Raw genomic sequence first — 230,686 nt, 5'->3', positions numbered from 1 at the left:
GCTTCGCTACCGCCGAGCGACACCCGGTCTGGGAGGGACCTCGTTCGATCCTTAGGCAGCTTCCACCAGGCTCCTCGTTAGCTTCTATGCGCACCGTTGTGATGTCTGGAACGGACAAGAATGTCGAAAGCCCTACCAGGCGTAGCCCCATACCGGGTCGCCACGACGATATATGAGCGGGTGCCAACGGTGCCCCTATTCGGCACGCGATTTGCTCAATGTCATCTGAGGCGATGTCGGCAGTGCGTCACGCAGTTCAGCGGCGTAAACGCCTGAACGCAGGAGGACCAAATGGTAGCCAACCCGGTTCCAGATCATGTCCCCCCGGAAATGGTGGGCGACTTCAGTCTTTTTACCTCGCCAGGCATGTCCCCGACGCCCAACGGCGATCCGCACGCAGCAGTCGCTTGCGTGCATGCCGGGCCGCCGATCTTTTATTCGCCTTGGAACACGCGGGCCGGACAGGGTACTTGGGTCATCACTCGGGCGGCAGATCAGCGCCGGGTGCTGCAGGAGACCGAAGTCTTTTCCAGTCATCGCAGCATCTTCGCATCTGCATTGGGCGAAGACTGGCCGATGATCCCGCTCGAACTCGATCCACCGTACCATGGAGTCTTTCGCTCACTGCTCAATCCGCTGCTTTCGCCACAGCGCGTAGCGGAATTTGAACCAACTATCCGCGAGCGAGCGATAACGCTCATCGACAGCATCGCCTCGCGGGGCACGAGCTGCGACGTGATGAAGGATTTCGCCTTTCCCTTCGCCGTCAACATCTTCCTTCGCTTTCTCGGACTGCCGGATCACCGTCTCGATACATTTGTCGGCTGGGCGAAAGATCTGCTCCACGGCGACGATGTGAGACGGCCGGCGGCTGCTCGGACTATTGTGGCGTTCATCGACGAACTAGCGGCGATGCGCCGCAAAGAGCCCGTCGACGATTTCATGAGCTTCATCGTGCATGCACAGGTCGAGGGTCGCGGGTTGACGGACCAGGAGGTCCGTGGCATTGGCGTGCTTACCTTCGTTGCGGGACTCGACACCGTCGCTGCAGCCATTGGCTTCGACTTGGCCTATCTCGCGCGCAACCTCGAAGATCAGGAATTGCTGCGGAACGAACCGGACCGGATTGTGCTCGCAGCCGAAGAGTTGCTGCGCGCCTATCCGAGCGTTCAGATGATCCGCGTGGCACGGAAAGATATCGATTTCAAAGGCGCGCCGATCCGCAAGGGAGACTTTGTTTCCTGCGCCACGATGATTGCAAATCGTGACCCTGCGGAATTCGAGGCCCCCAACACGGTCGATCTGACGCGAGAGGGCAACCGCCACGCCGCCTTTGGCTATGGTCCCCACCGTTGCCTTGGCTCTCATCTCGCCCGGCGGGAAATTGTCATTGGGCTGGAGGAGTGGATGGCGCGCATACCGCCCTTTCGGATCAAGGAGGCAACAGCACCCATCACCCATGGCGGCCATGTGTTCGGGATCGAAAATCTGATTCTGGATTGGGCTTGACCAAGGCCGCCCGGAACTGGGCACAGACGTGGGAAGTAGCCGTGCGCATTATCGTTCACAAAGCCAGGTGCCAGGGTCATGCGCAATGCTCGGCGCGAGCGCCGGCAGTCTTCAAGCTGGATGAGGCGGGCTACATCCTACCTGGTGACATTGATGTTGCGGATGGGGAGCAACTGCTTGCGGCAGATGGGGTGCGATCCTGCCCCGAACTAGCGCTGGAAATAGACGATCCGCCTGCTGCGCGCATAGTAGCCCAGGCCACGCGCAAACGGAACAATGCGCTCCCGGAACACCTCAGAACGACGGAATTTTCGACTATGGACCCCGCAAAAACTACCGAACTACTCGACCGTGAGGCGATCCGCGACTGCCTCTATCGGTACTGCCGCGGGATAGACCGCGCCGATGAGGCAGCGCTGCGTAGCGCCTACTGGCCTGATGCACATGACAATCATGGGGCCTATCGCGGCTCGGCCGAGGGCTTCATCCGGTTTGCGCTCGGTGTCTTCAAGACCGGACCGCGCAACATCCATCAGATCACGAACGTCCTTGTCGAATTCATCAAACCGGCTCAGGCCGCAGTCGAGAGCTATTTCACCGCGCTGCAACGCGGACCGGACAAAGACGGAGAAATGCGCCAGATGCTGCTAAGCGGGCGCTACTGCGATCTGTTTCAAAAGAGGGCAGGCGAGTGGCGGATTGCCGATCGGACCGTCGTCTACGATTGGCTCGAGGAGCAGGTCCCAGCTGCGGTGCTTGAGACAGAACGGTTCGGCCTGCGACAGCCGATTGGAGCACCGTATCCGAACGATCCGGTCTACGCGATCGGAAAGCATCGCGTTGCTTCTCGCGATAATGCGTCCCCAGCTCCGAACGGGAAAACCACATCGGTGGGACGATAATTTATGACAACTCTGCTACGCCACAGCAAGCTTAGCGATACCCTGCACGCTAAAGATGCGGCCGCCAGGGTAGCCTTTCTGCCCCGCGACAGCGTGACCGCGACAGCGCTCTGGTCTGAGGCCACGAGCGCGCCGAGGCCGGTCTACATCGATTTGCTGGACTTGGCAGAGCCGCTCATCGAGGCAAGCCCCTGTGCTTGAGGCGTCGGACACACATTCGACTATCCGACCGAGAGTTGGATCGCAGCCAATGCGGACGACGCCTGTCTGGGAACGCACGCGACCGGCGCCAGCACAGGGTGCTCTACGGGGGCGCACCATTCCGCCGCACCACGTCGAGGGCAGAGATTTCAGAGACTCCTGGAGAAAGTTCCCATGAAGCATGCAGGACGGGTCGTAATCATAACAGGCGCCGTGGGCGGAATCGGCCGTGCCCTGGTCGATGTTCTTGCGGCAGATCAAGACACTATTGTTGCGGTGGACCTTCCTGGGACCGGCGTGTTTGAACTGGCCCGCGATCTCGGCGAGCAGCACCTTGGCCTCGAGTGCGATGTCTCGCGAGAGGGAGATATCCTCGCGCTCTATGGCCGGGTCGAAGCACAGTTCGGGCAGATCGACGTCCTCATCAACAACGCCGCGGTGGGACCCAATGTGGCTGCCACTGTCGACACCGATGTCGACGCCTTCCGACGCCGCCTGGCAGTAAACCTGATTGGGCCGTTCGTCATGGCGCGCGAGGCGGCGAGGCGCATGAGGCCGGGAGGTGCCATCGTCAACGTCGCTTCGATGTCGGGCGTGGCCAGCAATCCCAGACGCCATGCCTACGCAGCCTCGAAAGCAGGCCTGATCTCGTTGACAAAGTCGCTTGCATGCGAATGGGCTTATCGCGGCATCCGCGTGACGGCGGTAGCGCCGGGCTGCGTGCGCACGCCTATGACTGCAGAGCTGGAACGAGCAGGCAAAATGGACCTCTCGGCGATGCGCCGTCGCGTGCCAATGGGGCGCATGGCTCGGCCCGACGAGATCGCCCGGGCTGTGCGTTTTCTGGCAAGCGCACAGGCGCACTACGTCACGGGATCCGTGCTGGCGGTCGACGGCGGCTGGATGTCATTCAACCAACCTGGGGATGCCTGCCCTGAGGTGGAAGGCGTTCCCCTAAGCGAACTCTCCTGTCCGGCCCAACGCGCCGACGCGCGAGTGGTGCTCGTCACGGGTGGTGCGAACGGTATAGGCGCCGCCGTTGCTCGCCGTTTTGCCGCGAATGGTGATACCGTAGTGATCGCCGATAAAGACCGCACCGCGGCAACTCTCCTGGCTGCATTGCTCGGCGGAAAGAACATCGCGAAATCGGTAGATGTGGCCGTCGAGGCCGAGGTGGTGGCGGTGTTTGAGGAACTGAGGGAGCGCTTCGGGGGCGTCGATATCCTCGTCAACGGTGCTTCTGTCGTCGACACTTTTGTGGCTGGGATCGAACAAATGCCTGCAGACATCGAACGTGTCCTGCATGTCAATCTCACTGGCGCCTTCGTTTGCGCGCGTGAAGCGATCAAAGCAATGCGCCCGGGCGGCGTGATCCTCAACCTCGGATCGATCAACAGTTTTCTGCCCTTCGCGCCGCGTCACGCCTACGGTGCCTCGAAGGCGGCGATGGACATGCTGACCCGATGCATGGCGGCCGAACTGGGGCCCGCCGGCATTCGCACAGCCACCGTCGCTCCTGGCTATATCCGCACTCCCGCCATTAGCGAGTTGGCGAAAACCGGCCACATCGACTTGGCAACGATCGGCCGACGGATCCCTTTGGGCAGGATGGGAAGGCCGGAAGACGTTGCAGATGCAGCGTTTTTCCTGGCTTCCTCCGACGCCTCATACATCAACGGCTCGATCCTCTATGTGGACGGCGGCTGGACCGCGTTCGGTGACGCAGGAAACGCCAGCGAACTCTACGACGAATGCTTTGCGGAGGCGGGTGTTTGAACGTCGACCATCGCTACGCTACCGGGCGCCGTCCATGAAAGCGGAGACCTGGCTTGGAACGCGCCCGCGGCGCGGCCCCGATCCAAGATGTCGGCGGGGCAACGTCCCTCGGCATGGGGACAAGCTCTCGCGCGTGCCGGCAACCATGGATCCGGACTGCTTATCGTACCACTATGCCCCTGCCAGGCGCCCGATCCGAGGCAATCGCGTGTCTCGGATGAGCGCAGTTCCAAATCCGCCAACCATCAGCAAACAAGGAAACATAGTGGAATTCGCCACCTTCATCCTGGCCGCCCAACGTGGGTATCATCAATCCCCCGAGATCGTTATCCGAAACTCGATCGAACAGGCCATCGCTTCGGAACAGGCCGGCTTCGGCACAGCCTGGTTCGCAGAACACCACTTCAACAACTACAGCCTGATCCCTTCGCCATTGATGATGGTGGCCCACTGCGCCGGAGTGACGAGCACCATTCGCCTCGGCACTGCCGTCTGCGTGCTGCCGCTCTACAAACCGCAGCGCCTGCTCTCCGAGATCGGCTTCGCCGATATCCTTGCGAACGGTCGCCTGGAACTCGGCGTCGGCTCTGGATACCAACAGTTCGAGTTCGAGCGCTTCGGCGTCAGTATCGATGAGGCGCCGGCGATCTTTTCGGAACATCTCGATATCCTTTTGAAGGGTCTCAACCAGAACATCTTCGAGCACGATGGCCACTATGAGAAAATACCCCCGACGGCGATTTCAGTATGCACCGTCCAAAGGCCGGCACCGCCCATCTGGATGGCCGGCGGGCCGGCCCGCATGAAACGGGCCTACCGAGAGGGTCACAATTTCTTTGTCACCGCATTCCACGACGGCCTGGCGAGCTTGAGCACGTTGCGCGGAGCAATCAAGGAGGCGGCGGCTTCCGAGGACAGGAATGTGACGGACGCCAGGATATCGCTGTTGCGTTGCTGCTACGCCAGCGATGACGAGGAGGAGATCAACAGCTATCTCGACAACGCCCGTTTCCAGCGCCGCCTGTCCGAGGCGCTGCATCAGCGCCGGCAGCAGAGCCACGACGGCTATCTGCTGCAGGAAACGCCCACCCAGCAGGATCTGTCCTTCGGGGCAATGCGCAACAACCTGCCGATCGGCAGTGTGAATCGCGTGATTGATCGCTTGCTGCAAGAGATCGACATTCTGAAGCCGGATCAGATCGCAATCCAGACCCAGTTGGGGGATTTCGACCAAAAGCTAATGCTGCGCCAGATCGAACTCTGGGGAGACAAGATCATTCCCGCAATCAACAAGGCGCTGGGTTATGCGCGCGTTTGAAATCATAAGGGGGCCAACTTCGTGGCCGCAGCTTCTTTTTCGTTCCACTCGGCATAAACGGATTCAAATGGCACGTTCATGAACGGAACTTGGCGTGGGTTTCGATGAGTGGCGCTGCCGTCACCTGGACGGCCCCAGATGGGGTTCCCCACTATCTCGCCTGCCGACGGGCGAGCCTTCACGGCTAACCGTCGCTTCAGGACCTGCTCGCGCCGTCAGCCAAATTCACGGCGTCGTGTCCTGGGTGAAATTCTCGCCTGCCCGACAGGCTGCAGGACGCGTTTCAAGGCGAGGCTCAATTGCATGATCAAGGCGGTCGATTTCCCCGACCGCTCATTGGGCACGAGCCTGCGCACACGTGTGCCCGAAAGACTGACTGACCCGCGTTGCGCTCGGCAGAGTGCTGCGTGAAGGCACAGACCAGGAGAACGGAACCATGTCCGGTCAAAACGATGCGCATATCGGCACCGGCCAATGGCCGACGATCCAGCCGGAGAAGGAGTTCGACGAACATGTGCTTGCCTGCGTCTTCTCCTGTGCGCTCAAGGAGGTCGAGGCTGGCACGACAGTGGCGGAGTCAACAGGCCTTTCGCTTGCCGAGCTGCGCGAGGTCTTGCCCCGCGGTTTCCCTGGTACCGCGATGGCAGCATTCGCCTCGGCAAACGTCAGCGATGCTGAGCCGGGTGTAGAGGAAGAACTTCTGCGCGGCCTGCTACTGGCACATGCCCGGGCGAGTCATCCGGCGAGCGCCCGCTTCGCTAAGATCCTCGCCCGGCGCGCCATGCATGATGGCCATCTGTGGCAGGACCTTGGGCTTCCCGACCGGACCGAGCTCAACCGCCTTCTGGCCACACACTTTCCGACGCTGGCGGCCGGCAACACCCAAAATATGAAATGGAAGAAGTACTTTTACCGCAAACTCTGCGAGGCCGAAGGGTTTTCGCTGTGCACTGCGCCCAATTGTCGGGAATGCAGTGATTTCGAAAATTGCTTCGGCCCCGAGAAAGGCGAATGTGAAGAACGCGTCACACCGGTTTAAACGCCGCTTTTCGTCACGAGGCCCTGAGGCCTTGATTACCGTTGTGCCACAAGCGTTTTTCCCGGCGCCGCTGTACGGAGGAGGGGACATTCATCGCCTCGCGATATTTTGCGACGGTGCGGCGAGCGAGATCGATACCGTCTTCCTTGAGCCGGTCAGCGATTTCATCGTCCGAAAGCACGTTCTCAAACGATTCTTCGGCGACCATTGCTTTGATCCTATGGCGGACAGCTTCGGCGGAGTGCGCGTCACCGCCTTCGCAAGAAGCGATCGCGACAGTGAAAAAGTACTTGAGCTCGAACACTCCACGTGGGGTGTGCATGTACTTGTTCGACGTTACCCGGCTTACAGTCGACTCGTGCATGTTGATCACGTCAGCGACCGCCTTGAGATTGAGGGGTCGTAGGTGGGCGACGCCATAGTCCAGAAAGGCATGCTGCTGGCGCACGATTTCGTTCGAAACTTTGACGATCGTCTTGACGCGCTGATCGAGACTGCTGATTAACCAGAGCGCATTCTGTAGGCATTCGTTGAGAAATGTCATCTCTTTCGATTTTTTGGCGACTCGGCGTGAAACTTCCTTGAGATAAGTGTGTTTGATCATCAACTTGGGCTGCGTGTTCGGATCAGGCTCGATCTGCCATCCACCTCCGGGCGAGGGAGTGGCCCAGACATCCGGCACGATGCATTCCGGCGCGCCCGAGTGGAATGCGTTTCCGGGCTTGGGGTCGAGCGCACGGATTTCCTGCAGCATGTCGAAAAGATCTTCGTCGTCGACGCCGCAACGCACCTTCAAAGTCCGATAATCGCACCGCGCAAGCACGTCAAGGTTGGCAATCAAAGCCGCCATGGCCGGGTCGAACCGGTCTCGCTGGCGCAACTGTATCTCAAGACATTCGCCGAGAGATCGTGCGAAAATCCCCGGCGGATCGAGGTGCTGCAAGATACCCAAAACTCGTTCCACATCGGCCAGCGGGATGTTTAGCTTCCCAGCCAGCTCCGAAGCACTTGCCCCAAGCAAACCAGTGTCATCCAGATGTCCCGCAAGCACATTAGCAATCAGCCGCTCGTGCGGCGTGAAGGCGGTGAAGGAAATCTGAGAAGCGACATGGTCGTGCAGCGTTTCTGGTAAGGCGACAAACTCCTCGAAGGCACGATGATCGCCAGGCGCGGTGCTCGATTTCCCTTGCCTGGGCAGATCCCGGGACATCTTCGCATACTCCAGAAGGGGATTTCTCTCGAGCTCCTGGGCCACGAACTGATTCAGTTCGGGAATGTTCATTTGAAGCAGGCGAATCGACTGGATGAGTTGAGGCGATAATCCCAGAGACTGTTTCTGAAGTAGGCTCAATGACGGTTGCATGGTCACTTATTCCTGTCTAGAAGCTCTTGACTGCGGCTGGTTTCGATCTCTCACAGGGTCGACGCCTCTCATGCGCGTCACCTTTGAATGACCTTCCCGGACGCGCCGCTTTAGAGCTTTGCCCTTGTGCAAGTGGCGTCCAAACGCAGCTGCACATCCTCGGCACCAGGTCATGCAGCGTCCTTCAATGTTTGAAGGACGTTCTGCGGGGATGAGACGCCATAAGGGTCGGTCCCGCAGTTGTCGGAGAAACCTTCCTCCTCAAACCACTGCTCCACCACGCCATTATTGACCAGAGCCGCGTAGCGCCAGGAGCGCATACCGAAGCCGAGATTGTCCTTGGCAACCAGCATGCCCATTTTGCGGGTGAACTCGCCTGAACCGTCGGGGATCAGCTCGACTTTCTGCAACCCCAAGGACTTCCCCCATGCATTCATGACAAAGGCATCGTTGACGGAGAGGCAGTAGATCGCGTCAACTCCTTCCTTCTTGAATTCCGCATAGAGATCTTCGAAATTCGGCAGTTGGTAAGTCGAACAGGTCGGTGTGAAAGCACCGGGCAGCGAAAACAGGATGACCCGTTTGCCGGCAAAGTAGTCGTCGGATGTTCTTTTTTCCCAGCGGTAGGGATTTGGCCCCTGGACTGAATCATCGCGGACACGCGTAAGAAACGTGACGAAGGGAACCTTCTTTTTACCGGTCATCAATTTTCTCCTTGAAGGGAGGTGGCACTGGATTCTTGCAGGGGCTGGCGCAATACCGAGCTGCGGGTCTCGTGCATGGCATGATGCCGACGGCGCTCCCGATGCTTTCTCCATTCGGGTGTATGGGAACGGCCCGGCTCCAGGTGTTCTTCACCCGAACCGCATCGACGTGGGCGATTGGGGGACGCGGCTCCGGATTCGTGGCAACGGCCCGGCTCCAGACCTTTCTCACCCGAAAGCCATCGATATGAGGGATGAGGGCACCTTCTAGCGCCGCGATTGGTCTGGCCGCGACTAGGGCGCCGGAGCCGGCATGGATCACCCACTCCTCATACCCGGGGTCAAAATGCTGGCAACCGGACATGACCAGGAGCGGGATGAGCATATGCGTCGCAAAAGTGATTCTCCGCGCCGCAGAGCGGCGTGGCTGAACTGGTTCAGCGTATTGGCTGGACTTGCCTGTTTCCGGCCGACGTGGGCTCGGCCGAAATTTTGAGAAGCCTCTTGGCCACTGACATGCTGATGCAAACCGATTTCCGGCAAATGCGCGAGCATCATCTGGCGTCTCGGCATCGGACCCCAGTTGCAAAGCCGCTTCGGAGGACGGATCTCCGAACCGGACGACGTCCCGATCTTCAGCGAAGACGGCCACCGTCGCCTTTGTCCATCGTTTGGAGCTTGGGGCGTCAGCCATGGTAGTCACCTTCTTCCTGGTTTGATGGGCTCTAAGCACAAGGCTGCAAGCGGCATGCCATTTCCAATGAAGCTGCTCCTGCACCAGCGCTATCGCTTCGGTACGACGTCTTCGCCAACCGGAGGTGCGCGCCAGAGCCGTCACGTCATCACACCGAACAAAAGTCCTGTGTAGAGAGGGTATTCACCCGTCCGGCGCCGGCTGGCAAAGGACGGGCCAGACAGGGCAAGCCCAGGCAATACCCCGCATCGGCCGGCACAGCGATTGCACAGTGTGTTTGCCCTGGCGTGTTTTTACGTGCGACTAACGTGAACGCAGGCCGGCAGCGCCACGATCCGGATTCGATAAGGATCGCTTTCGACTCGGCTACGATCTTTACACGCATGGTGTTCCTCTCGCCGAGCGTCCCTATCGAAATCCATTGTGTCGGAAACTGGACTAGAATTGTCGCAAAGCCGACCCAAAGGTCGCCAAGAAGCGTCCGCTGTTTGCGGGAACCGGCAGAACGCAACGGAGCGCCAACCGGGCACGCAAATAGCCAACAATCTTGTCAGTGGGACGTCTGCAAATTTCGAGGAGAGCCTCGGCTGCCCCTAGCGAGGCTTGATGCAGGAGCGCATTGATCTTCCGCTCCAACTCAACTGAAAGGATTTCTGTGATCCATTCGATCGCTATGCCTGGCAGGCACTAAATCGGCATTTCAAAACCGATGATTTGACGGGTCTCGCTAGCTCGCGCCGAAAAAGTTTGCTGCCCATTTGTGCCCGACGTTCAAACGGTTGAAGAGCAGATTGCGCCCTTATCTCCCAAGCTCGTCGGCGTCCACCAGCGGGACGAGGTCGTTGCCATGAAGTTGTCGGACATAGTCATTCGAGAGGTGAGACCGTCGTTGCGCTGACACCCTTGCAATATCAGGACATCGATGTCGGCGAAGATGGGCTGCGCAACCTGACCAAGTCCGCCCGGCCGAGCGCTGATCGCTCGCTGTAGTCTCGGTGCAGGCCGGCAAGGCACCGGCGCTGGTCCATGCCCGTTGAAGAGCCGACGTGGAAGAGGCAGTACCGCGATCCAGGCGGCCATCCTAGGCGAGACGAAGGCCTGGATCGAAAAAGTATCGTGCGCAGACCGCGTCGCGCGGCTGGTGCGAGTCCACCTCGACGGCGAGCTTCTCTCCCACCAGGCGGTTAGGTTGCGTGTTTCGGGTCGAATACGAACACTGTGAGTGCCGCGAGCAATGTGGCAATTGCGGTGTAGGCAAAGACACCCGTGACGTGGTCGGGATCCTTCAGCAGCAGTCCGCCGAAAATCGCGCCGGCTGCGATGGCTACCTGGAACGTTGAGGTCATCAGCACGGCGGCGCTTTCGGCCTGCTCGGGAACCGCACGCAGCAGTATCCAAGTCTGCAACCCCACCGGCACCGCGCCGAAGGCAAAGCCCCATACGGAAACCGCAATCGCCGAGGCAAAGGTCGATGCTCCAAACTTCAGCAACGAGACAGCGGCTATCGCCATAAGGAAGGATGGCAGGGCCGCGACTGCCTTGAGACTGTGTTTGGCCAGGAATGCTCCGGCAAAACTGCCGAAGAAGCCGCTTATGCCAGAAAGGAGCAACAATATCCAGATCCCGTTGGTACCGAGCTTGGGAGTCGTCTCGAGGAAGACCCGAATATAGCTGAAGCTGGTGAAGTGCCCAGAAGCGACCAGCAGTACGACCAAAAGTGCGACCTTTATGGTCGGATCTTTGGCCGCATCCAGCAGACTGCGGAATCCAGCCATTTCAACCGGAGGCAGCGTCGGCATCGTTAAAAGCAGCACCAGCAGCGTAACAGCATTAAGCACTGCGGTGAGCGTGAAGGCCACTCGCCATCCCAAGCTGCCGCCGACGACGGCGCCGAATGCAGGCACGCATACGAGAGCGACCGAAACGCCGGCGAGGATGATTGACATGGCGCGCGGCAGAAGATGATTTGGAACGAGCCGTATCGCCAGCGATGCCGAAATCGACCAGAAGCCTCCGAGCGCAATGCCGAGCATAACGCGTGCTGCCAGCAAAACCGGCAGCGACGACCCGACTGCCACCAGAAGGTTGGACAGGATCTGAAGCAGCATCATTGCCCACAGGACGGTCCTGCGGTCCAGGCGCTTTGCAATAATGGCCATCGTCGGCGCTGAGATCGCCGCAGCAATGCCCGTCGCTGTGATCGCATATCCAGCCGCATCCACTGAGATGCCGAGATCGCGCGCTATCAGCGTCAGCACGCTGGCTGGCAGACACTCTGCCGCCACCAGCCCGAAGGTGCCCAAAGCAAGCGAAATGACCGCACCCCATGCGGGAGGAGATAGTCGATCCGGCGTTTCTGGGCCGTGCAGAACAGTCTCGATAAGACCCGTCGCCGATTCGGTCATGAACATCCTCGCCCAACATGGGTTGGCTGCGATGACCCGAACTAAAGGCAGAAGCGCGCCATCGCTGCCCGACATCTTGTGACAGTAGGGCGTGCAATTTCGGTGCCGGTTCTCCGTGCCCGACGGGGGTGTCATCGTCGGCAGACGTCTCATCAGGCTGTTCTATGCCGACCTCGGCGTCCGTCTCGAACCAGCCATGCGCGCCAGCAGTTCCGAGCCCGGATGTCTGATGTTCCGTGACGGGACGACGCGAGCCGGTCGCTATGACCGCCGCCTTTAAGCAGCCAAAAACCGGCTCTGACTGAAAGGACCATTTCCGGTGGCTCGAACCTGACGTTTTGTGTCGGGCATTGTCGGGTCCGCTACACGGCTTGTTCCAACAATAATCTATCTGCCAGCGAGCACTTGTTAGCGCACAAGCTAACTAGCTAGAGCCAAAAGGAAAAATCCCGCTTTGGCTGTCCTTCGAAAAAGTTGGCACGAAACTTGAGACCTCGTTGTGAGGCGGCAAGAGCTGCCCATCGGCATTTGTGTCCCGGGCAGCCGCGACGGATGAAACCAAGGAAGGAAACCTATTAATGTCACGTCTGCGTCAGATCGCCTTTTACGGCAAGGGCGGCATCGGCAAGTCCACCACCTCCCAAAATACGCTCGCCGCTCTCGTCGACCTCGGGCAGCGAATCCTCATCGTCGGCTGCGACCCCAAAGCGGATTCCACCCGCCTGATCCTGAACTCGAAGGCTCAGGATACTGTCCTGCATCTCGCGGCACAGGAAGGTTCGGTGGAAGACCTCGAGCTTCAGGACGTGCTCAAGGTAGGCTACAGAGGCATCAAGTGCGTGGAGTCCGGCGGCCCGGAGCCGGGTGTAGGCTGCGCCGGCCGCGGCGTCATCACCTCAATCAATTTCCTTGAGGAGAACGGCGCCTACGACGATGTCGACTATGTCTCCTACGACGTGCTCGGGGACGTGGTTTGCGGCGGTTTCGCGATGCCGATCCGCGAGGGCAAGGCGCAGGAAATCTATATCGTCATGTCCGGGGAGATGATGGCGCTCTATGCCGCCAATAATATCGCCAAGGGCATCCTGAAATATGCACATTCGGGCGGTGTTCGGCTCGGCGGACTGATCTGTAACGAGCGTCAGACCGACCGTGAGCTTGACCTGGCCGAAGCACTGGCTTCCAGGCTCAACTCCAAGCTCATCCACTTCGTGCCGCGCGACAACATCGTCCAGCACGCCGAGCTCAGAAAGATGTCAGTGATCCAATATGCGCCCGACTCCAAGCAGGCCGGAGAATACCGCGCGCTTGCTGAGAAGATCCATGCGAATTCTGGCCAGGGTACCATCCCGACCCCGATTACCATGGAGGAGCTCGAGGACATGCTGCTCGATTTCGGCATCATGAAAACCGACGAGCAGATGCTTGCCGAGCTTCAGGCCAAGGAAGCGGCAAAGGCGGCAGCCCAGTAACCGATATTGGGCGCCCTCCTTGAGGTGGCACGCCTTGCAAAGAACGGCGCCTCGTCGGTGAGGCGTCACCAGACACCTTGAAAGGGGTCCCATGAGCCTGGAATACGAGAATGATGGTGCTCTCCATGCGAAGCTTATTGAGGAGGTGCTATCGCAATATCCGGACAAAGCGGCGAAGCGCCGCAAAAAGCATCTCAGCGTCGCAAAGAGCGGGGACCAGGCCGGCGGGGAAAACGAGATCCTTTCCGAATGCGACGTCAAATCGAACATCAAGTCCATTCCGGGAGTGATGACCATACGCGGCTGCGCCTATGCCGGCTCAAAGGGCGTGGTCTGGGGTCCGGTCAAGGATATGGTCCATATCTCGCACGGCCCCGTCGGTTGCGGCCAATATTCCTGGTCACAGCGCCGCAACTACTACGTCGGAACAACGGGCATCGACACGTTCGGGACAATGCAGTTCACATCCGATTTCCAGGAGAAAGACATTGTCTTCGGCGGTGACAAGAAACTGGAACAGATCATCGATGAGATCGAGCTACTGTTCCCGCTGAATAACGGCATCACGGTGCAATCCGAATGCCCGATCGGTCTCATTGGCGATGACACCGAGGCAGTTTCTCGCAAGAAGGCCAAGGAGTACGAAAAGACTATCGTGCCGGTGCGCTGCGAGGGCTTCCGCGGCGTCTCGCAATCACTCGGCCACCATATCGCCAATGACTCCATCCGCGACTGGGTCTTCGACAAGAAGGACGTCGATTTCGAGGCCGGTGCTTACGACGTCAACGTGATCGGCGACTACAATATTGGCGGCGACGCGTGGGCCTCGCGCATCCTGCTTGAGGAGATAGGATTGCGCGTGGTCGGCAACTGGTCCGGTGACGCGACACTCGCCGAGATCGAGCGCGCCCCGAAGGCCAAGCTCAATCTCATCCACTGCTACCGGTCTATGAACTACATCTGCCGGCATATGGAGGAAAAGTATGGCGTCGCCTGGATGGAGTACAATTTCTTCGGACCGTCCCAGATCGAGACCTCCCTGCGTAAAATAGCCAAGCATTTCGGCCCCGAAATCGAGGAGAAAGTCGAGAAGGTCATCGCCAAGTACAGACCGCTTGTCGACGCGGTCATCTCAAAGTACCGGCCACGCCTCGAAGGCAATACCGTCATGCTCTACGTCGGCGGCCTGCGCCCCCGCCACGTCATCACAGCTTACGAAGACCTCGGCATGATCATCGTTGGCACCGGCTACGAGTTCGCTCACAACGATGACTATCAACGCACGGGCCATTACGCAAAGAATGGCACGCTGATCTATGACGACGTTACCGGCTACGAGTTGGAGAAGTTCATCGAGGGAGTTCGCCCCAACCTGGTTGGCTCTGGCATCAAGGAAAAATACCCCGTGCAGAAGATGGGTATCCCGTTCCGTCAAATGCACTCCTGGGACTATTCGGGACCTTATCACGGCTATGACGGCTTCGCCATTTTCGCGCGCGACGTGGATCTTGCGATCAACAATCCGGTCTGGGGCCTCTACCAGGCACCTTGGAAACAAAGCCCGTCCCGTGGGCAGGCGATGGCTGCCGAATAGATGCCCTGTCCCAGGCCTAGTCTCCCCAGAGAGACGATGAACCCTCGCGGCTTGTGAGCCTCGGGAAACCGCAAACGTCTCCACGTACCTGAGCTGCCGTATGGCGCGGCCAGATGGAAAGAGGTAATACCAATGCCGCAGTCGGCCGAAAAGATTCTCGACCACGCTCCGCTGTTCCGCGAGCCGGAATACAGGCAGATGCTCGCCGGGAAGAAGCTGAATTTCGAATGTCCGCACCCGGATCAGATCGTTGCCGATCAGGGTGAATTCACCAAGACCTGGGCATACCGCGAAAAGAACCTCGCCCGACAAGCGCTTGTGATCAATCCCGCCAAGGCCTGCCAGCCGCTCGGCGCTGTGTTCGCGGCCGCGGGCTTCGAGCGGACCATGTCCTTCGTCCACGGTAGCCAGGGCTGCGTGGCCTACTACCGCTCTCATCTATCGCGCCATTTCAAGGAGCCTGCTTCGGCGGTTTCCTCCTCGATGACCGAGGATGCGGCAGTATTCGGGGGCCTGAAGAACCTGGTCGATGGGCTCGCCAACACCTACCAGCTTTACGACCCGAAGATGATCGCAGTCTCGACGACTTGTATGGCGGAGGTCATTGGCGACGACCTGCACAGCTTCATCGAGAACGCCAAAGACGAAAAGTCGGTGCCGCGCGACTTTGACGTGCCCTTCGCCCACACGCCGGCCTTCGTCGGTAGCCATGTCGACGGCTATGACGGCATGCTGAAGGGCATTCTAGAGCACTTCTGGAAAGGCCAGGAGCGCACGGAAACCAAGGGAACCATCAACCTCATTCCGGGCTTCGACGGCTTCTGCGTCGGCAACAACCGGGAACTCAAACGCCTGCTCGATATGATGGGTGTGTCCTACACCTTCATCCAGGACGCCTCTGACCAGTTCGACACGCCATCGGACGGGGAATACCGCATGTATGACGGCGGCACCAAGATCGAAGAGGTGAGGGGGGCACTTGACGCCGAGGCAACGCTTTCGCTCCAGCACTACAACACGCGAAAAACGCTGGATTATTGCGGGCAAGTTGGGCAGGCCACGGCTTCCTTCCATTATCCGCTGGGCGTCCAGGCGACCGACGAATTGCTGATGAAGGTGTCGGCGCTTTCCGGCAAGGAAATCCCCGAGGCAATCCGACTGGAGCGCGGCCGACTGGTTGATGCCATGGCCGACAGCCAATCCTGGCTGCACGGCAAGAAATACGCGATCTACGGCGACCCGGACTTCGTGTACGCCATGGCCCGCTTCGTCATGGAGACCGGCGGCGAGCCGACACATTGCCTGGCAACCAACGGCTCCTCGGCCTGGCAAGCCGAGTTGCAGGAACTGCTTGACGCCTCGCCCTTCGGCATGGACGCTCAGGTCTGGGCGGGTAAGGACCTTTGGGCGCTGCGATCGCTTCTCTTCACCGAGCCGGTGGACCTGCTGATCGGCAATTCCTATGGCAAGTATCTGGAGCGCGACACCGGCACGCCGCTGATCCGCCTGACGTTTCCAATCTTCGACCGGCACCATCACCATCGCTTTGCGCTCATGGGCTACCAGGGCGGGTTACGCGTGCTGACCACGATCCTCGACAAGATCTTCGACAAGCTCGATCGCGAGACGAGCCAGACGGGCGTGACGGACTATTCCTATGACCTCACCCGCTAAAGCACACGGCCAGCTTTTCGCCCAGGCTGTTCATTGCCCGAATGGACTTTGGAGACTGACGCAATGACCTCGCTCAGTGCCAAGATCCAGGACGTTTTCGACGAGCCTGCATGCGACAAGAACCGTGGCAAGGACGTCAGGGCGCGCAAGGAAGGCTGCGCACGGCCGCTGACGCCGGGAGCGGCAGCGGGCGGCTGCGCGTTTGACGGGGCCAAGATCGTCCTGCAGCCGATCACTGACGTTGCCCACCTGGTGCATGCGCCGCTCGCCTGCGAGGGAAATTCCTGGGACAACCGCGGTGCAGCTTCGTCCGGGCCAACCTTGTGGCGCACAAGCTTCACGACCGATCTTACCGAACTCGATGTGGTGATGGGGCGGGGCGAGCGGAAGCTCTTCAAGGCGATCCGCGAAATCAAGGAAGCCTATGCGCCCGCAGCAGTCTTTGTCTATTCGACCTGCGTGACGGCGCTCATCGGCGACGATATCGAGGCCGTCTGCAAACGCGCCGCCGAAAAGTTCGGCCTGGCCGTGGTTCCCGTCAACGCGCCGGGCCTGGCTGGCTCCAAGAACCTGGGCAACAAGCTTGCCGCGGAGGCGTTGCTCGACCATGTCATCGGCACGGTGGAACCCGACGACGCCGGCCCGTATGACATCAACGTCCTTGGTGAATTCAACCTTTCCGGCGAATTCTGGCTGGTCAAGCCGCTCCTGGATCGGCTCGGGATCCGGGTTCGCGCCTGCATTCCGGGCGACGCGCGCTATCGCGACGTAGCTTCCGCGCACAGCGCCCGGGCGGCCATGGTGGTGTGCTCGACGGCCCTCATCACTCTAGCCCGCAAGATGGACGAGCGCTGGGACATCCCGTTCTTCGAGGGCTCTTTCTATGGCATCTCGGATACGTCGGAAGCACTCCGCAACATTGCTGAGCTCCTGGTGAGGAAGGGGGCCGATCCGGAGATCCTGGACCGCACGGAGAGGCTGATCGCCCAGCAGGAGGCGATTGCATGGAAGAAGCTCGAAGCCTACCGGCCGCGGCTCCAAGGCAAGCGCGTGCTGCTCAACACCGGTGGTGTGAAGTCCTGGTCGCTCGTCCATGCGCTGGTGGAGATCGGCATGGAGATCGTGGGCACCTCGGTCAAGAAATCCACGCTCGAAGACAAGGTGCGCATCAAACAGATGCTCAAGGACGACAACGATACGTTCGAGCAGATGTCAGCGCGCGACCTTTACGCCATCCTCTCTGGAGGCAAGGCCGATATCATGCTCTCGGGTGGGCGCACGCAATTCGTCGCGCTGAAGGCCAAGATGCCCTGGCTCGACATCAACCAGGAGCGCCAGCACCCTTACGCCGGTTATGACGGCATGGTGGAACTCGTACGCCAGATCGACCTCGCCATTCACAACCCGATCTGGCGCCAGGTGCGCGAGCGACCCCCGTGGGATGGTCCGATCCATGGGTACGACGCACTGCCGGGCCCAAGCGACGACGCCGAGAACCTGCACGCTGTCCAGGAAACCGCCGGCAAGGCGCCGACGATTTGCGTGAGTGCTGAGGAGATCCGATGACGCGTATCCTTCCCCAGACAAAATCAGCCGCGATCAACCCGCTGAAATCGTCACAGCCGCTTGGTGCCGCCTTGGCGTTTCTCGGCATTGACGGCGCAGTGCCGCTGTTCCACGGCGCCCAGGGCTGCACCAGCTTTGCCCTCGTGCTGTTCGTGCGGCATTTCAAGGAAACGATTCCCCTACAGACGACCGCGATGGATGAAATAACAATCATCCTCGGCGGGTCGGACAATCTGGAAGAGGCGATCTTCAACCTCAAGACCCGCACGACGCCAAAGCTGATTGGGGTCTGCACCACGGCCCTGGTGGAAACCCGTGGCGAGGATTGCGCAGGCGACATTTCGGACATCAGGCTGAGACGGGCGGAAGAACTCGCGGGTACCGAGATCGTGCTGGCCAACACGCCGGATTTCGCCGGCGCCCTTGAAGAGGGCTGGGCCAAGGCTGTCACCGCCATGATCGAAGGCATTACAAAGCCTGGGGAGCGGGCGCGGCAGTCAAAGAAGATCGCGATCCTTCCTGGCTGGAACCTCACCGTGGCTGACCTCGAGCATTTGCGCGAGATGGTCGAAAGCTTTGGCCTGCAATCGGTGATCTTGCCAGACCTTTCAGGCTCGCTCGACGGTACCGTGCCAGACCACTGGGTCCCCACCACCTATGGCGGAACGAGCATCGAGGATATCCGCGAGCTCGGCACGGCCGAGCACTGCATCGCGATCGGCGAGCATATGCGCCGCCCGGCCGAGGTTCTCTACAAGGCGACCGGCGTGCCTTACGTGCTGTTTCAGTCGCTGACCGGATTGAAGGGCGCCGATCAGTTCGTTTCGCTGCTGTCGGCTATTTCTGGCCAGCCTGTGCCGGCAAGCGTCCGCCGTCGGCGGGCGCAACTGCAAGATGCGTTGCTCGACGGACATTTCCACTTCGGAGGCAAGAAAATTGCGATCGCTGCTGAACCAGACCAACTCTATCAATTCGGAGCGTTCTTCGTCGACATGGGCTGCGCAATCACGGCGGCCGTCACGACGACCGGTATGTCGAAAATTCTGGAAAAGGTACCGGCGGAGTCGATTCAGGTCGGCGATCTCGGCGATCTGGAATCACTTGCAAGCGGCGCTGATCTTCTGGTCACCCATTCACATGGACGCCAGGCCTCGAAACGCCTTGGCATTCCGCTTATGCGCATCGGCTTCCCCGTCTTCGACCGGCTTGGCAGCCAGCACAGGCTCTCGATCCTCTATCAAGGGACCCGTGACCTGGTCTTCGAGGTTGCCAACCTGTTCCAGGCCGGCCGGCGTGCGCCGACGCCTGATGAGCTCGATCCATTCCGCAAACGCCAAACGCCAGGTGAGCCCGATGCGTCGCTTCTCACTCGTCACTGACGAGGTTCACCGTCCGATGCGTGAACGACAAGCAGGCGCTTTGCGGGTGGCAATCGCTACCCAGGACGTCAAGCAACTCAACGCCCATTTCGGGTCGGCCAAGCGCTTTGTCATCTACGATATGACGCGCGAGGAGTGGGAGCTTGTGGAAGTCATCGAGTTCGACGACGTCTCCGACGAAAGTGGGAAACATCACTCCGAGAGGGATGACCGCATCACACCGAAGATAAAAGCGCTGAAGGGCTGCCACCTCCTGTTTTGCCTGGCGATCGGTGGACCTTCGGCAGCCAAGCTTGTTTCGGCAAAAATCCATCCGATCAAGGTGCGGCATACTCAGAGCATCCAAGAGGTGCTGGTTCGCACGCAGCTGATGCTCAGGACCTGCCCTCCACCTTGGCTGCGCAAGGTCCTGGCTGAGGCAGGCGTCGCGAAACAGAAGCCGTCCTTTGAAGACGAGGACTGAAATGAGGAGGCGAAATGTTCGACCCTGCCCTTAGCCTTGCTGTCGATGAGGACGAGGTGGCGCTTGCCAGCCCGTTTCTCAAATGCCTCGTGCGGCTAATACGTGCTCAGGACTCCTACGGCGCGTGGGAAGGCAAAGCGGACCGCGAACTGCTGGCCGCCTTCATCATCACCAAGCAACAGCGCCGTGCGATCCCGATCATAGGCGATCCCGACCCGGACGTCCTGTGGAGGCTAGATATGTTCTACACCGCCATTGGGCTTGCGATCGAGGAGCGCTGCGGCCTGATGGCATCGCCGATCATGGAGCTGAGCCGTGAAGGCTTTGGGCGCGTGCTTTTCACGACTGGGCGGCTGGTCGCTCTGTCGAAGACGCTGCGCGACGTCCACCGGTTCGGCTTCGAGACGTTGCGGAAGCTCGCCGGGGCCGGCACGAAGCTGGTCAGCGACGCAATCGCAGCCATCGAAACCTATCCCGAGGTGGCGCGTGCGTGATGAAGCAGGTTTCGAGCCCAGGGGCCATGACAATCTTCAGCAGCCGCGATGGCCAACCGTCGCAGCCGACGCCGTCCAGGCGGATCAAGCTCCTGAAGTAACACCGATGAAGCCACTCATCCTGATCTGTTCGCAAGATGCCGAGCTTTATCTGTTGCTCAGCCACATACTGGAGGTGGACGGCTTCGCCACTGAGCCGGTAAGGAGCGCCAAGGAAGTGCTTGCATTGGCCGACGAACGCGAATTCCAGGCCGTCGTGCTGGACTGCGGTCCGGCGAGCATAACCGGGGCCCCAATCTGCGCCCGGCTCAAGGGGGAGCCCCGGACCGCCGACCTTACCGTTATTGCCCTGATCGCGCCGGGTGCCGAGGACCAGCACCTCGATCTCCTCAAGGCTCGCATTGACGAGAGATTTGTGCGGCCGATCGTCCCGGCCAACCTGCTCGACTTTCTACGGGCGAGGCTGGCGCTGCCGAAGCGGGGCGCACATGGCGTTGAAAACGGCGGCTGGCTCACCTTTGGTGACCTCGAGATGAAGGTGGATGCCCGCCGGATTCGCGGCAATGGCCACGACATTCACCTCGGAGTCATCGAGTTCAACGTGCTGCTGCTTATGATGGAGGCTCCCGGCAAGGTCTTCAGCCGGAAGGAGCTTATCGGCACGGCTTGGGAGAAAAACATCCATGTCGAACCACGCACCGTCGATGTCCATGTCAGCCGGATCAGAACAGCCCTCAAGAAGGCTTGGCCCGGCGGCGGCATTCTCACTGTCAGGTCGGCCGGCTACTCGCTCCAGATGCCGGACGGCTGAATCAGTTGAGGTGTAGTGCCACTCCCTTTCCCTCGCGCTGTGAGTCGGTGTTGCGGCCTGCCGCTAGACTAAACGAGATACTCAGGAAGAAGCAGGCAAATGGGTTTTAAAAGCGTACTCTGTGTGACGGACGCAGACCATTCCGATCATGACGTCGAAACTGCTGCCGGCTTGTGTGCTGAAGTCGGTGCGCATCTTTCCGTACGGATAATACCGGCTCTGATGCTCGTTTTGTCATATCGGCCGATGAGAGATGGTGTCCCCGAGTGGCCCACGGGGCGTGGACAGGCAATGGCCACATTGAACAATCAGTTTCGGCAAGACAGATTTACACTGGACGTGCCCAGACTGGAAAGACGCTCCGAGAAGATCCAGGAACTGCTGAGGGCAATGTGCCTTTCCTATGATGTCGATACGGATTATTGCAATTTGACTGGCGTGGGGGAGGTGGTGCGACAGCGGGCACTCTGCGCCGACCTGACCATTGTCGGCCCCGCACTTCTCAACGACAGTGTTGTCGGACCTGTCGTCATCAACGGCAGCTTATTTGATACGGGAAAACCGGTGCTTATTGTGCCCAAGCGCGCTGAGGCGACCCTGTGGCCAAGGCGCGTCCTGGTCGGTTGGGATTCGCGACTCGAGGCATCCCGTGCCGTTCGGGAAGCGCTGGGTCTCCTATGCGCTGCTGAGGAAGTTCGTGTTGTCCTGGTGGGTCCGAAGGCGAACCACAAAGGGTACGGCGCGAAACCTGGAGCCGATATTGCTGCCTATCTCACGCGCCACGGTGCTCGGGTGTCGGTTGACCTGTTGCCAAGTGCTGGCAAATCGGCGGCCAAGGTGCTTGCGCAGCACGCAATCGATACATCTGCCGACATGATAGTCATGGGCGCTTATGGCAGCCGTCGCCTGCGTGAGCGGCTCTTCGGCGGCGCAACGAAATGGATTGTTGACAAGCCGACATTGCCGCTGTTTTTGGCGCGCTGACCGGCTCGGGAGTTGCACCGATGCCGCTCGAAGCTTTAGTTCACTTGGGCGAACTATTCAGATATCGGGAAAAAGATCGCGGCGGCGCGAAGCTCCTCGAGGCAGTGCACGAGGCCTGACCGAACAAAATGCTCCGGTCTTGAGTTGCTTGTCGAACTCTCGCCCGAGACGGCCCCAAAGGCCGTGCAGCGGCGCTGCTCGAGCTCATCGAAGCACGGCCGCGGCAGATTGGCCCAAGACGAGAAAGGTAGCTTGGCTTAATTCAGTTGAGAAAGACAGTCGTTAGCTTGGTAGACGAGTTAGGACCTATTGCTGCGGCCAGCACAGCCGTTCGCTCAAGGCAATGCTCTTTGCAGCGCCAGGCATAGGCTGCCATTGTTCCCGGCTGCCCCATGTCGAGGGCAATTGCAGCTTCATATAACTCAAGACGAGTGCCCTCAGGCAACTTAAGGTAGGGCTTTCGCCGCAGCTCGTGATGACCTTTAGCTGGCGCCGGACGGAAGCAGTGTGCGATCCTCACTGCCCCGGAAAGCCTGCCTTAGCCGAATTCATGGCTGACGAAGAGATGAGCTTGGCGAAAATAGGGGCAAGGATATGCCGGCTCGCCGGCGAAAGGTGGATCGCGTCAAGGTAGAAGACGTCTTCACCTGATCTCAGCGGGCAGTTTTGCTGCCCACACAGAGCTGGGACTATGGGAATGAACTGTACGGTTCGCGGCAGCAGATCCGCGAGCATTCGATTGTTCTGCCAGGACATCTCGGCCGGCATGGTAGAGCACGGCGCGTCGCCCTTCATGAAGTCGGCACGGACGAGGCAAGTCAGCACATCGATGGATGGTTCCGGCGTGGGTCCAACCACGGCGGTCTTGATGCCATGGGCCGCCAGTGAGGCAGCGGTCTGTTCTATCGCGGACGTGAAGTTGGCATTGGAAGTCTCCTGCGAAGGCCAGCTTCCGTCTGTCGAGAGGAAGCTGCCTCCACGCCCCGAGTAGGCGTTCCAGCGGCCTGCCAGGATCACGAGTGTGATGTTGGGATCGGCAAGCACCGATTGGAGCGCGGACGCATTGAAGGCCGGGCAATCCGCTCTCAAGGGACTGGCGGGAAGCATCGTCATGTCGGGAAAAGGAGCGCACCCCGCCTTTGTGATCTGTCTGACGCGCACGCCTGTCGTCCGGGCCGCCTCGTCTAAAGCAGAGGCAAGATGGGCAGCCTGAGAATCGCCCCACAAAACGACCCTCGGAGCGATATTGCCGAAGCCGAGGATGCATTCGCCCGTCTTGGGAATGAGCCCGCCACGCTGGAGGCAGGAAGAGGATTCGAACTTGGCTCTTTCCGCTCTGAGCGCTTGAACAGAAGGACCGTCGTCAGGACCCCGGCTTGGGAAGCCGGAGCTGTAGATGATAGCCAGGGATAGACAGCAGACGCCGGCCATTGTGCCGGCGGTCGGTACCATCCACTTCCAGCCTGTGGCCCTCCGGCGAAACGGGCGCTCGACAAAGCGCCAGGAGAGTGCTGACGCGAGCAGTGCGGCGAGTACGACCGCGACACGTTCAGAGACGAACAATTCGCGATTCCGATAGATGCCTGCAAAGACCAGCAACGGCCAGTGCCAGAGGTAAAGCGAGTAGGATGTGAGCCCGATGAAGGCGGCAGGCTTGATCGACAGCGCTTTCGAAACCATCGTGTCGCGGTGAAAGCCGGCCGCGATGATGAGCGCCGCTCCAATGCAAGGAGCAAGCGCGTATAGGCCGGGAAATGGCGTATCCTGATTGAGCAGGAAGAGTGAAGCGGTGATGAGCGCCAGACCTGAGGCAGCGAGGAGTTCCGCAATCGTTCGGGTTGGCCTCATTGCCTTAGCAGCAGGCAGCGCGATCAGCCCGCCCGTGAGCAGTTCCCAAGCGCGTGTCGGAAGCATGTAGAATACAAAGGGCGGATCGCTCTGAAGCCAGTGCTGAGCGGCGGTGATGGAGATGATGCCCAGCGCCGCGACGATGACTGCCGCCCACGGTCTCAGCCATCGCATCATGAGTATGACCACCAGAGGCCAAAGGAAATAAAACTGCTCCTCGACGGCCAGCGACCATGTGTGCAGGAGAGGGAGCGAGGTCGCGGCTTCAGTGAAATAGTTGGTGTTGACGTAAAAAAAGAAGTTGCTGGCGGAAATCGCAGCGGCAATGGCGCTGTTGCCGAAGCCGATGAACTCACCCGGCGGCAGCACAAACCACCCCATCGCAAAACATGCGGCCAGCATCGCGAACAGGGCAGGAAAAATCCGTCGGACCCGGCGGTGATAGAAGTCCAGCAGCGAGAATTCGCCCCTGTCGGTGCGCTCGATGATGTCAGACGTTATCAGGAAGCCGGAGATCACAAAGAAGACGTCGACCCCAACGAACCCGCCGCTGACCGCTGAAAAACCAGCGTGATACAGGACAACCGGAACAACGGCGACGGCCCGCAGACCGCTGATATCCGCTCGGTACTTCATGCAGCTGATCGTCCTCAGAAGGTTCCGAGCAGCGTTTTTCATGGTCGTTACGCATCGTAAAATCGATAGTTTCGATGAAGTGCATCTACCGTATGAATGCGGGCCATCGCGTGCGACTAAGAACCGAACCAGACCGGACACAAATCGCGCAACGCAGAATCCCGCTCGATCAAAGTGAAAGACGGTTTTTCACTAGAAGGCGAACCCGTCCGGTCACCGGCCACTCCGGCTTGTCAGCGTGCGCAGTGGTGCGCCGATGGTACGGGCGCCGAGGCAAAGACCGCCACTCCAGCGCGCTACATGAGCTTGAGATCGTCAGTCGGATCGATCAGCTGCTGCCTTGCGTCAGCTCGACTTGAATTGGTGTGGCTCTTGTTCATCTCTTCCGCGGTCCTTGTGCCCACCTAGCGCATGTGCGCAGTATCCACCTTCACCGCGCCCGTGATGTCGATCGGCGATTGCCGCGCGGCCGTTGAACAGACGAAACCTATAAGCGCGGCTGGACGGCCAGTCAGAAACAGCACGCTGCCGGATTGGCCACCTACCGCAGCTGCAAAGCAGGCCAGTCATCTCTCAATCGACTGGCTCGCCCGTGCCACGTGGGGCAGTTCCGATTGGGATGATCGGCATCGCCGATCGTACGGTTTCTCATAAGTAGATCGGGCGTCGAGTTTGCAGGCGAGTTGCGCAGGCATTCGTTATGGAGCTCTGGGGTTCGGTTGTTGATCGCATGCGAGGCGCACGCATTCACATCGTAGATGGGCTCCATCGAAACAATCTATTTTACGGAGAGTAACGGACATGAAAAAGCGTTGCTCGGGAGGCGACGCCCACCGGAAATCTCTCCAGGTCATGCGCAAGGCGGAAGGTGGAGCGGCGTCCTCCTTCTGATGCCTAGGGTTCATCACTCAATTTCGTCGCTCGCTTCCTGGATCCATCCCGCAGCGTCACGAGCCTGATCATTTGTGCTCGCGACCGGCGGACCCGTTCGGCGCGACCGGCAGACGATCTGCATTCCTCCAAATCCGATGCCGTGCGCGAGCTTCTCAACACTCCGGACGGATTTTCGGCGAAGGTGAGCTATCTCAAACGGTATGCCGCCACGCTTCGCTGCGGACTTAAGGGCGCAATGGATGTCGCCGAAGCCGGATCGTGGGTTGGACCCGAGGGTGCAAAGCGGTCTTGGCGTATGAGATGCATGAACGAACTGCAGCCGCTATCTCGATGACGATACCTTACTGAACCAATCGCGCGACGAGGATTGTCTGGCCAGGAACAACGTTCCGACCTGGTGGCCGCGCGCTCCTTGCCGCGATTTGGCGTGTGCTGGCGTCTTCAACGCAATCGCTGCTGATCGCCTCGAGCCGCTGTCGGCTTCCACCGTAATCGACGGCGGCTGCGCCGGCGGAGATGTAAGCTCGAGCGCAGCGGTCGGACGAATGGCCCACGTCATCGGCATTGACCTCGACGAAGGGAGCTTGTGCTGGCGCGCGAAGAAGCTGCCGCGCGCACCTTAGTCGAGTGCTAATGGGAGCGTCATGCGACGTAAGAATGCTATGCCTATCAGATCATCATGGGAGAGATCCACGTCGCATGACACATGAGACATTACCGGATTCCCCGGACGGCGCCCATCTGAAAAAAACGCTAGAGTTGGTCAAGCTGGTGCTGTTCCGAAGGGCGACAAAGTGCAAACCTTCAAGGCCTGCCGTTCAACGTCGGATACTCGACACGATCACAAACCCGCTGTCAGTTGGTTCCATCAAAGTTTCCTCCTGGCACGTCGATTGAGGGAACATTCCGAACACATCAGCGCACGTCCTGCCATGATCAGGCTAAGCGAACATTTATTCGGGATCGGAGCTACCCTGTTAGCTTACCGGTAAGAGCACCGGGACAAATCTGCCGCCGGTGCAAGGTTTCCCACCTCAACGTCGGATAGCCGACACGATCACAAACCTGCTGCCAGTTGTTTTGATCAATTTTCCTTCTGGCACGTTCGATGCAGGGAATCTTCTGAACACATCAGAAGGATGTCCTCCTATGGTCAGGGTCACTGAAGAATGCTGTTGCCGCACTGGGACCGCGCTTCGGCTGATCCACAACCGGTCAGAAGTGGGCGCATCACCTTGGAGGCGAGCGACTGCGCCCGCTTCACACGCCGAATAAGGTCGGTAAGCATCCGCTGAGCGAGACGCTATCATCGAAGCGGGTGGAAACGTCGATCCCGCGCACGGCCCCCACGTCCCGACATGAGTGTCGATCTCATCACTTGGCTGGATCCCTGGGCCTCACACAGCCGACCACACGAACGCGGGGACAAACGCTAGCGAATCCAGCCGCACCGGCGTCGAGAATGGCCGCGTAGTGCGGAAGCCGAATGACCATGGCCGATGTTCGCCGCGAGCATCGCGTGTTTGGGAAACATCTATAGGAGCAGGACAAGTGGACATCTCTTGCATTGGGGTGGGTGCTGGACCGCCTAATCTCAGCCTTGCGTGTCAGATACACGAGCAGATCGGTCGAGGGGCACTGTTCTTGGATCGGCAGGTCGACTTCCGGTGGCACCCCGGCAGCGCATTGGATTCGCCGGAACCCCAGGTCAACCACCTCAAGGATCTGGTCACGCTGGTGAACCCGCGATCAGCCTACACTTTCGCAAACTATCTATACGAGAACGGGCGTCTATTCCACTTCCTGAACGCACAGTTCGAGGCCGTGCTCAGAGCTGAGTTTGAGCAATACCTGAACTGGGCCTTCCACCGGAACCCGCTTGTCTGCGGCGGCGAGACTGTGCGCGAAATCCGCTTCGAGGGCGAATTTCGGGTGTGGACGGACGACGCAGTTCGTGGCGCCAGAGACCTCGTGATCGGCATCGGCAAGCAGCCGCGGATTCCGTCTCAGTTTCAGGGCTGGACCGGGCGCAACCTGTTCCACTTATCGGATTTACCGCGCATCCATCCTGAGGATTGGAAAAAGGACGTTTGCGTGGTTGGTGGAGGCCAGTTGGGAGCGGAGGTGCTATTACACCTCGTCGGCCTGCCAAAAGAGCGGCGGCCTCGATCGATCACTTGGGTCTCGGAGGGCGAAAACTATCAGCCCATCGACAACAGCCCGTTTACAAACGAGTTGTTCATAGCGTGCTCTTCGGATCGCTTGGCGGCAATGAGCGAGTCGCAGCGCAAACTGTACCTGAGGCGTTTCGTGCTTGCTTCCGACGGCATTTCGGAAGAGACGTTGAGCGCGATTTATCAAGCGCTATACCGGCACGCGTTTTTGGAGCCAAGCCACTGCGAAATCACACTGCGGCCGGGCTGCACCGTCTCGCACTGCGTCAACGCCGGCGCGGGTCACAGGCTGACCCTGCGCCGCGGCAGGAGTGAGCTCGAAGAAGTCACGGCCGACATCGTCATCCTGGCCACCGGTTACGAGAACGCGTTGCCAGACTTCTTGGAGCCGATGGCCTGCCGGCTGGAAAAGAGCGACAACGAATTGGCTATCCGCGAAGATTTTTCCGTGTGCTGGGACGGACCGCCTGAAAGGCGCATCTTCGTACAGAGCGCGACCCTCGGGCAGCGCGGGCTGGCTGATCCAAATCTAGGCCTGCTGGCCTGGCGAGCGCGTCGCATCCTCGACAGCCTTCTGGGACGCGTGCCGCAGGCGAACCGCGAGCATGCCGGCTTCATCAGACCTGCCCCCGTCGACAACTGGCCGCACCCCGTGGCGGAAGAAATGGGCAGCGGGATATGACCTACGGCTACTGATCACCAGCGGGAGGGGCCGAGGAATGCTGTCCGCCTTCGCTGCAGCGAAGAGCGGGGTGGATGCGGCATCCGTGTCCCCGCGAAGCAGCATTCGCGCTGTCCGTCGGCAGCTCGCACTCGACGCTGGGCCTCATCGACAACGGCTTTAGCAGAAAAGCTCAACCGTAACCGGGCGGCACTCAGTCGTTGCACGCGGGAGCCAGTCGCGGAGCTAGCCCCGCCCTTTCGAACGGCGCCGAAATGCTGCTGCTGGAGGAGCCGAGCCATTTGACCGCAGAAGAGAGCCAAGCTGTTCGGTTTCTTACGCAGGAGTGGTTGCGGTGTCCAAAAACTTACAGCCGGCAGAAACTTGTCGGGTCGAAGACAGCTGGCCAACTGGGCCTATGAGGTTTCAAAGGGGTAACCATGGAGTTAACGGGCACTAAGCGTGCTGGCACGGCCTTTGCGGCAATACTCGTGAGGGCTGACCGCATGAGAACACGCAAGCCGGATTGGTTGCCTGCCAACTCGTGTGTTCCGCTCTTGAGAGAGAGAACGACCAGCTAACCCATAAGCGCCAGGAAAGGTGTGGGAATTTGGAGAACGAAACGGTGTTGCGTATTGAGTCCCCCGCTCCGCCAATCAAAGTGGACACTTGGCTGCGTGGCGAACCCATCACGAACTTTCAGCCCGGCAAGGTCTGTCTGGTCGAATTTTGGGCGACTTGGTGCGGACCTTGTGTGGCGGCTATACCCAATCTGATGCAGCTGCAAGAGGAATATCAAGACAGTGGATTCGAGGTCGTCGGAATCGCAACTAGCGAACAGGCTCCAACCGCAGACGAGGCGCGGACCAAGTTGGATGCGTGGCTGACCGAGAGGTTCCTGAATCTGAATTACCGGATTGCGTTCGATTTTACCGGTGAAATGAACAGACTATGGATGCAGGCGAGTTCTTCTCCCGGAATCCCTGAGTCGTTCCTGGTTGATGGCAACGGCCGCATCGCTTTCATCGGACACCCGGCGGAACTCGATGAGGTTTTACCCAAAGTTCTGAACGGCAGCTGGCGCAGCAGCAATGAAGCGAGGGCCGCCGACATAAGGCGGTTCGCTACTAGCCAACGCACAGCGCGCGAACGGGCCCGGACCAAACCGATATACGCCAAACTTAAGCCCGCCACACAGGCCGAGGATTGGCCGGCCGCACTCTCGGCAGTTGAAGAAGGCCTGGCATTGATGCCGGACTATATCGGGTTTCGGCAAACTCAAGCGAATCTTCTGCTTCACAAGCTGCGGGACATGCAGAGCGGCTTGCCAGTCATGCGCCAGTTAGTCGAGGACGCGATCAACAAAAAAAACGAGGCCGTGTCTTGGATGGTCATGGCCCTGAATCAGCTCTTCGATCCCGCGATAGACAACTCCCATCTTCCCCGTGCTGAGCGCTTTGCGATAGGCAACACGCTCTCGGAACAAATCCTGACACTGAATCCCCCGGATGGCGACGGGCGCCTTAAATTCCGTTGCTACCTCCCGGTAGCTCAGTATTACCACGAGAGCGGCAACAACGCTCGCGCGATCGAGTTGATCGAAGCGGCACTGAAATCGCTGGATATTCCGGAGCCAATGCCTGATCACATCAAACAGACACACCATAGCCCCTTGCTTCAAGCCCTGGCCGACTACACGGGTGAGAACGTCTGTTGCGGGGACTTCTGTGTGGCACCGCAATCAAGGCTCCTGAACACTAAAGCGGAGTGGCCTCATGAGCAGAGATTGCAAAAGGCATGACAAGTGGAATCGAACCCTGGTCAATTCGCCCAATGCATGCAGCCCGCTCGCAGCAAGTATGCCCATGCAGCACCGAGGGGATCGTTGCTGTAGGTCAAGGCTGGGGCGTCAACGACCTCCAGAGACGGTTCGCCGCGGACGCGATGTTCGACGAGAATTTAAGCTATCGCGGAGGACGTCACAGTCCAGGACATGTTCAAGGTCGGCCCAAGCACAGCATTACCTGGAACCCGGCCCGGCCAAGCCGGGGGGCGGCCGCGTAAGCGGGCCCGAAGTTGGCGCAGCCGAACGCAGAGCTCGCCCTCTGAGACGACACTGAATTGAGGAAACGATATGTCTCACACCGCGCTTGATCCTGCCCGTCGACCATCGAACGGCTCCTGGCGCTGATCCGAGCTCAGGACAGGCGATGCCAGGGCAAATGACCGAGCTGCTGGTCGGCTTCATCATCACGAAAAACTGCGTCCTTCAGATCCCGATCATTGGCGATTCTGCTGTGTAGGCTCGACATATTTCACACAGCAGCGGGGATTGTGATCGAGGAGCGCTCTTGCGTGACCACATCGCCAACAATGATGAAATCGATCGGGGTTTCGGGGTTTTCACGGGCGGGCAGTTAATCGTTTGAGACGTCCACCGCGTCGTCTTCGAGACTTTCCGGAAACTTGCCCGCACCGGTACGAAACTGGGCGACGATGCGACTGCGGTCATTGCCTGTCCGACGTTGCGAGGATGAAACCGAATTTTCGAGGAAGGCTCATGTCAAATCTGGATGAGATGTTGAAGAAAGTCCGAAAGCTGCAACTGCGCGCGGCGATTGCCAAGACGAACTTGCGCGACCTTGCCGAGGGCCTCCCGAACAAATGGACTGAGATAGCGGAAGTCGCCGAGACAGCGCACGCTGTTTATGCCGAGTTGAATAGTGCCCGGAGAGAGCTCGCCAAAATGAGGACCTTACGATGACGAGCATCACCCGCGACGGCTCCAAATGGGTGCCGGAATATCTGGCCGCTATAGACGAGAAAATCTGTATCGGCTGCGGTCGCTGTTTCAAGGTCTGCTCGCGCGAGGTCATGCATCTTCACGGCGTGGATGACGCGGGTGAAATCCTCGGCATCTGCGACGGGGAAGACGACGACTTCGACGGTGAGCTCAATCGTATGGTCATGGTAGTGGACCATGCCGGCCGCTGCATTGGCTGCGGAGCCTGTGGCCGTGTCTGCCCAAAGAACTGCCAGACGCATGTCGCGGCCGACCAGATTGCAGCATGAGCAGCATCAATGACGGGATAGGAGAACGACTTTGGACCTCATCATCTTTAGTCGACTCGCGGCGGTGGTTGGAGCGGCAACGCTGTGTCCGTTCTCTTCGCTTAGCACGCGATCCGTCTAGCCGTCGTCGCTACGCTGGCCTGTTCGCTACTGCTCCAGAGGGATTATTTCGGCAGCGTGCTCTTTCTGCTCTGGCGGTCCAGTGTGCTTGTCGAGCAGAGGTAAGGGTAGGCCAACGCAGTTCGAACCAGCCGCCACAAGATGACGAGTTGAGGAATGAATGTTCAGATGTATCTCAGCTCGTTCTGACTGCGCTGTGTGTTGACGCTGTGTTGAGGCGTAGTGACAGAGCGGAACTCACGTTCACGCCCAACAAGAGACATCGAATTGATAGGACAAGAATACAGGTGGGCCGGAACTGGCCAGGGGTGGCAACATGCTCGGTGAAGCTGTTTGCGTTCGCCACGCACATAGGAGGCTCGCAGCACGCCGGCACCGGTCGATCGAACGGAGACGCCGGCGATGATGTGAGTCACTTCTACAACGTTCCAGAACATAGCTGGCTCAGCACGAACGCCCATGACCTAGGCTGGAGATAGTTCAGCTTGAATACCTCTGCTGGAGAAAACATGCTGAAAAAGTTCCCACGCTATCCGCTCACCTTTGGCCCAACGCCGATCGAGAAGCTCGACCGCCTCGGCAAACATCTGGGCGGCAAGGTAGAGATCTACGCCAAACGCGAGGACTGCAACTCAGGTCTCGCGTTCGGTGGAAGCAAGCTGCGCAAGCTCGAATACATCGTTCCCGATGCGATCGCGTCAGATGCTGATACGCTGGTCACCGTCGGGGGCGTGCAGTCCAACCACACCCGGATGGTCGCAGCGGTCGCGGCCAAGATCGGCATGAAATGTCTTCTGGTTCAGGAGAGCTGGGTTCCACATGACGATGTCGTCTACGACCGGGTCGGCAACATTCTTTTGAGCCGCATCTTGGGCGCAGAGGTGCGCCTGGTCGACGAGGGCTTTGACATAGGTATCCGCTACAGTTGGGAAGAAGCGCTCCATGATGTCAAGGCAAGGGGCGGCAGACCTTATGCGATACCGGCCGGGGCCTCTGTCCACAAATACGGTGGCCTTGGCTATGTGGGGTTCGCTTACGAGGTGCGCGACCAGGAGAAACAGCTTGGTTTTGCCTTCGACTACATTGTGGTCAGCACTGTCACAGGTTCAACGCATGCCGGCATGATCGTCGGGTTCGCGAAGGACGGTCGACAGCGCAACGTGATCGGTATCGATGCATCCGCCACTCCAGCAAAGAGCAAGGCGCAGGTGCTTAGCATTGCCAAACGTACAGCGATGCTCGTCGAGCTCGAAACGGAACTTGTCGAGGCTGACGTGGTGTTGCTCCAGGACTACGCGTACCCGCGCTATGGCGTTCCGTCCGAGGAAACGAAGGAGGCGATCCGTCTGTGCGCGCGGCTCGAGGGTATGATCACCGATCCGGTCTATGAGGGCAAATCGATGCAAGGGATGATCGACCTCGTCCAGAAAGGTTTCTTTCCAGAGGGGTCGAGGGTCCTTTACGCCCATCTGGGTGGCGCGCCCGCAATCAATGGTTACGGCTACACCTTCCGTAACGGCTGACGGGCGACAGCTCGCGTATGCCGCCCTGCCGTGCCGGACGTGTCCACGACAGTGCCGAACCGGAAAGGCCGGAGCCAATTCCGCGGACGGTCGATGATCTGGTAAATAATTCAGAGCGTTACGCGCAGAGGCTCGCGACCAAATTCCTCCCTGGGCGGTTGGCCGTCGAGAGACACGAGGCCGTTGAGTTCGTGCTCCGCTGCCATTCTGCGACCCAACGACTGTTCACTCCGCGACAAAGTGCGTTCGGTTCATCTCCTGGGTACCTTACCCAGCCCATTGCAATCTGAAGAAAAGCTTTGCGCCCAAGTTGGCACGACTCTTGAAGCTCTGTCGACAGGGGAGGAGCCAGGACTCAGATTCCACCACGCAATTGGGATGCTGGGCTGGAGCAGCTCGCACCAATGAGAACGCAACTGAAGGAGAGATCATGGAATTCTCGCGGATTGCGGCCGAGTTAAGCCTATTCCTCGACACGACTAATGATGTCGCTGAATCCGAACAGTTGTTCGAATTGTTGTCCGCGTTTGCGCTGAATTTCGATTGCCCGTGGATAGCCTATGGCCCCCTTGCACCAGAACAAAAGGTTTTGAAGCCGACCCGACCGGACTCTGCGATGATGTGGAATTACCCTGATGAATGGCAGGAGCGCTACTTAAAGATGGGTTATGCCAAAATAGACCCGCTCATCAAGAAAGGTCGAAAGGGGGTAGGGCCCTTCCGGTGGAGTGAGGTTTATACCCACGAAAGCACGACTGAAAATGAACGCCGCGTCCTGGACGAGGCGGGGACGTTCGGCTTGAAGTCAGGCGTTACCGTTCCATTACATGGTCCCGCTGGCAGCTTTAAGCTTATGTGTTTTGCTAAATCCTCGGACGGCGAATTGGAAAATAGAGCGATCACCTATCTGCAAATTGCCGCAGTACAGTTTCATCTGAGGGTTGCGAAGCTCGGAACGCAGAGGTCATCGGAGCACGCCTATAAGATCTCTGATAGGGAAAGAGAGTGCATTCATTGGATATCGAAAGGAAAAACGTCAGGGGAAATAGGGACGATATTAGGACGGTCCCAAAACACGGTTGATTTCCATGTGAAAAACGTGATGCGGAAGTTGGACACGACCCGCAGAACGGCACTTGCTGCGAAAGCTGTGGAACTTGGGATTATCGAACCATAGAAAGGAAGATTCGGCGAGCTCGGTGCGCGGCCTGTCGTGGAGCTCGAGCCTCGTCATACGCGGCGCCGATGGCTGCCGCAACCTCCAAATCCATCACTCGCTCGCCGAGAAGGCCTATCATGTCGCGCAAGAGACCGGCCAAGAGCGCACGCAGGTTCCTCATGCCATCGGTCGTCGATGATTCCTTTAAGACCCGCAACCGAGCTTTGCCGGGGAACATCGATGACCGGATGACCGCCGCAATGCCGCTCGCTGCGGCACTGTTGAGGGCGCTCGCGAGCGGCTTCGCGATCGCCGCGCTCCACAGCCTGTGGTGACGTGCTCCAGCGGTCGGACGACTCCTATGATTTGGTCGGCCGAATTCTCGCAGGGGCGATGGGGCTGATCCGTCAACTACCCGATGCCGTAGTATCGGTGCTTGTCCGGAAAATCTATATGTTGTCCACCGCATTCACCCTAGGTATCAGCTCTGGAGCAACGCAATAATGGGGTATTTTTAAGAGAGATAGCCACACCAATTAGAATTCCCGCGAAGTACCGGCCCAAAAAAGTCAATCCGACGATTCTGGTGTCAATGTGACATGAAGAACATTCACCACGAGCAGAAAGTTTTATCACTCTCCCCGTGAATGATCTCCGTGCAGAGGACCTAAAGATGAACATCAACGCGTTCACGGCTCATGAATCCAATGTTCGCCGATATTGCCGGGCCTTTCCCACAGTCTTTACGAAGGCACTGGGGGCGACGATCTGGGACGAGACCGGCAAGCCTCACATCGATTTCCTTGTGGGTTCCGGCGCGCTCAACTACGGACACAACAACCCGAATATTATGGCACCAGCAATCGAATATCTTATCGGTGAGAACATTGTGCTGTCGCTTGATATGCATACGGTGGCTAAGCGTGACTTCATTGAAGCCTTTGTGGATTCGATCCTGAAACCCAGGGGGCTTTCCTACAAGATACAGTTTCCTGGGCCGACGGGCACAAACGCCAACGAAGCGGCGCTGGCCCTTGCGCGAAAGTATACCGGCCGCTCGAGCGTCATGGCATTCACAAATGCGTTCCACGGTATGTCGCTCGGCTCGCTAGCGATCTCGGGGTCGGCGTCCACCAGAGAGCTGGGAGGCGTTGCGCGCCACGATGTGATCCGTATCCCATTTGACGGCTATCCGAGCCAAGCGTTCGATTCCGCCAATTACATTGATTGCGTTTTGAGCGACCCAGGGAGCGGCATAGAAAAGCCAGCCGCAATCATTCTGGAGACCATCCAGGCAGAAGGGGGCATGAACGCCGCATCCGCGGCTTGGCTCATAGAAATTCAGCGCATTTGCCGCAAGCATGGCATTGTTTTTATCGTCGACGATATCCAGGCGGGTGCGGGCCGAACAGGCGATTTCTTCTCCTTCGAGTTCGCCAAAATCGAACCCGACATCGTGTGCCTTTCCAAGTCACTGAGCGGTTCAGGGAGTCCGTTCTCCATTGTCCTTATTCGCCCCGACATGGACATATGGAAACCCGGAGAACATAGCGGGACCTTCAGAGGCAATAATTTCGCCTTCGTGACGGCAGGGGCCATGTCCAAAATGTGGTCGGACAGCCGGTTTACTGCAGGCGTGGAACAGACAGCGGCCAAACTGCAGGGGCACCTTGACCGCCTCGTCGCGAAATTTCCCAGATACATTGAACAAAAACGGGGCCGCGGTCTGATGGCTGGCCTCAAGTTCCGTTCACCGGCCCTGGTCGGCAGCGTGCACGATGTCGCGTTCGAGAATGGCCTGCTTATCGAATCCTCAGGGCCAAATCGCGACGTGATCAAAGTCCTCCCGCCGATAACCATCACCGATGTCGAACTTGATAACGGCGTCGCCATTCTTGACCACGCACTACAGGAGCAAGACAATGCGTAATCAGATTCCTCAACCGCCCGCCATCTCTCCTGTTTCGATCAGACACCGGACCGGCTCGATCAGCACTGCTGACATCATCTCGGTCCTGAAAGGCGAGACGACCGCTCTGCACATCAAGCAGGCTTTCAGCACTGAAGTAGCCGAGGAGATCAGCGCGAACTTCAGTGCCAGTACCGGTCTCAAGCAGCGAAAGGATGGAGTGCCAGGACAGTATGTTGGCGCATCCCACTACAGGAAGGATGCAGCCACCTATTTCGCAGAGGCCGAAAATGCGCGGCCGCACGTCGAGGCCCTGTTTAAGAATTTGGTTGACCCGGTCCGAGCAATATTCAGCGCATTGAAGCGCGAGCTTCACAACCAGGGCATCGAACTGCGACTGGCCCGTTCAGAACACGGTCAGGCCAATGTTTGTCGTGCCATCAACTGGTCTGGCAGCGGCGCATTTTCATTGGACCCCCACGACGACGTCGCTCAAGTCTTATGTGCTGGCAATGGTTATGAGCTTTCTTCCGTGGCGCACAACACTGTCGCAGCATTTAACTTCTATCCGAGCATGCCCGAGGAAGGCGGCAATCTGAGGCTCTGGAGCCATAAGCCGACAGTTGCCGACCGAAAGTCGCAGGGCGTGGAAACCACCGGCTATCCCTACTCGGCAGCCTATCTCGAGGCCGTTCCTTGCCGCGAGATCCAGCTCAAGGCCGGGGATATCGCTTTGATCGATGGCGGCTTCGTTCACGGGGTTACCGGTCAACCAGGCAACGGAAAGCGTCGCTTGTTGCTGAACAGCTTTTTCGGGTTTGCGCGGCCGGATCTTGTTCTCTGGTGGACCTGACTTTGGAGGACCGACCTTTAATGCGGATGGATTGCGCATCTATCAGCGTCGATGCGCAGTCGACTGCTGCTGACCTTCGACTTACGCCCGCCCGCCACCGGATCGCCCGCAACGGATGATTGCGCCGCACCCGCGCCTCAAGGTCAACATAGCTAAACAGTTCGCCAGCTCGATCGTCGCCGCCGCGCACGTCACTTCCGAATCCCTTCGGAACCAGTGAATTACCGCTGCGATCCGGTGGCGAGTGCCTTTTCAACAGCTTGCTAGAGAAATACCCAAACATCGGGGTTGCAGTCATGCTGGAAAACCGGTGCGGTTATGTCAGTCGCCCATGCCAACAACGCCGCCGATAGCGCTGCCGCAAAGGCGGGTACTGACTGTCAAGGTATCGCTATCCCAAGCGTTGCAACAGATTCGTCAAACAAGTTTACAGACTCTTTGCGAATGCAAGTCGCTGACCATGGTAAGTTCGCTTTAAGTCCGAGATTGGCCGTAGCTAATCGTCAACTCAATGGTTTGGAATGCGTGAACATAGAACCTGCAGCTTTGATCGCAAGACGCACCAGAGAGGCCCTTTAATTGATATCGACATTTTCGAAGCTCATGAGTCTAACGTTCGTCGCTATTGCCGGTCGTTTCCAACCGTCTTTACGAAGGCCCTCGGAGCGACAATCTGGGACGAGGCCGGTAAGCCATTTCTCGATTTCCTTGTAGGGTCCGGCGCACTCAACTAGGGACCCAACTATCCTTGCGCCAGCAATTGAATATCTCGTCGGTGAAAACATTCCTCTCTCGCTTGATATGTATACTGCGGCAAACGTATCCGGGCAAAGACAACGAGGACGCGCTACCGTGCAGCAAGAAGGGGTGGGTAACTACCGAACAGGCGCATATCCCTATTTCACATTCATCAAAATCGCGTTGCAAAAGGTATGCATGATTGCTGTAAGCTATAATGTTTACTCAGAATATGTGACGTATAATTGTGTAAGAGACTGTCGAGAGTTCGAGTTCAGGAAAATTCTATGTCATTTGATTTAGACAACTTTTTCTGGTTCGATGCGGGGACTTTGGCCGGAAAGGGTTCGGCCACGCTCGTTCGCCTCCGCTCGTGGAGCAGTGCTGCTATATCACGGAGGCGGTCTGCAAAGTAAATCATTCCACCCTTCATCGCTGAGATCCGGCAGGGAACTGTCGATCTGTTCGCTGGCAAACAATCACCAGGGAGAACTACAATGTTTCGCAATAATTTGAATTCGGACCTCGTCCAGTTGCAAAAGATCGACCCGCTGGCCTTCAAGGCGATCGAGCCCGGAATAGCTAGAGAGTCATCCGCCTGCCTTACAAATCTGGCGAATCTCTCGCGCAATGAGTTCACCTCGGAAGGGCGTGGGGCGGATTACCTCGATAGCATCCAACTGTCGCTGCTGGCACGATCGGAGGGTGTGATGGATCTTCTGGGCAAGATGCACCCCAATGGTTGCGACGGACTTTGTTCATCAATGATCATCTGCGATCTTCTCGCCGGTGACGGCTACGTGAACAAGGTAGCCCATCAGATCTTGGGTGCGGCGCGCTGCCCGACGTTCATCAACTCTGACATCTCTCAGTTCATGGTGGACCGTTGCATCCGCGACGGCCTTTTCGCAATCTGGCAAAGCGCGACCGATCCGTTCTGGATTAAAGACGGGTCGGTGGACGGTGTGCTGATGGCTTACGGCACGCACCACATCCCGCACGCTCAACGCACCACCGCTGTCCAAGCGGCTGCGCGAATTCTTCGGCCCGGTGGCGTCTTCGTTCTTCATGACTTCGAAGAGGGTTCAGCCACCGCCCGCTGGTTCGCTGACGTAGTGTCAACTCATTCGGTGACGCCACACGACTATCCTCATTTCACCGCGGGCGAGGTTCTTGATCTGTTCGCTGCTGCGCAGTTCGATGAGGTGACTGTGCAGCGAATTACAGACCCATTCGTCTTCCAGGCAGAAGACGAGGAGAGCGTTCTCCAATCGCTGGCCAAATACGTCGTGAAGATGTACGGGCTAGAGAAGCTCCGCAACGATACGCAGCGTGTGCTCGCGCTTCTTGATGAGTATTTCGGGCTCGCCGTGACGGGAACCTCTCGCGGTGGCTTCGAAGCGCGCATAGCGCGCAACGCTTTGGTCGGCAGTGGGCGACGGGTGTGAAATTATCACTGGGTCGACCAAGGTCGATTTCTGCTTCACCCTGCCGTGTGTCATCTGCTTTGAATTCTCGAATTGCTACCGCTCAATTAGAGTTGTCTAGCCCAACAGTATGAAACGTATCAACATCGGACACAGCGAGATATCTGAACAGGCGATTGGCTTTCACTCAGTCCGATCGATAGACGAGGTTTCTGGCGAGGCGCCGGAACTTGCATGTCGTGCCATGGTATCTAAGAGAGGGCTCGTCAATCGCCTTGATCATAGCCGCGCATCTTGATCGCCTGCCGATCTTAGAGTCGATTGGTGCCCTCGCAACCGATCTGCCCTCGCAACTGAGAAGCCAATGCCACGGCACCTACTCCAAGCACCTATCGAACTAGAGGATGTACCCGGATACCGTTGGAAGGATGGGCTTCTTGGGCCGGATGAGCCTAACCCGGTTGGGCATGTTTGCCCGACAGGATCATCGCCGTTTCTTCTGCTCTGCGATCATGCTGGTCGGCTGATCCCTAAGTCGCTCGGGTCTCTTGGCGTCTCTCCAGCCGATCTCATACGTCATATTGCTTACGACATCGGTGCTCTCGGCGTCAGTAGACGGGTGTCCGAACGACTCGACGCCGAGTTGATCTACCAGCGCTACTCCCGGCTTATCGTTGACTGCAATCGTCCACCCCACAACCCGACAGCATTTGTCACGATGACCGACGGAACGACTATCGCGGGGAATCTGGATCTAACTGTACCGGCTGCTGCCATGCGCCTGTCTGAGATCTTTCATCCCTACCAAGCGAGGATCGAGCATGTGGTTCGGACCCGTCTTGCCGCGAAACGTCCAACGGTGATCTTGACCGTCCACAGTTTCACCCCTTGGCACACCGACTACCCGACGCCGCGCCCTTGGCACCTAGGCCTTCTTTTCAACGAAGATCGCCGCCTGGCAGACGCGCTGGCCGAAGAATTCAAGATGGCGGGCGATCTCGACATTGGCTTCAATCAGCCTTACGCGCTGGAAAATGAGTCGGATTATGCAGTCCCCGTCTACGCGGAACATCGAGGTCTGCTCGGAATCGAGTTGGAAATTAGGCAGGATATGATCACGGAACCGGCCGATCAGATCAAATGGGGTGATCGGTTAGCGGAAGCACTGAGAGCTGCGCTTAGACGCATCGCTCCTGAATTTGTCTGAAAGGAACGCACGGCCCGAGCCAGCACTCTCGGAATGAAAATCCCCGCGTGGTGATGATTGGCAATCAGGGCTTGTCGGTTGTAATAAAATGCGCGGACGCTCGTTTCCGGTGGAACGCGTAGCGGCCTATTCGGCAGATTTGCAACCTGAGCGGGCCCGTTACCTTAACCACTGTGCGGAATTCGGGCCGACTCCCGCTTCGCTGACGATAAGGCGCATCGAGCTTGAACACAGTAAGGGGTGGTGATCAACGGTGCCGGCGGTCGGCGTCACTGGTCGGTGGATGACAAGGCGCGGATCATCGCGGAGACGCTGGAGCCGAACGCAATCATTTCCTAGGCCGCCCGTCGGTATCGCCTTAGGCCGCAGCAGGTCTTCGCCTGGCGCCGCGAAGCGCGCAAAAAGGCCACTTCGGTGCAGCAAGATTCTCCTGCCTTTGTGCCGACGGTGTTGGCGGCGGCGGAACCTGTAGTCAGCCGTTCACCGAAGCAGCGGAAACGGCAAGCCACCCGAGATGCCGGTATGATCGAGCTTGAGATCGACGGCATCGTCATGCGCGTCGGCCGGGGCGCCGATATCAAGACGGTGGCCGCAGTAATCCGCGCGCTGAAGGCGGACCTCGTGATCGGGCCGACGGGGGCGGTCAAGGTGATGGTCGCGACGAAGCCAGTGGACTTCCGCAAGGGCGCCGAGGGTTTGGCCGCGCTGGTGCGCGAGACGATGGGCGCCGATCCGTTCTTATGCATCGGGTGAGATTTTGTGGCGGAGCCGTCCTGGCGCCAGCCGAGGTCTGCCAAATCTGGAATCCTCCGCCACATAATATTTTAGCTTAGATGCTGTTCAGCAGTTGCAGAACGGCATCGGTGGGCCGGAAGCGCGCCCCGTAATTGCCCTCGATGCCCGCCTTTTCGATTCCGTTGCGCATCATCTCGACATCCGCGGCGGCATAGCGGTGGGTGGTGGCGACCTGTGCGTGCCCGAGCCAGGCTTGAATCGTCAAAAGATCCACGCCGGACTGGAGAAGCTTCATGGCGAGGGAGTGCCGGAAGATGTGTGGCGATATGGGCTTTTCGGCCAAGTCCGGCCTAATGGCCACTGCCTTGGCCGCCGCTCGTCGTACGATGTGGGTCGCCCCGAAGCGCGTCAGGCGCTCATTGTGGGCGCCGACAAAGATCGGTCGTGGTTCGAGGTTGGCGATTCCGCGTTCGCGCAACAAGGCCGCCAGCGCTCTCGCCAAATCCTGAGAAACGGGGATGACGCGATCTCTGCGCCCCTTACCGTGCAACAGCACCTGCGAACGCGGGCGTTCCAACTGAAGGTCGTCAGCATTGACACCAATGGCTTCGGAGACCCGCGCGCCGGTCCGCGCCAGGAACAGCAGAAACGCGCGGTCGCGCCGACCACGGGGCGTCCTCTGATCGGGCGCCGCAATGATTGCGTCCACTTCTGCGTTGGTGAGGTGGCGCGTCACCTCAATGTGCGCCCGTTTTGTGGGAATCGTCAGCACGCGTTGCGCGACACCAAAGGACGCCGGGTCGGCCGCTGCCACATGGTGGAAGAAAGATCGTATCGCAGCTAGTCGGGCATTGCGCGTGGCGACGGTGTTGTTCCGCTTCTCCTCGAGTTCGTCGAGAAAGGCGAGAACGAGGTCTCGATCGAGATCTTCGAGCACCAACGCCGCCGGCCTCTTCCGCAACCTGGCGGCGGCAAAGAGGATCAGCATGCGCAAGGCGTCGCGATAGCTCGCGACAGTCGCGGGAGTGGCGTTGCGCTGCTTGGTCAAGCGCCGGCGAAAGTAGGATTCCAGGAGCGGCGCCAGGAGAAGATGTTCGCTCATGCTGCACCTCCATCGAGGAAAGCGCGGTCCGCCGCAATGGCGAGAAGATCCGTCGAACCAGTGAGGTAGTAAGCGGTATCGCTGTAGCTGGCGTGGCCGAGATATGTGGCGAGCAACGGGAGCAGCGCCTGAACGTCTGCGCGCTGTTGGTGCCAGAAGCTGAGGCGGGTCACGGCGAACCGGTGCCTGAGATCGTGCGGCCTTAAGGGCTTACCGCCATCAAGGCCGGCGAGCTTGCGGACCTCGGCAAAACCGTTTTGCAGGCCGGTCGCTGAGAGGCGGTTGCCACGAGAGCTGAGGAAGAAGCCCTGGTCCTTGGGCGTGGGAAAAGCGGCGTCACGCTCACGGGCGTAATGGCGAAGGGCAGCCTGGGTCGTCGTGTGAACTGGAACGAGACGGTCCTTGCGGAACTTCGTCTTCCGAACCAGAAGAACCCCGCTGGTCAGATCGACGTCGGAACGATCAAGCCTGACCACTTCGCCAGATCGCAGTCCCGAGCTTGCTAACAATCCGATCAGCGTTGCCATCGTCCGCCCCCTGAGAGGGATGCCTGGCGAAATGCGCGCACATGCGTCGATGAGCGACGCCAACTCTGACTCGCTGAGGATCCGCGGCGGCGGAATCGCCCTGGATCTGGGAAAGACTCTACGCTCCAAGGTCTCCGTTTGGGCGTCATAGACGGCGAGATACTCGTAGAATCGGCGGAGCACGCCGTGACGAGTGGTGCGGCTGTTGGCGGCGCCGCCGAACGACAGGACGAAGTCCAGCGCCATCGTCCGGGTGGCGGGCGCATCGAACTGAGCGCGTTCAACGTAGCGGACGAAAGCCCGCAACGTGCCAGCTTGTTTGCTGAAAGAGTAGCCGAGCGAGTGGCGCAGTTCGATGTAACGCTCGGCCTTCTCGCCGAGGAATCGGGTAAACGCGGTCATGCCGCGCCTCCCGGAAAGGGGAGTGCGACCTCGGCGAGTTGCGAGGCCGCAACCTTCACGTACAGCGCCGTTGTGTTGATGCTCCGGTGGCCAAGAAGATCGGCGACCTCGTTGATTGGCCTTCGCTGCCTGACGAGCTGGGTGGCAAGGCTGTGGCGCAGGAGATGCGCACCTGCGACCCGCCCGAGTTCGACCCCGCCATGCCGCAACCGCTTCCGCACGATCCTCGAAACAGGCGACGCGCACTTGAACGGCCCCAGCGGCGGCGCGAAGGACAGGAACAGATACGGACTATCCACCTTCGGTCGAGCGCGCAGGATGTAATCGGCGAGTGCGGCGCCGGTCTCCTCGAGGAGTGGTACCACCCGATCACGCTTGCCCTTGGTGCGCCGGACAAAAACCTCGCCAGTACGCCAGTGGATATCCTTCAGCCGAATGGCGCGTAACTCGCCGTTGCGAATGCCGGTGGTGGCGAGCAGCAGCAAGACGGCTCGATCGCGGATGTCGACCGGCGTCGTTGCGCCGATCGCATCGATCGCCTGCCGAACGTCATCCCATGCAAGGCGCGGCGGCAAATGTGCCAAACGCCAAGAGGGCGTCCTTGGGACAACGCGGGCGAGATCTTGGCGATGGTGGCCAGCCCAATACAAAAACCGAAGAAATGTTCGGATGTGAGAAGTCGCTGCCGTGCGGCTGCTGGAGGTCGCCGATAGTGACAGCCGATGCTCGACAGCAGCGAGGACGTGCTCAGCCGCCAACGCCTCGAGGTCCTGGCCGGGATGGTGATGGCGGAACCAATCCAAAAAGCGGCGACCGCCCAGAAGAACGCCTTCGCGGGTCTTCGGCTCCAGGCCCCGCACCCTGCGCAGATAGTCCGAAAAGGAGGCCAGAAGCGGATTATCCGGGTCAGCATCTACACTGGGAACGGAAGCAATGAATCGCTCCGGAGCCACTCGCAGTGCGTGTCCCAGCGCCGACACTGCTCCAATGCGTGGAGAATCCGTCGTAAACGTGGACAAATAGCTATCGACGACATCCTGATGGATCGGCATCGGACCACAGCGCGTCGCGGCAAACTGGCTAAAGCGCGCAATCCGGCTCAGGTAAATCTTGGCGGACGCTCGCTTATAACCAAGCGTGAAAAAATGCTCCGCGAGGCGATCCATCTCGCCGCCGAGCGCACCGCTACGCAGGCGCTTGAGTACCCCACGATACGAAAAATAGAAGTCGAGCATATTGCCCCTCCAGCATTGCGGCGCAGGGGGATCCCGCGTCCGTCAGAGAGGCATGAAATATTATGTGGCGGAGGATTCCAGATTTGGCAGACCTCGGCTGGCGCCAGGACGGCTCCGCCACAAAATCTCACCCGATGCATAACTAGGGTTAGGTGGCGCGCCACCTAACCGTTCAGCGGCGCCGTCTACGTATTCCGGGCGAAGCGCACCGACCGGATCAGCTGATCTTTTCGGGACGGCACCGGCGTCTGCCTCGTAAGACCGTATGTCCGCTTCTGCCGGTGAGGTGGCTCGCCCTACACTGCGCGTCCGAGGGTTGCTCGGGCGGTCCGAGCCGATCCTCATCACAGGAGGACGAGCCGTGGCAGATTATAGGGAAGCATTTGTCGGAATCGATGTCGCTAAGCTGAGGAACGCCATCGCGATTGCGGAAGCCGGCCGGGAGGGAGAGGTTCGGTTCTTCGGCGAGGTCGACGCATCGGATACGAGTATGCGCCGCGTTATCCAACGGATCGCTGCCAAGTTCGATCGCATCCACCTATGCTACGAGGCGGGCCCAACCGGCTATGGCCTTTACCGGCTGATCCGTTCCCTTGGCCATGAATGCACCGTGGTCGCGCCATCGCTGATTCCAAGGAAGCCTGGCGATCGGGTGAAAACGAACCGCCGGGATGCTCTTTCATTGGCAAGGCTGCTGCGCGCCGGCGAACTGACGGCGGTATGGGTTCCCGATGAAGATCACGAAGCCATGCGAGATCTCGTTCGCGCCCGGGCAGCCGCGGTCGAGACGCTGCGGGTCCATCGCCAGCAGGTGAGCGCTTTCATGCTCAAGCATGGTCGTGCCTATCCGCGCACGAAGAACTGGACCATGCGCTACCGGCGTTGGTTGCAGGAGCAGCGGTTCGATTATCCTGCACATCAGATCGCGCTCCAGGAAATGGTCGAAGCGGTGCGCGTCTCGAAAGAGCGTGTGGAACGGCTTGATCGCGTGATCGAAGAGTTCATCCCGAACTGGTCGCTGGCGCCGATCGTGCGAGCGCTCCAGACATTGCGTGGGGTCGATCTGATCGTCGCCGTGACGTTCGCCACCGAGGTCGGCGACGTAAGCCGTTTTGAGAGCCCTCGCCAGCTCATGGGCTATCTCGGCCTCGTTCCCGGCGAGCGGTCGACTGGAGAGACAATCAGGCGTGGCGGCATCACCAAGGCAGGCAATGGCCGCGTTCGCCACATGCTGGTTGAGAGCGCCTGGACCTATCGACATCCACCCCGGATCGGCAAGGCGAAGCTGTACCGGTTGGAGCAGGCACCGCCGAAAGTCCGTGAGATCGCATGGAAGGCTCAGGCCCGCCTGACGACCCGGTATCGAAAGCTGGTTGCGCGAGGCAAGCGAACGACGGTGGTCTGCACGGCGATCGCCCGCGAACTAGTCGGCTTCATGTGGGCCGTCGCCAGGGAGGCACGCTCCACCTGATCGCTCGCCGCGGCAGTCTACACCTCGCGCATGGGCGGAGGCGGGACCACGGCAGGGGAATGCCCGTCAGACGCTTTGTGGCCGGCAAATTGACCGACGCCCGCAGTAAGATAGGAACAGCCCCGGACGCACAATCGGGAATGCGGTAGCCAACCCGCGCATCAGAGCTTGATCACCGACGTCCTTCAGTTCCGCCTCCACCCATGCGCGCTCATCAGAATGAGCAGCCGTTCCTCGGATCGGGCGACCTTCTGCGTTCCAAACCTTGACAGCGGACATCAGAGCGGTGTTCTCAGGCCACGGCCTTGAGCATGAGCTTGTTGATGTAGGCCCAAGGCAACAGATCATCGATCTGCTATTAGGGTGGCCGTTGACTACCCTGGTGAGGACATCGTCGAGATAGCCCAGCGGCTCGACGCCGTTGAGTTTGCAGGTTTATGCCGACCGCCGAACTATGCCGAGCCTCTTCCGATCATGGCGGTATGACGCGCTTTGCCTGCCATTTCGACCAAGAACCGGTCGTTCACACTCGGCATAGGTCTCATGCTCAAAGGGCGTTCAGGAACGCGAGAAGCCGGTCGTTTGGTCGAAATCGTTCGGCCTTTGCGCGTTCGTATGGCTTCAGCTTGGCAAGTGCGGATTCCTTCAGCTCAAGATGTGCGTGAAGATAGGTCAGCGTTGTTTCCATCGCCTCATGGCCCAGCCATAGGGCGATGACCGAACAATCGACGCCCGCCTGCAGCAGCTCCATGGCAGCGCTGTGCCTCAAAACATGGGGCGACACCCGCTTCGAGCGGAGGGGGACGCAGTGTTCGCGAGCCTTGGCGACATATTTGTTCAGCAGCGCCTGCACGCCTCGGCGCTCAGCCTGCCGCCGTGCATGTTCGGAAAGAGAGCCGTTGTACCCCGCTTCCTGGGCTCGTTGAGCCAGCCCCGAAGGGCTTGCTGTGCAACCTTGGTGAGCGGCGTACTTCGCTCCTTGCGGCCCTTGCCAACGCATCGCACGTGGGCACCGTGCCCCAGCATCACCGAGTCCTGGTGGAGATCGATGATCTCCGAGACCCGCAACCCCGTTTGCGCGGCCAGCAACAGCAGAGTGTGATCACGGCGTCCCAGCCATGTGCTGCGATCCGGACAGGCCAGGATCGCTTCAATCTCGGGCCTAGTGAGAAACTGAAGCTGTCGCTTGTCGCATCGCTTGCTCGGGATCGCGAGCACGCGTTGAATCTGGGCGCTATGGGCCGGCTCCTCGAACGACGCATATCTGAAGAAAGACCGAATGGCCGTGAGACGGAGATTCCGGGTCCTCACTGAGGCGGATCGCAGTGTCTCGAGGTCCTCCAGGAATGCGCCGATGAAAGGCGCGTCCAAATCCCGCAGTGTCAACTGCGACGGAGACCTGCCAAGGCGTGTCTGCGCGAATGCAAACAGGAGCCGGAAGGTGCCGCGATAGGAGGCGATGGTGTTGGAGCTTACGCCTCGATGTCGCATGAGCCGATCGGTGAACCACCGCTCGATCAGCACGGCCAGATCTTTCGAGGCACTCATGAGCGAACCTCCCACCGCTCATCCAGCAGTCGCGCGGCATGGGTCATTAACTCCGGCGCGGCGGATAGATACCAGTAAGTGTCGCGAACATTGGTGTGGCCGAGAAAGGTCGAGAGGACCGGCAGTTCCCGCTCGACATCTTCGCCGACCGAAGCCTTCGTCCGACAATCTGCCCGCATAAACGCGTGCAAACTCGCCAAATGGCCCGTGGATCAGCTTCCGATACAGTGTGCTGCGTTGCAGATAGTCACTTGCGTTGAGAAAGTGTTGGTAAAAACTTGTTCACTCGGCATAGTTCGGCGATCGGCATAAACCTGCAAGCTCAACGGCGTTGAGCCGCTGGGATATCTCGACGATGTCCTCACCAGGGTAGTCAACGGCCACCCTAATAGCAGATCGATGATCTGTTGCCTTGGGCCTACATCAACAAGCTCATGCTCAAGGCCGTGGCCTGAGAACACCGCTCTGATGTCCGCTGTCAAGGTTTGGAACGCAGAAGGTCGCCCGATCCGAGGAACGGCTGCTCATTCTGATGAGCGCGCATGGGTGGAGGCGGAACTGAAGGACGTCGGTGATCAAGCTCTGATGCGCGGGTTGGCTACCGCATTCCCGATTGTGCGTCCGGGGCTGTTCCTATCTTACTGCGGGCGTCGGTCAATTTGCCGGCCACAAAGCGTCTGACGGGCATTCCCCTGCCGTGGTCCCGCCTCCGCCCATGCGCGAGGTGTAGACTGCCGCGGCGAGCGATCAGGTGGAGCGTGCCTCCCTGGCGACGGCCCACATGAAGCCGACTAGTTCGCGGGCGATCGCCGTGCAGACCACCGTCGTTCGCTTGCCTCGCGCAACCAGCTTTCGATACCGGGTCGTCAGGCGGGCCTGAGCCTTCCATGCGATCTCACGGACTTTCGGCGGTGCCTGCTCCAACCGGTACAGCTTCGCCTTGCCGATCCGGGGTGGATGTCGATAGGTCCAGGCGCTCTCAACCAGCATGTGGCGAACGCGGCCATTGCCTGCCTTGGTGATGCCGCCACGCCTGATTGTCTCTCCAGTCGACCGCTCGCCGGGAACGAGGCCGAGATAGCCCATGAGCTGGCGAGGGCTCTCAAAACGGCTTACGTCGCCGACCTCGGTGGCGAACGTCACGGCGACGATCAGATCGACCCCACGCAATGTCTGGAGCGCTCGCACGATCGGCGCCAGCGACCAGTTCGGGATGAACTCTTCGATCACGCGATCAAGCCGTTCCACACGCTCTTTCGAGACGCGCACCGCTTCGACCATTTCCTGGAGCGCGATCTGATGTGCAGGATAATCGAACCGCTGCTCCTGCAACCAACGCAGGTAGCGCATGGTCCAGTTCTTCGTGCGCGGATAGGCACGACCATGCTTGAGCATGAAAGCGCTCACCTGCTGGCGATGGACCCGCAGCGTCTCGACCGCGGCTGCCCGGGCGCGAACGAGATCTCGCATGGCTTCGTGATCTTCATCGGGAACCCATACCGCCGTCAGTTCGCCGGCGCGCAGCAGCCTTGCCAATGAAAGAGCATCCCGGCGGTTCGTTTTCACCCGATCGCCAGGCTTCCTTGGAATCAGCGATGGCGCGACCACGGTGCATTCATGGCCAAGGGAACGGATCAGCCGGTAAAGGCCATAGCCGGTTGGGCCCGCCTCGTAGCATAGGTGGATGCGATCGAACTTGGCAGCGATCCGTTGGATAACGCGGCGCATACTCGTATCCGATGCGTCGACCTCGCCGAAGAACCGAACCTCTCCCTCCCGGCCGGCTTCCGCAATCGCGATGGCGTTCCTCAGCTTAGCGACATCGATTCCGACAAATGCTTCCCTATAATCTGCCACGGCTCGTCCTCCTGTGATGAGGATCGGCTCGGACCGCCCGAGCAACCCTCGGACGCGCAGTGTAGGGTGAGCCACCTCACCGGCAGAAGCGGACATACGGTCTTACTGAACACATGAAACATGAAGCAATCCTCAAATGCAGTGTCAGTGTCATCTAGAGCTAGCGAAGGGGAGGATGGCGTTCTGCAGATTGCTCCGGTTCGCCAGTGGTCAGGAATGGTGTGATCGACCAATCGATTAAGTCGACTGCACGCTGAAGTATGGCTTCCGTCCGAGCAAGGCTGGGTGAAGCGGCGGTAACAAATCCGATGCGGTCCAGGTAATCGCCTTTCCTGATGATCAGCGCCTTGGGTTCGACATGCAACTTGACCTCGGCGACACCTGGTACCGCAGCCGCCCGATTGCCGCCTTTGATCCAATTGAGGATACCATCGCGGTCGGGAATCATGATCCGCGCGGCCGCAATGTGGGAACGCTTTCTGCGTAAATCCCATTCTTCGCCAATGACAAGTTTGATGTGCTCGGAGATAAGATCGACACCGTAAGCCAGCTGAACCAGTTGAGGTGCGGGAGCGCCACCGAGGCGTGGATTAACTTCAATCACGACTGGGCCAAGCTTCGTCCATCGGAGATCAATGTTCGCTGGCCCCCAGCCGAGGTTGAGAGCCCGCAGACAGCTCAGCGAGACTTCGACGATACGCTTATCTTCGTCATCAGTCAGCACGGCCGGATAGGTGTACTTATGACAGACAAAATGAGGCGGGAGGCCGAAGTCAGCGATGGCAATGGCAACGACCTCATTCCCCATTGTGTCGACGCTATAATGGGGGCCTTGTGCGAATTCCTCGACCAGTATCCTCGGGGAGGATCGCCATATGTGCTTGCCGCTCAACAAATAGCTTGTTTGTTCGGCCACTTCATCAGCATTGCGGCACAATCGGACTCCGATGCTGCCGCTGCCTACCGCTGGCTTAACAATCACCGGAAGGCCGATCTCCGCGGCAGAGCTTTCTACCCCCGCCGCATCCGTTGCCAAGCGATAAGCCGGCATTGGAACGCCGGCCTCCGCGAGGAGCTGATGTTGAACGAATTTGTCGCAGCAACGTTCGATTGATGCGGGGTTCGGCCCCGGTAGATCGAACTGTCGACAGAGCTTGCCGACTGTCACAGAGGCAGATTCATCGCCGCCCGCAAAGCCAGTAATGCCAGCAATGTCATATATAGCACTCAGCCGGTGACATTCGCGGACCAGCGCATCGAGATTGCCTGTATCGATCCGAATAGCTTCAATGCTTTCTGCGGCAAGATAGTCGTACTGGGTTGGATCTGCCGCTAGGGCAATTGGATCAAGCCCGAGACGCTGGGCCTCCTGGATGTATTGCAGACCATTGCCCCTATGGCCTTCAACTAGGATGAGCGCTCTTCTTGCCATCTCCGTCGACCTCCGTTGCATACTGTGCGGTAGTCCGAGCGTAAGTTGGGATCAGCTGTTTCAGTTTTGCATGATCACAGACGCTGCGGAGAACGTACTATATTCGGCGATTGACGACTGCAAAGTTTCTGTAAATTCGTTTGAAGAATCGGTTGCGAGGTTTTGCTCGGGACGGGGGGTATGGAGCCGTTAGCTCCTAGCGTATCCGGCTGAAGTTCCACCACACGAGCCGATCGATGCGGGCGATTGTCCAGCCCCTTGGCGATGCGCTGAAGGGTTTGCTGGAGCTAGACGATTGGATGAATACCGTTCACTTTTTTTGCCGTCTGCGACGTGGTTGCTATGGTCCCCACACACGTCCACTGCCTTCGGAGCCAACGAAGAGACCTTTCTGATTTTTTGTTTGCGGCCTGATGGTGGCGCGCGACGATAGTGGAATCGAGTTCGCCCGTCCGTCGTTGAGGAAGTGTTCGAGTGCGGCACGTCGTGACGTTGCATATCGGATCACCTCGGAGTTTTGACTTCCTTGAAATGCGCGGCAAATTCCCATAGCCTGAACAGGTCGGAAGCGATCGCCGAGGACCGATCCTGGCGTGCAGCCATGCGAACCTTTGATTATGGCCCCGGATTGCATTCTCTACCTTCCGGCGATCGCCGCGACTCCTGTGACGCCACCATTTCTACCGAAGCCACATTACGCATCAAATGTGTTTGAGCACATTGATGCGGGAAATCCGCCCGCCAGGACCTGTGAGGGCGAAAGCCGAATGGCTGCCCTACTCGACCACGATCGTTTTTCTTCAAACTATTTTGCAGTATCTTCACACTGAGGAGCTCCTGACAACGCTATAAATATAGAGGTCAGGTGCGCATAAAAGACCTGACGATCGGACCTGCAGCCCAAGCATGCAAGATCGGAACCAACAACCCATGGCAAGGAGAGCATTCATCCTGGTTGAGGGCACAAGAGGTAATGGTCTGCCATACGTACAAGAGGCCACGGGCATCGAAAAGAGAGAAACAATGAGCAATCTGGGGGTACCGCGCAAACTCAGGAGAAGGATCGGAACGCCGTGATGAGCTTCGGCCCACTTCTAAAAATTGAACTTCAGAAAATCACCCACAATGCAGCAATTATTCGGGAAGCTTTGCGACACAACGGCCATTCCTTAATGGTCGTTGTCAAAAGCTGCTGCGGTGACCCCAACATAGTTCGGGCGATTGCGGCCGCCGGCATCTCGCAGTTTGGGGATTCCCGGATGAGCAACCTCGAGCGCCTGAGAGAGGCAAACATAGAAGGGGAATTCTGGCTTCTTCGGTCGCCAGCGCCGGACCAGCGTGAGCGAATGGTGGAATTGTGCAATGGCAGTTTGCAATCCGATCTGGATACGATCCGGAAGGTCGAACAATTACGGCCGCCTGCTCCGCATCGTGTAATCCTCATGCTTGACCTCGGTACCGGCCGGGAAGGCTTTCAGCCCAATGAGCTTCTGCGCGCCTGCGATGAAGTCGAGAGGATGGCGCATGTTGAGCTTTACGGATTGGGTATTTATTTTATGCATGCAAGCGACCCGGCCTTCGTGGAGACCACCCTGGGGCGCTTTGGAGAGATATGCAACGAGGTAGAAAGTGCGCTTGGACGTGTTTTGAAGGCTAAGTCGTTCGCCACCTCGCTTGTGTATGATCACATTCTCAAGTCCGGATTTGTTCCGTCAGGTCTCAATCATCTTCGATTGGGAACAATGCCAATCATCGGGCGTCTAACTAGCGTCGACGACACGCCGGCTCTGCCCGGACTCGCGACGGATACCGCCGTGCTTGAAATCAAGGTGATCCAAACCAAGGTTCTATGTGATCGACCAATCGCGCTGCTTGAGATAGGGAATCTTGATACGGATATTCGCGCACTGCGCCCGATTCAAAGCGACCTGCGGGTGATAGATAGCAGTAGCGATCACACCATTGTTGAACAAACGCCCGGTGCAACTTTACTTAAAGTCGGCGACGCGGTTGAGTTTACTGTGTATTATAGCAGTTTTGTACGCCTTATGAGTTCACCGTATGTAACTAGAAGTTATAGTGTCTGATTAGGATGAGTCCGGCACTTCCTCGCAGCGGGTGGCTGCGACAAAAGGGTTGGCTGCGCAAACACAGTGTGTGGAATTTTGATACATTCGAGCCTTCCAGTCACTTTGGCTGGCCTACCCTCGCCTGCGTCTGGCGGATTTGACAGAAGAAGTCAAATTGCACCGATTAATGGAGTTCTGCATATGGCAACTGTTGGCGAGCATATCGTCGATACATTTATTCCACATAAGATAGATCGCGTGTTCTGCGTGCCTGGCGAGAGCTAACTTGGCCTCCTTGACGCACTGTATGGGCGGAGCGATGTCGAAACTGTCTTTTGAAAGTGGTGCAGATTTCATGGCGCTTACCGACGCAAGGCTTCGGGTCGGCCCGGCGTCGCCTGTGTCAGCCGCGGTCTTGGCGCTCCTAACGCCTCATTGCGGTACATGCGGCCCAACTGGACGGCGTCGCCTTTATCCTCATTGTGGGGCAAGTCGCGGCGCAAGACCTGCGCCGGGAGTCCTTTCCAGAATCGAGTGCGATATGTTCGGCTCGATCGGCAAATGGACAGCCGAAATCACAGTTCCAGAACGCCGCAGAGACAATGCTGCGTTCGCTGCAGGCAGCTACGACGGACGTTCCCGGTCCTGTCGTCATCGCTTTGCCAGAAGACGTGCTGACTGCGGAATGCACCGCTAAGGCCGTCAAACGGCAGGCGGAAATCACCTCGATGTCACCACGCAAGGGTACGCATTTCCACTGCTTGTTCATCCCTCCCAACAGTTAGGCCACATTCACAATGACCTATCAGCCATGGGCACACGTTTTGCGAGCGATCTTCCATTGCCCGTTTGCCGATCTCATTCATCGACACCGTGGGCCATCTGGAGAGCTTGCTCCCTGACCGAGAAAACAGTTCGAAGACTTCCCGTCTCTTGCGAAGGTGAATTCTGGTAAGCCAAAAAACCTACAGAAATGTCAACGGTTTACAATGTACACTTGATCGAAATTAAATTGGAGATTTGAACGTATGACCGGCAGATCAAATAAATTGTGCTCGACGGAGCGCTCGGATGAACATGATGTATATTTCAATGAGGATTACTCGTACTTTGGAGACGTCGTACATTCGCCAGAAGCGAGTGACAGGCAAGCAGACGCAATTTGGAAGCTTCTTTGTCTCGCACAAGGCAGCCCAGTTCTTGAACTCGGATGTGGTTATGGGCGGATTACCAACCGGTTGGCGGAGAAAGGAGCGCGGGTAACCGGATTGGATATCTCGCCGATCCTGCTGAAAAAAGCCAAAGCAGATGCGGCAGAAAGCGGGATGGATGTCGAATATGTTCTTGGCGACATGCGTTCTCTTCCCTGGCGGGATGGATTTGACGCAGCCTTTCTGTGGCATTTGACGTTTGGTTATTTCAGCGACGCGGACAATGAGAGAGTTCTTCGTGAAGCCGCCTCCTCACTTCGAAAAGGCGGGCGTCTGCTCATCGATCACTTAAATATTTTCGCTGTGCCAAGCCACGGGGCGCCTACCTGTTACGTTGCACAGCGTAATGACGATCTAAGAATCGATATGATGAGCACCGAGGTGCTAACCGGTCGTCGGCATTGCGATAGGCTTATCGTTCGCAATGGGTGCGTTAGACGAACCCATCTTTATTTTAGACTCTATGGGTTTGCGGAATGCGCTCGCATGTTGCGGAGCGCGGGATTCGAAAGTGTTGACGCTTATGGGGAGGAAGGCGCAGCGTTTACATCCGATGGTCCTCGCCTCGTCATTGTCGCCCGCAAATAATACCGATAGTTACTGTCTGTTGTGGCGGCAAGGACATCGAGGTAGCTGCAGGGCAACGAGTCCAAATCCTATGAGGTGGATAGCGACCTGCGCTGTGGCAAAGTGAGGTCGCTAAACTCTCACACTGGAGGCAAGCATGCCCGCTGAAGCTACCCAATCCGAAGCGCCGGCCACTCCGCGCCACGGCATTAATAATGCCTCCTCCACCGCTGTCGCTTCTAAGAGTTTGTCGAGCCTGTTGTTCGGCAGGAAAGCGAGGTCGCCCATTGCGGCTTCGGCCGCCGACTCACTCTTAGGCAGCCGAGCCACGGTGGGGCGCGAGAATCTGAGTGTTGCACCTATCGACCACGACGCTGTAAAGGCGGGCATGCTCAAATATGGGCGATTGAACGCACCCTACCGCCTTGTCCTTTGTCAGAAGATTAACCAGCGGCAGGCGACATTCTCGCGCGCGGAAAGCGTCATCGCGGCCAATCTCGTCATGCTATTGTTCAAGTCTTGCGCGCTGGAATATAGCCGGCCGCAGCAGCGGCTGAGCCAAAACTCTCGCCCGCGCGAATACGCTCTTCCACCTGCGCATCAATAGCTACTATTCTCTCTGCTTTCGCCAGAATCTCTTCTACTCGGGCACGCGGTACAGCCATAATTCCCGTATCATCACCGATCACAAGATCTCCTTGTGATACTGAAATACCCCCCATCATGATGTCACAACCAATTGGAAGAAGCTTCACCCGGGTTTTGCCCGTTGTAGGTGCAACCCACCGGCTTGAAAGCCACAGTCCCGTTTCGCGAATTTCATCTAAGTCTCGGCAGGCGCCGTCTATCACGACAGCCGTAGCCTGCCGATTTTTTGCGGCTATGGCGGCAAGACCGCCCATTGTCGAAATGGGCTCACCGTTCATATCCACCATCAACACCTTGCCAGGGCCCGTCGCTTCAATCAGCTGGCCGACCGCGAAGTCGGCCTTCTCAAAATCGCCCAATACACCGGTTAATTCGCGCGCAGTGACCGCGAAGCCGATCATGCAGCCGCTGCCGCTCCGTCGCGCGATGCCCTGAATAGTCCCCTTGATTCCGAGTTCGTCCAATGCATCCGACCATGCGCTGACCCCGAGCGCCGCACCACGCTCCAGGATCTCGTTCTCGTTCATTGTCACTTGGACTGCTCCTGCTCCTATTGAATGTTCCGGTGTCGATGCGAGTCGAGCCCACAGATTGCCCGATGATCAGCATTACTCTCTAGCGTCCGGGGGCCTATTTCAAGGCAAAGCCAGATACCGCGAATTACTCGGGATCAACTTGTTCGACTTTAGTGCTTGGCGAGATCCTTCCCAATAATGCTGACAGGACCTCTACGCCCCTGCGCACGGTAACCTCATCCATCGAGGAGAATGGCAAGCGCGAGAACGTCGCTGACGGCTTGCTGACGAAAAACCCGTCGCCATCGGCGACGTCTAGCCCCGCATTGCTGGCCTCCTTGCGCAGCCGCTGAGCATCCACCGGGTGCGCGAGTGTCACTCCCACAAATACGCCGCCGTCGGGCCGCACATAGCGATGGCCGGCCATGAATTCGTCCAGTGCCGAGACCATCGCCTCCAGACGCGGCGCATAGAGATGCCCAAGGGCGGCAAGCTGATCGCCTAAAAACCCACGGCGGAGCCATTCGCCAGTCACCGAGAGCGCGAAGTTGCCAGGCGTTACGTAGGTGCTCTCAGCCACCTTGGCCGCCGCGCTGATGGTATGCGGCGGCGCAATGAGATAGGCTGCGCGAAGACCAGGCGCGATCACCTTGGAGAAAGAATTGAGCTGGACCGTTACATCGCGGCCAATATCGAGGATTGACGGCTCTTGGGCGCCCTTGTAGCGAAGAAAGCGATAGGGGCTGTCTTCGACAATCCGGAAATCATGGGTCCTCGCCAGATCGACAAGATGCTGACGCTTGGTGGATGACCACGTGGTGCCGGTTGGATTTTGGAAATCCGGAACTGTATACATGAAGACGGGCCCGCGCCGCGCCGCGGCGTTCAACGGCTCGAGCGCCGGTCCATCCGCTTCCATCGGTATGGCGATGACATTTGCGCCGTAGTGGCGCAGCAGGTGGACCACTCGGTCGTAGCAAGGCTCCTCGATGAGCACGGTTTTGCCGGGCTTCAGCCAAATGCGACACAAAATGTCGAACAGACCGACAGAGCCGTCAGCAGCCATCACGTTGGCATGTCCACACCATGATAGTCGGCGAGCCATTCCCGCAGCGGCAGGGGCCCGACCGCGGGCCCATACTGGTAGGCGACAACCTCGCGGGATGACGCCAACCCTTGGACGCAGAGCTCCAACTGCGCGCGTGGAAAGGCTTCTTCGGCAGGAACTCCGCGTGCGAAATTGATGCGTTTGGGCATAGTCTCACTCTCTCTGTCTGGCGGAAGAAATCGTAGCCAAGCACCGTTATAAATGCAGTCGCGCGTTACTATTATCAGCTATGCCGGGTTGAGATAGGCGGGGAGCGATCTGTGTCGCGGGAGTTGCGTAGTCCGCATTCGTTCGACAGCGCCTGGGTCAGGAAGCAAGAAGGCCAACGAGTGCCCTAGAGCGGGATGAGATTTATGGGAGTCGTGGGATTCCCAAATCAGCGTTGATCTGATTCAACCTTGATGCTGGGCGGAGGCCAGCATGGATGGTTGGATATTCGATGGACCTGCGCGAACGGGTTGTTGCGGCGGCTGCTCGATTTGGCGTATCGGGAGCGTGGCGCGACTGGCTTGTCGAGCGCTGCCGGGAGAAGGACTTCACCTTGCGCGGCCTTGTGGCCGAACTCGGCGAGCGCGGCCTGAAGGTCGACTGCCGCTCGGTGTGGGAGTTCGTGCACGCCGAGAAGCTGTCTCACAAAAAAAGACGCTGATCGCCTGCGAGCAAGATCGTCCCGATGTTGCGCGCCGACGGATGCAATGGGTTCTGTATCAGGACCGGATCGATCCCACCCGCCTGGTGTTCATCGACGAGACCTGGACCAAGACCAACATGGCCCCGCTCAGAGGCTGGGCGCCGGTCGGACAGCGGATCAAGGCCAAAGTGCCGCATGGCCACTGGAAGACCATGACCTTCCTGGCTGCGCTGCGCCATGATCGCGTCGAAGCGCCTTGGCTCATCGACGGACCAATCAACGGCGAGAGGTTCCTCCTCTATGTCGAGAAGGTTCTCGTACCCACCCTCCAGTCGGGCGACATCGTTGTGATGGACAATCTCGGCTCTCACAAAAGCAAGGCCGTTCGGCGCGCCATTCGCAAAGCCGGGGCGAAGCTCTTCTTCCTGCCCAAATACTCGCCCGATCTCTCCAATCGAACAGCTCTTCGCCAAGCTCAAGCACTGGCTGCGAAAAGCGGCAAAGCGAACCGTCGAAGCCGTCTGCGACGCAATCGGCCAAACCCTCAATCGTGTCACTCAACACGAATGCTCAAACTATTTCGCAAACTCAGGCTATGACCGGAGCTAATCTCATCTCGCTCTAGCAGTCTGGTGGGGAAGGCTGGTGATGTTAGAACGGGCATTAAGATCCTCCGCCTGCACGCGGATGCGAAGGCGCGAGTTAGCGAGCGGTGTGGCGATCTGCTCGGCCTGGTCGGTGGAGCTCAGAACAGGTTCGACCGCCACGCCTGCAAGCCGCAATGACGGCACAAGCTCTGCCCGCACGCCTCGCAGCTGTGACGTTGCTGAGGCTCATCCCCAGGCTGCCTCCGCGATCATCGCTACTGGACCATCTTGACGCGCGGTCCAAAGTTTCATTTTTCCGTCTTCCTCCGCCGCATGCAGGTTTATGGATTCATCATCAAAGAGCGATGAAGCCGCGCGGAAAACGAACTTCGACGGGGGCTTGCCCTTCAATTCGGCCGCATAGTTCAAAAGCAGTGTCGCCTGCAGCGGTGCATGAATGACAAGGCCGGAATAATGCTCGACCTCGACGGCGTAAGGGCGGTCATAGTGGATGCGATGGGCGTTGAACGTCAGCGCCGAATAGCGAAAGAGCAACGGAACGGAGACGCCGACCTGCCGGTTATGCGATCCCATCGCAGCTGCCTCGGTATCCGGCTGGTTTGAAGCGTCCTGCGCCGTGCTTGCCTCTCGGTACACGATCGTCTGCGTCTCCTCGATCATGACTGTCCCCAAGACACTAAGCTTGTGCTCCACTGTTACGAAGCAAAGCGTTCCAGTCCGGCCTTCCTTGACCGCCACGTCGGCCACCTGCGAGACCCGCTCGACCAGGTCGCCCACTCGCAACGCTCCGGAAAAGGCAAGGCTGCTGCCGGCCCACATGCGTCGCGGCAACGGGACCGGGGGCAGAAAACCGCCCTTCTCTGGATGACCGTCCTCAGCAAGCAAGCTCGTTGGCATAGCGGAGGGGGCAAGGCAGTAGTTGATAAGCAGCGGCGCAGCATCGCCCAGCGACGGAACGGCGCCCTTAATATCGATGGCCGCACTGAACCGTCGAACCAGATCGGGCGAAATGGTATCGGATGCGCTTTCCTCACGGCCGATCCATGAGCGAAGCCGCTCGACGTCCAAATTAGGCATCAGTATGCTCGGTTTGGGGTGCGCAGGCGGTGTGTCGTGAGTCCGTGCCGGGATCGGTCGACAGGGTCGCGGGTTGCCAAGGAAGATAGCCACGTCATTCTCGAGCCCTTCGTTGCTGACTAAGCGAGCCTGTGATGGGCGTTCTCGGGCCCGGGCGACAGACCCTGTTATGGGAAACTAGCTATGCCCCTTGGTTATAGGTCGCCGCAGCCATCATAGGGGATTGAGGCTTTGCTGAGACGTCCCATCATGCGACCGTCTTCGACGGCCTTGCGAAGTTCGACGCGCACCCGGCGGGCAAGCTCGCGCATGGCGAGTGTGGTTGGCCTCTGCAGCGAAAAGGCCAGCATGAAGCGTTGCGTGAGATTGGGCTCGACCAGCTTCCTGAAGCTGAATTCGGGATTGCTGGCCTCGAAATTGATCACGCCGTGCGGCAGCACTGTCAGGCCATGCCCGTCGCGGACCAGTTTCTTGAGCGGCGCCAGAGCATCGACTTCCGCCTTGATGTCAAGCTCAAGGCCAAGCCGTTGCATGGCGCCGTCCAATTCGCGGCGCAGGCCATGATTGCGGCCGACGAGCAGGAGCGGCAAGCCGACCAGCGCAGGGGTCGGGAAGGTTTCCGTGTCGGGGGCGATGGCGTCAATATCTCTTCTTCGACCGAACAAAAGCAGGTCGACCTCGAGCAGGGGGTCCATGCGCATATATGGCGCCTTGCGTGCATTGTTGATGATGGCCATGTCGACGCGGCCGCTGGCCAGCCATTCATTGATGAAGCCGGAAAGGCCGTCCACCAGATGAAGCTTTATCTGCGGATAATGCACGAAGAAATCGCTCACGATCTCCGCGCCGATCGCAGCACTCATGGATGGCGGCATGCCGAAGACGATGTCGCCTGCGGGAACCTTGGCGGCGGCGACCAAGTCCGATTTGACCTGATCAAGCTCCCGTAGCACCGGCACGATGGCGGCATAGAACTGAGCCCCTTCCTCTGTGGCCCGAACGCCGCGACCGTGGCGATACAAAAGCTGCACCCCCAGTTCTTCCTCCAACTGCCTGATCTGGCGACTCAAGGCTGGCTGGGCGACTCCAATGATGCTCGAGGCCTTCGAGAGCGCGCCTGATTCCGTGACAATCAGGAAATGTCTTAGCTGTCGCAGTTCCAAAAGGGCTGACTCCAATCAGGTCGCGAGTGTTGTCCCGAGATCATGCCTGTCTGTTATATCTTAGAAAGATGCCGTGCTTAAAGCGCGATTCGCTGGTCTAAGGTCGTCCCGCATGAGAGGCAGCTTGCGGATCTCTAAGGCATTGAGACAGGAGCGCGGTTGCGGGAGCTTTTTGCACTGGCGTTGGCCTCATGAATAATCGGATGAGAGCAGGCGGCCAATGCGGTTGGCCGCCGCCGTGAGCTTGGGCAGGATCTTGGCGAGCTGCCGCCGCCTGTCGCCAGCCATGCGCAGCATCAGGCTGCTGAGGGCGATATATTCACCGGCCACGGTCGGCACAGGGACCGCCACGGCCCAGATTCGTGACTGGTAGACCTCGTCAAGGTAAGCCTGTTCGGCAAAGGCGTAGCCATGGCAACGGACGTCCTCGAGCCTTTCCGGGAGCGCCGCTAGAAGCGTGGGATTGCTATCCCAGCGCGACGAACTCTGCCCTCGGGCCAGCGCCTGACGGCGTTCCTCGGGAGACATGCGCGAAAGGGTCACGAGGCCGACGCCGGTGGCGACGAGCGGAATGCGCGCACCAACCCTGCCTGGGATCGATAATCCCAGCGCGGCGCGGTTGGAATAGGCGATCACCATGGCGTCGCCGTCGAAGACCGCCAGATTCGACGGCCACCCGATCTCTATATGCAACTGCTCCACCACAGGCATTGCGAGCTCGATCAAGCGATAATGAGGGTCATATCCGCGGCTGAGGGCTAGGGTCCGCCCGGTCACCTTGTAGGTCGTCTTGCCAGCTTGGCGATAGACGTAACCGCCCTCGAGCAGCGTTTCGACGAGGCGGACCACAGTTGGCTGCGGCAATTTGCAGAGGTTTGCAATGTCCGACACATTGATTGGTCCATGCTCGCTGACGGCTCGCAACACCGCCAGCCCCCTCTGCACAGCTCTCACCGGTTCAAAAACGGACATTGGGCAGTTGATCCCGGTTGTATCCTCCCGATCGCCTAGCTTATGGTCCCGATCAGGTCGAGAGCCTATTCCGCGGCCTGAGCGCTAACGGCAGGTGACAGTGCCGAGGCGATAATATCGTTTTGCTCCACCTCATGCCGGTCGATCGATCCACCGGCGGCTGCAGCCATCGCTGGCCGTCCGACATAGGCGAGCGGCCGGTCGGGCGCCATTTCGCCCACGCGATCCCGCATGAAAGACCATGCCCCTTGATTGGAAGGCTCCTCCTGGCACCACACGATCGGAATGCCCTGGAACCGCTGGAGGACCGCGCCGATGGCTTCGCTCGGGAAGGGATAGAGCTGTTCGACGCGGACCAGCGCCACGTCGTTGATGCGCTCTTGCGCCATAGCCGCCCGAAGGGCGTAGGCGATCTTGCCCGAGCAGAGCACCAGCTTGCAGCACGTCGAGGCGCAGGGGGCCTCGACGATCACTGGCTGGAAAGACGTTCCCTCGGCGATATCATCAAGCCTCGATACGCAATCGCGTAAGCGCAGCAGTGACTTCGGGGCGATCAGAAACAGCGGCTTGCGCATCGAGCCCCGTACCTGTCGGCGATAGAGGTGGAACAGGTTTGCCGGCGTCGAGGGGTTTGCGACGACAAGATTGCCGCCGGCACAGGATTGAAGTATACGCTCGATACGAGCCGAGGAATGGTCCGGGCCCTGGCCTTCGAGCCCGTGCGGCAGGGCAATGATGAGCCCGGAGCTCATCCGCCACTTCGCCTCGGCAGTTACAATGAACTGGTCGACGACCACCTGGGCGCCATTCAGGAAGTCGCCGAACTGGGCCTCCCAAACCACCAGTCGCGTCGGGTCGGCTAGGCTCATTCCGTATTCAAAGCTCAGCACCCCATACTCTATCAAGGGCGAGTTCACCGCGTCAAAGCGCGCGCCGGCCTGGCCCAGGCCCGCGAGAGGCATCGCAGTCTGACCGGTGCGCCGGTCATGCAAGACCAGATGGCGCTGCGTGAACGTGCCTCTGGCGCTGTCTTGTCCGCTCAGTCGCACCGAGGTGCCTTCGTCCAGAAGGGAGGCGAAAGCCAGAGCCTCGGCGGTGGCAAAGTTGAAGCCGCTGTTTTTCTCGATCGTCTCCAACCGCGCCGTCAGGAAGTTGCGCACCTTCGGGTCGGCTTCGAAGCCGTCGCCGACGGCACTCATGCGCCGGGCCGAGTCCAGCAGCCGATCGCGCGCGACGCCGGTCACGATGCCGAAGGGGAAGGGGCCAGCGGGCTGCGGCGGGGCAAAAATGTCAGTTTGGCGCTCCGGTTCCCCGTTACTCATCTGGTCATATGTCGTATAGGCTCGGTCGAGCGCCAAATGGAACGCCCTGCGCTTCGCCTCTGCCATATCGAACGCTGTGGCCGAGGCGGCCTTGACACGATCCGAATGCAATTGCTTGAGCGTCGGCCGCTCGTCGACCTTGGACCAGGTAAGCGGCTGTGTGAAACGCGGTTCGTCGAGTTCGTTGTGGCCGTTGCGGCGGTAGCAGACCAGGTCAATGATGACGTCCTTCCCTGTCGCATTGCGCCACGCGACCGCAACGCGGGCGACCGCAGCGGCGGCAATTGGGTCTTCGCCGTTGACATGGAAGATCGGCACGCCGAAAGCCTTGCCGATATCGCTCGGATGCGGCGACGAACGTCCCTCTGACGGGAGGGTCGTGAACCCGATCTGGTTGTTGACGATAAGATGGATAGTGCCCCCGACACTGTAGCCAGCCAGCGCGGAAAGCTGGAGCAATTCCCAGACGAGACCCTGGCCGGCAAAGGCAGCATCAGTATGCATCAGGAACGGTAGGACCTGCGAGGCACCGGTCGTGCCAGCGTTCGCCCTCCCCTTCTGCTCCTGTCTGGCGCGCGCCGCCCCGACAGCTACGGGCGCGACAACGATCAGATGGGATGGGTGAGGCAGCAGACGCACAGCCACTTTACCTGCGCCGGTCTCGACCTCCGCAGCCAGGCCGTTGTGGTAAGGCACGTCGCCGGTGAAGGCCGCAGCGCCATCGGTGATGTCGCGCCCCTTGATCTCGGCAATTAGCGCCGGCAGCGGCTTGCCGAGCACGGTCGCAAGCGTCGCCAGGCGGCCCCGGTGCATGCCGCCGATAACCACCTCCCGGACTCCCACCTCGGCCGCGTAGCGAAAGATCTCGCGAGAGATGACGGCCGACGACTCCGCCCCCTCTATGCCGAAACGCTTTTTGGTCGGCCATTTTGTTTTGATGAAATGTTCGAATTCGTCGGCCAGCATCACCGCTTCAAGCGTGCGCGCATACACCTCGTCGTTAGCTTTGGCGAGGATCTCGCGTTCGAAGCGCTCATAGACCCATGCGCGTTCATCGGTATCGAGTAAATGGCTGGCCTCGATGGCTGCCGTGCCGCAATAGATCGAGCCGAGCGTGGCGATCGCCTGTGCTTTTGGCAGGCTCACTTCCCCGCCGGCTAGCGTCAAGGCAACGGAATCTTCGCCGCCTTCAATAGAGTTCAGTTCCGGGATGAGGCCGGGAGCGCTCATTTCAAGAGGGTCGAGGCGGGCCTGGCGGTGCCCATAAATCCGAAACAGTTCGGCTATGCGGTCGCCATTGTCGCCACTGGCGTGCGCCGGCGCTTCCATCAAGGCGAGCTTCACCCGCCAGTCGGCTGGTACCGACGCCGGATCTTTCACGAAGCGTGCATACAAATCCAGGAAAAAGGCGCTATCGCCACTGAGGGGCAGGGTCATAGATGCTCTCTTGAGGGCACGTTCGGTTGTCGCCGAACCAATAAAGGGTGCTAAGAAGAAGTCTCGACATTTTGGAGCGCGTATTCACGCAATGAATAAAATGAGCCGTATTCCTTGATGGGCGGGGCTATTTCCCCCATGAGGTGAGCTGAACTTGACGGGTTAAGCGATGTATGGACTTCTTCATGGTGTGCGGGTGATCGAGGGGGCATCCTTCATTGCCGCTCCCTTCTGCGCGCTCTCGCTTGCCCAGCTGGGCGCTGAGGTCATTCGCTTCGATGCAATCGGCGGCGGTCCTGATTTTCATCGTTGGCCACGCTCTCCCGGCGGCGGCAGCTTCTATTGGGAAAGTCTCAACAAGTCCAAGAAGTCCATTGCCATCAATCTCGCGGACCCTCGCGGACGTGAGCTTGCTGCGGCTCTGGTGACTGCCCCAGGCGAAGGCGGCGGCATCTTCGTCACCAACTATCCTGTGGCCGGATTCCTGTCGCATGATCGGATGGCAGCGCGCCGGCCGGACGTGATTACGGCGCGTATCATGGGCCATGCCGACGGCGGCAATGCTGTCGACTACACCGTCAATTGCGCTATGGGCGTCCCGATGATGACCGGCCCCGCCGAGAAGCCCAACGATCCTGTCAATCACGTTCTGCCGGCCTGGGACCTTTTGGCCGGGTCGACTGCGGCGACCAGCGTCCTTGCCGCGCTTATCAGCCGTCGTGCCACCGGACTGGGTCAGGAGATCCGCGTCCCGCTAAGCGACATCGCCGCCGCCACGCTCGGCACGCTAGGCCAGGTGGCCGAGGTGGTTGTAAACGGACGGGACCGCCCGAAGATAGGCAATGACCTCTTCGGAGCCTTCGGCCGCGATTTTCTCACAGCAGACGGCCAGCGGCTGATGATCGTGGCGATTACCAGCCGCCAATGGAGTGGGCTGGTGCAGGCCCTCGGCATTGAGGCCGGGGTCGCTACGCTCGAGGCTGAGCTGGGTGTCTCGTTCGCACAGGACGAGGGGCTGCGCTATGAGCACCGTGGTCGCCTAGGCGCGTTGGTCGAATATGCCGTTTCAACGAGCCCGGCCGCTCACCTAACAGCGCGCCTTGATGAAGCCGGCGCATGCTGGGGGCCGTATCGCACATTGTCGGAAGCGGTCGCCAAGGAGAAACCCTTCCAGCCGGAAGGCGAACTCTTCACAGACGTGGACCATGTCAGCGGACACACCTATCCAACGCCAGGCTATCCCGCGACCTTCCGGGGACTTCAGCGCCAGACGCCGGTACGGGCCCCGAAGCTCGGAGAACACACGGAAGAAGTGCTGGCCGGCGTTCTCGCCCTACCCAGCCACGAGATTGCCGCCTTGCATGATAGCGGCGTCGTCCAGAGTCCAGGAGCACATGCGTGACGGCCAATCCTCTCGAGTTCGCTTCAGGCGCCACCCTTGTCGCGTTGGCGAACAGTGCCGTGACCGCAGCTGAACGCTACGTCGCTGCCGTCCGCGAAAAGGTTCAAACCTTGGTTGCTCCCCAAGGAAAGGTGGATTCGCGCTTGCTTGACCGGTCTCAGCGCGTGGCCCACGGCTTCGCCTGGCTGGCAACGTCGGTGGCTACGCTCAATGCGGTTGCGGCCTGGGGCGCGCGCCATCTGCGCGAAGGGACTTTGCGGCGTGGCGACGAACTCGTGATCGCTATCGGGTTCGGCGAGTATCTTGGCCAGCTCGTAGGCGGGCTCCCGATGAGTCAAAATGAGATTCTCCGCCCGGCGGAACTTAGCGCTACCGCCGAGGCCCTCGCGCTCCTGCGCGAGCCCTCGGTCGCGTCCTTCATGGCTCATGGCAATTCTCCCGCGCACCGCGAGGAACTTGTCTCGCTGGCCGCCCAAGGAGACGCGGTGAGTGAAAAGCTGGGCGATGACGACCTCGACTTGATCCGGCTCGAGATTCGGCGCTTCGCCGACGAGCGCATCTTGCCGAATGCCCATGGTTGGCACCTGAGAGACGAGCTGGTTCCGGACGAGATCGTCACAGAGATGGCGCAGCTGGGCGTGTTCGGCATCTGCATCGATCCCGCGTTCGGCGGACTGGGCCTTGGCAAGCTCGCAATGTGTGTCGTGACCGAAGAGCTGAGCCGGGCCTGGATTGCGACCGGCTCGCTCGGCACGCGCTCGGAGATCGCTGGCGAGCTTATAGCAGCCGCCGGCACGCTCGAGCAAAAGCAGCGCTGGCTTTCCCGCATCGCCTCTGGAGAAATCTTGCCGACCGCGGTTTTCACCGAGCCGGACACCGGGTCTGATCTTGCGAGCCTGAAGACCCGGGCGGTCAAGACACCCGAAGGCGGCTGGCTCATCCAAGGCAACAAGACATGGATCACGCACGCTTCGCGTAGCGATTTGATGACGGTGCTGGCCCGCACCAATCCCGCCTCGACCAGTCATGATGGACTTTCCATGCTGGTTGTCGAAAAGCCACGCGGCACCCGGGACGAGCCTTTTCCGTCTTTCGGCATGAGTGGTGGCGAAATCGAAGTCCTCGGTTATCGGGGGATGCGCGAATATGACATCGCTTTTGACGGCTTCGCCGTCCCGCCCGGCGGACTGCTCGGTGGGGCCGAGGGTCAGGGCTTTCGCCAATTGATGCGAACGTTCGAGGGCGCGCGCATCCAGACTGCAGCCCGCGCGGTCGGCGTTGCGCGTCGCGCGTTTGAGCTGGGTTTGGGCTATGCGCTGGAGCGCAGGCAGTTCGGCCGATCGATCGTCGCCTTCCCACGGGTCCACGACAAACTTGCCATGATGCTCACCGAAACCGTGATGGCCCGCGAGATGACCTATTTAGCCGCCCGCCAAAAGGACTTGGGCACGCGCTGCGACATCGAGGCCGGTATGGCAAAGCTGCTCGCCGCACGCGTTGCTTGGTCGAACGCCGACACCGCGCTCCAAATCCACGGCGGTAATGGCTACGCCCTTGAGTATGAGATCTCGCGTGTCCTTTGCGACGCCCGCATCCTGAACATCTTTGAAGGCGCTGCCGAAATCCAAGCCCACGTCATCGCCCGGGGCATGCTGCAACAGCAGCCGGGGCAGCAAAACTAGATCGGGGCGTTGCCAAGTCGCCCCAGCATTTCGAAATTATCTGTCAAAAAACGCATCAAGAACCTGCCCATTCGTCCCTAAGGCGGCTTGTGATCCTAGTCGTCGACAACATGTTGGCTATGCCGAACCCGGTGAGATCGCCGAGGCAGCGATCGCCGCCTATGCGCAGGAAGAAGCGACCGCCGCTCTCCAGCGCCCGAGCATCTATTCGCGATGCGCCAAGGACGGTCAATGGGAGCATAAGCCACTCCGATCGCACGAACCGTCGCAGCGTTGCGCACGGCTGTCGAGGCTTGGCGTCAGAATGGCCTGAAGGCGCTGTGGTGCCGCTATGGTGCGATGCATTCAGAGCGCCCGAGTAGCGCGACAATCCGGGAGAAGGCACTCTCACTTTGATTGCCGAGCTGCAAGCCCGTTGGTCTCGGCAATAGGTTCAGCTTTCGCTGATCGCAAATGATGATCTCAAAATGCGATGGGATACCCCGTTGATTTATATTGGCCATGCCGCTGTGTGCCTTGATATCATCCCTCAGTTCCTAATTGCGTCTAACTGGATCATTTAGGCGTCGCGGGTGGGCTAAAATTGTCTGTCGTAATGAAACTCTTGAAACGGAACACTTTGAGTTATCAAGGGATGAGGGCGTCGTAGCAAGGCCTAGACAGACTACGGCGTATCAGTTGCTCATCGCACAACGGGAGTACCAAATGACTACAGCTGAATTGCGATTTGAGGTCTCAGAATATCAAGAGCGCCTCGCCAAAACCCAAAAGGCAATGGAGCGAGCAGGGGTCGACTTGCTCATCGTCACCGATCCTGCAAACATCGGTTGGCTGACGGGTTATGATGGCTGGTCGTTCTACGTGCACCAATGCGCGATTGTTCGACTTGATGGGCCGCCGATCTGGTTCGGTCGCAAGATGGATGCGAACGGTGCAAGAAAGACGACCTATCTCGGCGAAGAGTGCATCAAGTTCTATGAAGACTACTACGTTCAATCTGACGACTTCCATCCAATGACCGTGCTTGGGCAGTTGATCACCAGTAGCGGATGGGGCTCGTCGACGATCGGCATTGAAATGGACGTGCCGTACTTCACCCATGCGGCTTTTGACGCCCTTGAGACGAGCCTTCCGAACGCAAAGTTCAAAAACACCACGCGGCTGGTGAAATGGCAGCGGATTGTGAAGTCTGCCCGCGAGATGGAATACATGCGCGGTGCCGGCAAAATCATCACTGCGATATACGAGCGCATCGAAGAAGTTCTTCGTCCGGGGCTAAGACAGAACGATCTCGTCGCTGAAATTTGCGATGCCGGTATCCGCGGTGTCGATGGATTTTGGGGTGACTATCCCGCCGCCTTTCCGCTCATTGGCGCTGGGGCGAATGCAGCGGCTCCTCATCTGACCTGGACTGATCGTCCTATAAAGCCACACGAGAGCATCTTTTTCGAATTGGCTGGCGTTTACAAGCGTTATCATGTCCCGCTGTCTCGAACGTTTTATCTGGGAAAGCCGCCCCGGAAGATTCTCGATGCCGAGAAGGCGATCCTTGAAGGAATGGGAGCTGGGTTTGAGCAGCTTCTTCCCGGCAAGACCTGCGAAGATGTGGCGTTAGCATTCTTCAAAGAACTTGCGCGACACGGCCTAAAGAAGGAAGGGCGAACCGGCTACTCAATCGGAATGGCCTACCCCCCTGGCTGGGGCGAGGCGTCGGCAAGCTTCCGTAAGGGCGATCACACGGAACTTAAGCCAGGAATGTGCTTTCATTTCATGTCTGGCCTCTGGTACGGCGACTGGGGTATCGAGATTACTGAAAGCCTCATGATAACCGACGGAAAGCCGGAAGTTCTGTCGAACAGCCCCCGCAAATTAATCATAATCGAATAATTCAGCTATGCATCGGCGACGTCGCCCCCGGTCAAAAGTTGGCTGTTCAACGGAGGGGTAGCATGCAGTCGGCTTGCAAAAGCGGGGCGGCGTCGCATCAGTGGCGTTCGGTAGAACTAAAGTGGGGAGCGCCCGCGCGGCTGGTAGCGGTGTCTGTGCCGGCACGACTCTTGGGAAAAACTGTACCAGCGGCCATACCTGGATTGCCACGTGCTCGCGTAGCGATTTTCGATAGTCATTCCGGCATTTCGGTGAGCCGATCTTGACATAGAGACCACCCCATCGATCCGGTCATTGCCTGTGTTCGTGCTCATACTGCTCGCCACCCTGGCCTCAATCCGCCCAAGCGGCTCAAACAGCTTCCAGCCGAAATGGATGCTTCTATAGGACCTCTCAATGAGCGACGTAGCTGACATTGTAGTCGTTGGAGCAGGAATGGTCGGGGCGGCGACCGCGCTCCAACTCCAGAGGCTTGGCCGTAAGGTCATTTTGGTTGATCGGCGGGAACCTGGATCGGAAACTTCTTATGGCAATGCAGGCGTTATTTCTGGCTTGAATATTCAAATAACAATCCCCAGGGAACCTCTGCAACTAGCGCAGCTTCTTCTGAACCGAGTACCGTATTTCCGTCAGAATCTATTTGCCCTTCCAAGCAATCTACCCTGGCTGTGGGCATTTTGGCGGGCGTCATCGGACTCGAATTTGTGGCGTATTGCCTTACAGTCTCAACCACTCTTCTCGACCGCGATTGCTGAGCACTTGTGCCTCGCGAGTCTATCACGTGCGTCTCACTTGCTGCACGATGTGGGATACCTTTCAATCATTCGGGACAAAACAAAGCTCAGTACAATCTCACGCGATAAGCGTTTAGCGCTTGCTTGTGATTATCCGTTCAGAATTATCTCGACGGAGGAGATAGCCGAACTGGAACCCTTTGTGAAACCAGGTGCGGCAGGAGGCCTGTATTGGCCCGGCACATATCATACGCCGGCTCCCGACCAACTTGCCAAAGCCTATGCGGAAGCGCTTGTGCGTTTCGGCGGTGAGTTCCGGCAGATGTCCGTCACCAATCTCGGGCGGCACAAAAGCGGTGCCTGGGATGTAGAGTCATTGAATGACACAATTCAGTCACGCAATGTCGTCATATCGGCAGGTCCATGGTCAAAGGGACTCCTGGAGCCACTCGGCTATAACTTGCCACTCGGCTCCAAACGAGGATATCATCTTCATTTTCGACCAAAAGACGGCGCGCACTTGACTCGTCCGGTAAAGGACGATGAGTATGGCTTTGTGCTTTCACCTATGAACCAAGGCATCAGACTGTGTGTTGGTGTGGAGCTGGATCACTTTGACGCGCCGGCAAGGGATATGCTTGTGCAAGGAGCCATTGGTCCTGCAAGAGAGCTATTCCCGATCGGTGAATCCTTAGACTCTACGCCCTGGCTTGGACGTCGGCCCACTTTTCCTGATCAATTACCGATGATCGGTGCAGCTCCTAACCACAAGGGCCTATGGTTTAATTTTGGCCACGGTCACTACGGTCTCACCCTTGGGCCAACTTCTGGAAAGCTGCTCGCTGAAATGATGGACAACAGAGTGCTCTCCATGGATCCAGTTCCTTTCGCGCCTCTTCGCTCGTTCCGACCGAGCGCCGCTCTGAAGTCAACGGGATAAGAATGTGGCCCCGTCGCGTCGTCGGCAGAACCGGCGGCACGTCGATGCGTCCGCGGAAAGCCGAAACGCGCGGCGCTTGGCGGATTTGCCTCGCTTGGCCCCTTCCACCCACGGAGGCGCCTCCAGTCGAACTCGCCGCGCCCGGTGCATCAGGCTTGCCTCGGTCAGCACGTCCGGTTGCTCTGTTAAGTGGCTAGCGAATCCGCAAAGCCATGATCTGGGCCAACGGAGAGTGGCAAGCTGGTAGCCGACAGAAATTCTTTGATCAAGCCGAAAGGATCAATATCAGAGGTAGCGATTGGAGAACGACTGAAGAGCCGCGGGGTACCCGCGAAGCGAGAAGAAGAAGTTTAACGGAACGGCCACAATGCCGCTCAAAGTACAACAGAACGTAAGGAACTTCGCCAGCTTGGAAGCGAACCCTTGAGTTCATTCTTTGGTGCTTCAACCATGATGTTTCAAAACCGACGTGCACTTGGAATTCTTGAGCTTGATGAAGGCGTGCAAGCCGAGAGTTCTTCGCTAGATCCGCGGCCCGGCGGCTTACTGAGCCCAACGACCTTTGATCACCCAATCGTGACGGAGCTCGTGGAGGGAGCATGGCCGGATATGGTCATTCGTGGTTACCCGTCGCTCGAAGGCGCGTGCGTGGCAGCCGCCACACGCTTGGTCGAACGAGGGGCAGCCGTGATTTCCTCTGACTGTGGTTTTTTCATCCGACATCAAGAGGCGGTCGCCGCTGCCGTCAATGTTCCCGTTGTGATGTCTAGCCTGCTCTTGGTTCCAACCTTGCTGCGACAGCTGGCGCATCCTCACAAGCTTGCCGTGGTGACCGCTGATTCAAGACATTTCGGGGAAGACCTGCTTAGGCTCGATAATCCGAGAGATCGGGCGAGGGTGGTCATCGGCGGCGTCGAAGGCGGCGAATTTCTCCGCAACGCTTTGATGCGTCCTGCAATCCGAACCGAAGTCGATCAGATTGAGAAGGAAGTTACCGCCTGCGTCACGCATCTTCGTGCTGAGCATCCTGAAATCGCAATGCTGCTGATGGAATGCACGGGGTTCCCTTATGTCACGAACGCACTCCGCCGCCATACGGGGCTACCCACCTATGACATTACGAACCTATGCCGGCTATCGCTTGCGGCCGTTTGCTCAGACTAACCTGTCTTCGCAAAGCGTTGCCTGGACGATTCGGGCGAAAGAGTAAGTCCATCGTGCGGTTAGATCCCTACAATATAAAAACTGTATTTGACGCAGCGAGAGTGAACCCCTAGCGTTCGCTATTTGGGTGCATAAGGTCGGCTGACAATGAGCGAAACACCATACCTGACGTTTGATCTCGACGCGCCTGGCATGTCCACGGGACATCTTGTTGTCCCCAAAGGCAACGACTGCGAAGCTATTTCGCTTCCGGTCTTCTGCCTCAATAAAGGGGAGGGACCGCGCCTCCTTGTCACTGGCGGAAATCACGGCAACGAATTGCAAGGGCCAATCCTGGCACGACGGCTTGTTGACTGGCTGCCCAAAGCGCAAACCTGTGGAAGCGTCATCATCGTACCGATGCTTAATCTGCCGGCGGTGCAGGCATGGAGCCAAAACTCGCCAATCGATGGCTTGAATCTTAATCGAGTGTTTCCCGGCCGCGCCGTCGGATCGATAACTGAACGCATTGCCGATGCGGTTTCGCGCCTGTTGTTGCCAATGGCCGACACGGTATTCGATTTGCACAGTTTCGGGCCGACATGGGATTTTCCACCAGCAGTCGTCACGCATCCCATTGGTGATGTGGATCTCATGGCCAAGACGCTTCAATTGGCAGAGGCATTCAAATTACCCGTGACATTGCTCTGGGAACACCCCGACACAAATGGAATGTTCGACACTTGGGCGCATAGCAAAGGCAAGGTATTCATTTGTACTGAATTCGGCGGCGGCACGGTCAGCTCCGAAGCGCTGGGGATCTATGAAAGCGGGCTACGCAACGCCCTAATCGCGCTCGGACTCGTAGAGGGAAAGGCCGAGTGTCCGACTTTCCGTCAACGGAAAGCCAGCAGGACACTTGAAACGCTCTTGTCTGACGAGCTGAAATCGCCGGCCCGCGGCATCTTCGAACCTCGCTGCTCCGTGCTGGATGAAGTGAAGCAAGGAGATCTCTTAGGGGTCGTTTATCCCGTGGAGTCACTGTCGGCTGATGCGATCGATATTCGCGCTCCCACTACGTCTGTCGTCTGCGCTGTAAAGTCTGGAATCCATGTCGACGTCAATCAAATGATAGCGATCCTTGCGAGGCCGCTCAAACCCTGAGCCTCAGTGCTGCACATCGATGAAAAATCAGCCGAGAATACTTGCGAGGGAGCCTTGGAACCGGGCAACCTATAGGAGGGCTCGTTGGAGATGAGACCTCGTCCGGCAACCTCACGAGAATTTTAACCACTGCCGGCTGTAAGGTCGGAGGGGCCAGCCGACGTGCATCTACAGATCGATCGCTGATAACAGGCTCTGGACTACGCTGGATAGGCCGTTTTGCGAACGCTAAGGGCTCAAAAGATAAAGGGTTGGATCTATTGATGACGAAGAGCGCCATGGCGCCGCCAAGACGCAACTTGCCGGGCTCGGCGTCGATTCACGCTTCCGCAGTGCCTATAATGCCGCCGGAATCATTCCTGCCAAGCATATTGCAAAGGCCACCATGGGTCATCAAACGACGCGATATCGAAGATTCGCCTCTGATCGAGTGCGTCGGGCACTTAAGGCGCCCGTCATTACAAGTTCGAAGCAAAAGACCATTGACTATCAATACCGATGGTGGCGTCACGGGCCGAAACGGTCGCCTTCAGAAAGGCGATCCGGGCGAGGGAATTAGGAATCAGCGGTTGAGGGAGCTTGTTCCTACACCCAAATTGCATACCGGAAAGACCTCCGTGACGAAAGCAAAAATCTACATAAATCAATTAGAAACGAGGAAATCAGCCAGCCAATCGCGGCCGATAAGTCTTGCTCGGCCGGCGCCAGACGATCCGGCGGGCCTGCCGGTTCTGAAGTTCGACACGTCGACCTATCACTACAAGTCCCGCCGCCGCGATCAGACCGGCATCGAGGCTCGGCTCAAGGACATTTGCGCGACACGCGTTCGCTATGGCTACCGACGTGTCCACGTGAGCTCATGCGGGAAGGGTGGGACATCAACATGAAGCCGACCTACCGCATTTACAAGGATCTGGGCTTGCAGCTCAGGAACAAAACACCGAAGCGCGAAGCTCCGGGACGGCCGCCAAGAGGGGCCCGAACGAGGTCTGGCGATGGACTTCGTCCACGATCAGCTCGCTACGGGCAAGAAGATCCGCGTGCTGACGGTCGTCGATACGTTCTCCGCTACGTGCCTGTGCTCGATCCCCGGTTCAGCTGTCGGGCCGAGACGTGGTCAGCGCTTTAGCAGGCTGTTGAAGAAGTGCTGGCGCGGCGGCTTTTGTCGTCGGATCACTTCTCGGTGGACGGGACGCTGATCGAGGCCTGGGCTTCGATCAAGAGCTTCCGCCGCAAGGACGGGGACGACAACGGCCCGGATGGAGCGGGGCGCAACGCTGAGCGCGGCTTTCATAAGGAGAAGCGCTCCAACGACACACACCAGAGCACGAGCGACCCGCAGGCGCGGCTCTACAAGAAGGGCGACGGGCAGCCGGCGAGGCTCTGTTATATGGGGCATGCGCTGATGGAGAACCGTCATGGGCTTGCGGTCGATGGTGGCATTACCCAGGCCAGGGGCACAGGCGAGCGTGATGCCGCTCTCGCCATGTTGTATCGCAGACCGTTGCGGCGGCGCATCACACTGGGCGCCGACAAGGCGCCTATGACGTGCGCCAGTTCATCAAGGGCCTGCGCGAGCGCAAGGTCACGCCGCATATCGCCGTCGGCCATCTGAGCAAAACCGGCAAGCCTCAAGTGACGGCGATCGATGACCGCACGAAGCGCCATCCGGGCTATGATGCCAGCCAGCGCTGCCGCAAGCGGATCGAGGAGGTGTTCGGCTGGATCAAAGCCTCGGCCGGCATGGGATGCGCCCGTGTGGGCGCGGCCTTCACCTTGAACTTGGCGGCCTACAATTTGGTCCGCTTGCCCAAGCTGCTGGCGGCTCCGATATGAGTGTCACCGGCCGCTGGCTGATCGTCGCGATGCCGACTATATCGGGCCGTCGCGGCATCATGCGCGGTGATCTTGCTCTCGATCTCACCGACACGGATGAGTGCCTGGTTCCAACGCGCTTCCAGTTCCGCCGCGACCAGCCGGTTCTCGGGATCGGCCGCGTCATATTGCCGGAAGGCCCGGTCGGCGGCGTAGCGGGCAGCTCAAGATCCCGACTGAGGGCGTCCCGGACCTGGTCACGACGATCGGCAGCTTGCGCCTCAGCTCCGGCAGCGGCAGCAATCGCTCCCGGCTCCACGACACGCAGGAGCGCTTCCTCAATCGCATCATCGACGCGCAGTCCCCCAAAGGCGATGCATTGCGGCTCACCATTGTCGAGCAGACCCCGCCAGCAGGAATAGCGCGGAATGTTGTGCTTGGTGCCCGTGTACCGCAGCGTGGGCTTGCGGCCGCAGCGCCGGCAGCGGACAAGCGCGGCAAGCAGAGCGTCGCCATGCTTGGGCGCCCCGTTGTCGCTCACCATCTTGCGGATCGCCTCTGCCCTTTCCCAACTGACATAGCCTTCATGGCTGTGTGGGATCAGCGCCAGCCATTCCTCGCGCGTCCTGCGTCGGATACCTGCTCGAACGGCGGATCGGCCAAATCCCGGCGCGACACGAGTTTTACCATAGGCGTAGGCGCCGCCGTAGATCGGGTTGTCGATCATGCGGTGGATGGTCGCATAGTTCGGCCTGCGCCAGACCACATCGCCGTTGTTGCGTTTGGCGGGCAAATCCAACCCATGCTCGAGGAACCACATCAAGGCCTGACGGGCGCTGCCGAGCTCAGCAACCTTGTCGAACACCAGGGTAATGGATTCCTGCACACGCCGATCAGGATCCTTCTCAAGACGATCGCCGACCTTCGCGAAGCCGACAGGAGCTGCCACGACGAGTTCACCGCGCCGGGCCTTCTCGTAGCGTGCGGAAAGGGAACGCTGGCGCAGAAGATCGAGCTCATACTCGTTGAGGCTCCCCTTCAGCCCCAATAGCAGCCGATCGTTGCCTTGCCGCGGCGCATAAACCGTCTCCTGGTCGACCAGCACGGTGTCGACGACGCGGCACATCTCGATGAGCTGCTGCCAGTCGCGGCTGTTACGGGCAAACCGAGACACTTCTCGCGCCGCAACCGCACCGACCTTGCCGAGGCAGGCCTCGGCGACCATCCGGTCGAAGCCGGCACGCGCGACGCCGCCGGCGGCAGAACGGCCGAGATCGTCGTCGATCGTCTCTACGCGAGACCAGCCAAGCGCCGTCAGGCGATCGCGCATCGCATACTGAAGCATGCTGCTCTCACGATTGTGCAGGACCTGATGGGCTGACGACTGCCGCACATACAGGATCGCTTTACGCTCCAGATGCTGCGGCCCAATCTTCTCATGCATCATGATCCGCGCACTCCCGTTGTACGGCACCCTCGCCGTCGACGTGCCCGAGGATCAGGCTGACCGTCAGCTTCGTCACTGATCGGCGCGTCGCGGCCGGCAGCGCCTGCCATTGCGGCGTCTGCCCCGTGTTGGCGTCGTTCGGCTTCAAGAACAGATCGAACTGGTATGTCGTGGGCTGGCGCGGCATGGACATCTCCCCGATTCGCGTGAGAGCCCAATGCTGCGCCCATCTCCGGCGATTGCGATGGGGCTCCGGTGTCGAGGAGCAGCTTCGCCAGGGTGCCCAGCGCGGCAAGGTCGACGTGCGGAGCAGTCGTGATGCGCCAACTCTTACTGAGGATCCGATCGAACATCCAAGCCGGGACCTCCAACCACCGATCCGAGGCTTGGCCGAAAACGCTACAGCAGAAGACTGCTGCGTCATTCCGATCGATCACTTCGTGAATATGGACTTGGCTACCCACCCAAGGATGCCATCGTAGAGAAGCTCGCGCTCCGGGCCGGTCCCGTGGGTGTTGCGTCGCTGAGTTGTTCAACGAGGTGCGCCCCCATGGCGCAATCGGGCACAAGGTTCCGATCTCGTTGCTCAATCCCGATGGCGCCGTCAGCCCGCCATCGTGAAACAGCCGGAAAACTCCACCTTCCGGCGGTCCAAAGAATGGTATCGGATCAAATCAGCCCGGAAGTTCCAGCCTGGGCGATCCAAAGACGGGGAGCAGCTCAACAAGGAGAAGAGTCCAGCTATGAACGAGGGCTCATCGGGGGCAACCTGACGTCGCCTGATTTCGTTCAAACGCGACGCGCTTTAGATCTCCGACCAGCGTCCGCGCACAGTCATCTCGCATCCAGATGATCGGCGGCGACAATCAATATTTGACCAATACGTGACGCACGTGAAGAATACGCCAGATTTAATGATCGGCCGCCATGCCTATCCTTCCCTTGTGTGACCACTCGGTAGCACCATCGAGTGTGTTGGCGCCAGACTAAACAATTAAGAGATACCGAAATAGGATTTCTGATGTCCCGGAAAGTCATTGTCACCTGTGCGGTCACCGGAGGGGGGGGCGCGGTTCTTGCGAAGCATCCAAATATCCCCAAAACGCCATCGCAAATCGCGGAAGCTGCACTGGAAGCTGCAAAGGCTGGGGCTGCGATTGTGCACATTCACGTCCGTGAGCCTGACACGGGAGCCCCATCAAACCGAATTGAGCTCTATGAACAGGTTGTTAAGAAGCTTAGGGACGCGGCGACGGACGTCATCATCAACTTAACCTGTGGAATGGATGGTGAACTTGAACTTGATTCTTTGAATCCTTTAAAAATAAGGAAAACTAGCACACTTAAGGACGCAATTGGACGCTGCTCCCATGCCGTCAAACTTCAGCCAGAGCTTAGCACCCTAGATTGCGGAACGATGGCTTTTGGTGAGCGGATTTTTGTTGCGCGTATGTCCGATCTGCGACAGATGGCGGCACTCATGCGCGAGGCTGGTGTCAAGCCCGAGCTCGAATGCTTCGATTTAGGCCACATCGAAGTCGCTAAGAAACTCATCTCCGAAAACATAATTGGCAGCCCGCCCCTTTTCCAATTTTGCCTCGGCACAGGTTATGGCGCTCCCGCTGTGCCGAGCGCTGTGCAGGCGATGCGTGAGATTCTCCCTTTTGGGGCAGTCTGGGGCGGATTTGGCTGCGGGGCAGATGAAATGCCGATGGTTGGACAGTTGGTGCCAATGGGTGGGCACGTTCGGGTGGGTTTGGAAGATAACATCTATCTCCGACGAGGGCTGCTGGCATCCAATGCCGAGCTCGTAGACAATGCGGTTGGGATCATTGAGCGCATGGGCGCCAGCGTCGCCACGCCTGCCGAAGCACGGTCAATTCTCGGCGTCAAAAAGCGCGGATGACCGCACTGGGGTATCCCATGCAGCGAACGATGATGGAGGCCAGAATGACGTCGCAAATCGAGAGCTGCCTTGGAATTCTGGGTTTGGAACCTGCCTTGCCACCCGGCGTGACGCCGCCGGCGCCGCCGTCCGGCTCGCTGTTTAGTTCAGCTACTTTCGACTTTCCCGTCATATCAGAAACCGTCGAAGGAGCTTGGGCGGATGTTGTCATGCTGGGCGAACCTGCGCTCCAGCCGGCTTTTGTGACAGCAGCTCGGAGGCTCGTAGAGCGGGGCGCGGTCGTAATCACCTCGGACTGCGGCTCTGCTGTCCGGCATCAGGCGGCGGTGGCTGCGGCTGTAAGCGTCCCGGTCGTAATGTCCAGTCTGCTCCTAGTGCCGACGCTGCTCCGCCAACTGCCCCCCAAAGCCAAACTCGCTGTCGTCACAGCTGATTCACGAGTGTTTCGAGATGATTTGCTTGGGCTCAGTGATCAGGCCGACCGGGATCGGATCGTCATCGGCGGCATTGAAGGCGGTAAGATTTTGGAAAACGCGTCCATGCGTCCGCCGCAACCGACCGATATCGCCGACATTGAGAATGATGTGGCAGCTTGCGTCGCCCGGCTCCGCGGCGCACATCCGGAGATCGCTGCGTTACTGTTCACGTGCACTGGATTCCCGCCGATAACGCCGGCAATCCGTCGTATGACAGGGCTGCCTATCTACGACATCACAACCATATGCCGGATGACGCTTGAGGCCCTTGGCGCCTAATGTTGTCATCGCTTCAGGTTCTTCGGGTTTTCTCGCAGCCCACCTGAGAAGTCACTCTCCAGATCCATTGATATGAGGTAAACTATGCGCGTCGCATGCATTGGCACAGGAACCATAGGCGCGAGCTGGGTGGCATTGTTCATTACTGGCACGCATGAGGTGACCGCATGGGGCCCGAGGCCGGGTTGGCAGGATCGTCTATTGGCCGCCCTCGACCGCTACGAGCCGCAATTGCGAGAGCTTCAAATGCCAACTGTACGTACGCGCCTTCGACTTTGCGGCAGTTTGGGTGAGGCGGTTGCTGAGGCAGAGCTCGTCCAGGAAAATGCCCCGGAACAGATTGAACTCAAACGAGTGCTGGTCCGGGAAATAGCCAGTCTAGCGCCGCTCGATGCGATTATCGCCTCCTCCACATCAGGACTTTTGCCAGCCGATATCGCTAGAGACATTCCCAATCCGGGTCGCCTCCTCGTAGCACATCCTTTTTCCCCCCCGCACCTGATCCGGGCCATGGAGATCGTCGGCACACCTGAAATGCCGACTGAAAGACTTGAAGCTGCGGTCGAATTCTACCGCAGCATCGGCAAACAACCGGTTGTAATGTCGCATGCCGTTCCGGGTTTTATCGGCAATCGCCTGCAAGCCGCGATGTGGCGGGAGGGGGTCCAAATGATCGCCGCCGGCGAGGCTACGATGGAAGAGATCGACAACATCATTAAGGGCGGACCTGGTCTTCGCTATGGCATTTCAGGCCCATGTGAGGCCCAATTGGGTTGGATAGATCCGAAGGGTTCCGGCGAGATAGATGAAGAAAAATGGTCGATCCTGATGGACACTGACTGGAGCCGCCTGCCCGGTCCGCCCCTGACCGATGCACTGCGCGACATCCTTCGTCCGCAACTCTTGGCAGCGCGCGCAAAGAGGCTCACCGGCGACGCCTGGGAGAAGCGGCTAATTGCAGTGCGACGTGCAGTCGAAAATATCTGAGATACTGCACGTGCTTGGGTGGCCGAGGAACCTCGCTCGCGGCCCTCTCGGGCCTGCTGCAGATGCCCTATTGCAACGACTACGCGGGACGAGGGCCTTTCGATGAACCCGCGGGTCCCGATGCGAAGCTTCGGCCCGCTGGCGCGGCGTGGCGGTATGCGAGGACATCGGTGCGATATGTTCCGGAAACGCCCGGCCTGCGGATGGCACCCCGGGCACGGACCGCGGCAGCTTTTCCTTCTCGGGCTACTGTGAGCACCAGAGCGGCCACGTCGTCGTGCAGCTCGATCCGTATGCCGTCAGGCCTGCGGTCAGTGCACTCTCCCCGGCCGAAAAATTCGGCGCGTCCACTCGTAAGATTCTCCGCTCGTTGAATACAGCGATGCAGAAATCGACGCGCTGCTCGCAGCCGGCAATGCGTAGCTATCGCTGGTGAGTTCGCAGTATTGTGCCCGCGTAACCCCGGAGAAGTTACCATTCTCCATTAGCGCGGTAGAATCTGAATTCGAGATGGCTTCAATCTGCAAACAACATTTGAATTAGCGACGCTCGCAGAAATAGTGTGTTGGACCTCTAAGTAAGTCGTGAATTCGTTGCAAAACTTGCGACCTACTCGGATATTTAGGAGCAGCACAAAGGACCCCCTCCCTGTCTCTCACTGGTCGCCGAGCTATGGTCTCCGCTGCGGCCTCCGGTATTGGTCGTGTTATCGCCGAGGCACTTGCGAAAGCTGGGGCTCCGGTAGAGGTGTGCGATGTTGATCAACAGAAGATTGCAGAGATGAGCCACCGACATCCCGCCATTGGCGCGACACGTTGTGATCTTGCCGAAGCGACCGATACTGAGCGCTTCTTCGAAGCTGCAGCCGAGCGGATGGATGGGATCGACATTGGAAACCAACGTTGGCGGTCAATTTCACCAGCCATTTTTGCTTGCGACCAGGAACAGTTCGCGCTCGCCTCGCAGACCAAGGCCGAGGCGGTGCAGAAGGCTGGCAGTTCAAGGATGAGATCGTCGCCGTCACCATCAAGGGCAAGAAGGGCGACACGATCGTCGACCAGGACGAATATATCCTCATGGCGCCGTCATCGACGCCATGACTAACCTGAAGCCGGCTCTCGACAAGGACGGCACGGTGACGCGGCCAATGCGTCCGGCATCAATGACGGCGCCGGCGCGCTGCTGATGACCGAGGCAGAAGCCACCAGGCCGCGGCATCGCCCGGCTGGTCCGCATCGCTGCCGGGGCGACTGCCGGCGTCGATCCGGCGATAATGGGCCCCGGACCTATTCCCGCCTCGAGGCGGGCGCCGGAGAAGGCCGGCTGGTCGGTCAAGGACCTCGACCTCGTAGAGGCCACGAGGCTTTCGCCGCGCAGGCCCGCGCCGTCTACAAAAGCATGGCCTGGGATCCACAATCGTTAACGTTGATGGCAGCCATCGCCATCAGCCACTCGATTGGCGCCTCCGGTGCCCGCGTGTTCAACACGCTGTCTACGAAATGCGCCGGCGCGGCGCGAAAGAGGGCCTGGCGACGCTCTGCATCGGCGGGGGCATGGGCGTCTCTATGTGCGTGGAACGAATATCGCGGAGCCAAGCAAAAGCGATGCACCGCCAACTTCGCCTCTGTCATGTGTCGCTTGAGCTCTCTTTCGGCAGCAGCGACGTGCGAGTAGAGTGTGAGCACGCAATATCGGCGGCACTGTAATCTTCTAACATTACAAGAGATTGGGCAAATAGATGGATGCGACCTGTAAATTCGCAACAATGGTGACCGACGATCTTATTGACGGATATGGGCACATGAATATGGTGCACTATCTGGCAGCGTTCAGTAAAGCTGCGGATGTACGGCTCGACACTGCCATACGTCTAAATGCGAATGGTTCGATGCTCTCTGGCCTCGTCACCGCCGAGGCGCGGATCGCTTACAAGAAAGAAGCGATGCGCGGCGACAATTTGGTCCTTACTACTTGGATAGCCGACATAGACGAAAAGCGAGTCCATGTCGCGCAAACCATGGTACGTGCCGACGGAGCGTTACTGTCGACAGCTGAACAGCTTTTCCTGAATTTCAACCTGCTATCGCGGCGCGTGGAACCATTCCTGCCCGATGTGCTGGCCGACCTTAGAGGCGGTGTTGAGGCGGACAATGGTAAATTCGATCCGGGCATTGTCAGTCGCCGAATGGGCATATCGAGAATAGTATGAATTTACCTGACCTTCGTCAGTCCGTGTCGGTGGCAACTTCTGCGTGTACGTTAGGCGGCGGATTCTGGGTGTCCACCGTCCCGTTGGCAGGCGTGATGATGCCTCGAAGGCGCGTATCACCAGTGGAGGAGGGATCCACCGGAAAGTCTGAATAGCGGCTTGGTTGGGTAACTGGCCGGGACGAAGCCTCGTGACAAAGACCGCCCCGGGCGGTCGAGCAATCCAGCGTGCCGTAACGTGAGTAAAGCCTGAGCAGGCCTCGAAAGAGTCAATGCAGACTCCGACCCATCTCTCGCTCGGGGAAGGCTGTGCGGACAGGGAAGCAATCGACATAGGCACCTGTCCGGTCTGCCGGGTATTGGGCACGGCACGTTGGAAAGGTGATGCTGGTAATCGAAGGGAGGCCCGTTCGGCATGAGGGTGGCGGCCTCAACCTCCGGGCGGCGGTGCCGGCGGGAGTCGGAAACGGTCGTCCGGCCGTTGAAGCCGGGTAATGCCAGCGGAGCGAAGGACCCTGACTTCTGGTGTGCTTTCGAAGGTGGTGGGGAGGGGTGATTGGCGACAAGCATGGAAACGCCGAAATGACCAGGTATCTGCAGAGGAAGCTGTATCGTAAGGCGAAGGCGGAGCCCCTTTACCGCTTCTACGTGCTCTACGACAAGATCTGCCGTGAAGACATGCTGCGCCATGCCTATGCGCTTACCCGCGCCAATGCGGGTTCGCCGGGCGTGAACGGCGTGACCTTTGCGCAGATCGAGGCGGAGGGTGTAACAAGGGGCCGCGGCTAGAAGTGCGTGTTCGGCTGAACCAGCTTTTGCTCGGTTGGTCGACCTACTTCAGCTACGACACCCGAGCGCCGGCCTATGATGCCGTTGACCGGTAATGTGTATGACCGCGTGAGCAAGTGCCATCGGCATAAGCTGCAAGGGTGCGGCGCGAAACAGCTCTCGCGGACCACATCTCCGAGAAACTGGGCGTGGTGTGTCTTCGTCGGCAGCGCGTATCGCCGCCGTGGGCCTTACGATGAGGCCAGTGGGAAGCTGGATGCGGGAGATCCGATGTCCGGTTTGATGAGCAGCGACTGGAAACGGAGCGACGGTCCGGACTGCGGCACCGGCAAAAGGCGGTTGTGTGAGTTCCGCAAAATGAGGCGGCCATGAAGCTGGTCATGCGGCTTGACGCAGCGCGAGCTTCTTGTGCTCGCGCAGGTCGTCCATGTTGATGAAGCGGTTGGCCTCCATCCAGTTTTCGTTGGTCTCGACGGCCAGTGCCCTGACGAGGCGCAGGCAGCGCTGTGAGTTTGGAAAGATGCGTACGACATAGGTGCGCCGGCGGATTTCCTCATTGAGCCGTTCAAGCATGTTCGTGCTCTTGAGATGCTTGTGATGCTGGCGCGGCAGACAAAAGAAGGTCAGCGTGCGCTCGATGGTCTCCTCCACCCAGGTCGTCAGCCTTGGATAGCGGCCCGACCATTTGGACAGCCATGCGGCGAGATCGGCCTTGGCCTCGGCGAGATCGCGCCGGTCATAGAGCCAGCGCAACTCCTGCAGGCAATCGTCGCCATGCTTTCTCGGTAGGTGATCGAGCGCGTTCCTGAGGAAGTGCACGTAGCAGCGCTGCCAGGCGGCTTCCGGGATCACCTCGCCGATCGCGGCCACCAGGCCGGCATGATCGTCGGACACGACCAGCTCGAGCCCTTGAGGCCGCGCGCCTTCAGGGCGACGAGGAAATCCCTCCAGGCCGAGCGGCTCGCGATTGGCCATCTCGACGGCCAGGATCTGGCGCCGCCCATCCCAGTCGATGCCGACCGCGATCAGCACCGCCTGGCTCATGACGATGCCGGCTTCGCGTACCTTCTTGTAGCGAGCATCGAGGATGAGGTAGGCAAAAGGCTCTTGAAGCAGGCGCTCGGCAAACGCCTTCAAACTCTCGTCCAGGCGTTTGTTGATGGCCGAGATCGACGAGGCCGAGAAAGCATGGCCGCACAGCTCTTCTGTGATCGCCTTGACCTTCCGGGTCGAAACGCCCTGCACATACATCTCCGCAAGCGTGGCCACCAAGGCCCGCTCCGAACGCTGGTAACGCTCGAAAAGCTCGGTGGAGAAGCGGCCGGCCCGGTCCTGCGGAACCCGCAGCTCAAGCTTGCCGATGACAAGGGTACGGCCATAGAACCCGAGCGGCAGCCCAGCCGCTCCGGTGTGCGCTCGCTCTTCAAAGCACCCAGCGCCTCGTCCATCTCGGCCCCGAGCACCTCCTGCATCACGGCGCGGATCACCTCGTGCAATCCATCCGGGTTCGAAAGCAGAATGTCTTTGACGGCAGCGCTGGCGGTCTTACTTTCTGTCTTGGTCATGGTGGCGTTCCTTCCAGGGAATCGGTGACGTTGAACATCACCAGCCTTCCCTCTCTCAGCGAATTTGCAGAACCCTCAGCACACTACCCACAAGGCGAAAGCCGTCGGCCAACGGCAACTCCCCGGAACCCACCGCCACCGCGCCAGTCGTTGACTCCTCATTCGATTGTGGCGAAAGCTTCTATACCCTGCTGCGCTGGTATCGCGATGGGGTCATTGTCGAGCGCAACCTGCCGGTGCTCTCGACTTAGTCGACTGTGAACAATCTTGATCGCTAAGCGGCAAGCTGCTTCGGCCGGTTCAGGAACGCGGCGATCAAGAGCCACAAAAGTTGCTTCAGCCACCTGAGCAGGAGGGAGAAGTTGTAACCGGCTGCGGCCAGGATGGCGTTGATCGCATCGCCTTGGATGTGAGCGAGTTAATTGCGGCCATTCTGTGTTCGTTCTTGATGTGGCCAATCACCGGCTCGATCGCGGAGCGGCGGCGCATTTGGCGCTTGATGGCCGGTGTCACGCGGCGCTTTTGACCAGCGGTGAAGACCCTGAACTTATGACTTTGCGGCGCATTGTGGCCGCGATAGCCGGCGTCGGCGAGAACGCGGCTGATCTCGTTGCCGATGGTCTTTTCCATGTCAGGGATGATCGATGAGCGTGTGGCCGTCATAGGGATTGCCGGGCAGCGCTTTTGCATGTAGGGCGAACTGGCCACCCTTTGAGCGGTTCAGTGTGGTGGCCACCGGCACCTTCACCCGAACTCGTAGGGCGCGTGCGCCTTGCCCTTGCCGATGCATTCCACCTCGTGCGCATGCAGGCTGTAGATCTTGCGGCCGCGCTGGCGCTGCTCGAGAACGGTGGAGGCCTGGTAGAGCGACCATTTGAAAAGCGCGTCCAGCTTCGCGTCGCCGGCGATCTGACGGGAGATGTCGCGGACGGTGCGCCCCACATACGTCCTGAGCCTGCGCAGGGCCTTGTTGGCCCGCTTGAATTGCTTGGCGTGGGCGTAGCGCTGATACATGATCAGCGCCTGTTTGCCGACCCGGACATAGGACTGACGCAGGTCGAGCCGCGTCTTCTTCGCCAGCCGCACCAGCCGCTCGCGGGCCCGGTGGATGAGCTTGGCGTTGGTCGGGAACAGGCTGCACGGTCGTGTCCACGATCACTTGGCGCGTGTCGGTCGGCTTCATCGCCCTGTTCTTGACCGCAATGCTGAGGCTTTCTTGCAAGCGCGACGATCCGCTCCTCGCCCATGCGGCTGCGCCAGCGCGTCATCGACGAGCGGTCGAACGGCAGGTTGTGGCGGAAGAACTCCTCGCCGGACAGACACTGGAAATACAGGTTCTCGATCCAGCGGACGCACAGCGCCTCGTCCGACAGGTTGAAGGTGTGCTTGAGGATGGCGAGCCCCGCTATTAGCCGGGTCGGCATCGGCAGCATGCCGGGACCGTTCGAATAGACCGCACCGAAGCGCGCCTCTCTGCTCAAGGCGAGCGCGGAACAGATCCTGTTCTCCAGTCTCACGCCGCTCGCGTGGTCTGCCCATCGCCTAGCTCCGATTCACTGCGATGAAAGCGGCGAATCGCGCTTCGCCAGGCGGCGAAATCGCAAACTGGAATTGCAAGAAACTACCCACAAACTGGCCGTTACCTGCAATTCGGAAGCTGAAAAGTAGACTATTCCTATGCGATATCAGCGGCTTCGGTATTCTTCACGGCCGACGACTTACCTCGGGCACGCACACGTCACCGACACCTACTGGGATCTCACCGAAACGCCAGAGTTACTGCAGTGCGCCCTACTGCGAGTGGAGCCATCTGAGCGGGGAGACCGGGATGAAGAGCGCCAGCACATTTCCCACACTGCTGGAGAGGTTCTTCATGGACCGGCTCATGCGACAGTGACAGGTGAGTCCTCACACGCTTGTGAGCTATTCTGAGCAAGGCGTTGACGTTGCCTGATCTGGAGCCCCCCTTCCGCGTGCTCGCGATGCCGACCAAGCGCTATTTGCGGCGACCAATTGAGAGCACACCTCCAGGACATCTGAGCAGAACGCGCTTTTCAAATACATCGGGGCTCTAGCATATCCAGAACCGCATTTAGCTGTCCGGGAGTGAGTCTGCAAGCGATTAGTGGTATCGCAGGAGATAATCGCCCCCAAGTTGGTGTCCTCTCCAAACAAGCGCTTCGCTGCCGGGGCTGGCGACAAGCGATTTACTTAAACAAAACACTGCAACCGGTCAATTTCCTTCGCCGTTGTCGAATACTGCTTTCCGCATGACCTCATTCCGCCATGAGCAGTTCGTGGGTTGCCAACTGGTCTCGGTGGGGGGCATCTTTCGGTGTATCGCAAATGAACATCTCGAAACGCGATGGGATACCCACACATTTTATGTTGGTCGTGCCGCCGTGTGGCTCGATATCATCGGTAACATCATACCTAGCGTTAGATCTTGACACGCTTGGCATGACCACGGGTCATCTTGTTGTCCCCAAAGTCCCACTATGGGTCATCGAATGACAAGATATCGTGAGGTGTTCCCAATTTTGGACCGCCCGGCTGGAGGATTTCCGGGCTGCCAAGACGCTTCCAGCCATCTAACTTCCAGATGGGTCTGATATTGATTATATTCTTGCTACCTCATGGGCCGAGGGGCTTTGGTTAGCATATAGGCGACGGCATGGAGGAGTGAGCGCTCGCGGCTGCTTCAGCCATGGTGATTGGCTATAGCGGCCCGTCGCTTCTGTATGAGCGGTACCGCCGAGTCTCATGCATCATATCAACCTCAAAGGGGAATGTACTATGAATAAGATTGTGACAATTATCACAGCGGCATCATTGTCCATCGCGTCGGTCGTTTACAGTACCTCGGTGTATGCCGGAGAGGTGCTGCAGCGTGTTCTCAATACGAAGACGCTCAGGGTTGCGGTTGGCACTGATTGGGGAGCAATGTCTTCCCTGAATGCGAACCACGAATTAGAGGGCTATGACATCGACGTCGCCAAAGGCGTCGCTAAATCCCTTGGTGTTAACGTTGAATTTGTCACGCCGGGGTGGGACATCATAGCCGCAGGCAACTGGCAGGGCCGTTGGGATATTAGCATGGGTCAAATGACCCCTACTAAAACCAGAGCTGAAAAATTCGACTATTCCACCACTTACTTCTATGAAAAAGCGGCTGTCATTGTTCACAATGACAGTAAGGCGTCTACACTTTCCGATCTAAATGGAAAGATCGTCGGCGTTTCCGCTGGAACCCTGGCCGAGGACTATGTAAACCAAAACTTTAAGTGGGATTGGATTGGCGCTCGGCCCGAGGATTACAAATTCAAGGCCGGTGAAGTGAAGGTTTATACCTCAACGGGTGTTGCGTTGGATGATCTCCGGCTAGGCGATGGTACCCGTCTTCATGCAATTCTTACTGACGGAACTCTCGCGGAAAGAGCAATCAAATCTGGCTACCCCTTCAAGGTGCTTGGGAGTCTCTTTGCCACGCCTGCTGCCATCCCTATGATGAAAGGCGACAAGGAGTTCAGCGAGAAGGTCTCAGCCGCCCTAAAGAGCATGAAGGATGACGGCACGCTCTCGACTCTGTCGATCAAATGGTACGGGTCGGACCACTCTGTCGAGAATTAGCAAGTTGGTGAAAGTTACGCGGCTCGGGTCAGCCCGAGCCGCCTTGTTGGAGGATGTCCCATGCTTTACCAGGATACGGTGGAATCCGAGGTCCTTGTCCATAGACCGTGGTTTGTTGCCTCGATCTTTGGCGTCGTCTTCGCGATTTGTCTCATGTTCAACCTTGTGGGCACAACCTTCGGCGAGCTTATGCGGCCTGTCATCGGCGACCCTCTGCAGAGTGGCGTCTATGGGCGTTTCGCAATCGCTTTCGTGATTGGGGTCACGTTCTGCCTAAACATCGTGCTAATCGGTTTTGCCCCCTTGAAGGCCCAGATTGGCATTGTGTGGATCGAGCTGCTGACTCTCTTCCTGGCCTTCTTCAAAGCGTTCAACCTTAGTCTGCCCTTCATCTGGGAAAATCTGCCATACCTGATTACGCAGGGTGTGGTGACGACGATCTATGTTTCAGCAGTTTCACTTGTTTGCGCATCAGTCATCGCCATCATTGCAGCGATTGCTAAACTTTCAAGCAACGGCTTCGCCTACGCTATCGCCAGCTTCTACACATCCTTTTTTCGTGGCCTGCCGCTTCTCATACAGATTTACCTGATTTACCTCGGGCTGCCGCAGCTGGGCATTGTCATCAATGCCGTTCCTTCGGGGATATTGGCGCTGTCGCTTTGCGTCGGCGCATATATGACTGAAATTTTCCGCGCCGGTATCCAAAGCATCGATCGCGGCCAATGGGAAGCTTCACGATCCATTGGTTTCGGCTTCGGTCTAACCATGCGCAGGATCATCCTGCCTCAGGCGCTGCCTGTCATCATTCCTCCAATGGGAAACACGTTCATCTCAATGCTGAAAGACAGCTCGCTTGTCTCGGTCCTCGGAGTGTGGGAGCTAACGTTCCTTGCTCGCACCATCGGCCAGCCAACCTTCCATCACATGGAGATGCTGATAACAGCCGCAATGATTTATTGGATCATGTCTGCCTGCCTCGAAGTGGCTCAATCGCGACTCGAGCGTCACTATGCAAGGAGCAAAGCACGATGACTGCTGGCCTCAAAAGTCACTTGAAGGGCCTCGATAGCGGCGATTCCTCGCAAGCGATTGGCAATGTGCTGCGCGAATCACTTTCATCCCAGGAGTCATTCAGTCAGAAGCACGGGTCAATGAGTGCTGACATAATTATCGAAGCCACGAATGTCTCCAAATGGTACGGCACCTTCAGAGCATTAACTGATGTCAATCTAACCGTCCGCAAAGGCGAACGCATCGTCATCTGCGGTCCCTCCGGATCCGGGAAGTCGACGCTCATCCGCTGCTTCAACCGGCTCGAAGCGCATCAGAAGGGCGAGATCACCGTCAACGGGATCAGATTGCACAACAAAATGCGCAACGTGACCGAAGTTCGCAAGAATGTCGGGATGGTGTTCCAGCACTTCAATCTCTTCCCCCATATGACCGTGCTGATGAACTGCATGGCCGGTCCCATGTGGATCAAGGGCGTGCCCGAAGCCCAGGCCAAAAAGACCGCGCTGAAATTTCTGGAGCGGGTGCGAATTCCAGAACAGGCGAACAAATACCCGGTTCAGCTGTCCGGCGGACAGCAGCAGCGTGTTGCGATTGCCCGTTCGCTGTGCATGGAACCCGCGGTCATGCTGTTCGACGAACCGACGTCGGCGCTCGATCCGGAAATGGTCTCCGAAGTGCTGGACACTATGACCAGTTTGGCAAGCGACGGCATGACCATGGTCTGCGTCACCCACGAGATGGGGTTTGCTCGCGCCGTCGCAGACCGGGTAATATTTATGGATTGGGGCCAAATCGTTGAAGAGGGCAATCCCAACGACTTCTTCACCAACCCCCAGCACGAACGCACCAAGCTATTTCTTAGCCAGATCCTGAGACATTGAAGGGTCTCGGCTGACACTCGTTGGTCTTGGTGCCACAGCTAACTAGGTAGCGGCAAGGGCGATCAGCGTAAGCGCCAAGCTGACCCCATCTGGCGCGGCTTGAGGTGATGAGCGATAGATAGTGACACTGAATGAGCTGAGGAGCTTGCAATGTCAATTTCTATGTCTGCGCCTATGCCGGATGACAGAAGCTTCCATGTCCTTGAGGCGGTTGCGAGCCGGCTGGACGCAAGTCCGCGGCGGCGCTGGTCGGCGGAAGCGTACGCAACCGGTGAAGAACGCAGACGTGCGTATCCGGCGGCCATGAGGACCTTAGCACTGCGGTGCTGGCGTCAAGTTTTTGATGGGGAGATGCGATGATATTCTTCGAGGAGGAGTTTAACCTCCTCGATGCCTTCATCGGTGAAGGCTAAGATCCCGTCGTCATCGTTGGTGCCGTACACCCAGATGACGCCGTCCTCCGGCTCGAGACCGAGGGTCAGTTCGTGGATGAGCGCTTCGCTGACGCCGAGGTCGCTGGCGACAAGTTCGACGGTGTAGACGTGGTGCACCTTATTGCGCTGCATGTTCAGGCCGCCGCTGGTTGGGTCCGCAGTTTTGCGGATCTCCAATTCCACGGCAGCAAATCATCGATCCAATGTGCCGGATAGGCGGGCAGTCGGGCGAGGATGTCGGCGAGCCAGGCCTGAGGGTCGACGTCATTCAACTTAGCGCTTTATGCCGACCGCCGAACTATGCCGAGCCTCTTCCGATCATGGCGGTATGACGCGCTTTGCCTGCCATTTCGACCAAGAACCGGTCGTTCACACTCGGCATAGGTCTCATGCTCAAAGGGCGTTCAGGAACGCGAGAAGCCGGTCGTTTGGTCGAAATCGTTCGGCCTTTGCGCGTTCGTATGGCTTCAGCTTGGCAAGTGCGGATTCCTTCAGCTCAAGATGTGCGTGAAGATAGGTCAGCGTTGTTTCCATCGCCTCATGGCCCAGCCATAGGGCGATGACCGAACAATCGACGCCCGCCTGCAGCAGCTCCATGGCAGCGCTGTGCCTCAAAACATGGGGCGACACCCGCTTCGAGCGGAGGGGGACGCAGTGTTCGCGAGCCTTGGCGACATATTTGTTCAGCAGCGCCTGCACGCCGTCGGCGCTCAGCCTGCCGCCGTGCATGTTCGGAAAGAGAGCCGTTGTACCCCGCTTCCTGGGCTCGTTGAGCCAGCCCCGAAGGGCTTGCTGTGCAACCTTGGTGAGCGGCGTACTTCGCTCCTTGCGGCCCTTGCCAACGCATCGCACGTGGGCACCGTGCCCCAGCATCACCGAGTCCTGGTGGAGATCGATGATCTCCGAGACCCGCAACCCCGTTTGCGCGGCCAGCAACAGCAGTAATGCACGCCATCGTCGATCATCGAGATCAGGACCTGGCGCGCACTGCCGAGTTCGCGGAAGCGCGCGAATATCAGGCGAATGGTCTCCTGCAGGCGCATGTCGGGATCGAAACCGAGACCATAATCGCGGTGCCAGACATAGCCGAAGGGCACGGAGATGCGCAGTTCCCCACGCTGTGCCTTGGCGCGGGCGGCCTCGTACATGCGGGCACGCAGCACGCCGAGCTCGAACTCGCTGATGCTGCCCTTCATACCGAGCAGCAGGCGGTCGTTCGGCAATCCCGGATCGTAGACTCCGTCCAGATCGATCACGCGTGCATCGACTTCGCCGCACAACTCGAGCAGCCGATGCCAGTCCGGCCCGTTGCGCGACAGGCGGGACGCCTCCAGGCAAAGCACGGCGCCCACATGGCCGGTGCACAGATCGTCGACCAGGCGCTCGAAACCGGGACGCTCCACAGCCCCGCTTGCGGTTCGTCCCAGATCCTCGTCGATCACCTCTACTTTGCGGAATCCCCAGCGCCGCGCGACGTCGACAAGCTCATACTGCCGACGCTGGCTCTCAAGGTTGAGCTGGACCTGCGCCTGAGTGGACTGACGCACATAGACCACGGCCTTGCGCTTGAGGACGGCAGTCGGAATCAGATTACCGCTCGTCATCGCAGCTCTCCTCCTCCGTTGCCACGCCGGCGGCGGCCATCAGTACGTTGGCGAGCCGGGCGATCACTATGGTCCATTGCGCTGAACTCAGCCCGTTCAGCTTCTGCGAGTCGAGCGGCAAGCTGAGTTGGCGAACGACCACGAGAGATCGTGTCGGGGGTGGCAAGGTTCTCATGTTGCGCCTCCGCGATGGTGAAATCATCCGGAGAGCCTCGCCGGAAACGGCGTTCGATCAAGAGCTTGTTAAGCTCAAGCAGCGCGGCAAGCGATACGCGCGGGGAGCCAAGGTCCATCGCCGCGCAAGCCACGGGATCGATCATCCAGGCCGGAGCGGTAATGACATGCCCGGGCGCGACGACGAGATGAATGATCCGGCCGTTGGCGCGCTCTTCGCTGTTCTCGCAGCGAAGCCGACGTCCGAAATACGGGTGCCAACGGTAATGGACCTCGACCTCCTGCCCAACATGGGCAGAATGACCCCGAGATGGCGATGCCGCGCAGGGCTCGCTCGGCTGCATTGTTCGATGGGCAAATCCGCCCATCGTCGAGGAACCGGGTGAAGGATGACTAGCGACGCAGCATGTAGTTGAAGGCCTTGGTCAGATCGTGTCCGCGCGAGAGCTTGTCGCGCGTCTCGATCATCCAGCGCTCGAGCTCGGTGACCAGCGGCGCGCTCCGCTCTTGGCGCACGGCGTGGCGTTGGCCTGGGGACAGGCCGTTGATCGCGCGCTCAATATCGAACAGGGCATCGATGCGCTCACGGCTTAACCGCGAGCGGATAGACCAGGTTGGGCTTCTCGCCGCGCGCCTTCTTGCGCGCCGCCGCTTCGATATCGGCCAGCTCGAACACTTTGCGCCGGCTGTGGGCCCAGCAGCTGGCCTCCAGAACAGGCGCGGGCTGACGGCCCGTCGTATAGAGATCGCCATAACCGCCATAGGCATCGCCCTGCAGGATGCCGCTCCAGCCGGCGAGATGCGCCGCAGGATGCTCCCCTCGGCGATCGCGGGAATAGTAGAACACCGCCGCCGGCGGATCGGCGCCACCGAATGGTCGGTCATCGCGCACATAGGTCCATAATCGGCCGGTATCGGTCTTGCCCTTGGCCAGGACCGGAACCGTCGTATCGTCGCCGTGCAGACGTGAAGCGGACAGCAATGGGGTTCGAGCCGCTTGAACAGCGGCATCAGCGCCGCGGCGCCGGCGCCGACCTGGTCGGCGAGCGTCGACAGGCTGAGCGGCACGCCTTCGCGGGCATAGCGTTCAGCCTGGCGATTGAGCGGCTGATGCTGGCCGAACTTCTCGAACAGGATCATCGCCAGCAGGCCGGGACCGGCCCAGCCGCGCGGGGTGGCGTGGAACGGCGCCGGAGCCTGATGGGCGGTCCGCTGCCGCCAAAGGGCCGATCATCGCGGAGATAGGTCCAGAGGTAGGCCGTCTTGGCCTTGCCCGATCCCGCCGCCAACGTTGGCAGCGTGGTCTCATCGGCAAAGACCCGCTCACCCTGGTTGATGCCGGTCAGTGCGTAATCGGCGAGTGGCTCGAGCTCGAAGCCGACCTTGCCCATCCACTGGGCCATCTGTGACCGGTCGATCTCGACCTGATCGCGAGCATAGATCGCTTCGTGGCGGTAGATCGGCAGGCCATCAGCGTATTTCGACACCGCGAACTGCGCCAGCAGCGCTTCGGTCGGATGCTTTCGAATGCGGGCGGGAGCGGCTGCCTTGATAACGCCGTCCGACGGGTGACGATCACCCGGAACTTCGCGGGGTGACATCGAGCCGTTCGGAGACATCCTCGCCAATCGGGATCTTTTCCAGCGCTTCGCAGCCAGCAGGCGTTTCGGGCTCGATGACCACCTCGACCTGTTCGAGATGGGCCGCAAAGCCTTTGCGAGGACGCGGTGCGCGCTTCGCTTTCGAGCCGCCCACAGACTTGTCCATCTGCGCTTCGATGGCCGCCACGCCGGTTTCGGTCTCCTCGAAGACGAGAGCATACTGCTCCTCGCTCAGCTCACCGGTCCGCAAAACTTTCGGAGCGGCTGCCGAAGCGCGCGCTCTCCAAGCATCTTCACCACCGCGGTCAGACGTGCGATCCGCTCATCAGCACTTTTGTTGACCAACTCGAGATGAAGGCGCGCTCCTCCATAAGGGCGGCCTTTTCGGCCATGGCAACAACCATCGTCTTGAGCGCGTCAACGTCGTCCGGGAGTGCGAGATGGGGTGTCGACATGGCCAAAATCAGAGCATATTCGCGGGCAATTTTCCCGCTTTTCAGCCCCCTGATTCATCATGCCGCAGGGTTTTACCCAGCCGATTGCGGCCGCCTGACGGTCTCCGTCCGAACCCGTTTCCAGTCCATTCCGTCAACCAGAGCCATGAGCTGAGCATTGAGCTGGACCCGGTTGTGGCCGATCCGCGGCCAACTTCGCGTCGTTAGCCGCTTGGCATAAAAACACACGCCGCTGCCGTCCCACCAGACGATCTTGATCCTGTCCGCTCTTTTGGCGCGGAAGACGTAAAGCGCGCCGTTGAACGGTTAGGTGGCGCGCCACCTAACCCTAGTTATGCATCGGGTGAGATTTTGTGGCGGAGCCGTCCTGGCGCCAGCCGAGGTCTGCCAAATCTGGAATCCTCCGCCACATAATATTTCATGCCTCTCTGACGGACGCGGGATCCCCCTGCGCCGCAATGCTGGAGGGGCAATATGCTCGACTTCTATTTTTCGTATCGTGGGGTACTCAAGCGCCTGCGTAGCGGTGCGCTCGGCGGCGAGATGGATCGCCTCGCGGAGCATTTTTTCACGCTTGGTTATAAGCGAGCGTCCGCCAAGATTTACCTGAGCCGGATTGCGCGCTTTAGCCAGTTTGCCGCGACGCGCTGTGGTCCGATGCCGATCCATCAGGATGTCGTCGATAGCTATTTGTCCACGTTTACGACGGATTCTCCACGCATTGGAGCAGTGTCGGCGCTGGGACACGCACTGCGAGTGGCTCCGGAGCGATTCATTGCTTCCGTTCCCAGTGTAGATGCTGACCCGGATAATCCGCTTCTGGCCTCCTTTTCGGACTATCTGCGCAGGGTGCGGGGCCTGGAGCCGAAGACCCGCGAAGGCGTTCTTCTGGGCGGTCGCCGCTTTTTGGATTGGTTCCGCCATCACCATCCCGGCCAGGACCTCGACGCGTTGGCGGCTGAGCACGTCCTCGCTGCTGTCGAGCATCGGCTGTCACTATCGGCGACCTCCAGCAGCCGCACGGCAGCGACTTCTCACATCCGAACATTTCTTCGGTTTTTGTATTGGGCTGGCCACCATCGCCAAGATCTCGCCCGCGTTGTCCCAAGGACGCCCTCTTGGCGTTTGGCACATTTGCCGCCGCGCCTTGCATGGGATGACGTTCGGCAGGCGATCGATGCGATCGGCGCAACGACGCCGGTCGACATCCGCGATCGAGCCGTCTTGCTGCTGCTCGCCACCACCGGCATTCGCAACGGCGAGTTACGCGCCATTCGGCTGAAGGATATCCACTGGCGTACTGGCGAGGTTTTTGTCCGGCGCACCAAGGGCAAGCGTGATCGGGTGGTACCACTCCTCGAGGAGACCGGCGCCGCACTCGCCGATTACATCCTGCGCGCTCGACCGAAGGTGGATAGTCCGTATCTGTTCCTGTCCTTCGCGCCGCCGCTGGGGCCGTTCAAGTGCGCGTCGCCTGTTTCGAGGATCGTGCGGAAGCGGTTGCGGCATGGCGGGGTCGAACTCGGGCGGGTCGCAGGTGCGCATCTCCTGCGCCACAGCCTTGCCACCCAGCTCGTCAGGCAGCGAAGGCCAATCAACGAGGTCGCCGATCTTCTTGGCCACCGGAGCATCAACACAACGGCGCTGTACGTGAAGGTTGCGGCCTCGCAACTCGCCGAGGTCGCACTCCCCTTTCCGGGAGGCGCGGCATGACCGCGTTTACCCGATTCCTCGGCGAGAAGGCCGAGCGTTACATCGAACTGCGCCACTCGCTCGGCTACTCTTTCAGCAAACAAGCTGGCACGTTGCGGGCTTTCGTCCGCTACGTTGAACGCGCTCAGTTCGATGCGCCCGCCACCCGGACGATGGCGCTGGACTTCGTCCTGTCGTTCGGCGGCGCCGCCAACAGCCGCACCACTCGTCACGGCGTGCTCCGCCGATTCTACGAGTATCTCGCCGTCTATGACGCCCAAACGGAGACCTTGGAGCGTAGAGTCTTTCCCAGATCCAGGGCGATTCCGCCGCCGCGGATCCTCAGCGAGTCAGAGTTGGCGTCGCTCATCGACGCATGTGCGCGCATTTCGCCAGGCATCCCTCTCAGGGGGCGGACGATGGCAACGCTGATCGGATTGTTAGCAAGCTCGGGACTGCGATCTGGCGAAGTGGTCAGGCTTGATCGTTCCGACGTCGATCTGACCAGCGGGGTTCTTCTGGTTCGGAAGACGAAGTTCCGCAAGGACCGTCTCGTTCCAGTTCACACGACGACCCAGGCTGCCCTTCGCCATTACGCCCGTGAGCGTGACGCCGCTTTTCCCACGCCCAAGGACCAGGGCTTCTTCCTCAGCTCTCGTGGCAACCGCCTCTCAGCGACCGGCCTGCAAAACGGTTTTGCCGAGGTCCGCAAGCTCGCCGGCCTTGATGGCGGTAAGCCCTTAAGGCCGCACGATCTCAGGCACCGGTTCGCCGTGACCCGCCTCAGCTTCTGGCACCAACAGCGCGCAGACGTTCAGGCGCTGCTCCCGTTGCTCGCCACATATCTCGGCCACGCCAGCTACAGCGATACCGCTTACTACCTCACTGGTTCGACGGATCTTCTCGCCATTGCGGCGGACCGCGCTTTCCTCGATGGAGGTGCAGCATGAGCGAACATCTTCTCCTGGCGCCGCTCCTGGAATCCTACTTTCGCCGGCGCTTGACCAAGCAGCGCAACGCCACTCCCGCGACTGTCGCGAGCTATCGCGACGCCTTGCGCATGCTGATCCTCTTTGCCGCCGCCAGGTTGCGGAAGAGGCCGGCGGCGTTGGTGCTCGAAGATCTCGATCGAGACCTCGTTCTCGCCTTTCTCGACGAACTCGAGGAGAAGCGGAACAACACCGTCGCCACGCGCAATGCCCGACTAGCTGCGATACGATCTTTCTTCCACCATGTGGCAGCGGCCGACCCGGCGTCCTTTGGTGTCGCGCAACGCGTGCTGACGATTCCCACAAAACGGGCGCACATTGAGGTGACGCGCCACCTCACCAACGCAGAAGTGGACGCAATCATTGCGGCGCCCGATCAGAGGACGCCCCGTGGTCGGCGCGACCGCGCGTTTCTGCTGTTCCTGGCGCGGACCGGCGCGCGGGTCTCCGAAGCCATTGGTGTCAATGCTGACGACCTTCAGTTGGAACGCCCGCGTTCGCAGGTGCTGTTGCACGGTAAGGGGCGCAGAGATCGCGTCATCCCCGTTTCTCAGGATTTGGCGAGAGCGCTGGCGGCCTTGTTGCGCGAACGCGGAATCGCCAACCTCGAACCACGACCGATCTTTGTCGGCGCCCACAATGAGCGCCTGACGCGCTTCGGGGCGACCCACATCGTACGACGAGCGGCGGCCAAGGCAGTGGCCATTAGGCCGGACTTGGCCGAAAAGCCCATATCGCCACACATCTTCCGGCACTCCCTCGCCATGAAGCTTCTCCAGTCCGGCGTGGATCTTTTGACGATTCAAGCCTGGCTCGGGCACGCACAGGTCGCCACCACCCACCGCTATGCCGCCGCGGATGTCGAGATGATGCGCAACGGAATCGAAAAGGCGGGCATCGAGGGCAATTACGGGGCGCGCTTCCGGCCCACCGATGCCGTTCTGCAACTGCTGAACAGCATCTAAGCTAAAATATTATGTGGCGGAGGATTCCAGATTTGGCAGACCTCGGCTGGCGCCAGGACGGCTCCGCCACAAAATCTCACCCGATGCATAAGAACGGTTAGGTGGCGCGCCACCTAACCCTAGGCCGGCGATATTTATGTCTTCCGCGGCCGCAGCGGCAATCTGATCAAGATTATCTGGCATGATGGGCTTGGCATGTCGCTGTATGCAAACGGCTCGAGAAGGGCCGGTTTCTATGGCCGTCGCCGGCGGACGGCACGGTTTCCATATCACCGGCGCAGCTCGCCTACATGCTCGACGGGATCGATTGGCGCAACCCGCGCCACACGTTCCGCCCGCAGCGCGCGGGCTGAGTTTTTCTTTGAGTTTGCGCCATTTTCCGCGAGTCAGCGGGCGCGTTTTATGATTCACTCCAGGGCATGGTTGCCACCGCCCAGGATGCTGTTCCGGACGATATCGGCGCGCTCAGAGCGGCGCTGACCGCAGCGCTGGCCAGAGCCGAAGACGAGGCCGCGCGCGCTGCGCTGGTCGAGGCCGAACTGGCGGTCGCCAGGGCTAAGGCATCGGATGATGCGGCGCTGATCGCACATCAGCATCTGACGATCCGCAAGCTGCAGCGGGCGCTGCATGGTCAGAGTTCTGAACGCTCAGCCCGCCTGCACGACCAGATGGAGCTCACCTTCGAGGAGCTCGAGAGCACCGCGACGGAAGACGAGATCGCCGCCGAACAGGCCGCGGCCAGGACCACCGAGGTGGTGCCTTATGTGCGCAAACGACCGGCGCGTCAGCCATTTCCCGAGCATCTGCCGCGCGAACGCGTGGTCGAGCCGGCGCCGACCGCTTGCCATTGCTGCGGCGGTCATCGGCTACGCAAGCTGGGTGAGGATATCACCGAGACGCTGGAGGTGGTGCCGCGGCAATGGAAGGTGATCCAGCACGTGCGGGAGAAGTTCACCTGCCGCGACTGCGAGACGATCAGCCCCGTCGCCGACCGCTTTGAGGACAGCCGTGCCGGCGAATGCGTCGCCCGCCATCTGGATGGCTATCGCGGCGTCCTGCAGGTCGACGGCAGCGACCGTATTTCCTATGGTCCGGCGAAGCGGTACGGTTTCAGCTGTGTTCATGATCGAGATAGCTCGCGATGGTGGGACCTACGTGAAGGTCTTCGATCAACGCGGTACATCCCCACTGTGGCAAGAGGTACCGGCCGATACATTGTTGCCAGATCCGAATTGTGCTGCCACAAGTCAGCCTATAGCCTGGCCGCATTCCACTGGTAATGGCGACCGGCACCCAGCCCTCCCAACACCTGGGGCGGTTCGAGCTACGACGAGGGATCGCAGGCCCGACCAATGGTCTCCGATCGTGTCAACATAACGCGGGGGGGGGTGGGCTCCGCCCTTCTCCCTCCAGATGTGCCACGCACACCGCTGGAAATGATGATGCCACCCAAGACGGTCGCTTTGATTTGAATTAGAAGGAGAAAAACGTGCTAAAAGAACTGCATTTTGAGATTGCCGAGTTTCAGTCACGTCTAACAGCGGTAAAGAAAGAAATGACGACGAGAGGGATCGAGATCCTTCTTCTGTCAGAGCCGCCTAACCAAAACTATCTTACCGGCTATAACGCTTACTCGTTCTATACTCCGCAAATGGTGATCGTGTCACTCGATCACGACGAGCCTATTTGGGTGGGCCGGTTGATGGATCGCGTTTCGGCATTAATGACTACCTATCTTGCCGATCAAAACATCAGAGCTTACCCCGAAACGCATGTTCATTCGCCCTTCCTATCGGCCTACACCTTTATGGCCGATATTGTAAGGGAAGTCGGGGGCGAGAAGGCGCGCGTTGGCGTCGAGATGGGAGGATACTATTATTCCGCCCGTGCTCACCAGGATCTTACCCGGGCTTTGCCACTTGCGGAATTCGTTGATGCTGACCTACTCGTTGGATGGCTCCGGCTGATAAAGAGCCCGACTGAAATCGCAATCATGCGTCAAGCTGGTCAGCTTGCAGATGTGGCGATGCAATGTGTGATCGATACGGTGGAAGCTGGAGTTCGTGAATGCGATATCGCGGCAGCTATTTATCACCAGCAAGTGTCGGGTACGGCTGAGTTTGGAGGTGACTACCCTGCTTGCCCTCCCGATCTTTGCATAGGCGAGCGTTCAATCGCTCCACATGCAGCTTGGACCGACGAACCGGTGCCGAATTCCTCTGTTGTTAATCTTGAACTTTCGGGGTGCCGGCACCGCTACCAAGTTCAACTCTCTCGTACAATCGTAGTCGGCAAACCCTCAACTGCATTCCAAAATCTGTCGAAGATTGCTGTAGAAGCCCTAAACGTCGGCCTCGAAAGTGTGCGTCCTGGGCGGACCTGTTCAGAAGTGTTCAGCGCATTCAGTCAAGTGCTTGCTCGCCATGGGATTGAAAAGGAGTCCCGAATTGGATATCCGACTGGCATCGCATTTCCGCCCGCATCGGGAGAACGTACGGCTAGTATCCGCAAGGGAGATGAAACAGTTCTTCAGCCAGGTATGGTTTTCCACATGATGCCTGGCCTGTGGCTAGACAACGTTGGAATCACGATCACCCAAAGTTTTGCTGTTAAGGATCGTGGGTTTGACCCTTTAACGAAGACAGCGCGCGAGCTTTTCGTCAAATAGAATGCGGATTACTGTGGGGGGCAAGCTCTTCCTGCAAACCGGCGTCGATCCCGTCCTCTTCGGCGGGATTCCAGCAGTTGCACGTGGTGCGGCAACGCAATGCGCGCTTGTCGCCGCGATCCGCTCCCATGCGGCCGCACGCGTCGCCGGCGAAGCGCCGATCGATGCGACGCTCGACGAGGCGCGGCTGGGCGATTGACGCGGCAGCTACGTCAGGATCGAGTATCTCAAATTGCGAACCGATTAGGATCGGTTTTGCAACGGTTGAGTTGGGACGCAGGGAGGATTGTTTGCGCTTCTGGTCGGGCGGCGAGAATGGCGAACTGTCCGGCCAGCGACGGATTCGGATTGAAGGCGTCCCTGGCCTGTCACTTGCTCATCATGTGAAACATTTCAATGCCGGACAGGATAATGCCGACGCTTACTGAGGATTGAAGCCGCACATCGTTCGGACACGGTGCTTTATGCGCCGATGGTCCTGATTGATCCAATTGTTCAACTATGGCTCCGGCAGATGCGGATCGGCTTCAGCAGGCACCGGGCGCGATCCTGCAAGCGATTTGTGGTGTCGCAGGCGAGACAAGTCTGTAGGCCGGATACCGCCGTAGCGTACCAAAAGGACAGTATTCTTTGACAATATTCCCCTTCACCGAAGCCACCCCGTACAGTTTCAAGCGACTCCGCCGAAGACTTCGGAAGTCGTGGTCATCGGCGGCGGCATTGTCGGCGTGACTACGGCGCTGTTCTGGCGCGCCGGAATATCTCGGTATCACTGTTGGAGATGGGAATCCCGCTCCCGAAGCCTCTGCACTCCGCCCATCGACCGCGGGATTACGGGCTTTTCCTGCAGTTCAAGACAGTGCCGCTCAAGGCGAGTTGGGCGGGCATGATCGATGCAATGCCGGATGTCGTGCCTATCGTCGATCGCGCCGCTGCGATCCTAGGTCTGGTTATCGCGACCGGGATGAGTAGCCACGGCTTCGGTATCGGACCCGGCATGGGCGGGTTGGTGGGCCGACCTGGTCCAAGGAAATGAGACAGGGCACAACCTCCACAGATTCCGCCAATCACGCTTCAGCGACGGCAGCATGATCCGTTTGGGACCTTCCCTCTAGAGGAGATGACCTTCGCCGTTTAGCAGGCTTCGACCAGATGACCGGTCAGCGCGCCGGCCTTGACGGGCACATCGGTTGGCGGAAACGAGATGAACCCTGTCGCATTCTCTGCCTCCTTTTCCGGGTCGAGCGCAGGCGCACGAGCCTAAATTGATCTGCTGCAACTTTTGATTACAGTGCTGTGGCAAGGAACCTTCGTTTTCGGAGTGTTGCAATGTTCAAAGGCTGTCAGTTCGACAAGTCCGCGGTCCTGCTCTGGTGCGCTGCTATCTCTCGCCTGCAATCTGAGCCTGCGTGATCTTGAGGAGATGGCCGAGCGCGGTATTGCCGCACTCCAGTTTGCCTACTCATCGGGAGACGAGATGGTCGTCGGCCCGACGTCGGGAAAGCTTCAGCGCCTCTAAGTGAATAGCTGAGGTGCTTCTTAGGCTGTGGACACCCTTGGCATCGATCTGATCGCCGGCCTTGACCAGCACTTCGGCGATTGTGCCGTCGCGCTCGGCATGCAATGCCGTCTCCATCTTCATCGCCTCGATGGACAAAAGCACGTCGCCGGCCTTGACCGCCTGGCCGGCGGCAACGGCGAGCGCCGAGACGACGCCCGCATCGGTGCTCCGACATGCGCCTCGTTGCCCGGCTCAGCCTTGCGCCGCGATGCGCACGGGTGGTTTCAGTCCAGGCCATCGTGATCTCCATCGAAGCTCGCAAATCCGACGGAATCACAACCGGCTGAAATCACTCAACTATTTTCGGAACGGCGCTAATGGCGGGCCGCCAATCACATCGCGTTAACATTAGTGGTGCTAGTTCGGTGCAGCAAAAGATATAGTATACGACTGATGAAAAGAAGCTCAAAGAGGTCTTATAAATCTTTAAGTTGTTTCTTAAATGTTTAACCCCAGAGACGCAATGGCAGTGTAGAAGCTTTCCCAAGTCAGTAACGACCCGCCCCATTACCGCACTGTGGACGTGTAAATGGGGGAAGCAATAACGACTTCACCCTCGCGCTGATCAGGCAAGGGCATGTGGTGGAGCGAGCCAAAGGCTGTGACGAATGCATTCGCAGAGGCAGTTTGGTACGATCGATGTTTGGGTTTTCCGGCATTCACAGCTGACAATCCCAACGCCATACATGCGTGAAGTGCTAAGCCCAACTGAGCGGGAGCGGGCCGAAAGAATCCGCCACTCAGATCTGCGGCTTTCATACATTCAAGCAAAATTTGCTTTTCGAACCATCCTTGCTGCGCACTTGCATATTCCGGAGCAAGATCTCCAGATGACCGTTTCGCGGTTCGGCAAGCCTCGATTGCCGGCGCGCGATATCGAAGTGAGCCAGTCTCACAGCCAGGATTGGTCCGCCGTCGCCGTTTCAGCCGTGGGCCTGATTGGGATAGATATTGAGCGTTGGCGCCCCTTGGCAAATTGCCGACAATTGGCCCGCCACATTATGACTGACCAAGAAGTCAGGAGGTTTGAAGACGTTACGCGCAAACAGTCTGCGAGAGAGTTCCTGGAGCTGTGGACCAGGAAAGAGGCTATACTGAAATGCGTAGGTCTTGGTCTCCAGCAGGACCCGCTAACGCTTCACACGGGCTGGGATGAGCAGGTTGTGGAATTTGGTGGCCTGCATTATTATCTCAATGCGCTCCCAATCCGCGGGCAGTTAATAGGGCATATAGCATCGCCTTGTCCCCAGCAGATCATCATGCGCACCCTGCCATCTCAATTGGTTGACCAACTTGGACAGCCGGATACCAAATAAATTACTGAACCTTCATGATCGAAGGTCGCGGACAATGGTACCTTCACAGCAAGGTCTGAGGTCAGGGACAGCCAAAAAGGCTTGTGTCCGAATTGCGCTCGGACGCTGCACGAGTACGCAATGCAGGGGCGCAATAAGGGTCGACAGCGTTACTGCAATGGCGCCGTTCGCGTAAATTTATCAAATTAGAAATTAAATCGTTGTGCAAAATGATATTTAACACTTTTTAACAGATGCCTGAACTGAAGTTTGATACATCTTAACATTCTACATTAGATAACCGTGCTACTTTGGCTGCCGTAAGCTTAGGTCGAAGTGGCAGCTTCTAGTGCTATAAAGACCGAATTGGAAGTCCTCATAAAAAAGAAATGTCCGCTAAGAAAGAGGCGTTTTCAGGCGGAATCTAGGTGGAGTGGCTTGAGAGATGGAACAACTTCCTGGTAAGTCAAAAACACTGCTTAGTGTTGTAAAGAGTTCACTTGCGCCGTCGTATCGGCTAATTTGCTTCCCCCATGGGGGGGGTAGCGTCCAGTCGTTCCGTAATTGGCCAGACTATCTCCCTGACGACATTGAGCTTATTTGCTTGGATCTTCCCGGGCGCGGCAAACGATCAGCGGAGGCCGCCATTCGCAGCATGGACGTACTGGCACCCATGGTCATCGAGGCGCTCCAGGAATACAGCGATAGCCCCTTCGTTTTCTTCGGTCATAGCGCAGGTGCCCTCGTGGCCTACGAGATTGCCCGCTCCCTTGAGGAGGCCGGTCGGCCATCTCCCTTCCATGTGGTCGTGTCTGCTCACCCGTCAGCGGATCTGCCCCCGCAAGAGCCGCCGATGTATACATACACCGATGATAAGCTAACCGATGTGATTCGTACCCTTGGTATGGTCCCCAAGAAGGCGCTGGCAAACGAGAAACTGCTATTGGACTTCATTTTGCCGCCCCTGCGGGCCGACTTCGAACTTGCGGAGACTTACGACCGAAACCTGCCAAAGCCTCTCAAGGCGGCAATCACCGCAATGGGCGGAGTTGAGGACGAAATCAATGCCAATGACCTAGACGGATGGCGTCGGCTTACGACGTCGCGCTTCGCCCGGATTATGTTTGATGGCGATCACTTTTTCACCCATGCCATGACGGAGCAGGTGGTGTCCAGCCTCCTGCGCGAGGTTAGCGAGGTGAAGGGACAACTTCCGGTTTCTATCCAACACGGCGAGGTCTTCCCTTATACTAATCTAACGCTGCATGAGCGATTCCGCAAACAAGCAGCTCTCACCCCCGACAGTCCTGCCATCGTTTCAGAGGCTACGACCATCACATATCGTGAACTCGACGACCTAACCGACATTCTATCCAGGCACCTTCTTGGACATGGTCAGAGCCGAGGTTCCAGCGTGGGTATCCTGATGGATACTTCACCTGAATACGCCGTCGCTTTGTTCGGTATTCTAAAAACAGGGGCGGCCTACGTCGTGCTTGACAAAGCATTGCCCGCCGCTGCGGTAAAGCGAATACTTGCGAAAGCATGTGTTGAAATCGTCGTCACCAGCGACCATTTCGCAGCCAAGCTTCCGCCTGACTGGTCCGGTATTGCGCTGTCGCTCGACGAGGGTTGGGAAGCACAACTTGGCAAGGCCAGCCCGGCCAATCCGCAACCGGTGAATATCGATGCGCCGGCCCAGATCTCATTTTCGTCTGGCACGACTGGTGAACCAAAAGGGATTGTCTGCCCCCACCGAAGCAGTGTATGCGCCAACCAGTGGCGCTATCATGCGCTGCCATACACGCTTGGTGAGCGTGAGGCGGTCAATCTCTTCGGGGACATAATGCGGCCGATCCTCGCCGGGATTCCAGCCTATCTGGTCCCCGATGACGTTATCTACGATCCGCATCAGCTGGTCGAGTACCTGGAGCGAAATCGAATTTCCAGAATATTGCTAACCCCATCACTGCTGGACGTGATTATCAGCAGCGGCTTCCTTGACCTCCCCTCCCGCCTTCCCGATCTCAGATTGATCTACCTATCAGGCGAGGTACTAACAGCAGCGTTGCTTGCGCGGGTCAGGGACGCGCTGCCGCACATCAGAATCATCAATTACTACGGCGCAGCGGAGGCATGTGATGTTTCGCATATTGACTTGAGCGAGGTCGATCCTGCGATAATACAAAAGGTCGCGCCGGTGGGTAGGCCTCAGTACAATGTCAGTGTCTATATCCTGGGGGAGCAACGCGATCCCGTCCCAATGGGCTTCTTGGGCGAGGTCTTCGTCGGCGGCGATGTCTTGGCTCATGGATATCTCGGCAGCCCAGAGATGACACGCGAAAGGTTCTTTCCCGACCCGTTTCGCGCAGATGGCACGATGTTCCGCACTGGCGATCTTGGTCGTATGCTGCCAAGTGGCCACTTGGAAATTATCGGGCGCTGCGCTTTCATGGTGAAGATCCGAGGTTACAGCCTCGTGCCCGGGTCTGTAGAAGCTGCCTTGCTTCGCTACGCCGGGGTCCGCTCCGCCGCCGTATTGCCTGAGCTCGATTCGACGACAGGCCAGCCGGACCGACTGGTCGCCTATGTGGTGCTGCACGATGGTTGCAGAGGCTGGGAGGCTCCTTTGCGAGCGCATTTAAAGTCCGAGTTACCGCACTATGCGATACCTGCGCATTTCGTGGCGGTACGGGAATTGCCCATTGCGGCTAACGGAAAACTTGATCGGTCGCGCCTTCGCGGGCTCGCGCAAGAGTCGTGCGCTCTGGTGACCGGTACCGACGAGGTCGAATCAGCACTTCGCGCAGCCTGGCGAGACCTTCTCCAGGCCGAAGCTGCCGATCTGGGCGACAATTTTTTCGACTGCGGCGGACACTCCCTTCTGGCTGCCCGCCTCTGCACGCAGATTCGTGAGAGTCTGAAGGTGCAACTCCGGGTAGTGGAGGTCTTCCTCAATCCGACCTTTAACGAACTCGCGGCTCTTCTCCGCAAACGCATTGGCGAGCAGGGACGTCCCCAAATCGGCAAGCTCCCCAAAACACCGCCAGTCTTGGCGCGTAGGGCGCATGTGAAGGCGCTGGACCGTCGAAGCAGCCCCAGTATGGACATTGCGGTGATTGGTATGGCCGCGCGTTTTCCTGGCGCGGAGACGGTAGACGCGCTGTGGGAGAACCTCTGCCAGGGGGTATGCTCGATCACCTCGCTCTCCAGGCAGGAGCTCAAGGCCCGAGGCATTGCGGAAGCTGTCCTGAATCGCCCGGATTATGTGCGCGTGGGCGCCCATCTCAACGATGTGGACCTTTTCGATCCGGATTTCTGGAGCCTCTCGAGGCGTGAGGCAACGTTAATGGACCCGCAGCATCGGCTGTTTCTCGAATGCTGCTGGAAGGCACTTGAGTCGGCCGGATATGCGCCAACCCAGCATGAAGGCCGGACCGGAGTGTTCGCAGGGTCTTCTTCCCCACTCTATCTACTGCACCATTTGAAGGGCAGCCTCAGCGATCCCACCAACGCGCCACTCGCTTTCCTGACGGAGCTCGGCAACGAGAAGGACTACCTTGCCGCGCGCGTGTCCTACATGCTGAACCTTAACGGCCCAAGCATTGCGGTGCAAACCTCATGCTCAACTGGGTTAGTGGCGATCGCGGTCGCCGCTCAGTCGCTCGCGGCCGGCTATTGCGACATGGCGTTGGCAGGGGGCTCGAGTATCACCTTCCCTCAAGCGGGGTATCAGTTTGTCAAGGACTTCATTAATTCTTCGGACGGTGTGTGCCGGGCCTTTGATGCCGATGCAAGTGGCACGGTGCTCGGAGATGGGGTAGGGGTTGTCGTTCTCAAGCGCCTTGAAGACGCGCTTGAGGCGAACGACTCGATCCACGCGGTGGTAAAAGGATGTGCCATTAACAACGACGGCCGCGCCAAATCATCCTTCTCGGCGCCTAGCGCACGAGGCCAGGCCGAAGTTGTGCGCCAAGCACTTGCCTCCGCGGCACTTGGCCCTGAAGATGTGGAATATATCGAAACTCATGGGACCGGCACCAAGGTCGGCGACCCAATCGAGGTCCGCGCACTGGCAGATGTCTTCGCGGGGCAGGCGAACGCCTGTGCGCTCGGGTCAATTAAACCGAATATCGGCCATGCCAACATCGCCTCAGGGGTCGCGAGCTTTATCAAGACAGCTCTCACGCTTCAGCACGGAGTAATCCCAGCGACAATCAAAATCAATCGGCTGAATGAAGATCTGGGACTGGAAGACACGCCTTTCTTCATCAATGAGCAGCTTAGACCTTGGCCCCGTCCGCCGGGACGTTCACGAACTGCCGGAGTTACTGGACTCGGTATGGGAGGAACCAACTGCCATATCGTGCTGCAGGAATGGGACAGCGACAATGCAAGGGCTTGGCCCGGATCGATTGCACGGGGATCTCACGCCCTTTGCCTATCTGCAAAGACCCCGTCAGCGCTAAGCCGGGCCTGCCTGAATCTAGCTGCGTTCTTGCGGCGCAACCGCGACATCGATCTTGGTGACGTCGCTCATACACTACGCGTGGCGAGATGCCACTTCGCGCATCGAACCGTTGTGGTGGCGCGCAACTTGGGCACGGCCATCGCGAGGTTGGAAGAAGAAGGGGATCGTACAGCTGATCGGACCTTTTCCTCGCCGTCTATTGGCTTCATGCTGCCGGGCTGCGGAGTGCAGCACCCGCGGATGTTCAAGGATCTGTTCGATCACGTGCCGGACTTCCGCAATGCTTTCCTGACTTGTGCGGCCGCTTGTCGCCGGCTCCTGGATCGTGACCTGGAGACGGTCATGTTTGGGGAAGACGACAAATACCGGACGGCTTCCTTCGAAGAAATCAGTGTCATGATTTTCTCCGTGCAATTCGCCATGGCGCGTTCGCTAGAACTGTTCGGAGTTCAGCCCGCTTATCTCGTCGGACACAGCATGAGCGAATACGTTGTGGCTACCCTAGCGGGCATTCTAAAAGTGGAAGATGCTGTTGAGCTGACGATCGCTCGGAGCCGTGCGGTGGCAAATATTGGTATCGATGGTGCTATGCTTGCGGCCGGATGCGGCCCGAGCGAGGCTGAGCGTATCCTCACGGAGGACGCTTGGCGTGATCGAGCAGAAGCTGGCGAGATCGGCGTCGGTATCGTGAACTCAAATACCGACGTCGTGTTCACCGGCAAGCGGGAACTTCTGGAAAGGCTTCAGGAAAGTCTCGAACATCGACAGATCACCAACAACCTCCTTATTACAGCTGGCGTCCCCAGCCATTCGCCGCTGATGAAAGGAGCGACTGACGCCATCGACGCGCGGGTCCGTACACTCGAAAAGGGCCTGCCGAATGTGGCCATTGCTCTCAACTCAGGAGCTCTGCATGAAGCGAAAATACCCTTGCAGGACACCTACTTGAGCAGGCAAGCGATCGAGCCTCTCCGATTTGATCGTGCTCTCAAGCCCGTTGTCGCGGCTGGTGTAGCTGCACTCGTTGACATCGGGCCCTCACGAAATCTGGCGCGTCTGGCACAGGGAGCAATCAACTCAGAGGACCGGAAGACCCGAATTCCATCGATCGTCCCAGCCGCGCGCGACGAGAACGATGAACAATCCACTGACCGCCATGTCCTTCTGGAATGCCTTGGGGCACTCTGGGCCGCGGGTGTTGCGGTGGATTGGAAACGGGCCAGTGATCAATTGGAACCGTTCGGTACTCGCCGTCGCATTTCCCTTCCAACGTACTCATTCGACGGTCACCGATGCTGGCCGGACGATCAGCTTGCGAGGCGGACGGTTCCGCGGCAGTCCGGGGAGCGAGAACAGCAAAGGGGAGAAGAGTTCACGACGCCAGACGAGTAGTAATAAGAGGAGAAAAGGGTTATGGCAGAAAAAGTAGTCGAACCAGGAAAACTAAACATGTTTAGCAACGATGATCCGAGGAAAATTTTTCTTGATGAAGTTAAAAATATTATCGGAGATAACGAAATATGCTTGGACGATAACTTTTTTGATGTTGGGGGAGACAGCCTTATCGCCGCAGAGCTCCAAGCTAATTTGGATAAAAGCAACAATTGGAGGTCGCCGCAATTGGATGAGATAATTGAGGCGGCGACGTTCGGCGACCTGTACGAGCGAATATGCATCCGTAACCATCCGTCGAAATAAGGACACCTCGAACTTGCTAGACTGAATGTCCCAGGAGAACATTTGGTCTAGAGCGGAGACGCAGCTGAACACACAGCTCTGTTTCTGGCTTCGGCGAGACTGGGAGCGGACCATCTTCCGTCCGCATGCGCCAGACTCGACGCACACTTCCCAAAGGGAATGCCAAAATCGGACTCTTCTGTCAGGCTGTAACCACTGGATCTGCGAAATTGCTACCGCACATGGACATTTGGCACCCAGGTGGTCGGCGGCGACAGTCGATATTTGATGAATGCGCATACACCATGCACATCAAATGTATCTGCACGACCCTGGAGGCCAGAATGACGTCGCAAATCGAGAGCTGCCTTGGAATTCTGGGTTTGGAACCTGCCTTGCCACCCAGCGTGGCGCCGCCGGCGCCGCCGTCCGGCTCGCTGTTTAGTTCAGCTACTTTCGAGTTTCCCGTCATATCAGAAACCGTCGAAGGAGCTTGGGCGGATGTTGTCATGCTGGGCGAACCTGCGCTCCAGCCGGCTTTTGTGACAGCAGCTCGGAGGCTCGTAGAGCGGGGCGCGGTCGTAATCACCTCGGACTGCGGCTCTGCTGTCCGGCATCAGGCGGCGGTGGCTGCGGCTGTAAGCGTCCCGGTCGTAATGTCCAGTCTGCTCCTAGTGCCGACGCTGCTCCGCCAACTGCCCCCCAAAGCCAAACTCGCTGTCGTCACAGCTGATTCACGAGTGTTTCGAGATGATTTGCTTGGGCTCAGTGATCAGGCCGACCGGGATCGGATCGTCATCGGCGGCATTGAAGGCGGTAAGATTTTGGAAAACGCGTCCATGCGTCCACCGCAACCGACCGATATCGCCGACATTGAGAATGATGTGGCAGCTTGCGTCGCCCGGCTCCGCGGCGCACATCCGGAGATCGCTGCGTTACTGTTCACGTGCACTGGATTCCCGCCGATAACGCCGGCAATCCGCCGTATGACAGGGCTGCCTATCTACGACATCACAACCATATGCCGGATGACGCTTGAGGCCCTTGGCGCCTAATGTTGTCATCGCTTCAGGTTCTTCGGGTTTTCTCGCAGCCCACCTGAGAAGTCACTCTCCAGATCCATTGATATGAGGTAAACTATGCGCGTCGCATGCATTGGCACAGGAACCATAGGCGCGAGCTGGGTGGCATTGTTCATTACTGGCACGCATGAGGTGACCGCATGGGGCCCGAGGCCGGGTTGGCAGGATCGTCTATTGGCCGCCCTCGACCGCTACGAGCCGCAATTGCGAGAGCTTCAAATGCCAACTGTACGTACGCGCCTTCGACTTTGCGGCAGTTTGGGTGATGCGGTTGCTGAGGCAGAGCTCGTCCAGGAAAATGCCCCGGAACAGATTGAACTCAAACGAGTGCTGGTCCGGGAAATAGCCAGTCTAGCGCCGCTCGATGCGATTATCGCCTCCTCCACATCAGGACTTTTGCCAGCCGATATCGCTAGAGACATTCCCAATCCGGGTCGCCTCCTCGTAGCACATCCTTTTTCCCCCCCGCACCTGATCCGGGCCATGGAGATCGTCGGCACACCTGAAATGCCGACTGAAAGACTTGAAGCTGCGGTCGAATTCTACCGCAGCATCGGCAAACAACCGGTTGTAATGTCGCATGCCGTTCCGGGTTTTATCGGCAATCGCCTGCAAGCCGCGATGTGGCGGGAGGGGTTCCAAATGATCGCCGCCGGCGAGGCTACGATGGAAGAGATCGACAACATCATTAAGGGCGGACCTGGTCTTCGCTATGGCATTTCAGGCCCATGTGAGGCCCAATTGGGTTGGATAGATCCGAAGGGTTCCGGCGAGATAGATGAAGAAAAATGGTCGATCCTGATGGACACTGACTGGAGCCGCCTGCCCGGTCCGCCCCTGACCGATGCACTGCGCGACATCCTTCGTCCGCAACTCTTGGCAGCGCGCGCAAAGAGGCTCACCGGCGACGCCTGGGAGAAGCGGCTAATTGCAGTGCGACGTGCAGTCGAAAATATCTGAGATTCAGCTGGTATTGCCAAATTGTTGCTGGATGCATGTGAGCAGTCGCCGCACTCTCGGCAATGCCTGGAAAGGCGCCCGACGCTCCGCTTGGCAGACCGAAAGAATGGCTTGAGACCAATCTGGATCTGACTAATACTGTCGCTGACCTGCATTCGACGTTCCTATCTTGCCCGGTTCGGAGCAGAGGTGATACAAATCGACTGGCCGGTCCATTTTATGACCACTCGATAACTGTAATCAGCGGTCTTAATCATGTGCGCGGCAAACGCTCGGCTCAGCTAGACGTTGGCTCATCTGGCGGTCGAAGGGCCTCTAAAACTAGTTAAATGGTTGATGTCGTAGTATGGATGGGGCTCGACCGCTCGGCACTGTCCGGCCTGCCGTGACCTTGGATCTAAAGAACATCACCCCGCCAATTGCCGAGGATGAAGCATTGGAGAAAAACTCGGTTCCGGCCCAGATTGAGTTCGGCAGCGTCACAAGATGTATGGGGCAGTCGCTGCGGTCAGCAATTTGTCGCTGACCGTCGGTCCCAAGGGGTTCGGGCAAGACCACGGCCCTGATGCTGCTCGCCGGGTTCGTAGCGCCCACTGAGGGAGACATCCGGATTGCTGGGAATTAGGTCGCGGCGGTGCAGTCTTATCGGCGCGACCAAGGCATCGTCTTCCAGAGCTATGCGCTGTTTCCGCACCTCACGGTGCGCCGAACCTAGAATTCCCGCTCGAAATGCGCGGCATGAAGGCTGCCGAGAGGCAGCGCAGGTCGACCGCATGCTCGCGCGCGTGCACCTCACCGACTTTGGCGGCCGCATGCCGTCGCAATTGAGCGGCGGCCAGTAACAGCGCGTGGCGCTTGCTCGAGCCCTGATCGCTGATCCGCCGTTCCTCTTGCTCGATGAGCCGCTCGGCGCACTTGACCGTAAGCGCTGTTCTGGTGGCACCTTTCGCGCGTGGTCGTGAGGAACGATGTTCGGAGCCTTTGAGGGCTTCGACACATGACGATTTCAGAGCTTACGCTTAAATCCAGCAATCTTGAGCCCGCGCGCCGTTTCGAGGTGTTCACGGGTTCCGGTCGGCGGCGCGAATGGCTGCCGGAAGAGAAAGCCCGGATCGTGGCTGAAAGTTACGATGCCGGCGAGACCGTGAGTGCCGTGGCCCGGCGGTATGCATTGTCCCCGCAGCAGTTGTTCGCCTGGCGTCGGGCTGCTCGTGTGCCGTTGGCGGAAGCGCTGGCACCGGAACCGTTGTTCGTGCCGGCAGTGGTGCCGGCTCCGAAGCCGGAACCGACGGGGAAACAACAGCCACAACGCAAACGGAAAGCTGCCCGCGACGCCGGCGTTATCGAGTTGGAGATCGACGGCGTCGCCATGCGGGTCGGCCGTGGCGCCGACGCCAAGACGGTGGCGGCGGTGATCCGCGCGCTGAAGGCGACGTCGTGATCGGGCCGACGGGTGCGGTCAAGGTCATGGTGGCGACGAAGCCGGTCGACTTCCGCAAGGGTGCGGAGGGATTGGCGGCGCTGGTGCGAGAGACGATGGGGGCCGATCCGTTCAGCGGGGCCGTTTACGTCTTCCGGGCGAAGCGGACTGACCGGATCAAGCTGATCTTCTGGGACGGCACCGGCGTCTGCCTCTATGCCAAGCGCTTGGAGGACGGGGAGTTCCGCTGGCCAAAGGTTCAGGATGGCGTGATGCAGCTGACGGCGGCGCAGTTCTCGGCGCTGCTCGAAGGACTCGACTGGCGGCGCGTCCACGAGGCGCGCCGGACCCGTGTTCCAGCCCAGGCGGGCTGACCCGCGACCAAGTGAATCAGCCTGGATTCCGCTGTCGCGGGCTGTCGACGAATATGGTCTGATCCACTCATGGCGATGACGGCGGACCAGCTTCCCGACGATCCGGATGCGCTGAAGGCGATGGTGCTGGCGCGCGACGTCGAGAACGCCCGGTTGATCCAGATCATCAAGGAATTGCAGCGCCACCGCTTCGGCCGTCGTGCTGAGACGCTGCCGGAAGACCAGCTGCTGCTGGGACTTGAAGAAGCCGAGCAGATCGAGGCGGCCGGCGAGGAGGAGAACGAACAGGCTGCTCCCATGGAGCGTCAGGCGCGTGTCACCAAGCGTCGGGCGAACCGCGGTGCGTTGCCACCCCATCTGCCACGCACGGATATGGTGGTCGACATCGAGGACCATGCCTGCCCGTGCTGCCGCAATGACTTGCATCGGATCGGCGAGGACGTAAGCGAGCGGCTCGACATCGTTCCGGCGCAGCTGCGTGTGATCGTCGTGCGCCGACCCAAATATGCCTGCCGAGCCTGCGAAGACGTGATCGTTCAGGCTCCCGCGCCCGCCCGGCTGATCGAAGGCGGCCTGCCGACCGAGGCGACGGTTGCCCAGGTTCTGGTCTCCAAATATGCCGACCACCTGCCGCTGTATCGCCAGGCGCAGATCTACGCCCGGCAGGGCATCAATCTCGACCGCTCGACACTCGCCGACTGGGTTGGCCGTGCCGCCTGGCACCTGCGTCCGGTTCACGAACGGCTGCTGGCGAAGCTGAAGTCCTCGCCAAAGCTCTTCGCCGACGAGACCACGGCGCCGGTGCTCGATCCCGGTCGCGGCAAAACGAAGACCGGCCAGCTCTGGGCCTATGCCCGCGATGATCGGCCATGGGACGGAGCCGATCCGCGCGGCGTCGCCTATGTCTACGCGCCCGACCGCAAAGCTGAGCGTCCGATCGCTCATCTCGCGGGCTTCACAGGAATCCTGCAGGTGGACGGCTATGGCGGCTATCGCGTGCTCGCCGACAAGAGCGGCGTGACGCTCGCCTTCTGCTGGGCGCACGTGCGCCGGCGCTTCTACGAACTCGCCGCGGCCGGTCCCGCGCCAATCGCCTGCGAGGCGCTGAGACAGATCGCCGAACTTTATCGCATCGAAGACGACATCCGTGGACGATCGGCGGAGCAGCGTCGTGCCGTGCGCCAGGAAAAGAGCCTGCCGATCACCGTCGCTCTCGAGCCCTGGCTGCGCGAGAAGCTCGGGCTGATCAGCCAGAAGACCAAGCTCGCCGAGGCAATCCGCTACACGCTGTCGCGTTGGGAAGGCCTCTCGCGCTTCCTCGATGATGGCCGCATCGAGATCGATAGCAACACTGTTGAACGCTCGATCCGTCCTATCGCGCTAAACCGCAAGAATGCACTCTTTGCCGGATCGGACGGCGGCGCCGAGCACTGGGCCGTCGTCGCTTCGCTAATCGAAACCTGCAAACTCAACGGCGTCGAGCCCCTCGGCTATCTCGCCGATGTCCTCACCAGGATCGTCAATGGCCACCCGAACAGCCAGATCGACGACCTCTTGCCATGGGCCTACATCCAGGCTCACGAACTCAGCGCAGTGGCCTGAGAACATCGCTCTGATGTCCGCTGTCAAGGTTTGGAACGCAGAAGGTCGCCCGATCCGAGGAACGGCTGCTCATTCTGATGAGCGCGCATGGGTGGAGGCGGAACTGAAGGACGTCGGTGATCAAGCTCTGATGCGCGGGTTGGCTACCGCATTCCCGATTGTGCGTCCGGGGCTGTTCCTATCTTACTGCGGGCGTCGGTCAATTTGCCGGCCACAAAGCGTCTGACGGGCATTCCCCTGCCGTGGTCCCGCCTCCGCCCATGCGCGAGGTGTAGACTGCCGCGGCGAGCGATCAGGTGGAGCGTGCCTCCCTGGCGACGGCCCACATGAAGCCGACTAGTTCGCGGGCGATCGCCGTGCAGACCACCGTCGTTCGCTTGCCTCGCGCAACCAGCTTTCGATACCGGGTCGTCAGGCGGGCCTGAGCCTTCCATGCGATCTCACGGACTTTCGGCGGTGCCTGCTCCAACCGGTACAGCTTCGCCTTGCCGATCCGGGGTGGATGTCGATAGGTCCAGGCGCTCTCAACCAGCATGTGGCGAACGCGGCCATTGCCTGCCTTGGTGATGCCGCCACGCCTGATTGTCTCTCCAGTCGACCGCTCGCCGGGAACGAGGCCGAGATAGCCCATGAGCTGGCGAGGGCTCTCAAAACGGCTTACGTCGCCGACCTCGGTGGCGAACGTCACGGCGACGATCAGATCGACCCCACGCAATGTCTGGAGCGCTCGCACGATCGGCGCCAGCGACCAGTTCGGGATGAACTCTTCGATCACGCGATCAAGCCGTTCCACACGCTCTTTCGAGACGCGCACCGCTTCGACCATTTCCTGGAGCGCGATCTGATGTGCAGGATAATCGAACCGCTGCTCCTGCAACCAACGCAGGTAGCGCATGGTCCAGTTCTTCGTGCGCGGATAGGCACGACCATGCTTGAGCATGAAAGCGCTCACCTGCTGGCGATGGACCCGCAGCGTCTCGACCGCGGCTGCCCGGGCGCGAACGAGATCTCGCATGGCTTCGTGATCTTCATCGGGAACCCATACCGCCGTCAGTTCGCCGGCGCGCAGCAGCCTTGCCAATGAAAGAGCATCCCGGCGGTTCGTTTTCACCCGATCGCCAGGCTTCCTTGGAATCAGCGATGGCGCGACCACGGTGCATTCATGGCCAAGGGAACGGATCAGCCGGTAAAGGCCATAGCCGGTTGGGCCCGCCTCGTAGCATAGGTGGATGCGATCGAACTTGGCAGCGATCCGTTGGATAACGCGGCGCATACTCGTATCCGATGCGTCGACCTCGCCGAAGAACCGAACCTCTCCCTCCCGGCCGGCTTCCGCAATCGCGATGGCGTTCCTCAGCTTAGCGACATCGATTCCGACAAATGCTTCCCTATAATCTGCCACGGCTCGTCCTCCTGTGATGAGGATCGGCTCGGACCGCCCGAGCAACCCTCGGACGCGCAGTGTAGGGTGAGCCACCTCACCGGCAGAAGCGGACATACGGTCTTACACTTGACCGCAACCTTCGTGAGCAGATGCTGATCGAGAGTAAGACCGTATGTCCGCTTCTGCCGGTGAGGTGGCTCGCCCTACACTGCGCGTCCGAGGGTTACTCGGGCGGGCCGAGCCGATCCTCATCACAGTAGGACGAGCCGTGGCAGATTATAGGGGAGCAAGATTATAGGGAAGCATTTGTCGGACTCGATGTCAGGTGGACCTTCGCCGACTTCCACTCGGGTATTAGAACGGCCGCCGGCAGCGGCTTCAAGGCGGCCCGCTCGATCTCCTCGAACAGTTCGCGGCGGCTTTGGCCGACATGGCGCATCGGCCGATTGTTCAGATTCTCTAGCAGTTAGGCGATCGCCGCGTTGAGCTCGGCGTTCGAGAAGAAGGATCAACGACGCCGCGACCGCGGGCGGACACCAGAACTCTCCGGGCCTGACAAAATGCGCCACAGCTGCTTCGCCGGAACGTCGGCACGCAGCTTTGTCAGAGCGCGCCGCGCTGCAACGGCTGCAGCGTTAATCGTTGAATCTTAAACTAAAGCTTAGCGAATCTTTGCAACCGCAGGCCGCCGACAGTGATAACTTCACCGCCAAATCTGAGGTCCGGGAGCGATAAGGAGCTGATGCTTTTTACGCTCGGACCACCGCATAGCATGCAATAAAGGTCAGGGCCAATGACAAGAAGAGCGCTCATCATGGTTGAAGGCCATAGGAGTATGGGTCTGCTATTCGTCCAAGCGGCCCAGCGTCTTGGTCTTCATCCAATTACCCTGTCGGCTGATCCAGCTCCGTACGGCTACCTTGCAGCAGAAAGCGTTGATACAATCCCTGTCGATACAGCCAATCTCGATGCGCTGATCCACGTATGTTCCCGGCTGCGTGCGACCTATAAGATTGCAGGCATTACGGGCGCCGAGGAAGAGATTTATGCGATGGTTGGCAAGCTCTGCCGGCACTTCGACCTACCGGGCCCGGACCCCGAATCGGTTGAACGATGCTGTGATAAATTCCTTCAACGTCAGCTCCTCGCTGAGGCTGGCGTGGCAATGCCTGCTTATCGCTTGGCAATGAACACCGCGGATGCAGAAATCGCTGCCGCCGAAATTGGCCTCCCAGTGATTCTCAAACCGGCCGTAGGCACCGGCAGCAGCGGTGTCCGATTGTGCCGCAATGTGGACGAAGTAGCCGAACATACCACCTATCTGTTGGGCGGTAAGTACACATGGCGGTCTTCCCCGAGAATACTCGTGGAAGAATTCGCACAAGGACCTTATTATGCCACCCATATTATGGGAAATGAGGTTATTGGGATTGAGGCTGCTGACTTCGACCGTCCACCCCATTTTGTCTTTCGTGAGGGCATCTATCCGGCACCGCTTACTGGTCACGAGCAGAAACGCATGGCCGATGTATCGCTGAGCTGTTTGCGCGCTCTCGGCCTTGGCTGGGGGCCAAGCTTCGTTGAACTCCGGTGGACGAAGGTTGGTCCAGTCGTCATTGAAGTCAATCCGCGCCTTGGTGGCGGTCCTCAACACATCCAGCTGGCTGACGGTGTCGATCTCATTACGGAGCACATCAAGCTTGTCATCGGCAATGAATGGAATTTGCGCAAAACGCACTCAAACGTTGCGGGCTGGCGGAACCTACTTCCCGACCGCGATGGCACCCTCGATTGGATCGACAACGGCAGTCAGGCCGCTGCTGTACCAGGTGTCGCTGAGGTCAAATTCTATGTTGAACCCAACAAGCCGATCGTCAGGAAAGGTGATTACCGAGACTCTCTCGGATCTGTCATGGCCGTTTCGCCCAACCTTGCTCAGACCCAGGCAATACTTCAGCGTGCCGTCGACTTAGTTAGCTGGTCGATCACACCATTTCCGAGTGTGAATGAACAGGAACAGCCTGCAGCCCCTTACTCCTAGCGCAGTTAGGTAGCGCGGAGCGGATGGAGTGTGAATCGTCCGGGCTCTTTTTTCCAGGCCTTGCAGATGATCGATATGCACCGGAACAAAGCTGTTGTCGCACTTGCCGCCAAGATGGCGCATGTCTGGGTTGTCCTGACCAAGCGCTCTTCGAACGCAGGGACCCCTGCTTTCGTCTGACGCTCCGGCTCCATTGCAATTCTCGGGAATGATGACGAAACAGTGGCGCTGACGCTATTGTGGCAGGAGTATCGCGCCGTCCATCCCGACGGCTACGGCTACACCTGGTTCTGCGAGCACTTCGCCGCTTTCGAACGCCGGACGAGCGCGACATTCAGCAATCGGCATGCGGCGGGCGCGGTGATGCAGACGGGCTATTCCGGGCACACGGTCCCGGTGATCGATCCGGCGACCGGCGTCATTTACCGGCGCAGATTTTTGTCGCGGTGCTGGGCGCATCCAATCTGACCTTCGCCTTTGGGAGCCTCATTCAAAAGCTGCCGGACGGGATCGAGGGCCAGCTACAAGCGACCCCAGCCCGCGTGTCGGACAGGCTCCTAGGCCATGCCCTGCTGTGCAGCATCACCACCGAGGAATCGACTAATTCCGTCGTGTAACAGATCTTGCATGAAAAACTCACAAGTCTTCGCGATCGCAGGTATCTGACTGTGGTAGATTAAGCCGGGGTACAGCAAAAAGCTGTGATGTTGCTTTTACGCCTCAGACGCCCAACAGCACACAACATCGGAGTTAACAGCCATGGCGAGAAGAGCGCTCATCCTGATTGAAGGCTCAAGGAGCAATGGTCCGTTATATATCCAGGCGGCCCAGCGTCTAGGTCTTCATCCAGTTACCCTTTCAGCCGATCCAGACCGGTATAACTATCTTGCGGTGGAAAACGTTGAGGCAATCCGGGTCAATACAGACGATCTCGATGCGCTGATCCGCGAATGTTCCTGGTTGCATGCAACGTACGGCATTGCTGGCATTACTGGGTTTGCGGGTGACGACGAGTCGGTCTATGCGACAGTTGGCAAGCTCTGCCGGCATTTCAATCTACCAGGACCGAACCCCGCATCGATTGAACGATGCTGCGACAAATTCACTCAACGTCAGCTCCTTGCGGAGGCTGGGGTTCCGATACCTGCATATCGCCTCGCAGCGAATGCGGCGGAGGTTGAAAGCTGCGCTGCGGAGCTCGGCCTGCCGGTAGTTCTGAAGCCTACGGTAGGCAGCGGCAGCATCGGTGTCCGATTGGGCCGTACCGTCGAAGAGGTGGCTCAATATACAGCCTTTCTGTTGGGCGGGAAGCACGTATTGCAGTCTTCGTCGAGGATACTGGTCGAAGAATTCGCACAAGGCCCCCATTATATTGTTCATATAATGGGAAATGAGGTGTTTGGGATTGAGGCCGCTGATTTCGACCGCCCACCGCATTTCGTCTTCCGTGAAGGCATCTTTCCAGCACCGCTTGCTGATGAGGAGCATGAGCGTATCGCCAACGTTTCGCTGAGTTGTTTGCCAGCTCTCGACCTTGGCTGGGGACCAACGTGCGTTGAACTCCGGTGGACCAAGCGGGGCCCGGTCGTCATTGAAGTCAATCCGCGTCTTGGTGGCGGTCCTGATGCGGTTCAGCTGGCCTACGGCGTCGATCTCATCGCCGAGCACATCAAGCTTGTCATTGGTAAGGAATGGGATTTGCGCAGAAGGCAGTCTCACATTGCTGCCTGGCGGTGCCTGCTTCCTGATCGCGATGGCATCCTCGATTGGATTGATGGCGACAGTCTGGCGGCTGCTGTACCAGGTGTCGCCGCGGTCAAATTGTATGTTGAACCCAAGACGCCGATTGTCAGGCAAGGTGATTACCGAGACTCGCTAGGATGGGTCATAGCTGTTTCCCCGCGCCTTGCTGAGACCGAGATCGCCCTTCAGCGTGCTGTCGATTTAATCAATTGGTCGATCACACCGTTTCCACCAGTTGGGGACTAGTAATAATCTTCAGTTCGTTCTTCTGGGCCGGAAGCGAAGGTGCGGCAGATAGGAGATAATGAAAGCTTTATCGCAGTAGGGGAGAAGTATTTTCTGATTTTACCAAGTCCTGACACGGAATCCAGGATCGGGGAGAGCAGCAAGGGACTTCAGCGCCTAGTTGTGCCCGCCACAAGTCTGGCCGCTAAGCAGCGACGAAGAGCTTCGCGTGAGATTTGGACCTGCAATGAGCGGTGCTTCTGAAATATGAGCCCGTACATCAAAGCCGCGGCCCGTACACTTTGGCCAGGGTTAGGAAATTCGTTGCGATTAACGGAAGGCGAAGCGCTGATGCCGCCACGCGCGCACTTTCGGTAGCTGTGAGCAAGTAGTTGTCGAGACTGGACGGCCTTGTTGGCCGGCCTTTCGGCGTTGATGTCATTGAGGAAGCGAATGAACTACTGGTGGCGGTGCCGCTGCATGTTGCGGCCGCGCCGTCGAGCAAGTTGGTCACGGCAAAGAGAGCGGTGGTGCCGTGCTACTTCTAGTCATGCGCCATGGTGCCCCCGCCTCCCAGCTTCATGGACAGGCCAGGCTGGGGCTTCGGTCCGGCGCCTGGATCTGCAAAATTTCATCAGACGGCGGACCGACGTAAAGCCCGAGACATCGCGCCGTTTGTCGACAAATGTCGGATCGTTGGAGAGCTTGAACTGCCGCGAGCGGTGTGGCTGAAGACCATACGCCTTCCCGATGCGCTGGCTGGCGCTGGCGCTGATGTCGGCTACCTTCGCCATCATGGCGGCCGTCCAGCGCGTCGTCTCGGCGGGCGGGTCTTCGAGCGTGAGCGCAACAACGCGTTCGGCGACATCCGGGCCGAGCGGGGGGTGCGCGAGGGCCGCTTCTTGTGCGCAGCAGTTTTTCAAAGCCTTCCTCTGCGAAGCGCTCGCTGTCAACCGCCAGACGTTTTGGACTTGCCGGTCCGCCGCATGATTTCGACGGTGCCAACACCATCGGCGCTCAACAGCACGGTCTCGGCACGCCAGACATTCTTCTGCGGACTGTTGCGGTCGATGACCAGGGCGGTCAGCCGCCGATGATCAGAAGGCGAGACGGCTAGAGATATTCTACCGCGCATGATGCACAGGCAGCAGGTAATTCTACCCCAGAACTCTTATGTCAGGCGGAGACCATTAGGTGCCTTCAGCAATACCAGCGTGCATTAACCGCGCCTATCAGTGAATCTTAAAAAACGACAGCATCCCGAAACAAGGGAGTTCATAGAAATCTAAACCAAGGAGCGCGCATTCAAAGGTTATGGCTCAAACTTTGTTAAGCTTCCGTAAACTATAAAGTGCCAGCCCAGAGAGGAATCTTCCGATGTACACCCTCGAAACGTCCCACCTCATCCTAAGGTGTCCGTCGCATTGCGACGAGATTCTTCTGCATGGACTGCATAGCGATCCGTTCGTGGTAAACGCCATCAGAGACGGAGTCTCTCCGACAATAGAGCAGACGAAAGCTGAGCTTCTTCAGTTCATCAATCATTGGCAGCATCATCGTTTCGGCTATTGGATAATCGATATCAAAGACGAGGGTAAGGCCAAAAAATTCGCTGGTTACTGTGGACTTGTACGGGGAGACTCCGTAGAGGAGAGCAACGTGTAAATTGTAACCCGCCTCCACCTTGCTGCCTCCGGGAAAGGCATCGCGGTCGAAGCTGGGAGAGCGGTAGTGCAATTTGCTTTCGACTATTTAGAAATTAATAAAGTGACTGCGTTCGTTCGCCCAGGTAACACTCGCTCGCTCATCAAAAATCTGAAGATTGGGTTTCACTACGTAGATGACATAGTGTTCGAGAAAGGGACTAGAAGGCGCCTAGAGGTTTCTCCTAAAACTGCTGTAAGATCCGACAGTTTACGTGTGTTTGATTGCAGAGAGACGGGAATCACTCGAAATCCGTAGCGCTACGCCCGGCCCGCATTGAACACAGTCGCACGATTGGTGGCGGCGCCTCCTTCTCGTACTCGGTCGTAGCCATTCCCCGCTGTGATTGAGGCCCGGACAACGCCAAATTAGTAGACTAGATTGTCGCCGTTCGATCTCCGTCCCGATATCATCAATTTCGCGATCCATTCGGCGTCGCTGAGTGGCCAGAAGGCGATCTGCCCCTGCTTTCGGAGCGGACCAGGAAAACTCCCTGTTCCGCAAGGTTAGCATCCAAGCGATGAAGGCCGCTGTTCTTCATCCATGATATCGGAAGATCCGCCGGAAATCGGCGCGAAGACCTAACACGCTGCGTCTTACTCTCGGTCAGGCCGAATTGTATCGCCGGCCGCGTGCCGCTTCGCAGATCGGCGCTGCGTTCGACAGCTATCCATCTCGCTTTTAGATGACGACATATACAAACTGCATTTGACGACCGCTTGCGAGTGATGCTGATTGGTAGGCGGAAAGTCGTCATAAGAGCCTGCAATTGGGAACGTCAGACTTTCCGAGATTTGCCCACAGGCGCGGATCCGCCTCGCCACTAATTTAAGGGGAACTGGAACATGACAGTCTCTCGACGCGACCTAATTAAAGTGGGCTTGGTCACCGGAACGGCTTTATCAATCCCTTCGGTCCTGCGGGCGCAGACATCGCCAGCCTCAGCGCGGACGGTGCATATGGTGAAGGGCGACCTGCGTGTGTTTGACCCGATCTGGACGGCGACGAACATCACCGCCGACCACGGGGCGGCGATTTACGACACGCTGTTCTCGCTCGACTCCAAGTTTATGCCGCGGCCGCAAATGGTAGGGAAATGGGGCGTTTCAGACGACAAGAAGACTTATACATTCGAATTGCGGGAGGGGCTCAGCTGGCACGACGGCACCCCCGTGACCGCGGCGGATTGTGTGGCCTCGATCCGTCGCTGGGGCCAGGTGCATCCCGGCGGCCAGCTGATCATGGCTCGCGCCAGCGATATCTCGACGAAGGACGGGAAGACCTTCACGATCGCGCTCAAGGAATCGCTTGGGATTTTGATCGATATCCTGGCAGACCTTACGCCGCCATGCCTTTTCATAATGCGCGAGAAGGATGCGAATCGCCCCGCGACGGAGCAGGTGACCACGAATATCGGATCGGGCCCGTTCAGGTTCAATGAAGCTCTTGCCAAGCCAGGCGCGAGCATCACCTATGATCGCAATGAAAAATACGTTCCACGCAAGGAGCCGACCGAGGGATTGGCCGGGGGGAAGGTCGTCAATGTCGATCGCGTCATCTGGGATGTTATCGCTGACCAGCAGACGGCAATGGCGGCTTTGCAAGCAGGCGAGGTCGATTACGTAGAGTCGCCACCAGCCGATCTGTTCTCGGTGATCGAGGGCGATCTCAATCTTGCACTTCAGGTTCTGGACAAGCAGGGCTGGGACGTGGTGCTTCGCATGAACTTCCTGCATCCGCCGTTCAATAACATCAAGGCGCGCCAAGGGGTGCTTCACCTCATTGATCAGGAAGCGTTCATGCGGATCATGTACCCAGACCCAAAATACGTCGACACCGTCACTTCGATATTCGGCAAGGATACGCTCGTGTCCAACGAGGAGGACACGGGATGGTACAAGAAGGGTGGTGACCCGGAAAAAGCCAAGCAGCTATTCAAGGAGGCTGGATACGCCGGCGAGAAGGTGGTCATTCTCGATCCGACCGACTGGCGCGAGTCCGACAATGCCTCGCAGTTTCTGGCAGCTGAACTGCGCAAGATCGGCATCAATGCCGAGCTTGCGCCTATGGATTGGGGCGGACTGACCGCGCGCCGAGCGAAAAAGGACCCCGTTGAGAACGGCGGCTGGAGTATGTTTATCACGGCCGAATTCGATTATTCGCTAGGTAATCCGCTCGCCAGCCCCCTTCTCCTCGCGAATGGAGACGACGCTTGGTACGGCTGGCCGAAGAACGATGAGTATGAGGCGCTGCGGGCCAAATGGGCAGATGTCGCAACGCTCGATGAGCGAAAGGCACTGGCCCGCAAGATGCAACCAATCTGGTGGGACTTTGTCGGCGACGTGAGGTTGGGAACATATGTCTCGCCGGTCGCGCACCGCAAGTCACTCACAGATCTCATCGGCATGCCGCAGATAGTCCCCATGTGGAACATGCGGAAAGCCTCCGCCTAATGGCGGCCTACATCCTGCGCAGATTGGTTTCGGCGATCGCTGTCATGGTGATGGTCGGGATCTTCGTCTTTCTGCTGCTCAGGATGGCGCCCGGCGACCCGGCAGCGATCATCGCCGGCAAGTCGGCGACGGCCGACATGATCGCCGGCATCCGCGAAAAGCTCGGCCTGAACGATCCCATGCCGGTTCAGTTCATGCATTGGGTGCGCGACATGCTGGGCGGCGATTTCGGCACCTCGATCTTTGCGGGCCGACCCGTTCTCGATCTGATGTCGCAGCGGCTTGAGCCGACCCTTTCGCTGTCGATGCTGACGATGATCCTTTCGGTGACGGTCGGAGTCTCATTCGGCATTCTTGCCGCGTGGCGAACCGGCGGGCTCATCGACCGCCTGCTCGCGGTCTTCTCGGCATTTGGCTATTCGGTCCCGGTCTTTGTCATCGGCTATTTTCTGATATATTTCTTCGCCATCAGAACACATTGGCTGCCGGTTCAGGGCTACCTGCCGATCGAGAGTGGCCTCGGGCCGTGGTTCGTGCATCTGGTGCTGCCCACCGTGGCGTTAAGTCTTGGCTTCATTGCGTTCATCGCCCGGGTGACGCGGGCGAGCATGCTTGAGGTGCTGTCGGAAGACTACATACGAACGGCGGCCGCCAAGGGCGCTTCGTCCTATGCCATGCTTATCCACCACGCCCTCAAGAATGCCGGCGTCCCGATCCTGACGGTGATCGGCATCAGCTTCGCCTATCTGATCGGCGGCGTGGTCCTCACCGAAACGGTGTTCAACATACCCGGCATCGGCCGGCTGGTCGTCGATGCTATCAGCAACCGCGACTATCCGATCATCCAGAGCGTGCTGATCGTGACCTCGGGTCTATACGTGCTCATCAACCTCACGGTCGATCTGGCCTACACCCTGATCGATCCTCGTATACGGTACTGATATGACGATTTTGTCGGCACCAGTTGAAGATGTCCCGGCGAGGCGACTGCGCCTGTCTGATCTTCCGCGTCTAGCAAGGCGTCATCCGCTCGTCCTGACAGGCGGCGGCCTACTGGGGCTTCTGATCATCCTGACGCTGGCGGCGCGGGTTTACGCCGGCGATCCGGGGAACATGGATCCGTTCAAGCGGCTGCAGCCGGCTTCCGCCGAAATGTGGTTCGGCAGCGACAATCTCGGGCGGGATGTGTTTGCGCGAACGATCTTCGGGGCCCGCATCTCGCTCCTGGTCGGGCTGCTGTCGGCGGCGAGCGCTTCCCTGATCGGGCTCCTGATCGGTGTCATCGCTGGTTACAGCCGCAGCTTCGACAATGTCGTCATGCGGATCATGGACGGGCTGATGTCGATCCCGACGATCCTGCTGGCGATTGCGCTCATTTCTCTAACAGGTCCGGGGCTCGGCATCCTGATCGTCGCGATCGCGATCCCCGAGACCCCAGCCGTCGCACGGCTGGTCCGGTCGGTGGTGCTGGGGGTTCGCGAGCGCCCCTATGTTGAGGCCGCGCTGTGCGGCGGGGCGCGCCTGACAAGGGTGCTGTGGCGTCATATCCTGCCCAGCACTATTCCGGCGCTGATGGTGCAGGGCGCTACTGTCTGCGCCAGCGCGATCCTGACGGAGGCGGGGCTCAGCTTTCTTGGCGTAGGCGTTCCGCCCGAGATTCCGAGCTGGGGCAACATGATCGCCAGCTCGCGGCTTTATCTCGCCATCGCGCCGTTGACGATCTTTGCCCCCGGTATCTGCCTGGCCGTCACCGTCCTTGCCGTCAACCTGCTCGGGGACGGCCTGCGCGACCTGTTCGATCCCCGCGCCAGGCAGAGGCGCTGACACGCAGATGCATCAAAGGCTAGGAAACGACCTGCTGCTCGAGGTGCGAGACCTCGAAACGCATTTCTTTGGCGAAGACAGCGTCACCCGTGCGCTGGGCGGCATCAGTTTCCAGGTCAAGAAAGGCGAGACGCTCGGCGTCGTCGGCGAATCCGGATGCGGGAAGAGCGTGACGGCCCTGTCGATCCTTCGCCTGTTGCCAAAGCGGGGCGCCAGGACCGTTGGCGGCGAGGTCCGCTTCCAGGGTCGCGACCTGCTTGGACTGTCCGATCGGGAGATGCGCAAGATCCGCGGCGACCGGATCGCCATGATCTTCCAGGAGCCGATGACGAGCTTAAACCCGGTCTATACGGTCGGGCACCAGATCGCCGAAGCGGTTCAGATCCACACCAAGGCTTCCCGCCCGGCGGCCATGAAGAAAGCCGAAGAGATGCTACGTCTCGTCCGCATCGCGGACCCTGAGCGTCGCGTCAACAACTACCCCCATGAAATGTCGGGCGGCATGCGCCAGCGCGCCATGATCGCCATGGCTCTGGCCTGCTCGCCGGAACTGTTGATCGCCGATGAGCCGACGACGGCGCTCGACGTCACCATCCAGGCGCAGATCCTGCGGCTGATCGTCGATCTGAAGGAGCGCACGGGAACGGCCGTGATGTTCATCACACATGACCTCGGCGTCGTCGCCGAGACCTGCCAGCGCGTGATTGTGATGTATGCCGGTCGTATCGTGGAACAGGCCAACGTCATCGACCTGTTTGCGCGACCGGCGCATCCTTACACTCAAGGGCTTATGCGATCGGTGCCCGACCGGCGGCGCGGCCGCGAGCACCGCCTGCCGGAGATACCCGGCGTGGTGCCAAACCTGCGCGAGCCCATTGTCGGCTGCAGCTTTGCACCACGCTGCCCCTTCGCGATCGATATTTGCCGCGAGAAGACACCCATCCTGCGTGATGTCGGGTCGAGCCAGGCCGCAGCTTGTTGGCGCGCCGAAGAGGTAATGGGCGCATGAACGGTCCTCTGCTGAAAGTCGAGAATCTGACCAAGCATTATCCGCTTGGCTCGGGCCTATTCAAGAAAAGCATTCCGATGATCCGGGCGGTGGAGGATGTATCCTTCAGCGTCGAGGCGGGGGAGACGCTGTGCATCGTCGGCGAATCCGGCTGCGGCAAGTCCACAGTCGCGCGACTGCTGATGCGGCTCGTCGAGCCGACCGGCGGACGCGTGCTGATCGAGGGAACCGATATTGCTGGCCTCACAAAAGGCGCGCTGCGCGCCTGGCGCCGTCGCATGCAGATGGTCTTTCAGGATCCTTACTCGTCGCTGAACCCGCGCCTTACCGCCGGACAGATCATCACGGAACCCGTCGAGAATTTCGAGCGCCTCAGCCGAAGGCAGCGCAACGCACTCGCTGCGGATCTACTCCGAAAAGTCGGAATGTCGCGCGAGATGATGCACAGGCTTCCGTCCGAATTGTCGGGCGGTCAGCGTCAGCGGCTCGGCATTGCACGCGCCCTGTCGCTCAACCCCTCTCTCATCATCGCCGACGAAGCGGTGTCTGCCCTCGACGTCTCCGTGCAGGCACAGATCCTGAACCTGCTCCTGGATCTCCAGCAGCAGATGGGCATCGCCTTTGTCTTCATCTCACATGACCTTGGCGTCGTGGAGCATATCGGCCACAGCGTCGCGGTCATGTATCTCGGGCGGCTCGTGGAGCTTGCGCCGTGCGAGGCGCTCTTTGCCAAGCCGGTCCATCCCTACACCGAGGCTCTGATCGCGGCAGCACCGGTCCCGGATCCGACACGCGTTCGGCTGGAGGCGCCCGTCGAGGGTGAGGTGCCAAGTCCCATTCATCCGCCTAGCGGGTGCGCGTTTCATCCGCGCTGCCCGCTCGCGGTCGAACGTTGCCGTGTCGAAGTCCCGGCTTTGGTGCCTATGGGAGATGGGCGGGTCGTGGCTTGTCATGTGCGCGCTCCGCTGCAAGACATCCTCCATCTAATGCCTGTGCCGGGGGATCATTCGCTCGATCCGATGGTTATGTCAGAAACTTTCGCCGCTCGAACATCTCGAGAGCGCCGCTGACATGACCACCCAATCCAATGTAGCGAAAAGAAGAGAAGAAGGACTATGGAAGAAAATTCACACGTGAGCAGTTCTCATCTGGTCCAGCAGGACGGCAACTACGATACGGTTGGTTCAATTCAAACGAACGTTGAAGATGGCTTCACGATGGTAGCAGTCGGCGACCTAATCGTGTCTCGAGCGGTGACAAAATCTCAAGATCCCGGCTTCGGCGCTATCGTCAAAATCCTTCAGGATGCTGATGTCACTTTTGGCAATCTGGAAGTCAACATCTTTGACAGCAGATCTTTCAAGGGATATCCCCAGGCTGAATACGGCGGCGCGTATCACCTCAGCTTGCCGGAGGTCGGACCCGACTTGAAGGCGATGGGGTTCGACATCGTGGGCCGCGCGAACAACCATACTCTTGACTGGGGCATTGAAGGCATGCGCGAGACGAGCCGGGTGCTCGATGAGAGCGGTGTTGTCCATGCGGGGACGGGCGAGAACCTTGCACAAGCTGGTGCTGCGCGTTTCTTCGAAACGGCACGCGGTCGCGTGGGGTTGGTGTCGTTGGCCACAACATTTGCGCCAATGTTTCGTGCGTGCGATCCCGCTGGCGAGGCCCCTGGTAGACCCGGCCTCAACCCGCTTCGCTTGGCGCAAAACATCGTGGTCCCGTCGGATATGCTGAAAAATCTAAGGCAAGTGCGCGATGGATTGCCCGTTTATTACCAATCCGAATGTGAGCCAACATGCGTCGTGATCGCTGGAGTGACCTTCAAGGCGGGCGACAAGGCGGGATACAGCTATGAACCCGACTCGCGCGATGTCGCCGACATCCTGCGGAACGTTCGCCGCGGCAAGCAGTTCTCTGACTTCTGCATTGTCACCAACCACTGCCACGAGCCTGGTAATTTGAGCCAAGAACCGCCAGATTACGAGCAATCCTTTGCGCGCAAAATGATCGACGCCGGAGCGGACGCGTACGTTGGACACGGGCCCCATCTGCTGCGAGGCATCGAAATCTATCGGGGCCGGCCGATTTTCTATAGCCTGGGTAATTTCTTCGAGGACGACCTTGGGACCCCGACCGGCGCCGACATGTTTGACGAATATGCTAAGGACCCGCGCGTCCATACTGATGCGGAGGTGAAGGTCGCCGAGATGGCAAAAGGGTTCACAGACCCGATCTTCTATGAAAGCATTGTCACGGTAAGCCGTTTCGAGCGGAACCAACTTGCCGAATTGCGGCTATATCCCATCGAACTCGGCCACTCCAAACGGTTTGCCGACCGGGGAATCCCTCAGTTCGCCTCGGCACCTCAAGCCAAGGCCATCCTAGAGCGCCTACGGATTTTATCCGAGCCGTTCGGGACCGAGATCAACATCGAAAACGATGTTGGAGTGATCAGATTGACCCCGGCGCGCTGAGGGCTCGACCAAGTTGCCGCATCTGATTGGGCATTTACATCTGCTGAAATAGAGGACGTGGCAGGCTCGGTGGTGCTTTAGAATCTGCAGAAGCCCTACAAGAACCCGCCTCGTGGCCAGACACGATGGCAGTCCTTTGTAGGCACAGGTATCAACGGTTCACCGCTCCCGTTTTCTCTTTTTTGGACATCGACTAGCCGTGGTCCCAGCTAAGCGGCCTCCATCTAAAAGCGCGATGGCACCGTGCCGGACATTATATTGGCGAATTGACGATCGTGTGGCGCATACTTCGAGCGCGGGAAAATGCAAATGCATAACGGCAACCGAACCCGGCTGCCAGATCGCCTGAATACTCGCAATAGGTTGAACAATGAGCGAAGCACCACATCTTACGTTTGATCTCGAGACGCCCGGCGTGAGCAGGGGGCATCTTGTTGTCCCGGGAGGCGCCGACTCCGGAGAGCTTTCGCTTCCGATCTTCAGTCTCAATAAAGGTGAGGGACCGCGCCTCCTTGTCACCGGCGGAAACCATGGCAATGAACTGGAGGGGCCACTTGTCGCGCGACGGCTTATTGAGTGGCTGCCAGAAGCGCAAACCTGTGGAAGGGTTATCGTCCTACCGGTGCTCAATCCATTGGCCGTGCAGGCATGGAGCCGCAATACTCCGCTCGACGGGTTGAATCTCAATCGCGTGTTTCCGGGCCGCGGCGACGGGTCAGTGACCGAACGAATCGCTGATGCGGTGTCCCGCGTATTGTTGCCAATGGCCGACACGATATTTGATCTGCACAGCTTCGGACCAGCGTGGGATTTTCCACCGGCCGCCACGACGCATCCGATTGCCGATCGCGATCTCATGGCCAGGACGGTGAGAATGGCGGAAGCGTTCAAATTGCCCGTGACTTTGGTCTGGGAATATAACGACACGGTTGGAATGTTCGATATCCTGGCCCAAAACCAGGGCAAGGTATTTGTTTGCACTGAATTTGGTGGCGGCACGGTAGGTGCGGATAATCTCGCGATCTTCGAGGCTGGAGTGCGTAACGCGCTCATCGCGCTCGGGTTGGTCGAGGGCAAAGCCGAATATCCAACATTCCTTGAAAAGAAATCCGGTCAAATACTTGAAACTCGTCCGTCCGACGAGTTGAAATCGCCTGCAACCGGTATCTTCGAACCTCGCTGCTCGGTGTTGGACGAAGTGAAGCAGGGAGCTCTCATAGGAATCCTGCATCCGATGGATTCGCTGTCCGCTAAGCCCATTGGTATCCGCGCGCCTGGAACATCCATCGTCTTAGCCATCCGATCGGGCAGGCATGTGCACGTCAACGAAGAGGTAGCAATCGTCGCGCGACCGCAGAAGATCTAAGATCAAATGCCGACCGGCCAGCGCCCCGCCGGCCAGCAGCGTAACGAATTTTATCCCCTCAGAATGAATCGGGTGACTGAATTGCAGATCAAAGACGTGGTCCTTGCGCCTGGCAACGGTGCATTCTTCTATGATGATCAAGCTGCCATCAGGTCCGGCGCCGTCCAGGATGGTTTCATCTATGTCGGCGTACCGACAACGCCTGGGTTCAAGTCGATTCGCATTCCAGCATCATCGCTCAGCGTCGGGCTTGTCCTTGCCGACGACACCGTCGTTTGGGGCGACATGATGAACGTCCAGTACTCTGGTGCCGGCGGACGCGATCCGCTCTTCGATCCGAATCAAATCTCCGATTTGTCGTGGCGGGTCGTGGTCCCGCGGCTTCTCGATGTCGATGCATCTCTTTATCTGGATGCCTGTGCGAAGGTTTTCGAACCCTACGAACATAAGCCGTTGCCACTCGCGATTCAGTATGGCGTCAGCCAAGCTCTCCTTCGCGCGGCCGCCCATCTTCATCATACGACGATGGCGGAGATCATATGCAATGAATTTGATCTGCCTCTACCGACACGTAGGGTTCCGATTTACTGCCAGAGCGGAGATGCTCGCGAAATCAATGTTGACAAGATGATTTTGAAGGGCGTGGATGTTCTTCCGCACGGATTGATCAACTCGCGCCAGAAATTCGGCGTCGACGGTCAGACCTTCATGGAATTCGTCAAATGGGTTGCAACTCGGACAGGTGAAATCGGCCACGCAGGTTATCATCCGGTCTTGCATTTCGATGTGTATGGCTGGATCGGCCAGGAAATCGGCCTGGAGCCGCGACGCGTTGCCGACTTTATCTGCAAGGTTGCAGAAACCGTTCCGGATTTCACGCTCAATATCGAGTCGCCGGCGGATTATGGTTCCACGCAAGCTCAAATTGAGAAATATGCCCGGATCGTATCGATCCTGGATGACCGGGGATCGGGCGCCCGCGTTGTCGTCGATGAGAGATGCAATACGCTTGAGGATATTCTGCTCTTTGCTGAAGCGAAGGCCGCGCACCTTGTTCAGATAAAGACGCCCGATGTCGGCTCCATGGCCGACACGGCTCGGGCCGTTCTCCTTTGCAAGGAAAATGGGGTCGGAGCGTATGTCGGCGGGAGCTGTACCGAGACAGATCTCTCCGCCCAGGGTTCGGTCCACGTATCGGTGGCAACCCAGGCCGACATGATGCTTGCAAAGCCGGGAATGGGTGTCGACGAGGCATTCTCAATTGTCGGGAATGAACAGAACCGGTTGCTGGCGGTCCTGAGGCGTCGGAATCAAAACGAAAACGTTGGATGAAAAGCACGGTGTCGCATGCAGAACTCTCTTGAGGGGATCACCGTCGTAGCGGTCGAGCAGGCCGTGGCCGCACCCTACGCATCGTCACGCCTTGCAGACGCGGGCGCCCGGGTCATCAAGATCGAGAGGCCCGAAGGTGATTTTGCCCGAAACTACGACAAGTTGGTCCAGGGACAGAGTGCTTACTTCGTCTGGCTCAATCGGGGCAAGGAGTCGGTCTGTCTGGACCTGAAGTTGGAAGCGGACCGCGCAGTCCTGGACGCGCTTATTACCGGTTCGGACGTCTTTATTCAGAATCTGAAACCGGGCAGTACCGAAAAACTCGGTTTTGGATCTGCCGATCTCCGCCGACGTTTTCCGCGGCTGATCACCTGCGATATCTCTGGTTTCGGGGACACAGGGCCATATTCCCATTTGAAGGCATATGATCTCATCGTCCAGGCTGAAACAGGTCTATGCGCGATCACGGGCAACCAGCAAGGACCAGCGCGTGTAGGGGTCTCTGTTTGCGACATCTCGGCGGGCATGACCGCGCATAGCGCCATTCTTCAGGCGCTGTATCACCGTGAGGTCACTGGCGAAGGGACAAGCATTCAGGTGTCACTGTTCGATTCCGTCGCCGATTGGATGAACGTGCCGGTTCTGCAGAACGACTACAGCGGCTATCACACAGTACGCGCCGGCGTGAAACACCCGTCGCTGGCTCCGTATGGCGCCTATCGTTGTGCCGATGACAAGGAAGTCATTTTTTCGGTTCAGAACGACCGCGAGTGGGTGAATTTCTGCGAGAAATTCCTGAAGCAGCCGTCGCTTACACGCGCACCTACTTTTGCAGACAATATGGAGCGGCTCGGACACCGTGCCCAACTTGACGAGATTATTGAAAGGCGGTTTTCCGAATTGTCCTGCCACGAAGCGATGCAGGAGCTTGAAGCGGCCGGTTTGGCATATGGGCGACTGAATGAAGTCGCGGATATTTCAAAACATCCCCATGTTCGCAGGGTTGGAATTGGCACACCTGAAGGAACTGTGGAGACGATAGCGCCGGCCGCAATCTTCAACTCTGAGCACCCGTCGCTGCGTCCAGTTCCAGCTCTTGGCGCCCACACGGAGAGCGTCCGCAAGGAGGTTTCAGCGCGTTTGCACGAAAGAGCTGTGTCAGCATGACCGCGCCGCTTGTCGGGAGCGACGCACTCGGGAGTCCGTGCTTGCTCCGGGCAAAGCACCGGCAGCCGGCCGGCAACCTCACTGGCATCGCTCTCGCTAATATCCGCGAGGCGAGTCCATGATCAAGGACAACCGTCCAGCCGCCGAAAGCTCGCTTCCCGTACCGCGCTGGAGATCCCTACTCTTTGTTCCCGCTCACGTTGCGCGTTTTGTGGCAACGGCCCATCAGCGGGGTGCTGATGGCCTCATTCTCGATCTCGAGGATTCCGTTCCGCAGGAGCAAAAAGGCGAGGCACGGCGGCAGCTTCCTGAATCTGTGGCAAAGGTGGGCAGTAAGGGCGCATCGGTTTTGGTCCGCGTGAACCGAGGTTTGCGCGTCTTGGCGGCCGATCTCGATGCAGCTGTGGTGGCCGGTGTCGATGCATTGGTTCTCCCCAAGACGGATTCGGCAGAGTGGGTTTTAGAGATCGCCAATGCGGTTTCGGAACTTGAACGGGAAAGAAATCTTCCCGTGGGACGCATACGTTTCCTCGCCCAGATCGAGACGCCTGGCGCTTTGCGAAAGCTCGCGACCATTGCGTCGGCGCATCCAAGGATGGTCGCAATGGCGCTTGGTCCTGAAGACTTCAGTGCCGCTGTTGGCGGCGTCCCGGGATTTGATCTGCTCCTGGCCCCGAGCCTTGCCGTGCTGTTCGCTGCCCGTGCGGCCGGATTGCTCCCTTTGGGCTTTATTGGAAGCATGGGCGAGTTCTCGGACACCTATAAACTTCGTGAAGCCGCGGCGCATGCGCGGCGGCTTGGCTTTGCCGGAGCTTTGGCGATCCATCCGGCACAAGTGGCCATTTTCAATGAGGCCTTTTCGCCGAGCGCACAGGAGCTCGAGTGGGCCCGTCGTGTTCTCGCGGCGCAAAAAGATGCGGCAGGGCAGGGTCGAGGCGCTTTCGCCTTCGAGGGAAAGATGGTCGATCCGCCGGTGATTCGAAGGGCCCAAGAAATTGCCGCCGCGGGTCCGGACACCGACTTGGACGTTTGAGTCTTGTGCGGCTGATTTAGAGCCGACTGGGTGCGCCGTGGCACAATTATTGCTGTCGCGCCATCGCATTTCGAGATAGATTGCCGAAATTGGAGTTCGCCCTCGGAAGAGTACCCGTGGAAATCAGACAATTAAGATACTTCGTCGGCGTGGTCGAAGCAGGCAGTTTCACGAAAGCCGCGGGCTTCCTTAATGTCGCCCAAAGCGCGCTAAGCCTGCATGTGCGTCAACTGGAGGAAGGCTTCGGGACTCAGCTGCTGATACGTGACAGGACTGGCGTGAGCGTCACAGCGTCAGGAGCCAAATTGCTCGAGCGGGCACGGGCGATCCTCAAAGAAATTCGACTTACTGAGGTGGAATTGACCAACACAGCTTCTTCCCCTGCCGGGGAGGTAACTATGGGCATTCCATCTGGAGCGGCTCGCGTTCTGAGCGGGCCGCTGCTTGAGGCAGTGAGGAACGAATTGCCCAAGGTGTCCCTCAAAATGGTGGAGGGTATGACTGGACCGCTAGAGGAGTGGATGGCTGCTGGACGCTTCAATCTGGCGGTTCTCTACCGCACCGCGGACAGTGTAGGGCGGATGACGGTGCTAGCGCGCGAAAACCTTTGTCTGGTGGTTCCGTCCGGTGAGCCACCCTTCGAAGATGCTATATCTCTTGCTGACCTGCATGCATTCCCGCTCGCGGTCCCCATGCGCAGCAATAACGTCAGACGTTCAGTCGCTGACGTCGTCGCACAACACGGTTGCGCGCTGGACGTCAAGTTTGAAGTGGACTCGCTCTCAACGATCATCAACATGGTTATAGACGGAAAGGCTTATTCTATTCTCGCTCCGTCCGCGGTTCAGAAAGAAGCCTCTCAAGGGCTGGTCCGGACCGTCAAGATCGTTGATCCGGCGATTACCCGATCCGTCGTGCTTGCTGTGAATCCGAAAGATGAGCGTTCTGCATCCGTTTGCGCGGTACGTAAGCTCATCACCAATGTGGCCAGAGAACTGATTGAGAGCCGCGGCTGGGCTGCAGTGGCTGCTGAGCCGACCTGATAACCGTTCAACTACGAAGCTGGGACATGACCGCTTCCCGCCATCAACATCAGATCGATCTGGATTCCAGATGGATTTCGGCACTAATCGATATTTGACCCTCCGCGACCATCGCGATGAAACTGGCTCAAGCGAGTTCAGTGTTTTTGACATCGAACGGCGCTTGTATGGCATGAATATTTCACTAAGTGGAGCGCGCGATGTCCGACGCTAGGAGCCACCACCTCTTTATCAACGGCAAATGGCGAGCCGGCGGTAGCAGAGCCACATTGCCGGTGGTTAATCCGGCGACGGAGAAGGTATTTGCTTCGGTGGCCTCGGCGACCGTGTCGGATTTGGATGAGGCTCTCGCTTCGACAGAACGGAGCCGCAAGGCGTGGTCCTCGCGGCCAGCCAAACATCGTGGCGAGATCCTCGTAGCAGCCGCCAGGATTCTAGCAGAGAGGGCTGGAGCCGCGGCCAGGGACCTGTCGGCCGAACAGGGAAAGACGATTGCCGAAGCGACAGGTGAGTATGTGCGCGCTGTCGAAACGCTGGAATGGAACGGCAGACATGCCGAGGAGCTGTCGACCCCGATTCCGATGGGTCCGAACCGGATGGTCGTCCCGGAGCCCCTTGGCGTCGTTGCTGCCTTTACCCCTTGGAACTATCCGGCCGTTCTCATCGCCCGCAAGCTCGCCCCTGCGCTTGCGGCAGGCTGCCCGGTGATCCTCAAAGGGGCTGAAGAGACACCGAGCGTGGCAGTCCATATTGTTGAATCGTTGCGCCAAGCAGGCGTTCCGGACGGCGTGGTCAATCTGGTCTTCGGTGTGCCGGTGCATATATCGCGGCATTTGCTCAGTTCGCCAATCGTGAAGGTTTTAACTTTCACCGGTTCAACCGCTGTTGGAAAACAGCTGGCCATGCTCGCGGCGAATAATTTGCAGCGCTGCATCCTCGAACTCGGTGGGCACTCCCCGGTTATTGTGTGCGAGGATGCCGACCTGGCAAAGGCCGTACCGGCTATTTCGGAATACAAGTTCGAGTGCGCGGGCCAGAGCTGCAATGCGCCCAGCAGGATTCTTGTCGCGCGGTCCCTCTATGAGGAATTTCTGTCCCGGATGACGGAGGCGGTCCGCAAGATCAGGATCGGCCTACCAGACGACGCTGCAACGGACATGGGTCCGATGGCGAACGCCCGGCGAATAGAAGCAATGCAGCGCCTGACCAAGGATGCGGTCGAACGAGGCGCCCGCATCCAAACCGGTGGCGCCCGCCTTGACCGACCGGGCTTTTACTGGCCGCCAACCATCCTGACGGCCGTACCGAAGGAAGCGAGAGTGCTTCATGAAGAGCCGTTCGGACCGATCCTCACTGTGGCGCCGTTCGATGCGCTCGAGGAGGCGATTGAGGAGGCCAACGCCACCGATTATGGCTTGGCCGCTTATTTCTTCACGGACGCTGCCAATACGCAGCGAAAGCTGATTAATGGCCTTTCGGCAGGCGCTGTCAGTGTGAATTACCTGAAAGGGGTCTCGGCAGACGCGCCCTATGGGGGAGTCAAGCAGAGTGGCTACGGATATGAAGGCGGCGAACAGGGGGTGCGAAGCTTCCAAATCCTCAAAATGGTCAACGGTCTCAGCTCATTTGGATGAAATCGGTGGGAAGTAGAACACGGACCATCGCCGGCAAGGATATCACAAGGAGCGTTGCCGACGCCCTTCAGTACATCTCGTATTACCATCCTCCAGATTACATCCGGTCTCTTTCGCAGGCCTACGTGAGTGAACAGAGTCGAGCGGCGAAGAATGCCATCGGACAGATCCTGGCTAATTCCCGCATGGCGGCCTTCGGACGGCGGCCGATGTGCCAGGACACCGGTCTTGTGGTGTGCTTCGCCAAGGTCGGTATGGACGTCCGCATCAACTCAGCAGCCAGTTTCGCAGACCTCGTGAATGACGGTGTCCGTCAGGCATATCTCGACCCGGACAATCCGCTTCGGGCATCAATTGTTGCCGATCCGCTTGCCCGACGGATGAACACCCGTGACAACACGCCGGCAGTCGTCCACGTTGACCTTGTGCAAGGTAACAAGATTGAGATCACCATTGCGGCAAAAGGCGGCGGTTCGGAGAACAAGGCCCGTTTCACCACTCTGAACCCAAGCGCATCCGTTGCCGATTGGGTGGTCGACACGGTGGCGACCCTCGGCAGCGGATGGTGCCCCCCCGGCCTGATCTCTGTTGGCGTCGGTGGTAGCGCTGAAAAGGCGATGCTGCTGGCCAAAGAGGCCATGAACGAGCCCATCGATATGGTGGAACTGATTGCCAGGGGAGCGTCCAGCCCAGAGGAGGGGCTGCGGATTGAGCTTTATGAGCGGATCAACGCGCTTGGTATTGGGGCCCAAGGCCTTGGTGGTCTGACGACAGTCGTTGACGTCAAGGTTGCGACCTATCCTACTCATGCGGCGTCCAAGCCCGTTGCCCTCATCCCGCAATGTGCCGCCAACCGGCACCTGAAGTTTACTTTGGACGGCTATGGACCCATCCGACTCCAGCCGCCCGATCTGAGCGAATGGCCCGAAATTGGAACGGACGAATTGAGGCCAGCCGGCGTACGCAGGATCAATCTTGATACGCTGGCGAAGGAAGAGACAGCATCGTGGCGCTGCGGGGAAACCCTCCTTTTATCCGGAACGATGCTGACGGGCCGTGACGCAGCCCACAAGCGGATCGTCGAGTTGATCGACGCCGGCAAGCCGCTTCCGTTCGATCTGCAGGGACGCGTTATCTACTACGTTGGACCCGTCCGCGCGGTGGGAGATGAAGTCGTCGGACCGGCTGGGCCAACGACCTCCAGCCGAATGGACGATTTTACGGAAAAGGTACTAGCCGAAACCGGGCTTTTCGCGATGGTGGGCAAAGCGGAGAGAGGGCGGGCGGCAATACAGTCGATTGCAAGATACAAAACGCCGTATCTCATCGCGGTGGGAGGGGCTGCCTACCTGATCTCAAAATCAATTAAGTCAGCGCGGCTTGTGGCCTTCGAAGACCTTGGCATGGAAGCTGTCTATGAATTCGAGGTGAAGGACATGCCTGTCATCGCAGCTGTCGATGTCGAGGGAAACTCCATTCATGATTCCGGACCTCTTGAGTGGCGAAAGCGCATGGCTGCGGACAGCATCGCACGCAACATCGGCGTTTGAACCCTTCGTGACCAAGAGCCGGTCGTTCCAACCCAATTCCAGTGTCGGCAACGGCATAAGAGCTGAAGTCATGAAGGCAAAACCCAATCCTCTGCGCCTGGACGCCTGGGATATCCGCATTCTTTCAGCGATTCAGTCAGACGGTAGGATTTCAAAAAGCGAGCTTGCGAAGCGCGTCCATCTTTCGGCGTCGGCTTGCTCGGAACGTCTCCGTGCACTCGAGGCCGAAGGAATTATTGAGGGATTCTACGCACGGCTCAGTCCAGCCCTCATTGGCGGCATGGTCTTTGTAATGGTGGAGGTCGTGCTGGACCGTCATCGCCTTGAGGACCAAAGACACTTCGAGGTCGCGATCCAAGATTTTCCCGAAATCTTGGATTGCTGGGCAATTGGGGGAAGGATCGATTATCTGATGCGCGTCGCAACACTTTCCATGGCTACCTATCAAGATTTTATGGAGGGGCTGCTGCAGGCAGGGCTGGGGATTGATCAATATTACAGCCTTGTGGTGACCAAACCTGTGAAATCGAATGCACCGATCCCCTTGTCCTCACTAAGACAGCGGTAGACGCCCAGGCCTGATTCCGCGGGTTTGGACCTCCATTCCGCGAATTCCGTGGCGAAACACGCGCATTCCCGTGAAACCCGAAGGAGCGCTTCCCGTATAAGAGGCAACTGGTCGAGCCTGCCCGTAATCAACGGGAGAAGAGGGATGTGCGCGCCTGAGATATCTTGAAACCAAGCAACTGCGAGAGACGGATCCATGGCTGCCAAAGAGAAGTTCAAGTTCAAAATCGAAAACGAAAATTACGATTGGGACAACCGGTTCATAACCGGCGCCGAGGTGCGAGGCGTAGGCCCTGGCATACCGGATAGCATGGACCTTTATGTGAAAAGGCCAGGCCAGCCTGGCCAGTTAGTTGGGCACGAGGACCCGATCGACTTGCTGCCACCGGGGATCGAAAAGTTCTACGCGCAGGATGCAAGTTCCGAAGCCGGAATTGAATAATGCCCCTGTTGTTCGATTCTGATTACGAGACACTCCACAAAGCCGGCGTCAATTTTGAAGAAGAGGAGGGCGCCCGTTTCCTAATATTCAAAAGATTTCCGCTGCCGAAAGGGGTTTACCTGGCAGATGCAAAATCTGCAAACGCTGTCGATGTGTTGTATGAGATTCCGCAGAATTACAATAGCTCGGGTGGGGACATGTTCTGGGTTCACCCACGACTTCACCGGGCTGACGGCAAGCCAATACCAAATACTGGCGGACCTGGTTCCAATGAGGATTCGCGTACGCACAAGGCGACAGTGTTTTGCCGGTGGTCCAGACACTGGCATAAAAATGCCTGGAAGCCAAAGGTCGACGACGTCCAGACAATTATGGACCGGATCTCATGGGCGTTTAAGTACCCGGACGCGAGGCGTTCATGAACGGATATCGGATTTCGATTATCGGTTCCCTCGACGATAGGCTCAAGAGCTGGTTGACCGGGCACCCCGACCGTGACGAGCGGGGCGCGCTCGTCCTCTTCCGCAAAATTGAGAGAACCGTACTGGGTCTGCCGCCGTCAACGCGTTTTGTGGCCGTTGACGCGATTGAGATGGATGGCGACTGGGTGCTGGACAGCTCCCCGGTGCACTTGCGCATCAATCTCCGCAAGTTCCAAGATATCTACTTTCGCTGCGAGCAGGAGCGGCTTGAGCTGGGGTTTGTCCACAGTCACCCAAGGGGCGCTCTGGATTTCTCGACGAAGGATGATCAGAACGAACAAAGCATTCTGAGGGGATACGCTGGCTGCAATGGCCCTGAGGTATCACTTGTCGCGATGATTTTGGCCGACGGACATTGGCGTGCCAGAGTTCGGACGGGTGCGGCCCCTCACGGAGTGGCTGACGTCCGGCATGTGTGTGTGCTCGGGACGCAGCTGTCAGTTCACATCGGCAAGAAGGTCGATGCTGCACCATCGGAAGTGCTAAAGCGACAAGAAGCTGCATTTGGCGAACCATTCAACGAGAAGCTCAGATCGTTGCGCGTAGCAATCGTCGGAGGAGGGGGAACAGGGTCTTCAGTCGCCACACTTATCGCTCGCGCGGGTGTAGGCGAACTCATCATTGTAGACGGCGATTTGCTCGAAGCTAGCAATCTCAACCGCGTTCGCGGATATCGCCGCTGCGATGTAGGCGAGAGCAAAGCTGCTACGTTAGCCCGATATGTTCGGGATCTGGGCCTGAGAGTGACTGTCGTTGCCATTGAGGGGTATGTGAACGAGTCTCCAGAAGCGGTCGATGCCATTTCCAGCGCCGACTTGGTGTTCGGTTGTACTGATGATGTCGCTGGGAGAGAAATTCTCAATCAGGCGGTTTACTATTACTGCCAAGGACTCATCGACTGCGGGCTCACAGGCAATATTGGTCTTGACCAGGACCGTCAGCCGTACCTACGTGATCATAGAGGGCGGGTTAGCACAGTTCTTCCCGAATCTGGTGGGTGCTTAAGATGCCAAGGCGTCGTCACCGAGGAAAAGCTCGATTACGAGAGTGCACTGAAGGCGCGTCCGGAGCTGGCGGAGCTGGATCCAGAGACGCTCCGGGAAGAGTATTATCTGATCGGGGGCGGGGAGCGGGCGCCCGGAGTAGGTCCCTTCACCAGTGCGACCGCCGACATGGCCGTAGCGACCTTGTTTGATCTGGTGCGCCCCTATCGGCGGCTTGCGAGCGACATTCGCCGCGACAATATATGGTACGATTTCGTGCACATGGTAATTTACAGCAATATGCCAAAAGACAACGCTGGTTGTTTTTGCTGCGGTCCAGACGGTTTATTGCTCGCACGCGAGAATGGCTACCGGCTCGGTATGCCGTCACTCGGCAAGCTGTGTTGATTCGCATGTGGTCTTGGTTGTTAAGTTTCCTACGGTGGGCAGAGGAAATCATTCTCGGTCCACGTGGTCCAAAAACACCGGCGGACCGAGTTCCTTCTGAGGCATCGCTCGCGGACGTATCTTTCGCTCGCAATGATGTGGTTGAAAAAACGCCGCCGAATGACGCGGTTCGGCCGGGACAGTTCATAAGCGTCGTGCATAAAGGCCGACCATACTGGGCACTCTTTAGGTGTCCCTGTGGGTGTGGCGATGTGGTTTCATTGCCAACCCACGCGCCACATAACCCCAGGTGGCGCATTGAGGTGAGCGTGGAGGGCCGGCCAACGTTGCATCCCTCCGTTTGGAGAACCAAAGGATGCCTAAGCCATTTCTGGCTCAGCGACGGGAAAGTCTATTGGTGTGAAGACACCGGTGTCGAGCCTTGGCGAGCCCGACCAGACATATACGCAAGAAATCTCTAGAGTGGGTCCTGGAGCCGCGGACGCGTTTGCGGTAAGGCCCGCGCGGCTTCACCGGGCGACGCACCCTTGTCATGGAGATGGGCCGCGCCACCGCGGGTCTCGGCAACGGCCTTCATCGGGAACTGTCCCTCGGCTGCAACAAGCGCCGCAAGTCGGTTTATTTTGAGTCCGACCCGGCCAGCGCGTCCTTGAGGATCTCCACTTGCATGGTCTTGCGGCCGGGAAGCCGCTCGAGGTCGCGAACGTGCTCTTCAAGCCCCGCACTTCTGAACTCCAAAGATTCGTCAGATCCCACCGCAGCCGCTGCAATTCAATCCGTCGATATTCGTCAGCCGCCTGTGCTTGAGTATATCTAAGCCTCCCACATTAGCCGACTGTCCGGTCCAAACGGGCCCAGTCCAGGCAAAGGTACACCAGCTCAGTTGATTTCCACGGCATCTGATCCCGATTCCGCGAATTCGTCTGCAAAAAACATCCATTCCCGCGAAATTCCAGCGGTGTTTCCGGTATACTGCTTGCCAATGAGCTGGCCGGCCAAATGCCCCCGCCATTGTATCGCGAGGAGAGGGACATGCGCTTGAGCAATCTGGGAACCGAGCAACTCCGGGAGAAGGATAGAAGCTTCGTCTTTCATCCTTCTACGCATCTGGCCAAGCACAGCCGAGGCGAAACGCCAAATAGGATCATGGCCGGTGCGGAAGGCGTTTATATCTGGGACACCGAAGGCCGAAGGAGCCTCGACGGTTTCGGAGGCCTCTACTGCGTGAATATGGGTTATGGATGCACGGAGATCGCCGAGGCTATTGCCAGGCAAGCGCACGAATTGCCGTTCGCACACGTCTATGCCAGCCAAGGTACGGAGCCGGTCGCCCTTTTGGCAGAGGCCGTGGTCGAGTATTTCGGTCAGAACATGCGAAGGGTCTATTTTGGCCTCTCTGGTTCCGACGCTAACGAAACCAACATCAAGCTGGTCTGGTACTATAATAATATCCTCGCCCGGCCCGAAAAGAAAAAGATCATCTCGCGAAATCGCGGCTATCACGGATCTGGGCTGGTCACCGGTAGCCTGACCGGCCTTCCGTTTTTTCACAATTTCTTCGACCTGCCTCTGGATTTGGTGCGCCATACCACCACGCCACACTACTACCGCCAGGCGCGCATCGAGGAGAGCGAGGAAGCTTTCTCCCGGCGCTGTGCCGATGAGCTTGAAGCCTTGATCCTGGCTGAAGGACCAGAAACGGTTGCAGCCTTTATCGGAGAGCCGGTACTTGGGACAGGAGGTATTGTGCCGCCCCCCACAGGGTACTGGACGGCCATTCAAGCGGTGCTCGATAAGTACGATATCCTTCTGATCGCTGATGAAGTGGTCTGCGGCTTCGGGCGGACCGGCGAGAAGTTCGGTTCTCACCTGTATAACATGCGTCCGGATTTCGTGACCATCGCCAAGGGGCTGAGTTCCGCCTACCTCCCCATCTCCGGGTCGATCATTGGCGACCGAGTCTGGTCGGTTTTGGAACAAGGAACTGAGAAGCACGGCGCACTTGGCCATGGATGGACATATTCCGGTCACACGCTTTGTGCTGCGGCCGCGCTTGCCAATATTCGACTGCTAAAAGAAAGAAACATCCTGGAACATGTGAAGGATGTCGGACCGTACTGGCAGGCCCGCATGAAAGCCGAACTGGCGGGACATCCCATCGTCGGCGAAGTTCGCGGAGTGGGTATCCTATCCGCGGTAGAGATGATGCGGGACCCGAAACAAAGGATACCATTCGATCCTGACCTTCAGGTCGGGGTGCGCACTGCAGCTGCTCTGTTTGAAAATGGTGTGATCGGACGGGCCATGCCGCATGGCGACATCCTCGGCTATGCGCCACCTCTGATCATTACCCGAAAAGAGATCGACATCATCGTCGGTGCGACCGCGAAATCAGTCGATGCCACATATCGCGCGCTGAAGGCTGAGGGTGCCGTATGATCTTCCAAAGGCGACGGGATTGAGCACTGGCGTGACCATGTGCCAGAATGCTGTCATATCATCCCATGAAAACTCTGCACGGACCAGTCGTAAAGATCCGGCTGCGTCAGGGGCCGTCCTTGGGTGATGCTGGCTTGACTGCATTCTGTTGCGCCGAGCAAACCAAATAGTTGAATTCAAGACATCTGATCCTGAGCATGCTCCGGACCACTTTACTCGCAAGTTGTAACCGACCAGTTCTGCCGCCACTGTCCTGTCCCCCAACAACCAGGGCCTTTGTGCGGCGCGCCCTGCCGGTGTACCTCCCCGCCGGCAGGGCGCCCTTTTTGATTCACCCCATCACCATCATTAAGGGCGGCCGGAAATCAGGCGTTCAAAGATGATTTGCGTATTAGGATGCAGATCGAAACTTAGACGCGACTTTACACCATTGCAGCGCGCCATCCCCACCATTCAACGGAGCGGCCACGCCGAAGATATCGTCCTCAATCATCGATTGCAGCAGAACAATCGCGGCGGTGAATTCTCACACCTCAAACCCAGTGTGGCCATATCTGCTGATCAGCTCCGAGACGCCTGCGAAGTCAATGACAGTTGTCCGGCCATGCACGCGGCGGCCGGGAGGCGTGCAGAAAGAGGAAGAAGCGAGCGCGACTATGACGAGGGACATGCCACTTGTTTTCGAGACATTCCTTGAAAGACTGTCACAGAGTGTCGATGAAGCAGATTTCCGGGAAGCCTTGGCTGAGGCGGCGGCAAGATTTGACCTACTCTCTTTTGCGTACCTGTCTTTGCCATCACTGCCTTCCGGCAAGCCAAGGCTAATTTCGAATTACCCACCTCGCTGGGCCATGCAGTATCTGGAAAATCAGTATGAGAAGCTCGATCCTGTCATCTTGCGTGCTCGAAATGGCGGCCGCCCGTTTCAATGGGGATCGGATTTGTGGGGCGGTAAGATGTCGCCGGCTCAACAGCAGCTATTTGATGAGGCGGCCCGATTCAGCATCCGCTGCGGATTGACGATCCCAATCGTCGATCTACGAGGCCGCACTGCCGCGGTTACGTTCGCCGCCGATGAGCCTCGTCCAGTATTTCTTCGGGTCATCGAGCGGTACGAACAAGCTCTTCAGCTGATGGCCACCTGCTTTCATCGCTGCGTTCGCCGCAAACTGCCGGGCGATCGAACCGTGGATGGGATCTTGCTGACATCGCGCGAATATATGTGCCTGCGGTCGGCAGCGCGCGGCAATTCGGCCTGGGTAACCGGCCGCATCTTGGGCATTAAGCCGCGCACCATCGCATTCCATTTGGAGAATGCCAAGAAGAAGCTGGGCGTGCGCACGCAAAATCAAGCCATAGCCCTTTTGGGGTCCCAAGGGAGCTCGATCCTCTGAGTAGCTCTTTGGTCCGCTGTGCTCGGGTCATCGGTCGCAGCATTTTAACAGCGGCGAAGGGATGCTGAGTCCCTTTGCCGCCCGGCGCAGTCAGGCGCGATGCAGTCGTATATTCCCGTCACACTTTGCACTCAAAGGGCTCAGTCGGCGTCTCGTTCCGACGCTAGTCCGCGTTGCATGGCTATGAGAATAGCTCGCCCCATACTGCTGACGTCAAGCGTCAACCGTGGCGGGCGCCCGGTATTTGAACATCCAGCTTCGCCGAAAACCTACACAGTTGTTACTCGTGGGAGGAGCGGCACTCGATGACGTGCTGCTGTGGCTACTGCCCATCCAAACGGAACGCGATTCCTTTTGTCGCATCAGACCCCCAACCGGCCAAAACCGATGCCCATGAACCGAATTGAGGCTGCCGTTGGCCGTTCCTGGATGCCTCATCAGGCGCCGAGGAGGGGGCTGTAGCCGAAGCAGTGGCGGCCACTGGGCGAGCACTGCGCAATTTCTCAGCTGTCGAACAATTCCTTGTACCCGCTTGTCATCACCCAGTTTGCACGGTCGAGATGACTGCGAACAGCCTTCCTCGCACGCTCCGGTTCTCGTCTCGGATCAATGCCGAGGATCAGATGTGCCATTTCCTCTTCGCTAGCATCGTCGCCGGATGCATCGAGGAGCCTCATGTAGGTTGTAAAGTGCTCCTTGTCGTAGGCTGTGATGCCGTCTGACCAGGGCACTTCGTCGGTAATCGCCATGTCCGATTTAGGCTGTAACATTGCTGATCCTAGCTCCAGATGATCGCCTCGGCGACTTCTCTCCCGGCAAAATGTGAATTACATATTATAGTTGATAAACTCAAGTCGCCTGATCCGGTGGCTTGCGTGCATGGATATGCGCAAGTTGATCGGACGGAATGTGCAGCGGATCAGGCAAAGGAAGCGTCTGACCCAGGAGCAGCTTGCCGACATTTCCGGCTTCAGCCAGCAGTACATCAGCGGTTTGGAGAAGGGCCGAAGAAATCCGACGATCATCACGATCTATGAACTGGCGTTGGCGCTCGGCGTCAGCCACATGGATCTGGTACGGCCCGACAAACAGGCCTGAAGTGGCGGTTCATGTAATTACTAGGAGCCAGCGCCTGACGGCGCTCACTGGCTCTCACTGGAGGTCCGATCTCCCCCGGGGCGACCAGCTATCGCCGCCAGCCCTTTGCCGATGAGTGTTCGGCGGGGCTCGCGGGCAAGGTGACTGAGAGAACCAGCGCTACGACGTTACAGTCGAGGTTACGACGTTCTGATCAAAGGTGGGCGCGACGCATGCTGATCGCGTACCTCGACAGGCGTCCTTGTGCTGGGCGTTCTGCAGAAGTCGTCACGGGAAACTGAAACTAACCCGAGGAAGGGGGAACGCTAACGGGCGCCTGAGGGGGCCCGTTGGCTCAAAGCGCTCACGAGGCCGCGGTATCATCGGTACGTGACACCTGCGCCGATCAGCCAGGGATCGAGCTCCGCCTTGCCCGTCTGGCTGTTACCGGCCACGGTGACTTCGAAGTCCGGCTTCAGGAAAAGCTTCTTCACGTCGAAGTTGACGCCCCAGTGCTGGTCGAGCTTGTAGTCGAACCCGACCTGCAGCGCGGTGCCGAAGGTGTTCTTGACCTTGAGATCATCGGCGCTGCCGGCCTTGATAAAGGATCGTATAGTTCACGCCGGCGCCGACATAGGGCTTGAAGGCGCCGAAATCGGTAAAATGATACTGGAATGTGAGCGTGGGCGGCAGCAGCCAAACCTTACCAACCTTGCCTAGCCCCATCGAGCCTTGGCCATTGATGTTGGCAAAGGTGGCGCCGAGTATGGGTTCGGCGGCGACGTTGTCCGAGAATATCGAGTTCAGGCGTCACCGTGTTCGAATAGGAAAGACCGGAGCCAGACACCCCATTGACGTAGCCCGAATCCCCAGTGATGACCCCCAAAGCGCGCAGGCGGATCTGCCAGGGCTTGGCCATTCCGCGACCGAAGGACCCTCGTCGGGGCCGCACGGTTCTGGAAGGTCTGACGCGACCGCCTGCTGTCCGATCAGCATCAGGACGACAGCCGCTGTTGCTGCCCGCGCAGGTTCATTCGCTTTGTTGACTGATATCTCTTGCTCTTCAGAACTAACGAATTATCATGCAACTAGTCTATTTGATTAAGATAGATGGAGCTGTGCGCGCATTCTGACCAACTGTGATCGCGTTATTGCTTTTGTCGCAGTCCTCGACCTGTGCTCCTTCGTTCGTGCTTGCTTTCGTCGTGCTCCCGGTCGTCCATACACGTTACCGGCGTGCCAGCCGATCGCGCCGCCAAGCAAAATGTCGCCTAAGCCAATGAACGCGCCCGGGTCGGATTCCTGCCGTAGCTGTGCCCGCCCGGGCTGGTCCCGCAGAAGCAACCGGATAGGCACCGTATTAACCTAGCCGAATGTGGTCCCCCGAGGAGCGCAGGCGGATATGCCAAGAGCTTGACTCCTAGATTGGTGTCGTAGACGGGCACGGGTAAGCGCAACGGGACGGGGGAGGCGGGGAGGCGCAGGTACTTGTGGATGACTCGTCGCGACAACCTGCTGTGCCAGCAGCATCAGGACAACGGCCGTTACTACTCCCTGCGCCAGTTTCATTTATTTGATCCCATGATATTGCTCCTTGCTCTTCAGAAAATGGTAGACTGCGATAGTCCTGCAGTATTGATTGAGGTCGACAGCGTACGGGGGCGCATTTGCGCAAACCGTGCTCGCATTATTTTGCACCTTTGCCGCACCCCTCGACCTGTACTCAGTCATCCGAAGTTCGCTCTCCCCGAGCTCCCGATCCTTTGTGAAAGCTATCGGCGTGCCAGCCGATCGCGCTGCGAAGGAAATTGATGCCAAGACTAATGAATCCAGCGCGCTCCCGATTGTCTTTACCGTGCCCGTGCCCGCCTGCGACGGGCTCGTAGAAATAAGCCGGATAGCCGAGGGCCTGCAGCTTTGCGGCCATCTTGCGCGCGTGGCCCGGGTGAACGCGGTCGTCACGCTTCGTGGTGGCGAGCAGGATCGGCGGATAGGGCTGTCCCGGCGTGGCGGCGTGATAGGCGGAGATTTCCTTCAGGAAAGCCCAATCCTCAGCCTTGTCCGGATCGCCATATTCGTCGATCCAGCTCGCGCCGGCCAGGAGCTTGGTGTAGCGGCGCATGTCGATAAGCGGAACCGTGCAGAACAGCGCGCCGAAATGCTCGGGATAGCGAGTAAGCATGTTGGCGATCAGCAGGCCGCCATTCGAGCCGCCCTCAGCGGCAATCCGCCTCGGTAGTGTGATGCCCCTTCGTACGAGGTCGGCTGCTACGGCAGCGAAATCGTCATGGGCGAGACGCTTGCCCTCCCTCCGTCCGGCATCGTGCCAGCGGGTGCCGAACTCGCCGCCCCCGCGGATATTTGCCACCACACACGTGCCGCCGCGTTCGAGCCACAGCTTGCCGAGCGAGGAGTTGTAGTGGGGCAGGAGCGATATGCCGAACCCGCCATACGCGGAAAGGTGAACCGGGGCATCTCCGTTCCCGTTCGCCGGACCGACCTGCATATAGGGAATCAATTCATCATCGATCGAGACTGCCTCGTGGCGCGTGACCACCAGTCCGGATGCGTCGAAATTCTCCGGGCTGCGCTTCAGGACCACTGGAGCGCCAAGAGGCGGCGCATCATTGAGATCGAGTAGGAGCAGTTGCGACGGTGTGATCGGGTCCTGAGCCGAAACGAGGACCTCTCCATTGGTCTCGTGATCTGCCGCATCGAGGGACCAGAGGTGGACGGTCCCTTGCGCGGGCACCGTGTCCAGGGCTCGGCGCGTCCATTCCTGGCGACCCGGGGTGAACACCTCGAAACGCGGAGCGAGGTTCTCGAGGTAGGCGACAATGAGCTTCCCGTCATTCCAGAAGAATGACTGCAGACAGCGCCTCTCGCCCGGTTCAAACAGGGTGCTGAAACGGCGTTCGCCACCGATGAAAGAAGAAAGCGAGATGCCGATCAGCGCGTCCGCGGGATGGGTGGTCCCTCTCACTGTCCAGGGCTTGCGCGGCTTTACCGCCAGCCAATCACCGAAGCTGGCCCACCAGGCATCCCGAGGAAGGTTGATCTCAAGCTTCGGCCCGCTCCTGTCGCCGATTTGGACTATCTGCTTGAAGAAGCCAGTATTCTCGATGAACCAAAGGCGCTCGTTCTCGACCGTGCGGTCCAGATGACCAGACACGCTTAGGGATTCGGAACCCGTCTTGAAGATTACCGGCGCGGTGAGGGGATCGGCGCCACGCTTCCACAACCGCACGGCCCGCGCGAAGCCGGAACGGGTGGCCATGTCATGACCAAGCGCACTGAAAAGCAGAAGCGTGTCAGGGTCGAGCCAATTTATCCCGCCCTTGGCCTCTGGGAGATTGAACCCGTCGGCGACAATGCTCAAAGAGCTAAGGTCGAATTCGCGATGCACGACCGCGTCGCTGCCCCCGCGCGACAGGCGCAAGACGGCTCTTTCGCGCGTCTCAGGCTCGATCGACGCGCCGCCCCAGACCCAGTCTTCTCCGTCGCTAGCGGCCAGGGCGTCCAGATCGACCAGTAGCTCCCACTGGGGATCCGCATTCATGTAAGCGGCAAGGGTGGTCCGGCGCCACAACCCGCGCGGGTTTCCGGCATCTTGCCAGAAATTATAGAGGTACTGACCGCGGCGCGTGACGAGCGGAATCCTGTCGAAACGGTCGAACATCACTCTAAGCGCCGCCCGGTCGCGCTCGAACTGCGTTCCCGCGAAGTGCTTCAGGGTCTTTGCCGACTGGCTGGCGGTCCACGCAAGTGCCCGTTCGCCTTCTACATCTTCGAGCCAAAGATGGGGGTCATCGTCGGGCGCATTCAGCGTTGGGCGAAAATCGAATTCGCTCATGACCGAAAGACCTGAGAAATGAAAGCGGAAGGGCTCTCGTCCGCTCGAGACGGCCCAATGTTTGCGGCGGTGTCCGCATGTTCGAAAAGCGTGATCATGGATGAGTTCTTCCCAACCGGTGGCGTCGCAGTGCTCCTGCACATAGGACCGCAGCTCTCGTGCCAACTCGGAAGCCCTTACGGAACAATGCGATCGCTCTGACAGCGCCGTGTCAGATGTCAGACATCGTCGCGAATGCGACAACGAGTGCACCGCGTAATCACCGGATCAACTCAGGCCCGATAGCTGACACCGTGCAGCTCACAAGGAATTTGGTTGGCCGCCGACATCTTCGCTCCGGAAGGCTTCGCGTATGCGAGTCAATGGCGGCCACCATGATGCGATGGACGAGTGAGCGACGAAGACCGGCTGCCACCTGTGGGTTTAGACCCCGCCGGCGGCAAAAACCGGAGCCAGGCAAGGAATTGGACGCCGCTTGGGCGATCTGAGGGTTGCCCAAGCTCTACCGCAATCTCGGCCTGCACCGTCCCCTTGATTGGATTCTTGAAGTCTGTCGATCAAGCCAGCAAGCTGTTCGGGCGAATGCAGTGGACTGGTCGCCAAGGCAGGTTGGGGTGATGTCGGGCCGCCGTCCGATATGCGATACGCGGGTTCAGGAGGGGCGGTAGAGTCCATGAGAGAAAATTCCCCCAGGAGACCTCCCGATCACTGACCTTATAGCGCTAGCGCTATGACAACTTGCCCATAACCAGCGTGCAATCCACCGCGGCGCCCACTGCCCCTCAAGGAAAATCTGGCACGGGTCTCACGAGCCGATCACGGACTTGAAATCAATTGCGTTGGCCTGCACAGGCCGGGGTGGCTGCCGCTATGCGGATGCGACGGCCTGGATGCGTGGTGCGCGCGCCTTCTACTCTCGACAGTGCCGATGGCACACGGTTCGACGAAATGCCTCTATCGAGGTCTGGTGCGCTCAGCGCCGGCATTGGCTGAAAAGGTCCAGAGGCCGGCCCAGGCTGCACGGGAGCACTCAATCCCATTCAACCCGTTCTTCGCAACGGCTTGCCCGCGGACACGTCGGTATGAAGCACGTTCCCAAGTCCTTCGAGGTTAAGCGAACACCGAAATGCCGACTCGGTCGCAGCGCTACTGTTCGGCATAAAGTCTATTTTGCGTCATCGAAAAAAAGTAATTGATCAGCTTTTACGGCTGTTTCTGGGTAAACCTCTAAATATCTCATTGTATTGTTGTCATGTATACGGTCGCGAACATAGAAAAATCCTATCTTAATGTTCTTACGAAGCGAACGTATGTTCGTTGGTCGAACGAATGAAGTCACTTTCTCCAGTTTTAAATATTCAAAAGCAAATTGGACAACCGCCCTGCCGGCCTCGACTGCTATCCCCTTTCCCGAAGCCGCAAGGTTGAGACAAGTTACTATTTCAACATTATTCGGATCTTCTGGAAGGTACAGGCCGCTGCGAGCCAACCCACAGTAGCCAGCGAATTTGTTGCCTTGGTCTGGATCTTTGACGAACAGCATCCATAAGCCGAAACGATTGTTCTGCCAATGATTAATGAACTCAAATAGTGCAGCTTTCGACTGCTCAATCGTCGGAGCGAGTCCACCCCTGGCGTTAACCACGAACGGATCGCTACGAAGGCCATGCAAAAGAAGCTCGTCGCTATGCGACGGCGGCCTCAGGAATAGGTGTGGCGTTTCTAAGATGTGCATAAGCAGATGCCTTGTTTCTAAAAACTTAAAGTTAGGGGCACCTAAAGAAGGTGCAGTATGGTTCCTAGATGGAACGTGCAGCTTGATTCCAAGAATACTCATTACTTGGATAAAATTCTGGTAAATCTCTGCAAAAATATTGTTTCAGAAATGCAGAAGGCTGATAAAACCCGCCGAGAGGCGCATCCATTTTCACGAAGATTTATCTTAAGTCACACAATGAGGTTGCGTACTTGCGCAGAAATGGAGAACGACGCCCTTGGCATAGGCCCACCTCCGACCGCTCGGTGGGCGCGCAGCTGTGTTTCGCGATTGCGTGACAGCAAACGCCTTGCTCGCCCGCTTCGGTGATCACCATCCGCGGTCACAGCTCCCGACGTCGCGAAAAGCGTCACTCCGGCCTTGCGACGGCCTCGAGACCACGAAACCGCAAGCAGATGAGATCAGTCTTCGTTTCGCCCAAGGAGCCGAATCCTTACTTCGCTTGACAGTACACCCGGACCAAGGGCAGTGGGGACAAGTCTGCCTCGGAAATCAGCGGCATCCAGGGGCAAGCGAAGCTCAGCCGCTGCATTCCACAGCGCTCTGAAAACCCCGGCGTGAGCACCACCCAAGAAGCGATTGCGGGCCTCGCCGGTCTGTTTTTCGGTCCTCTGAGCAGTCGCCTTCACCTGTACAACTATACAGGATGCCCTAGCGTGAATCTTGGTCTCCAATGGCGGGGAACTTCCCCCAGGAGACCTCCATGGCCAAGCTTATATCGCTGGCGCTACGACGACCTGCGCACAATCAACTAGAAACCCACCGCTGCGGCACGCGGTCTTCAAGGAACGTCAGGAATGCGGCGCAGGAACCGGCCACTGGCGGCGAGCCAACTCACTTGGCCAGCTCGGGCCGTGCTGGCTGCGCTGGTTCGGTCATGTCGCCGCTATTTGCCGGCGTGTTCGGCCCTGAACGGTGCCGACCGCAACAGCTTCGACGAAACGCATTCGTCGAGGTCTGGTGGCCCCTGCGCCGGTGCTTTGCCAACCGGCATGATGTTTCGACCTGCCTGGGGGCTGGCAGGGGAGCAAAATGATGCCTGCAGTTCTCGTGAATGGCGCCGATGGGGCTGATTGGCGCGATGAAAGATCATACGATTACACCTCAGCTCTGACGCCGCGCGAATGGGCCTGGGAGTTCTTACGCCGGAATCCAGCATTCCAGCCTGATGTGACCACAGCAAGCCGGCAGGCCAATACTTTGTCGTACCGACCTTTTCTCAATGTGGTCACCGTGGCCTGCGAACTGTCACGCTGGGGTGTTCTGTTTCGCCGAGTCTCATGGGCGCAATTCGGTCGTATTCTGGTCTCCGCTATGGTGCGCTCATGTGCTGCCGGTCATTGCAGAACAGCTGTCCGCGTGGTCGGGCACAGCGCCGTTCGAGCTCTCGGCATTGCCGTGCCGTTCGACGGTTCTGCTAGCCCCCGACAAGGGCCAGCATGTTCTTCTTCGGGATACCAAGCACACGCTCCAACTCGCCGTCTCTGGCGCGGATATCTTGCACCCCGTTTGCCTCCGTACCGAGGCCATCTGGCCCGAGACCCTTTCGAAGCACCGTCTTAGGGCGATCGAGTCCCTCAATCGTCTAAATGTGGGTCAACAGCTTCCTGCCCGCTTATTCCCGCCAGAAAAGCGGGGTCCTCGTTTGACCTTCGTTCTTCGTGCGCTCGACGGCTCACTTGCTGGGGCGTCACATCGCGAGCTCGCCGAAGCGCTGATTGGTCAACAGCGCGTCCATGCCGACTGGAGGGATCCTCGCGATCATCTGCGCGACCGCATTCGCCGCGCTGTCTCTCGTGGCCGCGCCCTCATGCATGGAGGGTACAGGGATTTCCTTTTTTGAAAAGTGACGGTCCGCCCCGTACATCAGCCGGCGAACAGTTCGGATCCAGAACGTCAGTTCGCCCGGTCCCACTTGGCGGGGAAAGACCTTACAGGTGCGCTCTGGTTCAACCCGTCAGTCGATGCCGAGAGGCACGTTCGAATGTTCCACAGGTGACAATGTCGAGTACGCAACGGAGAAAAAAGCTGCCGCGTCGGGTATACGCTATACGCAGCGGCCGAGCCAGTTCTTCCCAGCAACGGCAGACCGCCGGCATGGCTACGTGGGTGTAGTTCGACTAACTTGTCATGCTTATCACTTCTTTTGCGGCCAGCTTTCCACCAGATTGCGCTGGGTTGACGGCCCGGAACGTAGAGGGAGCACGTTCAGGCTTGGTGTCGGGGTGCCTTCGGCTTGTTGGTTCAGATGATCTGGCCCAGATCCGCAAGGCAATCGACCACGTAATCCGGTCTGAATGGAAACCGCTCTATGTCAGCCAGTTTGGTCACTCCAGTAAGCACAAGGGCTGTTTTCAGGCCCGATTCCAGCCCTGCGAGCACGTCGGTATCCATGCGGTCCCCGACCATGATGGTATCGACAGCTCGCACTCCCAGCCGGTCGAGCGCATTGCGCATCATGAACGGGTTCGGCTTCCCGACGAAATAGGGCTGACGGCCGGTGGCCTTCTCTATTAGTGCTGCGACTGCCCCGCACGCCGGATGGGAGCCTCGTTCGGTCGGGCCAGTCGCATCTGGATTGGTGGCGAGAAAACGCGCTCCCTTCGCCACAAGCTCGGCGCCAGTTGCGATCTGCTCATAGTGGTACGAAATTGTATCCCCGAGGACCACGAACTCGGGCGAAAACTCCGTTATCCGGCAGCCTGCCTGCCGCAGAGCCTCAACCAGACCGTGGTCGCCGATGACATAGGCAGATGATCCGGGCTTTTGCAGTTCCATGAACCGCGCAGTGGCGAGCGCCGATGTGTAGATGTGCTCTGGCTGCACGGCGAAGCCAACCGCTCTTAGACGCTCGGCATGATCTTCGGGTGTGAAGCGCGAGTTGTTGGTGAAGATCTGAAACGGCTCACCCGTGGCGATTAGCCCGGCCACATAGCCGACCGAGCCAGCAATCGGTTGGCCGCCGCGGACCAGGACTCCGTCCATGTCGAGCAGATGCGCTGTGATCATTGGATATCAACCCTCGATGTCTTTCGTGCATGCACGGCCTGAGCACGGCTTGTGTCACTGATCTTCTCCAGGCGAGAATGCCGGCGACTGTACCGATTGAGAGCGATGCGCGAAGGGCGCCCAGTTGGCCGTGCGGCAATAAGGAGGTTGCGGCGTAAACGTGTCGGGCGCACCGCTCGCCGTGCCGACGCCCTGCGCCGTCGGCTGCCGACTTCGCTGCGTCAACGCAGCTGATGGACAATGCGTCTCTAGTTCCCAGCGAACCACAAGCCTGGCGAGACGTGCCGCGCTTGGATCAGGATGCGCAACCTGCCGTCCGCTTGTGGCACCTTGCCTCGTCGCTGTAGAGGCGGTTCACGTAGCACGGCGTCTAGATCTCACTTAAGGCGCGCAGGCCAGGGGCGCGGTGAACGACCCGAAACCAGCCGGAAGAAGGTTCGCCAAAGCGTTCGATCATCCCTTTGGTTCATTCTGCGCCTGAGGCGGCCCATCCCATAGAGATCAGATGCCGCCCATGCAGAGGTATTTCATTTCGAGGTAGTCTTCGAGCCCGTGGCGGGAACCCTCTCGCCCAATGCCGGACTGCTTGATGCCACCAAAGGGCGCCGCTTCCGAAGACATACGCCCCGTGTTGATGCCAACCATGCCGTATTCCAACGCCTCGGCAACGCGCCAGACACGCTTCAGATTGGAGGCATAGAAATAGGCGGCGAGGCCGTAGATCGTGTCGTTGGCCTCACGCACTACCTGATCCGCATCGGTGAATTGAATGATCGGAGCCAGTGGCCCGAAAGTCTCCTCTTGCGCAACCGCCATGCTGCTGGAAATTTCAGTGAGGACTGTCGGTTTGAAGAAGGTCCCATCCTTGCCAATACGTTCGCCCCCGCATCGAATTGTCCCACCCTTGGCAACGGCATCTGCGATGTGGGACTCGATCTTGGCCAAAGCATGCAAGTCGATGAGCGGTCCGACGTCCACTGCCGGAGCGAAGCCGTCGCCGACCGACAAGGACCGGGCTTTCTCCACGAACTTTTCGACGAATTCATCGTGAACGCTCGATTGGACGTAAAGCCGGTTCGCTGAAACGCAAGTCTGGCCGGCGTTGCGGAACTTCGCCTGGATCGCGCCGTCAACCGCAGCGTCGATGTCGGCGTCGTCGAAGACGATGAAAGGGGCATTGCCGCCGAGCTCGAGACTGACCTTCTTGATCTGGTCCGAGCACTGGCGCATGAGCAGCCGGCCAACCTCGGTCGAGCCTGTGAAGCTGATCTTTCGAACCTTGGGATTAGAGCAAAGTTCGCGTCCGACGTCATCACCTTCAGATGCATAAACTAGGTTGACGACGCCTTCGGGAAAGCCGGCCTGGTGCGCGAGGGCGAACATTGCACCTGCCACAAGCGGCGTCTGTTCAGCAGGCTTAAGCACGATCGCGCAGCCCGCCGCCAGGGCTGGCGAGATCTTGCGCGCCACCATCGACGCCGGGAAATTCCAAGGCGTAATCGTGCCGACCACACCGATCGGCTGCTTGATCACCAGCATGCGACGGTCTGTCGACGGCGCGGGGATCGTCTCGCCATAGATGCGATTGGCCTCTTCGGCGTACCATTGCAGATACGCGGCCGCGTGCGAAACCTCCGACTTGGCTTCGGCAACGGGCTTGCCCATCTCTGCAGTGAGTATCGCGGCAAGATCGTCGGTGTGGTCAATGATCAGCTGATGCCAACGCCACAAAGCGTCACTGCGTTCTCGGGCGGCCAGCCCCGCCCATCCTGGCTGCGCCAGGTAAGCCTTCTCGATCGCAGCGCGCGTTTCTTCCACACCCATGTCGGGAAGCACCGCCAGCACTTCGCCGCTCGATGGATTGATGACTTCGAATGTGCGCTCGCTAGCCGGCGCGCCAAGCGCCGGCAAGCGATCGATGGCGCCAAACAGGTCCGGGGATTTCAGGTGGCGGATCATCGGTAGGCATAGGGGCATACCGGGTTCCTCTTAAACGCGGCGGATGAGTTGTCGGGCGGGTGTCGGTCTATTCCGCACCTGCGGGTTCCTTATAGGGCCTCCGCCAGACAGCTAGTAGACCATCCCCGAATTTGAAAGGTCGAATTGCTCAAGGCTTTAGTCTGGTTGGTGGTCTCATTAGGAGACAAACCGAACAGTGGATATGGGCTTGCCCAAGCGCAGGTATTACGTGGCGCTCTTCCGCTCTGCGTCTACGCCGCAGGGGCCCACAGTGAAGGTCACATCTTGGATGCCGAAGCCATCAGCAGTCTCGGCATCCCTCAGTGGCCTGACGGATAACCTGCGCTACTTGGCGCAACCGGCTCCCTCGGCGGTCTGGCAGAGGTTCGGACGGAGGCGGAGTCCATCACATGCAACTCGCTTATATTGGCGTTGGCGAGCTCACCTTGTCACCTTTCGACGTGCGAGACGGCAAGCGGGCGCCGGACATATCCGATGTCGTGCCGTCCATCCGCCGGCGCAGCATCCTCCAGTCGCTGTTGGTCCCAAAAACGGCAGTCCAGACACTTTCGACATCGTCGCCGGACGGCGGCGTCACCACGCCGCAAAGACAAATCGCCGATGAGCGCAAGCCGGGAAGACCTGCGCGCCATCATGAACCGGCGACGATGTGGCCGCTCTCTCACCCTCGCTAATCGAGAACATCGGGTGAAGTCGCGCAACGGGTTCGCCCAGTTGCCCAAGGCAGGCGGCGCCGTGGCGCAATCGGCAATACCTGCCGCCGCGAGCTCGAGGCCGAGAGAGCGCATAGTTGACGCTAGCGACCAAGGAACGGGTAGAAGGAATGGCTGTCGCTGTTCAACAACCTACGCGCCGCGCCGCGGGCCGAATGGAGGCATGGCTGCACGGGACAGTTGATGCCACCGAAGTTCGCGCTGTTTGCGATCTATCCCCGCCAGATCCTCCTCGATCTCTTTGGCGAGGAGAGCTATTTCACCGCCGACGTCGATACGGCGATTGCGAGGCGCCAGGCAGGCTATCTCGACGCCGGACGGTCCGATGTTGTTGTTATGGAAGCCAATCACTGTTCCATTTCTGGGAGTACAAGACGGACGATGCCAAAGACGAAGGGCGGCACAGCCCGCCTACAATTGGGTTCATACCATCTGCCAAGTCATTTGCGGTTTCTCGGCTTCTTTCAGTGGAAAGGCGCACCAAGAGCGGGGCATACCTCAATACAAGCGTCCGCAGCCTTCAACATACGTTCACTTGGGTTAAATCCTGGCAGCATTTGCCCCAGGATCATAGCGTTGAGGAACAGCGAACCGCCCAGACGCGGATGAGTCGTGTGCCCTATCGCCAAACTGTAGTTTGAAGGCCTACCACCATAGCGGAATGCAATATTCCGCGCATTTGAGAGGCCAGATACACCGCGTCTCTTTTTACCTTCAGCACTCATTGTTTTCTCTTCTGTTTATGCTCTCATCGAGAGATGGGTAACCAAAAGACAAGAAAAATTGTGCAGTAAATTACGCCAACGTAATCAACCGCGTATGCTACCGTGCTCGTTCTCTTCATCCTTGCCGGCAGAGAGAACGCAATTATCCTTTGAGTTCCTTCCCGCTGAAACCTTCCGAAGCTTTGACTTCGCTGTCCGGCAACAAGGCGAAACACCTCGCTCGATGTTGCCACCTCCAATTTGCAAAGGCCGTGCCAACACCTCAGCGCCCAATAAGCGCCGTTTGCTTTGAAAACCTCGACGGTGCTCAGATATAGGTTGTAGTGAACCTGACATTTTGCCTGCCGCAGAGTCGCGCTCGTTGACGCTCATTCCGGAGAGAAGCTGGCCCGGGCTGCGATCGACCGGCTCTGTCATTGGTGACCGCCAGAACCGAAGCGGTGGTCGCGAAGGTCAGCGCCGTCGCAAAATGTGGCCTTGTGCACCCAGCCAGACCGAAGTTCCACGTTACCGGCGATGGGCAAAGTTCGAGGCGAAGTGTGAGTTGCCCCTCATTTCGCCGATGCTGCGTCCTCGACGCACTTGCGGGACAAAATGGATGCGTGGGCAGCGCAGGGCCAGCTGAGCCATCAGTATTTTGCGAGACCTGACGCGAGCGTCATCTTGAGTGAATCAATGTGAGCGCATTCTTTGGTGGGTGATCATCGGATGACTTCTCTTTAGTCTGTGAGGCGTTTGCGGGATCGCACATGCCGTGCCAAACAGGAAACTCGTCTCGGCAACGTGAGTAATCGGACTCTGCTATGTTGCCGATCCAACATTGTCCGACATCGAACGCCAGTTTAAGGGAAGCGCTTGCCGCTTAAGGTGATATCGTCGTACCGGGGCATAGCGGCGCTCGCCGGCAGCATGAGTAAAATTCACGACAGAAGGATCGCCGACCGCGTGGCTAGCGCTGGGCCCGCAACACCGCGCTTCGGACAGGACCTTGGCCAATCGACCGCGTCGCCACCATCGTAAGTTCGCGTACAGCCGCGAGGTTTTTGGCCTCGGTCGGATAATATCGCCGACAGGGTCAAGACCCAGAAGAGTTGCCGCACGCCGTCGCGATGGGAGCAGCCTACATGCCGGCATAGACTAGAGGTGCCGCTGAGCGGTTTGAGGGAGTGGCATACCTTGCGCGTCTGGTGCAGAAATTGCTTGCGTCACGCCGAAGTAAGGTCGGCCACGCTAATCCGCCGGCATGGCAAAGGCGCGCTAATCGGCACGGTCGAGGGCAGTTGACTGCCCGGGAATTGGGCCGGCTCCTCGCCAGCGACAATGCCAGCGAGTTCATCTCGAATGCCATCCTTTCCCGAGCGGGTCAGAACCGGTCGAATGTCATTACATTGCGCACGGCCCGTCGCCATCGCCATGTGGCGCGCCGAGCTGCAACACCGCGCGGCGGTACAGGCGTGAGAGCTGGAAGCATGCAGCGATCCGCCGATATCGACCGCCGGGCGGTCCAACTCGCCGGCGGCATGATTGATCGCCGCCGCCAATCAGATGCTCGAGGAAATGCCCGTTCGCCGAATTTCCCGGGCGGGCTCGTCGGCGCTGCCGATCTTGTACCGCACCATATGGGTGATAGTTGGCGCGCGGTGATCGGGGACTAGGACCACTTCCATGCCTTTGTCGAGCAGAAAATTCGTCGCCTTGATGTCATCGCTGGCCGCCATAACCGAAGCGCCAGACCGAAGGTTCATCGACCGCCTAGCTTGTAGTTGCCGGGCGATGCGCAAAGTTCGAGGCAAAGGAGTTGCCCCTCATTTTGCCGATGCTGCGTCCTCGACGCCCTTGCGGGACAAACTGGATCGGTGGGCAGCGCAGGGCCAACTGAGCCATCAGTATTTTGCGAGGCCAGACGCGAGCGTCATCTTGAGTGAATCAATGTGAGGGCATTCTTTGGTGGGTGATCATCGGATGACTTCTCTTTAGTCTGTGAGGCGTTTGCGGGATCGCGCACATGCCGTGCCAAACAAGAAACTCGTCTCGGCAACGTGAGTAATCGGATTCTGCTATGTTGCCGATCCGACATTGTCCGACATCGAACGCCAGTTTACGGGAAGCGCTTGCCGCTTAAGGTGATATCGTCGGCGTCACCGGGGCATGGCGGCGCTCGCCGGCAGCATGAGTAAAATTCACGACAGAAGGATCGCCGACCGCGTGGCTAGCGCTGGGCCCGCGAAACCGCGCTTTGGACAGGACCTTGGCCCAATCGACCGCGTGGCCACCATCGTAAGTTCGCGTACAGCCGCGGCCAAGATCCTTGCCGTCTTCGACGAGCGTAGTGGCATCAGGGGGGCCGGGCGACAGTTCGAGGGCGGAGTCTTTCTGAACGTGACTCTACGCTCAACGCCGCGTGACGCAAATGTCCTGAGGTTGTCAGGCTGCTGTCAGGTCCGGGTGTCACAAGCCGGCTGTTACTGCCCTGCCATTCACCGTTAATTGGAACTCCCCATGATTAATCTAAAAGCCGGCCGGATCGCCCTTTCAGCCCTACTGCTGCTGGTTTCCCTGCTGGCGAAATATGGTCCAACTGTCACACACTTAGTGCTCCAGCACGAATACAATAGCCAGCTCCGCAAGGATAGGGAGAAGGTCATTTCAGACCGGCACGACGCACTCTTCAACGACCCAGCTGCGCCAACTGCTGGCAACCCAAATGGCGACCACCATATCGCCGTATTTTTGGACTCCAACGACCCGCAGCGCCGCGCGGTAGACCGTACGATCCAGCAAGCCCTCAAGCATGATCCCGAGCTGAAGGTTTACTACATACCTTATTCGAGCACGAGACCGGGTTCCAAATTTGCTGCACGGGCGGTGCTCGCCGCCAGCAAACAGGGAAAATTTGAGGCGTTCCATCACCGCCTAATGGCTACTAGCCTCCGGCTCAGCGGATCCGACATTTTGGATATCGCACGAGACGAGGGCCTCGACGTTGAGCGACTCAAGCGGGACATCAAGGACCCCGGAATCGTAAACACCGTCAAGCACAATTCCGCGCTCGCCAAGAAGCTGTCCATCCACGGCGGGCCGGCGGTCGTTGTCGGCAAACGAGTGGTTTCAGGTGCGGCTAACATGCACTATTTGGACCGCTACCTCGCCAACGAGCGGGAAAAGCATAGGCGTCCTGCCGGATCACCAACTTCGGCATTTTGACAGGGCTGGCCGCCGGTGCAACCTCTCTGGCCACGAGTGCCGCCTCTCGTGCCGGGCCAAATCTCAATATGGCCCGGCAACGCGGTAGTGGGCGGCCCGCGCGGTGCTATGCAACGCACCGGGCAAAGGGCAATGACTAAGCCGTCCTGAACATCGCATCGGAGTTCAACGTCTTTGCACCAATGCCCAGGAATGGTCGCCGCGACAAACAACGTCTGCGAACGGTCGCTGAGAGCCGCCGTCGTTCAACGAGAGATCACCAACGGCTATCCTGAGGAGGCGGCCCCATGAATCGCTGCACATCATCATTTGCTATTCTTGCTTTCGGCACGTTCTGCACAAATGGCGGCGCATTCGACCATCTATTCAGTGCCCGACAGGAGCGTCGTGTTTCTTGGTGGCGTTGGCTACACCTGGCCGAAGGGCAACGAGTTTGTCTATGACGAAGGGGGCAATCGTGTCAGCAAATTGATCTGGGAAACCGGCGCGCCGGTGCTGACTAGGGCTAAAGGCCGAGGTCTGGAACAACTGGATCATTTCAGCAAGCCGTCTTCGGTTCTCCGGCAACAGCCATATGGAAGACTATGATTAGCTCAAGGAAGCGCCGAGCTCTGCCGAACGGGTTGGCTTGGGGCGGGGCCGTGGCATGCTTGTCTCACGCCAGTGGATTGGGATGTGGTGTGCCCCGCCAAAGCTGCCTTCCTCTGGCGAGCCGGCCCACCGCGGGTTTGGTTACCGCCCCTGTTTGACATTCCCGTTGCCCAGCAGCGTACAATGCTTCCTACGCCCAACCTGGTCGCTGCAGCAAACCAGGGTCATCGAGGGATTCGAATAATCGCCTCAAAACCATCCCCGCGACCCGTGGCAGGCGAGGCAAGTTCAAGGCTGCCACCGACCTTCTTGATAACATAATTAGCGACGGGTAGACCCTGGCCTGGGACAGTTGCCCGAGTCGCCAGACGCACAAAACGCTCTGTTATCTCGTCAAGGTCTGGGAGGGGCACCACCGGTCCTGCGTTTACAATGGCGATGGTTCCATCAGCTCTGACGGAAACTGTCGTCGGGATATCGGGCAGTCCATGTGTGAGTGCGTTGTCGATGAGGCATCGAAGCACGACGGGAATTCTAACGGCGTGGTCTGCTTTGCACTCCCAGGCGGGGCAGCCGTCGACGTCAAGGATTAGCCGTCCGGCAAACCACGGCTTTTTCAAGAAGTCATCAACGACTGACCGAACCTTTTGGACAAGATCGACAGGGTCTCCGAGGCCGTTCCGTGATTCTTCCACGAAACTGTACCCCAAGCCACGCAGTGTCGCTATTCGGTCCCTGCCGATCTTCTTGCGGAGCCGGCTAACATAAACCTCCACGGTATTGCTCTCACTTTCCGAACCTAAGGAAAGGAGTTCTTCCTCGATCTTCCTCTTCAAAACTACCGCTCCGGGTCGGGATAGAACGCAGTCGAGAATCGCCCATTCGCGTGCAGTCAGGTTGACCGGCTGCCCGTCGAGGGCGACGCGCCGCTCAGCCGCGTTTATGGACAGCGCCCCGACAGAATATGGCTTCGGGAAGTTCCCGTGACTACGCGCCACGGCATGAATGCGCGCGGAAAGTTCGCGGGGATCGAACGGCTTGACCAAGTAGTCGGCGGCACCAGCATTGAGCCCCTCGATGCGGTCCTCGACCGTATGGCGAGCTGTCACGATGATGACGGGTGTCGAATCACGCCCCTTCCTCATCTCCCGCAAGTAGTCCAGGCCGTTACCGTCTGGCAGGTTAATATCGAGCAGAACAAGCCCGTAGGGAATCCCACTTGCGTGATACCGCGCTTCGGACAGGTCCTTGGCCCATTCAACCGCGTGGCCATCAGCTATCATATGTTCTCGTACAGCGCTGCCAAAGTCCTCGCTGTCTTCAATGAGCAAAATTCGCATGCCGAGCTCCAATAATTGGGCAGGGTTCGTGCCCTATTGACGGAACCTGACAATAGGCTGAACGCCGTAGCGCAAATGTTCCGGCGGCTTTCAGGCTGCCGTCAGGTGCGCGTGCCAGAAGGGCGGTGATTATAACAACCGATTAGAGGCAAGTTATGAACGTCATCTTGATCACGGCACTTTCTCTTTATGCGACCATCGTCGGTGCTGCACCGGCCGCCGGGAACTTAGAGGTTGGGATCGCCGAATGGCAACCGCGCCAAGCCGTACTGACCAAGCCTGAAGCGGAGCAAAGGCACCTCCGTTTGATTAGAGGGAAGACGGCGGGTCAGATGGCGTCGAGTCGATGGGCAACCGTCGAAACGCACTTCGACCGCGTAGCTTCGCGCGTGTGGGTGGTGCCGGCGCAGGGGGCTAAGGATAAAGCGATGCGTCACCTACAATGTCTGGAAGCCCTGTCTTAGGATTGTTCCACTGTAGCCTCGAGATTGGCCTAGTGGTGTTATTCTTCGTGGATGAAATATGATCAGCACGAGCGAACTGCCAATGCCCGCTGCGGCCCTCATCATCGAAATCCCGCCTTATTCATGCGCCCGCGATGCCAAGGATGCACTGTCATATCCTGAGTGCAGGATCTTCAAGTCCTGAGTGCATGACCAAGCGTAAATCGCGCTACCTGGCCACAATCCGTCGGGAGCATGGAAGAGGATCTTGCTAACCTAGACAGCACTCGTGGCCATCACCGGCTGGCAGCATCCGAAGGGGGCGAGGGGGCCCGTGTCTGCTTGCAAATCCGTCGGCTCAGATCGCGCTTTTTTATCGGCGGCGGGCTCGGAAGGGTCAGTACAACGAGAACTTCGTTCGAGCCATCACCATTCAATGTCTGAATGCGCCGCCCACGCGTGCGTCGCTTGACAGGAAACCGTCGTCAGAATGCGGCCAAAGCAAACGTCCAAAATTCGCAATTGCATTGGAAGGAGCGTTGTTCCGGCCTGCCTTCTCTTGGGTCCCATCGCGTTGGCCCTAGGACTGCTGCTGCTGCTAACTGCCTAGGAAAGGGACAATGAATGCTCGCCCGCTGCTTCAGGATTTTCGTCGCCGAGTGTTCGCGTTCCCAATCATGCTTCCGCGTCGCTCGCCACTTCGCAGCGGAAAAAGCTCTTGCCGGAGCCAATCTCCGTTCGGGCAGGTGGCAGTGTGCGCCGCCACCGCTGAATGAACCGACAGGGCAGGGCGGCGAAGATTACCCGGCTCCTTCCTGCGACGCGGCGGCTTCCTGCCGTCTCTTAAGTTGGATGTGCACGTATTCGCGCTTCATTGACCATAAGCCGGATCGGGCTGGCGTAGGTATTTCAGCGGCCTTCTAGGTGCCCCGCCGCCACGTGCGGACGACGCCCGCATCAACCGGCGGGCAGATGCGCCGAGGGCAACAAGCGCGCCTGACGTAATGCCGCCAGATCGGCCGAGCCGGTGCAGAAACAGGCGACGGCCAACTGGCGGATGACGATCTCGAAATGCGCGACAACCGCCTCGGTGGACACCGTCGCCGCGCGCAGCACGCCGGCCGCCTGCCCAGCGATGTCCGCGCCCAGGCGAATGGCCTTGGCCACGTCGACGCCGTCGCGGATTCCGCCCGACGCGATCAGCTTCACCGCCGGCAGCGCCCGACGTACCGCCTGCACGCTGGCCGGGGTCGGAATCCCCCAATCGGCGAAGGCCAGCGCCACTGCACGGTCGGCGGCATCGCGGGCGCGCTCGCCCTCCACCGCGGCCCAACAGGTGCCGCCGGCGCCGGCGACATCGATCACCGCCACGCCCGCCTCGACGAGCACACAGGCCACCGAGGCGGACAGGCCCGACCCCACTTCCTTGGCCACGATCGGCACGCCCACGCAACGCGCGGCGCGAGCGATCTGCGCCAGGACGCCGCGCCAGTCGCTGTCGCCCTCCGGCTGTACCGCTTCCTGCAGCGGATTGAGATGGACGATGAGTCCATCGGCCTCCAGCGCAGCGCCAGTTCGCGATAGAACGTCACGATCAGCATTTCGTCCTGCGGATCGCGGCCGGTGCGGGCGCTGGTCTCACGCAGGCTCGGGTGGATGCGCTGCAGGATGTACTGGCCGCCCCTGACCGCTTCCATCGCATGCTCGTCGGCGAACCCGGTCAGGGAACGCCCCCACTCCAGCACCTGCTGCAACGCCCGTTCGGTCTGGATCATGGCGACGCTCCTGCTCCCCCGGCCAGGACGCGCCGCCCCCAATGAAGCGCCAGCCACAACCCGGCGAGTTCGGCCACGCGCACGACCCGGATGGGGCAATACAGTTCCTTGCCGATCCACAGCGGCGTCTGCGGTAAGGCATGCGCCGCATGGCGGGCGAGCATCCACTCCAGCGCACGCCCCACCGCCTGCGCGATGCGCCGGCGCTCTGTCGGCTCTTCGCTCCCGTCCATCACGTGCAACGCGAACAGCGCATAGGCGGTTTCCTCGAATGTGGACGCGCGACCGGCGCCCCAGCCGCCGTCGTCACGCTGCGCCTGCAGCAGCGCCGCTAGCGCGCGCTCGTCGCGCCACTGGGGCTTGCCTTGCGCCAGCGCAGCGACCGCATGCGCGGTGGGATACAGCCACGAAACGTGCCATTTTTCGTTGTCCCATAGACCGTGTGGGTTGCGATTGGCCTCGACGTAGGCGCCGGTGCCGGCGTCGGGCTTTCCCAATAGTCGCAATGCATGCAGGGCATGTATGTTGGTCGACACTGAGGCATTGCGCTCGCCGGGAAAGGTGACGAACAGCTCGCCGATTTCGAAATGGCGCAACGCATCGACCGCCGGGTCGCGGCCTGCAAGGCGCAGGACGCACAACGCAACGGCGGTGTCGTCCGCATCGGCCGCGAAGTGCAAGGCCGGGCCCAGACCGCGCACGCCCAGGCGGGCGTCGAGCTGCGCGACGATCACGCGCATCGCCTCGGCGAGCGCGGGATGCGCGAACAGCCCGGCCAGATGCAGGGTGTACAGCGACCAGCATGGCTCAAACACATTGATCGGCCAGACGCTGGGAACGACACCTTCGATGCAGCTGCGCGTCGCCCGCGATGCCGCCTGCAGATACGCGTCGGCGCACCCGACCTGCGGCCTGCTCCCTTGTGTCACGGCGTGCGCACGCCACGCGGCGGTGGCCGCCGGACTGATGCCGATGCTGCCGTCTTCATCCGGGCATGCGGTGGTCGGCGACGTCCCCCAGGCTTCCCAGGAGTGCAGCAATGGATGGCCGCTCGGCAACGTCGCCACCGCCCCCAGCTTGACCAGGCAGGCTTGCCGCAACGGCAACAGCGCCGGGTGGCGCGGAAACGCCATGCTGCCCAGCAAGGATGCGGCCTCGCCGCACAACTGCGGCAGGATCAGCTCCGCGCCGATCGGCGCGTCTTCCGGCACCGCATGCGCGTAGGGATCGGGTTGGCGTTCGAGGAACCGGGTTGCAGCCTGGACTGCGTCGGCAGCGCCGGGAAGAGGGTCAGCGCGCTGCAATGCCAGCAACGCCGCCCACGTGGGCGCATGGCGAAACAGCGGGAAGTCCGCGCTTCCCCATCCGCCATCGGCCTGTTGCTGCGCGATCAGCCAGGCGTATGCGTCCTGCCGACCGGTGACGTTGCCGTGGAACTGCAGCGCTCGCGCCGTGTCGTAGACGGACGGACCGACGCTGCCGCCGTCGCTCATCTCGCTCAGCAAGTGGCGCAATTCGGAAAGGATCTGTTCGGACAGCGCGTTCACGCGGGATGTTCCTTCTGCAGAAGGTTGACGAGAACCAAGATCGGGCAGACGCCGCGCACGTCGCCGCAGGCCCGTCGCGGCCAGGCGCGTGGGCAGCGCCGGACGGCCGCCCTGCTCCGGCGCGGCGACGCGCGGCTGGCGTCGGTTCGCCCAATAGGCTAGCGCCGCGCGCCGCGTGACACGGCCGTGCTGGGCAACCGCTGCGATCGGCGCCGCGGACTCGGACAGAGTGCAGCATCCACCGCTGTCGCCGGCCGATCGCGCGGCACAGGGGCGACTCCATGCGGACGGGGCGCCTCATGCGCATGGCGCGTGCTTTAACAGATACGCGGTGGCCCGCTGCAGCATCTGCGCCAACGGTTCCGCACGCGGCCCCAGCGGGGCGATGGCCTCCCCGGCGTCGCGCAACAGATCCAGCGCAAACTGGCGCGCTGCTTGCAGCCCCATGATCGACGCGCAGGTCGGCTTCTGCGCCGCAGCGTCCTTGCCGGGTGTCTTGCCCAGCGTCGCGGCATCCGCTGTCGCGTCGAGAATGTCGTCAACCACCTGCAGCGCCAGGCCGAAACAGGCGCTGTAGCGATCGAGCGCACTGTACAGCGCGGCGTGCGCGGCATCCTCCGTGATGGCGCATAGCGCGCCCATGCGAACGGACGCGCGCACCAGCGCTCCGCTCTTCATCCGGTGCATCGCCACGATCCTGTCCAGCTCGACATGCTTTCCGACCAGCGACAGATCCTTGGCCTGCCCGCCTGCGGCACCCTCGGCGGACACCGCCTGTGCCAGTTCGTGCACGAGCGCGATACGGTTGTCGCCCGGCGCATCCAGGCTCGCCAGGGTGAGGAAGGCGTGCGCCTGCAGCGCATCGCCGACCAGGATCGCAGTGGCTTCGCCGAACTTGACGTGCACAGTCGGAAGGCCGCGGCGAAGCACGTCGTTGTCCATCGCGGGCAGGTCGTCGTGGACCAGGGTACAGGCGTGGATCATCTCGATGGCGGCGCCGACGTCCTCGAGCACGTGCGCCGGCGTATCGGCCAGTGCGCCGGCAGCCAGACAGAGCAAGGCGCGCGTGCGCTTCCCGCCATGCAAGGTGGCGTAGCGCATCGCCGCCATCAGCTCGGTCTCGCCATCGTCTTCGGCGCACAGAAGACGCGCCAGCGCCTGTTCGACCCCCTTTGCGCCGTCCTGCATCCAGATCTCCGGCAGCAGCCTGCCGGATGCGCCGCGCGCCTGCGCGCCCAATCCCCCGATCGCGGAAACGCCAGTTCGGTCGTCATGTGGCTTGGAACCGGCTTGCATGTTGTTCATGTCCTTGTGCCTGACAGGAGACGGCCTCGGAGAGCGGCGACCGCCGCGCTGTTGCCGGCGTCGCACCGAGCGCGCGCGCCGAGTGCAGCAATGCTGCGCGTCGCTCGCCGCTGCCTCGCCACACGGGGCATGCGATGCCAGCTCATGAGAATCCGATGCGGATTTTCATGGACGGATTTGCGGTCGGGTAATAGCGCCGGCCTTTTTCGACGTCGCTCAGCAACCGCGGCCGCACCCCGGCCTTGTGCATGGTCAGGGCCAAGGCGATGCAGAACTGCACTAGTTCCAGCCATACCAGGTGGTAGCCGATGCAGACGTGTGGGCCGGTACCGAACTGCAGCATGTCCACCGGCCGGATCGGGTCCGTGCGTTGCAGCCATCGCGCCAGGCGGAACTGATCAGGCGCCTCGTGCAGCAGCGCCGAGGTCGAGAAATGCAGCAGCGGGATGCACAGATGGGTACCCGCGGGAATGCGCCATTGGCCGAGTTGCAATTCCTGCAGCGCTTGACGCGGCAGGAGCGTGACCGCCGGATGCAGGCGCAGCGTCTCGCGGAACAGCGCCTCGGCGACCGGACACTGCGCTAGGTCCGCGTGCCGGGTCGGCACCGCGCCCACGCGTTGCGCCTCTTCGACCAGGGCGTCCCACAGCACAGGCTGCCGCGCCAGCTCGATCACCATCCAGGCCATCGTCGAGGCGGTGGTCTCGTGACCGCCAAGCAGCAGCAAGCGGATATTGGCGACCAGGACGTCATCGGAGAGCGCATCGTCGCTGCGATCGAAGGCGCTCACCATGTCCTTGATCAACCCGGTGCGCGCGGCATGCGCGCGCGCGTCGCGGATGAACTGGCGCAACTGCGCGTCGATCCAGTCGCGGGCGGCGCGGCCGCGCCGCAAGGGCAGTCCGGGCAGGTCGATCGGGGGCGCGACGATCAACTGCACCAGGTGCCGGTACTTGCGATGCCATCCCGGCAGGTCCTGCGCGGGGACTCCCATGAGGCGGAAGATGAGCTTTAGCATCAGGTCGCCGGTTTCACGCAGGATGGCTACGTCGCCGCGGTCGCGCCACGCCTGCACACGCGCCCGGATGACGGGCTCGAACAGGTCGCCGATGCCGGCCTGGGTCAGCCCCTTGGGCAGGAACGCCGGCTTGATCGCATCGCGCGCCTGCCGGTGCGCGCCGCCGTCCTGGGCGACCATCGTTCCACCAAGCAATTCGGGCGCGATCCCTTCGATCAGCGCCGAGGACACGTCCTTGTGCCGAAGCAGTGCGAACGCGTCCGGATCCATGCAGGTCATCAGGTGTCCGGCAGGGCCGAAATCCAGCCAGAAGTAGCTGCCCAGCGTCCGTTCCGCGCGCCGCAGCAGGCGCGGCAGGTCGCAGATGATGGCGGGAAGATGCCCGACCAGGGGGAAAGCGCCGGGCACGACCGGGATGTCGTGCCGCAGCCGGTGGCGACGGTTCAGCGGGTTGAGCAGCATGTTCATCAGCTCCATCAGCAGCGCGGCGCCGCGGCCGCTTCGACGGTGTCGCCGGCAGGCCGCGCGGCGCGGCTGTTGCCACCGTCGGCGTACGTCCGCACATGCGCCAGCATGGCGTGCGAGGCCGACAGCATGTTCATCGCCGCCTTCGACGCGGGGTAGGACGTCTGGGCGGTGTCACCGCTGAGCCCTGGCACGACGACATGTTGACGATCGCGCCACCGCCGCGGGCGATCAGCCGTCGGATGGCCTGCCGGCAGCAGAGCAGCGTGCCGCGCAGATTGGTCGCCATGGTCTGATCCAGACCGCCAGATCCAGGTCGAGCATCGCGCGCTCGCGCGGGGTCAGATGCATAGCTCGCGTTGTTCACGCAGCCGACCTCACCGAAATGCCGCTCCGCCGTCTGGAACAGCGCTGCCACCGCCTGCGCATCGGCGATGTCCATGGCCAGGGCCAGCGCGTGGCCCGCTTCGGCCGTGATCTGCGCGGTGCAGGCGATGGTCGCCGAGCCATCAATGTCGGCCACCACCACTCTGCCGCCCTCGGCGCGATGGCGAGGGCGCATGCCTTGCCGATGCCGGCGCTGGCGCCGGTCACCACGGCCACCTTGCCTTCAAACCGTCCCATCGTGTCCTTCTGGATTGTTGGTCTTTCGCGGCATGCCGCTCGGGTTCCGCCGAGAAGGCGCAGCGTCGGCGCTGGCGCGCTCGTCATCGCCAGCGTCGCTTTCGATGACCCGAATGGCGGCGACCGGGCACTGGCTGGCCGCGAGCCGCACGGCGACGTGCAACGCCTGCGGGACCGTCGCCACGCACACTTCAGCCACGCCGTCCGGTTCGCGCTGGCGAAAGGTGCCCGGCAGCGTAAGCACGCACTGCCCGGTGGTTCCGCACAGATCCTGGTCGACCACGACGCGCATCTCAGCCCCCTGCCTGCGCATTCAGCCGCACCGGCAGCGCGAGGAACGTCCTAAGGAACGCGGAGGGCTCCCGGGTCGGCTGCTCGGCCAATGCCAGCGTGGGGAAGCGCGCCTGGATCCGCGGCAGGCTCTCGGCCAACTGCATCCGGGCCAGTTGCGCACCGGGGCAGAAGTGGATGCCGTGGCCGAAGCTGAGCATGATCTTCCCGTCGGTCGACATGCCCGGATTGGTGCCGTAGAACCGCACGGCATCGAAGCGGTCGGGATCGGCGAAGGCGTCCGGGTCGCGATTGCCGGCCGCGATCAGCACGCGAACGTCCGCGTTCTTCGGGATCACCACGCCGCCCAGTTCGATGTCGCGCTGGGCGATACGCGGAGTGGCGCTGAACAGGACGGGCGCGTCGCGGCGCAGGACTTCTTCGACGAATGCCTTCACCTCCACGGCGTCTCCCTGCAGCCAATGCCGCTGTTCGGGATAAGCCAGCATCGCCAGGACCGCGTGGTCGATGGCCGCAGCAGTGGTGGTGAAGCCGCCCAGCAGCATGCCCCACAGCATGCTGATCAACTCTGCATCCGATAGCGTGTCGGCATCGTCGTCGTGTGCGCCGACCAGCATCGACACGATGTCATGGCGGGGATCGGTGCGCTTGCGCTGTATGAGGTCGCCGAAGTAGGCCTGCACCCTGGCGCTGCCTGCGTCCGCCGCGGCGAGCTGGGGATCGCTGGCGTGCGGGCTCAGGCCTTCCACAATGGCGCCGATGCCGGCGGCGAGCCCGAACATGTCGTCCTGGGGCAGGCCGAACAGTTCGGCGAAGACCAGCATGGGCAAGGCCAGCGCGAATTCCCGATGCAGATCCACCGCCTCCCCGCGCTCCAGCGCGGGCGCCATGCCGTCCAGGCGCGCTGCGACGATGCGCGCGATGCTCGGCCGCAGGTTGTCGATCTGGCGCATGGTGAAATCGCGAGAGATCAGCCGGCGCAGACGCGTATGCGTCGGTGGGTCCTTCATCGCTATCGTGGACGCCATTAGATTGAGGGACAGGCTGGTCGCCGCACGCGGGAAATAGCGCGCCAGTTCGCCAGGCGCCGGTCCCCGAAATGCATCGCCCGTGGCCGTGAGCGCCCAGTAAATGTCGGCGTGGCGGCTCAACAGAAAGAGGCCCGAGGCCGCGCGATGCACCGGATCGTGCTCGCGCTACCACCGCATAAACGGATACGGGTCGTGGATGCACGCTGGCGACGCCAGTTCGGCGAAGGCGTCCCGGCATGCTGTCTTGGTTTCTTGCACGTCCATCTTAGTTACCTCTTGGCTGGCTGATCTGACCGGCGCGCGCCAGGGTGGTAGGCAGTATAGTCATAGGAGGTGAAGGCGTCGTGCGAGCCACCGATCTCGGCCACCGCGCGGTCAAACTCGCCGGCGACGTGATTGGCCGTCGCCTTGATGTCATCGGTAGCCGCCAGAACCGGAGCGGTGCTCACGAAGGCCAGCGCGGTCGCAAAAAGAGCCAGACTGAAGGTTTGCTGACGGCGTCTCTTGGTGACCGGCCGATGGGCAAGTTTTGAGGCAAAGTGAGTTGTCCCTTATGTTGAGGGTGCTGCGTGCTCGTCCCTTTAGTGGGAGATAGTGGAGCGGTGGGTAGCCCCGAGCCAGATGAGGCATCAACATGTTTCGAGGCCTGACACGAGCGTCATCTTTGAGCTAATCTGGGAAACGTGAGACGGTATTTTTTTGGGGATCATTGGATGACTCTCCTCGGCTCGTGACGTGTTTGCGATGACTGCGCACGAACCGTGCCAAATGAGAAAACCCCGTTTCGGCGATGTGATTGTCGGACTCAGCTATGTGACGTATCCGACATTGTCGGACATCTTACACCGCCCGAAATGGGAAGCCCTCGCCGCTTAAAAAGGTGGCTAGGTGAGCTACCCTTCGGAGATGTCCAATATCGTGGCGTTAGCGCGCGCCTGTAGTTGCTGGTCGTCCGCGTACTCCTGCCCACATCGGCCGATCGCTGGTCCCCTAACACGACTCCAAACAGCGATAGACGCGGTCTGGAATTTACCGGAGCGTTGCAGGACTTGTTTTGCCATTCGGAACGCCAGCGCGGGGAGACGCTTCCGCGAGAGGCGGTCATGATGGAGCTTGCGAGCCGATTTGCGATTTGACCGGGGCTTTTGCTATTTTCGCTTTTGCTGCCCCTAAAATCTCAGATATGAAGCGGACCTGGCCTATGGCCTGCCTACATTGAATGGTTACAAAGGAATACGACTATGGCGACTGGAACGGTGAAGTGGTTCAACAGCACCAAGGGATTCGGTTTTATCCAGCCTGACAACGGAGGTCAGGACGTTTTCGTTCACATTTCCGCTGTCGAACGAGCGGGCCTTTCGACCCTTAATGAGGGCCAGAAGATCAACTACGAGGTCGAACAGGACCGCCGTACCGGCAAGTCCTCCGCAGGCAGTCTCAGCAAAGCTGGCTGATCTTTTTCTGCCTCTGCCCGGCAAGAGCCGGGCAGAAGTGCCACTGACCGCGCCATAGGAGCGGGCAAGAAACGGATCTCCCGCTGACCGGGCGGCGGTTTGCGGGAAGCTGCCAAGTTCTACTGAAATAAGATGTTTGCAAGTGAGGAGGGGCGGGTCCCAGCCCTCTTATTTTTTCTGCTGTAGATTCTCACGTAGCAGATGCCGACGGCGACCGCGCGCATCAGAACGAATCTGGACAACGAGACCAAGCTGCGAGCTTCTTGTGGGTCCGCTCGCTTCCACCGATCAATGCTATATTTTCGGTCATGAACCCGTGCGTGTGATTTTCATGAATGAGGGCTCTGACGCATTATCGATCGAGCGTGCCGAGGAAATGAACCAGCAATTCAGCCAGCCTCCAGCGGTCGACACCTCCGCGATCAAGCGGGTAGGGTACATTGGCCCTGAGGGGACCTGGACACATCAAGCCTCGCTAGACCTCTTTGGCGACCAAGTTGAACTCGTTCCGTTCAACGACGGATTGTTCGAAGCATATGAGAATGGCTGCGTCGACGTTGCATGCGTTCCAGCTACGACCTCTCTGGTCGGAACCACTCTCTACCTCGACCAAGTCCTGCGCTTGAGGTCTCCCAGGGTCATCGCCGAGTACCCGAAGGTCTTGAGCTATAGCCTGATGGCCAGCAAGGATGCGAGTTTCTCGATGAGTCACTAAGGTGCTTGGCCACGCCGTAGCCTTGCAGGAGGTGGCCGGGTCGCTCGACGAGAACATGCCCAATGTCGAGCGAGAGAGCCGTAAGGGAGCGACATCTTTAGTCGCTAAGCCTCGCCCTCGACAGCGGCATTTGGTCCTGCGCTTGGTGCCAAGCTGTACAATCTGCAGATATTGCGAACAGGAATTGAAGAAGGGCTGCATAACGTTAAGCGGTGGTGGGTGCTCGGGGGCAGGACCCCTGCGCCGACAGGATTTGACCGGACGACACTTCACCTCCGCGTTTCAGAGCAATCTCAGTTGTGTCCTGAACATGTTCTCGAAGGATAATTTAGCCGTTCTCAATGTCTATGAGCGTCCGACATGCGAGCGGCTGGACACCCATAAATATGTCATCGATGTCGCTGGCCATGTTTTGACGCACCCGGCGCTGGCTGCGTTGGCGGATATTGATGGCTTTAGAATTCTCGGGTCCTCCCACGTTGCTATTAGCTAAGGCTAGGGTAGTTTCTGCCCATAACTCCAAAACTGTTGATCCTCATCACTGATGAGAAGACACGACCGTGCCGCGCGTCCACGAGATCATCGCGCCGACGATCTTGTCGTTTTCGCTCAGTTTTCTTGCCTGCGAAAGTAGTATTCATAAGCACAAGACGTCGACCGGCCGGGCATCTCGCAAAACAAGTCACCATCGATGACTGTGTCGCGTTATCGGCGACACGCTCGTCCATTCGGGACCGTCAAACACTTCAATCCGCGCAGGGGGCGCCGTGACCGGGGCCTGCGGCGGTTTTAGGAGCTTGCCGTTCGGCACGAGCTTATCGCTTTGGCACCTCACGCTGATTGGCTGTGCTGTGGAACAACCCGGTCGAGAAAAGCATCGAATGCGGCAGCAACAGCGCGAACTACGAAACGATGCTCCTGCCGCACCCGGATGAAACCGTTTTCAATGTCCACTATCCCATCCTCAGCCAGCTTCGCCAAGCGTTCAGCAGCCGAATCGAGAAGGCGAGTTGGATCGAATCCAAAGGCCGCACAAATTGCCGGCACATCGGCCCGCAAATCGCACATCAGCCGCTCTATGATCACGGCTCGCACGCGGTCGTCGTCTGTGAGCCGGTAGCCTTTTGACGTCGCCAAACGGCCAGCTGCTATGTGCCGGCTGTAGGACTCACGTGTTACCTCGTTCTGGACGTAACCCTCGCCGACCCGCCCGATAGCCGACGCGCCGAAACCGATCAGGGTTTTGCAGGTGTCGGCCGAGTAACCCAGCGAGTTACGCCGTAGCCGACCACTGGTCTGCGCCAGCGTAAGTTCGTCGTCCGGCAAGGCGAAATGGTCGAGGCCGATCTCTTGGTAGCCGGCGGCGACCAGCGTCTCGGCCACGGCCGCAGCCTGTTCGGCGCGGGCGACGCTGTCCGGCAGCGCAGTCGTCTCGATCAGGCGCTGATTCTTTATCACCGATGGAATGTGCGCGTAGCCGAACACCGCAAGCCGGTTGGGGCGCATGGCGACAGTTGCCGCCGCAGTCTGGACGCAGGACTCTACTGTCTGATTCGGAAGACCGAAAATGAGATCGACGTTGATGCCGCTTACCCCATGCCGGCGCAGCTCTTCGACGGCAGCGGCCGTCTGCGCCTCGCTCTGGACGCGGTTTATCGCTTTTTGAACAATCGGATCAAAGCTCTGCACTCCGAGACTCGCGCGGCTCACATTGGCTGCTCCCATTGCTTCGGCAATCTCGGCCGTGAAGGTGCGCGGGTCAATTTCGACGGCGATTGTCGCGGACTCCCTGAACGCGAAGCGGCGGCGCAGGAGTTGGATCATGGCCAAGAACTCCGCTGCTCCGATCAGGGTCGGGGTTCCACCGCCGAAATGCACGTCGTTCACGACGAGCCCCTGCTGCACTTGCTGCCAGACCAAACGGATCTCGTCACGCAGAACGGCCAGATAATCGAGGATCGGACCCTGATTGCGGGCAATCGTGGTTGGGAAGCCGCAATACCAGCAAATCGATCGGCAGAACGGAATGTGGAGATAGAGAGACACCGGATCGTCAGCCGGCAGACCTCTTAGCCATTCCTGATAGCTTTCGGGCCTGACGGTGGCGGTGAACTCCGGCACAGTCGGATAGATGGTGTACCAAGGCAGGAGAGCCTCGCGATATTCTTTCAGGATAGAGGTCTGCAACAGTTTCCGTCCCAAGCTGAAAAGTTGGTCCTTTTACCGCCGCGGTCTCCTGTGTCCCTGCGCTATGTCAATTCCATTCCGCTTCGCGCGTGTAATCACGCCCTGCAAGGAAAAGGCGGGATTTGATCCCGCCTTTCTATGTTTCGCTCGCATCATGCCGATCGAGCTGCCAGCCCCTCAACGGGTCTGGATTGAGGAAGTCACGCTGGTACCTTCTTTCTAGACCGCTTCTCGGGCGCCGAGACTTCAGGCTCTTTCGGTTTGCGCCCAAGTCCCATTGTCTTGGCCAGGGCAGAGCGCGCAGCCGCATAGTTCGGCGCGACCATGGGATAGTCCGCCGGCAGACCCCATTTGGCGCGATATTCATCGGGTGTCAGCCCGTAATGGGTCGACAGATGGCGCTTTAGCGATTTGAATTTCTTGCCGTCCTCAAGGGAAATAATGTAGTCCGGCGTCACCGATTTTCTGATCGGGACGGCCGGCGTCAACGCCGTCGGCTCTTGTGCGGAGACGCGACCGGCCGCCGTGCGTTTCAAAGCTTCGTGCACTTGGCCGATCAGGGCAGGCAACTCCCCCACCGGGACGGGATTGTTGGAAACATAGGCTGAGACAACATCCGCGGTAAGGTCGATGAGGTTGTTGGCGTTTTCGAAGTCTTCTTCTGGCATGAAACTCTCCAGTGGATTGGTCTGCGGAGCGTGGCCTTCTAGTGATGATTTCCGACGAACGCAACAAATCTCGCGACAGGATTGTTCGGTGCTCGTCCAACATCGAGGTCTATAGCGCCAGTTACAAGCTGTCGCGACGCTGATCTCCTCGGAAATCGCCGTCCATAAGCGCCCGGTATCCGCCGTTCAGTCGCGATCTTGTCGGTTGAGTTGCGAGAGGACGACGCAGAAAAATTGTAAGCACCAAGAGCCGTGCACCTGGAAGACCTTGCGCGTACGAAACAGGTCGGCGTTGCGCCAGCGTGGGGCGACAGGCAACAGAACCGACCAAGCCCTCAGCGAACAAATAGCGATTGCGCGCCCGCCACTGTTGGTATCGGGGGCCGTCGGGGATAAATCGCAGTCACTATTTTCGCCGCTCGATCATCTTGGTCGACAGGCACCATTCCCTTGATCCACGGATCTAGCGCAGGGCGTTCGCAGGCCGCATGTGGAGAATGGTTTCCGTGCACATAGTCGGACTCTATCTATGAAAATTCTATTGCCTGGCGGTGGCTGTTGCGCTTGTGGCGGCCACAGCTTTGCTGAGCAGTCCCTTCCGCCAGACCTCAGGGAAACGGCACTGGCCATCTTCAAGCCCTTGCCATCCATACTGGCAGTCACCAACAACCCAAGCACACCGGAGAAGGTTGCCCTCGGCAAGGCGCTGTACTTCGATCCACGCCTCTCGTCCCCAGGCGTTTTCTCCTGCACTTCGTGCCACAACCTGGCCACCGGGGCGACGACAATCGTGAAACTTCGATTGGCCATGGTTGGCAGAAGGGGCAGCGCGACGCGCCGACGGTGTTTAACTCTGTCTTCAACAAATCACATTTTTGGGACGGTCGCGCCGAAGACCTGAAAGCTCAGGCCAAAGGGCCGATACAGGCCGGTGTCGAAATGGCCAACACACCGCATCGAGTGGTCGAGACGTTCAAATCGATGCCGCAATATGTGGAGTTGTTCCAATCTGCTTTCCCGGAGCAAGCCGATCCCATCACCCTCGAAAACGTGGCCATTGCACTCGCAGCCTACGAGGCGACACTGGTCGCGCCGGCCCCCTTCGACGCCTACCTCAATGGCGATGACACCCCCATTGATCCCGAAGCGAAACAGGGCTTGGCCCTTTTTATGGAAAAGGACTGCTCCTCCTGCCATTCCGGTGGGGAAGGCTATTATCCATTCGGCCTCGTAGAGTAGCCTGGCGCCGACATCCTGCCGGAGAACGACAAGGGACGATTTGCCGTCACCAATGTACCAGATGATCCTATGTTTTCCGCGTGCCATCGCTGCGCAACGTAGCAATCACCGCGGTATACTTTCATTCGGACAAGGTCTGGGACCTGAGCGAGGCGGTCGCCATCATGGGCACCACCCAGCTTGGCCAAGAGCTAGCGCAAATCGAAATCGATCGGATCGGTGCCTACCTTCATTCGGTGACCGGAAAGCGACCGGAGATCACAAATCCCGTCTTGCCAACTGAAACGCCCACAACACCTCGACCTCGATCCTAGGCATTGCGAAACAGGTGATCGCGTCGGAGCCAGTGAGCGTTCCTTGACCCATCTGGCGAATTGCCACAGGCGCTGCCGTCCGATTGGGCCGTGATAGGTCGCGGCGCGATTGAGCGTCGCACGTTGATGGCAGGAGCCATGGTTTTGCACCAGCCATGCTCCCGCTCTTGGAGATCTTCGGCAGGCCAGGGCGCTGTCCGTCAGCATTAGGCCGGCCAATCGCCTCACCAGTCCATCACCACCTTGCCCGAACTACCGCTGCGCATCGCATCGAAGCCGGCCTGAAAATCGTCGATTCCGATGCGGTGGGTGATCAGGCCGGAAACATCCAGCGGGCCCTGCACAAGCGCGATCATCTTGTACCAGGTCTCGAACATCTCGCGGCCGTAGATGCCCTTGAGATGCAGCATCTTGAAGATGACCTTGTTCCAGTCGATCTCGAAGCCGGTCGGCGCGATGCCCAGAATGGCGATCTTGCCACCATTGTTCATGGTGTCGATCATGTCGCGGAAGGCGGGGGCTGCGCCCGACATTTCGAGGCCGACATCAAAACCCTCGGTCATGCCGAGTGCCGGCATGACATCGCGCAGCTTTTCCTTCGAAGCATCCACGACATGCTGGACGCCGAGTTTTTTGGCAAGCGCCAGCCGCACCGGATTGATGTCGGTGATGACCACTTTTCGCGCGCCGACGCATTGGGCGACGAGCGCGCCCATGATGCCGATCGGCCCGGCGCCGGTGACCAGCACGTCCTCGCCGACCAGATCGAATGACAAAGCGGTGTGAACGGCATTGCCCAGCGGATCGAAGATCGCGGCGATCTCGTAGGGCACATCATCGGGGATCGGCACGACATTGTGCTGCGGGATCGCCAGATACTCGCCGAAGGCACCCGGCCGGTTGACGCCGACGCCGAGCGTATTGCGGCAGAGATGCCCTCGCCCGGCACGGCAGTTGCGACAATGACCGCAGACGGTGTGGCCTTCGCCCGACACGCGCTGGCCGAGCTTGTATTCGGTGACCGCCGCGCCGAAATCGGCGACGGTGCCGACGAATTCATGGCCGGTAACCATCGGCACCGGCACCGTCTTTTGCGCCCACTGGTCCCAATTGTAGATATGCACGTCTGTGCCGCAGATCGCCGTCTTTTTGATCTTGATCAGCACGTCGTTGGGGCCGATCTCCGGCACCGGCACCTCTTCCATCCAGATGCCCGGTTCGGCCTTGGCTTTCACCAGCGCCTTCATCATGTTCGACATCAGATGCTCCTTACACCTTGGTTTGATTCCACTCTCGCCTCTCCTCTGGTAGCCGCACAACGGAAAGGTGGGGTTCGGAGAGCACAGCTGAGATTTCTGGACCGATGGGTATGTCGAGGCTGCCATGGTGTCGAAGCAACACTCCACCGCGAGCGGCGCGTGAAGATCCAGTTCCAGCGAACCTCAGCGGAAACCGAGCAAGCGCCGCGCCAGATGCAGCGAAGTTTCAATTCAAACGATGAGGAATGAGAGTAGCTTGCGGCTCGGGCTATGTTGTCGATGTCCGCCACATGCGGCGCAATCACTCTACACGATGCTCTCGATGGTCGATCTCACCGCGATATCTCAATAGTGCGGACGCACAGGCGGCATCCGCAAACGTGCCCCTCGGTGAAGTGTCTGCTGACCGCTGGCTGTGTCAGAGCCAGAAGCTCATGGACGAAGCCGCCTTCTCCCACCTCGTGCTCTAGATCATCCGTCCTCTGACCAGAAGCGGCTTCCCAGATAGCCCCGCCGCTCAGTCGTCCAGCGGGCCTTCGGCTGGACGACAATGCCGAGCCCCCCTCGTGTCTACCGACCTGCGCGCGGCTTCTCGATGGCGTCCTTTCTGCCTCAAATTATCCGCGAAGCCCGCTGGTCACATATTTGCCGTCACAGGGACCCAGCGGCCTGCGCCTGGGCCTTCTCCCGCAGCGCCCCTGCTGCAGCGACCATGTTGATGAGGGCAGGGCGGATCTCCTCCCATTTCCTTGTTTTGAGACCACAGTCCGGATTGACCCACAGTTGGCTATCCGACAGTCGCTCGCGGGCAAGTTGGGCGAGATGCAAAATCTCGCCGACTTCTGGGACACGTGGTGAGTGAATGTCGTAGACGCCAGGACCGATTTCGTTCGGATATTAGGACTTCGTGAAGGCGTCTAGCAGTTCCATTTTGGAGCGCGACGTCTCGATCGAGATGACGTCCGCGTCCAGTTCAGCGATAGAATCGATGATCATTGAACTCCGAGTAGCACATATGCTGTGAATTTGGGTCGCGTCCTCCACGCCGGTAGAAGCGAGGCCGAAGCATTCGACAGCCCAGCCGAGATAATGTTTCCATAGGTACAGCCGATCTCCCCCCTTGAGGGTCCCTTGAGGGGGAGATGCCCGGCAGCACCTTGCCGATATGCCCCCTACAACAACCCCGCCTGCTCAGCCTCGCGGCACAGATTCTGCCGAGGCCTGGGGCCGATCTGCTGGATCACCAAGCCGGCCGCCAGTGAGCCAAGGTCGCCGCAGGTCTGCAGGTCGCGGCCTTGCGTGTAGCCATGCAGGAAGCCGGCGGCATAGAGATCGCCGGCGCCCGTCGTGTCGACCAGTTCCTTGATGGCGGTCGCCTTGATCACCACCGTCTCGTCGCCGCGCACGATCACGGAGCCTTTTTCCGAGCGGGTCACGGCGGCGATCTGGCAATCCTTGCGGATCTGCGCCAGCGCCTCGTCGAACGAGGATGTCTGGTAGAGCGATTTGATCTCGTGGCTGTTGGCAAAGACGATGTCGACCGTGCCCGAACGCATCAGCTCGAGGAATTCGTCGCGGTAGCGGTCGACGCAGAACGAATCCGACAGCGTCATCGACACTTCGCGGCCTGCCGCGTGCGCCAGCTTCGCCGTCTGGCGGATCGCTTCCTTGGCGCGCGGCGGGTCCCACAGATAGCCTTCGAAATAGGTGACCTTGGCGCCAGAAGCCTTATCGGCCTCGACATCCTCCGGCCCAAGCTCGACGCAGGCGCCGAGATAGGTGTTCATCGAACGCTCGCCGTCAGGGGTGACGAAGATCATCGACCGCGCCGTCGGCGGCTCGCCCTTGAGCGGCGTGGTGTCGAAGGCGACGCCCTGTGCATGGATGTCGTGCGCGTAGATTTCGCCCAGCGCATCGTTGGAGACCTTGCCGAAGAAGGCGGCGCGGCCGCCAAAGCTGGCGACGCCGGCCGCCGTGTTGCCGGCGCTGCCGCCGGAGGCTTCGATCGCCGGGCCCATGCGGCTGTAGAGCAGTTCGGCGCGGTGGGTGTCGATGAGGTTCATCGCGCCCTTGATGATGCCGTTGGTCTCCAGGAATTCCTCGTCGCACTGGGCAATGATGTCGACAATGGCATTGCCGATGCAAAGCACGTCATAATCCGGCATCAAAATCTCCGCCAAAAACCCGAGCCGGCTTCTTGCCACGCCGGCCCGGGGTGTTTCTTTCGAGTGTGGAATGGGTCGTCCTTTGCCGAAAGGATCCAATACCGACGCATCAAGCAGCTGCGGGTCCTGCCTCACGCGACAGGTCGTCAGCTCTGTCCGTCTTTTCCCAGGTGAACTCCGGCTCTTCGCGGCCGAAGTGTCCGTATGTCGCGGTCTTGCGGTAAATCGGCCGTAAGAGATCCAGCGCCTTGATGATGCCTTTCGGCCGGAGATCGAAAAGCTCAAGGACGGCGCGTTCGATCCGTTTTTCATCAATCTTTGCGATTCCGAATGTATTGATGAGGACTGAGACCGGTGCGGCCACACCGATCGCGTAAGCAAGCTGAACCTCGCACACCTCCGCAAGTCCGCTGGCAACGACGTTTTTTGCGACGTACCGCGCGGCATAGGCGGCCGACCGATCAACCTTGGACGGGTCCTTGCCCGAAAAGGCACCGCCGCCGTGACGCCCCATGCCGCCGTAGGAATCGACGATGATCTTGCGGCCGGTAAGCCCGCAATCGCCTCGCGGCCCGCCGACCACGAACCGGCCGGTTGGATTGACCAGGAACCTTATTCCCGTCGTATCCAGGTCATGGGGCAAGACCGGCCTTATGATCTCCTCAATGACGCCTTCGCGGACGGTGGCCTGTGAGACCTCATCATCATGCTGCGTCGACAGGACTATGGTATCGAGCGCTACCGGTCGCAAACCTTCATAGCGGACGGACACCTGAGATTTAACGTCCGGGCGGAGCCAGCCAAGGCGTCCAGTTTGGCGCACCTCTGCCTGTTTTTTCGTCAAATCGTGAGCAAGTTGGATTGGCAAAGGCATTAATGTTTCGGTCTCGTTGCATGCGTACCCGAACATGAGGCCCTGATCTCCCGCTCCCTGCTCGAGATCCTGCCCTCGTCCCTCGTCGACCCCCTGGCTGATGTCAGGCGACTGCTCGGTCAGGGCCAAGATCACCGCGCAACGACGGCCCGTCAAAGCCGATCGCATCGTCGTCATATCCAATGTCCAAAATGATATCGCGGGCAACTTGGCTGTAGTCGATCTGCGCGTGGCTGGTGATCTCGCCAGCCAGAACGACCATCCCTGACTTCACCAACGCTTCACAAGCAACGCGAGCCTGAGGATCCTTGCGAAGAATCGCATCGAGGACGCCATCTGAGATATTGTCGGCCATCTTGTCGGGATGTCCCGCGCCGACGGATTCGGAGGAGAACACGAATTGTCTGGTCATGGAATATCCTCGCTTCAAACGTTGGAATTAAATGTGACAGCTGATCCGGCCATCTTATCTGTCGGAGATGCCAGGTACGTCGAACGCAGCGCAGAAGTCGGCCGTCACTGCTGGCGTGCCTAACCGAATGCCGCTGGTGAGCGCGGGATGCCGCCGGTCGCCCGGCACCATGTTGAAATTCGTGATGATACCTGCTTGCGACAAGCGCTCGGCATAGGCTTTCCCGGACAGCGGCCGGTCCCGTAGATCAAGGATCAGCATGTGATTGTCAGTGCCCCCCGTGACGAGTTCATAACCTCGCTCCAGAAGCGCCTGGGCCAGAGCCTTGGCGTTGTTGACGATCTGCTGACCGTACACTCGGAACGACGGATTCCCTGCTTCGTGCAGAGCGACAGCTAGCGCTGCAATCGTATTCATGTGCGGTCCGCCCTGCAGGAGAGGGAACACGGCACGGTCTATGCGTTTGGCCAGATTGTGTTTGCTCTTGGAATGATAGAGTGCCTGATAGCGGTCTTCATTCCTTGACAGTATGAAGCCACCGCGGGGACCGCGTATCGATTTGTGAGAGGTGCTGGTGACCACATCGCAATGGCCTACAGGATTGGGGTGCACTCCTGCGACAACGAGGCCGCTGATGTGGGCGATGTCGGCCACCAGGTAGGAGTTCACCTCCGAAGCAATTTTGGCCATTGCCTCGTAGTCAAAGATACGCGGATAGGTGCGGTACTTTTCCGAATGTCATGATTTTGAGCGCCTTCTTGAAATCCGCCCCAGGCGTCATTGGCGTCGAGCCGATCGCTCTCAGTCCAACTGGCCCGGAAAATTCACTTTTCGCCCAGCTTCGAGATTGCGCACGATATTTTCGACTGCGATCTGGTAGAACTCACCGACATGGAAGGCCATGGCACCATCAAGGTTTCGTTGGTGATATGAAATGATGCCGATCACGCAATTCACCAGAGCGACTACAGCGGACTCGTCCAAGGGGTAGTCGGCGTAGATGGCATTCGGATCACTGAAATAGCGCTTATCGAGATGCGCGAAGAACTTGTCCCGCCGGCCCATGATCATCGCAATCGTCGTCCTGTGGGCTTCCAGCTCATTGAGCTGTTCCTTGATCAGGCTTGGAGATGGTGTCCCCGATTTCCAGGCGATGTGCATCTGGTTGTCGAGGCAAAACTCGAGGAACCTGAATAAGCTGCGGTCGCTGCGCCTTGGACTTTCAAGCAGCTTGGCAGTGGCAAGATGGAGATCGACTTCGATCGAGCGCATGATCTGGTAAAGTAGTGGTTCTATTCGCCAGAGCCTGTCCCCGTGCTCTTCGCATTGTTTCAATAGGGACGAATACGTTGCCAGCTTGATCACCAGACCCGGTGGGTTGTTCCCATGGACAAGCGCGGCATAGCGCCCGAGGCGCTCTTCATAGTTGGCCTGAATCTGTGCCTTCATCGATCGTCGTTCCTTCCGGAAAGAACCGGCAATCGCACGCACAAACCTGTTTCGGCGCAACCGCAATGAAAATTTGCCCGCCACCACCCATGCCGAGCGGCGGCAATTATTGCTGACGTTGAAGTGTGAGCCCGCTGTAGTGTCGCCATATTCTGCGCCATCAAGTATCTGGCTAACTAACATGTGGTCACATGCCACAAATTTTTGCCATAAGCATGATTGATTCCATTCAGAACTTGAAATTCAATGTCATGGTTTGGGAGAGATAATCCCGTTCAGCATTGCCATGAGGAGGGAAGAATGCGGAAAATGGGGGCATCCGATAACGGCAAGTTGAAAGTGCACGCCATTGCGGGGACACGCGTCGTGTTGCTGGCGCTGGATCTGTCCAAGGCGGATGCGCGGGGGTTGAGAGGCTTCGCGTTTCGACGCCGCGTCAATGGTGGTGAATGGTCGTGGCTGACAGGACTGAAGATATTCGAGAAGCTGTTCCCGCAGGGCGTCAAGGCTGCGGAGGATGGCAAGATACCGCGGTTCTTCACGAACGAGCATCCGATTCAAAGCTTTATGTGGAGCGACTATCAGGCCAATCCGCAGACCAGATATGAATTTGAAGTCTCGGCCATGTTCGGCGAGCCGGGTGCGCTTGAAGCCCGCCATACCGCAAGTATCGACATTACCACCGAGGCAGAAGACGACGGCAGACATGGTATCTGGTTCAATCGTGGTGCCATCGCCAGCCAGGCCTTCGCCGAAAAGTTCGGCAACAAGGCGCTCGGCGACGACGAGTATAACGATCCGGAAAACAAGGAGGTCGCGTGGTTGTCGCGCGGCCTGCTTGAAGCGTGTATCGCCCATATTCGGGAGACACCCGCGGGCGATGGGCTGCGCGTGGCGGCCTATGAGTTCACATATTTGCGCTTCGCGAAGGAGTTGAAGGCTGCTATCGACCGTGGCGTCGACGTACGCATAGTGTTCCACGACACAAAGGTCAACAACGCGAACGCAGAACTGGCTGGGCTAGCGGAGAAGGTTGGCAACCGCACGATACTGTTTCGGCGCACGAAAACCAAAATCCCCCACAACAAGTTCATCGTGCGTCTTGCTGGCGGGACCGACCCTGTCTCGGTCTGGACAGGCTCGACCAACTTCACGCCCTCCGGCTTTCTGGGGCAGACGAACGTCGGACATAAGGTGACCGATGCCGGGGTTGCAAAAACCTATTTTAAATTCTGGACCGGTCTCACCAGCGATCCCGATGACGACCACGCAACGGTTGCAGCTGTCGGTCTGACCCCCAACCCAGCCAATCTTGTCGGTCCTGGCGTCACGCTTGTGTTTTCACCGCGCACCAGCACGCGAATGCTCGATTGGTACGGCGCGCGTATCGCGGACGCAAAAACGTCCTCCATGTTTACGGGTGCCTTTTCCGTCGATCCCAAGATTCTGGCGCCCATGGCCGCGAAAGGGCCGTCGATGCGGTTCATTTTGCTCGAGCGGCCTCCGACCGAGGCAATCGAAAAGGCACAGCAGGAGAATCCAGCCGATCTGCAATTCTCGTACGGCGCCATCCTTGGCAAAGAGAAGATGGAAGTTGAAGAGCGGACTGGGCGTAGCGCCACGGGAAAAAAAGTCACCAAGATCGTGCCGATACCTCATTTCAAGATCGAAAGTTGGTTTCTCGATGAGGAACTGGAACGCCAGAGCGGCGATGGATTCGTCTTTTTCATCCACACCAAATTCCTGCTGATCGATCCTCTATCTCAGGATCCGCTGATCTGCACAGGATCGGCGAATTTTTCCGGAGGCTCCCTTACCGCAAATGACGAGAACATGCTGTTGATCCGCGGCGACACCCGGGTCGCTGATATCTACCTGACAGAGTTTGACCGGATATTTCGCCACTTCTACTCTCGCGACATCATCAACAAGATCGAAAAGTTGGGTGGCGAAGCCAAGGTTGGGATACTTGATCCATCGGGCAAATGGCTCATCGCCTACTATGCCGACGACAATGCCAAGTGTCACAAGCGACAAATGTTCTTCGCCGATCCGGACGCAAGTTGGAGCCAGGCGGCACCGGACGATCACGACATATTCAAGGGCGAAAAGAAGCTGCCTGTGATTTGACCTGAAATGGGCCCAAGCGTTCACCAGGCGAGCGCCACCTGCACGTCTGCGCACCTTCTGAAGCGATTGGTCCCGCGGGCCGCAAAATTTTCGTTGCGGCCTATCAAGACCGTTCGCGTAGCGCTAACGGCGCGGTGATGTTCGCTTGGTCGTTGCCTTTTGCGTCGCCTTGGCCCCCGGCTTCCGCCCAAGCCCGCTGGACTTTGCCAATGCAGAGCGTTGGGCCGCGTAATTCGGCGCGACCATCGGGTACTCTCGCGCCAGCCCCCACTTTTCACGGTATTGCTCAGGCGTCAGCCCGTAATGAACACTGAGGTGGCGCTTCAGCGACTTGAACTTTTTCCCATCCTCCAAGCAAATGATGAAGTCAGGCGTCACCGATCTCTTTGGATTGACCGCAGGCTGCGCGATCGGCTCTTGGGCTGCCGTTGGATGACCGATGCCCGACAGTGTCGAATGAACTAGACTGATGAGATCTGGGAGACCGGTCACTGGCAGGGCATTTTTGGCAACGTATGCCGAGACGATATCCGCGGTCAGTCCGACCAGATCGGCTTGCTCAGCTTCTTTTTCCTCGCTCAAAATATATTCTCCTGATGATACGCAATTGCCCAAGGGTGAATATGTAGTGCAAGTTTGAGCGCGCGCCAATCGCGGCAGCCAGAACCTCCTAAAGGTGCGGTCTATCCCCTAAGGCCGACCTAGTCGGCCTCTGCCGTACTTGTGCGCGCAGGCTGTGTGATGGTTGGTGAAAGCAGCGCGGTCATTTGCAGAAGCCAATGGGAGCGATGCGCACATGTAGAATTGCTCGGTCGAACCAAAGATGGGTCGGCGAGTCGGCATTGGCGGCGTTTCATTTGGCGCCCCTCGCCGGGGGCTGTCGGTCCCGCATCCCGCCTTGCGTCGGCGCTATGCTGATGCTCCTTCGGCCGCCCTGTTAAACCGTCTCAGGGTCACGAACTTTCTCCAGCACCGCACTGCCTTTGGTCGCTATCGCGGTCATTTCGGTGCTTCCGTCTTGTACGCCATTGTCCCTCGACGAAAGCGCGGTTCCGTTGATGACCCCGCGCTGACGTCGGCGCTTTGGCAGGCGCTTGGGATTGCTTGCCCAGAGATGACAACCGCTTTGGCGCCAAGATGGCATCCATGAGTTTGGCATAAGCAGCGTGTCTGGCCTCTTTCTGGACAAACCCTTCGCATCTTGCCCGATATCGCTTTTGCTGCGTTTGGGGTGATAAACGTGAACCAGCTTGTCGCCGCGCCGGCACACTCCAAAATGCGGCTGGCAGTGTCCCCGGCGTGAACCTTGCTGATTAAATGACAGCCTGCCGACGCTTGGGTGGCCAAGCAAATGCGAAACCGCCATCCTTGATCGGCCACGCTAGGCCGAAACCGTTGTCGAACGCCAGCGCTCGATCATCAGCGTTCGTCACTTCAGTCTCTACAACTATCAACTGTTTGCCGTTCCACCGCTGGTGCTGCCGATAGTCAAGAAGTTGCCCAATGGCTGTTCGAATCGCGAACCTAAGGGTCGACGGTTCGGTTGGTTTGATCTCAACCATGACCTCATCTCGCTTGTCAGCTACGTACCTTAAGTCGTCGCAGAAGGTGGCCGGGAAGGTCACGCCAGGAAACCGATCCTTAAGATAGGCTTCGAACCGTCTTTGCAATCTGTTGTGGCGGGGATGGACCACGGCTTCATATTTTTCCACATAACGCGAATACGCATTGGATGCAGCTTCCCCAGCTCGTCGTTTTCTGCGGGTTGCCGACGACGGGCGCCTAGTTTCACGCTCGCCCTCAAGAAGTTTTCTGACAGACCGGACAAAATCGCGCGCATTGCGGTTTTTCGTATCTTCCGCGTACCACCAACTGACCTGGCCGCTCCAACCGGGACCTCGCTCAAGCTTCATGCGTCGTTCCGATGAAGGCAACAGCCTGACGTCCTTGATCCTGGCCTTGACACGGAAGCTGGTGATTTCATCCTCCACGTGCCGCACCGATGGGAATTGGCCGTTGAATTTTTGTCGATGACGGTAGATGCGCGCGTTTCGGTACCAACCGACCACACAGCGCGGATCGCTCCCCTGTGTCGGAGCCGTCCAGACTATATCGACGCCATCGAGGAAGTCGTCCTCGGGACCGGCCCCAAGGCGCTGGATGTTGACCTGCCGATCCTCTTCGCCCTTGATGGTTTCGAAGTGGCCGTAGACATACCCATCTTCACAGGCAACGAAGTTCAACTCCTCACCGCAAAAGCCTTCCAGAACTGGAAACCCGCCGCCGCCTTTCGGAGGATCGTTCGGATCCCTGCCGGCATAGTGGTTCATCCATGCAATGTTGCAGAAGAGCAATGGCATTCGTTGTTCCTTATGACTGATGCATTATCGCTTTGACTGGGAGAAACCGGGGCGAGCCAGATCCCTATGGGATGAAGCTCCTTCGGCTGGCGCGCGGCCAAAATCGTCGCCGTTGCTACTCGCAATATTGGTCTTCTTCAAATTGGTAGTCGCCAAGTTGGCGGCGCGCGGCAAGAACCGCATCGAGACGCCAGAAGACCGATCCATCCGCGATGCGCGCGTCGGTAAGCAGACTGCGCGGTCTTGTAATTGACAGGGCCCGCAAAAGGACCGCTCTTGCTTGTGCGTCCGGTGCGAAGTCCTGGAGCGAGCGCACAAGGTCGAATCCGCTTGGGTCGCCCGTCGGTCGCAGTTTGTGCGCCAGCGCGCGATAAAGGACATCAAGGCCTGCGTAAGAGAAGTGGTTGGAGGCGTACCTTACGAGGAGGTTGATCGTTGCTGGCGAACTCCCATGATCGCTCCTCAAAGCCGCCGACAGCGCCTGCGCGACTGACACATCCGTCACCTCAACGATTTGGACCCCGGTAAGCGGATCGGCGCTGCGTGGCGGTGCTATCTGAATGTCGTACTCAACGCCTTTTTCCAACCCTGAAACCCATCGATCTGGCATGGGCGTCCAACATGCTAGGTCTACCATCTCGGACGCGTATGCCGCGACATCACGGTCTTGCTTGATGCCGTTGTCCAGTCGAAGGACCAATTGAGCTAACGCCTCGGCACTGAGGAAGCGACCTTGAGCCGCTAGCACGCGCGCAGCAAGGCTGGCATCAATCGGCAAGCAGGACGAATTTTTACCAGACGTGCCAAGTACACAACCCCACAACGGTGTGCTCCACTCCTCGCTTAGCGGAAGCACGCGCGCGAAACGTGGCAACCAGGTCGGGTCCACCCAGAACATGTCGTGGTTGATAACGAGCAAGCCGTATCGCCGAATGATCAGATCGAGATCACGTCCGTTAAGTTCGCCGCGGCGGGCGAGCAGCAATATTGGTGGAAGTGACCAGGAGCTGGTGGCGGAGCCCTCTGCGGCTTGTCTTTCGGAGTCCTTTGCCATCAACCACATCATCATTCCGGCTCCGTTGCCCATGCCCGACGCTTGCGGGCCAGCAGCGAAGTATTCGACGATTTTTGTCGAAAGCTCGCACCAACTCGCCGCGCACCTGGCCAAGCGTGGAAAGACCGCGGCGTTCGGCGCCAAGGTGAGTTTGGGACTTCCCGCCACATCCTCGACGAACCGTAGAAAGGCGAGCCAGTCCGATGGTCTGACAACGTCGCGTTCTGCCCGAACGGAGGTCAACAGGATAGCGGCCTCCAACGAGCGTCGCCGCGCGTCCTCGTCCCGGAGCTCACCAAAAGCCAGGGCAAGCCCGGCGAGGTAAGTCCGCACAGCCTGATCGGAAAGCTCCGATAGGCCATAGTCGGCGACCGTTCGCACGTCGTCGACGTTGTAGAGATCATCGATTTCTGGACCGTTCAAAAGGAAATATGTCGCGGGGCAAGACCGCGCTCGATCAAGCAGCGCAGCTTCGAGCGCAAACTGGTAATCCCACAATCGGTCGCGCTTGACGTCCTTGGAATCACAGACGTCAATCACACCGCTGCGCGAAGAGACAAAATGCAGCCGTCGACCGGCGTCCTTAGACAATTCGGACGATAGCCGGAATTCCCAGTTTTCCTGGTCGCCTATCGGGTGACTGACAAGCCCACCTACACCGCCGCGCATCAGGGCTGTCCGCGCCTTGATGCGTTGCTCGTCCCAACGCGGCGAAGCAGGTTCGAGATCGTCGGCGGCAATCGCCAACTGCACTCCCGATCCCATCGCGCTCGGAAGCAATGAGGACATCCATGGCGGGCCGGGGCGTACCTCGATCCAGCCGTTCGGCTGCACGGCGATGTGATATTGCAGGAAGTACAGGAGCATGCAGATGGCGACTACAAGCGCTGCACTCCAACCGAAAACGCGCCGTACCCTTCCAGCCAAGGCTCGTCTGGGTTCGGGGGCTAAGGGCGGCCCAATGGTCTTGTCGGACCATTCGAGCGCAAGATGGCCGGAGCCACAAAGCTCCGGCGACTGCCTGCGACCGCCGGCGAAGAGGTAGGCAAGTTGCTCGGTACGCTCCCTCGCGAAAACAAAGAGCCGCGCCAGGTCGCTCGACGCCGATCCCCCGGGCGACGGCTGCGTAGCGGTCCCGGGCATTGCGGCCAGTGCAAAGAGCCGCTTGTCTACGAGCGCTTCGTGCAGGGCAATCGTGAACAGGCCTCGGCCGAGAGCAGGGTGCTCGTAAGCCAATTGCTGCGAAGTGGCGCCGGAGAGGACCAGGATGTTGTCGTCGCCAAGTCGACCCGATAGCGCTGCCCGAAAGTCCTTCGCAACGCCGCCGGCATGGCAAAAGTCAAAAACCGCCGAGACCTTCGCCGGTCTGGCAAGCATGACAAGATCGGCAAGCCCGGCGCCGGTGAGGTCTATTTGGTCAGGATTAGCCTCATAGGTGCAGAACCAGGTCTGGTCCGTGCTCTGGTCACCATGACCCGAAAGGACCAGGATGAGTTCGCAGCCTCCGACTTCTTCACTCGCGCCAATCTCTCGAAACATCGCTTCAAGCGACTTGCGGGTAAGGTTCTCGTCGTAAAGCCCTGTGGGGGCATCGCTGGAAGCCAGAACGGCGATCGCATTGGCCAGCGCGGAGGCTCCCTCCACAGAATAGCGAAGCCGAGACCGTGAACTCATGTAGATAGGGCTGGAAAAGCGATCGGCAGCTATACTACAAACGCTTCCGGAAGGATGCACATCGCTGGAGGATTGATCATGAGCGGCGGAGTAGCTTTGACCACTGCGCTCGGCGTTTTCCTGGTTGGTATTTTCGGAGGGTTCGTCGCTGAGCTTGTTCATTGGTATGGCCTAAGGACAAATCCGCGATTTCCAGAATACCTGAAAAGTGCACTCTACTGGATTATCACAGCGCTGATGATATTTGTATCCGGCGCTTTCACTTGGTTGAATTTTGGCAGTCAGGCGCAAGCATTGACTGCATTCCAGATCGGGCTCTTGACCCCGCTAATCCTGCAAAAGGTCATTGCGGGGGCCGCTGGCGCGGAAACGGCTCGCTCACCCCGAGCCAATGTGACCGATTTCTTCCGCGGCTAACAATCTTCGACGATCCACGAAGCATTAGCCGTCCGGGGCTCTGCATCGCGAAATTAGCGCGACTCGATTTTACTTGCCAAGTCGCCAGTTCGGGCAGACTATGCGGGTGTGGGTCTTCACGAGGAGGGATCGTAAGTCATGACGAAGATTACTCTCATCGAATCTGCTGACCGCGAGCCTACAATCAAGGTCAAGCCGGGCGTAACCATAGAGCAGGTTGAAGTCAGCGTTTCCGACGAAAAGGGCAATTCAAAGCCGCTTGCGACACTTTGCGGCTATGACGCAACCTACTGCGTGGCCCTGATCGAGCAGAGCTGACGGTTGGCAGCGTGCCATGTACTCCACATCACGCTACAATTTCTCGATCCCTACAAAGACCGGCAGTATCATTCTTTACAATGCGCGAACGGGAGCGTCGCGTCATTTTGCGGGGAGCGATGCTGCCGATCTCGGCTTCGCTCTTTGCAGGCACCCCGCAAAAATCGATCTCACCAATCTAGGGGAAGCGCTGTCGCAATCCTTGCTGAGCGGTGGATTTGTTGTTGAGCCGGGGTTCGACGAAATAAAGCAAATTCGGGAGCTCTTCCTGCAGACCAAGGCAGAGTCCCCAATCATTGTGACCATCACTACGACCAACAATTGCAATCTAGGGTGCTTCTACTGTTTTCAGAAGCGGGACGAATCCACGCTTGAGTTTGGCAATGTCGATAAGATCGTCGAGCGCGTTGAAAACATTCTGACTGCTTCCGGCAAGCCAGCCCTACACATTGATTGGTATGGCGGCGAGCCGATGTTGAATCGGGCCTTTCTGGAAAAGGCATCGTCACGGCTCCAGGCACTCTGCAATCAGTTGGGACGGCGGTACTCAGCGTCGATCTTGACCAACGGCACACTGTGGCCTGGCGATCCCTTGGCTTTCGCCCGCATCCACATGATTGAGCGCGTTCAGGTCACCTTCGACGGATTTGGCAAATCCCATAACAAGGTACGGCGCTACCGTCGCGGATTTTCCGGCGAGGATCAGTTTCAGGGCGCTATCAGACTGATTGAAGCTCTCAAACGGGATGTGACCGTTGATATCCGTTTCAACCTGGGTACGAAGAACAGTGCGGATCTCGTTTTGCTCGCCGAATTCGGGATGACAAACGGCTGGTTCGAGAAGGGGTCAAAGGCAACGCTGCAGATCGCTAAACTGACGCCTTACTCAACCGAGGTCGATTTCATCCGCAAGACTGAGCTGGCTTATGCGGAATTCGAGGCCGCCAGGGATGTCGTGCGCGCCATCGTCCCAGAAATCTATCTCGACAAGACAGCCGCATTGGATCGCTACCCCCACCCAAGAAGATCCGTGTGTGCTGCGATTGCCGAGGATTCGATCGTCATCGGCGCTGATGGATCCCTGTACAATTGCGGCCTCCAGGTTACCGAACCGCACCGCGCTGTCGGACAACTCGATCGAGAATCCACCGCACAACAAGCCACGCAGGAACAATGGTGGGACGGGTTCGATCCGACACGCAACGAAAAGTGCAGCACATGCTCCTTTCTGCCGCTGTGCTGGGGGGCTTGCCCAAAGCTTCACCTGGAGCGCGATACGGCATCGCTCGATCAACAGAGCGAATTCTGGCGGACCATGCTGCCGAGGCGATTGACATCCTCGCTCGGACTGCAGCTACCAACCGATTTTGCCTTAACCGCAACGGACCAATTCAAATCCGCGCCGCCCGATCGTCGCTAGGCTTGTGAGAAGTCAAGGCGGGGGTCGTGTCAACACTGATCGGATCGCGGGTCTTGCGAACTCCGCGCGACGGCGAATTTGCTCTACTGAAGCAGGGCTCTCAGGCTTTCTGGAGCGCCCTCGAGCGCGAAGGGGTTGAGGATCTGCCTTCGCCAAAACAACTGACGATCAATGACGCTAAGATTGGCTTCCTCGCAGACGCGATCCCACTGATCGCGGATCGTTGTGATCTGTGCCGCCGCGATCGCGGTGGCGTCCTCTTTAGACAACTGGAACACCGCATGTGCCTGAAGGCAGACCGCAACCTGGCTTGATCGGTTGTTGCCGAGGATCAACATCGCTTGGCCCGCCTCGTTGCCGGCGCGCGCCTGCGGGCAGATGTCGTAGGCAGGGGTCAGCTCCAGCTCGGAGCCATTCCAAAATGCGGCATGATTGCGGGCATGGTCGTCCGTGTTGCCGCAAAGGATATTGAAGACTACCCGCGAATACAGCTCCTTCAGCGTTTTCTTTGGATCGCTAAAGCGATGGCGGATGATCGGCGCCAGATCTTCATAGCTGGCATAGCGCGCCATCATCTCATCGAGGCCGAGCATCGTCAGTGCAGAAACCATGCTGCGGCGGCGCCATTGATCGCCTGACTTTTGCCGGTCGAAACGGGTGATGAGCAGGACATCCTTCCCTACGGTCTGTGTCAGGCGCACCGGTGCCGCATTGATCCCGACCATGCCGGCAAGCCGCATGGCGATGAACTCAGCCTTTACCACGCTGTAGACGTCGCCTTGAGAGGAGAATTTCGCGATGAATTTTGCATCCGCGTCGGCGATCAGTGCTTTCGGCCGGGCTCCGCCGATGGAGCTTCCATGAAACAAGGCCTGGTCCAGCTCGGACGTCAGCGGCACACCCTCTTCGACGCGGGCGGCAGCGCTCAAAAGCTCCTCCAGCGATGCGCTTCGCGATTGGCGTGGAACGTATCTGCTGGGCGACGCCTGGAAATCGAGCGCGCCTATGCGGTCAGATCCAGACTCCAACAGGTAAGTGAGCTCGTCCAGCGCCGCGGGATCGATCGCGTTGCCCTTTTTGCCCAGGATAAGGTTGATGATGACGCGCCGGCCCCAGGCATCAGGCGCTGCGTCGCGAATGCTGTTGGGCATCGAAAGACCAGGCGACAGCGGCAATCCGCCTGCCTTCAGCGGCAATTCGGGGTCGTAGATCGCGATCGCGTCTTCGCGGGCCAGGTAGGAACGGCCATAATTGAATAGCAGCTTGTCGCCGTCACGCGTCAACAGTCCGGCAACAACCGGCTCCGTCGCTTGTGGCAGCCAAATCCAGACAAAAGCCTCGCGGGGTGCGTTTTCAGAAGTCATCTTTCACCGGACCGGTTGACGTGCGTACGGCCTGGGGAAGAAGCGTCAGCGTTGCGGTGTTCGCCGCTATGTGCTGGGCAAACGTTGCCAGGTCGCTATCGAACAGCCTTACTCCCACGACGGCCGCGGCCTCGAAGACAGCGCCGATAGCGCAGCCGAGGTCGCCCCGTTCAATACGGTGGACGAGACCACGCGATAGACCGGCACGCTCACCGAGCTCCTCGACAGTTATGCGACGCTCGATGCGTGCGCGCCGGATGAGTTGCCCTAGGAGCAGCGCGGCGTCGCGGCTATAACGCGAATAAGACCTCGATGCGGGCTTAGCCATGATCATGTTCCATTAATGGTACTTTTTACCGCTTTGCGCTCCATTTATAGCGCAAAAATCCCTCTGACAAGCCATTGCTCGTCACGGAGTCTCATAAATAGGACGAAAAATAACTTTGCGACCTATTTATGGTACAATTAAGCTGCGGAAACGGCCTTTTTGCGGCCCAACATTAGGGCCTGCTAACGCGAAAGCGTCGACAACGGCAGCCTGCTATGCGTCACTGACGTCAGGGCGACTCATGGTGATTTTGAAGCTGAAATTTCTCCGCAGGAAACTTTAGATGACAAGCGGTTTTCCCCAGCCCTCTGCAAAAGATGCGGCCGCGGCCTATTTCAAGCGCCGGCTGACGATCAGCGATACTTCCAAACTCGACCCCGGGGTTGATGAGCCGGGGCTTCTCGCTCTTGCCGGTAACAAGATCGTTCTTGGCGAGCCTGGCATGGGCAAGAGCGAGCTCATGCGCGAGCTCGGACGGCAGTTAATCGTTGAACCGGTGACCGCGATCCGGTTCATCAACAGCAAGAACCCGGCCAAGCTGGTGGCGATGGGCAAGCCGATTTTGATTGATGGCCTCGACGAGGCCATGTCCAAGCGCGAGGGCGACGCCGTCGATGCAATCCTCGCCCAGCTCGAAGAGGCCGGTTCGCCGCCGTTCATCCTCTCGTGCCGCTCGCGCGAATGGCAGGCGCGCAGCATAACGGACCTGCGCCAACTCTACGGTGCCGATCCCATTGTGCTGACGCTCGAACCCTTCAACCGTTCAGAAGCGCGCGCCTATCTCGTTGCGCGGTATTCAACCGTGGATCCCAACCATGTGCTCGACCATCTCGCCTTACACGGATTGGAAGAGCTTTATCGAAATCCCTTGACGCTTGGCCTGACTGGACGGGTCGCCGAGACCGACGTGCAATTGCCGGGGACGCGGGCTGCCTTGTTCGAGCGCGTCTGTACATTGGTCTGGCCTGAGCACGATCCGGATCGCCAGAATATGGGATTGGCCCAACTCACTCAGGATGAAGCGCTTGATGCTGCAGGGGCAATTGCTGCTGGCCTTTTGTTTTCGGGCGCTGAAGCTGCGAGCGCTGCGGGCGCATCGCAGGTTCAGCAAGGTGATCTGCGACTGTCAGATTTGGAAAAGCTGCCGAGCGCCAAGGCCGCGCGGGCGATTTTTTCCTGCAAGCTATTTCACAGCGTTGGTCCTTCGCGGGCCAAACTTATTCACCGCGTCATCGCAGAGTATCTCGGCGCACGTTGGCTCTCGCGACAGGCCACCACTCCGCGGACGCAGCGCCGCGTTCTGGCACAATTGCAGGGCAGCGGCGGCGTTTCCGCAAGTCTGCGCGGCATTCATGCCTGGCTTGGCTACCATAGCCCGCCAATGGCCGAGCGGATCATCGCCGAAGACCCCTACGGTGTGCTTCGCTATGGGGAGACCGCTGCGCTGACCCCGCATCTGGCCGATTGTCTTTTCGAGGCGCTGCGCAGGCTCGCTCACGACGATCCGTATTTCCGGTCGGCCGATTGGGACATCAAGACGGCGGCGGGCCTGATGATCGCGGCCCTCAAGCCCAAGATCAAAGATATCATCGCGGCGGCAACGAGCAGTGTGCATCTGCGTTCGCTCTTGATAGAAGGATTGAAGGGCACATCCCTGGCCGCCGAGCTGGCCGACACGCTCGAAGTAATCGTCCTGTCGAGAGAGCGCTTTTACGCCGAGCGCGCCGACGCGGCGGACGCCCTCATGCCATATCGCGACCGCGCCTGGTGGCAGGCGACGGTGGCAGCTTTGGCTGATCAGGGCGGCGACACCTCGCGCCTTGCGCGCAAGCTGATCCAAGCCATTGAGGGCGATGTGCCAGACGCGGTGCTGGTCGCAACATTGTTCGGCGAATTAGGCTTAACAAGTTGTCCGCTGCCACGCCGCAGGGATCGGCGCGTCCACACAATCCGCCCATATCGGCGCCTGTTCGACACGATAGCTACGGCACGACTGGCCGGAATACTGGATTTGATCGCCGAATATGCGGAACTCTTGACCAACGACGATTGGCGGCAGGCCGGCGAAGTAGCAGACATCGTGGCTCAGCTGATCGTCCAGGCAATTGATAAAGGCATTACCGGACCGGCCCAAGCTCCTGCGCTGTGGCGCTGGCTCAAGATCATTGAACGGTCCCATCGCTCCCATCGTGAAGAATACCAGAGCCTGGCCGACCGATTGTCGACGCACGATGCGTTGCGACGCGCGGTCCAGGAGCACGTTCTTGCGACTGACCGCCGCAAGGATAGCCTGTGGGCGACCGAGCACCATTTACAACACCGTTTGGTCGGGCTCACAACACGACCAGGCGACATTGTCTGCGCGCTCGCTCGCTTGGCCGAAGGCGACACAAAAGACGCTGGCCTGCGTGAAGATTGGAAGGACTTGTTGCAGATTGCCAGGGGCCCAAGCGGGCTCGATCCCAATGTGCGGCTGGCCGCGGAAGCGTTCCGGCGCGGCGACAAGCAACTGGCTAGGTTCCTGCGCAAGCTCGAAAATCCCAAGAAGCCCGCCTGGAAGGTCCGTCACGACAAGAAGGAAGCCATTTGGGTGCGCGAGCAGAAGGCGGCCTTCGAAGTGGTACGCCACCAGTTGGAAAAGGTGCGCGACGATCTGCGCTCCGGCGGACTCACGGCAATCTTCGAGCCCGCCGAAGCCTATCTTGGCATGTCATCCCGCGATTTGCCGAATGACCTGCCGCCGGCCGAGCGTCTGGTCAGCCTCCTTGGACCGGCGCTGGGTGACGACGCACTGACCGGATTCGAGGCCGTTCTTCATCGCCCCGATCTGCCCACCGCCGCTGAAATCGCTGAGGGTTTCGCACATGGGACGTTCTATAACTACAGCGGCCCGATCATGGCCGGACTTTATGAGCGTCTGCGCACCGGGAAGAGCTTGGCCGACCTTCCGGGTTCTCTCAAACTGGCGGCCCTGCTGCTCAGCTACGACGATCACGGCTGGAGCGTTGAGAATGAACAGGAGCGGCTGCAAGCCGCGCTGGAGGCCGAGGTCATCCCCACTGCCGAATCCCGCATCGCATTCGCGCGGCTCTGGATGGAACCGGCGTTGGCAGCCGGCAGCGATCATGTCAGCGGGCTCTACAAGCTCGCCCACGATCCTGCCTGGCAGGCGACCGGAGCTGCGCTGGCCGCTGAATGGCTGACGGCGTTTCCCAACGTTCCCGAGCAGGTCGAAGTAGGGCTGGTCGACTGCCTGACCCAGGCTGGCGCGGTCGATGCACTGCGCGATATCGCAGAGGCGCGCGCCGCGATGGTGTTTCGCAATTTCGATCATATGCTGTCGTGGCTTGCAATTGATGTGCTGGTGCGTTTTGAGTTGGTGAGGCCGGATCTCAACACGATCGGTGCAGGTCATCCTAGGTTCATCTGGTTCCTGCGCAACCGAATCCAATTCGAGCGGGGCGGCGGTATGATGCCGCTGTCGGTCGCACAGGCGGAATGGATCATTACCGAGTTTCGTGGGCATTGGCCCTACGCAGTGCTCAACGGCGTCGGCTCGGGCGACACAAACGACTATGACGCAACTGACTTTCTGCGCTCCCTGCTTGGTCTGATCGCTGGCGACACCAGCGTCGAAGCAAGCCAAGCCATGGCGCGCCTCGTTGCCGGATCCAATGACGGCTATGCCGAGCTGATCCGGCACATGGCAGCAGAACAGCGGCAGAAGCGGGCGGAAGAGGATTTTTCAGGGCTGGCGCCGAGCGATTTGACAGCGCTCCTCGACGACGGACCGCCCGGCAATATCGAAGACTTGAAGGCGATAGTGCTGGAAGAGATGGACATCGCGCGGCGCAAGCTCGCCGGTGATGATCTCGATACGGTTGTAGAATTCTGGACGGATGCTGGCGTTCCGCGCGACGAGAACCGCTGCCGCGACCGGCTGGCGGCGATGATCGGACCGGAATTGGCCCGCTACGATATCCAGCGGATTACGGAGGCGGACATGCCTCAGACCAAGCGGGCGGATCTCGCCTTCGCGCGCGGCACGATGCAATTGCCCATCGAGGTCAAAGGTCAGTGGCACCCGAATGTCTGGGATGCGGCGACCGACCAGCTCGATGTTCAATATCTCGTCGACTGGCGCTCCGAACAACGCGGCATCTACTGCGTCCTGTGGTTCGGCAATATGCCCTCGGCGAGCGGTAGGCGATTGAAGGCCAGGCCCAACGGGCTTCCCGCGCCCGCGAGCGCCCAAGAGATGAAAGAAATGTTGAAGGCCGCGATTCCCGAGGCGCGCCAGCCACTGATCGAGGTGGTTGTCCTCGATCTAATCAGCGGAAGACGCTGAAACGGCGCTTCGAGCCATGTGAGAATATAGTGGAGTCAGGTTCGGTCGCTTCTATTCGCGGAAAGACACAGCATTAATACACAGCGCCACTGAGACTTAAATTGCTGGTCAGAGTGCCGAAGATATAGTAGAGGATGTTTAGCTGGGAGGGAGCTTATGGGGATCATCGAGACAGCAGCGCTGGGCGCCGTCGGCGGCATTCTGCCGGATATCATCAAGGCCATTCGCAAGCGCTTTGAGTCGACGCCGTCATATATCAAATCAAGCTACTATTGGTTCAGTGTGGTGTTGTTGGCGATCATCGGTGCGGTCGCGTCGATAGCGGCTCATGCCGGAACCGCTCAGGAAGCGCTGGCCTACGGAGCCAGTTCGTTCGCACTCCTCACACAGGTCGTGGGACAGACTGAGGAGAAGCATCTGGGAGGCGCGGACGAGGCGAGCCTGATACGCCAGATTCGCACCTGGTGGGGTTCGTGAAGCTCGCTGAAGCTTCCTCCCCGTCAAACCTTTTTCGGCGCTTCATTCGATTGACGGGTGCAGGTCCGGATCGCGACATTGGGCTTCCCTGGTTGCGGCTGCCATTCCTGGACCGCCCGTTCGACCTTTGGTCGCGAGATTCCAGATTGGCACTCAGGTCTGCTTTTCCAGCAGGCGAGATTGCCGCGGCGCTCGACGAACGCATGTTTGAGGATCGCGAACCGCTCTTCTTAAGGATCGGCGCGGGCGCCAGGGAATCCGCCGTCCCGTGGGAAGCGTTCCAGGCGGAAATCAGTCCGCTCAACCGCCACAAGCTCGCGCCCGTGCGGACTGTCGATGATGATCGCAGCTTCGGGTTCGCGGCGGTGCCGGAACGTATGAGAGTGCTTGCATTGGTCGGGCATCCAGGACCCGAACGCGCTTTTGACCCGCAAGCAGCCCATGATTTCCTTGCTGAAACCCTTGCGGCAGCCGCTACCGCGAGCGGCCGTATCGACGAATACGACCTGCTCCAGCTTCGCGCTGATGACCTCGACGCAGCAGTGGCGCTGGCACGGACGTTGAGGCCGAATGTGGTCATCTTCTTCGGCATCGGGCAAAGGGCACCCGCGCCGCAACTGCGCACGGCAGATGGCGACGACGGCTGGATGGCCGTTTCCGCGCTAGCGCAACGATTGTTTCCAACACCTCATTCGGCGCCGCCGTTCTGGATTTTCTGGGCCTGCTCACTCGGCGAACATGATGAGCAGACCTCCCAAAGTGTCGAGGGAGGTGCGGCGCTAACAGCGCTGCGCCAAAGCGGGGGTATTTCGGTCCTCGCCATGCGCTCGCGTATCCGCGTGCGCGCGGCACGCATCATGATCGAGGCGCTTTTGGGATCTTTCGCATCGGGAGAGCCTTTGGAGGTGGCGGCCGCCGTTAGCCGTGCTGCGGCTCTCAACGCCGATGTGATCTCTGACGGCCGGATGGACTACGCCGCGCCCGCCGTCTGGTCGCTTAGCGAGCCCGTGGACGCCGTCAGCTGGGGTGACGAGCCAGCGTTTCCGGCGTCCTGGGTGGCAGTGCGTCTTTTGTCAGGCGCCAACGAACTTCCCGCGCTTGCAAACGGGGTGGCTCCGATCGATGAGACGTCGTCGGCGCTCGCCCGCACCTGGACCCGGCCCGGTCGATATTTTGCGGTAACCGGTTCCGCGTCAATCGATCCGGGATCGCGCGCGCGGCTGCTTTCAGTTGGCGCAGCCCTGCGTCGTGATACAGGTCGGCCGGTCGTTCCGGTTTTGCCACGCTCAGGCGCGACTTTTGATCAACGCCTGCGGTTGTGGGCTGAGGACGCCTTTCGCCAGCTTGACCCCCGGCACCATGATCGCGAGATCGCCCAGGCAATTGCCGCCATTCGGGACACAGGTCTAAACGGGCTTGCCCGACTCCTTGCAATCCCCGACATTGTCGTTTTGCTGGGGGAAGTTCCCGATTCAGCGGTCGCATGGGACGTGCTTGTGACTGCGGCGGCGCTGAGTTCGGTGGTAGTCGCAGGTTCCGCTGTCCCTGACGCGGCCCGGCAATGGGCGATCGATCAGCTTATGATGGACATGGCCAACGAAGAGATCGAAGCCGCGGTGCGCGCGGAGCCATTGGTGTCGGCTATCCTGAGCGTCTCCGAGCGGGCGCTGGCCATGGGTGATGTCGGGCGCATAACTGGCGTGGAAGCAGCCCGACTTACCCGGCTCGATCCCTTTTGCGTACGCGTTGCAGGACAACGGGTGCTTGCAGAGACGGTTCGGCGCACCATGCTGCGATTGTTGCCGTCCGAAACAGTTGATGCAGCCCATCGCTCCTGCATAACAATGCTGCTTGATCGGCCGGTAGAGCACGATTTCGGCGCGCTGGTCGAAGTTGTTCGTCACTATGCTTCACTAAGAGAGGGAAGTCAGGCCGCAGAAGCGATCAATGCCGCTTGGCTTGCGGCTGGCGCTGGCTGGTCGATCTCGGATCGGGCACGACTGTTTGATCAAGCAACGCAAAGCCGCGTCTTGGTCGACGAGCTCGCCGCCGCCCCGTGGTTCTCAATCTGCGAAGCCGCCATTGTCTTGCAGCAATTCGCACTGGTCCGCACCATGCTTAGCGGCCGTAACTTTTCCACGCCTGTCGAAAAGGCGCGAAAACATGCGATGTTGTCGGAGTGTTTCAAGGCTGACGCCACGCAACCGCCAGCGCAACAAGCGATGCGCCGCGAGGCTGCGGCAGCGGTGGCCGAAGCCCAGGCGGCCGTCGACGCTGGTATCGCCGATGCCGCCGTCCAGTTGTCACAGTATCGCAACAACCTTGCCCGCATCAGCCAGTATTTTGATCATGACTATGATGGCGCGCTTGCGGTCTATGACACGATCCTCAAGGAGGTCGGGCCCTCAGCCTTCGCGAATCCAATCTTCGGGCACCTCTTTGCGGCGGCCAGCCGCAATGCTGCCGAATGCGTTCTCGATCCAGCCATGCGTCCGCTCGATCCGGTTATCCGCGACCGCGCCGAAGCACTTGTTCAGCAGGGCCTCGAGGTGGCCCGAGCGCTTCACCTTGCTGAAGTGGAAATGGAACTTCGCTACACTAGGGCACGCATCGCGGAGGCCGCCAATGACGATCAGACCGCTGCCCTTATTCTAGCCGGACTGTCCGATGGCGAGGCGCAACGCCGCTATCCGCTTCTCGCAGCCATCGCGGCGGACAGGTTGGCTTGGAACGAGATGCGCACCGGTCATCGCCGGTTCAGTTGGGACGATGCGCGCGCCAGGCTTCGGACATTGCGCTTGTTCGAGCATGCCTGGGCGCAACGGGTTGTCATAAGGAACCGCATAGATTGCGCGGATTGTCTGGCAGCAAGGGGCGCGCCGGATCGCGAGACCGCGATCGAGCTGCTCAAGGACAATGTGGCCGACATCAGACGCCTGCCAGGGCTGACAGGAGACGAAGACGCGCAGCGCGCGGCAAAAACCCATGCCGGCCTGGATGTCCTCACCGCGTCCGGGGGGACGGTTTGGGCCGCTTTTCTAGAATCCCCCCTGGCCGCCAAGGTGCCCGAGCCGTGGAAGCGGGGGACCGCCGAAGAAATCTGGCAAGGGAGGATCTGAATGGGAACGGGGGGATTTGGGGGCGGCAGCGGCTCGCTCGGCGGCGGAGGCGCCGGGTCGGCAGGATCGGGCGGTTCCCTGTTGCGGGCCATCACGTATCTGCGCGACATCGCACGAATGCTGACGGCCGACGGCGATCAGGCACGACTAACGCGCGAGATCAATGCATTGCTACGCGAACGAGGACGCGCGGGCTTCATGGCGGGGCTATTTCAAGACCCCTTTGCGACCACACTGCTCGACAGGTTGATAGAACTCAGCAGGGCAATGCAAGGGCAAAGATGGTCTGGCATCTTGGATCAGAGCGGCGTTGCCAAAGGTTCAGGATCGATCACCGCCTATTGCGACGTGGCGATTGACCAAGCTTTGCGCGAGCATGGCGACGCCGTCGATGAAAGGCATATCGACCGCGTCGGTCTGGCGTTTCGCTCGTTTCTTGCAACCGCCCTTGCGGGCGATAACCTGGCGGTGGCCGAACGAGGCGATGCGGCAGCGGTAGAAGTGGCCTTCGATCGGACCCGCTTCGCCGACCCGAATGACATTCGTCGCGGCTTTCTCGGGCAAATCATTGCCAAAAGCATTGTCGGTGAATCCTGCATAGACCTCGGGGCGTCGGAGTTGTCGGTCGAGCGCGCCGCCAATACGATCGCCGCCGCTATCCAGCAACGCTTTGAGGAGAAATTCGTCCGCACCCGCAAGGCTGCCAGCGGCGATCTGCTGGCGACCATAGGTGCCAACTATTCGAAACTGGTAATCGGATGATGAGCACGCCTCGGACCATTCCCGCCCATATCGAGATCGTCAAGGCGCCGCGGCGGGAGACACAGGTCATCGACCTCGACCTTGCAAGCATCCAGTGGCACAACGCGGCCGGCCTCGGTCCGCTTGGGCTCGATCCCCGAGCGCTTGATCTCCTGGAAGTGGCGCGCCTCGTCTGGGAAGTGGAGCGCTATATTCCCAAGCGTATTTCGAGCCAGCGCGTTCGATCGGTAAAGGTGGCTGTTTCGGTGCGCGAACCCTCAGCATGGACGACCGCAACCCATGCAGCCCTAACGGCGATCCTGCGCTTATTGGGCAACGCTGAATGGACGTTCGCGGTCTCCAAGCGAAAGACCTCGAACGCGCTCGATCGGCTTTCGTTGAATGGCTCACACACAGATCGCGTTCAGACCACCGCGTTGTTTTCGGCGGGCCTCGACAGCACCAGCGGGCTGGACTGGCTGCGCCGCAACGACACCGACGCTGCGCTCGCTTCCTTTTATGGCGCCAAGGCAAGGCAAACGGAGTTGGCCGATCAATTCGCTTTCAAACGCCATGTCCAGGTAGGATGCACGTGGTCCAATGGACGACGACGCATCGGCGGGCAGTTTCAATATCGCTCTTTCCTGTTCCTTGCGCTCGGCGCGTTGGTCGCGCGTTCCTATGGCGCCACGACGTTGCTCCAGTTCGAAAACGGCCCTTTGGCGATCGCGATGCCACCGGCGGCGACCTATCGGATGACCCGCCATGCACATCCCATGCTGCACACCTTGGCGAGCGGTCTGTTCTCAAACCTCTTCGGCGAACCGTTGTCGGTTCAGAACCCGTTTTTGACCACAACCAAACGCGAAGCCGCCGAGGCGATGAAGGCGCATCTTGGTGCCAAGCGGTTCGATAAGGCCATCCTCGAAACCGAGACCTGTTGGAACCTGGCGTCGCGCCAGGTGCTCGGCGCCATTACCAAGCGCATCGGTCAACCATGCGGACTTTGCATTCCCTGCGCGGTGCGCAGAACCGCTTTGCGCGGCCGAGATGTCCCGCACGCGGTCGATCTGACATCCAAAAAGGACCCGCACTTCACTGACGGCGATGCGCGTATCCATATCGACGCTTATCTGGCATGGGCACGAAAGCTCACCGCATCGTCCTATGGACCCGAGCGCTTCGCGTTCGAAGCGCCGCAGATCGTGCGAGAGGCGGTTACACATTCCCAGGGCAAGCTGACGATGGCAGAGATTTTTGACATCGAGCAACGCTTCGCCCGCGAGTTGATCGAGACGTTTCCGGTGCCTTGATGACCATTATCGGCCTACCGAATTTTCTTGTAGCACTCAGCATCAAGCAGCCCTGGGCGGAACTGATTTTGCTGGGCCGCAAAACCATCGAAGTGAGAAGCTGGCCGACCGACTTCCGGGGGCCGTTGATCTTGCACACCGGCAAGAAGCCGGAGCTGGAAGCCCTGTTTCGATATCCCGATATCGACGCAAGCTACTTGGGTGGGTTCGTCGGCGTGGCCGAGCTGGTGAACGTCGAACTGTTCACCCATGCCAGCTGGAGCCGTCTCAGGTCGGAGCATATGGTGCCTGGCCCTATGCCAGGCGAAGCCTTTGGCTGGCGTTTTCGGCATGTCCGCCGGTTGAAACGGCCAGTAGATGCCAGCGGCAGTCTCAAGTTGTTCCCAGTTTCGGAGAACGCAAGACAGGCCATGGAATTCTGACACGCGGACCGTCACGCCTGCTTTTGGCGCAGCGCAAACCCCGGTTCCGTCGTTTAATTCGCCTCGGACGCTGGCCACCGCAATGGCCGTTCCTGGTGCCTATCGAGAAGCCCGCGGCGTAGACCTATACAGGCGATGCGATGAAAGGGCTTGAGATCGAAAATCTCGGGCTCTGCAGGGCAGAAGTTGATCGCAAACGCTCATGGTCCCCTTACGCCCCAGCATTTACACGGGGCGCGAGCGCATGGCGTTCGTAGTCGAGGAGCAACCCGCATCTTCACTAGGCGTGCCTGCGATAAAGTCTTCAAGAAGCGCCCAAGAGAACAAACCTGGGAAGGAGTTGCGCGACCTCACCGGAGTGGTCGAGTCCGAATTTGTCCTCCCGCTCTACGCCGGTGACAACACGAACCGGGGCGCAGCAGATCGTCGTGGTCCTTGTGGCAAGAGCGGCTAGTCCCAGCAGCCCAAATCGGATTGCATCCAGGTTGAGCCATTGGTGGGATCGCGCCGAATCGTATTTTTCGATGGGACACCCCGGCCGGATGTCTCATGCCGTCTAAATCAATAGCATCCCGCATGATGGGCGTTTTGGCGGGTAAATTCCGGAAGTTTACTCTAAGTTTTTGATTTTATTGATAATATGGCGGAGAGAGCGGGGCCTGGCGATACAACTCCTCGGATAACTGATGTCAGCCTCCGAGGCTTCGTATCTAGCCTGAACCCGGGCGGCCGCCATTTTGGCCTCAAGGCGCGGCCTTCCCCAGCGTATCGGTATACGACACTACCGGACGGGGCCGAATACGTTTCGGCAGACGATCTGAATTTTCGTCCCCTGTCGGTGGTGATAGTGGGCATCAGCGCGGCGTGGCCGCGTTCAGTCTCCTGCGTTCCATCTTTCTGCCTAATCGTGCCGTGTCTGGTGTCGCCGGCCGTTTCCCCACGATGCTCATGTTCGGTGGTCACCGGATCAGTTGCCTCCTCTGATGCGTCGCTCCTCACCGATCGGGATGATCCAGCCGCCAGCGCGGTCAGGCCGAGAAAAATCATCGGGACCCCCTATCTGCGTCAGGCGGATGCGAACGGTTTGCAGCTCCGCGTCGATAGCGGCACGGATGAGATCGCGCTCGATGCCGACGAAGACCGGCCGGAGATTGAGGCGAGCGAGCGCCTCCTGATCGGCGGGCGCAACGTCGGTGTCAGCGACGGGTCCGGCACGGGTGACGATCCCTCCGATCAGTCCGCCCATGGTCGTGGCCTTTTCCAGCTCTCTCACCAACGTGGCATCCAGCAGCGCTCGGGCGCGTTGGAGATCCCCTTGGAGTCTTCGCGCGAACGGCTGGTGTGTGAGGCCGCGAAGCGCACTGGCTAGCTCAGCGTGCCCAAGCGACTTGATGAGATTGGCGATATGGAGGCGGAGAAGCCCGATGAAGAGCGCGTCTTTCTCCTCCGGCTTGATCGGCTCGCCTTCATCGATCGGATCGCGGACTGAGAGGTGGGCGTCCGTCGGATTTGGCGCCGCCATCCCCCAGCGGGTCGCGATGGCAATGCGCTTCACTGTGATCTTGCGGCCTCCAGCGGTGATATCTATCCGTCCGGCCTGAGCCCAGGCGCGGTTCAACGCTTTGGCCGGGCCGCCATTATCGTGGCAACCTTTCGCTTCGGCCACGGTCAAGGAGGACAGGTCGGATGCGCAGGCGATCCAGTCGGGCAGATCGCCGCGGGACAAGCGCGTGACTTTGACCTGCCGGCGGCGATCGAGGTCGATGATGCGGCTGCCGAGATGCGCGAAGATCGAAAGGTTGAAGTAGCGTTCCAGATAGGCGCGGGCAACGAAGCGGCCGAACAAGCCGGATAGCGCGACCTTCACCTCGCGGGCTTGCCCAAGCGGTTCCCGGAAGATGAAGGGCGTACCCGCGCCGGTTGGCGTCAACAGCGCGTCCAGGATAGACCACGCGCCATATGCAGCCCCTGGCGTCTGCAACACTTCGCGAATCCCGGCGTCCTCGATCTCCGAGACGTCGAGGTCGACGGTCGCGCCCGCGACAGGGCTGAATGTTGGCGGATCGAAATTGTGGAGGAAGGTCCTCGTCATAGCGCCAGCGCCAGCTTGGGATCGTCATGCTCGAAAGCGCTGGCCATTCGGCTGATTTCCGCCGATCGAGCGCCGACCGCCTTGGCTGTATCGCGCCAGGTCGCTGTCACGGTCGCGACCTCTTTGATAATCGCGCGGGCCTGCGGCAGGGTGAGCGCGAAAAATATCGACGCGTTCAAGCAGATCGAGCGAACAGGTGCCCTCATCGAGATCGATGTTCGTCGTCAGCACCCGGGCCTTGAGATCTGTCGGGACGGGATTGAGGTCGTATGCCGGCGAGAGAGACCACCCCGCCTTTCCCAGCCATAGGAAACCGTGATTGCGGAGGTGGTCGTCGACATTGGAAACCAGCACATTGAAGACGACCCGCCGATAGAGGGCATGCGCGTCCGTCTTCCCCTGGGCGCCGTGTTGAGCAAGGGCATCGACGATCTCCGGATAGCTGCCGCGCTCACCGTCCTTGGCGCCCATCATCGCCATCGCCGACAGGAACGGGATGCGGCTCGCACCGTCACGATCGAAGCGTCGCGACAACATGACTGGCTTGCCGGCGACCTCGATCAGCTCGTGTTGAGGCGTGGCAATACCTGCCTGGCCGGCCAGCCGCAGCGCGATCTGTTCCCAGGTCTCCATACTGTAGTCGTCGGTCTCCTTCGGGAATTTCGCTATGGAGAGGTGACCATGTTGGTCGATAACCGAGGCCTTCGGTCGGGCACCGCCCAGGGAGGAGCCTGGGGCAAAGATGAGCTGCAAGTCTTCATCCGTTTCCTCGTCTCGGAGGATCGTTCGGTGATCTGGAGCAAACGGCCAAGCTCGATTAAAGCAGGAACGCCCGTGCGGATCGGCGCTTGGAAAATCTCTTCGCCGACCCAGCGGAAGCGGAGGGCGCCAAGTCGCGTCTCGTCGGCGACGCTGAGCAGGTAGTCGCTTTCTACAAGCGTGCGAACCGCGCGGCCTTCTTGGTCGGCGAGGCGGCGTTCGGCGCGCTGCATGAGGCGCCGGCCCCAGGTATCCGGCGCTGAGTCGCCGATGGAGCCGAAAGTCACAAGACCTGCAGGGGGGGCGAAGGCTCCGCGGGTCAAAGCAAGAGCTGGCTCTAGCGAGAAGCGGTCCGGATCCTCAAGCCATGCTCCGTCATACTCGAAGAGGATGGTCTCGGTTCCCCGGACGCGATTGCTCCTCGCCAGTCCGATCGGGCGTGTGCGGCCGTCCAAATCGATATGGACCTCGAAGTCAGCCATCGCGCGACGATCCGGTTGGCCGCTGGAGGTGGACATGCTTGGGCAGGTCGGCACTGGCGAGCGCCTGACCGACGCTGTCGTTGCTGATGTCGGCGACCTGGCCCAGGCCCTCAAGGAGGCCGAGGGCCTGCAGGACGCCGGCATAGATGCCGACGCTGACGTTGGTGTCCCCGGCTTCGACCCTTTGCAGAGTCGAGCGAGAAGTGAAGGCGCGCTCGGCTACCACCGCCATCGGCAGCCGTCGGCGTCGACGGGCATCATGAATGTCAGCCCCAAGCTTGCGCAGCACGCGCCGCACCGCAGCCGGAGGGTTGTGTGGAGTGGGCATTATGTCACCTTCGCGCTACAGATTGGTCCGTTATGTAGCACGAAGACTACAATTCATCTAGCCCTTGAAGCCTCATCTCAATGGAGAACGAAGTTCTATTACCGCCGTCGTGACGGCATCGACGGGACCCCCCAGTCGTCGGCGATCGCGGCGAGCGTGGTCATCACGTCATCGAAGCTCGTTCGGACGACCTGAGTGAAAGGAGCGTCTGTCTCCGTCACTATGCGGTCGATCTGGGCAAGTGCAGGCGAGAGAGCGGCCGCGATGCGAACGGGTCATCTCGGCATGACGGAGAAATAGCATAGCATCGGCGCACATCGAGCCTCGCTTTTGCTTCGGGTGAACCAGTGAAGCACGACCGTGCCGCGATGCTGTGGGAGATACGACCGTGCCGCGATGCTGTGGGAGATATTGTTCGTGCAGGTGCGGCCGCTGCCCGCCTTAAAAACTGTCAAGAAAGGTGGCGAGCGCCCAGACCCGTATCAGGATCCACTAAGGCTCGGGTATTCAGGCTCCGCGCCTCCGACGCGACCATGCTCTGAAGCCGCACCTCCAAGATAATAGGTTTTCCTTCGCCGGATGGAGGCGGTCAGAAATCCAACGCTTTGGCCAGCATCGGTTCAAGAACCAGATCCGGCCGACCTCCCTTTTCGCGAAGCTCCATTGCCCTTATGATCTTCGTGCCTTCATGGCTGTGCTTCCAGTCCCGAGACGCTTCGGCCGCGACGACGAGGTAGTCGGTCTGGCCGCAGACGGTTTCCTTCCAATCACCGCCGCGTTCGCAAATCATCTCAGCGATTACCTTTCGCGGGCCAATGGCGAATTTTCCCGTGAGGACGAACATCCGACTCGGAATTACGAGCCGGCTTGCATCCTCCAAGGCGCCGTCAATGACACCCACATTGCCGAAGGTAGGCAGCCCCGTATCTGTCGCGCTGTCGCCGACAAGATGGGCAATCCACCCGCATATGTCTTCTGCCTCCTCGGCGGTTATGCGACGGTCAGAAATAGACCTTCTGGCAGTTTCTCCGAGAGACGCCACGCGGCTGTCTCTCTGCAGGACCACACTCGAGTCCAACCTGGACAGCAGTCTTTCGACCTCTGCGGGCGTGATGGAGTTGTCGCAGGCGATACCGGCACAGAACCCGTAGAACTCGTTGACTTCGTCCTTCTCGTCAGCGGCGATAAACTCCCGCGAGCGTATGCCGACTATTGTTTCAAGGATGGCGTAGATCTCTTCGGGCGCGTTACCCCACACATCCAGATCGCGAATGAGCTCGGCAGCATCGTCGTCGTGAAGAAGGGACAGGAACTGCTCAGCTTCGACCCTGAGTGGCGGCATCTCCGCGCTCTCGACCCGCTCGCTGGCCATCACGCCCTTCAAGAACCCGAGCCAGTACCCCAACGCCTTCCGGTGATTTGCCTGCGCATGGATTCTACCGAGCGCGGCCCCTTCGTGTTCGAGTTTACCGCCCCTTCCGCGGAACACTTCAACCATTGTCGCCCCCTCGACTCTTGGTTTCGATCTTAGCAGACATCAGAACACTCATCTATCCGCCGACCAGACAACGCGTGCCTAAACCGGAAGGCCTATCCCGTTAGCTCCCTGCTTTCGAGATGGTAGGGCCAGGTTGCCACCCCAGGAACGGCGTTTCGGCCGAGCGGTCGACCAAAGAAGACGCTCTGGACTCACCAAGGATCAGGCGCCTGAACCCGCTGCCTCCGACGCGCTCTGTCTCTCGCCCAGCCGTGCTCGTCCGCAAGGGACGCTCCGCTCAAGCCCTTGCGGACTGCGCGCGCCTGCGCATGGCGGGACGCGCGACGGCGGCTCCGGAGATCAGGCTTGGTTCCAGACCGCTTCGTGCGGGGAGCTAAAGCTCGAGATCGCCCTTTCGCCTACTGTGCCGACACCGTTCTGTCCCTGGCGCTGCCGTGCTCTTTGATTAAATCTGCCGAATTCTCGCGTATCCTGCGGCCGCGCATGTGAGCACAAGGTGGCGCCGGCGCTTCGACGAGCCACCCCACAAAAACCAGCGTCGGGATGGCGACCGAAATGCTGAGGCAAGAGACCGCCACTCCAGAATGAAAAGTTCGTCATGCATTCCCATGCCGTTATTGCGTCCCTGCCAGTCGCCGGGGCCGACCGTACTGTCCTTATCGAGGCCGCCAACACCGCGCTCGAAAGAGCCATAAGCGCATTGAGCCCGCCAACGAGAAGCTGACTCGCACCCTTTGGGATGCCGAGTCCTATATCCATAATGAAATCACCGCAGACATGTTGCCGATTTCACGGGACGACGCTGCGTACTTCGTGGACGTGTTCCTGATGCATCATGTCATTGGATTGGCTGTCGCAGCAGACGAAGAGGCCGCTGATATCCCGGCCGTGACCTCGCCGGAGGTGGCTGGACCTGCCTGCTGCAATCTCGCGGGCAGCGCAATCAATACAGCGGTCTATTGTAGCAGACGCTTTATGAAGGCGAACCTCGACGATCTCGTGCGGCGCTGCGCCGGCCCGACCCGCCGATTCAAGCGGAGTGGTGCTGAGGTTGCAGGAAAATGCCCCCCGCAGGACTCCTGGAGGGCAGGCACGGGCTGGGTGCCGTGCTCGTGGGCTGGAGGCGCGTCACAGCGGCGCAGGCCCCGCACCCGGAGGGCGTCATGACGATGACGGAGGCCGCCCCCCTTCCTTGGAGTCCATCACTACACCCTGAGATTCCTGGTGGATTCGGGATACGTCGAAACGACCTCGTGAGAGGGAAACTGGGCGCAAGAACACTCGGGCCGAATTCACTACGGCCGTGGCAGCACGGCCGCTCCAGAACGATTTCGTCCAAGCCAGGAACGGGCCAGGAGACTGGGACGCGGTTCGAGTCCTTGCCCCCGGCTCTCGGAAGCAGGATTTAACCCTGCGATCCGCACCTCGATGGGGAACAGTCGCAAAGTGCAACCGAAGCTTTTGAGCAAGTGCTCACGGCTGAAATCGGAATCCGCCGGGGACTATGGATGTATCTTCGGCACGGCGACTTCAAAGGAACCGCCTCGTTATGGGCCAAAACGTTTGTGATGACGTAAAGGTCAGGCCAGAGTTGCCACTCCCCGCACGCGGTGTCCCTCAGAGGCGCCTTTCGCGACCAGAATCGTCTGATCTTTTGTCGGAACCCTGACAAAGCCGTGTCGTTGCAAACAGACAGAAGCGGAGACTAAGAGCCAATATAGTGAACTAAACCGACTCTTTGAATTGGCTTGGCTCTTGCATTTTGAATCGGCGTTCATTCCGCAACGGAGCCGTTCGATGTCCGGAGCCCGACCAGAGCGACACCCTTCGACCATTTCCTGTTGCGGAACGAGCGGCGTTATTTCCGAGCCGATTGCATACGAAGTAATTGCTAAAATCTTTAAATCAATCTCACAGGAGGAGAAATGGCTGACGAATTCATCTACGACGAAAATTGGTCGGCAATGTATGAGCTACTTACATTGCTGCGAGGTAAGAATGATGAGGTCGGCGAGACTGTCGCCTTTCTTCAGCGATTTTCCAGCGGAGGGAGTGCTCTTGAACTCGGCATTGGCGACGGACGCGTGGCGGTGCCGTTGAGCGAGCGAGGCGTCAAGGTCGAAGGTATCGACAATTCGGACAGCATGTTGAACCTTCTCGCCAAGCGTACTGGCCTGATTAAGTTTTGGAAGGCAGATATTTCAAGATTTAGATCGGAGCACCGCTACAACTTGGTGTATTGCGTTTGGAATACATTCACGCAGGCCGTCACGCGCGAAGCGCAAATAGCTTGCCTCCGATCTGCCGTGGAGGCGTTAGATGATGGAGGGAATTTGGTGATAGATGTAGGCGTGCCGCCCTTGGATGGTTTCGTCAACGGCCAGAAAATTTCCACGCTCGTTGTGGATCATGAGAATACGATCATCGCTGCTGATGTGCACGATCCGCTAACCCAAAAATTGGTCTCAACCCTCCTCTGGTTTTCTGGTACGTCGGTCAAACGATTGCCCAATCGCGTTCGTTACGTCTATCATCAGGAACTCGATACCATGGCCGAATGCGTAGGGCTCAAGCTGGCGGAGCGTTGGGGAGATTGGGCAGGAGGTGCGTTCACCGAACAGTCCAAACGTCATATCTCTGTTTACCGCCGAGCGACGACCGGTCTATAAAATGAGTTATCTCCAACTAATGTAAGGCAACCCCCCCCCGGGCGGGTGATAAAGCCTGGCAGAGCCTCATTGAAACGACCGTGAGGTTGATGTGAGCGGAACAAGCGAGCTTGGCGGCATAAGAGTCTATGATCGGTTCTACCTATTCGCAATATGGTCTGTAGGAGTCAGCAGCGCGAAGCGCGAACGTGCATCAGCGAACAAGCGCGGCTCACGAACTCCGATGCCTTAACAACTCGATCGCGCGCCGAACGACCTCGCTGGCTTCCTGCAAGCACTTGACCACCTGACGCCGAAGGCCACTTCGATCGGAAAGTGCTGTCAGCATAATTCGGCCGTCGGCAATCGCCAATGCGCACGCATGGCTCGCACAGGTCTTCAAAGCGCATCGGCGATGGAAGGCCCAACAGCGATGTCCATGCCTTCAGTGAAATGACCAAATCTGAACGGCGTCAGCTTCGCGCTCACAGATCAACGGGAGGGTCCAATTACATCCTGTTCTGGCTGCTGAGCGCCAGCGAGCCAAATGGGGCGATCCTCCAATGCTGTTTCCTTTGCAAGCCGTTTGCACAACGTTTGCCAGAGGGGATCGCCGGCGAATGCTGGCAAGCTGCCCCATGCCTCCCTCAAAGGTATCTCGCCATAGCAGTCGATTAACCGCCCAAAATCGCAGCCAAGCTGGGTCATAAGACTGAACGGATCGATTCGACCCGGCGAGATCGTGCGATGCCCCCACAGACTCGGCTCTTGGTCAGACCCCAGCGAGACGGACAAGCTACTATTTGCAGGTGACGGAAACTCAGAGAGAGTAGACAGCAAGGCATAGCGCATAATCGGATAGTAAACGATCTGGCGACTGCCGCCGAGCACCCGCACTCCAGGGAGTATCGATGTTACAAAGAATGACAGGAGCATACTGGGTATGATTTCATGCTCGTTCAACGATTGGAGAAGCGCGTCAGGTGCGCACTGTACAGAGAAGGTCCCGCTTTCGTTCAAAAACAGGCCATCGCGCAGCCGCAGGGGAAATATGCGCCCCCCTAAAAAATGCCAAAAGAAGTCGGTTGTCGTCTTTGCCCAGCCGGCCCATTGGCCGCAATCAAACGACACGAAATGATTGAGCAGCCTCTTCGCAAAAGAGCTTGGTCCAAACAGCGTTGACGAAAGCCACGATGACGGGTCGCGAAGATGCTGGGCGACTAGGTCGCCCACGTCCAAATCATCGAACTGCAACAACTGTAGATCCGATGCGAAGAAACGGCGCCAGAGGCTCTGATTGGCTGTCTTGATAGCATCGGCGGCCGAGAGAAACTCATCATCGGGCAGGGCTCTTTTCAATTGCGCGGCCAGTTGGCTCGCGATCCTCGTCTGTTTGGCGCTCGTCAGAGCAAAGCGCTGCGGCGCATGACGTCCGCAAACACTGAGTCGACCCATTTTTCTGTTTGACAGCCCGAAGAGATTGAAGTGCTGACCTCCAAGCCGCAGCCAACCGGGGCCTTTCTTGTCGCTTTCTTGGAATTTTACAGTTGAACTCGAATGAGTCACATACCAGCTGTCTTTATGGGAGCGCAGCCCCATGGCACTAAAGATATGCGTGTAGAACGCATCGGGTTCAAAAGCCAGGTAACAGTGTGGGCCGGTCTGAATGACCGGTCGGCTTCGAAGCTGTGCACCGAGTTTTTCAATCTGCTGATGCCCATAGCCCAGACGAGAGGCACAATCTGCAAGTCGTAACTCCATCTGCTCTAGAGCATGCATACGGACAGGATCGGCGGCGGCGGGCTTAGCGTCATAAGCGGCATGCGCATACGCACGTGTCGGAAGCGTCGAGTAACGCGAGATGTGTGGCATAAGCCAAACCAATGCTTCAGCGACGGGTTTTGGAGATGGCGATTTCATAACACGTCATCCGGTGGGCTGTTGGGCTACCGTTTTGCTTGGTGGACAGATGAGAATACCGACTGTCCAAACCACGACGATGACAACTCCGAAATACGGGAGCCCGGCCGAGGGCAACAGCGTATCGCCGGCAAGTGCAGTCAAACCATACACAACCAATCCAAACCCCGTTGCAAGGGTTTGGATGCGCGCTGGCCGATCGACGGGAACCGCAATAAAGCCGACTGCGCCGCTGGTAACAATTGGATCATCCTTCCCGACAAAGTAATGAGGTGACTGTCTGTACGCTGTTGGTTTCAAGAAGCGCGAGCCATGTCGCGGACATGAAATACGAGTACCTGCCGATATTGGAGGCAAGCCACTGGCCAAGAATGTACTGGTCGTAACAATGGCATTTTAGGACGCGTTGGTCGTTGGCCGGCTTCGCTCAGCTTCCGGACGCTGCCAGGCGGCGGAACGGCGGGGGTTCGAAGGCCAATCCCGGCAGCGAAGCCGGGGTTTCTGTATAGACGTATTCATTTGGAATGCAGGGTGGGGCCATCGCCGAAATTACACGCCGAAGATTGTCCGCGTTGTTGCTAGCGGCAAGTGTGTAGAAATTGCCAGAATTCCATGTCACGCATCCGTATTTGAAGTGCGCGGCCACCGACTCTGACATTTCAGATAGCGTCGTCTCATTGAGGTTCATTTGCTTAAGAATGGATTCAGTTTTCTTTTTGATATCATCCTGAGTGAAGAAGCGCGCTTTATATCCGTAGTCTTTCTGGAGCTCCCGGCTCAAGTATGAGATGTCGTCGTCTTGCCGAAATTTTTCGAAGAAGAAGAATATCCCACCGTCTTTCAAGTGACGTTTCACAAAGCCAATCTGCGCCTTTCGATTGGGCGAATACATTTGAAATGTGGTGTCCTCCAAGATGATGTCGAATCCGTCGGCAAAGTGCCTGAGCGCCAACGTCCCAACCATTCGGCTCCGGGTCAAGTGATGAAATGGGCCGAGGAAGAATGTTGCATGCGCGGGCCGTCCGTGCAGAAAGAAGCTTTCCTCGTTTTCCTTATTGGGACTGCATGAAAGGGTCTGAATCTTGCCGTTACCCAGCTGGGCAAGCGTTCGAGCGAGTGTGCCTTCGGCGGCCCCCAGCAGATAGAACCGAGCCGGGAGGGTCTCATCCGCGATAGCGTCTGCATATCGCAAGAAGGCATCGCCAACTCGAACCTCCTCCTCAAGACGATAAGGAATGCTGGCATGATAGTGAGGGTCGAAGCGGCCCCAGATCTGGCGATGCGCGCCGGTGAAGCTTTGCAGCGACGCATCCCCTTGGAAAAGGCGCGCATCAACGCTCGGAACTTTGATCGGGGCTCCTGATCGCCCTGCTGCGGTCGCCGAAAAGAAATCGGCCATTTCATTCAATCGTGGTGCCTTATCGCAGTCCTTGAAAAAGTCTCCCACCCGCTGTTCCATTCCGCTCTTCCCAAGTGAATTGTTCGACGCACAGCTCCGGTACTTCGCGCATGGCTCCGTCACTAGACGCATCCGAGGCAGGCCGGCTTCGCCATAGTTATATCACATCACAATAAGTACTAATGTAAAAGTTAAGCTAAAATCAAATATAGGTCGCGACTTGGAAACAACACACTCTGGACATTAATTAACAATCTGCGCAAGGAGTGTTAGACTTAGTCCGCAGACCTCAAAATTGGATGTGCACATGAGTTACTCACGCGTTGACCGGTATCGCCTGGTCGAGCTTGCCGGTCCCGGGCAATGATCACGTTGTCGCCAACATGGGGTGATCGCTTTGATCTCCCGCGTCAGCATCCTCCGCGTTGAAGCACTGATTGAGCTCGACACCGGAGAAGCGACCGGCGCCTGCATCGCCGACAATCCCAGCATGTTGACCCGTTATCAGCATGCGACCCAAACAGGCGGAGCGGTAGCCGAGTCTGCCCGGTAAAAGGTCCGGTCAGAGGTCGTATATTCAATACTGGATCGTGATGGCCTGTGCTCACGGGGGATCAGGTAACGTTAGCATCACCAGCCCCCCTGCAGCCGCCCTGTCAGCAGAACCTTCACACATGAACCAAGAGCCGCTTGTCGCTTGCCCTGAACTTCATGTCGAAACCAAATCGATCGACCCAGATTTATCGCCTCTCAAATAATATCTCCGCCCAGATTCGACCGGCATAGGTACTCGTAGAGGGTGAAAAGCCGTTCGCCAATGACTCTTCCGCTCCCTAGAAGAGATGAGAAATTTCCCAAATTGGGCGACAAAATATGAGGTCATTCCATGGCAGAGGCCAGAACTGTGAACGGTAACTTGGTGTTCTACCGGGTCCAGAGCGCTTGGGTCTAGATAATCATAGCTCCTGAAAAGCACGGTTGGCGAGAGACATACCGGATCGTGTAGCGTCTGGATCACCGAGAAATATGAACGTTCAGCAAACAGGTTAAATCCCGAAAGATCAAATCCGCATTGGTTAAAGACGGAATTTTCCTCAAAGGCTTGCACGTCGGTGCAGAGGAACCCGAATTGCTGAATCCGATATGGCATCACTACTGTAGCAGGACTGGCGATTTGGCGGATGTCTTCCGCTATCGATTCATATCCCTCACCAACTACCCCAGAATCCAATGTTTCCGTAAAAATTATGTCAGGCGCCGAAGGAAGGTCGCCGTCCAGAATTGCTTGCCTTGAGGACTTTGCAATCACCGCGATGCGATCCTGCAAATCGTTGTTCCGGATAATCTCCCGCGCCGCCTCAGCAATTCGCTCATCCATCTCGCATGTGAATACCTTTCGGGCGCCATGCCTGGCGAAGAGCATCGCCGGAAGGCCAGCCCCGGTCCCGATTTCCACGACGGTCTTTCCTCTGAGATTACAGGATGCAATGGCCGCCTCTATTGCTGCATTTCGTGCGGAGTCGCGCATCATTCTGAAATGCCAGTTGGGAACCTGGGAATCTGCGTGAGCGCGGGATGGGATTTCGTGCATTTTTAATACCCTCTAAACCCCTATGGTGGGTGAATAAAAGCCAACGATCTCATCGCGAACAGCGATCGAGGGCGTCGCGCGCATTGTAGGGCTGCCTGTCAATCCTCTGAGACGAGCGAATGAGTGTTGCAGCTTGCGAAGGGGAAGCAGCAAGAATGGTGCCAAGGCACGCAAGCGCTAGAGACCCGGCCTGCCAATTCCGTCGCCTACAAAGAGTGCGTGAGTCTGCACCAGTTTTGGGAATGCGCCGGGTACCTGAACTCAGTGCCGATTTGTCGAATCCCCGACACGGTCATCTTTCGGCCTGAGTTCCTTAGCTGGTAGTCGCCCCGAGCCTCGAGCGTGTCGCCGAATACTCCGTCGCTTTACCCGGAGAGAAAGCGTGGCGGCGCGACAATCACGATCGAGGGGAAAGCACGAGTTCTGTTTGTCGTCTAGACGTCTGGGGTAACAAGGGGGGTTGAATGACCTACCTGCAATCCCGGTACCAGCGCAGCGACATACAGGAAAGCCCGGCATCGATCCTCTCGATCTCGGCGGTCTTCAGAGGCACGACCTTGTAACTCGCCTTTTCGAGCATCTCAATCGTGCGCGGGTAGCCCGCGCTGACCATGACGATGTCGTTGACGCGCAGCACGTTCGCCGCAGGCTCTTCGCCTTCCGGGACGATGAACTGGCGGAATTCCTTGAATACGGAAGCCTTCGCGAGGGCAGCGGTCGAAATCACGGTTTCATCGTCGAGCAGCGAGGAGGCCGTCTTGAAATGCAGAACGCCTTTCGGAGTCTCGGCAATCTGGGCCTTCCCGCCGAGTTGCTCGATACAGGAGACAAGGGCCTCTGCCCCGGCCTTGTCGGTGCGATCGGAAAGGCCTATCAGGACGCTATTTGGGGTGTACATGATATCCCCGCCGTCCGCTTGTCCCGGGGTAGGGAGTTCTAGCACGGTGTCGAACATATCGCGCAGGATCGGCGCGATCTCCGCGGTCTCGGCGACCCGGCTTGGCGTGCCGGGACGGAGCAGGATGGCGCCCCCGGTGAAAACGAGCGCCGGGTCTTCGACAAACAGGGAGTCTGGAAAGGCCTCAAGAGACGGCAGGACGCTCACTTCGACACCTGCATGCCGCAAGGCCGCAACGTATGCGTCGTGCTCGCCCTTGACGCCTTCATAGGTAGGACCGCCCCGATCATCGGCGCGTAGGCCGTTGACGACCGAGATCGAGGGTTCGCGAACGATTGCCGAGTTGAACTGATAGACCGATCTGGTTTGCGACATTTCCAATCCTATTTGTCAGTAGTGTTTCGCTGTGCGGCTTGCTTGGGCGGTGAATGACGTCTGTGCGGGCTGCGCCCTGCGCTTCGACAGGTGAATCCCTGCAAGCATGCACCGGACCGATCCACCCGCGAGTTCGATTGTCGAGACATCGAACGGCAATAGTCGCGCGGACTGCTCGATTGCCGATATCTGCTTCGCCTGCAGCGCCGCATGTGCTCGCCCGGAAATGGCAACAATGCGACCATCCGTGCCCTCCAGTTCAATGGCATTGCCGGCGAAGTCTTCGATCTGCTCGATCGAAAGCTCCACGATCTGACGACCGGTTTCCTCCAACCTCGCGACGACTTCCCGCCGCCGCCAGGGATCAGGGATCGACTGCGCCCCTAACAACGCGAAATCGGTGCCGACGCACATCAGGACATTGGTGTGATAGACCGCCTTGCCGCTGCGATCGACTGCGTCAAAGATCATTGGCTCGAAATTGAAGTGCGTGCAGAACCGTTCGAGCGCAACCTCGTTTGCCCTGTTGGAACGCACCACGTAGGCGACACGGGCAATGTGGTCGAGCACCATCGCACCGGTCCCTTCGAGGAAGACCCCGTCCTTCTCGAGGCCGGAATAATCGATGACATCCTGAACCCGGTACTCAGCCTTGAGCATCTCGATGATGTCGGTCCGGCGCTCTTGCCTTCGATTCTCCGAGTACATCGGATAGATCGCGACATGCCCGCCAGAATGGGTCGAAAACCAGTTGTTCGGAAAGACGGAGTCGGGTGTTGCGGCCGACTCATCCTCATAGAGGTGGACAGTGATCCCGGCCTCAGCGAGGCCGTCCGCCATACGCGTGGCTTCTTGATATGCCAGAGCGACCAGATCATCCGGCTTCCGCGTTTCATCGCGCACCTGGAACGTATTGTCTGCCGCAGTGACCGGATTCGGCGTGAAGTGATGAGGGCGGATCATCACGACGGCCCTCGGCGCCTGCATGGATACTTTGCTCATCCCAATGCACCGCTCAGCCGCACTGGAGCCGGTTGGGCGGCGCGCAGGATCATGCCGTACAAGTCGCGGGGTTCATCCGGGTCGGCGAGGAGATCGAGTTCTTCGTAGAGTCCGGTGTCCTTGAGGCGGTCGCGCACATAGCGCAGGGCCGAAAAATCCTCGATCGCGAAGCCCACGGAATCGAACAAAGTGATTTGGCGCTCGTCGCGGCGGCCGGGCTCGTTGCCGGCGATCACCTGCCAGAGCTCGACCACCAAGTGCTCGGGCGCGAGCTGTTGGATTTCGCCTTCGATGCGGGTCTGTGGGGCGTATTCCACGAAGATGTCGGAGCGCAGAAGAATGTCGCGGTGCAGTTCGGTCTTGCCTGGACAGTCGCCGCCGACCGCGTTGATGTGGACGCCGGGGCCAACCATGTTGTCTGTAAGGATGGTGGCACACTGCTTGTCGGCGGTGACGGTGGTAATGATATCGGCGCCTTCCACGGCCTCCTGCGAGGAGGCGCAGGCGGTGATGTCCAGGCCGATGCCGGCGAGGTTCTTCGCGCAGCGGCGCGTGGCAGCAGGATCGACGTCGTAGAGGCGCAGTCGATCGACGCCGACGATGGCCTTGAAGGCGATCGCCTGGAACTCGGACTGTGCGCCGTTGCCGATGATCGCCATGGTGCGAACGCCCTTCGGCGCGAGATGCTTCGCCGCGACCGCCGACATGGCCGCGGTGCGGAGCGCGGTGAGGATGGTCATCTCCGTGAGCAGCATTGGATAGCCGCTTCCGACATCGGCCAGAACGCCGAAGGCGGTGACGGTCTGGCGGCCGGAGCGCGTGTTCTTGGGATGGCCGTTGACATATTTGAAGCCGTAGGTTTCGCCGTCGCTCGTCGGCATCAGCTCGATGACGCCGTCCACGCTGTGGGACGCCACACGCGGCGTCTTGTCGAACAGCTCCCAGCGGCCGAAGTCTTCCTCGATATAGCCGGCGAGGTCGGTCAGGAAGCGCTCCACGCCGATCGTCAGAACCAGCTTCATCATATTGTCCACGCTCACGAAGGGAACGATGTTTAGCTTCTCGGGCATGGTTCAGTGGTTCCTTGTCGGGCGGTCCATGATGCGGCGGCCCATTAGACTGGCGGTGAGGTCGACCATCAGGATCGCGGTGCGGCCGCGCTCGTCGAGGAAGGGGTTGAGCTCGACGAGATCGAGGCTGGTGACGAGGCCGGAATCGTGCAGCATCTCCATCACCAGATGCGCCTCGCGGAAGGTCGCCCCGCCCGGCACGGTCGTGCCCACGGCCGGGGCGATTGACGGGTCTAGGAAATCGACGTCCAGGCTGACATGAAGCATGCCGTCCTCAGCCAGGATGCGCTGGAGAAAAGCGCGTAGCAGAGGAGCGATCCCGTGCTCGTCGATCATGCGCATGTCGTGGACTGTCACCCCGGCGAGTTTCAGCGCCTCACGCTCGGCCGGATCGACGCTGCGCACACCAAGCGTGCAGATGCGCGCCGGATCGACCGCAGCTGGCAGGTCTGGGAAATAGCCGTGAAAGCCTTTTTGCCCGCTGGCGTAGGCGAGCGGGACGCCGTGCAAGTTGCCGCTGACCGTAGTGTCGAGCGTGTGAAAGTCCGGGTGGGCATCCAGCCAAAGCACGAAGAGCGGCCGGCCCAACTCCTTGGCACGACGGGCAACTCCGGACAGCGTGCCGGCAGAGATACTGTGATCGCCGCCGAGAAAGATCGGCATTGCTTCTCGGCTCGCCGCATAGGCAGCTTCGGCGATCGCTCCGGTCCACGCCGAGACCTGCGGCAGCGCCTTCAGGCCGAGGTTCTCATGCGCCACGGGCGGAAGCGGTCCGGGCGCGACCGCCCCTGCGTCCTCCACTTCATGGCCGAGTTCCGTCAGCGCCTGCGCGAGTCCCGCGGCGCGCAACGCGCTCGGTCCCATATCACAGCCCATGCGTCCGGCCCCGTCCTGGACCGCCGCGCCAACGATCCTACACAGCATGTCGCCGCTCCCTATTGCTGCTGGCAGCGCGCTGGTTCGGCGCGTCACCCCACTCGAACCGGGATGCGAGCCTCGATACGGCTGAAAATCCATACGAGCAATCCCGTGAGAACCATGTATGTCAATGCAAGCAGAAGCAATGGCTCGTATATCACCAATGTATCCTGGCGAACGCGAGCTGAAACTGCATAAAGGTCGACAACCGTGATAGTAGCGACGAGCGGTGTCGATTTGAGTTGCATTACTGTTTCACCGGCCAACGTGGGCAACGCCTTGTGGATTGCCTGCGGCAACCAGACCCGGCGAAAAAGCTTCCAGCGGTTCATACCGAAAGCGCGTCCCGCCTCGAGCTGGCCGCTCGGCACGCCGGCAAAAGCACCGCGCATAACCTCGCCTACATAGCCTGCGAAGGACAGCGTTAGAGCCAGTACAGCGTATGGCCACGCCTGGCGAACGAGAGGCCAGATATCGGATTCGCGAATCCATGGATATTGCGGGAAGAGCGAGCCAAGCCCGTAATAGAGCAGCCAAATTTGCAGAAGCAACGGTGTGCCTCGAATGACGGTGCAGAAAGCTTTCGCTGGAAGACTGAGCCAACTAGGGCCCACTACTTGAGCGAGCCCAAGTGGCAATGCCAGAACGAAGCCGAAGACGCAGGTCACGATGAGGATCCAGATCGAACGCCATAAACCAGCAATCGCAAGCATGTAGTAGTCGGCCAACCAGTCCCAACGCATGAAGACGGCTGCTGCGGTGATCAAGACAAGGCCGATCACGATCAATACGACGCGGTGTGGCTCCAACCGTGCGAATGGGCGGCAGTTTGCCGCAACAGTCGTGAAATAGGCCATCAGCGGCTCTCCGCTATCGGCTGCCGGCCGCGCCTTGCCCAATGCTCGACCCGTCCGATGAGGACGTTGGAGATCAAAGTGAGCAGTAGATAAAGCACGCCAGCGGCCATGAAGAAGGTGAAATAGGCCTTTGTAGTGCCCGCAGCCTGCCGTGTTTCCAGAGTCAGTTCATTGAAGCCCACAACGGCCAGAAGTGCTGTGCCTTTGAACGCAACCAGCCAGAGATTTGCGAGACCCGGGATCGCGAAGGGCAGCATCGCCGGCAGAGTAATGCGTCGCATCAGCATCCTTGGGTTCATACCAAAGGCTCGCCCGGCCTCGATTTGGCCTTGCGGCACCGCGAGGATCGCGCCGCGCAGCACCTCCGTTGCGTACGCGCCCTGTACGAAGCCGAGCGCAACGATGCCTGCCATCGGCCCGCTGACGTCGATCCGTCCGTAACCGAGAGTTTCCAGGAGGCGGTTGATCAGGTCCGGAACCGCGAAATAGATAAGCAGAATTAGCACAAGTTCCGGTACCGCGCGGATGAGGGTGGTGTAGACTTGAAGCAAGTCGCGGCGCACAGGTCCGCCGTAAAGCTTGCCAAAAGCACCGCCAATGCCAATAACCAATCCCAAGGCGAATGCGCCGACACCGATCCCAATTGAATTAATGAATCCGCGAACCAGATTTCCGCCCCAGCCAGGCGGCGTAGGTGCAAGCAACTCGAACATGCTGGTCTGCGCCAGCGACAAAAAGACAGAATCGGTCAAGAACGCCTCCACCTTGAGGATTGACCCTCGCCAAGAGCCTGCCGTTCACTGGTGCGTGACGAAGGAGGCCGCCTGCCTCCGACTCAACAGGCAGAAGTATTTCGAGGGTCTACGTAACAGGAGAATTTCGTCTGTCATTCGCCGTAAATGTCGAATGAGAAGTACTTTTTCGTAATTTCATTGTACTTCCCGTTCGCGCGAATCCCCTTGATTGCGGCGTTTATCTTTTCCTTGAGCATGGTGTCTCCCTTGCGCAGACCCGCGCCCGCGCCCGGCGCGAAAATCTCGGGGTCATTGGCAACCTTGCCCTTTATCTCGCAGCAGGCCTTACCCTGGTCAGTCTTCATGAATTGATCAATGGTAAGCGGGCTAGCCAGAATGGCGTCGATCCTGCCGGCGACCAAGTCCTGGTTGGCCTCATCCTGTGTCTGGTACGTCTTCATCTCGGCCAAGCTGTCTTTGAAATGCTTGCTGGCATAGACCTCGGCATTGGTCGAGACCTGAATACCGAGGATCCTGCCCTTGAGGCCCTCAGGGGTAGGATCCACTGCAACGCCCTTGGGACCGGCAATCGTGTACCCGTTATCGCTATAGTACTTGTCGGAGAAATCGATCGTCTTCTTGCGCTTCTCTGTGATTGACATCGAACTCATGATGACATCGATTTTCTTTGACGTCAGGGAAGGAATGATCCCGTCCCAGGCGACCGGAGTGATGACACAATCGAGTTTTGCCTCGGCGCAGATCGCATCAATGATCTCAATTTCCCAGCCGACCCATTTTCCAGAGGCGTCCAGGGACGAGAATGGAGGGTAGGGCTCGGCCGCGATTCCGACCTTCACCTGTTCAGCTTGCGCCATCAAAGTAGATGCGCAGAAGATTGCCGCTGCGGCCGTCAATTTGGAAAGTATTCTCATTGTTTTCCCCTATAAGTCAGATGGTTTAGTCTGTTTTTCAGGCGCTAGCCCACTCTGCGGATGAATTGTTGAAGCCGCTCCGATTTCGGAGATCCGAAGATTGCGTCTGGTGGCCCTTCTTCCTCGACGCGGCCCTCGTGGAGAAATACCACGCGGGTCGCGACCTCGCGGGCAAATTTCATTTCATGCGTGACCAGGATCATGGTGCGACCTTCGCGGGCCAAATCGCCGATTACGCCCAGAACCTCACCGATGAGTTCGGGATCGAGTGATGAAGTCGGTTCGTCGAAGAGCATCACGCGTGGCTGGACCGCGAGAGCGCGCGCGATCGCGCCGCGCTGCTGCTGTCCGCCGGATAAAAATGCCGGGTATACGTGCCGTTTTTCCAGAAGCCCCACTCTCGCAAGCAGTTTCTCGGCTTCGATGATCGCCATTTCACGCTTGACGCCAAGCACATGGACCGGAACCTCGATCACATTTTCGATCAAGGTCATGTGGGTCCAGAGATTGAAGCTCTGAAAGACCATGCCGAGCCGGGAACGTACACGTTCAATCTGCTTTCGGTCCGCCGGGAGGGTGCTGCCATTTCCGTCAGGCTTGAGACGTATTTCCTCGCCGTTCACCCTGATAACGCCGCTGGTGGGGTTTTCCAGGCAGTTGATGCAGCGAAGTAAAGTGGATTTGCCGGAGCCGCTGCCCCCGATAATCGCCACCACATCGCCGTCGCGCGCAGATAGCGAGACCCCCTTCAACACATGAAGGGCGCCAAACTTCTTGTGCAAGTCCTCGACATGGATCGCCTCCGCGGCCGTGTCCGTCACCGCGTGGCGAGGAATTGCCATGATCGTGGCCGTCATTGCTGTGCGCCTGTATCGCCGAGCACAACATGAAAGGGCGAGACCAACAGCACTGTTCTGAGCGCCTTCATTTCGTTTCCTCTATTTCTGCGCCAATGTCTCAGACATAGACGCGCGGGATGTGGTCGCGGAGCTGGGCATAGAGACCGATGAGGTCCGTGCCCCATTGAGCGGCGACTTCCTCGTGAGTGATGGTCTGGTGCGCTTGCTGTCCGAGCAGGAGCACTTGGTCGCCAAATCTTGCATCAGGCACGTCCGTCAGATCGATGCGCAGGTGCTCGAGATGCGCGGGAGGGAGCAGGCGCGCGCGCTGCCCCCTCACCAGCGCCTCGGCCTGGGCTGGCACGTGACGCGGAAGGCCATCCCCCCACCCCATACCTAGGACGCCGATGGTCATTCCCGACCGAAAACCGGGTATGTCTGGTATAGGACCGAGAGAAGCGTCGATCCGCTTGACGGAAACGAGGCATGTCGAAATGGCCTTGAGCGCCGGCCGCAGGGTGACGGCCCGCATGGGTCGATCCGTCTCGGGAAGACCGATAAACAGGGCCCCGGGATCGACGGCATCGAGATCCATCGCGGGATGCCGAAGCACACCGGCAGTACTCGACATCATAATGATCGGGGGACGGGTGCCGGACGCCTCGGCATCCTGTAGAATCCGCTGCAGGCGGGAAAATTGCTCGCTAGCATCCGAAGTCACTGATGTGGGCAGCTCGCTGAGATGGGCGTAGAGCCCCTGTACTTCAACGTCGTTGCAGACGTGCGCGGCTGCGAGAAGCCGGCCTATCTCCTGCGGCGTGGCCCCAGCCCTGAAGAACCCGAGATCCGCCTTGACGAAAATACGGGTGACGCTCATGGCGGCGCGCCAGGACTCCAGCTCATTGAGGCTGGAAACGGTAACGGTGAGTCCGAGCGCTTCAATTGTTTTCGCCGATGTCGGTAGGGGACCGGGATAAAGCAAAACCGGGAGATCGATGCCCATTTCCCGGATGGCCATAGCATCGGGCAAGGTTGCGACAGCAAAGCCGTCAGCCCCCTCTGTTGCCAGTGTGCGGGCGACAGGTCCCGCTCCACAGCCATATCCATTGCGCTTTAAGCAGGCGAAAATCTTCACTGTCCGGGGAAGATGCCTACGCAGCTGACGGTAATTGTGCCTGATCGCGCCGAGGTCGATCTCGTAGCAGGCCTCCCGGGACGCCGCCTTTTTGCTCTGCACCGTCGCAATAGACGTTAACGCGCACATAGGTTCTGACGTTTTTCCCAACCGCTTTTTATTGCTTGTTTGCATGCGAAACGATGCGAGGAATCGCCAAAACCGTCAATTTATTAAGTTTTTGTGACACCCTATTAATTTTACTGATATGGCCACACACACGAGGCAGGCAAATGGCTGGATGACGCTCCGCGATGCAGGGCTGCTGCCTGGCAGGCCTGATCAGCAGCCTGCAAGCATCTTTGAGCGACGGCTTGCCGACACCTTGCTTGTTCCTCATTATGGACGCGGCGCTTCGGGCCCGCCTGGCCGGGTCATCCAGCCAGGCGGTGCTGTGGGCGATCAGAATGGACTGGGGGCTGCGCTAGGTGCTGGTGGTCGAGCTGGCTACGGGAGTGACAGCACCATTACAGGCGCGGGTTCACGACAGGGCTCAAGCAGCGCGGACTTGCCAATGTCGAGTTCGCGGTCTCCGACGGCCATCCGGCCCTCAGGGCGCGTTCAGGAAGTGCGGCCCCAACGGATAGCATGTGCACGACTTAGCCTAGCGCTGTGGTTCGCCAAGCGGAAAACCAAAAACTCGAAGCTTGGCGCAGAGCTGGGGTGAGAAATTCATGAGAGGTGGCCGAGGCGAACCGCTACTTCAATACGGACCATTTGCGCGAGCGCAGAGAAGGAAAGGCCTGGGGACATTCATCGCTTGAACGCGCTGCGGTTCCCTGTTCTGCTAACCCCCGGGGCGCAGCAGACAGTCGATGTCATTGCGACGCCATTCGCGGAACTTGATGAACCCAACTGTGACGGAGCGTTGTCCGCCAGATAATGAAACTCTGCAAGCGAGGCCGCCGAGCGTAAGGTCTTCTTGCACCTATGCAAAAGCCGCTGCCTTACCGCGCAAGTTGTCGACCGTGATCTCGGGCGGAATTGGGCAAATGTAGCGTCGCCCGCCAGTACGCTCCTTCAATTCCGCTTTTGCCCGGGCGATAAGATCGGGATTGCGCAGGCAATCTGCCGCGGTGGTCGCCATTGCTTTCGCCGCGAGCACCATTCCTTTATGGGCTGCTGGCAGATTCCCTTGCGTGACGAGCTGCCAAGTGTGGAACGGCGTACCTATAGCGAAGCAGGCAGTGCTGCACTGAACCGTGGGCACGATCCAGCTCACGTCGCCGACGTCAGTGCTGCCCATCATCATCCCTTCGCGCGCAGGAATGGGAAGTAGCCCGTCATGCAGCACCTGGCTCGCCAGCGAACGGTCGTAGAGCGCAACGCTCGCCACAATCTCCTCGTTCGTAAACGCGTTCTTCCGCAGTTGTTCGGCGAAGGCATAATCCGTATCGTCGAAGCCCGGGCCGCCGAGGCGACTCATGTTTTCGTACATAACCTCCTGCAGCACTTTGTTAGGCAGAACGTTCGAGTTTGCATCCATGATCTGCACCTCAACGGTGGTTTCCGTCATCAGCGCGGCGCCATCGGCGATCTTCTTGACGCGCTGGAACAGGTGCTCTGCATCCGGCAAATGCGGCGAACGCACCAGGTAGAGTGATTCCGCAAAAGCCTGTACCACGTTCGGCGCATCGCCACCCGTATTCGTAACGGCATAGTGGACGCGCGCATCCGAGGCCATGTGCTCGCGCATGTAATTTACGCCCACATTCATCAGCTCCACCGCGTCGAGCGCGCTGCGGCCAAGATGGGGAGAAACCGCCGCATGCGACGCCTGACCCGTGAAGCGGAAGCTAGCCTGAATGCACGCGAGAAACGAGGTGGACTGCACCTCGTTGACGACGTTTGGATGCCAGCAGAAGGCGGCATCGAGATCATCGAAGAGACCGGCCCGTGCCATGAAAGTCTTGCCCGATCCGCTCTCTTCCGCCGGGCAGCCGTAATAGCGCACCGTGCCCGCGATGGCGCCCGATGCAAGCGCATCCTTCAAGGCCACGGCTGCGAGCGCAGATCCGGAACCGAGAAGATTGTGCCCGCAACCATGCCCAGATGCGCCCTCCGTGGTAGGCATGCGCTCGGTAATGCCCGAAACTTGCCCGAGAGCCGGCAGCGCATCGAACTCCCCCAGAAAACCGACTGTTGGGCTACCGCTTCCATGTTCCGCCACGAAGGCAGTGGCCATGCCGCAGAGCTTTTTGGTAATGCGAAAGCCCTCGTGCTCCAGCAAGGCGATCTGCTCGGCGACCGCGCGATGCTCCTCGAAGGCGAGTTCCGGCATGGCCCAGAT

159 protein-coding genes and 35 pseudogenes (1 of these 194 running past the window's edge) are annotated in these 230,686 nt (G+C 59.2%); 109 read left to right on the top strand and 85 right to left on the bottom strand.

Annotated elements, in window-relative coordinates; genetic code table 11:
* The first annotated feature begins 291 nt into the window (after nucleotides 1-291).
* The 6 genes and pseudogenes from A9K65_RS31455 to A9K65_RS31430 all read left to right on the top strand — a co-directional run bounded on the left by A9K65_RS31455 (nucleotide 292) and on the right by A9K65_RS31430 (nucleotide 6,745).
* Nucleotides 292-1,509, top strand: a complete 1,218-nt coding sequence (locus A9K65_RS31455) for a cytochrome P450 (protein WP_064993533.1) — start codon at nucleotides 292-294, stop codon at nucleotides 1,507-1,509.
* Nucleotides 1,404-1,673: pseudogene (locus A9K65_RS36695) on the top strand (ferredoxin); the annotation flags it as partial. The gene A9K65_RS31455 and the pseudogene A9K65_RS36695, both read left to right, overlap by 106 nt.
* 153 nt (nucleotides 1,674-1,826) lie before the next feature.
* Nucleotides 1,827-2,411 (top strand): nuclear transport factor 2 family protein, encoded by a 585-nt coding sequence (locus A9K65_RS31450; RefSeq protein ID WP_064993573.1) that lies wholly within the window; start codon nucleotides 1,827-1,829, stop codon nucleotides 2,409-2,411.
* A 375-nt stretch (nucleotides 2,412-2,786) separates the two neighbouring features.
* Complete coding sequence (locus A9K65_RS31440; RefSeq protein ID WP_064993531.1) at nucleotides 2,787-4,388, top strand: SDR family oxidoreductase; 1,602 nt, start codon at nucleotides 2,787-2,789, stop codon at nucleotides 4,386-4,388.
* Between the two features lie 265 nt (nucleotides 4,389-4,653).
* Nucleotides 4,654-5,706, top strand: a complete 1,053-nt coding sequence (locus tag A9K65_RS31435; RefSeq protein WP_064993530.1) for an LLM class flavin-dependent oxidoreductase — start codon at nucleotides 4,654-4,656, stop codon at nucleotides 5,704-5,706.
* 436 nt (nucleotides 5,707-6,142) lie between these two features.
* Nucleotides 6,143-6,745 (top strand): nitrogen fixation protein NifQ, encoded by a 603-nt coding sequence (locus tag A9K65_RS31430; protein ID WP_064993572.1) that lies wholly within the window; start codon nucleotides 6,143-6,145, stop codon nucleotides 6,743-6,745.
* Nucleotides 6,746-6,758: 13 nt separating this feature from the next.
* Here the strand turns inward: A9K65_RS31430 and rpoN are convergent, their stop codons facing one another.
* From rpoN to A9K65_RS31410, 3 genes are all read right to left on the bottom strand, one after another.
* Entirely contained in the window at nucleotides 6,759-8,108 is a 1,350-nt protein-coding gene (gene rpoN / locus A9K65_RS31425) for an RNA polymerase factor sigma-54 (protein ID WP_084015736.1), read from the bottom strand.
* A 170-nt stretch (nucleotides 8,109-8,278) separates the two neighbouring features.
* Nucleotides 8,279-8,812 (bottom strand): peroxiredoxin, encoded by a 534-nt coding sequence (locus A9K65_RS31420; RefSeq protein WP_064993528.1) that lies wholly within the window; start codon nucleotides 8,810-8,812, stop codon nucleotides 8,279-8,281.
* A 1,878-nt stretch (nucleotides 8,813-10,690) separates the two neighbouring features.
* The gene (locus A9K65_RS31410; protein WP_064993570.1) at nucleotides 10,691-11,911 is read right to left on the bottom strand and encodes an MFS transporter; all 1,221 of its coding nucleotides are present in this window, start codon (nucleotides 11,909-11,911) and stop codon (nucleotides 10,691-10,693) included.
* Between the two features lie 578 nt (nucleotides 11,912-12,489).
* Between A9K65_RS31410 and nifH the strand changes: the two genes are divergently transcribed.
* The 9 genes from nifH (at nucleotide 12,490) to A9K65_RS31365 (ending at nucleotide 22,348) form a co-directional block, all read left to right on the top strand.
* Nucleotides 12,490-13,383: a nitrogenase iron protein gene (gene nifH / locus A9K65_RS31405; RefSeq protein ID WP_064993527.1), complete on the top strand. Its 894-nt coding sequence runs from the start codon at nucleotides 12,490-12,492 to the stop codon at nucleotides 13,381-13,383.
* A 91-nt stretch (nucleotides 13,384-13,474) separates the two neighbouring features.
* Nucleotides 13,475-14,977: a nitrogenase molybdenum-iron protein alpha chain gene (gene nifD / locus A9K65_RS31400; RefSeq protein WP_064993526.1), complete on the top strand. Its 1,503-nt coding sequence runs from the start codon at nucleotides 13,475-13,477 to the stop codon at nucleotides 14,975-14,977.
* 132 nt (nucleotides 14,978-15,109) lie between these two features.
* Nucleotides 15,110-16,651, top strand: a complete 1,542-nt coding sequence (gene nifK / locus A9K65_RS31395; protein ID WP_064993525.1) for a nitrogenase molybdenum-iron protein subunit beta — start codon at nucleotides 15,110-15,112, stop codon at nucleotides 16,649-16,651.
* A gap of 63 nt (nucleotides 16,652-16,714) precedes the next feature.
* Nucleotides 16,715-18,217 carry a nitrogenase iron-molybdenum cofactor biosynthesis protein NifE gene (nifE, locus tag A9K65_RS31390; RefSeq protein ID WP_064993524.1) on the top strand — a complete coding sequence of 501 codons (1,503 nt, stop codon included), beginning with the start codon at nucleotides 16,715-16,717 and terminating at the stop codon, nucleotides 18,215-18,217.
* The gene (nifN, locus tag A9K65_RS31385; protein WP_064993523.1) at nucleotides 18,214-19,596 is read left to right on the top strand and encodes a nitrogenase iron-molybdenum cofactor biosynthesis protein NifN; all 1,383 of its coding nucleotides are present in this window, start codon (nucleotides 18,214-18,216) and stop codon (nucleotides 19,594-19,596) included. The genes nifE and nifN overlap by 4 nt, the downstream gene beginning before the upstream one ends.
* Nucleotides 19,562-20,059 carry a nitrogen fixation protein NifX gene (gene nifX / locus A9K65_RS31380; RefSeq protein ID WP_064993522.1) on the top strand — a complete coding sequence of 166 codons (498 nt, stop codon included), beginning with the start codon at nucleotides 19,562-19,564 and terminating at the stop codon, nucleotides 20,057-20,059. The genes nifN and nifX overlap by 35 nt, the downstream gene beginning before the upstream one ends.
* 14 nt (nucleotides 20,060-20,073) lie before the next feature.
* Nucleotides 20,074-20,553, top strand: a complete 480-nt coding sequence (locus A9K65_RS31375; RefSeq protein WP_064993521.1) for a NifX-associated nitrogen fixation protein — start codon at nucleotides 20,074-20,076, stop codon at nucleotides 20,551-20,553.
* On the top strand, nucleotides 20,546-21,364 hold the full coding sequence (locus A9K65_RS31370; protein WP_064993520.1) for a response regulator transcription factor: 819 nt from the start codon (nucleotides 20,546-20,548) through the stop codon (nucleotides 21,362-21,364). The genes A9K65_RS31375 and A9K65_RS31370 overlap by 8 nt, the downstream gene beginning before the upstream one ends.
* Nucleotides 21,365-21,655: 291 nt before the next feature.
* The gene (locus A9K65_RS31365; RefSeq protein WP_224655972.1) at nucleotides 21,656-22,348 is read left to right on the top strand and encodes a universal stress protein; all 693 of its coding nucleotides are present in this window, start codon (nucleotides 21,656-21,658) and stop codon (nucleotides 22,346-22,348) included.
* A gap of 516 nt (nucleotides 22,349-22,864) precedes the next feature.
* Here the strand turns inward: A9K65_RS31365 and A9K65_RS31360 are convergent.
* A complete protein-coding gene (locus A9K65_RS31360; protein WP_064993569.1) occupies nucleotides 22,865-24,832 on the bottom strand; it encodes an acyltransferase family protein in 1,968 nt (655 codons plus the stop codon).
* 2,256 nt (nucleotides 24,833-27,088) lie between these two features.
* On the opposite strand from A9K65_RS31360, the gene A9K65_RS31355 reads away from it, so the two are divergent.
* The 14 genes and pseudogenes from A9K65_RS31355 to tnpB (A9K65_RS35455) form a co-directional block, all read left to right on the top strand.
* Nucleotides 27,089-28,582, top strand: a complete 1,494-nt coding sequence (locus A9K65_RS31355; RefSeq protein WP_224656172.1) for a SidA/IucD/PvdA family monooxygenase — start codon at nucleotides 27,089-27,091, stop codon at nucleotides 28,580-28,582.
* Between the two features lie 604 nt (nucleotides 28,583-29,186).
* The gene (locus tag A9K65_RS31350; protein WP_064993568.1) at nucleotides 29,187-30,362 is read left to right on the top strand and encodes a redoxin family protein; all 1,176 of its coding nucleotides are present in this window, start codon (nucleotides 29,187-29,189) and stop codon (nucleotides 30,360-30,362) included.
* A gap of 759 nt (nucleotides 30,363-31,121) precedes the next feature.
* Nucleotides 31,122-31,325, top strand: a complete 204-nt coding sequence (locus A9K65_RS31345; RefSeq protein ID WP_064993516.1) for a CCE_0567 family metalloprotein — start codon at nucleotides 31,122-31,124, stop codon at nucleotides 31,323-31,325.
* On the top strand, nucleotides 31,322-31,633 hold the full coding sequence (gene fdxB / locus A9K65_RS31340; RefSeq protein WP_064993515.1) for a ferredoxin III, nif-specific: 312 nt from the start codon (nucleotides 31,322-31,324) through the stop codon (nucleotides 31,631-31,633). Before A9K65_RS31345 ends, fdxB begins: the two co-directional genes overlap by 4 nt.
* 111 nt (nucleotides 31,634-31,744) lie before the next feature.
* Entirely contained in the window at nucleotides 31,745-31,858 is a 114-nt protein-coding gene (locus tag A9K65_RS36690) for an exopolysaccharide production repressor protein (protein ID WP_140688170.1), read from the top strand.
* Nucleotides 31,859-32,262: 404 nt separating this feature from the next.
* Nucleotides 32,263-33,276: a 1-aminocyclopropane-1-carboxylate deaminase gene (locus A9K65_RS31330; protein ID WP_064993514.1), complete on the top strand. Its 1,014-nt coding sequence runs from the start codon at nucleotides 32,263-32,265 to the stop codon at nucleotides 33,274-33,276.
* A gap of 430 nt (nucleotides 33,277-33,706) precedes the next feature.
* Complete coding sequence (locus tag A9K65_RS31325) at nucleotides 33,707-34,453, top strand: LuxR family transcriptional regulator (protein WP_064993513.1); 747 nt, start codon at nucleotides 33,707-33,709, stop codon at nucleotides 34,451-34,453.
* Between the two features lie 119 nt (nucleotides 34,454-34,572).
* Nucleotides 34,573-34,770, top strand: a complete 198-nt coding sequence (locus A9K65_RS31320; RefSeq protein WP_064993512.1) for a hypothetical protein — start codon at nucleotides 34,573-34,575, stop codon at nucleotides 34,768-34,770.
* Nucleotides 34,771-35,108: 338 nt separating this feature from the next.
* Nucleotides 35,109-36,365 (top strand): diaminobutyrate--2-oxoglutarate transaminase, encoded by a 1,257-nt coding sequence (ectB, locus tag A9K65_RS31315; RefSeq protein ID WP_064993567.1) that lies wholly within the window; start codon nucleotides 35,109-35,111, stop codon nucleotides 36,363-36,365.
* The gene (locus A9K65_RS31310; protein WP_064993511.1) at nucleotides 36,358-37,197 is read left to right on the top strand and encodes a hypothetical protein; all 840 of its coding nucleotides are present in this window, start codon (nucleotides 36,358-36,360) and stop codon (nucleotides 37,195-37,197) included. Before ectB ends, A9K65_RS31310 begins: the two co-directional genes overlap by 8 nt.
* A 578-nt stretch (nucleotides 37,198-37,775) precedes the next feature.
* Nucleotides 37,776-38,013, top strand: a pseudogene (locus A9K65_RS36570) (diaminobutyrate--2-oxoglutarate transaminase); the annotation flags it as partial.
* Between the two features lie 419 nt (nucleotides 38,014-38,432).
* Nucleotides 38,433-39,383, top strand: a complete 951-nt coding sequence (locus tag A9K65_RS31300) for a methyltransferase domain-containing protein (protein WP_064993510.1) — start codon at nucleotides 38,433-38,435, stop codon at nucleotides 39,381-39,383.
* 343 nt (nucleotides 39,384-39,726) lie between these two features.
* The gene (locus A9K65_RS31295; protein WP_084015730.1) at nucleotides 39,727-40,569 is read left to right on the top strand and encodes an N-formylglutamate amidohydrolase; all 843 of its coding nucleotides are present in this window, start codon (nucleotides 39,727-39,729) and stop codon (nucleotides 40,567-40,569) included.
* A 621-nt stretch (nucleotides 40,570-41,190) separates the two neighbouring features.
* Nucleotides 41,191-41,307: pseudogene (gene tnpB, locus A9K65_RS35455) on the top strand (IS66 family insertion sequence element accessory protein TnpB); the annotation flags it as partial.
* 91 nt (nucleotides 41,308-41,398) lie between these two features.
* Here the strand turns inward: tnpB (A9K65_RS35455) and A9K65_RS31285 are convergent.
* The 3 genes from A9K65_RS31285 to A9K65_RS31275 are packed head-to-tail and all read right to left on the bottom strand — an operon-like array spanning nucleotide 41,399 to nucleotide 44,570.
* On the bottom strand, nucleotides 41,399-42,406 hold the full coding sequence (locus A9K65_RS31285; protein ID WP_064995508.1) for a tyrosine-type recombinase/integrase: 1,008 nt from the start codon (nucleotides 42,404-42,406) through the stop codon (nucleotides 41,399-41,401).
* Nucleotides 42,403-43,335 (bottom strand): tyrosine-type recombinase/integrase, encoded by a 933-nt coding sequence (locus A9K65_RS31280; protein WP_064995509.1) that lies wholly within the window; start codon nucleotides 43,333-43,335, stop codon nucleotides 42,403-42,405. Before A9K65_RS31280 ends, A9K65_RS31285 begins: the two co-directional genes overlap by 4 nt.
* Nucleotides 43,332-44,570, bottom strand: coding sequence for a site-specific integrase (locus tag A9K65_RS31275; protein WP_084016273.1), 1,239 nt, complete (start codon nucleotides 44,568-44,570; stop codon nucleotides 43,332-43,334). Before A9K65_RS31275 ends, A9K65_RS31280 begins: the two co-directional genes overlap by 4 nt.
* A 265-nt stretch (nucleotides 44,571-44,835) precedes the next feature.
* On the opposite strand from A9K65_RS31275, the gene A9K65_RS31270 reads away from it, so the two are divergent.
* Nucleotides 44,836-46,041, top strand: a complete 1,206-nt coding sequence (locus tag A9K65_RS31270; RefSeq protein WP_245321946.1) for an IS110 family transposase — start codon at nucleotides 44,836-44,838, stop codon at nucleotides 46,039-46,041.
* Nucleotides 46,042-46,333: 292 nt separating this feature from the next.
* Here A9K65_RS31270 and A9K65_RS36685 read toward each other — a convergent pair.
* From A9K65_RS36685 to A9K65_RS36260, 3 pseudogenes are all read right to left on the bottom strand, one after another.
* Nucleotides 46,334-46,476 (bottom strand): annotated as a pseudogene (locus A9K65_RS36685) (transposase domain-containing protein); the annotation flags it as partial.
* 112 nt (nucleotides 46,477-46,588) lie between these two features.
* Nucleotides 46,589-47,532 (bottom strand): annotated as a pseudogene (locus A9K65_RS31265) (tyrosine-type recombinase/integrase).
* A gap of 53 nt (nucleotides 47,533-47,585) precedes the next feature.
* Nucleotides 47,586-47,735: pseudogene (locus tag A9K65_RS36260) on the bottom strand (integrase); the annotation flags it as partial.
* Nucleotides 47,736-47,928: 193 nt separating this feature from the next.
* On the opposite strand from A9K65_RS36260, the gene A9K65_RS36680 reads away from it, so the two are divergent.
* Nucleotides 47,929-48,270 carry a hypothetical protein gene (locus A9K65_RS36680; protein ID WP_245322137.1) on the top strand — a complete coding sequence of 114 codons (342 nt, stop codon included), beginning with the start codon at nucleotides 47,929-47,931 and terminating at the stop codon, nucleotides 48,268-48,270.
* 66 nt (nucleotides 48,271-48,336) lie between these two features.
* On the opposite strand, the gene A9K65_RS31255 is transcribed toward A9K65_RS36680, so the two are convergent.
* Both A9K65_RS31255 and A9K65_RS31250 read right to left on the bottom strand, forming a co-directional pair.
* Complete coding sequence (locus A9K65_RS31255) at nucleotides 48,337-49,542, bottom strand: IS110 family transposase (protein ID WP_224684877.1); 1,206 nt, start codon at nucleotides 49,540-49,542, stop codon at nucleotides 48,337-48,339.
* 64 nt (nucleotides 49,543-49,606) lie between these two features.
* Complete coding sequence (locus tag A9K65_RS31250) at nucleotides 49,607-50,878, bottom strand: acetyl-CoA carboxylase biotin carboxylase subunit family protein (protein WP_064994946.1); 1,272 nt, start codon at nucleotides 50,876-50,878, stop codon at nucleotides 49,607-49,609.
* 1,076 nt (nucleotides 50,879-51,954) lie between these two features.
* Between A9K65_RS31250 and A9K65_RS31245 the strand changes: the two genes are divergently transcribed.
* Both A9K65_RS31245 and A9K65_RS31235 read left to right on the top strand, forming a co-directional pair.
* A complete protein-coding gene (locus tag A9K65_RS31245; protein WP_084016112.1) occupies nucleotides 51,955-52,965 on the top strand; it encodes an alanine racemase in 1,011 nt (336 codons plus the stop codon).
* A gap of 1,010 nt (nucleotides 52,966-53,975) precedes the next feature.
* A complete protein-coding gene (locus A9K65_RS31235; protein ID WP_084016108.1) occupies nucleotides 53,976-54,746 on the top strand; it encodes a class I SAM-dependent methyltransferase in 771 nt (256 codons plus the stop codon).
* A gap of 491 nt (nucleotides 54,747-55,237) precedes the next feature.
* On the opposite strand, the gene A9K65_RS31230 is transcribed toward A9K65_RS31235, so the two are convergent.
* Together A9K65_RS31230 and A9K65_RS31225 are read right to left on the bottom strand one after the other, a co-directional pair.
* On the bottom strand, nucleotides 55,238-55,900 hold the full coding sequence (locus A9K65_RS31230) for a hypothetical protein (protein WP_198327544.1): 663 nt from the start codon (nucleotides 55,898-55,900) through the stop codon (nucleotides 55,238-55,240).
* Between the two features lie 133 nt (nucleotides 55,901-56,033).
* Nucleotides 56,034-56,954, bottom strand: a complete 921-nt coding sequence (locus tag A9K65_RS31225) for a PLP-dependent aminotransferase family protein (protein WP_064994936.1) — start codon at nucleotides 56,952-56,954, stop codon at nucleotides 56,034-56,036.
* Between the two features lie 529 nt (nucleotides 56,955-57,483).
* Here A9K65_RS31225 and A9K65_RS31220 point away from each other — a divergent pair.
* Nucleotides 57,484-58,236: pseudogene (locus tag A9K65_RS31220) on the top strand (IS630 family transposase); the annotation flags it as partial.
* Nucleotides 58,237-58,460: 224 nt separating this feature from the next.
* Here A9K65_RS31220 and A9K65_RS31215 read toward each other — a convergent pair.
* The 4 genes from A9K65_RS31215 to A9K65_RS31200 form a co-directional block, all read right to left on the bottom strand.
* The gene (locus A9K65_RS31215) at nucleotides 58,461-59,312 is read right to left on the bottom strand and encodes a MaoC family dehydratase N-terminal domain-containing protein (protein WP_064994934.1); all 852 of its coding nucleotides are present in this window, start codon (nucleotides 59,310-59,312) and stop codon (nucleotides 58,461-58,463) included.
* Between the two features lie 194 nt (nucleotides 59,313-59,506).
* Entirely contained in the window at nucleotides 59,507-60,475 is a 969-nt protein-coding gene (locus A9K65_RS31210; protein ID WP_176479572.1) for a LysR substrate-binding domain-containing protein, read from the bottom strand.
* A 189-nt stretch (nucleotides 60,476-60,664) separates the two neighbouring features.
* Nucleotides 60,665-61,447 (bottom strand): helix-turn-helix domain-containing protein, encoded by a 783-nt coding sequence (locus A9K65_RS31205; RefSeq protein WP_064994932.1) that lies wholly within the window; start codon nucleotides 61,445-61,447, stop codon nucleotides 60,665-60,667.
* Between the two features lie 65 nt (nucleotides 61,448-61,512).
* Entirely contained in the window at nucleotides 61,513-64,206 is a 2,694-nt protein-coding gene (locus A9K65_RS31200; protein ID WP_064994931.1) for a 2-oxoglutarate dehydrogenase E1 component, read from the bottom strand.
* Nucleotides 64,207-64,396: 190 nt separating this feature from the next.
* On the opposite strand from A9K65_RS31200, the gene A9K65_RS31195 reads away from it, so the two are divergent.
* From A9K65_RS31195 to A9K65_RS31155, 8 genes and pseudogenes are all read left to right on the top strand, one after another.
* Nucleotides 64,397-65,608, top strand: a complete 1,212-nt coding sequence (locus A9K65_RS31195) for a CoA transferase (protein ID WP_198327542.1) — start codon at nucleotides 64,397-64,399, stop codon at nucleotides 65,606-65,608.
* Entirely contained in the window at nucleotides 65,605-67,290 is a 1,686-nt protein-coding gene (locus tag A9K65_RS31190) for an acyl-CoA dehydrogenase family protein (RefSeq protein WP_084016102.1), read from the top strand. The genes A9K65_RS31195 and A9K65_RS31190 overlap by 4 nt, the downstream gene beginning before the upstream one ends.
* Before the next feature lie 705 nt (nucleotides 67,291-67,995).
* Nucleotides 67,996-69,177, top strand: a complete 1,182-nt coding sequence (locus A9K65_RS31180) for a M24 family metallopeptidase (RefSeq protein WP_064994943.1) — start codon at nucleotides 67,996-67,998, stop codon at nucleotides 69,175-69,177.
* A 396-nt stretch (nucleotides 69,178-69,573) separates the two neighbouring features.
* On the top strand, nucleotides 69,574-70,851 hold the full coding sequence (locus A9K65_RS31175) for an FAD-dependent oxidoreductase (protein WP_084016100.1): 1,278 nt from the start codon (nucleotides 69,574-69,576) through the stop codon (nucleotides 70,849-70,851).
* A 423-nt stretch (nucleotides 70,852-71,274) separates the two neighbouring features.
* Nucleotides 71,275-72,015, top strand: coding sequence for a hypothetical protein (locus A9K65_RS35775; protein ID WP_318013090.1), 741 nt, complete (start codon nucleotides 71,275-71,277; stop codon nucleotides 72,013-72,015).
* 147 nt (nucleotides 72,016-72,162) lie between these two features.
* A complete protein-coding gene (locus A9K65_RS31165) occupies nucleotides 72,163-73,158 on the top strand; it encodes a succinylglutamate desuccinylase/aspartoacylase family protein (protein ID WP_064994928.1) in 996 nt (331 codons plus the stop codon).
* A gap of 731 nt (nucleotides 73,159-73,889) precedes the next feature.
* A pseudogene (locus A9K65_RS31160) lies at nucleotides 73,890-74,269 on the top strand (IS3 family transposase); the annotation flags it as partial.
* Nucleotides 74,270-74,311: 42 nt separating this feature from the next.
* Nucleotides 74,312-74,994, top strand: a pseudogene (locus tag A9K65_RS31155) (transposase); the annotation flags it as partial.
* Here the strand turns inward: A9K65_RS31155 and A9K65_RS31150 are convergent.
* Complete coding sequence (locus tag A9K65_RS31150) at nucleotides 74,930-76,420, bottom strand: recombinase family protein (RefSeq protein WP_224656313.1); 1,491 nt, start codon at nucleotides 76,418-76,420, stop codon at nucleotides 74,930-74,932. The pseudogene A9K65_RS31155 and the gene A9K65_RS31150 sit on opposite strands and share 65 nt — an antisense overlap.
* Complete coding sequence (locus A9K65_RS31145; protein WP_064994942.1) at nucleotides 76,410-76,607, bottom strand: hypothetical protein; 198 nt, start codon at nucleotides 76,605-76,607, stop codon at nucleotides 76,410-76,412. The genes A9K65_RS31150 and A9K65_RS31145 overlap by 11 nt, the downstream gene beginning before the upstream one ends.
* Before the next feature lie 834 nt (nucleotides 76,608-77,441).
* Between A9K65_RS31145 and A9K65_RS31140 the strand changes: the two genes are divergently transcribed.
* The 7 genes and pseudogenes from A9K65_RS31140 (at nucleotide 77,442) to A9K65_RS31110 (ending at nucleotide 83,065) form a co-directional block, all read left to right on the top strand.
* The gene (locus A9K65_RS31140; protein ID WP_064994923.1) at nucleotides 77,442-78,326 is read left to right on the top strand and encodes a 3-keto-5-aminohexanoate cleavage protein; all 885 of its coding nucleotides are present in this window, start codon (nucleotides 77,442-77,444) and stop codon (nucleotides 78,324-78,326) included.
* 44 nt (nucleotides 78,327-78,370) lie between these two features.
* On the top strand, nucleotides 78,371-79,081 hold the full coding sequence (locus A9K65_RS35770) for a hypothetical protein (RefSeq protein WP_181170840.1): 711 nt from the start codon (nucleotides 78,371-78,373) through the stop codon (nucleotides 79,079-79,081).
* Between the two features lie 84 nt (nucleotides 79,082-79,165).
* Nucleotides 79,166-80,068: a 3-hydroxyacyl-CoA dehydrogenase NAD-binding domain-containing protein gene (locus A9K65_RS31130; protein ID WP_086081366.1), complete on the top strand. Its 903-nt coding sequence runs from the start codon at nucleotides 79,166-79,168 to the stop codon at nucleotides 80,066-80,068.
* 672 nt (nucleotides 80,069-80,740) lie between these two features.
* Nucleotides 80,741-80,950 (top strand): annotated as a pseudogene (locus A9K65_RS31125) (SDR family NAD(P)-dependent oxidoreductase); the annotation flags it as partial.
* A 54-nt stretch (nucleotides 80,951-81,004) separates the two neighbouring features.
* Nucleotides 81,005-81,651, top strand: a pseudogene (locus A9K65_RS31120) (acetyl-CoA C-acetyltransferase); the annotation flags it as partial.
* A gap of 155 nt (nucleotides 81,652-81,806) precedes the next feature.
* Nucleotides 81,807-82,277: a thioesterase family protein gene (locus A9K65_RS31115; protein ID WP_084016180.1), complete on the top strand. Its 471-nt coding sequence runs from the start codon at nucleotides 81,807-81,809 to the stop codon at nucleotides 82,275-82,277.
* 581 nt (nucleotides 82,278-82,858) lie between these two features.
* Entirely contained in the window at nucleotides 82,859-83,065 is a 207-nt protein-coding gene (locus A9K65_RS31110) for a hypothetical protein (RefSeq protein ID WP_224656014.1), read from the top strand.
* A gap of 378 nt (nucleotides 83,066-83,443) precedes the next feature.
* On the opposite strand, the pseudogene A9K65_RS31105 reads toward A9K65_RS31110, so the two are convergent.
* Nucleotides 83,444-84,630 (bottom strand): annotated as a pseudogene (locus A9K65_RS31105) (IS256 family transposase).
* A gap of 274 nt (nucleotides 84,631-84,904) precedes the next feature.
* Nucleotides 84,905-86,169 (bottom strand): annotated as a pseudogene (locus tag A9K65_RS31100) (IS5 family transposase).
* Between the two features lie 1,257 nt (nucleotides 86,170-87,426).
* On the opposite strand from A9K65_RS31100, the gene A9K65_RS31095 reads away from it, so the two are divergent.
* The 3 genes from A9K65_RS31095 (at nucleotide 87,427) to A9K65_RS31085 (ending at nucleotide 90,158) form a co-directional block, all read left to right on the top strand.
* Nucleotides 87,427-88,260 carry a transporter substrate-binding domain-containing protein gene (locus A9K65_RS31095; protein WP_064995250.1) on the top strand — a complete coding sequence of 278 codons (834 nt, stop codon included), beginning with the start codon at nucleotides 87,427-87,429 and terminating at the stop codon, nucleotides 88,258-88,260.
* Between the two features lie 60 nt (nucleotides 88,261-88,320).
* Nucleotides 88,321-89,295, top strand: a complete 975-nt coding sequence (locus tag A9K65_RS31090) for an amino acid ABC transporter permease (RefSeq protein ID WP_064995246.1) — start codon at nucleotides 88,321-88,323, stop codon at nucleotides 89,293-89,295.
* Nucleotides 89,296-89,414: 119 nt separating this feature from the next.
* Nucleotides 89,415-90,158, top strand: coding sequence for an amino acid ABC transporter ATP-binding protein (locus A9K65_RS31085; RefSeq protein ID WP_064995251.1), 744 nt, complete (start codon nucleotides 89,415-89,417; stop codon nucleotides 90,156-90,158).
* A gap of 332 nt (nucleotides 90,159-90,490) precedes the next feature.
* Here A9K65_RS31085 and A9K65_RS31080 read toward each other — a convergent pair whose 3' ends face one another.
* From A9K65_RS31080 to A9K65_RS31055, 8 genes and pseudogenes are all read right to left on the bottom strand, one after another.
* Nucleotides 90,491-90,775 carry a hypothetical protein gene (locus tag A9K65_RS31080; protein ID WP_224656013.1) on the bottom strand — a complete coding sequence of 95 codons (285 nt, stop codon included), beginning with the start codon at nucleotides 90,773-90,775 and terminating at the stop codon, nucleotides 90,491-90,493.
* Nucleotides 90,727-90,873: pseudogene (locus A9K65_RS31075) on the bottom strand (transposase domain-containing protein); the annotation flags it as partial. The gene A9K65_RS31080 and the pseudogene A9K65_RS31075, both read right to left, overlap by 49 nt.
* A 112-nt stretch (nucleotides 90,874-90,985) precedes the next feature.
* The gene (locus A9K65_RS31070) at nucleotides 90,986-91,507 is read right to left on the bottom strand and encodes a tyrosine-type recombinase/integrase (RefSeq protein ID WP_245321945.1); all 522 of its coding nucleotides are present in this window, start codon (nucleotides 91,505-91,507) and stop codon (nucleotides 90,986-90,988) included.
* A gap of 26 nt (nucleotides 91,508-91,533) precedes the next feature.
* Nucleotides 91,534-92,196, bottom strand: a pseudogene (locus A9K65_RS31065) (recombinase family protein); the annotation flags it as partial.
* Complete coding sequence (locus A9K65_RS35435) at nucleotides 92,183-92,371, bottom strand: hypothetical protein (protein ID WP_064995247.1); 189 nt, start codon at nucleotides 92,369-92,371, stop codon at nucleotides 92,183-92,185. The pseudogene A9K65_RS31065 and the gene A9K65_RS35435, both read right to left, overlap by 14 nt.
* A 74-nt stretch (nucleotides 92,372-92,445) precedes the next feature.
* A pseudogene (locus A9K65_RS36565) lies at nucleotides 92,446-92,910 on the bottom strand (transposase).
* A gap of 43 nt (nucleotides 92,911-92,953) precedes the next feature.
* Nucleotides 92,954-93,564: pseudogene (locus A9K65_RS36560) on the bottom strand (IS66 family transposase); the annotation flags it as partial.
* 5 nt (nucleotides 93,565-93,569) lie between these two features.
* Nucleotides 93,570-94,426 (bottom strand): annotated as a pseudogene (locus A9K65_RS31055) (transposase); the annotation flags it as partial.
* A 474-nt stretch (nucleotides 94,427-94,900) separates the two neighbouring features.
* Between A9K65_RS31055 and A9K65_RS31045 the strand changes: the two are divergent.
* The 6 genes and pseudogenes from A9K65_RS31045 (at nucleotide 94,901) to A9K65_RS31015 (ending at nucleotide 100,939) form a co-directional block, all read left to right on the top strand.
* Nucleotides 94,901-96,139, top strand: a complete 1,239-nt coding sequence (locus A9K65_RS31045) for a site-specific integrase (RefSeq protein WP_086081364.1) — start codon at nucleotides 94,901-94,903, stop codon at nucleotides 96,137-96,139.
* A complete protein-coding gene (locus tag A9K65_RS31040) occupies nucleotides 96,136-97,068 on the top strand; it encodes a tyrosine-type recombinase/integrase (RefSeq protein ID WP_064995509.1) in 933 nt (310 codons plus the stop codon). The genes A9K65_RS31045 and A9K65_RS31040 overlap by 4 nt, the downstream gene beginning before the upstream one ends.
* The gene (locus A9K65_RS31035) at nucleotides 97,065-98,072 is read left to right on the top strand and encodes a tyrosine-type recombinase/integrase (RefSeq protein ID WP_064995508.1); all 1,008 of its coding nucleotides are present in this window, start codon (nucleotides 97,065-97,067) and stop codon (nucleotides 98,070-98,072) included. The genes A9K65_RS31040 and A9K65_RS31035 overlap by 4 nt, the downstream gene beginning before the upstream one ends.
* 419 nt (nucleotides 98,073-98,491) lie before the next feature.
* A pseudogene (locus tag A9K65_RS31025) lies at nucleotides 98,492-99,052 on the top strand (IS66 family transposase zinc-finger binding domain-containing protein); the annotation flags it as partial.
* A 509-nt stretch (nucleotides 99,053-99,561) separates the two neighbouring features.
* The gene (locus A9K65_RS31020; protein WP_084016212.1) at nucleotides 99,562-100,740 is read left to right on the top strand and encodes a Xaa-Pro peptidase family protein; all 1,179 of its coding nucleotides are present in this window, start codon (nucleotides 99,562-99,564) and stop codon (nucleotides 100,738-100,740) included.
* A gap of 1 nt (nucleotide 100,741) precedes the next feature.
* Entirely contained in the window at nucleotides 100,742-100,939 is a 198-nt protein-coding gene (locus A9K65_RS31015; protein WP_064995288.1) for a hypothetical protein, read from the top strand.
* Between the two features lie 106 nt (nucleotides 100,940-101,045).
* On the opposite strand, the pseudogene A9K65_RS35760 reads toward A9K65_RS31015, so the two are convergent.
* Nucleotides 101,046-101,319 (bottom strand): annotated as a pseudogene (locus tag A9K65_RS35760) (DDE-type integrase/transposase/recombinase); the annotation flags it as partial.
* A gap of 202 nt (nucleotides 101,320-101,521) precedes the next feature.
* On the opposite strand from A9K65_RS35760, the gene A9K65_RS36675 reads away from it, so the two are divergent.
* Nucleotides 101,522-101,776: an FAD-dependent oxidoreductase gene (locus tag A9K65_RS36675; protein ID WP_064995287.1), complete on the top strand. Its 255-nt coding sequence runs from the start codon at nucleotides 101,522-101,524 to the stop codon at nucleotides 101,774-101,776.
* A 519-nt stretch (nucleotides 101,777-102,295) separates the two neighbouring features.
* On the opposite strand, the pseudogene A9K65_RS36670 reads toward A9K65_RS36675, so the two are convergent.
* Nucleotides 102,296-102,513: pseudogene (locus A9K65_RS36670) on the bottom strand (biotin/lipoyl-containing protein); the annotation flags it as partial.
* A 396-nt stretch (nucleotides 102,514-102,909) separates the two neighbouring features.
* Here A9K65_RS36670 and A9K65_RS31000 point away from each other — a divergent pair.
* The 8 genes from A9K65_RS31000 (at nucleotide 102,910) to A9K65_RS30960 (ending at nucleotide 115,182) form a co-directional block, all read left to right on the top strand.
* Nucleotides 102,910-103,617 (top strand): 4'-phosphopantetheinyl transferase superfamily protein, encoded by a 708-nt coding sequence (locus A9K65_RS31000; RefSeq protein WP_084016210.1) that lies wholly within the window; start codon nucleotides 102,910-102,912, stop codon nucleotides 103,615-103,617.
* Nucleotides 103,618-104,041: 424 nt separating this feature from the next.
* Complete coding sequence (locus A9K65_RS30995) at nucleotides 104,042-109,459, top strand: type I polyketide synthase (RefSeq protein WP_084016208.1); 5,418 nt, start codon at nucleotides 104,042-104,044, stop codon at nucleotides 109,457-109,459.
* Nucleotides 109,460-109,480: 21 nt separating this feature from the next.
* The gene (locus A9K65_RS30990) at nucleotides 109,481-109,765 is read left to right on the top strand and encodes an acyl carrier protein (RefSeq protein ID WP_084016206.1); all 285 of its coding nucleotides are present in this window, start codon (nucleotides 109,481-109,483) and stop codon (nucleotides 109,763-109,765) included.
* 323 nt (nucleotides 109,766-110,088) lie between these two features.
* Nucleotides 110,089-110,799 carry a hypothetical protein gene (locus A9K65_RS35755; RefSeq protein WP_181168658.1) on the top strand — a complete coding sequence of 237 codons (711 nt, stop codon included), beginning with the start codon at nucleotides 110,089-110,091 and terminating at the stop codon, nucleotides 110,797-110,799.
* A gap of 84 nt (nucleotides 110,800-110,883) precedes the next feature.
* Entirely contained in the window at nucleotides 110,884-111,786 is a 903-nt protein-coding gene (locus A9K65_RS30980; RefSeq protein WP_086081363.1) for a 3-hydroxyacyl-CoA dehydrogenase NAD-binding domain-containing protein, read from the top strand.
* 997 nt (nucleotides 111,787-112,783) lie between these two features.
* Nucleotides 112,784-113,227, top strand: coding sequence for a transposase (locus A9K65_RS30970; protein WP_064993414.1), 444 nt, complete (start codon nucleotides 112,784-112,786; stop codon nucleotides 113,225-113,227).
* Nucleotides 113,224-113,580, top strand: a complete 357-nt coding sequence (gene tnpB, locus A9K65_RS30965) for an IS66 family insertion sequence element accessory protein TnpB (RefSeq protein ID WP_064993413.1) — start codon at nucleotides 113,224-113,226, stop codon at nucleotides 113,578-113,580. The genes A9K65_RS30970 and tnpB (A9K65_RS30965) overlap by 4 nt, the downstream gene beginning before the upstream one ends.
* A 69-nt stretch (nucleotides 113,581-113,649) precedes the next feature.
* Complete coding sequence (locus A9K65_RS30960) at nucleotides 113,650-115,182, top strand: IS66 family transposase (protein ID WP_064993412.1); 1,533 nt, start codon at nucleotides 113,650-113,652, stop codon at nucleotides 115,180-115,182.
* A gap of 292 nt (nucleotides 115,183-115,474) precedes the next feature.
* Here A9K65_RS30960 and A9K65_RS30955 read toward each other — a convergent pair whose 3' ends face one another.
* Together A9K65_RS30955 and A9K65_RS30950 are read right to left on the bottom strand one after the other, a co-directional pair.
* Nucleotides 115,475-116,680 carry an IS110 family transposase gene (locus A9K65_RS30955; protein ID WP_224684877.1) on the bottom strand — a complete coding sequence of 402 codons (1,206 nt, stop codon included), beginning with the start codon at nucleotides 116,678-116,680 and terminating at the stop codon, nucleotides 115,475-115,477.
* A 211-nt stretch (nucleotides 116,681-116,891) separates the two neighbouring features.
* Nucleotides 116,892-117,092, bottom strand: a pseudogene (locus tag A9K65_RS30950) (IS21 family transposase); the annotation flags it as partial.
* A 267-nt stretch (nucleotides 117,093-117,359) separates the two neighbouring features.
* Here A9K65_RS30950 and A9K65_RS30945 point away from each other — a divergent pair.
* The 3 genes and pseudogenes from A9K65_RS30945 (at nucleotide 117,360) to A9K65_RS30935 (ending at nucleotide 120,596) form a co-directional block, all read left to right on the top strand.
* Nucleotides 117,360-118,607, top strand: a complete 1,248-nt coding sequence (locus A9K65_RS30945; RefSeq protein ID WP_064994224.1) for an acetyl-CoA carboxylase biotin carboxylase subunit family protein — start codon at nucleotides 117,360-117,362, stop codon at nucleotides 118,605-118,607.
* A gap of 222 nt (nucleotides 118,608-118,829) precedes the next feature.
* A pseudogene (locus A9K65_RS30940) lies at nucleotides 118,830-119,137 on the top strand (IS21 family transposase); the annotation flags it as partial.
* 229 nt (nucleotides 119,138-119,366) lie between these two features.
* Entirely contained in the window at nucleotides 119,367-120,596 is a 1,230-nt protein-coding gene (locus A9K65_RS30935; RefSeq protein ID WP_084015912.1) for an acetyl-CoA carboxylase biotin carboxylase subunit family protein, read from the top strand.
* Nucleotides 120,597-121,211: 615 nt separating this feature from the next.
* On the opposite strand, the pseudogene A9K65_RS36230 reads toward A9K65_RS30935, so the two are convergent.
* From A9K65_RS36230 to A9K65_RS30925, 3 genes and pseudogenes are all read right to left on the bottom strand, one after another.
* Nucleotides 121,212-121,333: pseudogene (locus A9K65_RS36230) on the bottom strand (IS630 family transposase); the annotation flags it as partial.
* 191 nt (nucleotides 121,334-121,524) lie between these two features.
* Nucleotides 121,525-121,710 (bottom strand): hypothetical protein, encoded by a 186-nt coding sequence (locus A9K65_RS35400; protein WP_064994220.1) that lies wholly within the window; start codon nucleotides 121,708-121,710, stop codon nucleotides 121,525-121,527.
* Nucleotides 121,711-121,982: 272 nt separating this feature from the next.
* The gene (locus A9K65_RS30925) at nucleotides 121,983-122,312 is read right to left on the bottom strand and encodes a hypothetical protein (protein ID WP_064994219.1); all 330 of its coding nucleotides are present in this window, start codon (nucleotides 122,310-122,312) and stop codon (nucleotides 121,983-121,985) included.
* An 812-nt stretch (nucleotides 122,313-123,124) separates the two neighbouring features.
* Between A9K65_RS30925 and A9K65_RS30915 the strand changes: the two genes are divergently transcribed.
* The 17 genes from A9K65_RS30915 (at nucleotide 123,125) to A9K65_RS30835 (ending at nucleotide 142,055) form a co-directional block, all read left to right on the top strand.
* On the top strand, nucleotides 123,125-124,732 hold the full coding sequence (locus A9K65_RS30915; RefSeq protein ID WP_064994218.1) for an ABC transporter substrate-binding protein: 1,608 nt from the start codon (nucleotides 123,125-123,127) through the stop codon (nucleotides 124,730-124,732).
* Nucleotides 124,732-125,673, top strand: coding sequence for an ABC transporter permease (locus A9K65_RS30910; protein WP_064994217.1), 942 nt, complete (start codon nucleotides 124,732-124,734; stop codon nucleotides 125,671-125,673). The genes A9K65_RS30915 and A9K65_RS30910 overlap by 1 nt, the downstream gene beginning before the upstream one ends.
* Before the next feature lies 1 nt (nucleotide 125,674).
* Entirely contained in the window at nucleotides 125,675-126,556 is an 882-nt protein-coding gene (locus tag A9K65_RS30905) for an ABC transporter permease (protein ID WP_064994216.1), read from the top strand.
* A gap of 7 nt (nucleotides 126,557-126,563) precedes the next feature.
* A complete protein-coding gene (locus A9K65_RS30900) occupies nucleotides 126,564-127,565 on the top strand; it encodes an ABC transporter ATP-binding protein (protein ID WP_064994215.1) in 1,002 nt (333 codons plus the stop codon).
* The gene (locus tag A9K65_RS30895) at nucleotides 127,562-128,635 is read left to right on the top strand and encodes an oligopeptide/dipeptide ABC transporter ATP-binding protein (protein ID WP_064994214.1); all 1,074 of its coding nucleotides are present in this window, start codon (nucleotides 127,562-127,564) and stop codon (nucleotides 128,633-128,635) included. Before A9K65_RS30900 ends, A9K65_RS30895 begins: the two co-directional genes overlap by 4 nt.
* A gap of 45 nt (nucleotides 128,636-128,680) precedes the next feature.
* Nucleotides 128,681-130,048 (top strand): CapA family protein, encoded by a 1,368-nt coding sequence (locus A9K65_RS30890; protein WP_064994213.1) that lies wholly within the window; start codon nucleotides 128,681-128,683, stop codon nucleotides 130,046-130,048.
* A 370-nt stretch (nucleotides 130,049-130,418) separates the two neighbouring features.
* Nucleotides 130,419-131,414, top strand: a complete 996-nt coding sequence (locus A9K65_RS30885) for a succinylglutamate desuccinylase/aspartoacylase family protein (protein ID WP_064994212.1) — start codon at nucleotides 130,419-130,421, stop codon at nucleotides 131,412-131,414.
* An 81-nt stretch (nucleotides 131,415-131,495) separates the two neighbouring features.
* Nucleotides 131,496-132,746 (top strand): methylaspartate ammonia-lyase, encoded by a 1,251-nt coding sequence (locus tag A9K65_RS30880; protein ID WP_064994231.1) that lies wholly within the window; start codon nucleotides 131,496-131,498, stop codon nucleotides 132,744-132,746.
* 15 nt (nucleotides 132,747-132,761) lie between these two features.
* Nucleotides 132,762-133,913 (top strand): CaiB/BaiF CoA-transferase family protein, encoded by a 1,152-nt coding sequence (locus tag A9K65_RS30875; RefSeq protein ID WP_064994211.1) that lies wholly within the window; start codon nucleotides 132,762-132,764, stop codon nucleotides 133,911-133,913.
* A 118-nt stretch (nucleotides 133,914-134,031) separates the two neighbouring features.
* Nucleotides 134,032-134,946 (top strand): CoA ester lyase, encoded by a 915-nt coding sequence (locus A9K65_RS30870; RefSeq protein WP_086081362.1) that lies wholly within the window; start codon nucleotides 134,032-134,034, stop codon nucleotides 134,944-134,946.
* A gap of 116 nt (nucleotides 134,947-135,062) precedes the next feature.
* Nucleotides 135,063-135,989, top strand: coding sequence for a LysR family transcriptional regulator (locus A9K65_RS30865; RefSeq protein ID WP_064994229.1), 927 nt, complete (start codon nucleotides 135,063-135,065; stop codon nucleotides 135,987-135,989).
* A gap of 200 nt (nucleotides 135,990-136,189) precedes the next feature.
* Entirely contained in the window at nucleotides 136,190-137,623 is a 1,434-nt protein-coding gene (locus A9K65_RS30860) for an NAD-dependent succinate-semialdehyde dehydrogenase (RefSeq protein WP_064994228.1), read from the top strand.
* Entirely contained in the window at nucleotides 137,620-139,173 is a 1,554-nt protein-coding gene (locus A9K65_RS30855) for a fumarate hydratase (protein ID WP_064994210.1), read from the top strand. The genes A9K65_RS30860 and A9K65_RS30855 overlap by 4 nt, the downstream gene beginning before the upstream one ends.
* Complete coding sequence (locus A9K65_RS30850; protein WP_224655964.1) at nucleotides 139,103-139,741, top strand: Lrp/AsnC family transcriptional regulator; 639 nt, start codon at nucleotides 139,103-139,105, stop codon at nucleotides 139,739-139,741. The genes A9K65_RS30855 and A9K65_RS30850 overlap by 71 nt, the downstream gene beginning before the upstream one ends.
* Before the next feature lie 195 nt (nucleotides 139,742-139,936).
* Nucleotides 139,937-140,182, top strand: a complete 246-nt coding sequence (locus A9K65_RS30845; protein WP_064994208.1) for a multiubiquitin domain-containing protein — start codon at nucleotides 139,937-139,939, stop codon at nucleotides 140,180-140,182.
* Nucleotides 140,182-140,604 (top strand): E2/UBC family protein, encoded by a 423-nt coding sequence (locus tag A9K65_RS30840; protein ID WP_064994207.1) that lies wholly within the window; start codon nucleotides 140,182-140,184, stop codon nucleotides 140,602-140,604. The genes A9K65_RS30845 and A9K65_RS30840 overlap by 1 nt, the downstream gene beginning before the upstream one ends.
* Entirely contained in the window at nucleotides 140,601-142,055 is a 1,455-nt protein-coding gene (locus tag A9K65_RS30835) for a ThiF family adenylyltransferase (protein ID WP_064994206.1), read from the top strand. Before A9K65_RS30840 ends, A9K65_RS30835 begins: the two co-directional genes overlap by 4 nt.
* Nucleotides 142,056-142,541: 486 nt before the next feature.
* Here A9K65_RS30835 and A9K65_RS36225 read toward each other — a convergent pair.
* Nucleotides 142,542-142,772 (bottom strand): annotated as a pseudogene (locus tag A9K65_RS36225) (IS3 family transposase); the annotation flags it as partial.
* A 315-nt stretch (nucleotides 142,773-143,087) separates the two neighbouring features.
* Here A9K65_RS36225 and A9K65_RS30830 point away from each other — a divergent pair.
* Both A9K65_RS30830 and A9K65_RS30825 read left to right on the top strand, forming a co-directional pair.
* Entirely contained in the window at nucleotides 143,088-144,494 is a 1,407-nt protein-coding gene (locus tag A9K65_RS30830) for an aminotransferase (RefSeq protein ID WP_064994227.1), read from the top strand.
* A 656-nt stretch (nucleotides 144,495-145,150) separates the two neighbouring features.
* The gene (locus tag A9K65_RS30825; RefSeq protein WP_064994226.1) at nucleotides 145,151-145,888 is read left to right on the top strand and encodes a LuxR family transcriptional regulator; all 738 of its coding nucleotides are present in this window, start codon (nucleotides 145,151-145,153) and stop codon (nucleotides 145,886-145,888) included.
* A 503-nt stretch (nucleotides 145,889-146,391) separates the two neighbouring features.
* On the opposite strand, the gene A9K65_RS30820 is transcribed toward A9K65_RS30825, so the two are convergent.
* Complete coding sequence (locus A9K65_RS30820) at nucleotides 146,392-146,658, bottom strand: DUF2285 domain-containing protein (RefSeq protein ID WP_064994205.1); 267 nt, start codon at nucleotides 146,656-146,658, stop codon at nucleotides 146,392-146,394.
* A gap of 109 nt (nucleotides 146,659-146,767) precedes the next feature.
* Here A9K65_RS30820 and A9K65_RS30815 point away from each other — a divergent pair, with 109 nt between their 5' ends.
* Nucleotides 146,768-146,986: a helix-turn-helix transcriptional regulator gene (locus A9K65_RS30815; protein ID WP_013533400.1), complete on the top strand. Its 219-nt coding sequence runs from the start codon at nucleotides 146,768-146,770 to the stop codon at nucleotides 146,984-146,986.
* Nucleotides 146,987-147,345: 359 nt separating this feature from the next.
* Here A9K65_RS30815 and A9K65_RS30810 read toward each other — a convergent pair.
* The 3 genes and pseudogenes from A9K65_RS30810 to A9K65_RS30800 form a co-directional block, all read right to left on the bottom strand.
* Nucleotides 147,346-147,961 (bottom strand): annotated as a pseudogene (locus A9K65_RS30810) (OmpW family protein).
* Nucleotides 147,962-148,688: 727 nt separating this feature from the next.
* Nucleotides 148,689-150,818, bottom strand: a complete 2,130-nt coding sequence (locus tag A9K65_RS30805; RefSeq protein ID WP_064994204.1) for a prolyl oligopeptidase family serine peptidase — start codon at nucleotides 150,816-150,818, stop codon at nucleotides 148,689-148,691.
* A 1,165-nt stretch (nucleotides 150,819-151,983) separates the two neighbouring features.
* Nucleotides 151,984-152,655: a GNAT family N-acetyltransferase gene (locus A9K65_RS30800; protein WP_084015908.1), complete on the bottom strand. Its 672-nt coding sequence runs from the start codon at nucleotides 152,653-152,655 to the stop codon at nucleotides 151,984-151,986.
* 1,162 nt (nucleotides 152,656-153,817) lie between these two features.
* On the opposite strand from A9K65_RS30800, the gene A9K65_RS30795 reads away from it, so the two are divergent.
* Nucleotides 153,818-154,438, top strand: coding sequence for a DUF2285 domain-containing protein (locus A9K65_RS30795; protein WP_084015906.1), 621 nt, complete (start codon nucleotides 153,818-153,820; stop codon nucleotides 154,436-154,438).
* Nucleotides 154,439-154,839: 401 nt separating this feature from the next.
* Here A9K65_RS30795 and A9K65_RS30790 read toward each other — a convergent pair whose 3' ends face one another.
* Nucleotides 154,840-155,604, bottom strand: a complete 765-nt coding sequence (locus tag A9K65_RS30790; RefSeq protein ID WP_064994202.1) for an HAD-IIA family hydrolase — start codon at nucleotides 155,602-155,604, stop codon at nucleotides 154,840-154,842.
* 501 nt (nucleotides 155,605-156,105) lie between these two features.
* Complete coding sequence (locus A9K65_RS30785; RefSeq protein ID WP_064994201.1) at nucleotides 156,106-157,581, bottom strand: NAD-dependent succinate-semialdehyde dehydrogenase; 1,476 nt, start codon at nucleotides 157,579-157,581, stop codon at nucleotides 156,106-156,108.
* Between the two features lie 392 nt (nucleotides 157,582-157,973).
* Here A9K65_RS30785 and A9K65_RS30780 point away from each other — a divergent pair, with 392 nt between their 5' ends.
* Nucleotides 157,974-158,258, top strand: coding sequence for a hypothetical protein (locus tag A9K65_RS30780; RefSeq protein WP_064994200.1), 285 nt, complete (start codon nucleotides 157,974-157,976; stop codon nucleotides 158,256-158,258).
* Nucleotides 158,259-160,563: 2,305 nt separating this feature from the next.
* On the opposite strand, the gene A9K65_RS30770 is transcribed toward A9K65_RS30780, so the two are convergent.
* Nucleotides 160,564-160,740: a hypothetical protein gene (locus tag A9K65_RS30770; protein WP_224655962.1), complete on the bottom strand. Its 177-nt coding sequence runs from the start codon at nucleotides 160,738-160,740 to the stop codon at nucleotides 160,564-160,566.
* Nucleotides 160,741-161,521: 781 nt separating this feature from the next.
* Between A9K65_RS30770 and A9K65_RS30760 the strand changes: the two genes are divergently transcribed.
* Entirely contained in the window at nucleotides 161,522-162,226 is a 705-nt protein-coding gene (locus A9K65_RS30760; protein WP_064994196.1) for a DsbA family protein, read from the top strand.
* 342 nt (nucleotides 162,227-162,568) lie between these two features.
* Complete coding sequence (locus A9K65_RS35395) at nucleotides 162,569-162,814, top strand: hypothetical protein (RefSeq protein ID WP_064994195.1); 246 nt, start codon at nucleotides 162,569-162,571, stop codon at nucleotides 162,812-162,814.
* 227 nt (nucleotides 162,815-163,041) lie between these two features.
* Here A9K65_RS35395 and A9K65_RS36665 read toward each other — a convergent pair whose 3' ends face one another.
* Nucleotides 163,042-164,157: a response regulator gene (locus A9K65_RS36665; RefSeq protein WP_064994194.1), complete on the bottom strand. Its 1,116-nt coding sequence runs from the start codon at nucleotides 164,155-164,157 to the stop codon at nucleotides 163,042-163,044.
* A 155-nt stretch (nucleotides 164,158-164,312) separates the two neighbouring features.
* Here A9K65_RS36665 and A9K65_RS30750 point away from each other — a divergent pair, with 155 nt between their 5' ends.
* Nucleotides 164,313-164,621 (top strand): hypothetical protein, encoded by a 309-nt coding sequence (locus A9K65_RS30750; RefSeq protein WP_064994193.1) that lies wholly within the window; start codon nucleotides 164,313-164,315, stop codon nucleotides 164,619-164,621.
* Nucleotides 164,622-165,557: 936 nt separating this feature from the next.
* On the opposite strand, the pseudogene A9K65_RS30745 reads toward A9K65_RS30750, so the two are convergent.
* From A9K65_RS30745 to A9K65_RS30715, 9 genes and pseudogenes are all read right to left on the bottom strand, one after another.
* Nucleotides 165,558-166,166 (bottom strand): annotated as a pseudogene (locus A9K65_RS30745) (alpha-hydroxy-acid oxidizing protein); the annotation flags it as partial.
* Nucleotides 166,166-166,375, bottom strand: a pseudogene (locus tag A9K65_RS30740) (hypothetical protein); the annotation flags it as partial. The pseudogenes A9K65_RS30745 and A9K65_RS30740, both read right to left, overlap by 1 nt.
* Nucleotides 166,372-167,922, bottom strand: a complete 1,551-nt coding sequence (locus A9K65_RS30735) for a hypothetical protein (RefSeq protein WP_064994192.1) — start codon at nucleotides 167,920-167,922, stop codon at nucleotides 166,372-166,374. The gene A9K65_RS30735 and the pseudogene A9K65_RS30740, both read right to left, overlap by 4 nt.
* A 297-nt stretch (nucleotides 167,923-168,219) precedes the next feature.
* On the bottom strand, nucleotides 168,220-169,218 hold the full coding sequence (locus A9K65_RS30730; protein ID WP_064994191.1) for a polyprenyl synthetase family protein: 999 nt from the start codon (nucleotides 169,216-169,218) through the stop codon (nucleotides 168,220-168,222).
* Between the two features lie 151 nt (nucleotides 169,219-169,369).
* Entirely contained in the window at nucleotides 169,370-170,713 is a 1,344-nt protein-coding gene (locus tag A9K65_RS30725) for a cytochrome P450 (protein ID WP_064994225.1), read from the bottom strand.
* A gap of 8 nt (nucleotides 170,714-170,721) precedes the next feature.
* Nucleotides 170,722-170,847, bottom strand: a complete 126-nt coding sequence (locus tag A9K65_RS36555; RefSeq protein WP_263483495.1) for a hypothetical protein — start codon at nucleotides 170,845-170,847, stop codon at nucleotides 170,722-170,724.
* Nucleotides 170,844-171,233 carry an SDR family NAD(P)-dependent oxidoreductase gene (locus A9K65_RS35750; RefSeq protein WP_176479560.1) on the bottom strand — a complete coding sequence of 130 codons (390 nt, stop codon included), beginning with the start codon at nucleotides 171,231-171,233 and terminating at the stop codon, nucleotides 170,844-170,846. Before A9K65_RS35750 ends, A9K65_RS36555 begins: the two co-directional genes overlap by 4 nt.
* Before the next feature lie 87 nt (nucleotides 171,234-171,320).
* Nucleotides 171,321-171,626 (bottom strand): annotated as a pseudogene (locus tag A9K65_RS35745) (ferredoxin).
* A gap of 1 nt (nucleotide 171,627) precedes the next feature.
* A pseudogene (locus A9K65_RS30715) lies at nucleotides 171,628-172,920 on the bottom strand (cytochrome P450).
* Between the two features lie 80 nt (nucleotides 172,921-173,000).
* Here A9K65_RS30715 and A9K65_RS35740 point away from each other — a divergent pair.
* The 3 genes from A9K65_RS35740 (at nucleotide 173,001) to A9K65_RS30700 (ending at nucleotide 174,825) form a co-directional block, all read left to right on the top strand.
* Nucleotides 173,001-173,189 carry a hypothetical protein gene (locus A9K65_RS35740; protein ID WP_176479561.1) on the top strand — a complete coding sequence of 63 codons (189 nt, stop codon included), beginning with the start codon at nucleotides 173,001-173,003 and terminating at the stop codon, nucleotides 173,187-173,189.
* 708 nt (nucleotides 173,190-173,897) lie between these two features.
* Entirely contained in the window at nucleotides 173,898-174,110 is a 213-nt protein-coding gene (locus tag A9K65_RS30705) for a cold-shock protein (protein ID WP_008874821.1), read from the top strand.
* Nucleotides 174,111-174,426: 316 nt separating this feature from the next.
* A complete protein-coding gene (locus tag A9K65_RS30700) occupies nucleotides 174,427-174,825 on the top strand; it encodes a prephenate dehydratase domain-containing protein (protein ID WP_210192528.1) in 399 nt (132 codons plus the stop codon).
* A gap of 831 nt (nucleotides 174,826-175,656) precedes the next feature.
* On the opposite strand, the gene hemN is transcribed toward A9K65_RS30700, so the two are convergent.
* A complete protein-coding gene (hemN, locus tag A9K65_RS30690) occupies nucleotides 175,657-177,012 on the bottom strand; it encodes an oxygen-independent coproporphyrinogen III oxidase (protein ID WP_064994188.1) in 1,356 nt (451 codons plus the stop codon).
* 200 nt (nucleotides 177,013-177,212) lie between these two features.
* Nucleotides 177,213-177,680: a MucR family transcriptional regulator gene (locus A9K65_RS30685; protein ID WP_064994187.1), complete on the bottom strand. Its 468-nt coding sequence runs from the start codon at nucleotides 177,678-177,680 to the stop codon at nucleotides 177,213-177,215.
* Between the two features lie 551 nt (nucleotides 177,681-178,231).
* Here A9K65_RS30685 and A9K65_RS30680 point away from each other — a divergent pair.
* A pseudogene (locus A9K65_RS30680) lies at nucleotides 178,232-179,233 on the top strand (cytochrome-c peroxidase).
* Between the two features lie 224 nt (nucleotides 179,234-179,457).
* Here A9K65_RS30680 and tdh read toward each other — a convergent pair.
* From tdh to A9K65_RS30650, 6 genes and pseudogenes are all read right to left on the bottom strand, one after another.
* Nucleotides 179,458-180,492 carry an L-threonine 3-dehydrogenase gene (tdh, locus tag A9K65_RS30675; protein WP_086081359.1) on the bottom strand — a complete coding sequence of 345 codons (1,035 nt, stop codon included), beginning with the start codon at nucleotides 180,490-180,492 and terminating at the stop codon, nucleotides 179,458-179,460.
* Between the two features lie 651 nt (nucleotides 180,493-181,143).
* Nucleotides 181,144-181,590, bottom strand: a pseudogene (locus tag A9K65_RS30670) (5-methyltetrahydropteroyltriglutamate--homocysteine S-methyltransferase); the annotation flags it as partial.
* A gap of 74 nt (nucleotides 181,591-181,664) precedes the next feature.
* Nucleotides 181,665-182,657 carry an adenosine kinase gene (locus tag A9K65_RS30665; RefSeq protein WP_086081358.1) on the bottom strand — a complete coding sequence of 331 codons (993 nt, stop codon included), beginning with the start codon at nucleotides 182,655-182,657 and terminating at the stop codon, nucleotides 181,665-181,667.
* 109 nt (nucleotides 182,658-182,766) lie between these two features.
* Nucleotides 182,767-183,943 (bottom strand): annotated as a pseudogene (gene metK / locus A9K65_RS30660) (methionine adenosyltransferase).
* 54 nt (nucleotides 183,944-183,997) lie between these two features.
* Nucleotides 183,998-184,660, bottom strand: a pseudogene (gene glyA / locus A9K65_RS30655) (serine hydroxymethyltransferase); the annotation flags it as partial.
* Between the two features lie 84 nt (nucleotides 184,661-184,744).
* Nucleotides 184,745-185,575: a hypothetical protein gene (locus A9K65_RS30650; RefSeq protein ID WP_198327536.1), complete on the bottom strand. Its 831-nt coding sequence runs from the start codon at nucleotides 185,573-185,575 to the stop codon at nucleotides 184,745-184,747.
* Between the two features lie 117 nt (nucleotides 185,576-185,692).
* Here A9K65_RS30650 and A9K65_RS30645 point away from each other — a divergent pair, with 117 nt between their 5' ends.
* Nucleotides 185,693-187,522: a phospholipase D-like domain-containing protein gene (locus tag A9K65_RS30645; RefSeq protein ID WP_176479562.1), complete on the top strand. Its 1,830-nt coding sequence runs from the start codon at nucleotides 185,693-185,695 to the stop codon at nucleotides 187,520-187,522.
* A 123-nt stretch (nucleotides 187,523-187,645) separates the two neighbouring features.
* On the opposite strand, the gene A9K65_RS30640 is transcribed toward A9K65_RS30645, so the two are convergent.
* The 3 genes from A9K65_RS30640 to A9K65_RS30630 form a co-directional block, all read right to left on the bottom strand.
* Nucleotides 187,646-188,104, bottom strand: coding sequence for a MucR family transcriptional regulator (locus A9K65_RS30640; RefSeq protein WP_064993350.1), 459 nt, complete (start codon nucleotides 188,102-188,104; stop codon nucleotides 187,646-187,648).
* A gap of 731 nt (nucleotides 188,105-188,835) precedes the next feature.
* Nucleotides 188,836-189,882 (bottom strand): hypothetical protein, encoded by a 1,047-nt coding sequence (locus A9K65_RS30635; RefSeq protein ID WP_064993349.1) that lies wholly within the window; start codon nucleotides 189,880-189,882, stop codon nucleotides 188,836-188,838.
* A gap of 115 nt (nucleotides 189,883-189,997) precedes the next feature.
* Nucleotides 189,998-192,772: a caspase family protein gene (locus tag A9K65_RS30630; protein ID WP_140698301.1), complete on the bottom strand. Its 2,775-nt coding sequence runs from the start codon at nucleotides 192,770-192,772 to the stop codon at nucleotides 189,998-190,000.
* Nucleotides 192,773-193,165: 393 nt separating this feature from the next.
* On the opposite strand from A9K65_RS30630, the gene A9K65_RS30620 reads away from it, so the two are divergent.
* Nucleotides 193,166-193,345 carry a hypothetical protein gene (locus A9K65_RS30620; protein ID WP_064993346.1) on the top strand — a complete coding sequence of 60 codons (180 nt, stop codon included), beginning with the start codon at nucleotides 193,166-193,168 and terminating at the stop codon, nucleotides 193,343-193,345.
* 16 nt (nucleotides 193,346-193,361) lie between these two features.
* A complete protein-coding gene (locus A9K65_RS30615) occupies nucleotides 193,362-194,765 on the top strand; it encodes a radical SAM protein (RefSeq protein WP_064993345.1) in 1,404 nt (467 codons plus the stop codon).
* Nucleotides 194,766-194,848: 83 nt separating this feature from the next.
* Here A9K65_RS30615 and A9K65_RS30610 read toward each other — a convergent pair whose 3' ends face one another.
* A complete protein-coding gene (locus tag A9K65_RS30610; RefSeq protein WP_064993344.1) occupies nucleotides 194,849-196,129 on the bottom strand; it encodes a HipA domain-containing protein in 1,281 nt (426 codons plus the stop codon).
* Nucleotides 196,119-196,457, bottom strand: a complete 339-nt coding sequence (locus tag A9K65_RS30605; RefSeq protein ID WP_064993359.1) for a helix-turn-helix transcriptional regulator — start codon at nucleotides 196,455-196,457, stop codon at nucleotides 196,119-196,121. The genes A9K65_RS30610 and A9K65_RS30605 overlap by 11 nt, the downstream gene beginning before the upstream one ends.
* 283 nt (nucleotides 196,458-196,740) lie before the next feature.
* Here A9K65_RS30605 and A9K65_RS30600 point away from each other — a divergent pair, with 283 nt between their 5' ends.
* The 6 genes from A9K65_RS30600 to A9K65_RS30575 all read left to right on the top strand — a co-directional run bounded on the left by A9K65_RS30600 (nucleotide 196,741) and on the right by A9K65_RS30575 (nucleotide 206,877).
* The gene (locus tag A9K65_RS30600; protein ID WP_064993343.1) at nucleotides 196,741-200,805 is read left to right on the top strand and encodes a hypothetical protein; all 4,065 of its coding nucleotides are present in this window, start codon (nucleotides 196,741-196,743) and stop codon (nucleotides 200,803-200,805) included.
* 156 nt (nucleotides 200,806-200,961) lie between these two features.
* The gene (locus A9K65_RS30595) at nucleotides 200,962-201,282 is read left to right on the top strand and encodes a hypothetical protein (protein ID WP_064993342.1); all 321 of its coding nucleotides are present in this window, start codon (nucleotides 200,962-200,964) and stop codon (nucleotides 201,280-201,282) included.
* The gene (locus tag A9K65_RS30590) at nucleotides 201,279-204,401 is read left to right on the top strand and encodes a hypothetical protein (protein WP_140698298.1); all 3,123 of its coding nucleotides are present in this window, start codon (nucleotides 201,279-201,281) and stop codon (nucleotides 204,399-204,401) included. The genes A9K65_RS30595 and A9K65_RS30590 overlap by 4 nt, the downstream gene beginning before the upstream one ends.
* Nucleotides 204,402-205,163 carry a hypothetical protein gene (locus A9K65_RS30585; RefSeq protein WP_064993340.1) on the top strand — a complete coding sequence of 254 codons (762 nt, stop codon included), beginning with the start codon at nucleotides 204,402-204,404 and terminating at the stop codon, nucleotides 205,161-205,163.
* 158 nt (nucleotides 205,164-205,321) lie between these two features.
* Nucleotides 205,322-206,455 (top strand): hypothetical protein, encoded by a 1,134-nt coding sequence (locus A9K65_RS30580; protein WP_140739804.1) that lies wholly within the window; start codon nucleotides 205,322-205,324, stop codon nucleotides 206,453-206,455.
* Nucleotides 206,455-206,877: an ASCH domain-containing protein gene (locus A9K65_RS30575; protein WP_064993338.1), complete on the top strand. Its 423-nt coding sequence runs from the start codon at nucleotides 206,455-206,457 to the stop codon at nucleotides 206,875-206,877. The genes A9K65_RS30580 and A9K65_RS30575 overlap by 1 nt, the downstream gene beginning before the upstream one ends.
* A gap of 967 nt (nucleotides 206,878-207,844) precedes the next feature.
* Here A9K65_RS30575 and A9K65_RS30570 read toward each other — a convergent pair.
* The 4 genes and pseudogenes from A9K65_RS30570 to A9K65_RS30550 all read right to left on the bottom strand — a co-directional run bounded on the left by A9K65_RS30570 (nucleotide 207,845) and on the right by A9K65_RS30550 (nucleotide 212,036).
* Nucleotides 207,845-208,723 carry a hypothetical protein gene (locus A9K65_RS30570; protein ID WP_245321941.1) on the bottom strand — a complete coding sequence of 293 codons (879 nt, stop codon included), beginning with the start codon at nucleotides 208,721-208,723 and terminating at the stop codon, nucleotides 207,845-207,847.
* A gap of 242 nt (nucleotides 208,724-208,965) precedes the next feature.
* Nucleotides 208,966-210,210: pseudogene (locus A9K65_RS30565) on the bottom strand (HipA domain-containing protein).
* On the bottom strand, nucleotides 210,203-210,538 hold the full coding sequence (locus tag A9K65_RS30560; protein ID WP_013533370.1) for a helix-turn-helix transcriptional regulator: 336 nt from the start codon (nucleotides 210,536-210,538) through the stop codon (nucleotides 210,203-210,205). The pseudogene A9K65_RS30565 and the gene A9K65_RS30560 overlap by 8 nt, the downstream one beginning before the upstream one ends.
* A gap of 589 nt (nucleotides 210,539-211,127) precedes the next feature.
* Nucleotides 211,128-212,036: a hypothetical protein gene (locus A9K65_RS30550; protein ID WP_064993336.1), complete on the bottom strand. Its 909-nt coding sequence runs from the start codon at nucleotides 212,034-212,036 to the stop codon at nucleotides 211,128-211,130.
* 1,925 nt (nucleotides 212,037-213,961) lie between these two features.
* Between A9K65_RS30550 and A9K65_RS30545 the strand changes: the two genes are divergently transcribed.
* Nucleotides 213,962-214,705, top strand: a complete 744-nt coding sequence (locus A9K65_RS30545) for a class I SAM-dependent methyltransferase (RefSeq protein ID WP_064993335.1) — start codon at nucleotides 213,962-213,964, stop codon at nucleotides 214,703-214,705.
* Between the two features lie 471 nt (nucleotides 214,706-215,176).
* On the opposite strand, the gene A9K65_RS30540 is transcribed toward A9K65_RS30545, so the two are convergent.
* From A9K65_RS30540 to A9K65_RS30480, 13 genes are all read right to left on the bottom strand, one after another.
* Entirely contained in the window at nucleotides 215,177-216,604 is a 1,428-nt protein-coding gene (locus tag A9K65_RS30540; protein ID WP_064993334.1) for a hypothetical protein, read from the bottom strand.
* Nucleotides 216,605-217,031: 427 nt separating this feature from the next.
* Nucleotides 217,032-218,063, bottom strand: a complete 1,032-nt coding sequence (locus A9K65_RS30535; protein ID WP_064993333.1) for a class I SAM-dependent methyltransferase — start codon at nucleotides 218,061-218,063, stop codon at nucleotides 217,032-217,034.
* Nucleotides 218,064-218,712: 649 nt separating this feature from the next.
* Nucleotides 218,713-219,594 (bottom strand): 50S ribosomal protein L11 methyltransferase, encoded by an 882-nt coding sequence (locus tag A9K65_RS30530; protein ID WP_064993332.1) that lies wholly within the window; start codon nucleotides 219,592-219,594, stop codon nucleotides 218,713-218,715.
* Between the two features lie 469 nt (nucleotides 219,595-220,063).
* On the bottom strand, nucleotides 220,064-220,867 hold the full coding sequence (locus A9K65_RS30525) for an arginine deiminase family protein (protein ID WP_064993331.1): 804 nt from the start codon (nucleotides 220,865-220,867) through the stop codon (nucleotides 220,064-220,066).
* 15 nt (nucleotides 220,868-220,882) lie between these two features.
* Nucleotides 220,883-221,869 (bottom strand): arginine deiminase-related protein, encoded by a 987-nt coding sequence (locus tag A9K65_RS30520; RefSeq protein WP_064993330.1) that lies wholly within the window; start codon nucleotides 221,867-221,869, stop codon nucleotides 220,883-220,885.
* Nucleotides 221,866-222,939 carry an ornithine cyclodeaminase gene (locus A9K65_RS30515; RefSeq protein WP_064993329.1) on the bottom strand — a complete coding sequence of 358 codons (1,074 nt, stop codon included), beginning with the start codon at nucleotides 222,937-222,939 and terminating at the stop codon, nucleotides 221,866-221,868. Before A9K65_RS30515 ends, A9K65_RS30520 begins: the two co-directional genes overlap by 4 nt.
* Nucleotides 222,940-222,942: 3 nt before the next feature.
* Nucleotides 222,943-223,863, bottom strand: a complete 921-nt coding sequence (gene rocF, locus A9K65_RS30510; protein ID WP_064993328.1) for an arginase — start codon at nucleotides 223,861-223,863, stop codon at nucleotides 222,943-222,945.
* Between the two features lie 44 nt (nucleotides 223,864-223,907).
* Complete coding sequence (locus tag A9K65_RS30505) at nucleotides 223,908-224,714, bottom strand: ABC transporter permease (RefSeq protein WP_064993358.1); 807 nt, start codon at nucleotides 224,712-224,714, stop codon at nucleotides 223,908-223,910.
* A complete protein-coding gene (locus A9K65_RS30500) occupies nucleotides 224,714-225,427 on the bottom strand; it encodes an ABC transporter permease (RefSeq protein ID WP_198327675.1) in 714 nt (237 codons plus the stop codon). Before A9K65_RS30500 ends, A9K65_RS30505 begins: the two co-directional genes overlap by 1 nt.
* 173 nt (nucleotides 225,428-225,600) lie before the next feature.
* Nucleotides 225,601-226,383, bottom strand: a complete 783-nt coding sequence (locus A9K65_RS30495) for a transporter substrate-binding domain-containing protein (RefSeq protein ID WP_064993327.1) — start codon at nucleotides 226,381-226,383, stop codon at nucleotides 225,601-225,603.
* Between the two features lie 44 nt (nucleotides 226,384-226,427).
* Nucleotides 226,428-227,240, bottom strand: coding sequence for an ABC transporter ATP-binding protein (locus A9K65_RS30490; RefSeq protein WP_064993326.1), 813 nt, complete (start codon nucleotides 227,238-227,240; stop codon nucleotides 226,428-226,430).
* Between the two features lie 100 nt (nucleotides 227,241-227,340).
* Nucleotides 227,341-228,531, bottom strand: coding sequence for an alanine racemase (gene alr, locus A9K65_RS30485; RefSeq protein WP_224655959.1), 1,191 nt, complete (start codon nucleotides 228,529-228,531; stop codon nucleotides 227,341-227,343).
* Between the two features lie 793 nt (nucleotides 228,532-229,324).
* A protein-coding gene (locus A9K65_RS30480) for a M20 family metallopeptidase (RefSeq protein WP_064993324.1) crosses the window boundary here: on the bottom strand, nucleotides 229,325-230,686 show its 3' portion. The gene runs 84 nt beyond the window's last position; the window shows 1,362 of its 1,446 coding nt (coding positions 85-1,446); the start codon falls outside the window, past its right edge; the stop codon is at nucleotides 229,325-229,327.

The organism is Mesorhizobium sp. WSM1497 (assembly GCF_001672455.2).
GTDB lineage: Bacteria > Pseudomonadota > Alphaproteobacteria > Rhizobiales > Rhizobiaceae > Mesorhizobium > Mesorhizobium ciceri.
The sequence above is the reverse complement of the archived record's forward strand: the minus strand, read 5'-3'. Positions and strand labels throughout refer to the sequence as shown.

Bases quoted from the DNA above. Each gene is read 5' to 3' on its own strand.
- A9K65_RS30730 (WP_064994191.1), bottom strand. From the start codon at position 169,218: ATGCAAGCCGGTTCCAAGCCACATGACGACCGAACTGGCGTTTCCGCG.
- A9K65_RS30540 (WP_064993334.1), bottom strand. From the start codon at position 216,604: ATGAAATCGCCATCTCCAAAACCCGTCGCTGAAGCATTGGTTTGGCTT.
- A9K65_RS31000 (WP_084016210.1), top strand. From the start codon at position 102,910: ATGCATTCGCAGAGGCAGTTTGGTACGATCGATGTTTGGGTTTTCCGG.
- A9K65_RS30615 (WP_064993345.1), top strand. From the start codon at position 193,362: ATGTACTCCACATCACGCTACAATTTCTCGATCCCTACAAAGACCGGC.
- A9K65_RS30915 (WP_064994218.1), top strand. From the start codon at position 123,125: ATGACAGTCTCTCGACGCGACCTAATTAAAGTGGGCTTGGTCACCGGA.
- A9K65_RS30840 (WP_064994207.1), top strand. From the start codon at position 140,182: ATGCCCCTGTTGTTCGATTCTGATTACGAGACACTCCACAAAGCCGGC.
- A9K65_RS31310 (WP_064993511.1), top strand. From the start codon at position 36,358: ATGCGTAATCAGATTCCTCAACCGCCCGCCATCTCTCCTGTTTCGATC.
- A9K65_RS30585 (WP_064993340.1), top strand. From the start codon at position 204,402: ATGGGAACGGGGGGATTTGGGGGCGGCAGCGGCTCGCTCGGCGGCGGA.
- A9K65_RS30610 (WP_064993344.1), bottom strand. From the start codon at position 196,129: ATGACTTCTGAAAACGCACCCCGCGAGGCTTTTGTCTGGATTTGGCTG.
- A9K65_RS35770 (WP_181170840.1), top strand. From the start codon at position 78,371: ATGACGTCGCAAATCGAGAGCTGCCTTGGAATTCTGGGTTTGGAACCT.
- A9K65_RS30860 (WP_064994228.1), top strand. From the start codon at position 136,190: ATGTCCGACGCTAGGAGCCACCACCTCTTTATCAACGGCAAATGGCGA.
- A9K65_RS30520 (WP_064993330.1), bottom strand. From the start codon at position 221,869: ATGAGCAAAGTATCCATGCAGGCGCCGAGGGCCGTCGTGATGATCCGC.
- A9K65_RS31175 (WP_084016100.1), top strand. From the start codon at position 69,574: ATGAGCGACGTAGCTGACATTGTAGTCGTTGGAGCAGGAATGGTCGGG.
- rocF (WP_064993328.1), bottom strand. From the start codon at position 223,863: ATGCTGTGTAGGATCGTTGGCGCGGCGGTCCAGGACGGGGCCGGACGC.
- A9K65_RS35755 (WP_181168658.1), top strand. From the start codon at position 110,089: ATGACGTCGCAAATCGAGAGCTGCCTTGGAATTCTGGGTTTGGAACCT.
- A9K65_RS35400 (WP_064994220.1), bottom strand. From the start codon at position 121,710: ATGCGCGGTAGAATATCTCTAGCCGTCTCGCCTTCTGATCATCGGCGG.
- A9K65_RS31360 (WP_064993569.1), bottom strand. From the start codon at position 24,832: ATGAAGTACCGAGCGGATATCAGCGGTCTGCGGGCCGTCGCCGTTGTT.
- A9K65_RS31420 (WP_064993528.1), bottom strand. From the start codon at position 8,812: ATGACCGGTAAAAAGAAGGTTCCCTTCGTCACGTTTCTTACGCGTGTC.
- A9K65_RS31115 (WP_084016180.1), top strand. From the start codon at position 81,807: ATGGATGCGACCTGTAAATTCGCAACAATGGTGACCGACGATCTTATT.
- A9K65_RS31285 (WP_064995508.1), bottom strand. From the start codon at position 42,406: ATGAGCGAACATCTTCTCCTGGCGCCGCTCCTGGAATCCTACTTTCGC.
- A9K65_RS30705 (WP_008874821.1), top strand. From the start codon at position 173,898: ATGGCGACTGGAACGGTGAAGTGGTTCAACAGCACCAAGGGATTCGGT.
- nifK (WP_064993525.1), top strand. From the start codon at position 15,110: ATGCCGCAGTCGGCCGAAAAGATTCTCGACCACGCTCCGCTGTTCCGC.
- A9K65_RS31040 (WP_064995509.1), top strand. From the start codon at position 96,136: ATGACCGCGTTTACCCGATTCCTCGGCGAGAAGGCCGAGCGTTACATC.
- A9K65_RS31200 (WP_064994931.1), bottom strand. From the start codon at position 64,206: ATGACCCTGCCCCTCAGTGGCGATAGCGCCTTTTTCCTGGATTTGTAT.
- A9K65_RS31365 (WP_224655972.1), top strand. From the start codon at position 21,656: ATGGCCACATTGAACAATCAGTTTCGGCAAGACAGATTTACACTGGAC.
- tdh (WP_086081359.1), bottom strand. From the start codon at position 180,492: ATGTCGAACATGATGAAGGCGCTGGTGAAAGCCAAGGCCGAACCGGGC.
- A9K65_RS31085 (WP_064995251.1), top strand. From the start codon at position 89,415: ATGAGTGCTGACATAATTATCGAAGCCACGAATGTCTCCAAATGGTAC.
- nifD (WP_064993526.1), top strand. From the start codon at position 13,475: ATGAGCCTGGAATACGAGAATGATGGTGCTCTCCATGCGAAGCTTATT.
- A9K65_RS30960 (WP_064993412.1), top strand. From the start codon at position 113,650: ATGGCGATGACGGCGGACCAGCTTCCCGACGATCCGGATGCGCTGAAG.
- A9K65_RS30995 (WP_084016208.1), top strand. From the start codon at position 104,042: ATGGAACAACTTCCTGGTAAGTCAAAAACACTGCTTAGTGTTGTAAAG.
- A9K65_RS31410 (WP_064993570.1), bottom strand. From the start codon at position 11,911: ATGACCGAATCGGCGACGGGTCTTATCGAGACTGTTCTGCACGGCCCA.
- A9K65_RS31255 (WP_224684877.1), bottom strand. From the start codon at position 49,542: ATGTCCGCTTCTGCCGGTGAGGTGGCTCACCCTACACTGCGCGTCCGA.
- A9K65_RS30895 (WP_064994214.1), top strand. From the start codon at position 127,562: ATGAACGGTCCTCTGCTGAAAGTCGAGAATCTGACCAAGCATTATCCG.
- A9K65_RS30605 (WP_064993359.1), bottom strand. From the start codon at position 196,457: ATGGCTAAGCCCGCATCGAGGTCTTATTCGCGTTATAGCCGCGACGCC.
- A9K65_RS30845 (WP_064994208.1), top strand. From the start codon at position 139,937: ATGGCTGCCAAAGAGAAGTTCAAGTTCAAAATCGAAAACGAAAATTAC.
- A9K65_RS31035 (WP_064995508.1), top strand. From the start codon at position 97,065: ATGAGCGAACATCTTCTCCTGGCGCCGCTCCTGGAATCCTACTTTCGC.
- A9K65_RS31205 (WP_064994932.1), bottom strand. From the start codon at position 61,447: ATGTCCGTTTTTGAACCGGTGAGAGCTGTGCAGAGGGGGCTGGCGGTG.
- A9K65_RS30505 (WP_064993358.1), bottom strand. From the start codon at position 224,714: ATGGCCTATTTCACGACTGTTGCGGCAAACTGCCGCCCATTCGCACGG.
- A9K65_RS30500 (WP_198327675.1), bottom strand. From the start codon at position 225,427: ATGTTCGAGTTGCTTGCACCTACGCCGCCTGGCTGGGGCGGAAATCTG.
- A9K65_RS30790 (WP_064994202.1), bottom strand. From the start codon at position 155,604: ATGATCACAGCGCATCTGCTCGACATGGACGGAGTCCTGGTCCGCGGC.
- A9K65_RS30990 (WP_084016206.1), top strand. From the start codon at position 109,481: ATGGCAGAAAAAGTAGTCGAACCAGGAAAACTAAACATGTTTAGCAAC.
- A9K65_RS31295 (WP_084015730.1), top strand. From the start codon at position 39,727: ATGCCACGGCACCTACTCCAAGCACCTATCGAACTAGAGGATGTACCC.
- A9K65_RS30490 (WP_064993326.1), bottom strand. From the start codon at position 227,240: ATGACGGCCACGATCATGGCAATTCCTCGCCACGCGGTGACGGACACG.
- A9K65_RS30900 (WP_064994215.1), top strand. From the start codon at position 126,564: ATGCATCAAAGGCTAGGAAACGACCTGCTGCTCGAGGTGCGAGACCTC.
- A9K65_RS36675 (WP_064995287.1), top strand. From the start codon at position 101,522: ATGGGAATCCCGCTCCCGAAGCCTCTGCACTCCGCCCATCGACCGCGG.
- A9K65_RS31235 (WP_084016108.1), top strand. From the start codon at position 53,976: ATGACCGGCAGATCAAATAAATTGTGCTCGACGGAGCGCTCGGATGAA.
- A9K65_RS30825 (WP_064994226.1), top strand. From the start codon at position 145,151: ATGACGAGGGACATGCCACTTGTTTTCGAGACATTCCTTGAAAGACTG.
- A9K65_RS30945 (WP_064994224.1), top strand. From the start codon at position 117,360: ATGACAAGAAGAGCGCTCATCATGGTTGAAGGCCATAGGAGTATGGGT.
- A9K65_RS31270 (WP_245321946.1), top strand. From the start codon at position 44,836: ATGTCCGCTTCTGCCGGTGAGGTGGCTCGCCCTACACTGCGCGTCCGA.
- A9K65_RS31375 (WP_064993521.1), top strand. From the start codon at position 20,074: ATGTTCGACCCTGCCCTTAGCCTTGCTGTCGATGAGGACGAGGTGGCG.
- A9K65_RS30970 (WP_064993414.1), top strand. From the start codon at position 112,784: ATGACGATTTCAGAGCTTACGCTTAAATCCAGCAATCTTGAGCCCGCG.
- A9K65_RS30515 (WP_064993329.1), bottom strand. From the start codon at position 222,939: ATGCCCGAGAAGCTAAACATCGTTCCCTTCGTGAGCGTGGACAATATG.
- A9K65_RS31225 (WP_064994936.1), bottom strand. From the start codon at position 56,954: ATGGCTGCTGACGGCTCTGTCGGTCTGTTCGACATTTTGTGTCGCATT.
- A9K65_RS30890 (WP_064994213.1), top strand. From the start codon at position 128,681: ATGGAAGAAAATTCACACGTGAGCAGTTCTCATCTGGTCCAGCAGGAC.
- A9K65_RS31280 (WP_064995509.1), bottom strand. From the start codon at position 43,335: ATGACCGCGTTTACCCGATTCCTCGGCGAGAAGGCCGAGCGTTACATC.
- A9K65_RS30525 (WP_064993331.1), bottom strand. From the start codon at position 220,867: ATGTCGCAAACCAGATCGGTCTATCAGTTCAACTCGGCAATCGTTCGC.
- A9K65_RS31300 (WP_064993510.1), top strand. From the start codon at position 38,433: ATGTTTCGCAATAATTTGAATTCGGACCTCGTCCAGTTGCAAAAGATC.
- A9K65_RS31180 (WP_064994943.1), top strand. From the start codon at position 67,996: ATGACTACAGCTGAATTGCGATTTGAGGTCTCAGAATATCAAGAGCGC.
- nifH (WP_064993527.1), top strand. From the start codon at position 12,490: ATGTCACGTCTGCGTCAGATCGCCTTTTACGGCAAGGGCGGCATCGGC.
- A9K65_RS30685 (WP_064994187.1), bottom strand. From the start codon at position 177,680: ATGCCAGAAGAAGACTTCGAAAACGCCAACAACCTCATCGACCTTACC.
- A9K65_RS31015 (WP_064995288.1), top strand. From the start codon at position 100,742: ATGCGGATTACTGTGGGGGGCAAGCTCTTCCTGCAAACCGGCGTCGAT.
- A9K65_RS31045 (WP_086081364.1), top strand. From the start codon at position 94,901: ATGCTCGACTTCTATTTTTCGTATCGTGGGGTACTCAAGCGCCTGCGT.
- A9K65_RS30620 (WP_064993346.1), top strand. From the start codon at position 193,166: ATGACGAAGATTACTCTCATCGAATCTGCTGACCGCGAGCCTACAATC.
- A9K65_RS30980 (WP_086081363.1), top strand. From the start codon at position 110,884: ATGCGCGTCGCATGCATTGGCACAGGAACCATAGGCGCGAGCTGGGTG.
- A9K65_RS30955 (WP_224684877.1), bottom strand. From the start codon at position 116,680: ATGTCCGCTTCTGCCGGTGAGGTGGCTCACCCTACACTGCGCGTCCGA.
- alr (WP_224655959.1), bottom strand. From the start codon at position 228,531: ATGCAAACAAGCAATAAAAAGCGGTTGGGAAAAACGTCAGAACCTATG.
- A9K65_RS30820 (WP_064994205.1), bottom strand. From the start codon at position 146,658: ATGTTACAGCCTAAATCGGACATGGCGATTACCGACGAAGTGCCCTGG.
- A9K65_RS31130 (WP_086081366.1), top strand. From the start codon at position 79,166: ATGCGCGTCGCATGCATTGGCACAGGAACCATAGGCGCGAGCTGGGTG.
- A9K65_RS30635 (WP_064993349.1), bottom strand. From the start codon at position 189,882: ATGCCATTGCTCTTCTGCAACATTGCATGGATGAACCACTATGCCGGC.
- A9K65_RS31455 (WP_064993533.1), top strand. From the start codon at position 292: ATGGTAGCCAACCCGGTTCCAGATCATGTCCCCCCGGAAATGGTGGGC.
- A9K65_RS30910 (WP_064994217.1), top strand. From the start codon at position 124,732: ATGGCGGCCTACATCCTGCGCAGATTGGTTTCGGCGATCGCTGTCATG.
- A9K65_RS30535 (WP_064993333.1), bottom strand. From the start codon at position 218,063: ATGGAACAGCGGGTGGGAGACTTTTTCAAGGACTGCGATAAGGCACCA.
- A9K65_RS31440 (WP_064993531.1), top strand. From the start codon at position 2,787: ATGAAGCATGCAGGACGGGTCGTAATCATAACAGGCGCCGTGGGCGGA.
- A9K65_RS31090 (WP_064995246.1), top strand. From the start codon at position 88,321: ATGCTTTACCAGGATACGGTGGAATCCGAGGTCCTTGTCCATAGACCG.
- A9K65_RS30545 (WP_064993335.1), top strand. From the start codon at position 213,962: ATGGCTGACGAATTCATCTACGACGAAAATTGGTCGGCAATGTATGAG.
- A9K65_RS30630 (WP_140698301.1), bottom strand. From the start codon at position 192,772: ATGAACAAGCTCAGCGACGAACCCTCCGAAAATACCAACCAGGAAAAC.
- A9K65_RS30550 (WP_064993336.1), bottom strand. From the start codon at position 212,036: ATGGTTGAAGTGTTCCGCGGAAGGGGCGGTAAACTCGAACACGAAGGG.
- A9K65_RS30645 (WP_176479562.1), top strand. From the start codon at position 185,693: ATGCGGAAAATGGGGGCATCCGATAACGGCAAGTTGAAAGTGCACGCC.
- A9K65_RS31145 (WP_064994942.1), bottom strand. From the start codon at position 76,607: ATGCCGCGCCAGCCCACGACATACCAGTTCGATCTGTTCTTGAAGCCG.
- A9K65_RS35435 (WP_064995247.1), bottom strand. From the start codon at position 92,371: ATGAGAACCTTGCCACCCCCGACACGATCTCTCGTGGTCGTTCGCCAA.
- A9K65_RS31245 (WP_084016112.1), top strand. From the start codon at position 51,955: ATGAGCTTCGGCCCACTTCTAAAAATTGAACTTCAGAAAATCACCCAC.
- A9K65_RS30595 (WP_064993342.1), top strand. From the start codon at position 200,962: ATGGGGATCATCGAGACAGCAGCGCTGGGCGCCGTCGGCGGCATTCTG.
- A9K65_RS30885 (WP_064994212.1), top strand. From the start codon at position 130,419: ATGAGCGAAGCACCACATCTTACGTTTGATCTCGAGACGCCCGGCGTG.
- A9K65_RS30770 (WP_224655962.1), bottom strand. From the start codon at position 160,740: ATGGCGGCCAGCGATGACATCAAGGCGACGAATTTTCTGCTCGACAAA.
- A9K65_RS30850 (WP_224655964.1), top strand. From the start codon at position 139,103: ATGATTCCGGACCTCTTGAGTGGCGAAAGCGCATGGCTGCGGACAGCA.
- A9K65_RS31330 (WP_064993514.1), top strand. From the start codon at position 32,263: ATGCTGAAAAAGTTCCCACGCTATCCGCTCACCTTTGGCCCAACGCCG.
- A9K65_RS31345 (WP_064993516.1), top strand. From the start codon at position 31,122: ATGTCAAATCTGGATGAGATGTTGAAGAAAGTCCGAAAGCTGCAACTG.
- A9K65_RS30875 (WP_064994211.1), top strand. From the start codon at position 132,762: ATGCAGAACTCTCTTGAGGGGATCACCGTCGTAGCGGTCGAGCAGGCC.
- A9K65_RS30795 (WP_084015906.1), top strand. From the start codon at position 153,818: ATGTGGTCACCGTGGCCTGCGAACTGTCACGCTGGGGTGTTCTGTTTC.
- A9K65_RS30760 (WP_064994196.1), top strand. From the start codon at position 161,522: ATGATTAATCTAAAAGCCGGCCGGATCGCCCTTTCAGCCCTACTGCTG.
- A9K65_RS31215 (WP_064994934.1), bottom strand. From the start codon at position 59,312: ATGCCTAATTTGGACGTCGAGCGGCTTCGCTCATGGATCGGCCGTGAG.
- A9K65_RS31165 (WP_064994928.1), top strand. From the start codon at position 72,163: ATGAGCGAAACACCATACCTGACGTTTGATCTCGACGCGCCTGGCATG.
- A9K65_RS31230 (WP_198327544.1), bottom strand. From the start codon at position 55,900: ATGAACGAGAACGAGATCCTGGAGCGTGGTGCGGCGCTCGGGGTCAGC.
- A9K65_RS30650 (WP_198327536.1), bottom strand. From the start codon at position 185,575: ATGTTAGTTAGCCAGATACTTGATGGCGCAGAATATGGCGACACTACA.
- A9K65_RS30800 (WP_084015908.1), bottom strand. From the start codon at position 152,655: ATGAGTATTCTTGGAATCAAGCTGCACGTTCCATCTAGGAACCATACT.
- A9K65_RS31325 (WP_064993513.1), top strand. From the start codon at position 33,707: ATGGAATTCTCGCGGATTGCGGCCGAGTTAAGCCTATTCCTCGACACG.
- A9K65_RS30575 (WP_064993338.1), top strand. From the start codon at position 206,455: ATGACCATTATCGGCCTACCGAATTTTCTTGTAGCACTCAGCATCAAG.
- A9K65_RS30780 (WP_064994200.1), top strand. From the start codon at position 157,974: ATGCAACTCGCTTATATTGGCGTTGGCGAGCTCACCTTGTCACCTTTC.
- A9K65_RS31110 (WP_224656014.1), top strand. From the start codon at position 82,859: ATGACCAGGTATCTGCAGAGGAAGCTGTATCGTAAGGCGAAGGCGGAG.
- A9K65_RS30830 (WP_064994227.1), top strand. From the start codon at position 143,088: ATGCGCTTGAGCAATCTGGGAACCGAGCAACTCCGGGAGAAGGATAGA.
- A9K65_RS30805 (WP_064994204.1), bottom strand. From the start codon at position 150,818: ATGAGCGAATTCGATTTTCGCCCAACGCTGAATGCGCCCGACGATGAC.
- A9K65_RS30725 (WP_064994225.1), bottom strand. From the start codon at position 170,713: ATGAACATGCTGCTCAACCCGCTGAACCGTCGCCACCGGCTGCGGCAC.
- A9K65_RS31250 (WP_064994946.1), bottom strand. From the start codon at position 50,878: ATGGCAAGAAGAGCGCTCATCCTAGTTGAAGGCCATAGGGGCAATGGT.
- A9K65_RS30855 (WP_064994210.1), top strand. From the start codon at position 137,620: ATGAAATCGGTGGGAAGTAGAACACGGACCATCGCCGGCAAGGATATC.
- A9K65_RS30530 (WP_064993332.1), bottom strand. From the start codon at position 219,594: ATGCACGAAATCCCATCCCGCGCTCACGCAGATTCCCAGGTTCCCAAC.
- A9K65_RS30935 (WP_084015912.1), top strand. From the start codon at position 119,367: ATGGCGAGAAGAGCGCTCATCCTGATTGAAGGCTCAAGGAGCAATGGT.
- A9K65_RS31140 (WP_064994923.1), top strand. From the start codon at position 77,442: ATGTCCCGGAAAGTCATTGTCACCTGTGCGGTCACCGGAGGGGGGGGC.
- A9K65_RS31320 (WP_064993512.1), top strand. From the start codon at position 34,573: ATGTCGCGCAAGAGACCGGCCAAGAGCGCACGCAGGTTCCTCATGCCA.
- nifN (WP_064993523.1), top strand. From the start codon at position 18,214: ATGACGCGTATCCTTCCCCAGACAAAATCAGCCGCGATCAACCCGCTG.
- ectB (WP_064993567.1), top strand. From the start codon at position 35,109: ATGAACATCAACGCGTTCACGGCTCATGAATCCAATGTTCGCCGATAT.
- A9K65_RS30750 (WP_064994193.1), top strand. From the start codon at position 164,313: ATGAACGTCATCTTGATCACGGCACTTTCTCTTTATGCGACCATCGTC.
- A9K65_RS30560 (WP_013533370.1), bottom strand. From the start codon at position 210,538: ATGCCCACTCCACACAACCCTCCGGCTGCGGTGCGGCGCGTGCTGCGC.
- A9K65_RS36555 (WP_263483495.1), bottom strand. From the start codon at position 170,847: ATGAACATGCTGTCGGCCTCGCACGCCATGCTGGCGCATGTGCGGACG.
- fdxB (WP_064993515.1), top strand. From the start codon at position 31,322: ATGACGAGCATCACCCGCGACGGCTCCAAATGGGTGCCGGAATATCTG.
- A9K65_RS30870 (WP_086081362.1), top strand. From the start codon at position 134,032: ATGATCAAGGACAACCGTCCAGCCGCCGAAAGCTCGCTTCCCGTACCG.
- A9K65_RS30905 (WP_064994216.1), top strand. From the start codon at position 125,675: ATGACGATTTTGTCGGCACCAGTTGAAGATGTCCCGGCGAGGCGACTG.
- A9K65_RS31095 (WP_064995250.1), top strand. From the start codon at position 87,427: ATGAATAAGATTGTGACAATTATCACAGCGGCATCATTGTCCATCGCG.
- nifE (WP_064993524.1), top strand. From the start codon at position 16,715: ATGACCTCGCTCAGTGCCAAGATCCAGGACGTTTTCGACGAGCCTGCA.
- A9K65_RS30815 (WP_013533400.1), top strand. From the start codon at position 146,768: ATGGATATGCGCAAGTTGATCGGACGGAATGTGCAGCGGATCAGGCAA.
- A9K65_RS30600 (WP_064993343.1), top strand. From the start codon at position 196,741: ATGACAAGCGGTTTTCCCCAGCCCTCTGCAAAAGATGCGGCCGCGGCC.
- A9K65_RS30495 (WP_064993327.1), bottom strand. From the start codon at position 226,383: ATGAGAATACTTTCCAAATTGACGGCCGCAGCGGCAATCTTCTGCGCA.
- rpoN (WP_084015736.1), bottom strand. From the start codon at position 8,108: ATGCAACCGTCATTGAGCCTACTTCAGAAACAGTCTCTGGGATTATCG.
- A9K65_RS31450 (WP_064993573.1), top strand. From the start codon at position 1,827: ATGGACCCCGCAAAAACTACCGAACTACTCGACCGTGAGGCGATCCGC.
- A9K65_RS31150 (WP_224656313.1), bottom strand. From the start codon at position 76,420: ATGATGCATGAGAAGATTGGGCCGCAGCATCTGGAGCGTAAAGCGATC.
- A9K65_RS36665 (WP_064994194.1), bottom strand. From the start codon at position 164,157: ATGCGAATTTTGCTCATTGAAGACAGCGAGGACTTTGGCAGCGCTGTA.
- A9K65_RS30665 (WP_086081358.1), bottom strand. From the start codon at position 182,657: ATGCCGGATTATGACGTGCTTTGCATCGGCAATGCCATTGTCGACATC.
- A9K65_RS35395 (WP_064994195.1), top strand. From the start codon at position 162,569: ATGGCGGCGCATTCGACCATCTATTCAGTGCCCGACAGGAGCGTCGTG.
- A9K65_RS30835 (WP_064994206.1), top strand. From the start codon at position 140,601: ATGAACGGATATCGGATTTCGATTATCGGTTCCCTCGACGATAGGCTC.
- A9K65_RS31430 (WP_064993572.1), top strand. From the start codon at position 6,143: ATGTCCGGTCAAAACGATGCGCATATCGGCACCGGCCAATGGCCGACG.
- A9K65_RS31275 (WP_084016273.1), bottom strand. From the start codon at position 44,570: ATGCTCGACTTCTATTTTTCGTATCGTGGGGTACTCAAGCGCCTGCGT.
- A9K65_RS30785 (WP_064994201.1), bottom strand. From the start codon at position 157,581: ATGCCCCTATGCCTACCGATGATCCGCCACCTGAAATCCCCGGACCTG.